The 177,198-nt window shown below is 62.7% G+C and carries 149 protein-coding genes and 1 tRNA gene; 79 read left to right on the top strand and 71 right to left on the bottom strand.

The annotated features are described in order from the left end of the window. Positions 1-329: 329 nt before the first annotated feature. Positions 330-560, top strand: coding sequence for a hypothetical protein (locus BM177_RS11925; protein ID WP_091682557.1), 231 nt, complete (start codon positions 330-332; stop codon positions 558-560). A 27-nt stretch (positions 561-587) separates the two neighbouring features. Here BM177_RS11925 and dnaN read toward each other — a convergent pair whose 3' ends face one another. Further along, the gene (gene dnaN / locus BM177_RS11920) at positions 588-1,706 is read right to left on the bottom strand and encodes a DNA polymerase III subunit beta (RefSeq protein WP_091682555.1); all 1,119 of its coding nucleotides are present in this window, start codon (positions 1,704-1,706) and stop codon (positions 588-590) included. A 290-nt stretch (positions 1,707-1,996) separates the two neighbouring features. Here dnaN and BM177_RS11915 point away from each other — a divergent pair, with 290 nt between their 5' ends. Together BM177_RS11915 and BM177_RS11910 are read left to right on the top strand one after the other, a co-directional pair. After that, complete coding sequence (locus BM177_RS11915; RefSeq protein WP_244532282.1) at positions 1,997-4,156, top strand: transglycosylase domain-containing protein; 2,160 nt, start codon at positions 1,997-1,999, stop codon at positions 4,154-4,156. A 133-nt stretch (positions 4,157-4,289) separates the two neighbouring features. Continuing rightward, positions 4,290-4,547 carry a hypothetical protein gene (locus tag BM177_RS11910; protein WP_091682550.1) on the top strand — a complete coding sequence of 86 codons (258 nt, stop codon included), beginning with the start codon at positions 4,290-4,292 and terminating at the stop codon, positions 4,545-4,547. A 152-nt stretch (positions 4,548-4,699) separates the two neighbouring features. Here the strand turns inward: BM177_RS11910 and BM177_RS11905 are convergent, their stop codons facing one another. The 5 genes from BM177_RS11905 to BM177_RS11885 form a co-directional block, all read right to left on the bottom strand. Continuing rightward, positions 4,700-6,202 carry a DUF1254 domain-containing protein gene (locus BM177_RS11905; RefSeq protein WP_210185905.1) on the bottom strand — a complete coding sequence of 501 codons (1,503 nt, stop codon included), beginning with the start codon at positions 6,200-6,202 and terminating at the stop codon, positions 4,700-4,702. Between the two features lie 384 nt (positions 6,203-6,586). Beyond that, a complete protein-coding gene (locus BM177_RS11900) occupies positions 6,587-6,865 on the bottom strand; it encodes a hypothetical protein (RefSeq protein ID WP_091682548.1) in 279 nt (92 codons plus the stop codon). A 44-nt stretch (positions 6,866-6,909) separates the two neighbouring features. Beyond that, positions 6,910-7,482 (bottom strand): NnrU family protein, encoded by a 573-nt coding sequence (locus tag BM177_RS11895; protein WP_091682545.1) that lies wholly within the window; start codon positions 7,480-7,482, stop codon positions 6,910-6,912. 119 nt (positions 7,483-7,601) lie between these two features. Then, complete coding sequence (gene pyk, locus BM177_RS11890) at positions 7,602-9,029, bottom strand: pyruvate kinase (protein ID WP_091682543.1); 1,428 nt, start codon at positions 9,027-9,029, stop codon at positions 7,602-7,604. Between the two features lie 45 nt (positions 9,030-9,074). Next, entirely contained in the window at positions 9,075-9,737 is a 663-nt protein-coding gene (locus tag BM177_RS11885; RefSeq protein WP_425284394.1) for a DUF1036 domain-containing protein, read from the bottom strand. Between the two features lie 30 nt (positions 9,738-9,767). On the opposite strand from BM177_RS11885, the gene BM177_RS11880 reads away from it, so the two are divergent. The 3 genes from BM177_RS11880 (at position 9,768) to BM177_RS11870 (ending at position 11,930) form a co-directional block, all read left to right on the top strand. Then, on the top strand, positions 9,768-10,580 hold the full coding sequence (locus BM177_RS11880; protein ID WP_091682540.1) for an N-formylglutamate amidohydrolase: 813 nt from the start codon (positions 9,768-9,770) through the stop codon (positions 10,578-10,580). Positions 10,581-10,722: 142 nt separating this feature from the next. Next, positions 10,723-10,977 (top strand): DUF2312 domain-containing protein, encoded by a 255-nt coding sequence (locus BM177_RS11875; RefSeq protein WP_091682640.1) that lies wholly within the window; start codon positions 10,723-10,725, stop codon positions 10,975-10,977. A 35-nt stretch (positions 10,978-11,012) separates the two neighbouring features. Then, positions 11,013-11,930, top strand: a complete 918-nt coding sequence (locus BM177_RS11870; protein ID WP_091682538.1) for a methyltransferase domain-containing protein — start codon at positions 11,013-11,015, stop codon at positions 11,928-11,930. Between the two features lie 97 nt (positions 11,931-12,027). Here the strand turns inward: BM177_RS11870 and BM177_RS11865 are convergent, their stop codons facing one another. Further along, a complete protein-coding gene (locus BM177_RS11865) occupies positions 12,028-12,771 on the bottom strand; it encodes an SIMPL domain-containing protein (RefSeq protein ID WP_091682537.1) in 744 nt (247 codons plus the stop codon). A gap of 203 nt (positions 12,772-12,974) precedes the next feature. Here BM177_RS11865 and rlmN point away from each other — a divergent pair, with 203 nt between their 5' ends. Next, a complete protein-coding gene (gene rlmN, locus BM177_RS11860) occupies positions 12,975-14,189 on the top strand; it encodes a dual-specificity RNA methyltransferase RlmN (protein WP_091682536.1) in 1,215 nt (404 codons plus the stop codon). A 23-nt stretch (positions 14,190-14,212) separates the two neighbouring features. On the opposite strand, the gene BM177_RS11855 is transcribed toward rlmN, so the two are convergent. Continuing rightward, on the bottom strand, positions 14,213-14,716 hold the full coding sequence (locus tag BM177_RS11855) for a disulfide bond formation protein B (protein ID WP_091682535.1): 504 nt from the start codon (positions 14,714-14,716) through the stop codon (positions 14,213-14,215). Positions 14,717-14,723: 7 nt separating this feature from the next. Further along, complete coding sequence (locus tag BM177_RS11850) at positions 14,724-15,305, bottom strand: YqaA family protein (RefSeq protein WP_091682534.1); 582 nt, start codon at positions 15,303-15,305, stop codon at positions 14,724-14,726. A gap of 335 nt (positions 15,306-15,640) precedes the next feature. Here BM177_RS11850 and BM177_RS11845 point away from each other — a divergent pair, with 335 nt between their 5' ends. Continuing rightward, a complete protein-coding gene (locus tag BM177_RS11845; protein WP_139223598.1) occupies positions 15,641-16,288 on the top strand; it encodes a hypothetical protein in 648 nt (215 codons plus the stop codon). 154 nt (positions 16,289-16,442) lie between these two features. Here BM177_RS11845 and BM177_RS11840 read toward each other — a convergent pair whose 3' ends face one another. Together BM177_RS11840 and ubiG are read right to left on the bottom strand one after the other, a co-directional pair. Then, the gene (locus BM177_RS11840) at positions 16,443-17,903 is read right to left on the bottom strand and encodes an NAD-dependent succinate-semialdehyde dehydrogenase (RefSeq protein ID WP_091682532.1); all 1,461 of its coding nucleotides are present in this window, start codon (positions 17,901-17,903) and stop codon (positions 16,443-16,445) included. Beyond that, positions 17,900-18,676, bottom strand: a complete 777-nt coding sequence (gene ubiG, locus BM177_RS11835; RefSeq protein ID WP_091682531.1) for a bifunctional 2-polyprenyl-6-hydroxyphenol methylase/3-demethylubiquinol 3-O-methyltransferase UbiG — start codon at positions 18,674-18,676, stop codon at positions 17,900-17,902. The genes BM177_RS11840 and ubiG overlap by 4 nt, the downstream gene beginning before the upstream one ends. 176 nt (positions 18,677-18,852) lie before the next feature. On the opposite strand from ubiG, the gene BM177_RS11830 reads away from it, so the two are divergent. From BM177_RS11830 to BM177_RS11815, 4 genes are all read left to right on the top strand, one after another. After that, positions 18,853-20,091 (top strand): aspartate kinase, encoded by a 1,239-nt coding sequence (locus tag BM177_RS11830; RefSeq protein WP_091682529.1) that lies wholly within the window; start codon positions 18,853-18,855, stop codon positions 20,089-20,091. 258 nt (positions 20,092-20,349) lie between these two features. Continuing rightward, complete coding sequence (ptsP, locus tag BM177_RS11825; RefSeq protein ID WP_091682638.1) at positions 20,350-22,614, top strand: phosphoenolpyruvate--protein phosphotransferase; 2,265 nt, start codon at positions 20,350-20,352, stop codon at positions 22,612-22,614. Positions 22,615-22,824: 210 nt separating this feature from the next. Then, positions 22,825-23,904, top strand: a complete 1,080-nt coding sequence (gene prfA / locus BM177_RS11820; protein WP_091682636.1) for a peptide chain release factor 1 — start codon at positions 22,825-22,827, stop codon at positions 23,902-23,904. After that, positions 23,904-24,341, top strand: coding sequence for an EamA family transporter (locus tag BM177_RS11815; RefSeq protein ID WP_091682526.1), 438 nt, complete (start codon positions 23,904-23,906; stop codon positions 24,339-24,341). The genes prfA and BM177_RS11815 overlap by 1 nt, the downstream gene beginning before the upstream one ends. Positions 24,342-24,386: 45 nt before the next feature. Here the strand turns inward: BM177_RS11815 and BM177_RS11810 are convergent, their stop codons facing one another. The 5 genes from BM177_RS11810 to BM177_RS11790 form a co-directional block, all read right to left on the bottom strand. Next, the gene (locus BM177_RS11810; protein ID WP_091682524.1) at positions 24,387-25,256 is read right to left on the bottom strand and encodes a sterol desaturase family protein; all 870 of its coding nucleotides are present in this window, start codon (positions 25,254-25,256) and stop codon (positions 24,387-24,389) included. Positions 25,257-25,389: 133 nt separating this feature from the next. Continuing rightward, the gene (locus tag BM177_RS11805) at positions 25,390-25,662 is read right to left on the bottom strand and encodes a hypothetical protein (RefSeq protein ID WP_091682521.1); all 273 of its coding nucleotides are present in this window, start codon (positions 25,660-25,662) and stop codon (positions 25,390-25,392) included. A 208-nt stretch (positions 25,663-25,870) separates the two neighbouring features. Further along, a complete protein-coding gene (locus BM177_RS11800) occupies positions 25,871-27,301 on the bottom strand; it encodes a homospermidine synthase (RefSeq protein ID WP_091682519.1) in 1,431 nt (476 codons plus the stop codon). Between the two features lie 158 nt (positions 27,302-27,459). Next, positions 27,460-28,047, bottom strand: a complete 588-nt coding sequence (locus BM177_RS11795) for a GNAT family N-acetyltransferase (protein WP_091682516.1) — start codon at positions 28,045-28,047, stop codon at positions 27,460-27,462. 155 nt (positions 28,048-28,202) lie between these two features. Further along, positions 28,203-29,333 carry a type III PLP-dependent enzyme gene (locus BM177_RS11790; protein WP_091682633.1) on the bottom strand — a complete coding sequence of 377 codons (1,131 nt, stop codon included), beginning with the start codon at positions 29,331-29,333 and terminating at the stop codon, positions 28,203-28,205. A gap of 795 nt (positions 29,334-30,128) precedes the next feature. On the opposite strand from BM177_RS11790, the gene BM177_RS11780 reads away from it, so the two are divergent. Together BM177_RS11780 and BM177_RS11775 are read left to right on the top strand one after the other, a co-directional pair. Further along, positions 30,129-31,706, top strand: coding sequence for an OpgD/OpgG family glucan biosynthesis protein (locus tag BM177_RS11780; RefSeq protein WP_091682512.1), 1,578 nt, complete (start codon positions 30,129-30,131; stop codon positions 31,704-31,706). After that, entirely contained in the window at positions 31,691-32,170 is a 480-nt protein-coding gene (locus BM177_RS11775) for a GNAT family N-acetyltransferase (RefSeq protein ID WP_244532278.1), read from the top strand. Before BM177_RS11780 ends, BM177_RS11775 begins: the two co-directional genes overlap by 16 nt. Positions 32,171-32,350: 180 nt before the next feature. On the opposite strand, the gene BM177_RS11770 is transcribed toward BM177_RS11775, so the two are convergent. Next, positions 32,351-33,169 (bottom strand): creatininase family protein, encoded by an 819-nt coding sequence (locus BM177_RS11770; protein ID WP_091682626.1) that lies wholly within the window; start codon positions 33,167-33,169, stop codon positions 32,351-32,353. 198 nt (positions 33,170-33,367) lie between these two features. Between BM177_RS11770 and BM177_RS11765 the strand changes: the two genes are divergently transcribed. The 5 genes from BM177_RS11765 (at position 33,368) to BM177_RS11745 (ending at position 38,148) form a co-directional block, all read left to right on the top strand. Then, positions 33,368-34,393: an ABC transporter substrate-binding protein gene (locus tag BM177_RS11765; RefSeq protein ID WP_425284393.1), complete on the top strand. Its 1,026-nt coding sequence runs from the start codon at positions 33,368-33,370 to the stop codon at positions 34,391-34,393. A 25-nt stretch (positions 34,394-34,418) separates the two neighbouring features. Then, a complete protein-coding gene (locus tag BM177_RS11760) occupies positions 34,419-35,198 on the top strand; it encodes an ABC transporter ATP-binding protein (RefSeq protein WP_091682509.1) in 780 nt (259 codons plus the stop codon). Beyond that, positions 35,195-35,986 carry an ABC transporter permease gene (locus tag BM177_RS11755; protein ID WP_091682507.1) on the top strand — a complete coding sequence of 264 codons (792 nt, stop codon included), beginning with the start codon at positions 35,195-35,197 and terminating at the stop codon, positions 35,984-35,986. The genes BM177_RS11760 and BM177_RS11755 overlap by 4 nt, the downstream gene beginning before the upstream one ends. A 123-nt stretch (positions 35,987-36,109) precedes the next feature. Next, entirely contained in the window at positions 36,110-37,111 is a 1,002-nt protein-coding gene (locus BM177_RS11750) for an adenosine kinase (RefSeq protein ID WP_091682621.1), read from the top strand. A 50-nt stretch (positions 37,112-37,161) separates the two neighbouring features. Beyond that, positions 37,162-38,148, top strand: coding sequence for a tyrosine recombinase XerC (locus BM177_RS11745; RefSeq protein ID WP_091682505.1), 987 nt, complete (start codon positions 37,162-37,164; stop codon positions 38,146-38,148). A 150-nt stretch (positions 38,149-38,298) separates the two neighbouring features. Here the strand turns inward: BM177_RS11745 and BM177_RS11740 are convergent, their stop codons facing one another. Continuing rightward, positions 38,299-40,545 (bottom strand): PAS domain S-box protein, encoded by a 2,247-nt coding sequence (locus BM177_RS11740; RefSeq protein WP_091682502.1) that lies wholly within the window; start codon positions 40,543-40,545, stop codon positions 38,299-38,301. Positions 40,546-40,665: 120 nt separating this feature from the next. On the opposite strand from BM177_RS11740, the gene lepA reads away from it, so the two are divergent. Continuing rightward, the gene (gene lepA / locus BM177_RS11735) at positions 40,666-42,471 is read left to right on the top strand and encodes a translation elongation factor 4 (protein ID WP_091682618.1); all 1,806 of its coding nucleotides are present in this window, start codon (positions 40,666-40,668) and stop codon (positions 42,469-42,471) included. Positions 42,472-42,529: 58 nt separating this feature from the next. On the opposite strand, the gene BM177_RS11730 is transcribed toward lepA, so the two are convergent. The 3 genes from BM177_RS11730 to BM177_RS11720 all read right to left on the bottom strand — a co-directional run bounded on the left by BM177_RS11730 (position 42,530) and on the right by BM177_RS11720 (position 46,268). Then, complete coding sequence (locus tag BM177_RS11730; protein WP_091682499.1) at positions 42,530-43,495, bottom strand: PDR/VanB family oxidoreductase; 966 nt, start codon at positions 43,493-43,495, stop codon at positions 42,530-42,532. 94 nt (positions 43,496-43,589) lie between these two features. After that, positions 43,590-45,200, bottom strand: a complete 1,611-nt coding sequence (locus tag BM177_RS11725; protein WP_091682496.1) for a YncE family protein — start codon at positions 45,198-45,200, stop codon at positions 43,590-43,592. Between the two features lie 297 nt (positions 45,201-45,497). Then, on the bottom strand, positions 45,498-46,268 hold the full coding sequence (locus BM177_RS11720) for a hypothetical protein (RefSeq protein ID WP_210185904.1): 771 nt from the start codon (positions 46,266-46,268) through the stop codon (positions 45,498-45,500). Between the two features lie 262 nt (positions 46,269-46,530). On the opposite strand from BM177_RS11720, the gene BM177_RS11715 reads away from it, so the two are divergent. Both BM177_RS11715 and BM177_RS11710 read left to right on the top strand, forming a co-directional pair. After that, the gene (locus BM177_RS11715; protein ID WP_139223597.1) at positions 46,531-47,091 is read left to right on the top strand and encodes a hypothetical protein; all 561 of its coding nucleotides are present in this window, start codon (positions 46,531-46,533) and stop codon (positions 47,089-47,091) included. Positions 47,092-47,311: 220 nt separating this feature from the next. After that, on the top strand, positions 47,312-47,932 hold the full coding sequence (locus BM177_RS11710; protein ID WP_091682612.1) for a hypothetical protein: 621 nt from the start codon (positions 47,312-47,314) through the stop codon (positions 47,930-47,932). Positions 47,933-48,112: 180 nt separating this feature from the next. On the opposite strand, the gene BM177_RS11705 is transcribed toward BM177_RS11710, so the two are convergent. Beyond that, positions 48,113-49,132: an NAD-dependent epimerase/dehydratase family protein gene (locus BM177_RS11705; protein ID WP_175492587.1), complete on the bottom strand. Its 1,020-nt coding sequence runs from the start codon at positions 49,130-49,132 to the stop codon at positions 48,113-48,115. 338 nt (positions 49,133-49,470) lie between these two features. On the opposite strand from BM177_RS11705, the gene hemA reads away from it, so the two are divergent. Further along, positions 49,471-50,766 (top strand): 5-aminolevulinate synthase, encoded by a 1,296-nt coding sequence (gene hemA / locus BM177_RS11695; protein WP_091682609.1) that lies wholly within the window; start codon positions 49,471-49,473, stop codon positions 50,764-50,766. Between the two features lie 111 nt (positions 50,767-50,877). On the opposite strand, the gene BM177_RS11690 is transcribed toward hemA, so the two are convergent. Next, positions 50,878-52,596: an outer membrane protein gene (locus tag BM177_RS11690; RefSeq protein WP_091682486.1), complete on the bottom strand. Its 1,719-nt coding sequence runs from the start codon at positions 52,594-52,596 to the stop codon at positions 50,878-50,880. On the opposite strand from BM177_RS11690, the gene BM177_RS19515 reads away from it, so the two are divergent. Beyond that, complete coding sequence (locus BM177_RS19515) at positions 52,588-52,860, top strand: hypothetical protein (RefSeq protein ID WP_139223596.1); 273 nt, start codon at positions 52,588-52,590, stop codon at positions 52,858-52,860. The genes BM177_RS11690 and BM177_RS19515 overlap by 9 nt on opposite strands. Positions 52,861-53,138: 278 nt before the next feature. Then, positions 53,139-53,597, top strand: a complete 459-nt coding sequence (locus BM177_RS11680; protein ID WP_342028905.1) for a universal stress protein — start codon at positions 53,139-53,141, stop codon at positions 53,595-53,597. A 126-nt stretch (positions 53,598-53,723) separates the two neighbouring features. Here BM177_RS11680 and BM177_RS11675 read toward each other — a convergent pair whose 3' ends face one another. From BM177_RS11675 to BM177_RS11660, 4 genes are all read right to left on the bottom strand, one after another. After that, a complete protein-coding gene (locus tag BM177_RS11675) occupies positions 53,724-54,806 on the bottom strand; it encodes an AI-2E family transporter (protein ID WP_244532277.1) in 1,083 nt (360 codons plus the stop codon). A 225-nt stretch (positions 54,807-55,031) separates the two neighbouring features. Further along, a complete protein-coding gene (locus tag BM177_RS11670) occupies positions 55,032-56,627 on the bottom strand; it encodes a serine hydrolase (RefSeq protein ID WP_425284392.1) in 1,596 nt (531 codons plus the stop codon). A 96-nt stretch (positions 56,628-56,723) separates the two neighbouring features. Then, entirely contained in the window at positions 56,724-57,503 is a 780-nt protein-coding gene (locus tag BM177_RS11665) for a TIGR01458 family HAD-type hydrolase (RefSeq protein ID WP_091682475.1), read from the bottom strand. 169 nt (positions 57,504-57,672) lie between these two features. Continuing rightward, complete coding sequence (locus BM177_RS11660; protein ID WP_091682472.1) at positions 57,673-58,458, bottom strand: bestrophin-like domain; 786 nt, start codon at positions 58,456-58,458, stop codon at positions 57,673-57,675. 730 nt (positions 58,459-59,188) lie between these two features. Here BM177_RS11660 and BM177_RS11650 point away from each other — a divergent pair. The 3 genes from BM177_RS11650 (at position 59,189) to BM177_RS11640 (ending at position 64,387) form a co-directional block, all read left to right on the top strand. After that, the gene (locus BM177_RS11650) at positions 59,189-61,888 is read left to right on the top strand and encodes a putative bifunctional diguanylate cyclase/phosphodiesterase (RefSeq protein WP_175492586.1); all 2,700 of its coding nucleotides are present in this window, start codon (positions 59,189-59,191) and stop codon (positions 61,886-61,888) included. Positions 61,889-62,079: 191 nt separating this feature from the next. Further along, positions 62,080-62,892, top strand: coding sequence for a hypothetical protein (locus tag BM177_RS11645; RefSeq protein ID WP_139223595.1), 813 nt, complete (start codon positions 62,080-62,082; stop codon positions 62,890-62,892). A gap of 100 nt (positions 62,893-62,992) precedes the next feature. Next, positions 62,993-64,387, top strand: a complete 1,395-nt coding sequence (locus tag BM177_RS11640) for an O-antigen ligase family protein (protein ID WP_091682463.1) — start codon at positions 62,993-62,995, stop codon at positions 64,385-64,387. A 40-nt stretch (positions 64,388-64,427) separates the two neighbouring features. On the opposite strand, the gene BM177_RS11635 is transcribed toward BM177_RS11640, so the two are convergent. Next, complete coding sequence (locus BM177_RS11635; RefSeq protein WP_091682460.1) at positions 64,428-65,126, bottom strand: P-loop NTPase family protein; 699 nt, start codon at positions 65,124-65,126, stop codon at positions 64,428-64,430. Positions 65,127-65,409: 283 nt separating this feature from the next. On the opposite strand from BM177_RS11635, the gene BM177_RS11630 reads away from it, so the two are divergent. After that, positions 65,410-66,903, top strand: a complete 1,494-nt coding sequence (locus BM177_RS11630; protein WP_091682458.1) for a GumC family protein — start codon at positions 65,410-65,412, stop codon at positions 66,901-66,903. Between the two features lie 20 nt (positions 66,904-66,923). Here the strand turns inward: BM177_RS11630 and BM177_RS11625 are convergent, their stop codons facing one another. Continuing rightward, positions 66,924-67,481: a L,D-transpeptidase gene (locus tag BM177_RS11625; RefSeq protein ID WP_091682456.1), complete on the bottom strand. Its 558-nt coding sequence runs from the start codon at positions 67,479-67,481 to the stop codon at positions 66,924-66,926. Between the two features lie 345 nt (positions 67,482-67,826). Here BM177_RS11625 and BM177_RS11620 point away from each other — a divergent pair, with 345 nt between their 5' ends. From BM177_RS11620 to BM177_RS11590, 6 genes are all read left to right on the top strand, one after another. Continuing rightward, positions 67,827-68,159, top strand: coding sequence for a YidB family protein (locus BM177_RS11620; protein WP_091682605.1), 333 nt, complete (start codon positions 67,827-67,829; stop codon positions 68,157-68,159). A gap of 162 nt (positions 68,160-68,321) precedes the next feature. Continuing rightward, positions 68,322-68,735, top strand: a complete 414-nt coding sequence (locus tag BM177_RS11615) for a DUF3597 domain-containing protein (protein ID WP_091682453.1) — start codon at positions 68,322-68,324, stop codon at positions 68,733-68,735. 413 nt (positions 68,736-69,148) lie between these two features. Then, entirely contained in the window at positions 69,149-70,087 is a 939-nt protein-coding gene (gene ku, locus BM177_RS11605) for a non-homologous end joining protein Ku (protein ID WP_091682449.1), read from the top strand. A 77-nt stretch (positions 70,088-70,164) separates the two neighbouring features. After that, a complete protein-coding gene (locus tag BM177_RS11600; RefSeq protein ID WP_091682603.1) occupies positions 70,165-71,265 on the top strand; it encodes an aminotransferase class III-fold pyridoxal phosphate-dependent enzyme in 1,101 nt (366 codons plus the stop codon). Positions 71,266-71,402: 137 nt separating this feature from the next. Continuing rightward, positions 71,403-71,720, top strand: a complete 318-nt coding sequence (locus BM177_RS11595) for a hypothetical protein (RefSeq protein WP_091682446.1) — start codon at positions 71,403-71,405, stop codon at positions 71,718-71,720. Positions 71,721-71,739: 19 nt separating this feature from the next. After that, a complete protein-coding gene (locus tag BM177_RS11590; RefSeq protein ID WP_244532276.1) occupies positions 71,740-72,108 on the top strand; it encodes an aldehyde dehydrogenase in 369 nt (122 codons plus the stop codon). A gap of 783 nt (positions 72,109-72,891) precedes the next feature. On the opposite strand, the gene BM177_RS11585 is transcribed toward BM177_RS11590, so the two are convergent. From BM177_RS11585 to fabA, 6 genes are all read right to left on the bottom strand, one after another. Beyond that, positions 72,892-74,676 (bottom strand): amidohydrolase, encoded by a 1,785-nt coding sequence (locus BM177_RS11585; RefSeq protein ID WP_091682443.1) that lies wholly within the window; start codon positions 74,674-74,676, stop codon positions 72,892-72,894. A gap of 143 nt (positions 74,677-74,819) precedes the next feature. After that, the gene (locus BM177_RS11580; protein WP_091682597.1) at positions 74,820-75,338 is read right to left on the bottom strand and encodes a nucleoside deaminase; all 519 of its coding nucleotides are present in this window, start codon (positions 75,336-75,338) and stop codon (positions 74,820-74,822) included. Between the two features lie 332 nt (positions 75,339-75,670). Then, positions 75,671-75,760, bottom strand: a tRNA-Ser gene (locus tag BM177_RS11575). Positions 75,761-75,859: 99 nt separating this feature from the next. Then, positions 75,860-76,717, bottom strand: coding sequence for an enoyl-ACP reductase FabI (gene fabI, locus BM177_RS11570; RefSeq protein WP_091682440.1), 858 nt, complete (start codon positions 76,715-76,717; stop codon positions 75,860-75,862). Further along, positions 76,704-77,927 (bottom strand): beta-ketoacyl-ACP synthase I, encoded by a 1,224-nt coding sequence (gene fabB / locus BM177_RS11565; RefSeq protein WP_091682593.1) that lies wholly within the window; start codon positions 77,925-77,927, stop codon positions 76,704-76,706. Before fabB ends, fabI begins: the two co-directional genes overlap by 14 nt. A gap of 88 nt (positions 77,928-78,015) precedes the next feature. Then, on the bottom strand, positions 78,016-78,528 hold the full coding sequence (fabA, locus tag BM177_RS11560) for a bifunctional 3-hydroxydecanoyl-ACP dehydratase/trans-2-decenoyl-ACP isomerase (RefSeq protein WP_091682439.1): 513 nt from the start codon (positions 78,526-78,528) through the stop codon (positions 78,016-78,018). 260 nt (positions 78,529-78,788) lie between these two features. Here fabA and BM177_RS11555 point away from each other — a divergent pair, with 260 nt between their 5' ends. The 5 genes from BM177_RS11555 to BM177_RS11535 all read left to right on the top strand — a co-directional run bounded on the left by BM177_RS11555 (position 78,789) and on the right by BM177_RS11535 (position 81,784). After that, on the top strand, positions 78,789-79,748 hold the full coding sequence (locus BM177_RS11555; RefSeq protein ID WP_091682590.1) for a Tim44 domain-containing protein: 960 nt from the start codon (positions 78,789-78,791) through the stop codon (positions 79,746-79,748). A gap of 59 nt (positions 79,749-79,807) precedes the next feature. Then, positions 79,808-80,086, top strand: coding sequence for a hypothetical protein (locus BM177_RS11550; protein WP_091682437.1), 279 nt, complete (start codon positions 79,808-79,810; stop codon positions 80,084-80,086). A gap of 162 nt (positions 80,087-80,248) precedes the next feature. Further along, positions 80,249-80,515: a hypothetical protein gene (locus tag BM177_RS11545; RefSeq protein ID WP_091682587.1), complete on the top strand. Its 267-nt coding sequence runs from the start codon at positions 80,249-80,251 to the stop codon at positions 80,513-80,515. Between the two features lie 157 nt (positions 80,516-80,672). Continuing rightward, positions 80,673-81,065 carry a thioredoxin family protein gene (locus tag BM177_RS11540; protein WP_091682435.1) on the top strand — a complete coding sequence of 131 codons (393 nt, stop codon included), beginning with the start codon at positions 80,673-80,675 and terminating at the stop codon, positions 81,063-81,065. Between the two features lie 5 nt (positions 81,066-81,070). After that, the gene (locus BM177_RS11535) at positions 81,071-81,784 is read left to right on the top strand and encodes an urease accessory protein UreH domain-containing protein (protein WP_175492584.1); all 714 of its coding nucleotides are present in this window, start codon (positions 81,071-81,073) and stop codon (positions 81,782-81,784) included. Positions 81,785-81,903: 119 nt separating this feature from the next. Here BM177_RS11535 and BM177_RS11530 read toward each other — a convergent pair whose 3' ends face one another. Further along, a complete protein-coding gene (locus BM177_RS11530) occupies positions 81,904-82,557 on the bottom strand; it encodes an MOSC domain-containing protein (RefSeq protein ID WP_091682431.1) in 654 nt (217 codons plus the stop codon). Positions 82,558-82,615: 58 nt separating this feature from the next. Beyond that, complete coding sequence (locus tag BM177_RS11525; protein WP_244532275.1) at positions 82,616-83,767, bottom strand: DUF3734 domain-containing protein; 1,152 nt, start codon at positions 83,765-83,767, stop codon at positions 82,616-82,618. Between the two features lie 157 nt (positions 83,768-83,924). Between BM177_RS11525 and BM177_RS11520 the strand changes: the two genes are divergently transcribed. Then, on the top strand, positions 83,925-84,635 hold the full coding sequence (locus BM177_RS11520) for an SDR family oxidoreductase (RefSeq protein WP_091682428.1): 711 nt from the start codon (positions 83,925-83,927) through the stop codon (positions 84,633-84,635). Between the two features lie 12 nt (positions 84,636-84,647). Here the strand turns inward: BM177_RS11520 and msrA are convergent, their stop codons facing one another. The 5 genes from msrA to BM177_RS11495 form a co-directional block, all read right to left on the bottom strand. Next, complete coding sequence (gene msrA / locus BM177_RS11515; protein ID WP_091682581.1) at positions 84,648-85,367, bottom strand: peptide-methionine (S)-S-oxide reductase MsrA; 720 nt, start codon at positions 85,365-85,367, stop codon at positions 84,648-84,650. A gap of 50 nt (positions 85,368-85,417) precedes the next feature. Next, complete coding sequence (msrB, locus tag BM177_RS11510; RefSeq protein WP_091682578.1) at positions 85,418-85,942, bottom strand: peptide-methionine (R)-S-oxide reductase MsrB; 525 nt, start codon at positions 85,940-85,942, stop codon at positions 85,418-85,420. Positions 85,943-86,226: 284 nt separating this feature from the next. Continuing rightward, positions 86,227-87,684, bottom strand: coding sequence for a coiled-coil domain-containing protein (locus BM177_RS20050; RefSeq protein WP_091682427.1), 1,458 nt, complete (start codon positions 87,682-87,684; stop codon positions 86,227-86,229). A 4-nt stretch (positions 87,685-87,688) separates the two neighbouring features. Then, positions 87,689-88,651, bottom strand: a complete 963-nt coding sequence (locus tag BM177_RS11500; RefSeq protein ID WP_091682425.1) for a DUF6384 family protein — start codon at positions 88,649-88,651, stop codon at positions 87,689-87,691. Further along, on the bottom strand, positions 88,644-89,822 hold the full coding sequence (locus BM177_RS11495; protein WP_091682423.1) for a cell surface protein: 1,179 nt from the start codon (positions 89,820-89,822) through the stop codon (positions 88,644-88,646). The genes BM177_RS11500 and BM177_RS11495 overlap by 8 nt, the downstream gene beginning before the upstream one ends. A gap of 309 nt (positions 89,823-90,131) precedes the next feature. Between BM177_RS11495 and BM177_RS11490 the strand changes: the two genes are divergently transcribed. Further along, positions 90,132-90,758 carry a glutathione S-transferase family protein gene (locus BM177_RS11490; protein WP_091682421.1) on the top strand — a complete coding sequence of 209 codons (627 nt, stop codon included), beginning with the start codon at positions 90,132-90,134 and terminating at the stop codon, positions 90,756-90,758. 141 nt (positions 90,759-90,899) lie between these two features. On the opposite strand, the gene BM177_RS11485 is transcribed toward BM177_RS11490, so the two are convergent. Both BM177_RS11485 and BM177_RS11480 read right to left on the bottom strand, forming a co-directional pair. Then, on the bottom strand, positions 90,900-92,423 hold the full coding sequence (locus BM177_RS11485; protein ID WP_091682575.1) for a DUF1254 domain-containing protein: 1,524 nt from the start codon (positions 92,421-92,423) through the stop codon (positions 90,900-90,902). Positions 92,424-92,484: 61 nt separating this feature from the next. After that, positions 92,485-92,838 (bottom strand): HdeA/HdeB family chaperone, encoded by a 354-nt coding sequence (locus BM177_RS11480; RefSeq protein WP_091682573.1) that lies wholly within the window; start codon positions 92,836-92,838, stop codon positions 92,485-92,487. 256 nt (positions 92,839-93,094) lie between these two features. Here BM177_RS11480 and BM177_RS11475 point away from each other — a divergent pair, with 256 nt between their 5' ends. The 4 genes from BM177_RS11475 to grpE all read left to right on the top strand — a co-directional run bounded on the left by BM177_RS11475 (position 93,095) and on the right by grpE (position 99,171). After that, on the top strand, positions 93,095-94,399 hold the full coding sequence (locus tag BM177_RS11475) for a TAXI family TRAP transporter solute-binding subunit (RefSeq protein WP_091682418.1): 1,305 nt from the start codon (positions 93,095-93,097) through the stop codon (positions 94,397-94,399). A 131-nt stretch (positions 94,400-94,530) separates the two neighbouring features. Next, positions 94,531-95,571 carry a glutathione synthase gene (gene gshB, locus BM177_RS11470; RefSeq protein ID WP_091682416.1) on the top strand — a complete coding sequence of 347 codons (1,041 nt, stop codon included), beginning with the start codon at positions 94,531-94,533 and terminating at the stop codon, positions 95,569-95,571. Beyond that, positions 95,568-98,396, top strand: a complete 2,829-nt coding sequence (locus tag BM177_RS11465; RefSeq protein ID WP_280140549.1) for a [protein-PII] uridylyltransferase — start codon at positions 95,568-95,570, stop codon at positions 98,394-98,396. The genes gshB and BM177_RS11465 overlap by 4 nt, the downstream gene beginning before the upstream one ends. 181 nt (positions 98,397-98,577) lie before the next feature. Continuing rightward, positions 98,578-99,171 carry a nucleotide exchange factor GrpE gene (gene grpE / locus BM177_RS11460; protein ID WP_091682414.1) on the top strand — a complete coding sequence of 198 codons (594 nt, stop codon included), beginning with the start codon at positions 98,578-98,580 and terminating at the stop codon, positions 99,169-99,171. 54 nt (positions 99,172-99,225) lie between these two features. Here the strand turns inward: grpE and BM177_RS11455 are convergent, their stop codons facing one another. Next, positions 99,226-99,933, bottom strand: coding sequence for an OmpW/AlkL family protein (locus BM177_RS11455; protein WP_091682411.1), 708 nt, complete (start codon positions 99,931-99,933; stop codon positions 99,226-99,228). 260 nt (positions 99,934-100,193) lie between these two features. Beyond that, positions 100,194-100,922 carry an OmpW/AlkL family protein gene (locus BM177_RS11450; protein ID WP_091682409.1) on the bottom strand — a complete coding sequence of 243 codons (729 nt, stop codon included), beginning with the start codon at positions 100,920-100,922 and terminating at the stop codon, positions 100,194-100,196. 328 nt (positions 100,923-101,250) lie between these two features. On the opposite strand from BM177_RS11450, the gene BM177_RS11445 reads away from it, so the two are divergent. Both BM177_RS11445 and BM177_RS11440 read left to right on the top strand, forming a co-directional pair. Continuing rightward, on the top strand, positions 101,251-101,730 hold the full coding sequence (locus BM177_RS11445; RefSeq protein ID WP_175492583.1) for a copper resistance CopC family protein: 480 nt from the start codon (positions 101,251-101,253) through the stop codon (positions 101,728-101,730). Between the two features lie 9 nt (positions 101,731-101,739). Then, the gene (locus tag BM177_RS11440) at positions 101,740-103,779 is read left to right on the top strand and encodes a CopD family protein (protein WP_091682404.1); all 2,040 of its coding nucleotides are present in this window, start codon (positions 101,740-101,742) and stop codon (positions 103,777-103,779) included. An 81-nt stretch (positions 103,780-103,860) separates the two neighbouring features. Here the strand turns inward: BM177_RS11440 and BM177_RS11435 are convergent, their stop codons facing one another. After that, positions 103,861-104,856 (bottom strand): 2-hydroxyacid dehydrogenase, encoded by a 996-nt coding sequence (locus BM177_RS11435; protein ID WP_091682402.1) that lies wholly within the window; start codon positions 104,854-104,856, stop codon positions 103,861-103,863. Between the two features lie 424 nt (positions 104,857-105,280). Here BM177_RS11435 and BM177_RS11430 point away from each other — a divergent pair, with 424 nt between their 5' ends. Then, positions 105,281-105,808 carry an SH3 domain-containing protein gene (locus BM177_RS11430; protein ID WP_425284390.1) on the top strand — a complete coding sequence of 176 codons (528 nt, stop codon included), beginning with the start codon at positions 105,281-105,283 and terminating at the stop codon, positions 105,806-105,808. A gap of 24 nt (positions 105,809-105,832) precedes the next feature. On the opposite strand, the gene BM177_RS20045 is transcribed toward BM177_RS11430, so the two are convergent. Beyond that, on the bottom strand, positions 105,833-106,006 hold the full coding sequence (locus BM177_RS20045) for a hypothetical protein (protein WP_175492582.1): 174 nt from the start codon (positions 106,004-106,006) through the stop codon (positions 105,833-105,835). Between the two features lie 1,050 nt (positions 106,007-107,056). Here BM177_RS20045 and BM177_RS11420 point away from each other — a divergent pair. Beyond that, positions 107,057-108,040, top strand: coding sequence for a beta-ketoacyl-ACP synthase III (locus BM177_RS11420; RefSeq protein ID WP_091682394.1), 984 nt, complete (start codon positions 107,057-107,059; stop codon positions 108,038-108,040). 127 nt (positions 108,041-108,167) lie between these two features. Here BM177_RS11420 and BM177_RS11415 read toward each other — a convergent pair whose 3' ends face one another. Then, positions 108,168-109,046: a trypsin-like peptidase domain-containing protein gene (locus BM177_RS11415; RefSeq protein ID WP_091682387.1), complete on the bottom strand. Its 879-nt coding sequence runs from the start codon at positions 109,044-109,046 to the stop codon at positions 108,168-108,170. Positions 109,047-109,287: 241 nt separating this feature from the next. On the opposite strand from BM177_RS11415, the gene zapE reads away from it, so the two are divergent. The 7 genes from zapE to lpdA all read left to right on the top strand — a co-directional run bounded on the left by zapE (position 109,288) and on the right by lpdA (position 120,675). Continuing rightward, entirely contained in the window at positions 109,288-110,523 is a 1,236-nt protein-coding gene (gene zapE, locus BM177_RS11410; protein WP_091682385.1) for a cell division protein ZapE, read from the top strand. Between the two features lie 468 nt (positions 110,524-110,991). Beyond that, on the top strand, positions 110,992-111,957 hold the full coding sequence (gene mdh, locus BM177_RS11400; RefSeq protein WP_091682379.1) for a malate dehydrogenase: 966 nt from the start codon (positions 110,992-110,994) through the stop codon (positions 111,955-111,957). Between the two features lie 272 nt (positions 111,958-112,229). Further along, complete coding sequence (gene sucC / locus BM177_RS11395; protein WP_091682376.1) at positions 112,230-113,426, top strand: ADP-forming succinate--CoA ligase subunit beta; 1,197 nt, start codon at positions 112,230-112,232, stop codon at positions 113,424-113,426. Between the two features lie 4 nt (positions 113,427-113,430). Further along, positions 113,431-114,315: a succinate--CoA ligase subunit alpha gene (gene sucD / locus BM177_RS11390; protein ID WP_091682375.1), complete on the top strand. Its 885-nt coding sequence runs from the start codon at positions 113,431-113,433 to the stop codon at positions 114,313-114,315. A 365-nt stretch (positions 114,316-114,680) separates the two neighbouring features. Further along, the gene (locus tag BM177_RS11385) at positions 114,681-117,698 is read left to right on the top strand and encodes a 2-oxoglutarate dehydrogenase E1 component (protein WP_091682569.1); all 3,018 of its coding nucleotides are present in this window, start codon (positions 114,681-114,683) and stop codon (positions 117,696-117,698) included. A 79-nt stretch (positions 117,699-117,777) separates the two neighbouring features. Beyond that, the gene (odhB, locus tag BM177_RS11380) at positions 117,778-119,136 is read left to right on the top strand and encodes a 2-oxoglutarate dehydrogenase complex dihydrolipoyllysine-residue succinyltransferase (RefSeq protein WP_091682374.1); all 1,359 of its coding nucleotides are present in this window, start codon (positions 117,778-117,780) and stop codon (positions 119,134-119,136) included. 138 nt (positions 119,137-119,274) lie between these two features. Then, positions 119,275-120,675 carry a dihydrolipoyl dehydrogenase gene (lpdA, locus tag BM177_RS11375; protein WP_091682373.1) on the top strand — a complete coding sequence of 467 codons (1,401 nt, stop codon included), beginning with the start codon at positions 119,275-119,277 and terminating at the stop codon, positions 120,673-120,675. Positions 120,676-120,717: 42 nt separating this feature from the next. On the opposite strand, the gene BM177_RS20040 is transcribed toward lpdA, so the two are convergent. Beyond that, entirely contained in the window at positions 120,718-121,671 is a 954-nt protein-coding gene (locus BM177_RS20040; RefSeq protein ID WP_175492580.1) for an AraC family transcriptional regulator, read from the bottom strand. 149 nt (positions 121,672-121,820) lie between these two features. Here BM177_RS20040 and BM177_RS11360 point away from each other — a divergent pair, with 149 nt between their 5' ends. After that, the gene (locus BM177_RS11360; RefSeq protein ID WP_175492579.1) at positions 121,821-122,381 is read left to right on the top strand and encodes a DUF2380 domain-containing protein; all 561 of its coding nucleotides are present in this window, start codon (positions 121,821-121,823) and stop codon (positions 122,379-122,381) included. A gap of 38 nt (positions 122,382-122,419) precedes the next feature. On the opposite strand, the gene BM177_RS11355 is transcribed toward BM177_RS11360, so the two are convergent. After that, positions 122,420-123,862, bottom strand: coding sequence for a helix-turn-helix domain-containing protein (locus BM177_RS11355; protein WP_091682371.1), 1,443 nt, complete (start codon positions 123,860-123,862; stop codon positions 122,420-122,422). 225 nt (positions 123,863-124,087) lie between these two features. On the opposite strand from BM177_RS11355, the gene BM177_RS11350 reads away from it, so the two are divergent. Beyond that, positions 124,088-125,719 (top strand): isocitrate lyase, encoded by a 1,632-nt coding sequence (locus BM177_RS11350; protein ID WP_091682369.1) that lies wholly within the window; start codon positions 124,088-124,090, stop codon positions 125,717-125,719. Between the two features lie 564 nt (positions 125,720-126,283). Beyond that, positions 126,284-126,961, top strand: coding sequence for a histidine phosphotransferase ChpT (gene chpT, locus BM177_RS11340; protein WP_091682364.1), 678 nt, complete (start codon positions 126,284-126,286; stop codon positions 126,959-126,961). Between the two features lie 10 nt (positions 126,962-126,971). On the opposite strand, the gene BM177_RS11335 is transcribed toward chpT, so the two are convergent. Continuing rightward, the gene (locus BM177_RS11335) at positions 126,972-127,277 is read right to left on the bottom strand and encodes a hypothetical protein (RefSeq protein WP_139223594.1); all 306 of its coding nucleotides are present in this window, start codon (positions 127,275-127,277) and stop codon (positions 126,972-126,974) included. Positions 127,278-127,301: 24 nt separating this feature from the next. On the opposite strand from BM177_RS11335, the gene BM177_RS11330 reads away from it, so the two are divergent. Next, the gene (locus tag BM177_RS11330) at positions 127,302-129,002 is read left to right on the top strand and encodes a pentapeptide repeat-containing protein (RefSeq protein ID WP_091682359.1); all 1,701 of its coding nucleotides are present in this window, start codon (positions 127,302-127,304) and stop codon (positions 129,000-129,002) included. Between the two features lie 21 nt (positions 129,003-129,023). Here BM177_RS11330 and ctrA read toward each other — a convergent pair whose 3' ends face one another. Further along, positions 129,024-129,725: a response regulator transcription factor CtrA gene (gene ctrA, locus BM177_RS11325; RefSeq protein ID WP_091682357.1), complete on the bottom strand. Its 702-nt coding sequence runs from the start codon at positions 129,723-129,725 to the stop codon at positions 129,024-129,026. 465 nt (positions 129,726-130,190) lie between these two features. Between ctrA and BM177_RS11320 the strand changes: the two genes are divergently transcribed. Further along, positions 130,191-130,598, top strand: coding sequence for a flagellar export protein FliJ (locus BM177_RS11320; RefSeq protein WP_091682354.1), 408 nt, complete (start codon positions 130,191-130,193; stop codon positions 130,596-130,598). A gap of 144 nt (positions 130,599-130,742) precedes the next feature. Beyond that, positions 130,743-131,762, top strand: coding sequence for a putative bifunctional lysylphosphatidylglycerol flippase/synthetase (locus BM177_RS11315; RefSeq protein WP_091682352.1), 1,020 nt, complete (start codon positions 130,743-130,745; stop codon positions 131,760-131,762). A gap of 384 nt (positions 131,763-132,146) precedes the next feature. Here BM177_RS11315 and BM177_RS11310 read toward each other — a convergent pair whose 3' ends face one another. From BM177_RS11310 to secA, 3 genes are all read right to left on the bottom strand, one after another. Then, positions 132,147-132,434: a hypothetical protein gene (locus BM177_RS11310; RefSeq protein ID WP_091682350.1), complete on the bottom strand. Its 288-nt coding sequence runs from the start codon at positions 132,432-132,434 to the stop codon at positions 132,147-132,149. 213 nt (positions 132,435-132,647) lie between these two features. Continuing rightward, complete coding sequence (locus BM177_RS20035) at positions 132,648-133,433, bottom strand: Spy/CpxP family protein refolding chaperone (protein ID WP_175492578.1); 786 nt, start codon at positions 133,431-133,433, stop codon at positions 132,648-132,650. 395 nt (positions 133,434-133,828) lie between these two features. Beyond that, positions 133,829-136,654 carry a preprotein translocase subunit SecA gene (gene secA, locus BM177_RS11300; RefSeq protein WP_091682348.1) on the bottom strand — a complete coding sequence of 942 codons (2,826 nt, stop codon included), beginning with the start codon at positions 136,652-136,654 and terminating at the stop codon, positions 133,829-133,831. A gap of 596 nt (positions 136,655-137,250) precedes the next feature. Here secA and BM177_RS11295 point away from each other — a divergent pair. From BM177_RS11295 to BM177_RS11285, 3 genes are all read left to right on the top strand, one after another. Further along, positions 137,251-138,120: a peptidylprolyl isomerase gene (locus tag BM177_RS11295; protein WP_091682347.1), complete on the top strand. Its 870-nt coding sequence runs from the start codon at positions 137,251-137,253 to the stop codon at positions 138,118-138,120. A gap of 79 nt (positions 138,121-138,199) precedes the next feature. Then, the gene (gene argJ, locus BM177_RS11290) at positions 138,200-139,447 is read left to right on the top strand and encodes a bifunctional glutamate N-acetyltransferase/amino-acid acetyltransferase ArgJ (RefSeq protein ID WP_091682346.1); all 1,248 of its coding nucleotides are present in this window, start codon (positions 138,200-138,202) and stop codon (positions 139,445-139,447) included. Positions 139,448-139,454: 7 nt separating this feature from the next. Then, positions 139,455-139,856: a (deoxy)nucleoside triphosphate pyrophosphohydrolase gene (locus tag BM177_RS11285; RefSeq protein ID WP_175492577.1), complete on the top strand. Its 402-nt coding sequence runs from the start codon at positions 139,455-139,457 to the stop codon at positions 139,854-139,856. 126 nt (positions 139,857-139,982) lie between these two features. On the opposite strand, the gene BM177_RS11280 is transcribed toward BM177_RS11285, so the two are convergent. Then, complete coding sequence (locus tag BM177_RS11280; protein ID WP_091682563.1) at positions 139,983-140,450, bottom strand: GyrI-like domain-containing protein; 468 nt, start codon at positions 140,448-140,450, stop codon at positions 139,983-139,985. 322 nt (positions 140,451-140,772) lie between these two features. On the opposite strand from BM177_RS11280, the gene ftsE reads away from it, so the two are divergent. The 4 genes from ftsE to BM177_RS11255 all read left to right on the top strand — a co-directional run bounded on the left by ftsE (position 140,773) and on the right by BM177_RS11255 (position 148,570). Then, positions 140,773-141,435: a cell division ATP-binding protein FtsE gene (gene ftsE / locus BM177_RS11275; protein WP_091682340.1), complete on the top strand. Its 663-nt coding sequence runs from the start codon at positions 140,773-140,775 to the stop codon at positions 141,433-141,435. Between the two features lie 29 nt (positions 141,436-141,464). Further along, complete coding sequence (locus BM177_RS11270) at positions 141,465-142,430, top strand: cell division protein FtsX (RefSeq protein ID WP_139223593.1); 966 nt, start codon at positions 141,465-141,467, stop codon at positions 142,428-142,430. Positions 142,431-142,861: 431 nt separating this feature from the next. Next, positions 142,862-147,736 (top strand): beta strand repeat-containing protein, encoded by a 4,875-nt coding sequence (locus tag BM177_RS11260; protein WP_091682335.1) that lies wholly within the window; start codon positions 142,862-142,864, stop codon positions 147,734-147,736. Between the two features lie 78 nt (positions 147,737-147,814). Continuing rightward, a complete protein-coding gene (locus BM177_RS11255; protein ID WP_091682332.1) occupies positions 147,815-148,570 on the top strand; it encodes a DUF6065 family protein in 756 nt (251 codons plus the stop codon). Between the two features lie 6 nt (positions 148,571-148,576). Here BM177_RS11255 and BM177_RS11250 read toward each other — a convergent pair whose 3' ends face one another. The 4 genes from BM177_RS11250 to BM177_RS11235 all read right to left on the bottom strand — a co-directional run bounded on the left by BM177_RS11250 (position 148,577) and on the right by BM177_RS11235 (position 155,666). Beyond that, the gene (locus BM177_RS11250; protein ID WP_175492576.1) at positions 148,577-150,799 is read right to left on the bottom strand and encodes a CHASE2 domain-containing protein; all 2,223 of its coding nucleotides are present in this window, start codon (positions 150,797-150,799) and stop codon (positions 148,577-148,579) included. Positions 150,800-151,009: 210 nt separating this feature from the next. Beyond that, positions 151,010-152,869, bottom strand: a complete 1,860-nt coding sequence (gene glsA / locus BM177_RS11245) for a glutaminase A (protein ID WP_091682328.1) — start codon at positions 152,867-152,869, stop codon at positions 151,010-151,012. A 433-nt stretch (positions 152,870-153,302) separates the two neighbouring features. After that, entirely contained in the window at positions 153,303-154,310 is a 1,008-nt protein-coding gene (locus BM177_RS11240; protein WP_175492575.1) for a FecR family protein, read from the bottom strand. Positions 154,311-154,349: 39 nt separating this feature from the next. Next, a complete protein-coding gene (locus BM177_RS11235; protein ID WP_091682324.1) occupies positions 154,350-155,666 on the bottom strand; it encodes a tetratricopeptide repeat protein in 1,317 nt (438 codons plus the stop codon). Between the two features lie 288 nt (positions 155,667-155,954). Between BM177_RS11235 and BM177_RS11225 the strand changes: the two genes are divergently transcribed. Beyond that, positions 155,955-156,704, top strand: coding sequence for an SOS response-associated peptidase (locus tag BM177_RS11225; RefSeq protein ID WP_091682319.1), 750 nt, complete (start codon positions 155,955-155,957; stop codon positions 156,702-156,704). Between the two features lie 119 nt (positions 156,705-156,823). Further along, positions 156,824-157,921 (top strand): Ntn hydrolase family protein, encoded by a 1,098-nt coding sequence (locus BM177_RS11220; RefSeq protein WP_091682317.1) that lies wholly within the window; start codon positions 156,824-156,826, stop codon positions 157,919-157,921. Between the two features lie 89 nt (positions 157,922-158,010). Here BM177_RS11220 and BM177_RS11215 read toward each other — a convergent pair whose 3' ends face one another. The 7 genes from BM177_RS11215 to BM177_RS11185 form a co-directional block, all read right to left on the bottom strand. Next, entirely contained in the window at positions 158,011-158,883 is an 873-nt protein-coding gene (locus tag BM177_RS11215; RefSeq protein ID WP_091682314.1) for an aldose 1-epimerase family protein, read from the bottom strand. 25 nt (positions 158,884-158,908) lie between these two features. After that, positions 158,909-160,690, bottom strand: coding sequence for a ShlB/FhaC/HecB family hemolysin secretion/activation protein (locus tag BM177_RS11210; RefSeq protein WP_244532273.1), 1,782 nt, complete (start codon positions 160,688-160,690; stop codon positions 158,909-158,911). Between the two features lie 117 nt (positions 160,691-160,807). Next, positions 160,808-162,421 carry an ABC transporter ATP-binding protein gene (locus BM177_RS11205; RefSeq protein WP_091682308.1) on the bottom strand — a complete coding sequence of 538 codons (1,614 nt, stop codon included), beginning with the start codon at positions 162,419-162,421 and terminating at the stop codon, positions 160,808-160,810. Between the two features lie 26 nt (positions 162,422-162,447). Next, positions 162,448-163,614, bottom strand: a complete 1,167-nt coding sequence (locus BM177_RS11200) for an ABC transporter permease (protein ID WP_091682306.1) — start codon at positions 163,612-163,614, stop codon at positions 162,448-162,450. Positions 163,615-163,618: 4 nt separating this feature from the next. Then, positions 163,619-164,707 carry a microcin C ABC transporter permease YejB gene (locus BM177_RS11195; protein WP_091682305.1) on the bottom strand — a complete coding sequence of 363 codons (1,089 nt, stop codon included), beginning with the start codon at positions 164,705-164,707 and terminating at the stop codon, positions 163,619-163,621. A gap of 9 nt (positions 164,708-164,716) precedes the next feature. Continuing rightward, positions 164,717-166,597, bottom strand: coding sequence for an extracellular solute-binding protein (locus tag BM177_RS11190; RefSeq protein ID WP_091682303.1), 1,881 nt, complete (start codon positions 166,595-166,597; stop codon positions 164,717-164,719). A 150-nt stretch (positions 166,598-166,747) separates the two neighbouring features. Then, entirely contained in the window at positions 166,748-167,284 is a 537-nt protein-coding gene (locus BM177_RS11185; RefSeq protein WP_091682300.1) for a c-type cytochrome, read from the bottom strand. A 257-nt stretch (positions 167,285-167,541) separates the two neighbouring features. Here BM177_RS11185 and BM177_RS11180 point away from each other — a divergent pair, with 257 nt between their 5' ends. Together BM177_RS11180 and BM177_RS11175 are read left to right on the top strand one after the other, a co-directional pair. Continuing rightward, positions 167,542-168,417 (top strand): prephenate dehydratase, encoded by an 876-nt coding sequence (locus tag BM177_RS11180; protein ID WP_091682294.1) that lies wholly within the window; start codon positions 167,542-167,544, stop codon positions 168,415-168,417. Between the two features lie 136 nt (positions 168,418-168,553). Continuing rightward, positions 168,554-168,901 carry a hypothetical protein gene (locus tag BM177_RS11175; protein WP_139223592.1) on the top strand — a complete coding sequence of 116 codons (348 nt, stop codon included), beginning with the start codon at positions 168,554-168,556 and terminating at the stop codon, positions 168,899-168,901. Between the two features lie 63 nt (positions 168,902-168,964). Here the strand turns inward: BM177_RS11175 and BM177_RS11170 are convergent, their stop codons facing one another. Together BM177_RS11170 and BM177_RS11165 are read right to left on the bottom strand one after the other, a co-directional pair. Beyond that, entirely contained in the window at positions 168,965-169,741 is a 777-nt protein-coding gene (locus BM177_RS11170; protein ID WP_091682292.1) for a tRNA1(Val) (adenine(37)-N6)-methyltransferase, read from the bottom strand. Next, the gene (locus BM177_RS11165; RefSeq protein WP_091682291.1) at positions 169,734-169,958 is read right to left on the bottom strand and encodes a putative signal transducing protein; all 225 of its coding nucleotides are present in this window, start codon (positions 169,956-169,958) and stop codon (positions 169,734-169,736) included. Before BM177_RS11165 ends, BM177_RS11170 begins: the two co-directional genes overlap by 8 nt. A 233-nt stretch (positions 169,959-170,191) precedes the next feature. Between BM177_RS11165 and BM177_RS11160 the strand changes: the two genes are divergently transcribed. The 4 genes from BM177_RS11160 (at position 170,192) to BM177_RS11145 (ending at position 175,742) form a co-directional block, all read left to right on the top strand. Continuing rightward, on the top strand, positions 170,192-171,205 hold the full coding sequence (locus BM177_RS11160; protein ID WP_091682290.1) for a polyprenyl synthetase family protein: 1,014 nt from the start codon (positions 170,192-170,194) through the stop codon (positions 171,203-171,205). 216 nt (positions 171,206-171,421) lie between these two features. After that, positions 171,422-172,627: a cell wall hydrolase gene (locus tag BM177_RS11155; protein ID WP_244532272.1), complete on the top strand. Its 1,206-nt coding sequence runs from the start codon at positions 171,422-171,424 to the stop codon at positions 172,625-172,627. A 271-nt stretch (positions 172,628-172,898) separates the two neighbouring features. Further along, positions 172,899-174,698, top strand: coding sequence for a tetratricopeptide repeat protein (locus BM177_RS11150; RefSeq protein ID WP_091682287.1), 1,800 nt, complete (start codon positions 172,899-172,901; stop codon positions 174,696-174,698). 168 nt (positions 174,699-174,866) lie between these two features. Beyond that, on the top strand, positions 174,867-175,742 hold the full coding sequence (locus BM177_RS11145) for a 4-(cytidine 5'-diphospho)-2-C-methyl-D-erythritol kinase (protein ID WP_091682286.1): 876 nt from the start codon (positions 174,867-174,869) through the stop codon (positions 175,740-175,742). A gap of 193 nt (positions 175,743-175,935) precedes the next feature. Here the strand turns inward: BM177_RS11145 and BM177_RS11140 are convergent, their stop codons facing one another. Continuing rightward, on the bottom strand, positions 175,936-176,268 hold the full coding sequence (locus BM177_RS11140; RefSeq protein WP_091682285.1) for a hypothetical protein: 333 nt from the start codon (positions 176,266-176,268) through the stop codon (positions 175,936-175,938). Positions 176,269-176,619: 351 nt separating this feature from the next. Between BM177_RS11140 and BM177_RS11135 the strand changes: the two genes are divergently transcribed. Further along, on the top strand, positions 176,620-177,198 hold a 579-nt coding region (locus BM177_RS11135), incomplete at its 3' end, for an MgtC/SapB family protein (protein WP_139223591.1).

Here is a 177,198-nt window from a genome sequence, read left to right as displayed (position 1 = left end):
GGGCTCACGCCCGCCGAGTTCGCCGACAGGGTTCAAAAGGATCAGACAGAGAACAGAGTCTGGTTATGAACGAGGGCATTCAAGGGGCAAGGTCAGCGCCTTCCAACGGGCGTGGCATTATGCATCGTCGGAGGTTCAACCGCCTGTGCATCGACCGGGGCCAAAGCCGCCATCATAAAAAATGAATCTAAATTTGCTGCTTGCTTTCCTTACGCGCGCGCCCCTGCAAACTTCTGAATTATGCGAAGGCGGGTCTTCCAGGGGCGAAGAAGGCTAAAACACTTCTTTTCGAAAATCGTTTTCGTAAGCCATGACAAGGAGGCGCGCAGATGTCGTCGGCAATTTTTGACACCATTAAAGCTCTGGAAGCTGCAAACGTGCATTTTTTTATTGAACGGACGAGGCCCGATACGGTTCGCTTATCCGCTACTTTTGTCGGCGAGAGGGTAGAAATCGACATTTTCGAGGATAACCATCTGGAAATCTCCCGCTTTCGCGGCGACGAATCCATCGAAGGCGGAAAAGAACTGCTGATGCGCATCTTGGAGAACGAGAAGTAGATTTCGCTGAGAGGGGTCGCCGTTCTCCTACACCCGCATCGGCATCAGCACATACAATGCGCTGGCGCCGTCCTGGTCCTGCACCAGCGTCGGCGAGCCGGGGTCGGCGAGTTTGAACAAAGCCGTGTCGCTGTCGAGCTGTTCGGTGATGTCGAGCAGGTAGCGAGCGTTGAAGCCGATATCCATCGGCGCCGCATCGTAATCGACGTCGAGCTCCTCGAAGGCCGAACCCGAATCAGGGTTTGTGACCGAGAGGGTCAGCTTGCCCTCCGACACGGCGAGCTTGACCGCTCTGCCCCGCTCCGAGGAAATCGTCGAGACCCTATCGACCGCGGCGGCGAAGGGCGCGCGGTCCACGACAAGTCTTTTGTCGTTGCCTGCGGGAATGACGCGGGCGTAATCGGGGAACGTCCCGTCGATCAGTTTAGAGGTGAGCACGATATCGCCGAAGGTGAAACGCGCCTTGGCGGTTGAAATCTCGACGCGGATCTCCTGCGCCGGATCGTCAAGCAGCTTTTGCACCTCCGCCACCGCCTTGCGCGGCACGATCACGCCCGGCATTCCCGCCGCGCCCTTCGGCGCCGGAACATCCACCCGCGCGAGCCGGTGGCCGTCGGTCGCGACGGCGCGCAGCATCAGATGACCCTCGACGTCGGCGGCGTGCAGGAAGACGCCGTTGAGATAATAGCGGGTCTCCTCGTTGGAGATGGCGAACTGGGTCTTGTCGATCAGCTTTTTGAGATCGGACGCGGCAAGGGTGAAATCGTGGCTGAGTTCGCCCGCCGTCAGATCCGGAAAATCGCTCTCCGGCAAGGATTGCAACAGGAATCGCGAACGCCCCGAACGCAGCTGCAGCTGGCCGCTTTCGCCGCTCGTCTCGAGCGAGACCTGCGCCCCGTCGGGAAGCTTGCGGACGATGTCATAGAGGATATGGGCGGGCAGCGTCGTCGCCCCGGCCTGGCCGACGTCGGCCGCGAGTCGTTCAGTGACTTCAAGATCGAGATCGGTCGCCTTGAGGGTCAGGAACCGGCCGTCCGCCTGCAACAGGACGTTGGAAAGGATCGGGATCGTGTTGCGGCGCTCCACCACGCGGTGAACATGGCCGAGCGACTTCAAAAGCGCCGCTCGTTCGAGAGTGACTTTCATGGGCATCCAATCGGCGGTGGTTCATCCCCTCGCGCGCCGTGCGGTCCGGCGCGGGGCGTGGACTTTGGCGCGGCTGCGGGGAAATCGCAAGTCGGACGCAAGGGTTGCGCACGGCTTTGACGCAGGAAACGGCGGCTTTTACGACGCGCGGCGGCCAGGGCGGCGTTTCATCGCCCTCGCTTCGCCTTTACGAGCCCTTAAGCCGCCCGGATTAAATGGAACGAAGCCTGGTGAAAGCGGCGCGGCGGGGCCTGCGCTCCGGAGTTTTTCTCGATGCGGCGGCGGACGGCATGACATATCGCAGCACTCCCGGGAGCCGGGAGCCGGGAGCGGGACGCGCCGAAACGCCGCGCAGGCGGCGCGCGCGGCGGGGCAGGCTCCTTGGCGGTTTTCTCTACTGGTGCTTCATTCTCTGCGTCTGGGCGGCGGTCGGGGGCGCGGGCGTCGTCGCCTATTACGTGGCGAAGCTGCCGCCGATCGACGAACTCGCGGTGCCGAAGCGCCCGCCCAATATCGCCATTCTTTCAGATTCCGGAGTTCTGCTCGCCAATCGCGGCGACACCGGCGGTGCCGCGGTGAGGATCGCCGATCTGCCGCCCTATCTGCCCAAAGCCTTTGTCGCGATCGAGGACCGGCGGTTCTATTCGCATTACGGCGTTGACCCGCTCGGCATCCTGCGCGCCCTGACGCGCAATGCGGCGGGCGGCGCGATGCAGGGCGGCTCGACCCTGACCCAGCAACTCGCCAAGAACCTGTTCCTGACCCAGGAGCGGACCCTCTCGCGCAAGATCCAGGAGGCGATCCTGGCGCTCTGGCTGGAGCATCATTATTCCAAGAACCAGATTCTGGAGATGTATCTGAACCGGGTCTATTTCGGCTCCGGCGCCTATGGGGTCGAGGCCGCGGCGCGCAAATATTTCGGCCACGGCGCGCGCGAGGCGACGCTGCCCGAGGCGGCCGTGCTCGCCGGACTGATGAAGGCGCCGACGAAGCTCGCGCCCAACCGCAATCCCGCGGGCGCCTCGGAACGCGCGGCGCAGGTCCTCGCGGCGATGGCGCAGGACGGGTTGATCACCGACGCGATGGCGGCGCTCGCCCTCGCCCATCCGGCCTACGCCGTGCGCGACCAGGGCGCCGGGTCGGTCAATTACGCCGCCGATTATGTGATGGACGTCCTCGACGATACGATCGGCGCGGTCGAGGAGGACATCGTTGTCTCGACGACGATCAACGCGGGCCTTCAGGGCGCGGCGGAGAAGGCGCTCGGCGAGGAGCTCGACCGCAAAGGCGAGGCGTTCGGCGTGAGCCAGGGCGCGATCGTCGCGATGGACCCGGACGGGGCGATCAAGGCGCTCGTCGGCGGACGCAATTACTCCGACAGCCAGTTCAACCGCGCGGTCTTCGCCAAACGGCAGCCCGGCTCCGCCTTCAAACCGTTCGTCTATCTCACGGCGCTCGAACATGGTCTGACCCCCGGCTCGGTGCGCGAGGACGCCCCGGTCAATGTGAAGGGCTGGCAACCGGAGAATTACTCCCACGAATATTTCGGCCCGGTCACGCTGACGAAGGCCCTGTCGCTCTCGCTGAACACCGTCGCCGTGCGGCTTGGCGTCGAGGTCGGGCCGAAGGCGATCGTCAAGACCGCCCACCGGCTCGGAATCGCCTCGGAGTTGAACACCAACGCCTCGATCGCGCTCGGGACCTCCGAAGTCACGCCGCTGGAGCTCGTCACCGCTTACGCGCCTTTCGCCAATGGCGGCGTCGGCGTGCAGGCGCAGATCGTCTCCAAAGTGAAGACCAGCGCCGGGAAGCTGCTTTACCAGCGCAAGGGCGCCAGCAACGGCCGCGTCATCGATCCCGCCTATGACGCGATGATGAACACGATGATGCAGGAGACCCTGCTCACCGGAACCGCGCGCAAGGGCGACGTTCCCGGCTGGCAGGCCGCCGGCAAGACCGGCACCAGCCAGGATTGGCGCGACGCCTGGTTCATCGGCTACACGAGCCATCTCGTCACCGGCGTCTGGCTCGGCAACGACGACAGTTCGCCGACGAGGAAAGCCTCGGGCGGCAATCTTCCGGTCGAGATCTGGTCGCGATTCATGCGCGTCGCGCATCAGGGCGTTCCGCCGCAGCCTCTTCCCGGCGGCCTCTGGCAGGGTGCGCCGCAACAAAGCGCTCCAGGCGAGGAAGCCAATCCGTTCTGGCCGTTTGCGCCGCCCGTCGCCCAGAACGCCCCCCGCGCGCCCGTCCAGAATGTCGGGGATGCGCGAAGCGCGCCGCCGGGCGGGGCGGGTCAGACCTCGCGCGCCCAGACGGAACGGCCGGGCCGTTCCGGCGGACTGCTGCCGCCGGGGTTGATCCCGCAAGGAGGCGAAGCCCGGCAGATTCCCTCGGCTCCTTCAGCTCCAAGAGAGCGCAATTTCTTCGAGACCTTGTTCGGGGGGTAGCCGATCGCCGGAAAACCGCGCTTCCGGCATCTACCGGGGAACCTTGCGGGGACCTTGCTGGAACAAATGATCTGGACGTCAAAAATTGGAGTATAAGGGCCGAAGCGCTTTGGCGACATCGGAACCGAGATTCATGGACCTGATCGTATTTCTGAAAATCGTGCCCGCGGTCTTGGGCGTGGCGGGACTCCTCACCTATTCAATGCGCCCCCGCGAACCAGACCCCCAGGACGACCTGGAAACGCTGACGCAAGCCATCCGCAAGAACAGCGTGCTGATTGGTTGCGGCGCGTTGATCCTTTTCAGCACGTGGCTGTTCTTCCGTCCAGCGCCGCCCGATCACGACGCCGCCCTGCCTCCTGAGCGCGCGTTCGTCCAAAGCTTGTCCTGAGCAGCGCCGGGCGCGCCTCGACCGGCGGGTCCAAACACCTAGAGCATAGTCCGATTGGATTGAATCAATCCAATCGAGAAGAATATGCTCAAGCTACTGACTCTGGAGCGATTTCTGATCGATCGCATGACGTCATGCGATCGGAAAGCGCTCTAGTGGCTCAACTCGAAGTCGCCTGGCTTCCATGACTTGTCGAACCAAGGTTCCAGGGGACCATAAAGCCGCAGGATCACATTGTACCCTTTGCCGGGCATGGTTTGGACCCAGTTTTTTTCTTGGCCCATAGGCGGCTTAGGCCCGAACGAAACAGTGTACGACCCGTCGGAATTTGCCTTCAGCCCCGGCGCGGCATTGTCGATTCCGGCTGACTTCTGATCAGTTTCCAGAAGGGAGCGCGACTGGTTGCTGTATACCGCGAATGACCAAAACTGCTTGGCGGGGACCGGACCCGGCAGTGTGAGCTTGTACGTTTTTCCTCCGTCGAGAGCATTGCCCTTGGAGTCTAGGAAAGCCACTGCGTAAGCCGAACCCGTACCAGGCTTCGCATCAGCCATGGCTGGTGTAATGCCCGTTGCGTAATAGAAAAACATCGAGCGCGCGTCGAGTATACGTTCCGCCCCATCGGCGAAAAGATAGCTGTTGCCGACGAAGGGAGTTTCCCATTGCCGGTCAGCATAGAATTTCGTCCGCGGGTCACGCGGAGCCCACAACAATGCGCGTGCGGCGCCATTTCCAATTGCCACGGCATCAGTCAGAATTTTCTTCATCCGTGCGTCGGGGCTGAACGGCTTGTCCTTCTTGATGCCAATGGCTGCAAACAGGCCAACGGTTTCCGGCGGCACGAAGTTGGCTGGTTCGCTTTGAACAACAGAATTCAATTCATCATAGAACTCAAACGTGTTCGAACTGATAGTGTTGAACTGCTTGCCGGATATATCGACAAACGTCGTCTGCGGTGAGGTTTGAGCCGCTGCCAGCGGGTAGACCTGGTTGTTTGTCTTCACGCTCTTGACGGCGGCGGCGATGTCGCCGTGCTCCACGAATACACGGAAGAACACGAGAAGTCGGTTCGTTGACGACTTGATGACGTGATAGCCCTCCGTGGGCACACTGCCAGAATAGCCTGGAGGCAGAAACAGATATTTACCGCCCTTACCAGCGTCTGGTCCGGTCAGGCCGATGTCCGTGACCCAGCGAAAATAGGCGTCATCGACGGGCCCGAGAACACCAGGGGGCGCCTGCAACACAACGGGACCCGTATTGAGGTTGAGACATGATAGGACATAGGGGGTCGTTGTATTGGCTGTGAGGAAGAGCGAACGGGCATCCATCAGACTTTCAGTCATGCCAAATGTCTGGTTCTCCCTTACGCCGACCTCGCTGAGACCACGACAAATGGCATAGACCGAAGTCGCTGGCATTCCCTGCATGAAAGTCTCAATCCCACGACTAAGATCAAGCTGATCGTAAACTAAAGTCACGGTGTTCTTGTCGGGCGCGCCATCCTTGTAGTGCAGGGCGCCAATCGAGGTGTGGACCACGTCAGGCGTTACGATCGAGGATGGAATTTTTGCCGAGTACTTTAGCTGATCCGCACTCAACGCAGAGCCCAGGTTACCGAAAACTGTCAATATTACCCCGGAGAAGAGCAACATAGACCTCGAATTCATCCTCATTCTCCGATACAAACAACGGTAACTGCGCTGATCGCATTGACGATATTTTATTCCTGCACAGCTTGCAAACCAGGCGAGCGGCCACGTTAGCAGGCGCTTGAGCATGGACGCGGCTTTTGATGATCCGACGACCGCTTTTGGCGGCCCTCTGCGGACCTCCAGGACGTTTCCGTCCAGTGTCCGGAAGTGGGTTCCAAGAGTTAGATTTTGACCGCCGGATCCTTCACACGGTGGTTTTGCCAATGCTCTCAAAAGCATCTTCCGATCGGAATGAATCAATCCAATCGACAAGACTATGCTCGAGCTTTTGACTCTGGAGCGATTTCTGATCGATCGCATGACCCCATGCGATCGGGAAGCGCTCTAGCGGGCAGACTTGTCGTCGCGGCCAAGTTCCGGCGGCCGCGGCGGATTCATGAGGCGCAGCCAGGGCGACCACGCCGCCTCCATCGCCCGCATCCAGAACAGCATGGGATTGCCGGCTTCGGACAGATTGAACAGCGCGTCGAACGAAGGCCTTGCCCGCAAGGTGATCGCAACCATCTCCTCGCCGCCTTCCCAGGGCCGGCGATGACGGATTTCGATATCGAGATTTGGCAATTGCGCCAACGCCGTCGTCTCGTCGTAATCGGATTTTTCCATGATTTTACATCCCTGGCTTACGCCGTTTACGGTCTATCCACGAGTCACGTCAGGACGGGCGCGCCGATCAGGACCGGATGCAGGGCGATCATCGCCAGATAGGCGAGGGTTCCGGCTCCGAGGGCGATGGCGTCGGCGCGGGTGAAGGACGTGATCCTCGGGGCGCCGAGATCGCCGCGCTTCTTCACCGCGATGCGGTCGTAGACGGCGAAGGCGAGAAACGAACCAAACAGGATCATGCCGCCAAGATCGCCGTTGACCAGAAGATGCGCCAGCGCCCAGATCTTGATGGCGACGAGCATCGGGTGGCGGAGCCAGCCCCTGATCCTGCCGGGCGCCGGGTTCATGCAAGCCAGCGCGATGAAGGCGAACCACATCAGCATAATCGTCAGATGGCGGGTCCAGAGCGGCGGGCTCCAGACGTGGATCAGGCCTTCCGCCCGGTAACGGGAAAATCCCCACACGATCAGAACGAATCCGGCGATCGCGGCGGCGGAATAGCCGATCCTGAAGACGGCGGCGCCGAACCTTTTGATGAGGTCCGCCCGCGTATCGCGAAAGGTCGAAAGGACATGCACGCCGAGAAAGACGGCGATCCCGAGGATGAGAACAAGCATTTTTCCCCTCTGCGTTGCAAGCTCCGGCGGCTGATTCCGCACATTGGCAGGCGTTACATTGGCAGGCGTTCGCGCGGCTCGTTTGACCCGCAATCTTCCGGCGGGCCCAGCCCCTTCACTCAGTCGGGCTCGTCGTCGAGCAGAGCGATGCGGACCATATTGGTCGCGCCGGGCGAGCCGAATGGAACGCCGGCGACGACGATGATCCGGTCGCCGGCCTTGCCGAAGCCCTCGCGCACGGCCCATTTGCAGGCCCGCGACGACATGTCGTCGATGTCATGCGCGTCCTTGGCGACAATGGCGTGAACGCCCCAGACGAGGGCGAGGCGGCCCGCAGTTTCGGGATGCGGCGTCAAGGCGAGCACCGGAGCCTCCGGCCGCTCGCGCGCGATCCGCATCGCTGTCGCGCCCGAGGAGGTCCAGGCGACGATCGCCTTCAAATCCAGCGTTTCCGCGACATTCCGGGCGGCGACGGCGATCGCGTCGGCGCCCGTCGCTTCGGGCACGGCGCGCTGCGCGCTGATAATGCCGCGATAGTAAGGATCGCGCTCCACCTCGGCCGCGATCTTGTTCATCGTCGCAACCGCCTCCACGGGATATTGCCCGGCCGCGCTTTCCGCCGAAAGCATGACCGCGTCGGCGCCCTCGAAGACGGCGGTGGCGACGTCGGACACCTCCGCCCTCGTCGGAACCGGAGCGTTGATCATCGATTCCAGCATCTGGGTCGCGACAACGACGGGTTTCCCGAGGCGGCGCGCGGTCCGGTTGATCCGCTTTTGCAGACCGGGAACCCTTTCCAGCGGCATTTCGACGCCAAGATCGCCGCGCGCGACCATCAATCCATCGGACACCTCGACGATCTCGTCGAGGCGCGAGATCGCCTGCGGCTTTTCGATCTTCGACATCACCAGCGCCCGTCCGCGGGTGAGTTTCTTCACCTCGACGACATCCTCGGGCCGCTGGACGAAGGAGACGGCGATCCAGTCGACACCCTCCTGAAGCCCGGCTTCGAGATCGGCGCGATCCTTGGCGGTCATCGGCGAGACCGGAATCTCGGTGTCGGGCAGGCTGACGCCCTTGCGGTTGGAGATTTCGCCCGCGATCTCGACGATGGCGACCGCGCGGCCCGCATCCGCCGAGGCGACGGTAAGGCGGACCTTGCCGTCGTCGATCAAAAGGGTGTGCCCCGGCCTCAGCGCGAGCAGGATCTCGGGGTGAGGGAGCCAGACCCGGGCGTTGTCGCCGGGCGCCGGATTGTTGTCGAGCGTGAAGGTCGCGCCCTTGACCAGCTTGACCGCGCGATCGGCGAAGGCGCCGATGCGCAGCTTCGGCCCCTGCAGATCGAGAAGGACGCCGATCCTCGTGTTCAGCTCCGCCTCGACGGTCCGGATGATCTTGATCTGGGCGCGCATCTGTTCGTGCGTCGCGTGACTCATATTGATCCGGAACACATCCGCGCCGGCTTTAACCAGCGCGGCGACGACGGCCTCGTTCGCCGAGGCCGGCCCAAGGGTCGCGATGATTTTGCACCGGCGCATCCGCAGCATTCGAGCCTCGTCAAACCCTATTCCGAGCCAAATTCCAGATCTTATTCAGGGAGTAGGCCGCGTTTCCACCGGGTCCGTCAATTGAACCGTCCAGTTCTTCGCGTCCTTGCCGGTGTCGACTTCAAAAAAACCGGTCCGGTCGAACCCGCGGACGAAGCAATCTTCCCGCCCGAGAATCCGGAATTCGCGATCGCGCGAACACATAAAGGCCTTGCCCTTCCATTCGCCGCCGCGCTCGTCCATCGCGTAAACATAATAGAATTCGGCGGCAAGCGGCCCTCGCACCAAAGTCTCGCATGCGCTGGCCTTGAGATTCCACCAGCCCTCGCTGACCCAGATTTCGCCATCGGTATAGGCGAGCGCAACGCTCACCCTGCCGTTGGTGTTGTTGCAGAGGCGAAAATCCGCATATGCTGGTGGGATGCTGACAAAAGCGGCGGCGGCCGCGATCATGGCCGGGATAATAGCTTGCTTCATTCGCGTCAAGGTCGAGGTTGCAGGGTGAAGTCCGGCGGGAGCGAGCCGCGCCGGGGCCGGGCGCGCGGCGCACATTCTGTACATAAGCTTGCTGTACACGAGCTTGGCGCAAACCGCCATCCGCGCCTGATCGGGGTGGCGCGGCTCTTCGGCCTGCGATAGAAGCCCTGTCGCGGCGTCGTTTCCGGGACTTCCGGCCAAATTTCCGGGCTTCCGGGCTTCAAACCGCACATTCGTCTCCCTTCAGCTGGATCCGCCCGCTTGCAGCATTCTCCCCCGCCGCCGGGAACGACGCATGAGGCCATCGAATATATCGAAGGCGCCCCGGATTCGGCAGTCCTCCTGCTTTGCGATCATGCGACCAATGCGCTTCCGGACTCTTACGGAACGCTTGGCCTGCCCCAAGGTCAGCTTGATCGCCACATCGGCTATGACATTGGCGCCGCCTGGATCACCCGCAGGCTCGCCGCGGATCTTGGCGCCCCGGCGATCCTGTCACGCTTTTCGCGTCTCCTGATTGATCCCAACCGCGGCGCCGACGATCCGACCCTCGTGATGCGAATCGCCGATGGGCAGATCGTTCCCGGCAATGCGCGAATCGGCGCGGCGGAGATCGAGCGGCGGCGCGCGGCCTTCTGGTCGCCTTATCGCGCGGCGATCACCGCGAAGCTCGACGCCATGATCGCCAGCGGCCCCCCTCCCGCAGTGATCTCGGTGCACAGCTTCACCCCGGTCCTGAAAGACACGCCAAGACCTTGGGAAATCGGGATTTTGTGGGACAGCGACGAGCGTTTCGCCAAGCCGCTGATCGCCGCGTTGAGGGACGAAGGTTTCGTCACCGGCGACAACGAGCCCTACGACGGCGCCCTCGAAGGCGATACGCTCGACGAGGAGGTCACGCGGCGCGGACTGGCCGGGCTGCTCGTCGAAGCGCGGCAGGATCTTGTCGCGACCGCAACCGACGCCGCCGCTTTCGCGGACAAGCTGGCGCGGGTCCTGCGCCCGATATTGAATCGGCCCGAGCTTCGCCGCGTCGAGTTCTCCCCGAGCCGGACGGGCCGGGGCCGGGGTTGAGAGCACGGCAGAGCGAACGAGGGATTGCGGGGATTGCCCGCCAAATCGCTTGACGCCCGCGCGGCGAGGCCGCATTGCGAGCCTCGGTCTGGCGGCAGGGCCGTCCGGCGCGCAACGCGCAGCAGATAAGGAATATTCAGGAATGACGGCAGACATCGCCGAAACGGGGGTAGCGGCGCAAGAGCTGACTCAGTTTGTGGAACGGGTGGAGCGGCTGGAGGAAGAAAAGAAAGGCATTTCCGATGACATCCGCGACGTTTACGCCGAGATGAAGGGGCGCGGCTTCGACGTCAAGGTGGTGCGGCAGATCGTCCGGATGCGCAAACAGGATCATTCCGAGCGCAAGGAGATGGAGGCTATTCTCGAGCTGTACATGGCCGCTCTGAAGATGACCTGAGCCGCGCTCACGCTCGCGAACCCCGCCGGAGCCTCATGGCCGCGCCGCCAACCAGAATTTTCGATCGCGGCCTGATCCGGCGCCGGCAGGCTCGCGCCCTCGCCCAGAGCGAGGGCGTCCAAGGCGATCAGGGCGCCGACTTTCTGCTTCGTTACGCGATCGATGACATCTGCGAACGTCGCGGAGCCGTCAAACGCGATTTCACTTCAATCATTGACCTCGGCACGCCCTCGCCCGCCCTGGCTGAGAGGCTTTCCGCCGCGGCTGGAGCCGGCTTCGTCGCGCGCGTCGCGCCGCTGGTTCGAACCCTCGGCGGCGCCCGCCTTCTTTCCGTCGTCGGAGACGAGGAATACGTTCCGCTTGCGACAGCGCGCTTCGATCTCGCCGTGTCCGCTTTGGCCCTGCATTACGCCAACGATCTTCCCGGCGCGCTCGTCCAGATTCGGCATGCCCTGAAGCCTGACGGTCTTTTTCTCGGTTGCCTGCTCGGCGGGCGGAGCCTCAACGAATTGCGGACGGCTTTGGCCGCCGCCGAGACGGAGATTTGCGGCGGCGTCAGTCCGCGCGTCGCGCCCTTCGCCGATGTTCGCGATCTGGGCGGGCTGCTGCAAAGGGCCGGCTTCGCCTTGCCAGTGGCGGACAGCGAGCCTTTGAGCGTGCGCTACGCCGATATGTTCGGGCTGATGGCCGATCTGCGCGCGATGGGCGCGTCCAATGCGCTCGAAGCGCGCCGCCGCGCGCCGCCTCCGCGGGCGCTGTTCGCCCGCGCGGCGCAGATTTACGCCGAGCGTTTCGCCGACCCGGACGGACGCGTGCGCGCAACCTTCGAACTCATTTTTATATCCGGCTGGGCGCCGCACGAAAGCCAGCAAAAGCCCCTGGCGCCAGGGTCCGCGAAGATGCGCCTCGCCGACGCCCTTCGCACGCGCCCGGACAACCCGGACGAGGCCTGACAGGGCCTTGAGCATATTACGATCGGAATATGCTCAAGTTTTTGACTCTGGAGCGATTTCTGATCGACCGCATGACGTCATGCGATCGGAAAGCGCTCTATTGCGCCAGTTCCCAGCTGACCTGCACGTCCGTCTGAAGCGTCTCGACGCCGGGCTCGATCGGGATCGCGCTCGCTGGGTCGCTTTGTACGCTCTTGGCCATGGCGGCGGGGGCGAAGGCGTGCGGCGAAGGCGTGGAAATCTCCAGCACCCGTCCGAGTTTCAGCCCGAGACCGTTGACGTAGGAGGTCGCCTTGCGCAGCGCGTCGCGCACGGCGGCGGTGCGCAGGGCGTCGAATTTTTCTTCCCTTGATTCATATTCGAAAACGACGCCGCCAAAACTGTTCGCGCCCTTGTCGATGAGCTGGCGCGCAAGCGCGCCGGCCTTGGCCATCTGCCGGACGCGAATGCTGAGATCGTTGCGGGCGCTGTAGCCGCGCAGCTTTCGTTTGATCAGCCTGCCGTTCGCGTCGAGGGTTTCGTCGTAAACCGGCGACAGCGTCACGGCGAGCGTGCGCACATCCCTCGCCTCGACGCCCTGCGCTTTGATTTCAGCGACGATCGCCTGCGCGGCGCGGGCGTTCTCGCTCGCGGCCTCGGACGCGGTAGGCCGCTCGGTGACGGCGCCGAGCGTGATCGTCGCGATATTGGGCTCCACCTCGGCGCTGGCCGAACCCGTCGTCGTGATCGACGGCACGCTGTTCTTCAGCAAACATTCGTCCGCCCGGGCGACGAGGGGGGCGATCCCCCATGCCGCAGCGAGGGCAAGGATCTGGACAGAGAATGTTCGATGCGCTGACATGCTGCGTCCTCATTGGCGGTTTAGAGCGCTTTCCGATCGCATGACTTCATGCGCTCGATCAGAAATCGCTCCAGAGTCAAAAGCTTGATCATATTCTTCTCGATTGGATGGGTTTGCTCCAATCGAGAAGAATATGCTCCAGCGCGCGGATCCTGCGCGCGGAGCCGGTGGAGAAATCACGGCCGCTATGCTAGGAATCCGTGATGATCACGTCCAGTCTCGTCGCGGAAACGCCGCCTTCGCCGCCCTCCCCGCGCTCGCCCCCCCGGTCTCTCGCCGGCGCGACCCGCGCCGAACTTGCCGGAGCCCTCGCCTCCGTGGGCGTGCCCGAACGCGAAATCAGGATGCGTGTCGCCCAGCTCTGGCGCTGGATCTATTTCCAGGGCGCGACCTCGTTCGACTCGATGCTCAATGTCGCCAAGCCATTACGAGCCAGGCTCGCAGAAAGCTTCACGCTCGACCGGCCGAAGGTCGCCGCCGTGCAGGTCTCCTCCGACGGCACCCGCAAATGGCTGATCCGCCTCGACCCAGCCCCGAATGACAAAGGCGCCCCGGATGACAAAGGCGCCGAGATCGAGTGCGTCTATATTCCCGAAAGCGATCGGGGCACTTTGTGCGTCTCCAGTCAGGTCGGCTGCACCCTGACCTGTTCATTCTGCCACACCGGGACGCAAAAGCTTGTCCGCAATTTATCAGCTCAAGAGATCATTTCTCAACTTATAATCGCGCGCGAGCAGATAGGCGATTTTCCCGGTCTGACCCCTCCCGCCGACGGCCTGCTCCCGACCGAAGGCTCGCGGGCCATCTCCAATATCGTCTTCATGGGCATGGGCGAACCGCTCTATAATTACGAGAACGTCCGGGACGCGGTGGCGATCCTGTCGGACGGCGACGGCCTCTCCCTGTCGAAGCGGAGGATCACGGTCTCGACGGCGGGCGTCGTCCCGCGCCTCGCCGAACTGGGCTCCGAAACCGGCGCGATGCTGGCGATTTCCCTTCATGCGGTGCGCGACGATCTGCGCGACAAACTCGTGCCGCTCAACAAGAAATATCCGATCGCCGAACTCCTCCAGGCGTGCCGGACCTTCCCCGGGGCCTCGAACGCACGGCGCATCACCTTCGAATATGTTATGCTGAAGGGGATCAACGACTCGCCCGCGGAGGCGCGCGAACTGGTGCGGCTTCTGAAAGGGATCCCGGCCAAGATCAACCTCATTCCGTTCAACCCGTGGCCGGGCGCGCCTTACGAATGCTCCGACTGGCCGACGATCGAGAAATTTTCCGACATCGTTTTCAACGCGGGCTATGCAAGCCCCGTCCGCACGCCGCGCGGGCGCGACATTCTCGCCGCCTGCGGCCAGTTGAAAAGCGAAACCGAAAAGCTTCGTGCAAGGGCGAGGCTCGCAGCCGCGCCCTGACGCGCGTTAATCTCTGCGCGAACCTATGAAAACAAACGTTTATCGGCGCACGCGCCCACTCCGGCCGCGGCGAGGCCCGCCAGCGCGACGGAAATCACCGCATTCCAGGCGGCGAGGGAAAGCCCGAAAATCCGGATGGCGACGGCGTCGCAGCGCACCGCTTTGAAGGTTTGCAATCGGGTCAGGAAATCATTGACCGATTGGGTGTGGTCAAGCGGCCCGGTGCAGTCTTTCGGACCCGGCCAGAAGCCCCATTCGACGCCTGCATGGTAGCCCCCGAAGATCGCGCTGGCGGCGAAGATCAGGCCGATGAACCCGAACGCCGCGGGCAATAAAGCCGTTGATCGATTTAACGCCAGCAGACAGGCGGCGCCGGCGAGGGCGATCCCGACATAATAGGGAATCCGTTCCTTCAGGCAAAGCTCGCAAGGCGCGAAACCCAGGACCTGAAGGGTCCAGGCCGAGGCGATGGAACCCGAGGCGATCAGTAGAATGGCGAGGGCGATGCGAAATGGGGTCAACGGCATGTCGCGATCAAATCACGCGGGTCGCAATCCAGAAACCCACAATTATGATGGCGAGGAGCCCCGCCAGGAACCAGCCGAAATATTTATCGAGCAGGGCGTTGATCGGCTCGCCGAAATGCTTGAGCAGGAGGGCGAGTAGAAAAAACCGCGCCCCGCGCGTGATCAGGCACAAAACGACGAAAATCGGCAAGCTGTATGACAGAAGTCCGCTCGTGATCGTCACGATCTTGAACGGGATCGGGGTCAGTCCCTTGAGGAGGATCACCGCCCAGCCCCAATGCGCATAGAGCGTCTTGACCTCTTCGACGCGCGCGCCGTAGCCGTAAAGATTGATCAGCCACTTTCCGACGGTCTCGAACAGCAGCGCTCCGATGGCGTAGCCGAGAAGCGCGCCGGCGACGGAGCCGATCGTGCAGATCAAGGCGTAGGCCCAGGCCTGTTTCGGCTTCGCCAGCGACATCGGGACGAGGATCGTGTCCGGCGGGATCGGGAAGAACGAACTCTCCGCGAAGGCGATCACGCCCAGCGTCCAGGGCGCATGCGGGCTTTCCGCAAGGCGAAGCGTCCATTGATAAAGCCGTTGAAACATATTCTCGCCGGGGAAGCGCCGCCAGGATCAGGGAAGAGCGGCAGGAGGAACAAGTCGCTGAGATGTATCGCCTTTGCGGATCCAAGTCCATAAGATCCCGGCAAAGCTTAGGCCCCCCGGCGGCTGGCTTGACGATTGGAGATCCGCGACAAGTTCGTGCTATGAGGATTCGCAAGCGGCCCTGCTGCGCTGCGGCGAGAAGTTCTGTCGGCAGGCGCTGCTTAGAAGACGCGTGGAAACGCGTTTGTGAAATTGCAAAGTCGCGTGTGAAATTGCAGAGACGTGTGTGAAATTGAAAGACGACCGTGAAATTACTCGGGATCGGATTCAGCGTGATGCTCAGCCTTAGCGGTTCGGCGGTTTTGGGCGACGCCGTGACCCGGAGCGGAAAAGGCTGGCCGGACACGCTTCAGGCGCGCGGGCAGGCGCAGGCTTTGCTCGAGTCTCTCAACACGGGCCTCCTCAGCGCGTCGACGGCGACGGCGTTCCTCGACCAATGGTGCGCCGACCATAAGTTCCCCGCCGCGGGCAAAATCGCGGCGCGGATCGTGTCCGGGCGCGACAGGCCCGTTTCCGACGAGCAGCGGCGGCGGCTCCAGATCGAATCCGGCGAGCCGGTCGCCTACCGCCATGTCGAACTTGTCTGCGGCGATCTGGTGCTCTCGGAAGCCGAGAACTGGTACGTCCCCTCGCGGCTCAGCCCGGAAATGAACCAAATACTCGCCACCACCGACACGCCGTTCGGCCGCGCCGTGCGAGATCTGAAGCCGCACCGGAAAACCTTTGCGGTAGAAATGTTCTGGACCCCGGCCGCCAAAGGCGCCGGCGACGGAACGAGCCCGCCCGAGCATCCCGACGCGCCGCTCGATATTCCCTGGCGGCTGTTCGAACACAGCGCCCTCGTCTTCAACGCCGACCAGACGCCGTTCAGCGAAGTCCACGAATTTTACACGAGCGAACTATTGCTTCTCGGCGCGCCATGAGCATCCGTCGGGACTGCCCCTCACGGGCGTCTCGTCGGCGCGCAAGATTATCGACAAGACGCCGCCGAGCGATGAGCTGCTGAAGGACGCCTGGAGCCGCAGCGGGGGATGCCGGTTTAAGGCTGGCCACTGAGGACCGGCGACGTCGCCGCGTTCAGCCTTCCAGCCCCCCGAGGCGCACATATTTCAGCTCGAGATAGTCCTCGATCCCGTAGCGGGAGCCTTCGCGTCCGATCCCCGATTGCTTGATTCCGCCGAAGGGCGCCTCGACCATCGAGAGAAATCCTTCGTTGACGGCGACCATGCCAGCCTCGATGGCGCGCGCGACCCGGAAGACCCGGCCAAGATCGCGGGCGTAAAAATAGGAGGCGAGGCCGAACTCGCTGGCATTGGCGAGCGCGATCGCCTCCTCCTCCGTCTCGAACCGGACGAGCGGCGCGACGGGACCGAAGATCTCCTCGGACAGAAGTTGCGCCCCGGACGGGACGTCGCCCAGAACCGTCGGTTCGTAGAATGTTCCGCCGCGCGAATGGCGGGCGCCGCCAAGCAACACCCTCGCGCCCCTCGCCCTGGCGTCCGCGACGAGCGCCTCGACCTTCGACAGCGCCTTGAGCGAAATCAGCGGCCCCTGCTCGACGCCGGGCTCGAACGCGCCCCCGACCTTGAGCGCGGCGGCGGCCTTGACGAGCCTCGCGGCGAAATCGTCATAGACCACGCTCTGGACATAAAACCGGTTGGCGCAGACGCAGGTCTGGCCGGAATTGCGGTATTTCGAGGCGATCGCGCCTGCGACGGCGGCGTCGAGGTCGGCGTCGTCGAACACGATGAACGGAGCATTGCCGCCAAGCTCCAGCGACAGCTTTTTGATCGTCCCGGCGCTGTCGCGCATGATCAGGCGGCCGACGGCGGTCGATCCGGTGAACGAGATCTTGCGCACCAGGGGATGGCGTGTGAACGCCGAGCCGATCTCCTGCGCCCGCGTCGAGGGAAGGATGTTCAGAACGCCTTGCGGCAGGCCCGCCTCCTGCGCCAGAACCCCAAGGGCGAGCGCGGAAAGCGGCGTCTCCGCGGCGGGCTTGACGAGAACAGCGCAGCCCGCCGCGAGCGCCGGGGCGACCTTTCGCGCGATCATCGCATTGGGAAAATTCCACGGGGTGATCGCCGCGACGACGCCGACCGGCTCCTTCAGAACCAGGATTTCGCGGCCCTTGGAGGGCGATGCGACGATGTCGCCCTCGATCCGGCGCGCCTCTTCAGCGAACCATTCGACAAAGGACGCGCCATAGGCGATCTCGCTCCTCGCCTCGGCGAGCGGCTTGCCCTGCTCGCGCGCGAGGAGCGCCGCGAGGTCCTCGGCATGGAGCGCGATCAGATCGAACCATCGCCGCAAGACGCGCCCGCGCTCAAGGGGAGTGACGCCGCGCCACGAGAGGAACGCCCGATGCGCCGCCGCGACGGCGCCTTCCGCGTCGTCCGGCGTACAGTCCGCTACCATTGCGATCAGAGCGCCATCGGCTGGATCATGGACCTCGAACGCGCGTCCGTCCGAGGCGTCGACCCATCGACCGCCGATGAAGGCCTGCGAACGGAAAAGCCTCGAACCGGCGGCGGTCACGCGTCCGGCCGGTCCGCCGCGATCATGTAATTGACGTCCATGTCGGGTCCAAGCCGCCACTCGCGCGCGAAGGGATCGTAGATGACGCCTGTCTCGTCGCGAACGTGGAGGCCCGCGCCGCGAAGGGCCCTTGCGAGTTCGAGCGGGGTCACGAACTGGCTCCAGCTGTGCGTCCCGGCCGGAACCCAGCGCAGGACATATTCGGCGCCGACGATGGCGAAAGCGAAGCTTTTCAGCGTCCTGTTGAGCGTTGCCGCGACGAGAAGGCCGCCCGGACGCACCATCGCCGCGGCGTGGCGCAAGAAACCTTGAACGTCGCGCACATGCTCGATGACCTCCATCGCGAGAACCGCGTCGAAGGTATGATCCTCGGCGCCGAGCTGCTCGGCCGTTACGTTGCGGTAATCGATTGACAGTCCGGCGCGCTGCGCATGGGCCCGGGCGACTTCGATATTCCGTTTCGCGGGATCGATCGAGGTCATTTCAGCGCCCAGCCGGGCGAGCGGCTCCGACAAGATCCCGCCGCCGCAGCCGACGTCGAGGATCTTCAGCCCTTCGAGCGGGCGCGCCGCTTCCGGGTCGCGCGGAGCTCCAGCCAGTTTGAAATGGCGGCTCAAAAGGCCGGTCAGATAATCGACGCGGACCGGATTGAACCTGTGCAGCGCCGCCATGGGCCCCTTTTCATCCCACCATTGCGCGCCGATGCGGTCAAATCGCGCGACATCCTCGGGATCCACTGTCGAATCGCGACGAATTTTTTCCTGTTGCGTCATGGCTGATGTCCGTTGACTTGCGATTTTGCCGTTTGCGTGTATATGCGCCGCTTCGGACGCTTATCCAACGGGAGAAGCGGAAAGGAAAGCCGCTGCGGCCCCGGCGCCCGTCTGAAAGATGGCGACGCTCGGGTTGATGAGGTTAAATCGTCAACAAGGGAGTTGGTTTCCGACCTATGCCGCGTCTTGTCATGAAGTTCGGCGGCACCTCGGTCGCAAACATCGAACGCATCCGCAATGTCGCGCGTCATGTCGAGCGCGAGCGCGCCGCTGGCGCGGATATCGCCGTCGTCGTCTCCGCCATGGCCGGCAAGACCAATGAACTGGTGGGATGGTGCGACGAGGCGGCCAAAAACTGCGACCGGCGCGAATACGACGCCGTGATCTCGTCGGGCGAACAGGTCACCGCCGGCCTGCTTGCGATCGTCCTGCAAGGCATGGGCATTCCCGCAAGATCCTGGCAGGGCTGGCAAATACCGATTTTGACCTCCAACGCGCACGGGACCGCCCGGATCGAGCACGTCGCCGACGCGGCGATCCTCGAGGGGTTTTCGAAGCGCGGCGAGGTCGCCGTGATCGCCGGATTTCAGGGGCTCTGCAAGGAAACCGGGCGGATCGCGACGCTCGGGCGCGGCGGTTCCGACACCAGCGCCGTCGCCGTCGCGGCGGCCGTCGGCGCGGACCGATGCGATATTTATACGGATGTCGACGGGGTCTACACCACCGATCCGAGAATCGTCCCCAAGGCGCGGCGGCTCGACCGCGTCGCGTTCGAGGAAATGCTGGAAATGGCCTCCCTGGGGGCCAAGGTGCTGCACGTGCGCTCGGTCGAGTTCGCCATGATCCACAAGGTCAAGACTTTCGTGCGATCTTCTTTCGACGATCCCGCCAACCCGCGGCAAGGCACCCTGATTTGCGATGAGGAGGATATCGTGGAGAGCCAGATCGTCACCGGAATTGCCTTTTCAAGGGACGAGGCGCAGATCACCCTTCGCCAGGTCGCAGATCACCCGGGCGTGGCGGCGGCGATCTTCATGCCTCTCGCCGAGGCTGGCGTGAACGTGGACATGATCATCCAGGTCGCGTCCGAGGATTCCGGGACGACGGACATGACCTTCACGGTCTCGGCGGCGGATTTCGACCGAACAAGAGCGATCCTTGAAAAAGTGAAATCGCAGATCGGCTTCGAAAGCCTGCATGGCGCGACCGACGTGGTGAAGATATCGGCGATCGGCGTCGGCATGCGCAGCCACCCCGGCGTCGCCGCGCGGGCCTTCAAGGCGCTGGCGGAAAAAGGGATCAATATCCGGGCGATCACCACCTCGGAGATCAAATTCTCGGTTTTGATCGAGGCGGCTTATACGGAGCTGGCGGTCCGGACCCTCCATTCGCTCTACGGCCTCGACAAGGCCTGACGCCGCGAAATCGTCGCCTTCGCTGTTTAGACACGGCTTCTCGGCCCGTTTTCCGCTCTTGCGCCAGAACATGGCGCGCTCGCGCGGTAAAACGCGAGGAAACCGCTTGCGCGCCCTTGCGGTCCAGAGTTTGCACTGGTTAAACGGGCGGACGGCGAGAAAGAACAGATGCCATCGGCCACGCAGCGCGATCCAATGGACCATCTTGGCTTGCCGATGAACGACACCGAGGCTCTCAAGCCTGAACAGGAAACGCCTATGTACGGCGCGCTTGGCGGCCCCCGCCTGCTGCTCCGCCGGCTCCGCGAAGTCATGGCGGAACCGGTCAGCCCACAGGCTCGTCTGGACAAGATCGTCGTTCACATCGCGGCGAACATGGTCGCCGAGGTTTGTTCGGTCTATGTTCTGCGCGCCGACGGCTGGCTGGAGCTCTACGCCACGGAAGGCCTGAACCGCGAAGCCGTGCATTTGACCATGCTGCGGACCGGAGAAGGGCTTGTCGGACGCATCGCCGAGACGGCCGAACCGCTCGCGTTGATCGACGCCCAGCGGCATCCCTCGTTCCTGTACCGGCCGGAAACGGGCGAAGAAATCTTCTCCTCGTTCCTTGGCGTGCCGATCCTGCGCGGCGGCAATACGCTTGGCGTGCTCGTCGTGCAGAACAAGGTGCGGCGAATCTATTCCGAGGAAGAGGTCGAGGCGCTGCAGACGACCTCGATGCTGCTCGCCGAAATGATCGCCTCGGGCGAACTGCAATCGCTGGTCCTTCCGGGCATCGACATCGCCTTGCGCCGGCCCCTCGCCCTCAAGGGAACCGCGATCGCCGAGGGCGTCGGGCTCGGCCATGTCGTGCTACATGAGCCGCGCATCATCATCAAGCAGCTGATCGCCGAAGACATCAGCGTCGAGATGGCGCGGCTGGAAAAAGCGATCGGCGCCATGCGCGATTCGATCGATACGCTGATCGAAAGCCGCAATATGGGCCCGGGCGAGCATCGCGACGTTCTTGAGACGTTCCGGATGTTCGCGCATGACCGCGGCTGGATGCGCCGCCTGCGCGAAGCCGTGACCACGGGCCTCACCGCCGAGGCCGCGGTCGAACGCGTGCAAAACGACGCCCGCGCGAAACTGCAGCGGCGCACCGAACCGTTCATGCGCGAGCGTCTTCACGATCTCGACGATCTGGCCAACAGGCTGCTGCATCAGCTCACCGGCCAGAGTCTCGTCGTGCATCACGAGGATCTGCCCGAGAATGCGATCATCGTCGCGCGCAACATGGGACCGGCCGCGCTGCTGGAATATGACCGCTCGAAGATTCGCGGCCTCGTTCTCGAGGACGGCGGTCTTGGCAGCCATGTCGCGATCGTCGCCCGAGCGCTGGGCATCGCCGCCGTCGGCGAGGTCGAGAACATCATCGATTTCGTGGAGCCCGGCGACGCCGTGATCGTCGACGGCGTCGCGGGCGACGTCCATGTCCGGCCGCCGCCGGACATCCAGAACTCCTACGCCGAAAAGGCCCGCCTGCGCGCCCGCCGGCAGGAGCAGTACCACCGGCTGCGCGATGTGCCCGCCGTCTCGATGGACGGCGTCGCGATTGACCTTCACATGAACGCCGGGCTTCTCGTCGACCTGCAGCATGTCGCCGAGACCGGCGCGGTCTCGGTCGGGCTGTTCCGGACCGAGCTTCAGTTCATGCTGGCCTCACGTTTCCCAAAACTGGAGGAGCAGGAGAGACTTTACCGGAGCGCCATCGAAGCTGTGGGGGGCCGGGAGATCACGTTCCGCACCCTCGACATAGGTTCGGACAAAATCCTGCCCTACATGACCAAGATCGAGGAGGAAAATCCCGCGCTCGGCTGGCGGGCGATCCGGATCGGCCTCGACCGCCCTGGACTGCTGCGCACGCAATTGCGCGCGCTCCTTCGCGCAGGAGCGGGGCGGGTCATGCGCATCATGTTCCCCATGATCTCGACGCTGGAGGAATATGAGTCCGCCAAAGCGCTCGTGGACCGCGAGCTCGCCCATATGCTGCGCCACAACCGGCAGCCGCCCGCCGAGTTAAAGCTTGGCGTCATGATCGAGGTTCCCTCCATGCTGTGGCAGCTCGACGAGGTCTGCCAGCGCGTCGATTTTCTCTCGGTCGGGTCGAACGATCTCATCCAGTATCTTTACGCCGCCGACCGCGACAACAAGCGGGTCGCGTCGCGATTTGACGCTCTGTCGCCGCCGGTGTTGCGCGCGTTGAAATTCATCGCCGACAAGGCGAACGCCGCGGGCACACCCTTGGCGCTCTGCGGCGAAATCGGCGGCAAGCCGCTCGAGGCCATGGCGCTGATGGCGCTTGGATATCGCGCCCTTTCGATGTCCGCGGCCTCCATAGGTCCGGTCAAGGCGATGCTCCTCGCCACCGATCTCGGCAAGGCGGAGGCGTTCGTTTTGAGCCTCATGGACGAACTGACCGGCGGCCATTCGCTGCGCGAGCGGCTGCGCCAGTTCGCGGAAGCGCACGACATCCCTGTCTAGAGCGCTTTCCGATCGCATGAAGTCATGCGATCGATCAGAAATCGCTCCAGAGTCAAAAGCTTGAGCATATTCTTCTCGATTGGATTGATTCAATCCGATCGGAATATGCTCCAGCGCAACCGGGCGAGGCCAAAAAACCGGCCAATGTCGCGCCAGACATGCTACTTGGTGCGGTTCGCCTTTCAGGAACCTGTTTCAGAACCGCCAGCCATGTTGCCGCAAGACAAACTCGACCTCATCCTGCGCCGTCACGAGGAAATCTCGTCCCGCCTGACCGAGGCGCCTGCCCCTGCCGTCTTCGTCGCCCTGTCGCGCGAACTCGCGACCCTCGACGACGTCGCCTCAGCCATCCGCGGCCATCGCGCCCAGACCAGCGAGGTCGAAGGGCTTCATGCCATGCTGGCCGATTCCGCGCTCGACGCGGAGATGCGCGGCCTCGCCGAAGACGAATTGCGCGCGGCGCAGGCGCGGCTGGCGGAGCTTGAGCAGGAGCTGAAGATCGCGCTTCTGCCGAAGGACGCGGCCGACGAGAAAAACGCCATCCTCGAAGTGCGCGCGGGAACCGGCGGCGACGAGGCCGCGCTGTTCGCCGGCGATCTCTTCCGCATGTATCAGCGCTATGCCGAACTCAAGGGCTGGAAGGTGGAGATCCTCTCGGCGAGCGAGGGAACCGCGGGGGGGTTCAAGGAAATCATCGCCGAAATCGCCGGACGCGGCGTGTTCGCACGGCTCAAGTTCGAGTCGGGAACCCATCGGGTGCAGCGCGTGCCGGACACGGAGACGCAGGGACGGATTCACACGTCCGCCGCGACCGTCGCGGTTCTGCCGCAAGCCGAAGAGGTCGATGTCGACATCAACGAGGCGGACCTGAAGATCGACACGATGCGGGCGCAGGGCGCCGGCGGCCAGCATGTCAACAAGACCGAATCGGCGATCCGGATCACCCACATCCCGACCGGCACCATCATCTTCGTCCAGGACGAACGTTCGCAGCACAAGAACCGCGCCCGCGCCATGTCTCTGCTCCGCTCGCGAATCTACGACGCTGAGCGGCAGAAACTCGACGCCGAACGCGCCGCGGACCGGCGCTCCCAGGTTGGCTCCGGCGATCGTTCGGAACGCATCCGCACCTACAATTTTCCGCAAGGCCGGCTGACCGACCACCGCATCAACCTCACGCTCTACAAACTCGAAAAGATCATCACTGGCGAAGCGCTCGATGAAGTGATCGACGCGCTGATCACCCACCATCAGGCCGAGCAGCTCGCCGCCAGCGAGGGCGGACAGTAATGAAGGACTGGGCGGCGTCCTGGCTGTTCTGGGCGCTGGCCTCGGCGAGTTTCGCCGCTTTGACCGCGATCTTCGCGAAAGTCGGCGTCGAGAAGGTCAATTCCGATTTCGCGATGTTCTTCCGCACGATCGTCATCGTGCTGGCGCTGGGCGGACTTCTCGCCGCGACGGAGCAGTTCCAGCCGTTGAACTCGATCGCGCCCCGGACCTATGTCTTTTTGATCCTCTCGGGGCTCGCGACGGGCGCGTCGTGGCTTTGCTATTTCCGGGCGCTGAAACTTGGCGACGCGGCGCGGGTCGCGCCGATCGACAAGCTCTCGACCGTCCTCGTCGCGATTTTCGCGGTCGCGTTTCTGGGCGAGCGTCTCTCGGCGCCGAACTGGCTCGGCGTCGGGCTGATCGGCGCCGGGGCCTTGCTGGTGGCTTACAAGGGTTAGCCGCCCGAACCAGTACGCTGATCCATCAGCGCTTGCGGACGGGCCTCAAGGTGGCCCCCACATACGGCTCCATCGCTCCCGCCAGGTTTGCGCGCGAACAACATCGAGGCCGAGCCGCCACAATTCCTCATACGCGACGACAAAGGGGTTGGCGGGCGCGGAGCGCGGTTTGGTCAAGCCATAGGCGATCTGGATGTCCGAGCGCTCGGACTGATAGGTGCCGAACAGATGATCCCAGATCAGCAGAACGCCGCCGAAATTCTTATCGAGATATTCCTTGTTGCTCGCATGGTGGACCCGATGCGCTGAAGGCGTGTTGAGAACCAGCTCCAGCCAGCCGACGCGCGGGGCGAGCTCGGTATGAACGAAAATCTGGTAGGTCAGGCTGGCCGAGGCCATTCCGAAGACCCATTGGGGTGCAAAACCGATCCAGACCAGCGGCAGGTAGAACAGGAACACGCCGGACAGGATCGGCGTCCAGGCGAGCCGAAACGCCGCCGTCAGAACCATGCGTTCGACGCTGTGGTGCACGCTGTGCGACGCCCACATGAAACGCACCGTATGCGAAAAGCGATGCTCCCAATAGAAAGCGAAATCGGTCAGCACAAAAAGAGCCAGCAGCGCCGGGATGTCGCTGAAGGAAACGTCGATCGTGAAAATGCGGAAATGGTAAATCGTCGCGGCGAAGAGTCCGAGGATCAGACCATTCGCCAGCGCCTGAGCGAGAGCATGTCCGATGGCGATCGCCGCCGAAACGAGGCTGCCTTTCCAGGGATAGTGGCCGCCTCGCGTCTGGATGACCAGAATTTCGGCGAGAATGGCGACAAGGATGAGCGGGAGGACGGCGCCCACGACGCGGTTCGGAGCCCAGTCGAGAAGCCGTTCAAGCTGCGTAAAACTGAGATCTAGCTCCATGATGTCTTTTTAAACATGATGTCTTTTGAAAAAGTGATCGCGTTGAATATCGCGTTATAAATAGAGTGATCGCGCAAATCGTCCCGCGCCGCCTGGCCTCGAGGAGACGACCAGATCGCGGCGAAATGTGTGCTTAATGTCTTAACAATTTAAGGCAGGCCCCGGCGGCCTCCGCCGCGGGTTTTGCTCCAGCGCGGTCGAGAGTCCCCGACATCACCATTGCGCGCGTCACGCTCCTGACAATGTCACGCACATCGACGCCAGGCGAGATCCGCGCGACGGTCGCGCGATAAATCGCAGATGAATCTGAAGTCAGGCTGGCGGCGCAGGCGTCCGCGGCCTGCCGGTCCGCGAAAGCCGCCGATGGCGCAAGGAGGAGAAGGATGGCGATGCAGGCGGACTTCATGAGCTCCCCTTGGACCAGATCGATCGCTTGAATTCATGCGATCGATCATAAATCGCTCCAGTTTCAAAACCGATCAGATCGATTCAATCCGATCGGAATATGCTCTGGCGATTGCTCCACGATGGGCTTCAAACGCGCGCAACGTAACAGCGAGTTTGCCGGCTCCGCGCGCGCAATTGCTTCGCGCAAAGCGGGGCCGGCCGGGCGCTTATCGCACGATCACGTTCTTGAACTGCCACGGGCTTTCCGTGTCGATGTCCTCGGGAAACAGAACCCCGCGATCCTTGATCGGGGTCCAGTCGGTGTATTGCCCGATGACCGGCCCGAGATAGGGCGACTGAACCTCGAGGCAGCGGCGGAAATCGACCTCGTCGGCTTCGACGATGCCCGCCTGAGGATTCTCGAGCGCCCACACCATGCCGGCGAGCACGGCGGAGGTCACCTGCAGCCCGGTGGCGTTCTGGTAGGGCGCGATCCGCCGGGTTTCCTCTATGGAGAGCTGCGATCCATACCAATAGGCATTCTTCGCATGGCCGTAGAGCAGAACGCCGAGTTCGTCGATTCCGTCGATGATCTCGTCCTCCTCCAGAATGTGGTTGCGTTCCTGCGGACGCCATTGCGCCCCGGCCATTTCCTCGAGCGAAAGAACCGCGTCGTCGGCTGGCCGATAGGCGTAGTGGCAGGTCGGCCGGTAGACGACGTCATCGCCTTCGCGGAGGGTGAAATAGTCCGAGATCGAGATCGCCTCATTGTGGGTGATCAGCCAGCCGTGCTGGGCTTGCGCGGTCGGCGTCCAGGAGCGCACCCGCGTTCCGGCGCCCGGCCGCATCAGATAGATCGCGCAATCGGGACCGAAAGGATGGCGCTTGCCCTCGACGGGCATATGCTTTTCATGCGTGCCCCAGCCGAGTTCGGCGGGTTGCAGGCCTTCCGAGATGAAGCCTTCGACGGACCAGGTGTTGACGAACACGCCCATCGGCTTCGGTGATTTCGCGCGCTGGGTGTCGCGTTCGGCGATATGGATGCCCTTGACGCCGGTTTTATGCGCGAGCCGGGCCCAGTCTTCGCGGGTCGCCGGCGAGCCGGCGTCGATTCCGCAGTCGGTCGCGACATTGAGCAGCGCCTGTTTGACGAACCAGGACACCATGCCGGGATTGGCGCCGCAGCACGACACCGCGGTCGGCCCCGCTCCAAGCGCGCGTCGCAGATCGAGGACGCCTTCCCGCAGGGCGTAGTTGGAGCGCTCCGTCATGGTGAGGCGCGTATCGGTGTAGAACCCCAGCCACGGCTCCGCGACGGTGTCGATGTAGAGCGCGCCGATTTCATGGCAAAGGCGCATGATCGCGCTCGACGACACATCGACCGACAGATTGACGACGAACGCCTGCCCCGGCCCCTTGGTCAGCAGCGGCTTCAGCAATCCGACGAAATTCTCGCGCGTGACCGCCTGCTTGATGAAAGCGATCCCCCGCTCGTCGAGAAGCCGCCGGTCCTTGTCATTGGGATCGATGACGGTGAATCGCGACTTGTCGAACCTGAAATGGCGTTCGATGAGCGGCAGCACGCCGCGGCCGATCGAGCCGAAGCCGATCATCACGATCGGGCCGGATATTTCCCCATGAACGGGCCAGTTCGACATTCATTCACCTCCGAAACATAAACGCTTGGCGCCGCGGGCGGCGCGAAAAGACCGCCGCGCTCATAAAGGAGACCCGGCGAAGGGCAGCACGCCAGCAAATGACGCAGGTTTTATGACAGCGGCGGCGCAAGGCCGCGCGCTCATCCCGTGACGCCGGTTCAGGCCGCGCGGCGGAATTCGTTGAGGTCGATCGCGCCGGTCGGACGCACCAGACCTTTCGCTTGCGCCAGCGAGCCGGATCTGAGTTCGAGCCCGAGGAAGCGCGCCTCGTCCACCGGGCCGGGAAGCGACAGCTGTAACGTATGACGCCGCGAAAATCCAAACGCCTCGTAATAGGGCGCGTCGCCGACGAGCAGAACCGCGGAATGTCCGCCGACACAGGCGTGAAACAGGCTTTCCGCCATCAGCCTGCGGCCAATTCCGCGCGAGCGATGCGTCTGCGCCACGGCGATCGGCCCCAAAAGCAAGGCGGGGACATCGCCCGCCTCGATCGACCAAAGCCGCACGGTTCCGACGAGCGCGCCCGCGTCCTTCGCCGCAAAAGCAAGACCCCGCGCGGGCAAGCGTCCGCGCCGCAGGCGTTCCGCGGTCTTCCTGAAGCGGGACGCGCCAAAGGCCGCGTCGAGCAGGGCCTCGCGCGCGAAGACGTCGGAGGGCGCCTCGTCCAAAATCTCGATGGCGCGCTCGCCGAACCGTCCGCCGAAAACGGCGGCGCCGTTTGCGCCGTTGTTCAAAGTCAAGGTCATCTGAGCCTCCAACGGGAGCGACGCCGGGATGCGCGACGACCCTCGCACCAAGCGAAGGCTCGAATGAACGAGCTTCGCCCGCCGGCCGGGACAATCAGGGAAGGGGCATTGCCGGAGGGATGCGCCCTCCGGCCGCGGATTCCGGGCCGCGCGGCTCAGATCACGTAGGATTTGAGCGGCGGGAAGCCGTTGAATCCGACCGACGAATAGGTCGTCGTGTAGGCGCCGGTTCCCTCGATCAGCACTTTCGAACCGATCTCGAGACTCACGGGAAGGAAGTAAGGCTCCTTCTCGTAGAGGACGTCGACGCTGTCGCAGCTCGGGCCGGCCAGAACGCAAGGCTCCGTCGAATCGCCGTCGAAGGCGGTCCTGATCGGATAGCGGATCATCTCGTCCATCGTCTCGGCGAGGCCATTGAACTTGCCGATGTCCAGATAGACCCATTTCACCTTGTCGGCGTCGGCCTTCTTCGAGATCAAAACAACTTCGGCCTCGATGACGCCGGCGTTGCCGACCATGCCGCGGCCCGGTTCGATGATCGTTTCGGGAATCTGGTTGCCGAAGTGCTTATGAAGGGAACGCGTGATCGACTGCGCATAGGCTTTCACGGCCGGAACGTTCTTCAAATAGCGCGTCGGGAACCCGCCCCCGAGATTGACCATCTGCAACACGATTCCACGCTCTGCGAGGTCGCGGAAAATCGTCGCCGCCGTCTTCAGGGCGCCGTCCCACATGCCCGGATTGCGCTGTTGCGATCCGACATGAAACGACAGCCCGAAAGCGGTCAGTCCAAGCCGGTGGGCGTGTTCGAGAACCCGCGGCGCCATTTCGGGATCGCAGCCGAATTTGCGCGACAGCGGCCATTCGGCGCCGGCGCCGTCGCAAAGCAGACGGCAGAACACCCTGGAGCCGGGAGCGGCCCGGGCGATCTTCTCGACCTCGGCTTCGCAATCCACGGCAAACAGGCGCACGCCAAGCTGATAGGCGCGCAAAATGTCGCGCTCCTTCTTGATCGTGTTGCCGAAGCTGATGCGGTCCGCGCTCGCGCCGCTCGCCAGGACTTGCTCGATCTCGACGACGGACGCCGTGTCGAAGCACGAGCCGAGGCCGGCCAGCAGCTCCAGCACGTTCGGATCGGGATTCGCCTTGACCGCGTAGAATACGCGCGTGTCCGGCATCGCCCGGGAGAAGGACATGTAATTTTCGCGCACGACGTCAAGGTCGAGCACGAGGCAGGGGCCGTCTTCACGGCGATTGCGGAGAAACTCCAGGATACGATCGGTCATCGCGGCATCCCTTCGAAGGGCGCGTTTGACCGCGCCGGAACGAAAAAGCTTCGGGGTGATAGGCGATGCTGAAGGACCGCTCGCGCTGTGGATGCGCGACCGTTTCAGTTGACCCGCCAATCGCGACCGACCACGTTCCAACGGGACAAAGTCCCGCAGGACGCGAACGGTCTGATGCTGCGCCGTTGGACATTCTCGACGGGGATAGGACGCACGAGCGTCATCCCTGACGTGAACAACCTTCGTTTGGAGTGGAAAGTCCGCTCCGCACGCCCGGCAAGATAGACTAGCCTCTTCGGTACGCCAGCTTTGGAGACTGGCAGAGACGAAAAAGCCCGGTCCGTCGTTGCTTTAAGTCGCGTCCCCCGTTTGGCGGGGTTCGCCGGTTCGCCTCCGGCTGCCGGTTTTTATTCGGCGGTTAACCGGCCTCTTGTCCGGATCCCCGCCAACCGACACACGACCACAGGCACGTGCGAAATTGGGCAAGGCGAGAGATATGCGATTCTTCGCGCATTACAAGCGTTTTTTTGAAAAAATAGCCCCCCGGCCGCTGGTCCGGCCGAAGGTGTTGAATCTTTGCATCACCCCCGGCCCATCCCGGCGCGCCTATCCGAAAATCAATCATTGTTTTTCCATAATGCAATGCAAAAAGGCGGAGCCGCCTTGCCGCGCGGCGAAAAGGTAAGTAACCCTCGGCCGGGTCACACCCCTTCGAATGGCGTCCACCGGCCTCCGGACCTTGAATGCCCCACCCCACGGCAACCCCCTCCTTCCGCGTCTCATGCTCAGCAGCTCATGACCGAAATTAGCCGCCGCGCGCTGGTCCAGCGCCTTGTCGCATCGACCGCGTTTGTGAGCGGAGCGTCGCCTTTGTCGGCGGCCCCGGCGCCCAACCGGAGCCCGCCGCCGCCGGCGCCTCCCGGCAAATTCGAATTCGACGATGTCGTGCGGCGCGCGCGCGACCTTGCGGCGGCGCCTTTCGAACCGGTCGCGCCGCCGCTTCCCGACGCCTTGAACAAACTCGATTTCGACGCCTGGCGCGATTTGCGGTTTCGTCCGGACAAAGCGTTCCCGATCGGCGACTCGTTTCAACTCCAGTTGTTTCACCTTGGCCATCTCTACCGCCGGCCAGTGACGATCAACACCATTCGCGACGGCATTCCGACGCCGATCCCCTATTCGGCGAATCTTTTCGACTACGGACGCACCAAGCTCGACAAGCCCTTGCCGGTGAACCTCGGCTTCGCCGGATTCCGCCTGCACTATCCCCTGAACGCGCCCAAGGTTTTCGATGAAGTGATCGCCTTCCTTGGCGCAAGTTATTTCCGCGTGCTGGGCCGCGACCAGCGCTACGGGATGTCGGCCCGGGCGCTCGCCGTCAACGCCGGGACCGAAGCCGAGGAGTTTCCGTTTTTCCGCGAATTCTGGATCGAAACGCCCGAGAGCGGCGCCGACCGCGCCACGGTCTACGCTCTGCTCGACGGCGATTCGACGACCGGAGCCTTCCGCTTCGACATCTATCCCGGCGTCGACACCGCCATTGAAGCGTCGGTGACGCTGTTTCCCCGCAAGCCCGGCGTCAAGTTCGGTCTCGCTCCGCTCACCTCGATGTTTTTCATCGGCGAAAACGATCACCGTTTCAGCAGCGACTTCCGGCCCGAACTTCACGATTCGGACGGCCTCCTCATGCATTCGGGGACCGGCGAGTGGATCTGGCGGCCGTTGCGCAATCCGCCGAAGCCGGAGGTCTCGAGCTTCCTCGACAAGGACATCCGCGGCTTCGGCCTGCTGCAGCGCGACCGCGACTTCGACCATTACCAGGATCTCGATCTCGCCTACGAAATGCGGCCAAGCTATTTCGTCGAGCCGAGGGAGAACTGGGGCGAAGGCCGCGTCGATCTCGTCGAACTGCCGACCGGGCACGAGACCAGCGACAATATCGTCGCGACGTTTCAGCCAAAGGACTCGCCCGAGCCCAATAAACCCTTCAATTACGGCTATCGCCTCATCGCCAGCCTCAATCCGGCCAAGCTCTCCCCCAACGGGCGCACGCTGAACACCTACCAGACGACCGCCGCCGCGCTCGGATCGCCCGAACCCATAAATCCGGGCTCCCGGCGATTCATCATCGATTTCGTCGGCGACGACCTTCGCTACTACTTTTCCGATCCCCAGCTTGTCGAGGTCGTCCCCTCGACAAGCCAGGGCAAGATCGTGCGCTCGTTCATCGTGCCTAATCCCCACACCAAGGGATTTCGCGCCGCCATCGACGTTCAGCTTGAGCCCGGTCAGTCGACAGATCTGCGCGCGTTCCTGCGATCCGGCTCCCGCGCCCTGACCGAGACCTGGACTTTCCCTTGGCGCGCCAGTTAGGCGCGGGGACGCAAGCCGCCGCCGTGCGTCCGGCGCGGATTGAAGATCTTGACGCCATCGAGGCGATCGAAAACAAAGTGTTCGACGGAGACCGGCTGTCGCGCCGCAGCCTGCGTTATTTCCTCACCGCGAAAACGGCGATCCTCCTCGCGCTCGATTCCGGCGGGCGCATCGCGGGCTACAGTCTCATCGGGTTTCGCAAGAATTCCTTTCGCGGCCGGCTCTATTCCATCGCCCTCGACCCTTCCGCTCACGGGCGCGGGTTAGGCCGCCAATTGCTGCATTCCAGCGAACGGGCCGCGAAGGCGCGCGGCGCCATGACCATGCGCCTCGAGGTCCGGACCGACAATTCGAGGGCGATCCGGCTCTACGAACAAAGCGGCTATTGCCGCTTCGCAATCATCGACGATTATTACGAGGACGGCGCCAGCGCGTTGCGCCTTGAGAAGGTGCTGCGCGCCTGAAGACTTGAAGACTTCGCCTGAAGACTTTGCCTGAAGGCTTGCAGGACCGCCTGCGCGGGGCGGGCTCTGGAGCATCTCCCGATGGGAATGAATCAATCCCATCGACGAGGATATGCTCAAGCTTTCAACCCCGGAGCGATTTCTGATCGATCGCATGATTCCCTGCGATCGGAACACGCTTTAAAACGGAGGCCCGCCCTTGAGCCTTGAATCGAAGCCCTCGATCTCGAATCCCTCAATGTCCTGTAGCAATTCAACGAAAGCGGTTGCGCCATAGTCGGCGCAGGCCTCGCCCTTTTCCGCGCTCGCGGCGAGGGCGTCGCCCATCGCGCCCGAATGTGAAAGATCCTGCGCCATCCAGCCAAAGCCCGTGGGGCGCCCCGGGCGGAGCCAGTTGAAATCGCTTTCCATGGCGATGCTCGCCGGGACGAAGTCCTCGGCCTTCTCGAAGCGCACGAGATCGGGCCTGAAGCCCAGCATGAGCGAGGTTTCGATTTCCCCGGCGTGGACGCCGTGCGTCTGTTCCCCGGCCGGAAACAGCCCGTCCGGCGCGCCGAACCTGCTCCACGACGCCGTCACGACGAGCATTCCGAGCCGCGCGCGCAGATCATGCGCGAGGATGTTGAGGATTGCCGAATTGCCGCCATGCGAGTTCAAAAGGACGAGTTTGCGGCAGCCCGCCCGGTAGACGCATTCGCAAAGCTCCGTCCAGGCGGAAATGAGCGTCGAGGCGGAAATGCTGAGCGTCCCGGGAAAATCGGAATGCTCGACCGAGCAGCCGCAGGTCTGGACCGGGAGAAACAGGACCGGCAGTCCGTCCGGCAGACGCGCGGCGACCTTCGCGATATAGCCGTCCATGATGAACGCATCGACGCCGAGCGGGAGATGCGGGCCATGCTGCTCGATCGCCGCGAGCGGCAGGACGGCGATGGTTTTCGCCATGTCGGCTTCCTGGATGTCGGTCCAGGTCATCTCGGCCCAAAATCGTGTGGCTGGCATCAGGTCATCCTTGTCGCGGAGCCGCTGGCGGGCGCAGATCACGCTGCGGGCTCGATATCGCCAGCCCGCATGTTAGTCCGCGGCGCCTGTTCCGAAAACCTCCCGGTTTTCGCGGCCCGCGGCGAAGGGGCCATTGCGGCGCGGCGGACGACGTGAAAAAAAGAGGCGGCGCCTCTGGCGTCACACACGAGCGTGCAGGTGTCCGGATTGAAAAAGCACTTTTCTCATTTCGCCCTCGCCACGGCCATCGCCGCCCTCGTCGCAGCTCTCGCCCCCAGCGCCGCGCTCGCCCTCGACAAGGTGACCTTCGCCACCAACTGGCTCGCCGAGGCCGAACATGGCGGCTTCTATCAGGCCAAGGCCGACGGCACCTACAAGAAATACGGGCTCGACGTCGCCATCCTGCAGGGCGGCCCCAACGCCAACAACAAGCTGCTTCTCGCGACCGGCAAAATCGACTTCAACCTCGGCGCCAATCTCATTCAGGCCTTCGACGCGGTGAAGGAGAACGTGCCCATCGTCGCCGTCGCGGCGATGTTTCAGAAAGATCCGTTCATCCTGATGTCGCACCCTGGCGCCGGACTCGACCGCCTCGAGGATCTGCCAGGGGCGACCGCGTTCATCGGCAAGGACGCCTTCGTCTCGGTCTTCCAATGGTTGAAGACGGCCTATGGCTTTAAAGAGGAAAACGTCAAACCCTACACGTTCAATTCGGCGCCCTTCATCGCCGACGCGCATGCGATCCAGCAAGGCTACGCGACGTCCGAACCGTTCGAGATCGAGCGCCAGGGCGGTTTCAGGCCGAACGTGTTTCTGATCGCCGACCACGGCTATGATTCCTATTCGACGACCATCGAGACGACGCAGGCCTTGATCGAGAGGAACCCCGGCCTCGTTCAGCGTTTCGTCGACGCCTCCATCATCGGCTGGCGCAATTATATCCATGGCGACAATTCGGGCGCCAATGCGCTGATCAAGCGCGACAACCCCGACATCGGCGACGCCCAGCTCGCCTATTCGCGCGAGAAGATGAAAGAATTCGGCATCGTCGACTCGGGCGATTCCCTGACGCTCGGCATCGGCGCGATGAGGGATGAACGCGTGAAGAGCTTTTTCGAAAAGATGACGCAGGCGGGGCTCTTCAAACCGGACCTTGACTATCGGCGCGCCTATACGCTGCAATTCGTCAACAAGGGCGTGGGGCTCGATCTCGGCCGCCCCTGAGGCCTCAAGCCAGGGGCGCATCGCCATGTTGCAGGAAGTGAAGCCCCGGGTCCTCGTCTCCTTGCGCGGGGTCGGCAAGACCTTCGCTCCGGGAGGGGAGGCGCTTGCCGGCGTCGACCTCGAGGTCCGCGCCGGCGAATTCGTGAGTTTGCTCGGCCCTTCCGGCTGCGGCAAATCGACGGTCCTGCGCCTCGTCGCCGGTCTCGAGACGGCCTCAGCTGGAACAATCTCGCGCGGCTTCGACGATGTCGGCGCCGCGGTCGGATTCGTCTTTCAGGAGCCGACCCTGATGCCCTGGGCGAACGTCTTCGACAATGTTTACCTGCCGCTGCGCCTGCGCGGCCAGACCAGAGCCGGCGCAAAGACGCCCGTGCGCGAGGCGCTGGCGCTGGTCGGGCTTTCGGGTTCCGCCGAAGCCTTTCCGCGCGAATTGTCCGGCGGCATGCGCATGCGGGTCTCGATCGCCCGCGCGCTCGTTCTGCGCCCCTTGCTTTTGTTGATGGACGAGCCCTTCGCCGCGCTCGACGAGATGACCCGCTCCCGCCTCAACGACGATCTCCTGCGGCTGCAGGCCGAACTCGGAGCGACGGTCGTCTTCGTCACGCATTCTGTCTTTGAAAGCGTCTACCTGTCGAGCCGCATCGCGGTGATGGGCGCGAACCCCGGCCGGATTATCGCGGAGATCGAACCCGCCGGCGGCGTCGAACGCGACGAACGCTTCCGGTTGAGCGCCGCCTACGCGCGCTGCTGCGAGAAGGTCTCCGCCGCCTTGCGCGGCTCTGGCGCCGGCGAGGCCTCAATATGACGCCGGGCGAGAGGCTGTCGCACTGGGCGAGGCTTTATGGCCCGCCTCTGCTGGCGTTCAGCGCAGCGCTCGCCGCCTGGGAGGCCATCGTCCGCATCAACGCCATCCCGCCCTATGTCCTGCCGGCGCCAAGCCTCGTCGCGGCGACGCTGGCGTCGGACCGGGCGATTTTGTTGCCGGCGCTCATGACCACCCTGTGGACGACGATAGAAGCGCTGGCCCTGGCGGTCATCGGCGGCGCCGGCCTCGCGATTTTGTTCGCGCAATGGAAATGGGTCGAGCGTTCGTTCCTGCCGTTCGCGATCGTGCTGCAGGTGACACCAATCATCGCCATCGCGCCCTTGCTGCTGATCTATCTCGACGCGTCGAGCGCCGTGCTGGTCTGCGCCTTTCTCGTCGCGTTTTTCCCGATCCTGTCAAACACCGCGCTCGGCCTCGCCTCCGCCGACAAAAACCTCGTCGATCTTTTCGCGCTGTACCGCGCCTCACGCTGGCAAACCCTGACGCTGTTGCGGCTGCCCGCCGCCCTGCCCTATTTCCTCGGCGGTCTTCGCATCGGCGGCGGCCTTGCCCTGATCGGCGCGATCGCCGCCGAACTCGCCGCCGGCGCCTCGGGGAAGAGCGCCGGTCTCGCTTTCCGCATCGTCGAAGCGGGTTACAGGCTGAACATCCCTCGCATGTTCGCGGCGCTGACTCTCGTTTCCCTGGCGGGCGTCGCGATTTTCGCGGCGCTTTCCGCCCTCTCGGCTTTTATCGTCGGCCGCGGGCGCGGGAGCGGCGCTCAATAATTGCCGGACGACGGGGTTGCCGAAGGGCTGCGGCGCAGCCTAAATGCGGCGCTTGATCTCCAGCTTTTCCTTTTCGCAGCGCGATCTCCGGCGACCGGGAAGCGCCTTGTCCGGAGTACTTTGATGCCGTCTTCCCGCTACGACGTTCTGGGCCTTGGAAACGCGATCGTCGACGTGATCAGCCTCGCCGACGACGATTTCCTGCTGAAGCAGGGCCTGAACAAGGGCGCGATGACGCTGATCGACGAAGCCCGCGCCGAAGAGCTGTACCGGGCGATGGCGCCGGCGACGATCGTCTCCGGAGGTTCGGCGGCGAACACGATCATCGGGCTTGCAAGCCTTGGCTGCAGCGCCGCCTTCATCGGCAAAGTGAAGTCCGACGAACTCGGCGGCATGTTCGCCCACGACATCCGCGCCTCGAAAATCGGGTTTTCGACGGCGCCCGCCAGCGACGGACCGGCGAGCGCGCGCTGCCTCGTCCTGGTCACGCCGGACGGCCAGCGCACGATGAACACCTTTCTCGGCGCGGCTCAGAACCTGACCGAGACCGACGTCGACGTGGAGACGGTCAGGCGCTCCAGCATCGTCTATCTCGAAGGCTATCTCTGGGACCCGCCCGAGGCGAAGGCCGCCTTCGTCAAGGCCTCGAAAATCGCCCGCGCCGCCGGACAACGGGTCGCCCTGTCGCTGTCGGATTCCTTTTGCGTCGACCGCTATCGCGACGAATTCATCGGCCTCATCCGATCGGGCGCGGCGCAGATCCTCTTCGCCAACGAAAGCGAGCTGCATTCTCTCTACCAGACCTCCGATTTCTACACGGCGCTGACGCAGCTTCAGGCCGAGAACATCCTCGCCGTCGTCACAAGGTCGGAACAGGGCTCTGTCGTCGTCAACGCGCAGGAGGTCGTCACGGCGCCGGCGTTCCCCGTCGAGCGCGTGATCGACACGACCGGCGCGGGCGATCTCTTCGCGGCCGGGTTCCTTGCCGGTCTGACCAAAGGCAAGGATCTCGAAACATGCGCCCGGCTGGGAGCCCTTGCGGCGGCGGAAATCATCCAGCACATCGGCGCGCGCCCGCAGACGGACCTCGCCCAGCTCGCCGCGCAGAACGGGTTCGTGCTGTAGGGCCGCGAAGCCGCAATGATTTGTTAAGGACGCCGGCGCGATGTATCGGCATGACGTTGCGCCCCACCTCTCGCCTTGACCATCCGGCGCCGGCCGGGCGGGCGCCATGCGCCGACGCCGAACTCGCGGCGCTCGCCGACGCCTGGCTCACTCATTTGTCCGGCGAGCGCCGCGCCTCGCGCCACACGCTCGACGCCTATTCTCGCGATCTGCGCCAGTTTCTGGATTTCGCCGCGGTTCACCTCGGCGCCGCGCCCTCGCTTTCGATGATCAACGCACTGACCCCGGCCGATCTGCGCGCTTTTTTGGCCGCGCGGCGAAGTTCAGGCGCTTGCGGAAGATCGTTGCTGCGCCAGCTTGCAGGGCTTCGTTCGTTCGCGCGCTATCTGGAGCGCAACGGCAGGGGAAAGACCGCGGCCTTCACAGCGCTGCGCGCGCCGAAAAGCCCGCGTCGGCTGCCGAAGCCTTTGTCCGCCGAGGCCGCCCGACAGGTCGTCAGGGCGGATGTCAGGGGAGCGGAGGACCGTCCGGCCTGGGTTCTCGCCCGCGACGCGGCGGTGCTTGGCTTGCTGTATGGAGCCGGACTGCGGATTTCCGAGGCTCTCGCCATCTTGCGGAAGGACGCGCCGGTCGGAGCGCGCGACAGCTTGCGGGTGACCGGCAAGGGCCGGAAAATTCGCGAAACGCCCGTGATCGCGCCGGTGCAGCGCGGGATCGAGGCCTATCTCGAGCTCTGCCCCTATCCGCTGGCGCCCGATGGGCCGCTTTTCGTCGGCGCGCGAGGCGGGCCGTTATCGCCGCGGATCATCCAGCTGACGGTCGAGAGATTGCGCGGCGCGCTGGCCTTGCCTCAATCGGCGACCCCGCATGCGCTGCGCCATTCCTTCGCAACGCATCTTCTGGGCCGCGGCGGCGATCTGCGTACGATCCAGGAACTGCTGGGACACGCCTCCCTCTCGACAACCCAGATCTATACGGCGGTCGACGCATCGCGCCTGCTCGAAGCCTATCAATCAGCGCATCCAAGGGCTCGCTAGAGCGCTTTCCGATCGCATGAAATCATGCGATCGATCAGAAACCGCTCCAGTATCAAAGGCTTGAGCATATTCTTGTCGATTGGATTGATTCAATCCAATCGGAATATGCTCTAGCATCCGGCGGACGGGATCGCTCAAGCGACGGGCTTCTCATTGCGAGGCGTCGGGCTCGATGATCCGGTCGGCCCGCGCGGTCAATTCCCAGACAAGGCCCGACTGAGGAAAATCGAGCGCGATTTCGGCGTCGAGCGCGCGTTGCGCCATCTGCAGCAGAACCTTGTGGCCAAACCCCCGGTGAGCCGGCGGCGTTGGCGGCGGGCCATGATGTTCGGACCAGGTCAGGCGAAAAACGGGGGGCTCGCCTTCGCCGCCAAAAACGGACCATTCGACGCGGACGACGCCGGCGGGGACGGAGAGCGCGCCGTATTTGACTGCGTTGGTGCCCAGTTCGTGCAGCGACATGCCGAGGGTTTGCGCCGCGACGACGTTGACGCGCGTCGGCGCGCCCGCGATGACGATCTGGGGTCCAAGGTAGTGAGCAAGCTGCGTCCGGACGAGATTGGAGAGATCGACTCCCGTCCAGTCGTTCGCGACGAGGAGGTCCTGGCAGACCGCGAGACCGGCGATCCGCTCCTCGAATTGCTGCACGAACAAGTTTGAATCCGTGCCCCTCATTGTCAGGCGCGCGATGGCTTGCACGACCGCGAGCAAATTCTTCGCCCGATGGTTGACTTCGCCCAGCAGCACCTTGACGCGCTCGTCGTAGCGCTTGCGTTCGGTGACGTCGACGGTGACCGCTATCCCGCCGATGACGCGCCCGGCGTCGTCAAGCACGGGCGCGCCGCGGCCTTCGCAAAACCAGCGTTTGCCGCTGGGAAGCTCGACTTCGAACTCCATCGCCGGAATAAGGGCGTTTTCCGCGACGGCGCGTTGCAGCGGCAGGGCTTCGGCTGAGAGTTCCCGGCCCTCGCGCCAATAGCGAATTTTCCGCCCCTGCGCCAAGGCGTCGGCTGCGCTGGCCGAGACGTTATCCGCGGCGCTCGCCTCGAATTGCGCCAGCAGCGCCCGATTGCCTTTTATCTTCTGGCAGGTGACATCCTCGGAAAAGCCGATCCCGACCGGAGCCGCCTCCAGGATCGCATTGAGCCGTTGGCTGGTATGCAGCAGCCGCTCCTCACTGGCGCGCAACGCCGTCTCGGTCGTCTTGTGCTCGGTGATGTCGGTGAATACGCCGACCAGCCCGTCGATTGAGCCATCGGCGGCGCGCACTGGCGCGAGCGCGACGCTATAGGCCCGTTCCGCGCCTTCGGGTCCGTGGCTCCAGTCGAATCGCGCCGTCTCGCCGGTGGTCATGATCCGGTCGTCCATTTCACGGATCTGCCGGACGGTTTCCTCGTCCGGAACAAAGGCCGAAACGCTGAAGCCGATCACCTGCTCGGGTTTGCGGCCAAAGAAATCGAAATAGGCCGCGTTGGCGACGGTGACGCGGCCTTGGCGGTCCTGCGCGAAAATGATGTTGGGCGAACTCTGGAGCACGGCCTGCAGCAAGGCCTTTTCGCTGCGGGCGGCCTCGATCTTCTTGCGTTCGGTGACGTCGCGGTCGATCTTGACGAAGCCGCGCAACGAGCCGGCCTCGTCGAAAAGCGCCGTTATTACGACCTCCGTCAGGATCAAGGAGCCGTCGTGATCGACGCGCTGGCTCTCGCCGCGGAAAACGCCCAGCCTCGCCGCTGTCTCAAGGTCCGCGTCGGGCCGCCCAAGCTCCCTTTGATCGGCAGGATAGAAGGCGCAGACATGCTGTCCGATCAAGTCCTTCGGCGCCCAACCGGGCACGCGCCTTCCCGCGTCATGCCAGTTGACGACGCGGCCCTGCGCGTCGAGCAGCGAAACCGCATGATCGGCGAGGCCGTCGAGCAGAATGCGGAATTTATCTTCGTTTTCACGAGCCAGCCGAGTCGCCAGGCGTAACTCGGCCTTTTGTGTCCGCGCCTCCAGCAGGGCCGCTCGATGCGCGGCCGAGAGCCATGCGATCAGGCAATTCACGGCGACAGAGCCCGCGAGCCCGGCAATGTCGGCGGAAGACTCGATGGGGCTGACGAAGATCGCCGCCAGGAATGCGTAAAGACCGACGCACGCCAGGCCGGGCCCCAAGCCCACCAGGAGCGCCGTAAACAAAGTCGCCGGAAAGAAAAAAAGATCCGGAAAATGATCGCCCCAAAGCGGCGTGAGCGAAACGCGAAGCAAAATCGCCGCGACCGCCGCCGCGACGCCCGCAGCGTAACGCCCGGAGGCCGGCGCGTCCGAAAACCTCGCCCAAAGCGCTTCGAGCCTCTTTCGGGCCGCCGGCGCCGGGGCGGCCGGAGGAGGAGCTGCCTCCCAAAATGGCGTTTGGTTCATTATTGGCCTGCGGGCATTGGCTTCGCTCAAGGGTTAACAGACCTCCGCCGGCGGCGCTACACCGGCGCCTCGCGTCCGCTCCGCCTTTCCTTCGCCGCGCGCCCCTGCTATCTGGCGCAAATGACAATCCATCCGTTCGAAAACATCCGCAATTTTTCCATCGTCGCGCATATCGATCATGGCAAATCGACCCTCGCCGACCGGCTGATCCAGACGACCGGAACCCTCGCCGAGCGCGACATGGTCGAACAGGTGCTGGATTCGATGGACATCGAGCGCGAGCGCGGCATCACCATCAAGGCCCAGACCGTCCGGCTCGAATACAAGGCGCAGGACGGCAAGACCTATATCCTCAACCTGATGGACACGCCCGGCCACGTCGATTTCGCCTACGAGGTCTCGCGCTCCCTCGCCGCCTGCGAGGGCTCTCTCCTCGTCGTCGACGCCAGCCAGGGCGTCGAGGCGCAGACCCTCGCCAATGTCTATCACGCGCTCGACGCGGGGCACGAGATCGTGCCGGTCCTGAACAAGATCGACCTTCCCGCCGCCGAGCCCGACCGGATCAAGCAGCAGATCGAGGACGTGATCGGCCTCGACGCGTCCGAAGCGGTGCTGATTTCGGCCAAAACAGGCATCGGGATCGATCTCGTGCTGGAGGCGATCGTCAAGCGGCTCCCGGCGCCGAAAGGAGATGAGACGGCGCCATTGAAGGCCCTCCTCGTCGATTCCTGGTACGACGCCTATCTCGGCGTCGTCGTGATGGTGCGCATCATCGACGGCACGCTGAAGAAGGGGCAGAAGATCAAGATGATCGCCGCCGACGCGCATTACGAGGTCGACAAGATTGGCGTCTTCCGCCCCAAGATGCAGGATGTCGCGGTCCTTGGCCCCGGCGAGATCGGCTTCATCACGGCGCAGATCAAACAGGTCGCCGACACGAGGGTCGGAGACACGATCACCGACGAGCGCAAGGCCTGCGACGCCGCTCTGCCGGGCTTCAAACCGGCCCAGCCGGTCGTGTTCTGCGGCCTGTTTCCCGTGGACGCCGCCGATTTCGACGACCTTCGCGCGGCGATGGGACGGCTGCGCCTCAACGACGCCAGCTTCTCCTACGAGATGGAAAGCTCGGCGGCGCTCGGATTTGGTTTTCGGTGCGGCTTTCTCGGCCTGTTGCACCTCGAGATCATCCAGGAGCGGCTCGAGCGCGAATTCAACCTCGACCTGATCGCGACCGCTCCTTCCGTCGTCTACCGCATCGTCGAGCGCGGCGGCGAGGCGATAGAACTGCATAATCCGGCCGACATGCCCGATCCGACCAAGATCGAGGAAATCCAGGAGCCGTGGATCAGGGCCACCATCCTGACGCCGGACGATTATCTCGGCGCCGTGTTGAAGCTCTGCCAGGACCGGCGCGGCGTGCAGGTCGATCTCAATTATGTCGGCAAGCGCGCGATGGCGACCTACGACCTGCCGCTGAACGAGGTGGTGTTCGATTTTTACGACCGGCTGAAGTCGATTTCGAAAGGCTACGCCAGCTTCGACTACAACATCACGGATTACAAGGTCGGCGATCTCGTCAAAATGTCGATCCTCGTCAACGCCGAGCCGGTCGACGCGCTTTCCATGCTGGTGCATCGCGACCGGGCCGACGCGCGTGGAAGGGCGATGGTGGAAAAGCTCAAGGAGCTGATCCCGCCGCATATGTTCCAGATCCCGATCCAGGCGGCGATCGGCGGCAAGATCATCGCGCGCGAAACGGTGCGCGCCCTGCGCAAGGACGTGACCGCCAAATGCTACGGCGGCGACGCGACCCGCAAGCGCAAGCTGCTCGAAAAGCAGAAGGCGGGCAAGAAGAAGATGCGCCAGTTCGGCAAGGTCGAGATTCCGCAGGAGGCGTTCATCGCCGCGCTGAAGATGGACGGGTGAGTCCGGGCGAGCGGTTTAGCCGCTGATTGGCGAAGAGCGTCGTCGCGCGGCGGAGATTCTACAGGTCGAGCACCAGAAGATCGCCCTTGGCGCGTGAGACGCAGGCGAGGAAATAGCCCGCCTCGCGCTGTTCCGCGCTCAGCCGCTTGTCGCGGTGATCGACGTCGCCCTCGAGCACCTTGGTCTGGCACGCGCCGCACATGCCCTGTTCGCAGGACGTGGGGATTTTCACGCCCTTTTCCTCGAGGAAGGCTGTGACCGTCTTGTCGCCGGGAACTTTAAAGACGGCGCCAGAGCTGGCGATCTTCACGTCGAAGACCTTGTCGAGCACGGCGTCCGGCACCTTGGCGGTGAAGCGTTCGACATGGATGCGTTCTTCGGCGAAACCTTTCAGTTTTGCAGTCTTGATGATCGGGTCCTGCCACCAATCGACGCCGCAGATGAAGAGCTGCGTATCCTCAGGCTGGTCGCCGAGAAGCGCCGCCGGATCGAGAAGCTGGTTTAGTTCGCTCGCCTCGTAATAGTATTTTATATGTTCCGCGAAATTCGACCCGGCGATCAGTCCCTGGAACAATCCGGGGCTCATCATGGCGTGAACAAAATGAAGCTCGAAGGGAATGCCCCTTGATTTCAGTTCGTCGGCGATGCTGAGGATCGGCGTCATGCCAATGCCACGCGCCAGCAGGAGGGCCCGCTTCGCGCCGCGGGGAACCCTAAAACGGTTGCGCGGCAGGCCGACATGCAACGTGTCGCCTTCGTTCACCTGCAGATGCAGCGCCTTGGACCCGCCCCGGCTGTTGGGATCGTTCCAGACGCCGATGACGTAGCGGTTGCGCTCCGAGGACGAATTGCAGAGCGAATATTGCCGCGTCAGACCTCCCGGAACGGTCACATCGAGGTGCGATCCGGCGGAAAAGGCGGGAAGCTCCGCGCCGTTGGGGTCGGCCAGTTCGAACGAGACCATGTTGTGGGCCTCTTCCGTCCGTTTTGCGACGATGACGGGGCGGGAAGTGTCGTCTGTCATACCATCCTCTGGCCGGGTGCGAGGGAAAACGCATCCCGAGCAAGAGCCGTACCGGAAGGGCGGGCCCTTCGAATGGCTTCCGCCCCTCAGGCGATCAGTTGGCGGCCTGATGGCTGATCCGTTCGATATGCGCCCTGTGTTTGGCGAGGCCGGCGTAATCGCCAATCTCGAGCGAGACCTGCACCGGATTGGTTATACCCGGCATTTCAAGGCCGCCCGCCGCGGCGTCGAACGCATATCGCAAAGTTCCCGTCGGCCGGATCTTCGCGTTGATGCGAAGGGTGTTGACCGCGCCTTCGACGGGGCCGTCATACGTATAAAACCCGTCGGCGCCCCGCACGAAGGATTTGGCGGGAATGACGCCGACAAAGGGGCCCGCCTGCAGTTTGACCGTTTCCAATTCCGGGTGGAAGCCTTTACGGTCCGCGCTCGTCAACGAGAACTCGGAGCGAAGCTCAAGCGTGTCCGCCCGCCATCCGCTGCTCAGTTTGATGTCGAGCTCCGAAACCCTGAAGGTCTTGAAAGGGGGATCGCTCTGTGGCGGCGCGACGATCGCGATCGCGGCGGCGCCTGGGCCGGCCGGAATGGGGTTTCCCACGATCGAGTTGCTGGCGGTGTTGATCACCGAAACGGCGTTTGCGTTGGCGCCGTAGAGTTTCGTCCCATCCGGCGTCAAGGCCAAAGATCCAAAATTGGGCGCAATAGTCGCCGTCACCGTACGCGTCGCGATGTCGAAAACAGACGTGACGTAGAATCCGCCTCCGATCCCGCTGATATACATTGTTTTTCCATCAGGCGACACGGCGAGCGCCTCAGGCCACCCGCATATAAAATCACAGACGATCGCGCCCGACAGAATATCGTAGACGTCGGCGGTGATGCCTCCATTGAAGATCGTAAAACCGACATAGATGTGCTGACCGTCGGCGGTCACGGCCACGGGAGCGCCGCTCGCCGGAAAGGCGTCCAATTCTCCAAGCTGGGGCGTTATCCCCTTCATGGTAGCCGCATGGGTGACGGGGTCGATGACCGCGACCGCGCCTTGAACAAAAAACTGCATGAAAAATGTTTCCTCGATCTGAAAGTAGCCCGGCGTGTAGAGCGTCTTTCCGTCCGTGGACACGGCGATCGAGTAGGGACTAAAATTGACATTCTCTTCTCCGGCGCAGACAGGAGGAATCGTCACCGTCGCAGTAACGGACAGAGCCGCCGTATCGATCACGAAAACCTCGCCGGTCTGACTGGTCGCGGGTCCAGAATCGAAGGGAGGACTATTGCAAAACGACCCCCGCCCGACAACGTAGACATGCTTGCCGTCTGGCGCTACGGCCAGGGGACAAGCGCTCGCGACGGAAATTTTCGCGATGACCTTGTTTGTTTGCTCCGAGGCGTCGATCACCGAGACGGTGTTGTCGCCGGAATTGGAGACATAGACGCGTCTTCCGTCTGAAGACACGGCGACGGAGTTCGGATTTTTCCCAACTGGAATCGACTTGACCACGAAATTGTCGCCGGTATCGATCACTGAAACAGTGTTGCCGCCGGAATTGGCGACATAGGCCAAAGGCTGCCCGGTCCAGGCCAGCGCCGCGCCTGGCGTCGCCACTACTGCTGACGCGATGATGAAAAGAGCCGACAGCGTCGACCTGAGCGGACCTGACAGATTTGCCCTATGCGCTGTTTCCCGCCGATGGATTTCGTTCATAAAGGCCCCCCGCTCCGAAGGAATTTCGACCGGTCGGGCAGCGTAATTATTGCCGTGTTTAAGTCAAATCGAATTTCGCCTGAGCCTCAAATACGATGTTGGACCGCATTATACTTGCCACCTTATACTTGCCGCCTTGTTGTCGCAGAGCTTGAACGTGAGTATTACTCGTCGAAATCCGCCTATGTGATTTGCGTGTTCTCTTCGGCAGTTTTCTGGCGTCAACAAGCGCCGAATCTGCGCGAGGACCGGCGTCAGGACGGGGCTCGAGCGCTTTCCGCAACCGCGGGGCGATGATTAAAGAAAATTTCTGGGCCAGATCATCGACCGCCACATATGCGCGACGGGGGAATTGTCGAACCCCAGCCCCTCTACAGGCTGCCTGAAATGGCGCCCGACGATGTCGGTGAAATCCTCCAGCTTCACTTGTGAGTCCGGCTGGAAGGAATAGAGATCGTTCAATGTGACCATGCGGGCCAAACCGTACCATTTGTGCGCGCGGGCGAATTCGTAATCCGCCTTGATGTACGGCTCCGGCTTATAATCCGCGCCGAAGAGATCGATATAGGCCTGCGGATAATCGTAGCCCGCCTCCGGGTCCGGGAAGAACCGCAGCGCCTGATGATACCGCACGGCGAAGACAACCTCCTCGTCGACATAAGGCGCGATCAGCTGCGCGCCCCAATAGCCGTGATCGCCGTTGAGGAGGCCCGCGACAGAGATGTCGTGCAACAGGCAGGCGAGGACGCCTTTTTCGCCGATCCCGGATTTCAGGGCGAGGGTTGCGCTCTGCAGCAGATGATCGACGTTCAGCGGCTGGAAGCGCTTTTCGAAAAACTCGAACAATGTCGGCGCGGCGGACATTTTGGGGAGGGCCGGGTCGTCTCCCATCATGAGTTTGCGGGCGCCGAGCTTGCTTGGCGGGACGATCTCCTCGTATTTGGTGAGATGCTCCGGCGTGCCCATCGTCGCCAGCGCGGATTTCACCACGATTTTTTCGAGGCGGGGCTCGCCGTCCGGAAGCGGAGCTAAAGCAAACCCTCCCTTCATCGCGGCGGGATCAGCCATGGCGGGCGATACTCCGTTTAGCTCTTCTCGTTATGCTGGTCTCGCACCAGCCGCCGGGACGCCCACGTCGCGGTGGAACGTGAAAGCCCTTCCAAAGACATATGGAGGCCGGGCCGCCGCTCCGCAAAGAGAATCCTTATCAACGGCGTCCGAACGGGAACAATCACGCCGCACGGGGGTTTTACCTCACAACGCCGGTTTCGGTGAAGCTTGCAGGTCACACGGCCGTCGGGATGCCCACGGACCGAAGAGGAGCAGACGAATGAAACGATTTGGCGCATTGACGCTCGCGGCCGCGCTCGGCTCGGCTCTGTTGGCCTCCGGACCCGCTTCCGCGCAGCAGGGTGTTCATGGCCGCGCGCACGGCGCTGGCTGGCATGACGGAAGCTGGGACAATGGCGGTTGGCAGGGCGGCGCATGGCCCGCGATCTCCGGGCTCGGGCTGGGCCTCGGACTGACGGAAGCAGCAAGCGGAGCCTATGATTACGTCTCGCCCTACAGCAGCTACGACTACAATGGCCCTTACGCCGGCTATGGCTACGGCTATCCCACTTATGGCTACGATTTCGCCTACGGTTATCCTTATGGCCCTGGAACCGGGTTCGGGACCGGACTTCTGTCTCTGCCGGGGACGGGATTCGCGGTCGCGGGCGCCCCGACGGCGCCGCCCCTGACCACGGGCCGCAGCGCGGCGGCGGGCGGGATGGGCGCCTCGTGCTCGACGCCAGCGAAAACCTGCGAACTGACCCATGCCTCGATGATCGGCAACGGCTGTTCCTGCCGCGTCGAGGGAGGGCGGGCGCGGGGATCCGTCACCCCCTGAATTGAGCACTCGAAGCTGGCCGGACGCTGGTCCGGCCAGTGTTTATTATTAAAATTTGATGAATATTACGCGATATTGAACGATTTTTCGCTCGCGCCCAAGAGCGAAGGTTTAAGGTTCGGTCCATAGTTAATTTGCTGCTTGATTTTTTTGATGCTTGATTTTTTTGGGGTTTGGCGCGCCAAAAGCGCGACGCAGAGCCCGCAAAGTGGAGGAATCGATGAAACGCTTTGGCGCAATATGTGCGGCGGCCGTGTTCGGCGCCGGTTTGGTCTTGAGCGGCGCCGCCGAGGCGCGGGGCGGTTTTGGCGGCCACGGGTTCGGCGGCCATTTTGGCGGCGGGGCGCGCTTCGCTGGCGCGGGCTTCGGCGGGGCGCGTTTCGCTCGCGTCGGCGGCTGGAATGGCGGCGGCTGGAATCGCGGCGGCTGGGGTTGGCACGCCGGCTGGCATGCTGGCGGGTGGAACCGCGGCTGGGGCTGGAATGGCGGCCGCTGGAACAACGGCTGGGGCTGGAACAGCGCCTGGTGGCCCTATGCCGGCGTCGGGCTGGGCCTTGGCCTCGCGAGCGCCTGGGATTACGGCTACCCCTATGATTATGGCTACGGATACGATTACCCGTATGGAAACAGCTATCCATACGGATACGCTGCGCCCAGCGTAGCCTATGCGGCGCCGGCGGCAGGAGCGTTGGTCACAGGCCGAAGCGTCGCCACCGGAGGGATCGGCAATTTCTGCACGACCCCCGCCAGAACCTGCGAACTCGTCAGCGCGTCCTATATTGGAACAGGATGTTCCTGCAGGGTCACGGGCGGTCGAGCGCGCGGGTCCGTGACGCACTAGCCGTCAGCGTCAATTCGCTCAAGGCATGACGGAGCTGGCTTTAGAGCATAGTCCGATGGGATTGAATCCATCCCATCGACAAGACTATGCTCAAGTCTTTGACTCTGGAGCGATTTCTGATCAATCGCATGATTTCATGCGATCGGAAAACGCTCCAGGGCGGGCTCCGCGCATGTATTTTTACGTATCCTCGATTTTATAATAGTCCCTGTACCATTCGACGAAGGCCCGGACGCCGTCGGCGATCGAGGTTTGAGGGCTGAACCCGGTCAGGAACGCGAGCAGCTGCGTGTCGGCGAAGGTGAGAGGCACGTCGCCTTGCTGCATCTCCATGAAATTGCAATCCGCCTTCAGTCCGGTGGCGGCCTCGATCGCGGCGACGAAATCCATCAGGGCTATGGGCCTTTCCGCGCCGATGTTGACGACCCGCCAGGGCGCCACGGGCGATAGGCTGTCGAAATCCCGCGGCGGCGCCGTCCTGACGTTGGGAGTCGAAGGCGCGACGTCCAGCAGCCGAATCATCGCCTCGACGAGATCCCCGACATATGTGAAGTCGCGCTTCATATTCCCGTGATTGTAGATATCGACCGGTTTGCCCGCGAACAGGGCGGCGGCGAACTTGAAAAGCGCCATATCGGGCCGGCCGAAGGGGCCGTAGACCGTAAAAAAGCGCAGCATCGTGACCGGAATTCCAAAAAGATGGCTGTAGGAATGCGCCATTTCCTCATTGGCTTTCTTTGAGGCGGCGTAAAACGTGAGCGGATGATCAGCGCGGTCAGTCTCCCGGAAAGGAATTTTCGCGTTGGCGCCGTAGACGGAGGAGGTCGAGGCCATCAGGGCGTGGCGGGGCGGCGAGCGCCGCATCAGTTCCAGGAGGTTGAACGTCCCGCAAAGGTTCGCGTCGAGATAGGCGCGCGGGTTTTCAAGGCTGTAGCGGACGCCCGCCTGCGCGGCGAAATGATAGACGGCGTCGAAGCCCGAGCCATAAACCCGCTCCATGGCGGCGAAATCCTCGAGCAAAATTTCGTGACCGCGGAAAGCCGGGCTCTCGAGCAGGATCTGCTGGCGCCGGCGCTTGAGGACAGGATCGTAATAGGGGGTGAACCCGTCGACTCCCGCGACCTCGTGCCCCTCTTCGATGAGGCGTCTGCTCAGATGGAACCCGATAAATCCGGCGCTGCCGGTGACAAGAATGCGCATGATTCAAAGCCGCGGCTGGATTTGACGCTCGGCGAAGTGATTTCGATCCAGATTCGCCGGGAAAGCGTCTTCGCACGTTGGAAGCGACTTCGCACGTTGGAAGCGACTTCGCACGTTGAAAGAGACTTCGCACGTTTTCGGCTCGTCCGCCCGCGCCGGATCGTAAAGAGGAATTTTTTTCTTGAGGGTCAAAGCAGCCGGTGCGCGCAAAAGCCGCTTCTTGACCGGACAAAAAAAGTGTAGTGCTGTCTGATCGCAACTCGTCGCGCTCAAGCAAGAACGAGCCGCCGGGCTATTTTCTGTTTTCTTTCCGCCGCTTGTCACCGGAAACGTCCCAGATGAATTATCAGCGCTTCTTCGAAGACGCGATTTCAAAATTGAAGACCGAGCGGCGCTATCGCGTCTTCGCCGACCTTGACCGGGACGCTAGCTCCTTTCCCCGCGCCCTCTGGCGGCGCGGCGGCGATCACGCCGAAGAAGTCGTGATCTGGTGCTCCAACGATTATCTCTGCATGGGGCGCCATCCGGCGGTGATCGAGGCGATGTCCCGGGCGGCCGTTCGTCATGGAGTCGGCGCCGGCGGCACCCGCAACATCTCCGGCACCAATCATCCGCTCGTCGAACTCGAAGCCGAACTGGCCGACCTGCACGGGAAGGACGCGGCGCTGGTCTTCACCTCCGGCTGGATCTCGAATCTCGCCGCGATTTCCACGATCGGCGACCTTTTGCCGGATTGCCTGATTCTATCGGATGAATTGAATCATAATTCCATGATCGAGGGCGTGCGCCGCTCCAAGGCGGAGCGCCGGATCTTCCGCCACAACGATCTCGCCCACCTCGAGGAACTGCTGATCGAGGCCGGTCCGGCCCGGGCCAAGTTCATCGTGTTCGAGAGCCTTTACTCCATGAACGGCGACATTGCGCCGATCGCGGACATCGCCGATCTCGCCCAGCGTTACAACGCCATGACCTATATGGACGAGGTCCATGCCGTTGGCCTTTACGGCCCGCGCGGCGGCGGCATCGCCGAACGCGACGACGTGATGCGCCGGATCGACGTCATCGAAGGAACGCTCGCCAAGGGGTTTGGAGCCCTCGGCGGTTATATCGCCGCGGACGCGGCCATCATCGACGCGGTGCGCTCCTACTCTCCGTCGTTCATTTTCACCACCGCCCTGCCCCCGGCCGTCGCCTCCGCGGCGAGGACCGCCGTCAAGCTCCTGAAAGGGGCGGAGGGCGCCGAACTTCGCGCCCAGCATCAGCGTCAGGCGATGCTGACCAAACATGCGCTCAGCGCGGCGGGACTGCCGGTGATGCCCAATTCGTCGCATATCGTGCCGGTCTTCGTCGGCGACGCCGAGCTTTGCAAGCGCGCCACCGACATGCTGCTCGAGCGTCACTCGATCTATATCCAGCCGATCAATTATCCGACGGTCGCCAAAGGAACCGAGCGGCTGCGGATCACGCCTGGCCCGTTGCACACGGACGCCCATATCGTCGATCTCGTCGAAGGTCTCGTCGATGTGTGGAAAAGCCTGAAACTGCCTTTCGCCGAGCGTCCCAACGTCATTGAATTCAGGCCTCAGCCCGACGCGCGCTGCACCTTGCCGGATTTCAAGCGCGCGGCGGAATAAACAGGCAGGGAACGGGCGGAAGACGGCTCGCCGCGCGTGTTTCGCCGCGAGCCGGCGCAGGCGCGCTCCCGCTCCTGACCTCGAAACTCCTGAACTCGAAACTCCGGAAGGTCAGAACGGGACGCTAATGCCGGCGACCGGCCCGTGCAGGATCGCGTTGAGTCCCTTCTGATTGAGCCCGCCGCCTTCGGAAAAATCAGCGTATAACGCGCGATAGCCGACCACGCCGGCAAAGGTCAGGCCCGCGAGCTTGAACTCGTGGCTATAGCCGCCGAAAGCCTGCCAGCTGAACTTGCTGCCAAGGCCAAAGCCGCCGATATCGCCCCTGAACTGGAATTCATCTCCGGCCGCAACCTGCTGGCGAAGCCGGAATCCGATGACAGGGTCAATCCATTGAATGGACCCGGAACTCGCGTTCGCCCGCGAACCGACGCGGCTGAGGCCGAGACTATCGGAATCGACGGAGCCGGTCACGTCGAAGCCCATCGTCGCCGAGACATTCCAGTAACGCAACCCGCCGAGCGCATCGATGGCGGTGAACGAATCCCCCGCGCCGCTCTGGGTCCATCGCGCCAGTTCGTAAGCGCCGCCGGCTTCAACGATGCCCATCGTCGCCCTCAGATGCGCATTGGCGTCCACGGACAAAGCGAGATCGGGGAAACGCGTCGCCTGCTTCAACATGGAGCCCGCGAAGCGCAGCTGAGCGAAGACAAGGTCCGTATAAAGCGCAATCGGGCCGTTGCGCGCCTCAAAATGGCCCATGAAGGCGATCGGAAACGAGCTGCTCTTGGTCAGGATGTCGAGGAAGGAGGCATTGGTATCGACCGTCTGTCCCCGCGTGGTCGTGGTCCCGTTGAGCCCCATCGCCCACATATAGGGGGTCAGGGTGAATTGCCAGCCGGGCGCGGGCGGAGCGGCGGGGATGAACTGCGGCGCGGCGAAGAGGGGCGTCGCGCCAGAATCGGCGGCGTTGGGCGCGGTACCTCCAAGCCGGTAATTCAGGCCCGCTCGAATGAGGTGCCCGTTATATCGCGTCGATGAGGAAGACGCGTCCGCGACCCTCACCGCGCCGGTGACGATATCGGTGTAGGCGAGCTGGCCGGCGTTCGAACCCGCTGTCCCGAGATCATAATAATCATATTCGATCTTGCCGCTGAGGTTGGGCGCGAATGCGTATTCGAGGCCCGCGCCGACCGTCCAGCCCGCGCGGTTCTCGTAAAGATCGCCCTTGGCGGCCTTGGAGAACAGAAGCGACGGAGACAGGTTCTGCCTGATGGTGGTGGTGAGGTCGACGCCGCCATAAGCGAGGCCTCCTGTCGCATAGACGAGCGTGGCCGGCGTCAGGGCGTAGCCAAGGCGGGCGCGCACCGTGCCGAGATAGTCGAGTCTTCGATTGACCGAAACATTCGTTTGCGCGGTCGCAGAGTCGAGCGCCGTCGCGGTCACATTGTGAAAGCCGCCCCCGCCGTTCACGCCGCCGGCCTGGATGTCCGCTTCGAGCCCGGCGACGAATTTGTCAGAGAATTGCCAATTGTACCCGGCCTGCCCGCCGCTCATGAAACCGTTGAGGCGGCTGCTGACAATTCCCGTCGCGCCTTGGGCGGAGGCGGCGCCCCATTGTCCGGGAATGAGGCCGGCGTCCAGCACATTGTTCGTGGCGGTATTAATGTTCGCGCTATTCCTCCAGGAGAAACCACTGTTGAACCCGACATAAAGGCCGGTCCAGGTGAACACCGGCGGCGCGATTGGGGCGGGCAAGTCGGCGGCGAAACTCTGGCCCGCGGCTTCCATCAAAACGAGCGCGGCGGACGTGAGCAAGGCATGTTTCATGGCGGCGCGATCCAGAGTCGAAACAAAGGCTTCGCCGATGATTATACCGAGCGGGCGCCAAGCGCAGCGCGCTTTCCGGCGAGTTGCGAACTATTTCTGGGAAGTGTTGCTTTGCTGCAGCGGATGTCTCGAAATGCCGAAGATACGGAGTTGTCGGCGCCGGCTGGGCCCGGCTACGATCCAGGGCTGGCGGCGATAATCTTTCCAGCGCTGGAATGCGCGAACTTCGATAGCCGTCGCCGCGTCGGTCGCGAAACCTCCTAGCGAAAAGCCGCCGGCGCGAGTGCCGACGGCCAAGTCTGGGAGGAAAAGCCGCGGAAGAACCGCAGCGCTTTTGTTTTGTCATGATTCGTACATATAGTCAAATATCGTCAATCAATTTTAGTCACTAACCTGGCGCGCGGCGCTGACGCTGAAAGGGCGCCCTCGCGATCGCATTCAAGAAAAACCGGCGCGGGTCGATTCACCCATTTAACCGCCCTCCGAGACATGCGATCTCTATCGGCGTTGAGTTGACCGCAGGCCCTTAATGGGGAGAGGCCTTGAATGGGGAGACGACGATGTACGCCAATATCCTGATTCCCACGGACGGATCGGAACTCGCCGGGAAGGCTGTTGAACATGGCGTCGCCTTCGCCAAGGAGATCGGGGCGAAAGTGATTGTGCTGACGGTCGTGGCGCCGTTTCGCATCTTCACCGCCAATGCGGAGATGGTCGAGGATACGCCCGCGCTCTATGAAGCGCGCATGCGCGAACACACCGGGAAAATTCTCGCCGCCGCGGCGCAAGTGGCGAAGGCGGCCGGCGTCGCCTGCGAAACGATCCACGTCGAACATGAGCACCCCTATCAGGGCATCATCGACGCCGCCGCGTCCAAGGGCTGCGACCTCATCGTCATGGCCTCGCATGGTCGTCGCGGCGTCGCCGCCCTCGTGCTCGGCAGCGAGACGGTCAAGGTTCTGACGCACTCCAGGATTCCGGTGCTGGTTCACCGGCAATAGAGCGTTTTCCGATCGCATGAAGTCATGCGATCGATCAGAAATCGCTCCAGAGTCAAATGCTTGAGCATATTCTTGTCGATTGGATTGGTTCAATCCAATCGGAATATGCTCTGGCCCGGGGCGGCGCTAAACCGAGGCCTTGCTCTCGCCGATCCAGGCGTTCAGGAGATCCCAGGCGACCGCGAGCACGACAGGGCCGACGAAAAGGCCGACAATTCCATGGGCGAGAACGCCGCCGATGACGCCGATGAGGGTCACCAGGGTCGGGGTCGTCAGCCCGCGCGCCAGGACGAACGGCTTCAGAAAATTATCGATGAAACTCACCACCGCCATGCAGGCCGTGAACGCGAGCGCATGCGTCGTCGGCATCGTGGTCCAGCTCCAGACGAGAAGCGGCGCGACAACCATCACGGGACCGATCTGGATGATGCCGAGAACCAGGATCGCGAGGGTCAAAAGGCTTCCGCCGGGAACTCCGGCGACCGCCATTCCAATCCCGCCGACGATCGCCTGAAGCAGCGACGTGCCGATCACCCCGCGCGACACCGCCCGGATTGTCGCGCCGGACAGTTTGACGAACCTCTCGCCATGCGCGGCGTCGATCTTGTGGGCGAGTTTCTTGATCGCCGCGACGAGAAGCGGTCCGGGCGAAAACAAGAATCCCGAAATGATCACAGCGACGAGAAAGGTCAGCGTCCAGGTGCCGGCATTGCTCGCCATATCCAGCAAAATCTGTCCAAGCGGCTTCAGTTCCGGCACAAGATAAGTCACCGCGCTGCGAATATTGGTCGAGGCGAGCGTCCAGAACTCATAGACCTGCTGCCCTATGAAGGGCCAGTCACGGACCGATTGCGAGGGCGGGGGAATCGACAGTTTCCCGGAATCGAGCTGCTCGATCAACGACTTCAATCCGTCGATCAGCCCAAGCCCCAGCCAGGTGACGGGTCCGATCACGACGAGGAGGCCAAGCACGGTCATCAGCGCCGCCGCCAATCCCCGCCGGCCTCTCAGCAGCGCCGCAAGCCAGTCAAACAGCGGATAAAGCGCGACGGTCAGCACCACGCTCCACATGATGATCGGGATGAACGGATGGATGAGAACGAAAGTCCATGAGACGAGGAGACCGATGAATCCGATGTGGACCGCCAATTCAATGAACGACTTGTTCAACTGACGGTAACTGAACGTTTCGGTGCGCTCTTCGGTCACTGACGTTTCCGGATCGGTCGACGGCGAGGGGTTCTCGCGGGTGTGTTTACCCGATATTTCCGGCATCGCTAAAATTTGTTCGCGTGATAATGCCGCCCGGCTGTTCCGCAAATGCTTAATCCATTGAGCTCAAAGTATATTCGTCGATCCCGGCGACGCATGACGACAGCGGATGCGGGGTCTTCGCCGCTCAATCCTCGCCGACTTGCTCGCGCCGCTCGTTCATCATTTCGCGGTTCGCTTCAGTACACCCATTCCGAAGCCGTTGAAATCGCCGATGGTCATCTGGCCCGCCTTTTGGTCCGGGCCGATTTCGAAGGCGGCGCCCGACAGGTTCGGCGTGTCCTTGGCGGGGCGGAAAAAGAAGCTGTCGCGATCAAAATGCGTCAGCGGAAAGCTCGCATCGAGGCTTGGCCCGAGCCGCAGAACAAGGCCGCCGCCCTCCTCCAGGACGACGGCCTCGCCGATAAAGTCGTTGGCGTAGCGTCCTGCGTAGGCGGAAAAAGGAAGCGCTTGCGATTGCGGAGAGGCGGCTTTCTCGTAGACGGCGCCCGCCGCGGCGCCCTGGTCGAACATCGAGGCGAACAGCCGGTTCCACTTCGAGAACCAGTCCTCGCCGACGCGGCCGTCGAACACGAGGTCGAAGAAGGAATCCGCGAGCCCTTCCGGCGCGCCGGTCGGAAAGGCGTTCGCGAGCACCACGATCCCGAGGTCCGCACCGGGGCTGAGTTTCACCAGCGTTCGCGCCCCCGCGCTGAAGGCGGCCGCATGACCCCATTCGGGGCCACGGGCGCCGAACTCGGCGTTCCAGCCGAGACCGTAAAACGAGGCGGCCCCGGTGACCGGATTCTTGCCTCGATCGATCAGGGGCGCGTGCGTGCGCGCGATCGCCTCCGGATTGATGGGAATGGCGGCGGCGCGGCCGTTTGCGTAATCGAGTTCAAGCAGCATCCATTTGGCGAGATCGCGCGCCGTCGAGCTGACGCCGCCGGCCGGCGCCTGCGCATCCGGCCGCCTTTTGACCGCCGCCCGCCACTGGCCGCCGTCCAATATATGCAGGGCGGCGCGATTGGAGCGGTTCACAAAATCGGCGTAACGCGCGCTGGTCGAAGTCATTCCAAGCGGCTTGAACAGCTTGTCCTCGGCGACCTCTTCCCAGGGTTTTCCCACTGCCCTGGCGGCGGCGGCGCCGCCCTCGGTGAACCCGAAATTGCTATAGGAATAACCCGCTCGAAAGCTGCTCGCCGGAGGGACGAATCGAAGTCGGCGCAGGATCTCGGCGCGGTCATAGCCGATTGCTTCGAGTTCGTTGCCCGCATCGCCGGGCAGGCCGCTGCGATGGGCGAAGAGGTCCGTCAAGGTCAGTTCGGACGTCGGATAGGGGTCGGCCAGGCGAAAGCCTGGGTCGAGATCGGCGATCTTCGCATCCCAGGAGGCGATGTCTTTGCCGATCATCGCGGCGACGATCGTCGAAGTGATCGGCTTCGACAAAGACGCCAGCTGGAAGACGGTGTCCGCGTCGACCCGTTCCGGTTTCCCAATTTCGCGAAGCCCGAAGCCCTTGAGATAGACGAGCTTGTTCTGGAAGACGACGGCGACCGAAAGGCCGGGGACGGACTTGTCCGAACCTGATTCGCCCGGTCCTGATTTACGCTCGACGAGCTTGTTGGCGAGCGCCTCCAATTTGGGAAGGGCGTCCATCACGCTTTTTTGCGTGAGCGCAGCCGCTTCCGCCTTGGGCAAAAACATCGTGGCCGCCAACATCAGCGCGGCCGCCGCGCTGGCCGATCGAACGCCGATCGCCGTCGATGTGCGCGTCACTGGCCGCCCCCGTCGCTCATCCAAAGTCGCCGCGAAACTGCCGGGCGTCAAGTCGAAGGCGCCGTCCTTCAGCGGCGAGGCCCCGTTCCGACGGGCTCAACCCAACAACCATTCAACCGCCGCCTCAAGGTTATCGGCGACGAAGGTTGGCCTCGCCGCAAGCAGATCCTCCTGCCCCGTGCGATATTTTCCGGTGCGCACGAGAACGCCCTTGAGACCGGCCGCCATGGCGCCTCCGACATCGGCTTCCGCGTCATCGCCAATCATCACGGCCTCGCTCGGCGCGCATCCGAGGTCTTCGACCGCGCGCAGGAAAAACGCCGAAGCCGGCTTGCCAAGGACGGTCGCGGTTCTGCCCGACGCAAATTCCAGCGCCGCCGCGAACGGACCGGCGTCGAGGCTCAATTCGTGATCGCGATCAAGGAAGTTGCGGTTTTTGGCGAGAGCGAGAAAATCGGCGCCATGAACGAGTTTCCGATAAGCCTCGTTCAGGAGATCGTAAGTGAAGAATTCGCCGGCGTCGCCGACGACGACAGCTTCGGCCGCTCCAGGCTCGAGGCCGGCGAAATCCTCCCGCAGATCCGGATGCGTCACCAGAAAAGGCGCCAGTTTCCGACTCGTCAGAAAGTCCCGCGCCATCGCCGAGGGAGTCAGCACGTCCGCTTGCGAGGCGGCGAGCCCAAGCAGCGCAAGATCCTCGACGATCCGGCGGCGCGGCCGGCGGGTCGTGTTGGTGACGAATTTCAGCGGAATCCGCAATGCGCCCAGCCTGCGGACCGCGTCGATCGAACCCGGCAAGGCTCGGCCCCCAACGCAAATCACGCCGTCGATGTCGAGCAGGAGGGCTTTGATCGAGGGAAGACCAGCTAAGTCCAATGCGCCCGCTCCCACAATCCAGCCTTTTCCATTATCCGATCGAGTTCGCGAACAATCGCCTTTTCACCGGATTCGTTTGTCCCGCTTCACTGTATTCAGACGGCGCAGGCGCCGTCGCCGAACCTGCATTGATCATCTCGGGCGCGGTCTTGGCCGGCGCGGCGATGGTCTACGGCTTCATCAACGTGTTGTACACGAGCTCGATCGAATCGGGCGGCCCGCTAACCAGACCGCGAAACGGATTGTCCAACGCCGCGGTCAGGAAGATCACGGCTCCGAGAATCGACGCGAGAATCGCGCCGAGAATCAGATGAACATGAATCTCCATGTCCTGCATCCAGATCAGGATGATGTTCATGAGCGCGCCGAACGCGACGACCCACCACAAGATCGCGGGCAAGCCAACGGTCACATCCGCAAGGCGCGACCGGCGAATTTCGATCAGATGATTGAACTGCCGCAGCGTCTCCGCGTGGATGATCTCCTGGCTTTTTTTGGTCGGCTCGAAGGCGTACAGAGGCTTTGCGAGCGCATTCATGCGGTCGGTCCCGCCCGAGGGAACAATCCCCTTGCGCTGTAGCGACCAACCCTCCTCGATCGTGTAGCGGGTATATTCGCGCAGATCGGACTGCAATTCGGCATTGAGCGGCGCCGGATAGGCGCCGAAGTCGCGATGGAGAGCCGCGATGCTGGAGGCCTCCTTATCGACGACGTCGCTGACGGTAGCGTAGTTCTGATAGGTCGCGACGGCAAGCAGGCCGAGGAGCAGGCCGAACAGCACAAAGAAACTGGACAGCGCGAAGCCGACCATTTCGTTCGCGCGCGGCTCCCTGTGGATCCAGGAATGAACCGTCCGGCGGGTCAGAAAAATTCCGGCCCAGGTCGTCGCCACAAAAACCGCAACGAACAGGCAGCCGATCAGCCAGCTCGGATAATCATAGATCCAGTACAGCATGCCGTGCGTTATCCTGATTTCAACACCGATGGCGCCGATCGGCCGCCGCGCGAGTTGGCTCCGTCACATGTTCGCGCGAGGGTCCGCCCGGACGAATAGAGCAATTCAGCCGTCGGCGGGAGTCCGGACGCCGCGAGAATTCGCGGCAAGGGCGACGCTTCGCCGATGACGTTCGGCGTGATCTTTCGGGCCTCCGCGGTCGAAACTCGCGTCAAGCGACGGCCTCGATTCGCCATCGGCTTCCCCGGGTTACGCCGCCTGAGTTTATGTTGACGATTCGCATAATTTGATTATTATTCAAGGCCTCATTCGAGACAAGTGTAAGAAACTATATAAAAGATCGGCAAAGCAATTTTAGACAATTCCTTGATTAAGGCTTTATGAGAGCTTGAGTTTTACTGGGTTGATTTCAGTAGAGAGTCTGAAACTCTTCTATATATAAGGTAGATTTGAAGCGCTTAGGCGCCGGAGACTTCGCGATCGGTCAAGCGGATCGGCGATAAAAGAACAAGTACGGCAGGCGACGCCGCAGCGCCGGACTGGCATCAGGCCGCGCCTGCCGGCTTGCCGCCGAATCTCGACGCCGCTGCTTTCTTAAAAGAGGCTTCGCGCTCAACCGTCCCGTTTCAGACTCCGAACGCACATGACTGGTTCATTGCCCACATGACTGGTTCATTGAATGAAATCGCCGCAGGATCGCCTCGAGAGTTTTCGAAAGAATGACAGCGACATGATGGAGGAAGCAACGAACGGCGCGCTCGCGTCTTCAATCCGCAGGCGGATCACGATCGGTTTCCTGGTTCTCCTGATCCTCCTTGTGGCGCTCGCGGGTGTGGCGGTCTGGCTGATCGAACCGGTCGAGGTCGGCGCAACCCTTGTCCGGGAAGACACAGAGAGAGCCGAGGCCGCCACCGCGGTCTCCCTGCAGGTCAGCGACGCGCATGCGTTTATGGCGCAATACGCTTTGTCGGCGAGCGCCGCCGATCAAAAGGCCGCTCAAGGCGGCGTCACAGGACTTGATGCGGCGATCGAACGGATGACGCGAGGGCGGTCCGACGACGGCGGCCTCGTCGAACTCGCGCGCCGTTACCGCGGCGGCGCCGACAGCACCTTCGCGGCCGTCGAACTGCGGCGAGCCAGCATCGAGCGCATGCAGTCCGCCGGGGCGGAAATTCATTCGATCACCTCCGCCATCGAAGACGCGTTGCAGCGCGAGACGGATGCGGAGAAGATCCGCCGCGGAATGCGATTGGGAGCAACCTTCCATGAGGCCGACCGGGCGGCTTTACGATTCCTCGCCTCGCGGAGCCCCGAAGATCTCGACGTCGCCAGGGGCGCGCTCGCGACCTTGCCTAAAGGGGCCGACGAACTCGGCGTCCTGCTCCGGGAAAATCATCGTATCAAGCAGCTTCTGACCACCCTCGCAAAACCACTTTCCGTTTACGATCAGTCGCTTCAGAGCGTGATCCGGGCGGACGACGATCTGCGGCGCCTCTCCACCGAACTGAACGCCGCGAGCGAAAGCGCGTTGGGCGCCGCCGCCGTGGAGCACGCGCGCGCTTTGAAATCGGAGCAGACGGCCGTCGCGTCCATGCTGGATCGCGTCCGTTCGGTGCGGGGACTGCTCATTGGCGCCTCGCTTTCCGCGGTCGCGATCGGCCTCGTTCTCGCAATCCTGAGCGGCCGGGCGGTGATGACGCAGTTCCGCAAGCTGGAAGCGGTGCAGGACGCCCTGCAAAAAAAGTCCACCATGCTGGAGACCACTCTGGCGAATATGGATCAGGGTCTCATCATGACGACCCCAGAACGCACAGTGGGCGTCGTCAACGAGAGCGCCAAGCGGCTATTGGATTTGCCTTCGTCGCTCGTGCGTGAAGGCGCGCCTTTTGACGACGTGATCGAGTATCAGCGCAAGCATCTGGAGCGCGCGGAAACGGGCGAGAATATCAGGGCTGTCCCCAGGGGGGACGCCCGCCTCGACCATCCACACTCGTGCGAATTGCGCAGTCCCAACGGAACTGTCCTCGAAATGCGCAGCGTGCCGTTGCAGGGCGGCGGCGTTGTTCAGACCTATACCGACATCACTGAACGCTCCCAGGCGGAAGAGAAGATCATCTACGCCGCGCATCACGACGTTCTGACCTGCTTGCCGAACCGCGCATTGTTCGAGGAGCGGCTCGGCGACGCGATCGCCAAAGCGACCCGCACCGGCTCACACATCGCGGTGCTATTTCTCGACCTCGACCGCTTCAAGCTGGTCAACGACACGCTGGGTCACTCTGCCGGCGACGAACTTTTAAAGATCGTCGCAAACCGCATGCGGCAGGAGATGCGCGCAAGCGACACGCTCGCCCGCGTCGGCGGGGATGAATTCGCGGTCGTCATACCGGACCTTTCAAGCCTTGAGGCGGCCGTAAACACCGCGGAGCGGCTGCGCGGAGCGGTCCGCAACCCGTACCTTCTATCGCAAGGCAAGGCGATCATCGGCGTCTCGATCGGAATCGCCTGCTATCCCATCCATGCCGGCGCTCCTGATCAACTGCTGGATCTGGCGGACCTTGCATTGTATCGCGCCAAAGCGATCGGCCGCGACGCGTGCTGCGTCTACGACGAGGTTCTGGACGTCAAGAATCAGGATGAGATGATCCTCGAAAGCTCCTTGCAGTTTGCGCTGCAGGAGCGCCAGTTCGAGATTGCCTATCAGCCGATCTGGGAAGTGCGCGCGCAAAGGATCGTGGGGGTCGAGGCGCTCGTTCGCTGGCGCCATCCGGTCAAGGGACTGATCTACCCTGACAGCTTTATTCCCCTGGCCGAACGGACCGGGCTGATCGTCGAACTCGGACAATGGGTGATGGAGACCGCCTGTCGGGAAGTCGCGGCCTGGCCGGCGCCCATCGCTTTGTCCGTGAACATAGCTCCCCCGCAATTGCGCCGCGGCGAAATTGTGCAGGAGTTGCGCGATCTCCTCGTCAATACGCAATTGCCGGCGTCGCGGCTGAAGCTTGAGATTGCTGAAAGCCAGTTGTCCGAGGATACGCCGGGGATGAGCGCCACCCTGTCGTCGCTGCGGGATCTTGGCGTGGGGCTCACTCTCGACGGTTTCGGCACCGGCTCCTCGAGCCTCGTCACGCTACGCTCGTTTCCCTTCGCCGACATCAAGATCGACCGCCGTCTGACGAAGGAAATCGCGCAGGATCTCCGGTCACGGAGCCTCTTTGAGGCTATCTTGCATGTCTGCCGGATCTTGAAGATGGATTGCATCGCGGAGGGCGTCGAGACGAAAGAGCAATTCGCGCTGTTGCAATCTTTCGGTTGCGCCTACGCGCAAGGTTTCCTGATCGGCAAGCCAGAACCCGCGGCGGCGATGCGCGAGACGCTTTGCCGCATTGCGGCCGGAGAACGGCCGATGGCCCCGGTTGCGCCGGTTTGACCCGCAGGATGTTTCGGAGAACCAATGGCGCGGCTATAAGGTCAAAGCCCGCCGCTCCGGGGCGACGCGCCCGTGAAGACGACTAAACAAAACGATTGCGGTTTGCGGGAGAACGGATCATCGGTAAAATTGAAATGTGCGCATCACCTGAAGATAAAAGTCCAGCAACCGTGCCTAAGGGCGATGCGGCGTTGCGTGTTGTCATCGTCGCCTCGGTCCTCACGTTCGCGGCGCCGGCCTTTGCACAGACGCAATCCCCGATCGCGCAGGACGCCTCCCATGTTACGGGCGTTGCCGAACCTGGGTCCTTTCTTTGCGATCAGACGCAAGATGGTGGGATCACTTGCAATCCGACGCCCCTGCTGCCGTGCGGTTCGCCGGTTCCCTTGCGCGGAGGCTCGGAATCGATGGCGCATTTCTATTGCGAGTCGCAGATACCGGACCGCGTCAAGGACGATCCCGGGCGGAAACTCTTTCCCCGCAGGAACGCCATCGTAACCTGCATGACGAAATGGCGGAAAAGCAACCAGCTGGGGCTCGCCGCGGCGCAAAAAAACTCTACTGCGACTCATGTCGCTCGTCCCCCGGAGCAGGAAACTCCGAGGCAGGCGAAACCGGTTGGCGCCGAAGATCAGGGCGTCGCGCAAACCTCTCCCCCGAAGTTGGAGGATAACGCGCCGAACGCCGGGCTGAAGCCTCAGAGCCCGCCAACAAAGCCCGATGTCGCCGGAATCTCCGGAGCCGGATCGTATTCCTGCGACTGGTCGAAAGCAGGGGCGCTCAATTGCCAACCTATTCCCGTGCTGTCATGCGGCACGTCCAGGTTGAACTCCATCGACTCGGAAGAGAAGGCGCGTGAGAATTGCGAGAATTTTGTTCCGCAGAGCATTCAGGATGAGCCGGAGCGCAAACTCTTTCCGCGCAAGACCGCCCTCGCGAGCTGTCTGAACAGGTGGCGGATGAGCAGGGAACACCGCCAAATGCCGGTCAAACAGGGAAAATAGTCTTGGCGCAAGGGCGCGTCACGGAACGCGGCTTCGACCTGATCGCCGCCGTCCCGCGCGCACCTGCCATCCCGCGCGCATCTGGAGGATCACTGAAGTGATGCGGTACGGCGAATCCGTCGCGCGCCGCCCGCCCCGCCCCGCCGGGCGGCGGTTTCGTCCGCTTGAGATCGAATGGCTCCGCGGCGCGACGATGTTCGATGCGTTTTTGCGCGGCATCCCCGTGCTTTGGGGCCTTGGCGTATTGACGCCAGCGGGAGCGCTGATGCTCGGCAAGCTCGCCTACGAGCGCTGGCCGCGCGGCGCCCTTGTCAATCTCGTCGTCTACAGCTGGATCGCTATCGGCGTTTCGGCGGCCTGCGCCGCCATCCTCAACGGGATCGCCATCGACGACTTCGCCAAGGGATTTGGAAACGCCTTCGGGTTTGGCGTTTTCGGTTGGGTCTTCGGCGCGCTGGCTATAGCAGCCGGGGCGGCTCATCGCCTCGACGACGCCAGGACCATCAGGGCGATGACCATGGTCGGCGGCTATATCATCATTCTTGGCGCGATCGCCGCCGTCGCTCGCGCCTTCGGGATGCGGGAACTCGAATTGTGGCCAACGCCGCTGGGATTGATCCTTCCGAGCAGCCCTTCGGTGTCATTCTACACCGTGACCTCGGTCTTTCAGTCCGAGGAGACCCTCGGCGAAGCCTCGATGCGGCTGATTTTGTTTTTCCCATGGACCACAGGGCTTGGCCTTGGCGGCCTCGCGATCACATTCATCAGCGCTCTCGAACGCGATCTGCGGCGGCGTTTCGTCGGCGTCGGCGGCGGGCTCGTCGCAGTCGTGTTCAGCAAGAGCCGCATCGCCATCGCGACTCTCGTGGCGGTCGGGGCGCTCCTCGTTTTTCTCAAACTGCCGTTGCGGTGGCGCATTGTCGTCGTCGGCCTTGCCATTGTAGGCTTTTTCATCGCCAGCATTAACGGATTTGATCCGATCGAAACGGTGAAGCTGCTGCGGGATGAAATCAACGGCGCCCGCGCCGGATCGAGCCTCGCCCGAGAGTTGATCTATGAGAAAAGCTGGGAGGGATTTCTTCAATCGCCGCTCATCGGACACGGCTGGATCGGCGAATCCGTTCATAAAAGAGAAGTGCTCCCCATCGGAAGCCACTCCACGATTTACGGTCTCGCCTATACCGGGGGAGCGCCGACGCTCGCCGCGTTTTTCTTCGCTCTCGCCGCGACATTGGCGGCTCTGGCCTGGCGCCTGAGGCGCCTGGCTTACGGCGACCCTCGCCGCGATCGCATGCTTGTCGGCCTCGGGCTGGCGCTCTGTCTCGCAATCTTCTGCAGGTATGAGACCCTGTCCAACCTCACGCTGCCCTGTCTGTTTCTTTTCACATGGATCGGCGCCTGTCTCGCCGACAGCCTTGAACGAGACGGTCCGACAGGCGACGCTTTTGGCTCGGGCAAACGCAACGCCCGCGTTTCGATGATAGACCGCCCTTGAGCGCATCGGCGGCGCCCGGCTTGTCCTGCGAAACTCGTTATCAGAGCCAGCCGCTCAGCCAGCGCGGAAGGTAGGTTTTGGAGCGATTGAAAACGACGCCGACGATTTGTCCATCGAAGCGCTCGATCGCCTGCTTCGTTTCGGCGACCGCCTTGCGCGAGGTCGTCTCCGCGTCAATCACCAGAACCGTGCAGTTGCAAAAGCGGGCGAGGGCGAGAGATTCGGGAGAGAGACTGACGGGAGGACAATCGAGGACAACGATCGGAAAGATTTTCCTGGCCAATTTGAACAGGTTGCCGAGACTGGCGGCGTTAATGTTCAATCGCGCGTCCTTCGTCGTCGAAAGTCGCGCGATCCCGATGCCGAGGTGGCCTGGAGCCGCATGAATTGCTTCGTTGATCCGGCCGGTTTGTAGGAAGGAATCAATCAAGGAGAGCGATCCTGGCGTATTGGACGCGCTCGGATTGCAATCGATCAAAAGAACCGGATTTCCGGCCTGTGAAGCAGCTATCTCGACAAAGCTTGACGCGACCGTACTCACGCCTTCGCCAGGAACAGAGCCGACGAATTGAAGAATATAGGGCTGATGCCCCGTATTCAATGAATCGATCGCATGAAACAGCTGGACGAATTCCGAAATTTGCGGATGCGACGCGTCGGACCTCCATGGCACCAGCTGATTGTCCAGAATTGCCGAATCAAGATCGGCGACGCCAATTTCCTCGACCGCTTTTATCATTAGTCCCGCCGCCAAAAAGAGCCGACAGACAAGCGCATTTCAAAAGCCCGACGTCATGCTGGACGTTTATGGAAGAGAGTTATAAATTAATGACGAATATCTATCTGTCATTCATATAACCGCCATCAACCCGCGAGTCGAGAGCGTCGCCCGCCGGAAGATGGGAGCATTTTCAATGTATTTCCCCGATCTGGCCAAAGCGACGGGTTCATCGGATTAAGGCTGCAAGGGGCCGCGGCGGGACCCCGAGGCGCAAGGATTCACCGAGGCGCAAGGATACACAATGTCCGATTTGATCAGAAGGCAGGACGTTGCTTCATACACTCAAGCTGCGGCCAGGGCCGGCCGACAGCAGGATATGGTCGATTCGAGCTTCCTGAGGCCCGAAGCCTCCCTGTTGCGCTGGATCCTCGACGGCTTTGTCAAAAGTTGGCGGCGCATTCTTTTGGCCATGGCGGCGACTCTCGGACTCACGCTCGCGATCATTTTACTCATCAAACCTACATTCGTCGCTAATGCGACCTTGCTGGTGCTTTTGTCGTCGGAATATTCGCCGCGCGCAGCAGGCGACGATGCGAAATCGGCCGCCATCGTGCTGGAGCGAGACGCCGTCCTCAAGAATGAGGTTGAAATCCTGACAAGCCCGACGCTCGAAAAGGAGACCTTGCGAAAGGTCGGACTGGAACGCGTCTATCCTGACTTCCTGAAACCGCCGGGTTTGCTTGCGCGCTTCTCCAGGTTTCTCTCCGCAATCCCCGGCGATGTCGGCGCTTTTTTCGGCTCGAGCGCCGCTCCGCCGCGCGTCATCGAACCCCTCGATATCGCCGCCCAAAAGTTCGCCAAGGATTTGACCGCCGCTCCCGACAAGGCCGGCAATATCATCGTCGTGAGTTTCCGCAATTCCGACCCTGTCGTCGCCGCGGAAGTCGTGAATGAACAGATCAGCGCCTATCTCGCCAAACGACAGGAGCTGTTGCGCGATACCCAAACGAAGGCCCTGTCCGGTCAGGCGGAAGCGCTGCGAGCCGAACTCGATCAGGCGGGCCGCGACTACGCCGAATTCAAGGCGAAGAACAATATATCCGATTACGGCACGCAGCGTCAGTTTCTGCTGCGCGAAAAAAGCAACACCTCCCAGGATCTCCAGCAGGCCGATCGCAGTCTGGCGCAGGCCACCCAGCGCCTGGCGGTGCTGCAACAAGAATTCGATAAATTGCCAAAGGACGTCGTGCAATATCGAAACGTCCAGAGGGTGCTGCCCCGCGCCCGCACTGTGGTCCTCGACACCCTCGAAGTGGACCGCAGCCGCGTGCAACAGGAACTTGAAGCCGCCAAGGCGCGCCACGGCGCGGATGTGTCGCAACTGGCCAAGCTCGACGATGAACTGAAAAGTCTCGAAGAGAAAGAATTCGAGCTGGAGCGTCTCGACAGAAAACGCAAGCTGGTCGACGAGAATTTCCGCTCGGTGGTCAAGGCGCTGGACGATCGCGCGCTTCAGGAGGACGTCATCGCCAAGAAGACCGCGAACGTCCGCGTCATCCAGGAGGCCGAGACGCCGGTGGCCCCGACCAATGTGCGCCTGGTTGTCTTCGCCGCCGGCATCTTGTTGACGTGCTTTGCTGGGTTCCTCGCCACGATTCTGTCAAACGTTTTCCGTCGCGGTTATCTCTCGCAGGAAGCAGTGGAACATGATCTTGGCCTGCCGGTGCTGGTGAGCCTTCCGCTGTTAAGCTCGCCGCCGCAGCCTATCACGCCTCCCGACGCGGCGAAGCCATAAGGGCAAGGCCGGGCGCGGCCTCATTGAGGCGAATAATCAGTCTCCCACGGCGATTCGGAGGGGGATCCGAAGGGGCTGTAGAAGCGCCTTTTCCTGCGCCGATGCTTGGGGGCCCGACCGCCGTCATCGTCTCGATCGATGTTCGCGGTCTGGCTCGCCGCGCCGCTGATTTCGATCGTCGCCCCGTAGCGTTCGACCCACGAATAGAGCAGCCTGGCGTGCGGGACCGACAGGCGGATGCAACCGTGCGACGCGGCGCGGCCGAGACCGCCATGACTGGAGCCATGGATCGCCGCGCCTTGTGAAAAGAAGATGGAATAGGGCATCGGCGATTGATCGTATTCGTCGGAGAAATGATTGGCGTCCATCCGCTGAACCGTAAAGGAGCCCGTCGGCGTTTCGAACCCCTCGCGCCCGCTCGAAACCTTCCAGACCAGACTGTCGCCGTTGGCCTTGGTGACCGTCATTTCCTGAGCGTCGAGGTCGACGGAAATTATCACTTTCGCGTTCGCGGGCGGCGCAAATGCAGCGTGAACCGAAGCGTGAGCGCAGGCGATAAGAAAAACTAATTTTCGCATATCTACAATCCTTTACATATCAGCAAATTCTTCAAACCCATGGGATTAACCGTGAGCGTAACAGCGCGCCCAGCGTCTTGCAGCCCGCCGCGGTCCTGATGCTCACCCCGGGAAGACTTTGCGCATTGGCGCTTTCGGGATAGTGTGATCTGGCATCGCCCGGGTCAGGTTTGCCTGACGACCACAATCTTGATCGTCCCGCTTGATCATCCCGGCCTGGCCAAATGTTGTAGGATCTCATGTTATAGGAAACGCCGGCCTGGAGATATCTGCGGATCAGATGCGGCGCCTTGCTTGTTCGAGCCTACAAGGGTCGGGCGGCTCTTTTCGAAGAAGGAGAAACATATGGGGTGGTTGCAGGGAATTCTGGGCGGCGTCGTCGGCGCCGAGGCTTTATCCGTAGTCAAGGGATACCTCGAGAAGCACGGCGGCTTTGACGGAGTCGTCGCGGAACTCGAGAAAACCGGCTATGGCCAGCAGGTCAAATCGTGGATCAGCACCGGCCCCAATCTGCCGATCAGCGCCGACGATATCAAACAGGCGCTAGGCTCCGAGAAACTGAAGGAAATCGCCGCGTCGACCGGGATCCCGCTCGACAAGGCCGCTGATTACCTGGCTCAGCATCTGCCGGCCGCCATCGACAAGGCCACTCCGGACGGCAAGCCGCCGGTCGCCTGAGGCTGTCGTCACATTGTCCTACAGTTTTTGAATCCGCAGCGATTTCTGATCGACCGAATGATCACATTCGCCCGGAAAGCGCGCTCCAGGCGCCGCCGGGCCGCATCGAAGCCCGGCGGTTTCGATTAAGATAACGCGACCATTCCAGAAAAGGAGCGGACGATGAGCATTTTCGCAAGCATCATGGGGAAAATTTTCGGCGCTCACAAAGCGCCCGACGCGGCGGCTGCAGCGCCCGGTTCGACGACCGTCGCCGCCACGACCGCGCCCGCATCCTCCGCGGCAGGATCAACGGCGACGCCCGCCGTTCCCGCTGGATCGGTGGACGTGGCCGCCATTCTCGATTCCCTCGACGAGAAGACCCCCGAGACCCTCGACTGGCGCAAGTCAATCGTCGATCTGATGAAACTTTTGGGGCTGGACAGCAGTCTCGCCGCTCGCAAGCAGCTTGCTTCGGAACTGCACTACAGCGGCGACACGAACGATTCCGCGTCGATGAATATCTGGCTCCACAAGGAGGTTATGGCGAAGATCGCCGCCAACGGGGGGAAACTCCCGGCGGACCTGACGAGCTGAAACCAACATCAGGCTGTTTTTTCGCCCGGAGCGGCCGGCAGGAGCGCCGCCGCAAACACAAAGAGCTGTGCAACGATCGGGACGGGAATCCGAACGCCGCGCGTCGTTCCTCGAACGCGCGGTCCCGGTCGAAGCGCTTCAACCCAGCAACCGGCGAGCGGAGAATTGCGGCCGACGGGCGCAAGCGGCTCGATGAGAGAGCCGCCTTTTAGCGAAATTTCGCGGTCAACGTTTCTGGCTTCTACGCTCAAGCTCATAGAGCTTGGCCTCAGGTCCGCAAGGACAGTAACGATCGGCTCCCGGAGCCAACCCGGCACGGCCTCAGTCCAACGTTGTCGCCCTCGCTGGAGAGGCGATTGACTCTTCCGCCGAAGCGCTCAGACTATTGCGGCCTTTCGTTGCAGGAGCGCCCAATGGCCCCGTCTCGTCCTTACTGGAAGGGCTATCTCAAGCTCTCGCTCGTGTCCTGTCCGATCGCGCTCTATAGCGCGGCGTCTTCCACCGAGCGCGTGGCGTTCAAGCAGATCAACAGGAAGACCGGCAACCGGCTGAAACAGCAGATGGTCGATGAGGAAACCGGGGAGGTCGTGGAGACGGCGGACAAAGGCCGGGGCTTTGAAATCGCCAAGAATACCTATGTCGCCGTCGATGACGAGGACATCGACGCGATCGCCATCGAGAGCAACCATACCATCGACATTGACAGTTTCGTTCCGCGCGTCCAGATCGACGAGCGCTTCCTTGAGAGTCCGTATTATCTCGTTCCAGACGACCGCGTCGGACAGGACGCCTTTGCCGTGATCCGCGAGGCCATGCGCGGCAAGGGCATGGTCGCCATCGGCCGGGTGACGCTCGCCAAGCGCGAGCGCGTCATGATGCTACAGCCCTGGGACAAAGGCCTTCTGGGCGTGATGCTGCGCTTCGCCTATGAGATCCGCGACGCCTCCCTCTATTTTGGCGATCTTCCCGATCTCGTCATTCCGCCGGACATGCTGAAACTGGCGGAGCACATCCTCGACTCAAAGACCGCTGATTTCGAACCCTCGCAGTTCAAGGACCGCTACGAAGAGGCCATGGTCGCGATGCTGAGGTCCAAACAGGCCGGAGCGCCGGCAAAGCAAATCAAGGCCGCCTCCCCGGAAAATCCAAACGTCATCAACTTGATGGAGGCGCTCAAGCGCAGCCTCGCCGCCGAGCCGAAAACGGCTCCCCCTTCAAAATCGAAAAAGCCGCGCAGGAAAATGGAAGGTCAGGGCGAAATGCTGCTTCCGATCACAGGGAAAGGACCGCCGAAGGCCGCCGCGCCGAAGCAGCCGGCCGCAAAGCCGAGAACGTCGAGAAAAGCGGGATAGCGCAATTTTCTCGATTCGTGTTGACGGCGGCTGCTTTCGAGGAACCGCAGGGAAATCTCTCAGGAACCGCAGGAAACATGTCGGGCTCATCGCCATCTCCACCCGGGGCCGCCGAAATTCTCGAGCCGCCCTCAGACGATGGCGCGTACGAAGCGCGCCAGTTCGATTTTTCTGGCGCGTTCGGCGGAGTTGAGGCGAGCGTGGCGCAAGCCGCTGATCCGCCCGACGCCGCGGCCCTTTCATCCGGCCTCGATCAGGAGGCGCCAGGAAGCGCCGGAGGCCTCATCGAAAAGCTGATCGCTCTGTCTTTCGGCGACCGGGCGTTCCTGCTGCCCTCCGAGGCCGTGGCGTGGAGGACCGCGATCGACGCCATCCGCCGCTCGCACCAGGCTGCCGGGCGCCCCAAGCGGCGGCGCCTGATCGTCTGCGCGGGCGCCTCCGCCGCTTCCGGCCCGGCGCCTGCGGGTCTTGAGGGCGACGACGAGGTCACGCTCCTTCAGACGGACGATCTTGGCGCCTTGTCCGGAGCGATCAAGCCGAACACGGCCGGGGTTCTCATTGCGCCGGTCAGGACCGGGAACGGCCTCGACGTGCTCGACGGAAGATTGCTCGCGGGACTGCGCGAAATGGCGGACGAATACGGGCTCGTTCTCGCCTTCGACGAAACGTTCTGCGGCCTGGGGCGCTCCGGGATGGTCTGGGCTCACGAATGGACCGGCGTCACCCCGGATTTGATGATCTCGACGCGTGGGCTTGGAAACTCCTTGCCGCTGGCGGCTCTAGTCGCCACGCGAAAAGTCGCGCAGGGCGCGCCAGCGAACCTTCCGCCAGCCGATCCCGCGGCGATCGCCGCGGCGCATGCGATGATGGACGTCCTGTCGGCGCCGGGATTCGAAGAACGCGTGCAGAACCGGGCCTGGCGGCTCGAGGACAGGCTCGGCGCGCTCGTCCGTCAACGCAGCGACATGTTCAAAGGGCTGCGCGGCGTCGGCCTCATGCAGGGACTTCTCTGCGCCCGCGAGGCCGAACCGTTACGCGCCAAACTCGCCGAACGGGGGCTTCTGACGCGCGTCATGGGGTCCGTTCTCGGCATCTTTCCGCCTCTGAGCGTCGAGGAGAGCGACATCGATTTGGCCGTCGACATCCTCGCCGAGGTCTGCGCGGGCGAGGGCGCCTGACGCCGCTCCCGGCCTCCTCCCGCCGACTGGAAGCCATTGAGGTCCGGCGAGGACCGGCGCAGAATGATGCGCCGGTCGCCGATGTCGCGCGGGAACGCTGCGCAAAACGGCCGCCGGATCGAACATGGAGAGGAGATATGAGCGTTATCGAGCACGAGTTCGGAAAGAAAAAGCGTGAAACGGTGCGCCAGTTCACATCGCTGTTGACCTTGGACGCCTTGCACGAGGCCAATGTCGTTTCGAATCCTGTTCCCTATCTCGAGCGGGCAAGCGAGCAGATCTATCAACTCGAAAAAGCCCTGTGCGAAGCCCTCGACGCCGCCGCGGCGCCGCTGGAGGGAGCGCCTTCCGCGGAGATGGTCATGGTGAACGCCGATGAATATCGACGTCTCCTGAACTGTCGGGCTATTGTTGAGAAAGCTCTCGTCCAAAGAAGGTCGAGCGGCGAAGATTAAAGCCGGATTTCGCGCCGGAATGCTGTTTCGCGGTCGCGTCAACATGCACAGCGGCGAGCTTACCGAACAAGGGCTGGCGAACCAGGGAAGGCAAAGTGAAATCATGACGAACGTCACGATCGTCGACGAAATCAACCAGGACGACATGTCGAGAAAGGCGGGCCTTTATCTCTACGTCGACACGAGGCTGTGGATCGATAACGGCATTGTGCACCGCGAGGATGGGCCGGCAATTGTCTCTCCTGACGGCTCCAAACGCTGGTTTCTTCAAGGCAAGGAACGCACGCGCGAGGTGAACTCCTGGTTTCATCAAAACGCGTGGCCGGTGGAGCGCGGCCTCGACACCCCGGAGAAGCTGGCGCAGTTCAAATCCAGCTTTCTTTGCTGATTGCCCGCGACGGCGGTCTCCCTGCCGCGAGGCGCTTTGGGCCGCCGATGAGATGTAGCGCAGATCCATTGTCTGAAGCGCCGCTGGCGACGCATCATCCGGCGTTTTTCGAGGGGACGGATACCAGAACTGTTTCTGAGTCGTCGAATTGTCGCAGGGCCCTCTTTTTTGATTGACCCACGCGATCTGGAGGTTCAGCATAGCTCTACATTGCAGCGGTGAAGTCAGGTGAACCGCCTGATTGTCTCGGCCAGCTGATCGAGCGGGACCTCGAATCCAGGCGCAATGAGCGGGGCTGCAGCTGTCGTTGCGGCAGCCCAGTCCCTTCGAGGAAGAAGCGTGCGAGGGAGCATGACTCCACCTTGGCATACACTCTGACCTTCGTCAGGTCGCCGGCGTGGCGAAGATATCAGCGCTGATTTCTGAACCCGCCACATTGCTATCACCCCTAACGGGAAGCGTTGCGCGAAGGCCAAGCGCAATGCGCACCCTGTTAGATCTGGAAAATCCCGGAGGACTTCGCAGGTCGAAGTCGAGCGGCCCCGTTTAGCCTCGCGCTACGGGGCCTTTTTTCTTTTTTGTCTCGGTGCACTTTTCGCCAAGACCGCGCCTTCGCCTACACTACGCCTTCACCAACACCGCGCCGCGGGCGCGAACTCCCCAGAGGTTTGTCCCAAAGTTCTTGGACCCCAAAGTTCTTGGACCCGCGATTGCGCCGATCGGTGGCTCGCACTTGATCAACTCGGCGCAGAGGAGAGACGCCGGGCGCCTCGACGCGCAAGCTCAAGCCGAGAACTTCCGCTCCCCCGCAACCCATGTCTCGCTGACCTTGATGTTGGCGATCGCGTCCGGGCTCATTGTGTAGGGATCGCTTTCAAGAATCGTGAAATCCGCGTCCTTGCCCTTTTCCAGCGAGCCGAGGCGATCGCCCTGGCCGAGCTGGCGCGCGGCGTCGATCGTCACGGCTCGGATCGCATCATCGAGCGAAATGGCCTGATCGGGACCGACGACGGAATTGTCGATGATGCAGCGTCGGGTCATCGCCGTGCTGATGAGCGCGAGCGGCCCCGGCGGCGAACAGGGACCATCGGTATGGAGCGTGAAGGGAAGGCCCGCTTTCACGCAAGCCCCGGCGGGGTCCATGAAGGCGGCGCGTTCAGGCCCGAAAATCTGGTCTCGATAGGCGGCGCCGTAGTAGCGCACATGGTTCATCAGGAAGGTCGGCTGCACGTTGAGCCGCTTCATGCGCTGAATCTGGTCGGGCCGCGCCATCGTCGAATGCTCGATCCGGCAGACGCCAAGCTCGGTCGAGCCCGCGTAGGTTGCCTCGATCGCGTCGAGCGCGATATTGATCGTGTAGTCGCCATTGCAGTGGATCTGCACCGGCATGCCGAAGGCCTTCACGTCGGCGACCATCTGTTTCATCCGGGCGGCGTCGAAGTTCGGAAAGCCTTTCGAGGTCGAGTTCAGATAGGGTTTGGTCTGCGCCCCGGTTTCGGTCTGGTTGGAGCCGTCGCCGACGATCTTGACGCCATAGAGCGAGAAGAGGGAATTGGCGACGCTCGCGGCTTTCGGCCCGAGGCCAAGGCTGCGGAAGGGCGCAAGGCCCTTCATGTCGTCGTACATGACGCTCGCGCTGGTGCGGATGGCGAGCGTATTCGAGAGCTTGGCGAACGCCTCGATCCAGTCCGAGCGTATCGTGCCGGGCTCATGCAGCAGCGTGTTGCCGACGGAAGCCATGTGCCGGGAGAAATCCGTGATCGCCTTCGCCGCGACCTCGGGCGTGATCTTGCCGAGGAAATGGACCGCGAATTTGAGCATCGCGCTTTCCTCGTAGACGAGGCCGTTGAGCTTGCCGTCGGGCCCGTGGCCGAAATGGCCGCCGGCCGGCAGTTCGCCGACATCCTCGGAGATCCCCGCGATCTTCAGCGCCTCGCTGTTGACGCAGGCGTCGTGCCCATTGATGTAGCAGATGAAGATCGGATGGTCGGTCGAGATCGCATCGAGATCCGCCCGGGTAAGATCCCCTCCCTGCAGAAGGTTGTCGAAGTTGGCGCCGACGATCCAACGCCCTTTCGGCGCGCCGGCCGCTTCCTGCTTCAGATGCGCGAGGAGCTTTTCCCGAATCGGATATTTGGCGTAGCCGACGTCGTCGAGCAATCCATAGATCAGCGACGCGAGGATCGTGTGGCAGTGCGGGTCGATGAGACCTGGAAACAGCGTTCTGCCAGCGAGATCGACAATTTTGGTTTCGCCGGTCTTGAGACCCGCAAGGGCGCCCTCATCGCCGACAGCAAGCACCTTGCCGTCCTTGACTGCGACCGCCGAGACGGTCGGCGCGCCCGCCATCGGACGGATCGTCCCGCCGCGCAGAATCAGGTCTGCGCCGTCGTTCGCCGCCAACGCGGGCGCGGCGTTGAGGGCGCTCAGCGCGGATGCCGCGCCGACCGAATAGGCCAAGAACGCGCGCCTTGTGGGCAGGCCAGCCGCCTTGCCGAACAGGCCGGCCATCCCGCCGGAATGAAACTCGTCGCGAAGAAAGACCTGGTTGAAACACCCGCGGCACATCGTGAAGCCTCCTCGACCCGGCAGCCGAATTAAAGCATATTCCGATGGGATTGAATCCCTCCAATCGACAAGAACATGCTCAAGCTTTTGACCCTGGCGCGATTTCTGATCGATCGCATGACTTCATGCGATCGGAAAGCGCTCTAGTCTTCGATTGGGAGAGCTTCGTCGCTCAGTTTTGTTTGAACAGCGATCAACGCGTTTTTCCGCCAAATATCAAATGTGCGTTGACCCTCATGTGGAATAATCCGCAGCATACGGACTTGACGCATCAAGATTGGCTTTTGTAGCTCGGCATAAAGAAGGCGATCGTCAAACCCGGCGTCAGCGGCGGCTTCTCTATCGGTCGAAAAATAGACACGAGAGATTCGCGACCAATAAATCGCTGACATACACATCGGGCACGGCTCGGAACTCGAGTAGATGGCGCAACCATCAAGAAACGGGCTGCTCATTGCAGCGCATGCGTTCCTGATGGCGACGATCTCAGCGTGCGCGGTCGGATCATTATCGGCGTGAACACAATTGAACCCCTCCGCAATGACCTTGCCATTGGAGGCGATGACGGCGCCGAATGGCGGACCGGAGGCGTTGGAGATAGCCTCTTGTGAAAGCGCAATTGCGCGACGCATGAGCGCTTCATCATCCGCTGTATGATGCATCTCCGCCTCTTTCTTGGCCGCTGTCTCATTGCGTCTATGCCCGCTTTCGAGCTGAGCGCCAACCAAAGGGGCAATCGCGACGAAAGGGCAGTTCTGCTTTGGCAGCCTGCGCCTCGTCGGAAATCACATGAATTCCGTTTAGTCACCACGAAATTCTGTGGAAGCGCGCCACGAACGATTTTGCGCGGTCTTTTGTCCAATTCAGAGGCCGCCGCAGCCCCGTTTCAGACAGGCAGGCATCGGGCAATAGCGTGGATCGGCGGTTCGCCGCACCGCTTGGCGTCATGCGGCAATCGGCGGGAATAAGGGCTATAGAGGGAAAATGGCGGGGATGGCGGAGAGGGAGGGATTCGAACCCCCGATAGGCTTGCGCCTATGCCGCATTTCGAGTGCGGTGCATTCGACCACTCTGCCACCTCTCCGTGGTTCGCGGCGCGCGCGACGCGCCCGGGATGGGTCTGCGGCGCAGATAGCATGACGTCAGCGCGCGTACAAGCACAAGCCCTTGACGCCGCGCGAGCCTATTCCGCGGCTTCTCCCGACGCAGGCGCGGCGTCCGCCTTCATATTGCCCGGATGCGGCATCGAAATAATATTGTAGCCCGCGTCGACATAATGAATTTCGCCGGTCACGCCGCTCGAAAGGTCGGACAAGAGGTAAAGGGCCGAACCGCCGACGTCGACAATGTTGACGTTACGGCGCAGCGGCGCATGCGATTTCTGGAAGTTGAACATGAACCGGGCGTCGGTGATGCCGGCTCCCGCCAGAGTCCGGACGGGGCCCGCGGAGATGGCGTTGACCCGGACGCCCTGCGGACCGAAATCAGCGGCGAGATAGCGCACGCTCGCCTCCAGCGCGGCCTTGGCGACGCCCATCACATTGTAATTCGGCATCACCCGCGTCGCGCCGCCGAAGGTCAAAGTGACCATCGAACCGCCGCGGGGCATGAGGGCGGCGGCGCGGCTCGCCACTTCCGTGAACGAGAAAGCGGACACCGTCATGGTGCGAACAAAGTTCTCCCTCGTCGTGTCGGCGTAACGGCCCTTCAATCCCGCCTTGTCGGAATAGGCGAGACAATGGACGACGAAATCGAGGCTGCCCCAGGCTTTTTCGAGTGCGGCGAAGGTCGCGTCGACCGAGGCGAGATCCTCGACGTCGCAGGACATGATGAGGCTCGAGCCAAGGCTCTCCGCAAGCGGCTTGACCCGTTTGCCGAGCGCCTCACCCTGATAGGTGAAGGCGAGACCAGCGCCCTGTCCGGCGAGCGCCTTGGCGATCCCCCATGCGATCGAGTGATCGTTCGCGACGCCCATGACGAGGCCGCGCTTGCCCGCCATCAGGAGGCCGGCGCCGGCGACCGGCGGTTCAGGCGTCGACATGCTTGAAGACGATGCTGGCGTTGGTGCCGCCAAAGCCGAACGAATTCGAGAGCACGCCGCGCAACTGAACATTGTCGCGGCGCTTGCGGACGATGTCCATATCGGCGAAAGCGGGGTCAAGCTCCTCGATATTGGCGCTTTCGCAGATGAAGCCGCTTTGCATCATCAACAGCGAATAGACCGCTTCCTGGACGCCGGTCGCGCCAAGGGAATGCCCGGTCAACGACTTGGTCGCCGAGAGCGGCGGCGATTTTTCGCCCGAGCCGAAGACGGTCCGGATCGCCTCGATCTCTTTCAGATCGCCGATGCCAGTCGAGGTCGCATGGGGATTGATGTAGTCGATCGGCGTCGAAACATTTGCAAGCGCCATGCGCATGCAGCGCACCGCGCCTTCGCCGGACGGAGCCACCATGTCGTGCCCGTCCGAACTCAGGCCATAGCCGGCGATCTCCGCGTAGATTTTGGCGCCGCGGGCGCGGGCGCGCTCCAGTTCCTCGAGGACCAGCACGCCAGCGCCGCCGGCGATGACGAATCCGTCCCTGTTCTTGTCATAGGCGCGGGAGGCGACCGAGGGACGGTCGTTGTAGGACGACGACATCGCCCCCATCGCGTCGAACAGGACGGACATCGTCCAGTCGAGCTCTTCGCACCCGCCCGCGAACATCACGTCCTGCTTGCCGTACTGAATCATTTCATAGGCGTTGCCGATGCAATGGTTGGAGGTCGCGCAGGCCGATGAGATCGAATAATTCACGCCCTTGATCTTGAACCAGGTGGCGAGCGTCGCCGACGAGGTCGAGGACATGGCTTTTGGCACCGCGAAAGGCCCGATCTTTTTGGGCCCCTTCGTGCGCGCGGTGTCGGCGGCCTCGACGAGCGTGCGCGTGGAAGGGCCGCCCGAGCCCATGATGATGCCGGTGCGCTCGTGCGAAATCTCCTCGGGGGAAAGGCCCGCGTCCAGAATCGCCTGATCCATCGCGACATGGCACCAGGCGGTGCCGCCGGCGTGGAAGCGCATCGCGCGGCGATCGACCATGCCTTCGGGATCGAGCGTCGGGGCGCCGTGGACCTGGCTGCGAAACCCGAGCTCGGCGTATTTATCCGCCTTGACGATGCCGGACTTTGCTTCGCGCAAGGAGGCGAGCACCTCCTGGCTGTTGTTCCCGATCGAGGAAACGATCCCCATTCCGGTGACGACGACCCGTCTCATGAATATCTCCTGTCTCGCCGCTTCCGTCGGAAGAGGCGCAGCGGCCGGCAAAGGCCAAACGATTCCAGCTGAAAAGGGCGGCCGCCAGTCAGACCGGCGCCTGGAACAGGCCCACCTTCAGATCCTTGGCCTCATAGATACGGGTCCCGTCGGCCTCGAGCCAACCGTCCGCTATGCCCAGAATCAGCTTGGTTTTGAACACGCGCTTCAGATCCACCCCGTAAACGACGCGCTGGACGCTGGGAAGGACCTGATCGGTGAATTTGACCTCTCCGACGCCGAGCGCGCGGCCGCGCCCGTTGAGGCCAAGCCAGCCCAGATAAAAGCCCAGCAATTGCCAGAGGGCGTCAAGGCCAAGACATCCCGGCATGACCGGATCGCCTTTGAAATGGCAGCCGAAAAACCATAAATCCGGTTTGATCGCAAATTCCGCCCGCACGACGCCCTTTCCGCTCGGTCCGCCAGTTTCGGACAATTCAGCGATGCGATCGAACATCAACAGCGGGGGCAAGGGCAATTGCGGATTGCCCGGACCGAACAATTCGCCCCGCCCGCAAGCAATCAGGTCTTCATATTCAAAACTCGGGCGCCGCTCGCTCATTTCGTTTCACTCTCTCGTCCCCGCTCGCGGCCAGATGCCGGAATTGGCGGGGTTTGCGGCCTTCTAACACAGTGATTGGAAAGCCGAAAGCATAACCGCCTGCCGATTTTCATCGTGCGCCGCGTCATGCCCCCGAACCAAAGGAGATGCGCCCCCGAACCAAAGGATCGGATTTCCGCCGCCGACTTTGCACTTCCGCCAGGATCGCCCATATATGCGACGTGGGCAGCGATACGCTCGCGCAACCTCAGGACAAAACCATGGCCATGCGCCAAAAAGCTTTGATTTTCTCCCTGGCCGCTCTCCTGGCTTTGGGTTTCTCCGCTGACGGCTTCGCCAAACCCGGATTTGGCGGCTCGTTCGGCAGCCGGGGAGCGCGCACCTTCAGCGCGCCGCCGTCCACGACGACAGCGCCGCGCGCGGCGGCCCCGATCGAACGTTCGATGAGCTCCCCTTCGGCCGGCCTCTCGCAAGGTTTCGCCAGATCTCCGGCCGCGACCACAGGCGGATTTCTGTCCGGCGGCTTCGGACGCGGCCTTCTCGGCGGCCTCGTCGGCGCCGGTCTCGTCGGCATGCTCTTCGGCAACGGATTCGGCGGCGGCCTCGGCGGCCTCACCTCCATTCTGGGCCTCGTGCTTCAGATCGGTCTTCTCTTCCTGCTGTTCAAATTCGTGATGGGATTCCTGCGCGGGCGCCAACCCGCCTATCAGGGGGCCGGGTTCGATCGCGGCGTGGCGCCCGGTCCCGGGCCAGCAGCCGGCTTTTCAGGACTTCGAGGCTTCGGCGGCGGAGCAGCCGCAAGCGCCAAGCTCGAAGTCGGCCCCGCAGATTTCAATGTTTTCGAACAACGGCTGAGCCTCGTTCAGAAAGCCTATGGCGCGGAAGACATCGCCGCGCTGCGGAGCCTGGCGACGCCCGAGATGGTCTCCTATTTCTCCGAGGAGATCGAAGCGACGGCAAAAAAAGGACTGGTCAACAAGATTTCCGACGTGACCTTCCTCCAGGGCGACCTTGCGGAGGCCTGGCGCGAGCCGGGCAGCGATTATGCGAGCGTCGCCGTCCGCTTTTCGCTGATCGACACGATGGTCGATCGCGCGACGGGCAAGGTTGTGTCCGGCGATCCGACGACGCCGGAAATATCGACGGAAATCTGGACCTTTGCGCGCCGTCCGGGCGGCGCGCCGGCCGACTGGACATTGTCGGCGATTCAGCAGGCCTGACCTTTATCATTTACACGGCCGCAGCGTCGCGGCCGTGTCTTCAGCGTGGGCGCGAGAGAATGGCCAGTCATTTCAAGATCGCGATCATCGCCTGCTTGGTCGCCGGCGCTTTTGCCCCCGGTCCTTTATTCGCCCCAGGTCCTTCCTTCGCCCAAGGTCTTTTATCGGACGACGACGACAATCAGGACGACAATCCGTCCGCCATGCAATGCGTCGTCGAAGAATTCGCCGGCGCAAAGCCGATAACCTGCGAGGCGCCTCCGGGCTCGCCCGATTCCCCCTGTTACTGCCCGGACGCAGGTCCCGCCTCCGGACGCCGCGTTCCTACGGAGCAGTGAGCCGCCTCGAGCGCTTTCCGATCGCATGAAGTCATGCGATCGATCAGAAATCGCTCCAGATTCAAAGGCTTGAGCATATTCTTCTCGATCGGATTGATTCAATCCGATCGGAATATGCTCCAGATCAATCATTATGAATTTGCCTGATTCAAAGGATGCATGATGGTCACTCGAAACCTCCGGATCGCGGATTTCATCGCCACCGAGCATCCAGCCGCGGGAGCCTTCGTCGAGATCCTCTGCGAGGACCATATCGGCACCTACGTCCTTCCCTTTCTCTGCCGTTTCGAGCGGGACGGCTGGCGCAACGCGGCCACTGGCGAGCCCATCGAAATCACAGTGCTCGGCTGGCGCAACAGGCCGGCCGGTTCCCCTGGCGATCGAACCGCCGGCGCGCCGCGGCGCGTTCATCAGGACCCTGGGAAATAATCGTGCTCCTTTCCGCATGGCGACGTCGCAACCGTTATTGACGCGACCAGTTGTCTTCTCGGAACATTCCAGCACCGGATTTCGCCCTTCGTGACGGCGTTAATCCCTGGCTGGAGCGTAACCAGCGACTTTGGATGTCCTCATAGGAGTGTGCGCCATGGTTTCTCGCCGTAATATTCTGGCTTTTTCCGCCGCCCTTCTCGTTGTTGCCTCGATTGTTCCCGCCGGCGCCTTTTCCTTCCAGAGCTACGACAAGGCGGTGGTGGAAAAAGCCATCAATTCCGGCGCATCCGTTGTCGTCCATGTCTATGCGCCCTGGTGCCTCCAATGCCGGGCGCAGGCTTCGATTCTGTCGGAACTCGCCGGCGACAAACACCTCGACCACGTCAAATTCTTCAAGGTCGATTACGACGGACAGAAGTCGATCGCCGATGCGCTCGGCGCGCCGCGATCGACGCTGATCGCTTATAAGGGCGGCAAGGAAGTGGCGCGTATGTCCTGGGGAACGTCCCAGGAGGACGTCATGAAGGTTTTGCAGGCGGCGTCCTGACCGGCGTGACGATTCTCGCGCTCGCCTTCCTCGCCGGCCTCCTGGCGATCCTTAGTCCCTGCATCCTCCCCCTCGCGCCGATCGTCGCGGCGAGCGCGCGAGCGCAGGATCCGCGCGGCCCTTTGGCTCTGGCCCTTGGGCTCGCGCTGACCTTTGGCCTTGTGGGCGGCGCGCTTGCGTCGGCGGGGATTGAATTCGGCAATTCGGCGTTCCTGCGCGCGAGCGCGGCCTCGCTCATGCTCGCGGCCGGTCTCGTCATGCTTTTTCCACTCTTCAGCGCGCGAGCGGAACGTCTGTTGGCGCCGCTGTCTCGATGGGGCGAAGCGCTGGCGAAGCTTATGCCGAAGGCGGGGCTCGCCGGTCAGGCTGGAGCGGGCGTCGTTCTGGCCTTCGCCTGGGCGCCCTGCGCCGGGCCGACGCTCGGCGCGGCCTTCGCCCTCGCGGCAAACGGAGGCTCCATCCCGATGGCGATGACCACAATGACGGTTTTCGCGCTCGGGGCGGCGACTGCTTTGCTCGCGGCCGGTTACGGACTTTCGCGCATCGCGGCGCGCACGCGGATCGCCGCCGCCCGGGCCGGGCGAATCGGAAACATTGCGCTTGCGATCGTCCTGATCGGTGTCGGCGCGGCGATCCTCACCGGCTTCGACCGCGCCATCGAGACGGCGTTCGCCGATGCGATGCCCGGCTGGCTCATCGCATTCGCGGCCCGGCTGTAGAACCGCCAGCGGAGGGCTCTACAGGGCGGCTCTTAGACACGGAATGTGGCGATCATCTTTGCTTCGGCGCGCCCGACCGGAATTGAATTCCAGTTCTCGCTCAAAAGGCTTGGAACAGCCTACAAGGCGCCATTGAGTGCGCTGGCGCGCCATTGCGACGCAAGTCCGTTCATCGCGACGAGCTCCGCCAGTTCCCCTTCGCTCACCCGATGGGTGGTGATCAATCGGAAAAACCGGGCGACCGACCATTCTGGATTTGGTCTCTCCTCGAGTACGATTGCGGTCCCGGAGGTCAAGACTCCAGGCTCGAGCACCCGGTAATACCAGCCGCAGAGGCCGTTTCTGATCATCGCGCGCGGCATTCCATTGTCGGCGAATCGCAGGGCCAGTTTGAAGCAGGGCTGACGGGGCTGCGTCACCTGCAAGACGGCGCCGCCGACGCGGACGATATCGCCAATGCAGACAGAGGTTTCCTCCTGTCCGTCAATGGTCAAATTTTCGCCAAGACCGCCCGGCTTGAGCAACCCGGCGTGGTCAGGAAACGCGCGGCGCCATGCAGCGTAGCTTGCAAGCCCATAACCGTAGACGGCTTTCTCCGGGCCGCCATGAACGGTCAGATCCGCTTGTTCGTCGCCGGAAAGGCCGAGAAGCCCGGCGCTGATCGGCCCGTCGACGCGATCCTTGACGAAGCCGCTTAGCACGCCCCTTGGCCCAAGCGGCGCGATCCGTCCAGCCTGGATCGAACTGATTCTGATTCCGGCGCCTCCCAACAAAGTTGCCCTCCATTAAAATCCACCGCCAAACCAATATCGTCCACGACGACTTGGCCGTCTAACCGCGACGTCCCGCCAGCTTTTCTCTGGCTTTACGCGCGCCAAGGACATCGAACGTGCGCGCGCCAGCTTCTTCCGGCATGGGTTCGAGCCAGGGCGAGGCGAGCAGGGTCTCGCGCGCGTCGGAGAGCCCCTGCGCCCAGCGCAGCTCCATCGTTCCTCGACCGAAATCATAATCCTTCGCCTGCCCCTGCTCTTCGGTCGGCCGGTAGATCAACTGAACGATGTCCATCGTCGTCACGCAGCCGAAGTTGTAGAGAAACCGGGCTTCCGGGGTCGCCTTCAGCTCGTCTGGAAGCTTGTTCCAAAGAGTGTTGACGTTGTGCCTCACGTCGTGCATCGCGCGGAAGGCGTCGGTTCCGGCGCGCGTGCGGCTCGAATACCGGATGTCCTTGTCGCGCTCGCTGACCTCCTCGAGGTTTTGCGGAACGCGCCCGCGCGCGTGAAACAGATCGACCTGAAAGGTCAGCCGGCTGCGGCGAGGAATGTATTCAAGCACATATTGCAGGGGCGTATTCGAGACGAGGCCTCCATCCCAATAATGTTCGCCGTCGATCTCGACCGCAGGAAACCCCGGCGGCAGCGCGCCGCTCGCCATGACGTGTTCCGGCCTGATCCTGATTTCCCTGTTATTGAAATAGGCGAAATTGCCGGTCCGCACGTTGACGGCCCCGACGCTGAAATCGATCTCCCGAGAATTGATGCGGTCGAAATCGACAAGGCCTTCGAGCGTCGCCTTCAGCGCAAGAGTGTCGTAAAAACTCGTCGGCGTATTGCCGAAGCACCAATCCGACAACGCCCGCGGCGCGAAAAATCCGGGCTGTCCGTAAAAGAGCGAGGTCAGCGAGCCAATGCGCCGATCCTGGGCGACAATCGCATTCGGCGTCAGCGGAAACGGCGTCCGCGACGTCACCATTTCCCAGAACGTCCGCAGCTGCTCCACGCGCTTGTCCGGCGCATTGCCCGCGATGATCGCGGCGTTGATCGCCCCGATGGAGATTCCCGAAACCCAATCAAGCTGATATTCGGAGGTCGAAAGCGCCTCATAAACGCCCGCCTGATAGCTCCCGAGGGCGCCGCCCCCTTGCAGGACGAGCGCGACTTTCTTGTCATAGGATGACGGCCGCTTCGGTGGTTGGGGCTCGGTCAAGCGCAGCTTCCTCGTCTTCGGCGCCGGGTCGGATCGACGAAGGTCATCTTGCCGGCGGAGCGAGGCTGTGCAAGTCATTTTTCCGGCGAGCGTCCGGCGCCCCGCAGCCATCCGGGCTACGCCGGGACCAGAACCAGAACCATGCTGGGAGAATGCGATGAACGAAACGTCTTCTGTCGTGATCGTGACGGGCGCCGCCGGCAATCTTGGCCGCGCCCTCCTGACCGTGCTCGCCGCTCGCGGCGTCGCCCTGGTGGCCGTCGATCACCACGCCGCGGCGTTGAAGGACGCGACGGCGGGCCTTAGAATCGCCGACGGTCATCTGACCATCGCAGGCCTTGACCTCAAAAACCCGGGCGATTGCGAACAGGTCGTCTCGACAGCGCTGGACAGGTTCGAAAGGATCGACGGCGTCGTGCATACGGTCGGAGGCTTCGAAGCGGCGCCCGCGGCCGAAACCGGGCCGGACATGTTCGAGCGGATGTTTCAGCTCAACGCGATCACGACGCTCAATATCTTTCGCGCGGCCCTGCCCTCGATGCGCGCCGCCGGAAGCGGCAGCCTCGTCGCGGTCGGCGCGTGGCCCGCGCTGCGGGCTCCTCCCGGCCTGTCCGCCTACGCCGCGGCGAAAAGCGCCGTCCTGCGGCTCGTCGAGAGTTTTGCCGATGAACTCAAGGGGGAGAATATACGCGTCAACGCCGTGCTGCCCGGCATCATCGACACCCCGCAAAATCGCGCCGCCATGCCTCACGGCGATGTGGCGACCTGGGTGCGGCCGGAGCAGATCGCCACGGCTATCGCATTTCTCTTGAGCGACGACGCCAGCGCGGTCACCGGCGCGGCGCTGCCCGTTCGCGGCGCCGGATGAAAGGAAAAAGCTTCATTTCGACGCGGCCGCGATTGGCGCGAGCACCGGCTCCGCGCGGTAGACGTCCGGGTAAAGCCGCTTCAGGTTTGCGACTTTCGGGAGGTCATTGATCGCGATGTAGGGACTGTTTGGATGCAGTGTCGCGTAGTTCTGATGATAGTTTTCCGCCGGATAGAAACCCATCAGCGGCGCGACCTCCGTGACGATCGGCCGGCGGTAGGCTCCTGACGCGTTCAACTGCGCAATGTAGCTTTCGGCGGCCTGGCGCTGGTCGTCGCCGTTGACGAAAATCGCCGACCGGTATTGCGGTCCTTCGTCCGGCCCCTGGCGGTTGAGTTCGGTCGGATCATGCGCCACCGAGAAATAGAGCTGTAGAATCTCGCCATAGCTGATCACCTTCGGGTCGAAGGTGACTTCGACCGATTCCGCATGGCCTGTCGCGCCCGTGCTCACTTCCTCATAATCCGCGCTGCGCTTTGATCCTCCCGAATAACCGGACAGGACGTTTGTGACGCCATTGACGTGCTGGAAGACCGCCTGGACGCCCCAGAAACACCCCCCGGCCAGAACGACGGTCTGAGGCGCGCCGACAGACGCGGACGCGGCGTATGCGGGCGCGGGAATGCGCGTCGCCTGTTCGGCGGCGCCGGCCGGCGCGACCGACGCCAAGACCGCGGCGAAAACAAAGCCGGCGCTCAAGCCCCGGCGGGTCGATATCAAACGAGAATTCATCGATACGGTCCTTGTTTCGATCGCAGGGCGGCGCACGCGCAAGCCCGGCGTCACGCTTCGCCGGGCCTGAAGGCCATCGCGACGCCGTTCATGCAATATCGAAGGCCGGTCGGCTTCGGCCCGTCGTCAAAGACATGCCCCAGATGGCCGCCGCAGCGGCGGCAATGCACCGAGGTCCGGGTCATGCCATAGGACGTGTCGTTCCGAATCCCGACCGCGTTGTCGAGCGGAGCCCAGAAGCTTGGCCAGCCGGTGCCGCTGTCGAATTTGGTTTTCGAGGAGAACAGAGGCAGGTCGCAGCCCGCGCAGGCGAAGGTCCCGGCGCGCTTTTCATGATTGAGGGGGCTGGTGAACGCCCGTTCGGTGCCCTCCAGCCGAAGCACTTCGAATTGCGCCGGGGTCAGAATTTGCTTCCATTCCGCCTCGGAATGGGCGGTCTCGAACGTCTCGCCCGCTGACTCAGCGGCGCTCGCCGGCGCCAAAGAGCCAAACCGCAACGCCGCCGCCGCGAGTCCCGCGATGCTCGCGAAAAGTCCTGCGACGCCCGCGAAAAGTCCCTGCCGCCTCGTGATCATAACGCGTCTCCTTGCCGAGCGGCGCCCCGGCGATTGGCCCGGAATTCCCGCCGCGCCTGGAGCGCTTTCCGATCGCATGAAGTCATGCGATCGATCAGAAATCGCTCCAGAGTCAAAAGTTTAAGCATATTCTTGTCGATTGGATTGATTCAATCCGATCGGAATATGCTCTAGAAATACGAAGGGGAATGGCGTTTCGTTACGCGGATCGCGGAATGTTGAACGGCGCCCTCGCCGCGACCCTGAGCGGCCGAGGCATTCGCGACTGTTCAAATCGGCGATTTCTAGAATGATCCGCCGGTCGTAAATCCGTCTCCGCCATCCCCGCCGCCGCCTCCCAGGCCCCCGCCGAAGCCCCCGCCAAAGCCGCCGCCGCCGCGGTCGACCCATCCGCCGCCGCCGCCGGGAAAAGGGAAATCGAAACCATCGCCGCCGCCAAATCCGCTGTCGGCGCGCCTCGGGCGCTCATAATAGCCGCCCTGCAGGACGTTCCCCAGAACTGCGCCTTGAACGGCGCCCTGAATGATGCCGCCCAGAACTTCGGCGATGACGTTTTCGTTGCGGAACTGCGCCATCGGATTGTCATAACCCATCCGATGGAATTGAGCCCGCTGAGCCTCGATCTCGGCGCGCCGTTGCGCCACGTCCTGCGTTTTCTTGCGAAGGATAGAGCGATCCTGCTCGGCCCGGCCGATCCGCTGGTCGAGAAGTTCGATCTGCCGCACCATCGCGTCGTCATCGCCGGAGCGGGTGCGCGCCGCCTTGCGGTAGAGCTCGCCCAGCGGCTCCCGGGCGTTGGCGTCGGCGAGGATCCGCACGGCCTGTCCATAGGGTGACTGATCGTCGATCTGGAGCGCCTTGTCGCGCGCGCGATCGAGCGTTTCGATCAATTTGTCCGCCTCGCGCAGCCGACCATCCGCCTCGAAAAGATCAAGACGCGCGGTCTCGAGCCGCTTTTCGATCTCGCCGCTTCCCGCCGCGGCCAGCCCCGCCTGTTCGATCAAAAGCTGCTTGTGACGCTCGGTTTCGAGTTTCAACCGACGCCGTTCGGCGTGCTCGCGAAGCCGCGCCGGAATTTCGTTGAGCATCGCATAATTGGCCCGCGCGCCATGATAGCCGACAAGGGCCGCCACTTTTTCATCGAAAAAGCGGACGAAATATCCCGACGAATATTTCGACGCGCCAAACCCGCGCGTCCACAAATACATGAACAGCGGATCGTTCTCGTAGGGCTTGCCCTTGGCCGCTCTGTCCGCCTCGGCCCCCGAGGCTTTCGCATCGGCGGCGAGGAAAATCCGCTCCGCCTGATCGACCAGCCCCTTTTGTGCGATCCATTCGGTTGAACCGCGCACCTGAGGCTCGACCCTCGCCTGAAGATCCTCCAGTTCGCCGAGGATCCGGGTCACCTCCTCCGCCTTGGAATGGCGGTCCTCCTCGGCTTTTTGCCGCGCCGACTGCGCCTCGATCAGGCGTCCCGACAAAGTGTCCAGCGTCGATTTTCCGTCGGCGATCAGTTGCAGCGCCCGCCGTTCGGCCGACGCAAGCTCGACGTCGATCTTCTCGCTCTGCAGCACGTCGAGGCGGACGATTGCGAACTGCCGGAACAGACCCGTCCGCTCCGCGCGCAGCCGCGCAAGATCTTCGTCCGCCGAGCGAAGGAGAGCGACGAATTCGCTTTCCTGACCGCGAATGGAGGCGGTCGCCTGTTCGATGGAGCGAAGCGCCTGCTGACCGCTGATCATGACTTCACCATTTGAAAATCGCGCCGCCGCTGACCGGAATGGAATAGTTTACGTCGAGATAGCCGCGCCGCTTCTGGCCGACCAATCTATTCTGGACGATGCCGTCGTCCTGCTTGTCGCGGCGAACCGATTCAAACACCTGCTGGTTCACGCGGATCGCCCATTTGGTCACGTCTTTGGTGGTTCCGTCTTCCTCGCTCGTGACAGGAAGCGAAATCGGCCGCCCGTCCGGGCCGATCGCCTCGACGATAAGATAATAATTCTGCTGGCCCGGATTGCGCGGCGGGTTGCGATAAATCCCGCTTGGCTCGCTCGGCCGAGACACGATCATGATCTGATAGCTGCGCCTCAGATCAGCGCGAAGCTGATCGAGTCCGGCGAGAGCGGTTCTTGCGCCCGAGGCATCCTGGCGCGCCAGCGCGGCGCGTCCATCGGCGGCGAACTGCTCCGCCTTTGGCTTGGCGTCAGGCGTCTTGGCCTCGGCGAGGACGGCGGAAAACGCGTCGTCGAGCGCCTTCGGCAGGGTCTGCGAAATTTCGATCTGCGCCCTCAGCGCCTCGATCCGGGCAGGACGCTCGACGAAAAAGAAATACCCCATCCAGAGCGCGCCGAGCGCCCCGGCGACGGCGGCGAGCCCGGTCCCGATGCGCCCGCGCGCGATCCAGAGCTTTGCGAGAGACACGCCAAATCCCGGCTTTGGCGGCGTATAAACGAACCGGCTCTCCTTCAGGGCCTTGACGCCTTCCGCGATGATCTCGTCGGAGACCTCGATGCCCTGGTCACGGTAGATCTTGCGCAGCCGCTCGATCAGCTCCTGTTCGCGCTGATCCTCGTTCAGTTCGCGCGCGACAAAAGCCTCCTGATGCCGCAGCGTATCGACGACGTCCATCGAGAGCATCAGGTCGTCGAATTGCGCCGGCGCCGGCGAGGAGGCTCCCGCCGGGCTCTGGAGCGCGGCGTCAGCCATTGAGGCCAAGCGCCCTTCCTTCGGTCACGAGCTGGGCGATACGGCGGTTGCCCGCCTCAACCGCGTCGCGGATCTCCTCGGAATTACGCGTCGACATCTCGCGCATCTCGCCAACGATCGCGAGCGAGCGCTCTTGGAAGCCGACGACGCTGTCGACGAGTTTTTTGACCGCATCCGCCCGGATCGTCGGACCGTAGCCGCTCCTGACCGCCGCTTCCTGCACCTTGCCCCCGACCTCGGCCAGAACCTCGATGCTCTTAGATAGCCCTTCCTTCATGGTCTCGAGAGTCTGCGTCGACTCGTGCAGGCCGAACAGACCCGTGAACGACGCCTTGAGCGCGGTCAACACGCTGTCGTTGGTCGAGAAAAAACTCACCGACTGGGCGTAAACGCGCTCCTTGGCGTTGGTCGTCTGCATCAGCCTCGCCATGATCACTTCAGAGGTGTTGTAGCCGATCGTCAGATTGTCGGCGAGATCCTTGGCGATCTGGTAGCGCTTGTCCTCGTCCTGCACACGGCGCAAATGCTCGTCGCGCTCAAGTTCGAACGCCGCGCGCTCGGCGGGTTCCGTTCCGGCGTAGTTGGCGACCTTGTCGGAGGCCTCCTTAAGGCCTGCTTTCGCGGCCTCGAGCCTCGCTTCCGCCGACTTCAACACCTCGAGGGCGAGAACCTCGGATTGCTTGAGCGCGCCGCGATAGTCGCGGTAGGCGTTGAGGATCGTCTGCTCGCGCTGGATCTGATCGCGCGTCGCCGCGGTGACTTCGAGGTAGGTCGCCTTGATCTTGTCGAACCGGTCGGCGATGTCGCCGCGCGAAATCTTCATCCAGACATTGTTCACCCGTTCGAACAGGTCGATCTTGCCGTCGTCGAGCTGGTCGACCATCATCTTGGCGTCGTCGCGGATCGAGTTGAAGCTCTGGGCGATGTCCTGATACCGCTGGCCGATCGACATCGCCGCGGTCTGGTCGCGGACGACCTCGTTGAACAGCGAGCCCTGGCCAAGCGTCTTGGCGATCACGGCGATTTTCGCCGGCTCGAGATCGGAGATCTGGGCGAGGAGCGCGTTGATCGGCGCGTCTTCGGTTTTCGCGGGCAGGAGGCCAAGATCGCGCAGCGCGCCATTCGCCTTGTCCAGATACTGCATCGGGGTCCGTACGACGATGTCGCTCATGCTCGTCTCCTCTGTTCGCCCGGGATTGCGGCCTATTGATCCGAGCGTCCCGTAGCGGACTCGCCGCCGCCCCGCAACATAGGGGCGGAGGCGGCGGACCTCAACACCTCAAATGGAGCCGGCCGCGGTCGGATGCGGCCCTACATTCACAAATACGACATACGTCTTAACTCGCACAAATACGACATACGTCTGACTCGCCGGTCCCGTTCATGATTGTCGAGCTCATGGTTGTCCGGGCGCGTTTTGACCGGACGCCGGCCCTGGTCTAACCCTGTTCCCGATTTCGACAGCAAGGGATGGAATGGAATGTACACGCTTTACTATTCGCCCGGCGCCTGCTCGCTCGCCCCACACATCGTGCTCGAATGGATCGGCCGACCCTACAAGACGGAGCGGGTGAAGCCCTCGGACCCCGATTACCGGGCGATCAACCCGGCCGGCGCGGTGCCGGCGCTCGACATCGAAACAGGCGTGATCCTCACCCAGGCTGGAGCCATTTTGCGTTTCCTCGCGCGCAGCGCCCCCGATTGCGGCCTCGACAGCGATTCCACCCTCGACCGTTCCGCCGATCTGGAGCGCTGGTCGGACTTCCTGACCGGCGACCTGCATCCGGCCTTCTTCCCCGTTTTCAGCCCGGCCCGCTACACAACCGACACCGACAAGGCGGCGCTCGACAAGGTGCGCGCGGCCGGACTGCTGCTGGTGAAAAAAAACCTGACTTTGCTCGAGCGCCATCTATCCGAACGCACTTACGTCACAGCCAACAAGCGCACCATCATCGACGCCTATCTGTTTCCGATGACGCGCTGGGCCGTGTCGGTGCTGCCGGAGGGCCTTAGCGAATTTCCCCACATCAAGCGCCATCAGGAGCGGATGCTCGGCGACGCCGCCGTCCAGCGCGTCATGGCTGCGGAGGGATTGGCGAAGGCGTAGATCTTTCATGCCGGTCGCGCCCGGCATGAAAGATCAAGCCGAACCGGCTGGCCCTATCAGCCGCGGGTCCGATTGAGACCCGCCGGCCGGTCGCGCGGTCGGCTCCGCCGCTCGACCCAAAAGTTTGAGCCATAAGTTTGACTATTTGCCGCCGGGCTCGACGTCCTGCGCGTCGGGAGAATGCTGATCTTTTTGATCCTGCGGGTCGGCGTCCGCCTGATCCTGCCGCGTCACGGGCGGAGGGGCCCAGACGCCGGTCAGGACTTCGGATTTCGGCGCATAGAGGCGCATGGTCAGGTTGAACGGCCCCTTGGGAGCGGGAAGCCAGTTCGCCTCGTCGTCGGCGCCAGGGCTTTCGTTCTGAAAATAGAGATCGAGCGAACCGTCGCTATTTTTCCGGAAAGGCATCCAGCTGCTGACAGCAAAGCGGTTCAAAGGGTTGGCGACCTGAAACCCATCCTTGTCGTAGAGCGTGACCGACCAGAACGCGTTCACGGGCGGCAGCGAGTCCTTATCGAAGTGAAGCTTGTATTTGTTCTCTCCGTCGAGAGGCTTGCCGGCGGAATCGCCAAGATTGAGCGGATAGACGGCATCCTCGGGCAGATTCGCGCCAAGACCGAGTTGCGCGACAAGAGCGCGCTTCAGATAATAATTGCCATAGACGCCCATCGTGTCGGTGTTGAGGGACCAGCCGTCGACGACCCGCGCTATAGTCGGTATTTTCCACGCCATCAGTTTTTGCGCGTCGGCGGGCGCGCTGGCGAGCGCTGCGGCGACGGCCGGATCGAGCTTGTCGAAATCAAAGCTCTTGCCGGCCTCGAAACCGATCCGTTTCAGCCGTGCGAGGATTGGCTGATCCGTGAGATGCGGCGGCTGAAGCTTGAGGATTTCGGCCGCATAGGCGTAGAATTTCGCCGCCGGCATCGTGTCCACCTGCAGCTTCGGCGGCGTTTTCATATCGACCGAGGGATCGATCTTCACGGGCGCCTGTTTCGGCTTTTTGCCCCATTGCGACAGCGGCGTGACCTTGAAGCCGGCCTGAATCTGATGAACCGCGTCATAATCCTGCGGACCATCGGTCTGCGTGCGCCCGATGATCCAGACATAGGGCGTCGGCGCGTCGATTCGCTGCGTTCCCTTCGGCAGTTTCAGGGTTTCGCTCAGTTTGTCGCGAAGGGCGGGACGCCAGCCTGGGGAAGCGACAAGAAAGGTCTGGGCCTGCGTCCCGGTGGTGCGCCAGCCCGGCGAGGCGAACACATCGGTCCACATGTCGAGCATCGGCAACAGGTAGTACCGGCCGTTTGTGTCCGGCGCCGAAACGACAATCGGCTCATTGGCGAGATCGAGCCAGGCGATCGAATAGAGCGTATCGAAGTTTGGCCGGACCACGGACCTGAAATCGGCGGCCGGAAACTCGGGGACGTTGATGAAGCTGTTCATCGGGCCGCGCCCGATTTCCTTGCCCTGCTCGATATTGGTGAATTGCTTCCGCGACACGTCCATCGTGACCAGCGGATAGAAATAAAGATAGGCGTCGACGCCGATTGCGTGAGCCTCGTCCGCAGCGATCGGAGCGGGGGGAGCGGCGGTCTCGGCCATCGCCGCGGGAGCGGCGGCGCCCGCATGGAAGAGCAAGAAAATCAACGCAAGCGAATGTTTGTTCATCCCGCCCCCCAATGCCGCGGCGCCGGCGCTGGACCGGCCGTAATTGAAATCCGCCCGCCTGTTACTTCGACAGGACGATGCCGCTTTTCTTTCTCATTTCGTCAATCACGATGCCAATGGCCTTGATGATTTTCGTCTCGGGATTGGCCTTGCAATAAACGATAACCTCGTGTTCGGCTTCCTTGCCGCGCGCAATGTTCGCATAGTGCTTCTTGGCGAGGCCGTTGTACCAGCCGCTGTACCAGGTCGTCAGGTAATTGGCGTCTTCCTGGAAGGTGTTGGCGAGCTGCGCGCAGGTCAGAGCCTGAACATCGAGATAGCCATCCTTGTCGGCGTAGGCGTTGAGTTCGGTTTGCGCGTGGGCGAATGGAGCGCACGAAATCGCGATGGCGGACGCGAGCAAAAGTTTGCGCATTGTTTCCTCCTTTAGGATATGAGCGCCAGCTTGCTGCGCCGACGTTCCCAGATCTGGAAGCGGAGCCTCCAGCGCCACCTTCTACTGTAAAGTCAAGGGCCAAGACAAGTCTGCGGCCCTCGCGGCGGAAGCTGCGCCGACGAGAGGATCGAGGCGGCGGGGTTTGCCTTGAAGCCTGAATTGAGGTTGAAAGACGAACGCGCCGCTCAGCCGGAAAATCCTTCGGCGCCGTCTGTGCTCGTATGGAAGTTTCGCCATGCGCCTCGCGCCCTTTGTCATCGCCGGAGTTCTGATGATCGCGGCGGCCGTCGCGGCCCTGGTTTATTTCGGTTCGCCCCGCGCCGATCTTCGCGTCACGATTGGCCCTCCCGGCAGCCCGGCGTACCGCTTCATCACGGCTTTCGCCTCGGTCACGGAGGCCGCCCATCCCCGGGTTCATGTCAAACTTGTCGAAGTCGGGGATCTGGCGGCGAGCGCCAAGGCGATCGAGAGCCGGGCCGTGCAACTCGGCATTGTCCGGAGCGACGCCGAGATTCCCGCGAACGGGGAAACGATCGCGATCTTGCGCCGCGACGTGGTCGCGTTCCTCACGCCCGCGAAATCGCCGATCGACAAGGTCTCCGCCCTCGCCGGCAAGACCATCGGGCTTCTGACCGGCCCGCTGCAAAGCTATAATGAGCGCACGCTCGATACGATCCTGGGTTATTATAATGTTCCGGCGGAAACGGTGAAGCGGCTGTTTCTGCCTGTCGCCGAAATCGGCGCCGCAGTCCGCGACCATCGCGTGGCGGCGGTCCTCGCGGTCGGCCCAATGGCTCCTGGCGAAGTCTCCGACGCCGTCAGCGCCATCAAAACCGCGACCAAAAAGACGCCGCTTCTCCTCGCCATCGACGAGGCGGACGCGATCGGGCGTCAATTTCCCGGACTCGAATCGATCGATGTTCCCGCCGGAGCCTTTCGCGGACATCCAGCAGTTCCAGACGATTCGGTGTCGACGCTCGCGGTCTCGTATCGTTTTGTCGCGCCCGACACGATGCTCGACGCGGTCGCCGGCGCGATCATAAGGTCGATCCTGACCACCAAGACCGGGATGATGGCGAAAACGCCGCTGGCGAACCAGATCGAGGCACCCGACCCGGACGCCAAAAACCCTGTCCTTCCGGTTCATCCGGGCGTGGCCGCTTACCTCGACACGGGAGAACAGAGTTTCTTCGACGCCTTTCAGCAATATCTGTACATAGGCGGCATGGCCCTGAGCCTCGGCGGCTCGGCGGCGGCGCTTCTCATCGGACGTTTCAACCGGAAGAAATCCGAAAGCGATTTGCAGCGGATCGATCATTTGATCGGCATCGCCGACAAGGCCATTTCGGCGCAAAGCCTCGCTGAACTCCAGAAAATGGATGAGGAGCTGAACGCGATCGTCGCCTGGTTTGTGAAGGGGCAAGCGGTCGGGGCGGCGGACTCGACCGCCTTTTCGGTGGCCATTGATCATGCGCGGCGCGCGATTTCGCGCCAGCGCGGGCTCATCGGCCAGAGAATTGCGGAAGGCGCCGTTCCGTAACGCTTAAGTCTCGCTCTATAACGCTTAAGTTTAAAGCGCCGTGCCCCTTGGCCGGACTTGACGCCACCAACCCTCCATGCGCCAAGAAAAGGTGCGGCCCCCTTAAAGCATGCCGCCCGAAGAGAGCTCCCATGCCGTTGAACGTCGCCGTCCAGATGGATCCGATCGAAAAGATTAATATTGCCGGCGATTCCACCTTCGCCCTGATGCTCGAGGCGGCGGCCCGGGGCCACAAGCTGTTCTACTATACCCCTGACAAGCTTTCGCTTTATGAGGGCCGAGTCGTGGCGCAAGGGGCGGAGGTCGCGGTTCGCGACGTCGAAGGCGATCATTTTACGCTGGGCGAGGCGAAACCCGTCGACCTCGCCGCGTTCGACGTCGTTCTGCTGCGCCAGGATCCGCCGTTCGACCTCGCCTATATCACTTCGACGCATCTGCTTGAAATGCTCCCTCCCAAGGTGCTGGTCGTCAATGATCCGGAGAGCGTGCGCAACGCGCCGGAAAAGCTCTTCGTCCTGCAGTTTCCCGAACTGATGCCGCCAACGCTCATCAGCCGCGACAAAAAACTGATCGAGGCTTTCCGCGACGCCCACAATGAAGTCGTGATGAAGCCCCTGCACGGCCATGGCGGCGCGGCGGTGTTCAAGGTCGGACGCAAGGATCCGAATTTCGGCTCGCTGTACGACCTGTTCGCGACGACGTTCCGCGAACCCTGGGTCGTCCAGCGCTTTCTGCCGCAGGTCGCGGAAGGCGACAAGAGGATCATTCTGATCGACGGCGTCGCCGCCGGAGCCGTCAACCGGGTCCCCGCGGACAACGACATCCGCTCGAACATGGCGCGCGGCGGCGGCGCAGCCGCGACCCAGCTGACGCCCCGGGAACAGGAAATCTGCGCGGTCATCGGACCGGAACTGAAACAACGCGGGCTTGTTCTGGTCGGGATCGACGTCATCGATGGCTATCTGACCGAAATCAACGTAACATCGCCGACTGGTATCCGAGCGATCAAGCGTCTCGGCGGACCGGATTTGGCGATCGTCGCCTGGGACGCCATCGAGGCTAAACTCGACAGCGCGCGTCATCCGGGGCCCGGCAAAAAGGATGTCAAACCGAATTGGATCATGAGAAGGGTGCGTGGCGCACGCCCGCAAACGAAGGAGCGGAAGCTTTGAGCGCTGCGCAAGCGGCGGCGAAACCGGCGCGCCGGGAAGCGAAGCGGTCGCCAACGCCCCGCGCAATCATGTTCCACCGCGAAACATTACGCGCGAAAATCGCCGCGCTTCACGACGCAATTCAGAATGACCCCTCTGAGACGACGGATTCCTTGCGCGCGGGCGCACTCGGGCTGCTGCGGCAGTCCCTCAGCCATGGCCGGGGGATCGCGCGGCGGACGCTGGAGAGCAACGGCGGCGGCCTCGAGTGCGCCTCCAACCTCGCTTATATCGAAGACGAGCTGATCCGCGCCATCCACGATTATGTCGTGACTTACGTCCATCCGGCTCCAGCCGGGGGCGCCTCTCGCGAATGCGCGATCGCGGCGGTCGGGGGCTATGGCCGCGCGACCCTTGCGCCGGGCTCGGACATCGATCTGCTTTTCCTCATTCCCGCCGACGCTCCCGAGCGGGGCGAACTCGTTGTCGGAGCAATACTTTACATGCTCTGGGACCTCGGCCAGAAAGTCGGCTACGCGACGCGGACGGTCGAGGAGTGCGTCGCCGAAGCCAAGGCCGATATGACGATACGGACGTCGCTTCTGGAGACGCGCTTTCTTCTTGGCGACAGAAGTCTTTTCAAGTCGATGAAATCGCGCTTCGACCGTGAGATTCTGCGCGGCGACGCGACTGACTTCGTCGCGGCGAAGCTTGCCGAACGCGACGCCCGGATTTCGCGGCGCGGCCGCTCCCGCTACCTTGTCGAACCGAACGTCAAGGAAGGAAAGGGCGGACTGCGGGATCTGAACACCCTCTACTGGATCGCCAAATACGTTTATCGCGTGGAGGACGCCTCAGATCTCGTCGGCGTCGGCCTGTTCTCGCGCGCGGAATACCGGCTGTTCTGCCGTTGCGAGGAATATCTCTGGCGCGTGCGCTGTCACCTGCATTTCCTCACCGAACGGCCCGAGGAGCGGCTGAGTTTCGATCTGCAGCGCCAGATCGCCGACCGGCTCGGATATTCGACGCGCAACGGCCTCGCCAGCGTCGAACGCTTCATGAAACACTATTTCCTCATCGCCAAGGACGTCGGCGATCTGACCGCGATCGTCTGCGCGGCCCTGGAAGAAAAGCAGGCGAAGCCCTACCCGATGCTCGATCGCGTGTTCGGGCCTTTCCCGCGCAATCAGGAGTTTGCGGTCACCGGCGATTTCTCCATCGGACATGGCCGCGTGACGGTCGCGGCGCCCGACGTTTTCGCCCGCGACCCGGTCAATCTGATCCGCTTGTTCTGGGTCGCCGATAGAAACGGGCTCGCGATCCACCCGGACGCGACTCGACTCGTCACGTTGTCGCTGAAGCGAATTGACGCAAGGCTGCGCGCCAACCCTGAAGCCAACAGGCTCTTTCTCCAGATTTTGACGTCGCGCAACACGCCGGAAATCGTGTTGCGGCTGATGAACGAGGCCGGCGTGCTTGGCCGTTTTGTTCCTGAATTCGGCCGCATCGTCGCGCTGATGCAGTTCAATATGTACCATCACTACACCGTGGACGAACATCTGCTGCGCGCCGTCGGCAATCTCTCCGACATCGAAAAGCAACGCCACCCCAACGAACATCCCCTTGCGAACGAAGTCGTTTCCTCGATCAGCAATCGGACCGCGGTCGTGCTGGCCTTATTTCTGCACGACATCGCCAAGGGGCGGATGGAGGATCATTCGATCGCCGGGATGGAGGTCGCGCGCGCGCTGTGCCCGCGCCTCGGCCTCTCGGCCGCCGACACCGAGACGGTCGCCTGGCTCGTCGAAACCCACCTGATCATGTCCGACACGGCGCAGCGGCGCGATCTCGGCGACCGAACCACGATCGCGACTTTCGCGAAGTGCGTGCAGACGCTCGAGCGCCTGAAAATGCTTTTTATCATGACCATCTGCGACATCCGGGCGGTCGGGCCCGGCGTCTGGAACAACTGGAAGGGCGGCCTCTTGCGGACGCTCTACTGGGAGACAGAAGTCATCCTCGCCGGAGGCCATTCCACGATCGACCACAAGACAAGGGTGTTTGACGCGCGCGCGGAACTGCGTTCCGCTCTGCCCAACTGGTCCGACCTCGATTTCGAAGCCTACGCCGCGCGCCATCCGCAAGCCTACTGGCTCAAGGCGGATCTGCCGCAGAAAATTCTCCACGCGAAACTGCTCAACATGACCGAAGTCGAGATGCCGGCCCCGGTCACCGACGTCTCGGTCAACCGGTCCTGGGGCGTCACCGAGATGACCGTCATCGCGCCGGACCATCCGCATCTGTTGTCGCTGATCGCGGGTGCGTGCGCGGCGGCGTCCGCCAATATCGTCGATGCGCAGGTGTTCACCACCACGGACGGCGTCGCGCTCAACACGATCTTCATAACCCGCGCGTTCGACTATGACGACGACGAAATCCGCAGAGCGGACAGAATCGCCTATTCGATCGAGCGCGCGCTCAAGGGAGGCGTCGACATGGACGCGATCGTCGCCGCGGCGAAGTCGTCCTACGCAAGCTCGATCCCAAAATCATTCCGCGTCCATCCGGAAGTTTCGATCAACAACTCGCTGTCCGGTCGCTTCACAGTTGTCGAAGTGTCCGGTCTCGACCGCCCCGGCCTGCTTTACGAACTGACGTCGGCGATCTCCCGGCTTGGCCTCAACATCGGCTCGGCGCATATCGCAACGTTCGGCGAAAAAGCCGCCGACGTGTTCTATGTGACTGATTTTGCCGGCGCAAAGATCACATCGCCGATCGAACATGAATTCATCCGCTCCCGTCTGCTGGAGACATTCGCCAATCCGATCGGCGCCGCCGGAGCGTGAGGCCCGCCCCTTTTCAGGGTCGGGTTCGACCGCAAACGAGCAAATGAGTTCCGACAAAGTTGAAAAACTGGAGCCAAGGCCATAAGACTGCGCGCGGTGCGGCGCAGAATCAGCCGGCGAACTTGCATTCTCCGGCGGCGCGGCCGATATCCCGGATTTGTCGCTATTGAACGGATCGACCATGAACGATTCAAAAAATGCTAATGAGCCGGTTCAATCGACCACGGAGGACGTTGCGGCGGCCTTCACGGATCCCGCGGCGCAATCGCCGACCGGCGGAGCCGATCCCTTTGTGGTGCTCGAAAACCTTCAGCTTGAAAATACCGGCCTCAAGGACAAGCTGTTGCGCACGCTTGCCGACATGGAGAACTTGCGGCGGCGGACCGAGAGGGAGGTCGCCGACGCCAAAGTCTACGGCGTGTCGTCGTTCGCGCGCGAAATGCTGAACTTCGCCGACAATCTCCGCCGCGCCATCGAGAACGTTCCGACTGACGCCCGCGCCCGCGCCGAGCCGACCTTGAAAAAGCTGATCGACGGGCTGGAACTGACCGAGCGGGACTTCGCCTCCCGGCTGGAGCGGTTCGGAGTCAAGAAGCTCGACCCCGAAGGCCAGAAATTCGATCCGAATACTCAGGAGGCGCTTTTCGAAGTGCCTGACGAGTCAAAGCCCAGCGGCACGGTGGTGCAGGTCGTCGAGCCCGGCTACATGATCGGGGAGCGCGTTTTGCGCCCGGCGAAGGTCGGCGTCTCCCGCGGCGGTCCCAAGGGCGCCTGAAAAGCGCATCCGCCGAAAGCTAGAGCTTGGGCGAAAGTAGAGCTTGGGCGTTAGCTAGAACTTGAATGTGACGCCTGTCGAGGCGAGCCAGGCGTCGAGGGAGATCTGAGAGCGCACCGGTATGCGCCCCGGGAGTCCCGGCGCGGAGGCGAAGCCTTGCGCGTTGGTGTTGAGGAACACTCTTTTCGCATCGACATAGACGCCCCAGTTCGGCGACAGCATCACATCGATCCCGCCCTGCAGCACAAAAGCGAAATTTTGATCCTCGCTGAAATTCGTGAGGATGCCGTCGCTGATATTGCCGAAGTTCAAGAGATAGCCGACGCCGACACCCGCATAGGGCTGGATATTGCCAAATTGCGTGAGGTGGTACTGAATCAGCGCGATCGCGGGCCCGTAGCGCACGCTGCCCAGAAGATTGCTGCCTGGATAGTAACCGGGGAGAGCCCCTTGCAAACCCGTCGCTTTAAGGTGCGCGAGGGGGGGCACGCCAACGGAGAGAGCCAACGCGAAATTCGGCGTGATGAAATAACCCGCATCCAATCCAACGGTGTAATTCGGCCGGATGGCGATGTTCGAGATCGGGAAAATCCCGCCTCCAGTCGCCTGCGCGTTAGGACCTGGAAAGACGCCGAGGGCTCCGGCGTGGATGAAGAAGCTCGGCGGCGGGTCCACGGGGGCCGCGACATCGGCGGCGGTGAGCGGCGCTATCGAAAATGCGGCGATGAGAACCAGGGCGAAAAACCGAATGGCCGGGGTCATCACGCACTCCTTTGGCGGGCGCTTCACATATCCTGTCTCTGGGTCTCTTGTCTTTTCTTGGATTTCTTGTCTCTGGGCTTCTTGATCGCGGAGCGGCGGGCGCCGCCGAGGTCTTATCTCAAGTCTTTCTCAGAGGTCTTTCTCAAGGCGGGAGGCCCATCTCCCGCTGCGTAAACCCATTCATGGGGCCGGCGCATTCTGAGCAAGGCGTCCCGCCGGACGTGTCCGGCGGGACGAGTTTTCCGAAAATCAGGCGCGGCTCAGAACTTGACGGTCACGCCGGTGCCGACCACCCACGGATTGAGGTCAACACGGACCCGGATCGGGATGTTGGTCGTGATCACGGTTCCCGTGCCGGTTGTCTGCAGCCACAGTTTTTTCACGTCGACATACACGCCGAGATTTTGTGTGAGCATGTAGTCGGCGCCCGCCTGAAGAGCGAAGCCCCAGGTTTGGTCGATGCCGAAGTTCCTCACCAGGATGCCGTCGGAGATATTGCCGAAATTCAGCAGGTAGACAGCGCCGATGCCGGCGTAGGGCTGGAAGGCCCCGAACTGCGTCGCATGGTACTGGAGGAGCGCCATGGCGGGGCCCCAGCGCGTGCTTCCGAGAAGATTGGTCCCGAAGGTGCTGTCAAGGGTGAAGCCCGTCGCCTTGGCGTGAAGAAGCGGCGGAACGCCAGCGCTGATCGCAAGCGCCCAGTTCGGGGTCACCATGTAGCCGGCTTCAAGGCCGAGCGTATAGTTGGGTCGGATCGCGGCGTTAGAGATATGCGCGTCAGGCCCCGCGGGAGTGATGTTGTTGAAGTAACCGCCGCCTGTAGATTGGGCGTTGGGGTTGAAGAAGGCGCCCATCGCGCCAACATGTAGGAAAAATGCCGGCGGCGGCGGCGGCGGCGGCTCAATGGGGGTAAGATCAGCGGCGGCGACCTTCCCTATCGAAAACGCGGTTAACAGCGCCGCGGCAACATATCGTATGGCAGGCGTCATGACACTCCCCTCTTTCTTCGTTGGCCTAGGGTTCCCGCTTTCACGGTTTTTTGTCAATCGACTACAAGGGCGTTCGGTGCGATCAGCGTGGCGCTATGACTTATTTGCAACATGTTACGGGGCCCATCCCTTGCCTTGAACACGCCGCTTTTCCGATGCGCGGCGCGGCTTGAAATTGACGCCGATCCGCGACGAATTCGCCGCGGGGCAGGGCGATGACAGTCCTTCCGGAAGATGCTAGGGAACGTGCCGAAAGATGCTAGAGAACGTGCAAACGAACCGTTGAAGGCGATCAGCCTTGAGCGCTACTGCTGGGAGGAAAACCGACGTGGCTGTTAAGTATTTTCATGGCTTCGAATTCTTCGGGTTCCGGAGTCTCCGGCTTCCTGCGGACTCCGCTTCACGGAGCGGTTTCGCCTTCTCTCGCGACGGTTTTCGCCGTGGAATTATCCTTTTGTTTGCGGCGCTTGCCGGCCTTTCGATCGGGCTGACCGGGGCGCTCGCGCATTCGAGGATGGTCAAGTCGGAGCCTGCGGCGCGCGCCGTCCTCGCCACGGCTCCGGCGGAGGTGAAGCTATGGTTCAACGAGTCGATCGAGCCGGCCTTCGCCAAGGTCTGGCTCATTGGCGCTGACGGAACCCAGACGCCGCTCCAGACTCACGGCGAGGCCTCGGATCCGCGGCTTGTCGTCGTCGCGCTTCCGGCCGGCCTGCCGGACGGAGCGGTGAACATCGGCTATCATGTTCTGTCCGTCGACGGACATGTGGTCGAGTCGCAGCTTACCTTCACGATCCAAAAACCAGCCTAGGCCAGTCAGATGTTCGATCCGCTTTCCCTCGCCCGCGCCATCGCGAATCTGGGGGGCGCAATCGTGATCGGCGCCGGGTTTTTGCTGTGGTTCGCCCGAGGCTCTCTGGCGAATCCGGGCGGGGCCCGCTGGCGCCGCCGCGTCGCGATTTTGCTCGTCTCGTCCGCGACGGTCGCCCTGGCGGCGGCGTTTCTTTTCACCGTGGGCACGGCGGCCGCGGCCGCCCAGGCGGCGCCGTTCACCTTCGATCTCGAGATCTTGAACCGGTTCCTGACGAAAACCTGGGCGGGCGGGGTGTCGCTCTTCGAACTCGGGTTCGCCGCAGCCGCGGTGATCCTCGCCGCGGCCGCCCTCTTCACGCTGAACCAAAAGGAAATCTCGGACGGATTGTTTTTCCTGGCGTCCGCCGCGGCCGCGATCGGCCTCTCGATCGTCGCCCTCGCCAGCCATCCGACCTCGATCGAGCCCCCGGCCGCCGGGATCGTCAGCGCCGTCATCCACCGGACGGCGTTCAGCCTGTGGCTGGGCGGCCTTCCCGCGCTGCTGCTCCTGATCGGCCTTGGGCCTGTCACTGAGGACTCCCGCTTCCTGTCCCAGACGATTTTGCGCCAGTTCTCGCGTCTGGCGACGGCGGCGATGCTGGCGATCGTCGCCAGCGGAGCCGTGCTGACCTGGTTCCTGGTGCGCAATTTTTCCAGCGCGATCGGAACGACCTACGGCCAATTGCTGATCATTAAGCTGCTGCTGCTCAGCGGCGTCCTGCTCATCGCCAACGGCCTGCAGCGCACGCTTCTGCCGCTGCTGGAGATGAAGCCCAGCGACGCGACCATTATGAGCTATGCGCGGCGGGTGAGGATCGAAACCGCGATGGCGTTTCTGATTGTCGTCGTCGCGTCCGAAATGGCGCAACGCAATCCGCCTGAGCACGAAGACATCGTTTGGCCGTTCCCGTTCCGCTTTTCGATCTGGTCGACCTGGGCCAATCCCTGGGTTCCGACCATGGTCGTCTCCGGCGTCCTCCTCACGGCGCTCGGCGCGGGCCTCATCGCGCTCTGGTGGCGGCCGACGCTGCGGCCCTCAAGGCTCTCGGGACTTGGGCCCCGGGCGACGCTCGGCGGCGGCGCCGCCGCAGTGATCGCGGGCTGCGCCCTCGCCCTGCCCGCGATTTCCGTCCAGGCCTATCCGGACACCTTCCTCACGACCGAAATTCCCTATGCGACGCAATCGATCGCGGCCGGCCTTCGCCACATCGAGGACAATTGCACGCCCTGCCACGGCGACAGCGGGCTCGGCAACGGGCCGATGGCGAAGAGTCTGCCGCGCCCGCCCGCAGATTTTTCGGCGCCGCACACCTCGCTGCACACCGCCGGCGATCTCTACTGGTGGGTGACGCACGGGATCACGCCCTCAGGCATGCCCGCGTTCAAGGATATTCTGACGAACGACCAGCGCTGGGACATCATCAACTGGCTGGGCGCCTTTTCGGTGAGCTACCAGGCGCGCGTCATTTCGGCGTCGGTCGCGCCGAACCAGTCCTGGCTCGCGCCGCCCGATTTCCAGGTGACCGATCAGCAGGGCCAGGTCAGCCTTTTGAGCGATTACCGCAGAAAGTCCGCCCTGCTCCTCGTCTTTTGCGCCGGCCCGCAGGACGCGCCGCGCATCGAGCAGCTGCTGGCGGCCCGCGGCCATTTCGATCAGCTCGGCCTCCAGATTGTCCTGATCGCCCCGGACAAGACCGGCGGATCCTTGCGGGCTCTCGCCGCGAACAGCATCCTGATCGCAAGGAACGATCCCGACGACGTCCTCGCCGCCTACGGCATGTTCACCCGCACCTTCGCCGACGCGAAAGTGGACCGCGCCCGGGTGCCGGTCGAGCACGCCGAATTCCTGATCGATTTTTCAGGATATATCCGCGCCCGCTGGATTCCGTCCCAGCAGAGCGACGATCCCGACAGCTGGAGCGATCTCGCCAATCTTGACAAGCAGCTCGCCATCCTCGCCCGCGAACCGCCCAAACCCCCGCCGCCTGATATCCATTCCCTGCATTGACGATGGGCCGTGGCGAGGCCAACCAGGCGCCGCGTCGAGAGGAGCGGCGCCCTCCGCAAATGCTCCAAGCTCCGCAAATACTCAGAGCATGGACGGAAGCACCCGGTCCGGCGGGCGGTGGCCGTCCATGAACGTCTTGACGTTGATGATCACTTTTTCGCCCATCGCGATGCGGCCCTCGAGAGTCGCCGACCCCATGTGCGGCAGAAGGGTCACCTTGCCCGCCGCCGCCAGCCGGATCAGTTTGGGAGACACGGCCGGCTCATGCTCGAACACGTCGAGGCCGGCTCCCGCAAGTTCGCCAAGCTCCAGCATCCGGGTCAGCGCCGCCTCGTCGATCAATTCGCCGCGCGCCGTGTTGATGACGATGGCGTGCGGCCGAAGGACTTTCAACCGCCGCGCCGAGAGCACATGATAGGTCGCCGGCGTGTGCGGACAATTGACCGAAACGATGTCCATTCGGGCAAGCATCTGGTCTAGTGATTCCCAATAGGTCGCCTCAAGCGCCTCTTCGATCGCCGACGCGACATGGCGCCGGTTATGGTAGTGGATCTGCAGGCCGAACGCCCGGGCCCGCAGCGCGACCGCCTGTCCGATCCTGCCCATGCCGACAATTCCAAGCCGCTTTCCGGTGATCTTGCTGCCGAGCATCCAGGTCGGCGCCCAGCCGCTCCATTCGCCCGCCGGAATGACTTTCGCGCCTTCAACGATGCGGCGGGCGACCGCAAGGATCAGCGCCATGGTCATGTCGGCCGTGTCCTCGGTGAGGACGCCGGGCGTATTGGTGACGGTGATCGCCCGGCTCATGGCCGCTGTCACGTCGATATTGTCAACGCCATTGCCGAAATTGGCGATAAGCTTCATTTGCTCGCCCGCCTGCCCGATCAGTTCCGAATCGATCCGGTCGGTGACGGTCGGGACGACGATGTCGGCGGTCCGGAAGGCCTCGGCCAGCTCCGAGCGCGACATCGGCTTGTCCTCGATATTGAGCCGCGCATCGAACAGCTCGCACATCCGCGTTTCGACGACATCCGGTAATTTGCGCGTAACGATGACGAGCGGTTTTTTGCGGCCCATCCCTTGCCTGTCCCTCCCGGCCCGTCCGGACCTGCGTCCGGAAAATATCGCCCGCGCGCAGGTTTGGGCGCGCGCATGACAGCGCCGACCTTTCCAGGCTGCGCGGCCAACGCGCCCCTTCTTCACCCCGCCTTAAGGAAACCCGGGGCAAAAGAATAAAACGTCAGAGTCGAGGCGCTTGCTTGGGCCTCTGTAGCAGATGGCGACCCAAAGACAAGAACGCCGGATAGACTTTCGACCGAGCGTGGAATTTCAGACCGCTAGAGCTTATCCGTCGAGTTGGGAACTTCACATTTGATCGGGGCGGCGCAGGGCGAGCCCTCGACCGGGCGGCGTCGCGGCCCTTGACGAAGCGAAAAGATAAATTGCCTGACGAGGCGGAATTGAATGAGGACGGGCGGTGGGCGCTAGCAGGATATTTCGTTTGTGGACGCGGGCGCTCAAAAGAGCGGCGGCTCCTGTCGCCGCGGCCGTGGCGCTTCTCGTTTGCGTTGATGCGGCCAAGGCCGAGCAGCACGGATCAGCGAGCGGCCTTCCCGTCCCGCGCTATGTCAGCCTGAAATCGGACCGCGTGAATCTCCGTGAAGGCCCCTCCAAGGATCATCGGACGACATGGGTCTTCCAGCGCGCGGGCCTTCCCGTCGAGATCACCGCGGAATTCGAGATCTGGCGCAGAGTCCGCGATTCGGAAGGCGCCGAAGGATGGGTGCTTCATTCGCTTCTGTCGGGCCGACGCACCGCGCTCGTCACGCCCTGGAAGAAGGGCGGCGAATCGATCCTTTATGCGAAAGCGGACGCTCAATCAGCGTCTGTCGCGAAACTTCAACCCAATGTTCTGGCCAATGTGCGCAGCTGCGACGGGGGATGGTGCAAGGTCTTCGGCGAAGGGTTTAACGGCTTCATCCAGCAATCCGACCTCTGGGGCGTCTACCCCAACGAGGTCGTCGAATGAGCGTTCCCTGAACGATTCTGTCCCTTAGCGGTTGGTGAGCTTCGACCACCCGGCCTGTATGTTCGAAGACAGAACCTTCAACCGGCGCTGCACCACATCCCAGTTCACCAGATGCCCCACCAGGGGGCCCTGCGTATAATCCAGCGCATAGGCCACGCCTACCGTGAGCGCTATGCCAACCAAAACGCCAAAAATCATGGACGTTCATTCCCTTCCGCGTCCGAAGGGATTCCCGGACGATTCGTCAAGGGTAGTCAATCCATACCCATCTGGTCAAGCACATGCGCCGGGATAGCGCGACTAGAGAATAGTCTTCTTGATCGGAAGGAATCAATCCGATTGAGAAGATTGTGCTCAAGCTTTTGACTCTGGAGCGATTTCTGATCGATCGCATGATTTCATGCGATCGGAAAGAGCGACAAGGCGCGATGATGAATCCCGGAAGGGGGCGCTAGCGCCAGCTGCGAAACATCCTCACCCGCGCATCAATAACGGAACTCACGCGCTGATATTGCGTTAATTGCAATATCAGGTCGGGAAAAAGCCGAGCTTAAACACTTGTCGTCGCTCCCTTCGTACCCACCCGCCCTTGATACTCAAGGGAATTTGTAATTTACGATAGACGATAATACTTCTTATCTTGATATAAGAAGACTTCAAACAAGTCATGTGTTTTCATCTATATTTGAATATTTTTTATCTTGCAGCATAACAAATGGAGTGACGTATTGGCTACCAACATGCGCACAAGAGAAGTTCGATCCTGCACAGAGCTTCAGATGGTTTGCTTGCAAACCTTGAAGAAATGCGCTGGGTTCGAGCAGGTGAGCGAAGTCATTGTGCAGCCTCGCGAAAACGCCGCCGGCTCCGCGAACTGGACTTTGGCGGCCGTCAGACCTCGGGTGAATAATAACGCGTTGCGCGCCGCCCGGGGAACCATCGAGTTTCTACAGCAAAATTACGAGCTGAACCCAAGCGATATCGTGCTCCTCAGTTCCCGGCGCCGGCGTTAAAATTGGGGGAACACGCAAGGCTCGGAAAAACGCCACACGCCTTTCTTCCTGAAGCCCGACGATCCGCAGGCGGGCGTATGTTGCAAAATATTAACGACAATTGAAGCCTTTAAGCCGCTTCTCGCCCGTGATCGGGAGGGAACAGGTGGCGGAGGACGGCGATTCAGCTTATCCCGTAGGTCCAGCCGCCCGGCGCGGCTTTGCTCGCCCACCGTGGTGAAAAGGGGCCAAGGGATTGATACATTCCCATATTCTCGGGACTGGCGCCTATGCTCCAAAGCGGATTTTGACAAACCAGGACCTCGAAAAAATGGTCGCCACCACGGACCAGTGGATCAGCGACCGTACTGGCATCAAACAACGCCGCATCGCCGCTGAGGGGGAAGTCACCTCGGACATGGCGGTCGTCGCCGCCCGGCAGGCGCTCGCCATGGCCGGATGTCGGGCCGAAGATCTCGACATGATCATCGTGGCCACCGTTTCGGCCGACATGCCGCTTCCGTCGTGCGCGGTCCTCGTTCAAGCCAAGCTTGGAGCTGTTCGCGCTTTCGCCTTCGATGTTTCGGCGGCCTGCGCGGGATCGCTATTCGGATTGAGCATCGCCGATCAGTTCATCCGCGCCGGACAGGCGAAACGCGTTCTTGTCATTGGCGCCGAGCTTTTAAGCCGCCTCGTCGACTGGACCGACCGCAACACCTGCGTCCTTTTCGGGGATGCGGCGGGAGCGATGGTCGTCGGACCGACGCCCGACGCGAAACGCGGCTTAATGTCCACCCATCTTCATTCGGATGGATCAGCTGCGGGCATTTTGACCATCCCAGGAGGCGGCAGCCAATATCCTCAGTCCGAGGAAGTCCTTTCCAAGAACATGCATAAGATCGCGATGAACGGCCGTGAGATCTATAAATTCGCGATCAGGGTTCTGCCTCCCGCCATTCTCGAGGCCCTGGACGCCAACGGCTTTCGCGTGGACGACATCGACCACATCGTCTCGCATCAGGCCAACGCCCGCATCGTTGAATCCGTGCTGGAGCGGCTCGGCGTTCCTCTCGAGAAATGCTGGATGAATCTGGAGCGGTACGGCAACACGTCGAGCGCATCGCTGCCGATCTCTCTCGACGAGGCCAATCGGGCCGGGCGCCTCAAGGAAGGCGACCTCATCGCGATGATGGCGATCGGCGCCGGCATGACCTGGGGAAGCGCCTTGATGCGGTGGTAGGCGCTCTATCGCGCGGCGGCCGGGGAGGTCACAAAAACTCGATCCGGGAATGGGCGGCCGCGTGAGGTCAACCTCTCATCCGCGCAGCTGTCTTGGCCAGACAAGGCTTTGAGATCGGGCCAAAAGGCTATTTGGAAACCATGACTTTCTTTGAGGCGTCAACGACCGCCTTCTTGAAATCCCCCTCGATCGTGACGGCGAAATTATAATGGCTGCGCGAGAACGGCGCCGAACGGAAAGGTCTGTTGCTGCGCCATCCAACCAGAACGGCCTCGATCACCGGATCGTCCGCGCCTGCGAGCACCGCTCCGCCCGAAGCGCCGTCGCCCGTCTCGCAATCGAACGAAAATTCACGGGTGCCTTCCTCGCCAGCCGCCAACTGGTCATGGAGCGTGCATTTCTCCATCGAAAGCCTGCGGCCGTCGCCCCAATCGATATGGCCGCGCGCGACGAATTCCGCCGGCGTGTTCGGCCGCGCGGCGTCGGCCAGGCCATAAGGCGTCACGCCATGGATCGGCCGCGTCAAACGGGCGACCGCCCAATCGTGGACCGCCTCGATGGCGTAAGGATCCGTGCTGCCGGCGACGATCGAATTGAGATCAATCGGCGTGCGGATCTGCGCGCCGTTGGATTCGATGACGAAGACGCAGGATTTTGCGCGGGGCGCGCCTTTTTCGTCGAAGAACACATGCGCGGCGGTCGTCACCAGATCATCGGTCAGCGTGAGCTGCCCCGCGCCATGCGCGGCCCCGCATTCGATAAGCCCCGAGGCGGTGAATTTCCGCTGGAGCGCGCTCGCGTCAAGGTGATTTTCGGCGGCGAATTCCTCGACGCCGCGCCGGCTGTTCTTGCCGAAAACAACGACGGGTGTGACGTCCGCGCCGACGAAGGCAGGTTCGCCTTTTGTGGGTTTGTGTTCGAAAAACGGCGCCGCCGAAACCTGAGACGCGACTCCAAAAAGGGCGACGGAAACAGCGATAGCTCGCATCCCACCTTTATGGATCATCTCTCAGGTCTCCCTCTTTCATTCACGCAGCGGCGACAAATGTCGCCAACTCACTAACGACATTACGAAAATCAACCTTACGAATCGTATATATTTTTAGAATGCGAGCAGAAAAAGGCGAGATCGTTGCGCGAGGCTTGCGTCGCAGAGCCCGCGTTTGCCCTTCGCCGATCTGTAAGGTGACGCAAAAATTAAATTTAGCGATTGCAGCGGAGAAGAAAAAAAGGCGAAGCTTCGCCTTATGCGGACCTCGAGGAAAATCCGCGCCAAAGACAGTTTTGGGGGTGCGGTGCCAGGTTCGCTCATCGAGCTATATGCTGAAAAAGTCCGCGGCGGCCTCATCGAACTCGATGGCGGCCAGCACAGCGTGCTTCGCAAGCTTGACCATCTGAGGGTCGAGCTGCGCGACGCCGCAACCGGGCGCGGCGCCAGACCGCGCCTCAGGTTGCTTGACGCATTCCTCGGCAAAGGCAAACCCGCCGCTCCCCTGCGGGGCCTCTATATCTGGGGCTCTGTCGGGCGCGGCAAGACGATGCTGATGGATCTGTTTTTCGAGAAGGCGCCGGCCATGCCAAAGCGCCGCGTGCATTTTCACGCCTTCATGGCGGAGGTTCACGCGAGGATTCACGCCCGCCGTCAGGAGCTGAAGCGGACCGGCGCAAAAGGCGACGATCCGATCGCCTTTGTCGCGGATGTGATCGCCGGCGAGGCCCGCCTGCTCTGTTTCGACGAGTTCAGCGTCACGGACATCACGGACGCGATGATCCTCGGGCGGCTTTTCGCCGCGCTGTTCGCCCGTGGCGCCGTCATTGTCGCGACGTCCAACGTCGAGCCCTCCAAACTCTATAAGGACGGCCTCAATCGCGCGCTGTTCCTGCCGTTCATCGATCTGATCGAATCCCGGATGGAGGTCGTGCATCTTTCCGCCCGCGCCGACTTCCGGCTTGAAAAGCTTGCGGATCGGATCGTCTATTACGTGCCGCCCGACGCGAAGTCGGCCGCGGCCCTGACGGAGGCCTTCAAGGCGCTGACCGGCGTCGATCGCGGCGCTCCCATGACGCTGGACATCCTCGGCCGCGAATTGCGCCTGCCGGAGGCGCATGGCCATGTCGCCCGCTGCTCGTTCGCGGACCTCTGCGGCGCTTCCCTCGGCCCGGCGGATTTTCTCGCCATCGCGCGGCAGTTTCACACGCTGATCCTCGACGCCATCCCGGTTCTCGATGCGTCGCGCCGCGACGAAGCGCGCCGCTTCATCACGTTGATCGACACGCTCTACGACCGCCACGTCAAGCTTGTCGCGTCCGCAGAAGCCGAACCCGCGGGGCTCTATCCCAGCGCCGAGGGACGGGAAGCCTTCGAATTCAAACGCACCGCCTCGCGGCTTATCGAAATGCGCTCCACCGCCTATCTTGGGCTGCCGCATGGCTCGATCGATTCAGCCGGGTCCGGCGACGCGAGCGGACTGGTCGAGACCTGACCGCCGCTTTCGCGCAGGGAAGAGCGGGGAGATAAGATCTGGTCCGGCAAATGACCTTTTTTCGGCCAATTCGACCGATATTGCGTCACCCCCGCCGGTTCGCCGCCTAGAGCATATTCCGATCGGATTGAATCAATCCAATCGACAAGATTCCGCTCAAGTCTTTGACTCTGAAGCGATTTCTTGTCGATCGCATGCCTTCATGCGATCGGAAAGCACTCTAGCGATCCACCTGGAACTCGGCTAACGTCAAGGTTTGCGACTGGCCCCCAAATTGCCCGTAAGGGGCCAAAGTGAAAGCGGATCTCATCAAAACGTAACGAAAATAAAGGATCAGGGAAGACTTCAGAACGCCTGACGCCCGAGCGCCCTCCTTGGGCGGCCCTCTCAAGCCGGTAAACATTTCTCACCCTCAGAGATAGAGCCGACCCCCTGCCGGGACCGGCGACTGACAAGGACGGATAAAAAATGGCGCGTAGCAAGATCGCATTGATCGGGGCCGGTCAGATCGGCGGAACACTGGCCCATCTCGCTGCTTTGAAGGAACTCGGCGACATTGTTCTTTTCGATATTGCGGAGGGTACGCCCCAGGGCAAGGCGCTCGACCTCGCCGAATCGGGGCCGGTCAACGGCTTCAACGCGGCGCTGAAGGGCGCGAATTCCTATGCCGATATCGAGGGCGCCGACGTCATCGTCGTCACCGCCGGCGTTCCCCGGAAGCCGGGAATGAGCCGCGACGACCTGCTAGGGATCAATCTCAAGGTGATGGAGGCGGTCGGCGACGGCATCAAAAAATATGCGCCCGCCGCTTTCGTGATCTGCATCACCAACCCGCTCGACGCGATGGTCTGGGCGCTTCAGAAGTCGTCCGGGCTTCCCGCGAAAAAGATCGTGGGCATGGCGGGCGTCCTTGATTCGGCCCGGTTCCGCTATTTCCTGTCGGAGGAATTCAAGGTTTCGGTCGAAGACGTGACGGCCTTCGTTCTCGGCGGCCATGGCGACGACATGGTTCCGTCGGTCCGCTATTCCACGGTGGCGGGGATTCCCCTGCCCGATCTCGTCAAGATGGGCTGGACGACGCAGGAACGTCTTGACTCGATCATTGACCGCACCCGCAAAGGCGGCGGCGAGATCGTCAACCTGCTCAAGACCGGATCGGCCTTTTATGCGCCGGCGGCGGCGGCGATCGCGATGGCTGAATCCTACCTCAAGGACAAGCGCCGGGTGTTGCCCTGCGCGGCCAAGCTCGAGGGCGAGTACGGCGTCGACAATCTCTATGTCGGCGTGCCCGTCGTGATCGGCGCGGGCGGCGTCGAAAAAATCGTCGAGGTCAAGCTCGACCTTGCCGAGCAGCAGATGTTCGACAAGTCGGTGGCCTCCGTCCGCTCGCTTGTCGACGCGTGCAAAGTCATCAATCCGGCCTTCGCCGGCTGAAGCTAGGGCGGAATGGGAGAAAACCCGCCGTCCGACCGAATGACCTATGGCGCGGGCTCCAAGGTTGATCTAGTAAAGGGTATGAGCGCGGCGCCGCACTTTTGCCGCGGGGCGCAGAGCCGCCGATTGCGTGGCGATCGCGTTCCGCCAGAAAGGCGACGGTGCCTCCCTCGACCGGCCGACGGCGCTATCGTCCGGTTCGCCTTGTATCGCAACCGGTTCAGCAGCGGCATGGGGCCGGCGGCGGAGCTTGGTCAGTACGGGACATCGGCATGAATGTTCACGAATACCAGGCCAAGGGCGTTCTGAAGGAATTCGGCGTTCCCGTCTCCCGCGGCGTCGCGATTCTCAAGGCGAGCGACGCAGGCGCCGCCGCGCGGGAGCTCGGCGGTCCGCTCTGGGTGGTGAAGTCGCAAATTCATGCCGGAGGGCGCGGCAAGGGCAAATTCACCGAGAAGGAAGCCGGCGACGAAGGCGGCGTCCGGCTGGCGAAATCGGTGGCGCAGGTCGAAGCCTACGCCGCCCAGATGCTCGGCAAGACTCTCGTGACCGCGCAGACCGGCCCGGCCGGGAAGCAGGTCAATCGGCTTTATCTCGAACAAGGCGCGAATATCGCGAAGGAATTCTATCTTTCGCTCCTCGTCGACCGGGCGACGAGCCGGGTGGCTTTCGTCGTGTCGACCGAGGGCGGCATGGACATCGAGGAGGTCGCGCGCCATACCCCGGATAAGATCGTCACCTTCTCGGTCGATCCGGCGACGGGGGTCATGCCTCATCACGGCCGGGCGATCGCCAAGGCCCTCGGCCTCAGCGGCGGCCTCGCCCAGCAGGCCGAAACCCTGACCGCCCAGCTGTACGCCGCGTTCATCGCCAAGGACATGGCGATGCTTGAGATCAATCCGCTGATCGTTTCCGGCGAGGGGCAGATCATGTGCCTCGACGCCAAGATCTCCTTCGACTCGAACGCGCTCTACCGCCATCCCGACATCGTCGCGCTGCGCGACGAGACCGAGGAGGACCCAAAGGAGATCGAGGCCTCCAAACATGATCTGAGCTATGTCGCGCTCGACGGCGCGATCGGCTGCATGGTGAACGGCGCGGGACTCGCCATGGCCACCATGGACATCATCAAATATTACGGCGCGGAGCCGGCGAACTTCCTCGACGTCGGCGGCGGCGCGACCAAGGACAAGGTCACCGCCGCGTTCAAGATCATCACCGCCGACCCGCAGGTCAAAGGCATCCTGGTCAACATCTTCGGCGGGATCATGAAATGCGACGTGATCGCCGAAGGCGTCATCGCCGCGGTCAAGGGCGTCGGGCTCGAAGTGCCTCTTGTGGTGCGGCTCGAAGGCACCAATGTCGAGCTTGGCAAGAAGATCATCGCCGACTCGGGTCTCGACGTCATTTCCGCCGACGATCTCGACGACGCCGCCCAGAAGATCGTCGCCGCGGTCAAGAAAGCCTGAACCGATGTCCATTCTCGTCAGCCGCGACACCAAGGTCATTTGCCAGGGCTTCACCGGGAAAAACGGCACGTTCCACACTGAACAGGCGATCGCCTACGGCACCAGGATGGTCGGCGGAGTCTCGCCCGGCAAGGGCGGCGCGACCCATCTCGGGCTTCCGGTGTTCGACACGGTCGCCGAGGCGCGCGAGGCGACCGGCGCCGAGGCTTCCGTGATCTATGTCCCTCCGCCGGGGGCGGCGGACGCCATCTGCGAAGCGATCGACGCCGAAATTCCGCTGATCGTCTGCATCACCGAGGGCATCCCCGTCCTGGACATGGTCAAGGTCAAGCGCGCGCTCTCGGGCTCGAAATCGCGGCTGATCGGCCCGAACTGCCCCGGCGTGATGACAGCCGGCGAATGCAAGATCGGCATCATGCCCGGCAATATCTTCAAAAAGGGTTCGGTCGGGGTCGTGTCGCGATCCGGAACCCTCACCTATGAGGCCGTCTTCCAGACGACCTGCGAGGGTCTTGGGCAGACGACCGCTGTCGGCATCGGCGGCGATCCCGTCAAAGGCGCCGAATTCATCGAGATCCTCGAATTGTTTCTCGCCGACCCCGAGACGAAATCCATTATCATGATCGGCGAAATCGGCGGATCGGCCGAGGAAGACGCCGCCCAGTTCATCGCCGACGAAGCCAGGCGCGGGCGCAAGAAGCCGATCGCGGGCTTTATCGCCGGCAGCACCGCGCCGCCCGGACGCCGGATGGGCCACGCCGGCGCCATCATCGCGGGAGGCAAGGGCGGCGCGGACGGCAAGATCGCCGCGATGCAGGCCGCGGGCATTAAGGTCTCCCCGTCGCCCGCCCGGCTCGCCAAGACCCTCGCTGAAATCCTCAAAGGGTGAAAGACGCCCGTCTCTTGTTGGGCGAGGGCGCGTCAAATATGAGATCAGTCTGATAACGCAGGCTTGAATTCGGGGGCCCGGTATTGCTGTTAGGTTACAGGATAATATTTTAGGGTGATGCGCGAGGGAGATTAAACGCTTCCCTCCCTTGAGGTTTGCCCGATAGACATGGCCGGTCCGGACGCGGATCTGGAGCATATTCCGATCGGATTGAATCAATCCAATCGACAAGACTATGCTCAAGCCTTTGATTCTGGAGCGATTTATGCTCGATCGCATGATTGCATGCGATTGGAAAGCGCTCCAGAGGGCCGAACGCCCAAGCTTGGAAATCAGGGATCGAGCTTGGTCCGATGGAGACGACGATGGCGCGCCAGGATGGCAGTGGAAACGCGAACGGATCGGGGGGCGCAAGCGCCGGACGCTCTCCGCCGAATGCGGCCTTCGCGAAACTGTCGTTTCTATACGGCGGCAACGCCGCCTATGTAGAGCAACTTTACGCCGATTATGAGCGCGACCCGGCCTCGGTCGACCCCGAATGGCGCGATTACTTCGCCACGCTGAACGACGATCGGGGCGCGATCGAACGCAGCGCCCGCGGACCGGCCTGGAAAGCGCAGAACTGGCCGGTCCCGGCCAATGGCGAACTGGTTTCCGCTCTCGACGGGCATTGGCCGCCGGACGCAAAGGAAATCGGCGAGAAGATCAAAAGCCGGGCGGCCAAGGCCGAGGCCTCAGCGCCGGCGTCGTCCGCCGATCTGCGGCGCGCGACGCGCGATTCCGTGCGCGCCCTGATGATGATCCGGGCCTATCGCATGCGCGGCCATCTGCACGCCCGTCTCGACCCGCTCGAACTCGAGCCTCCGCGGGACCATGAGGAGCTGCATCCGGCGACCTACGGCTTCACCGAGGCCGATTACGACCGCAAGATTTTCATCGACAACGTGCTCGGGCTCGAATCCGCCAGCGTCCGCGAGATGCTGCCGATCCTGCGCCGCACCTATTGCGACACGATCGGCTTCGAATTCATGCATATGTCCGATCCGGCCGAAAAAGGCTGGATGCAGGCGCGCATCGAGGGCCCCGGCAAGGAGATCTCGTTCACCCGCGAAGGCAAGCGCGCGATCCTCTACAAGCTGATCGAGGCCGAGGGGTTCGAGAAGTTTCTGGATATCAAATACACCGGCACCAAACGGTTCGGCCTCGACGGCGGCGAGGCGATCGTCCCGGCGCTCGAGCAGATCATCAAACGCGGCGGCGCGCTCGGGGTCTGCGACATCGTGCTCGGCATGGCCCATCGCGGCCGTCTCAACGTGCTTTCCCAGGTCATGGGCAAGCCCCATCGCGCTATCTTCCACGAATTCAAGGGCGGCTCCTACACTCCCGACGAAGTCGAGGGGTCAGGCGACGTCAAATATCATCTCGGCGCGTCCTCCGACCGCGACTTCGACAACAACAAGGTTCACCTGTCGCTGACCGCCAATCCCTCGCATCTCGAGATCGTCGATCCGGTCGTTCTCGGCAAGGTGCGCGCGAAGCAGGATCAGCTCGGAGACGTCGTCGAACGCACCAGAGTCCTGCCGCTGCTGATTCACGGCGACGCGGCTTTTGCGGGTCAAGGGGTCATCGCGGAATGTTTCGGCCTCTCGGGCCTCAAGGGATACCGGACCGGCGGCTCGATCCATTTCATCATCAACAACCAGATCGGCTTCACCACCTCGCCGCGCTTTTCGCGATCCTCGCCCTATCCGTCCGATACGGCCAAAATGATCGAGGCGCCGATCATCCACGTCAACGGGGACGACCCTGAAGCGGTCGTCTACGCCGCCAAGATCGCGATCGAATTCCGGCAGAAATTCCACAAGCCTGTCGTGATCGACATGTTCTGCTATCGCCGGTTCGGGCACAACGAGGGCGACGAGCCGTCGTTCACCCAGCCGCTGATGTATAAGAAGATCCGTTCGCACAAGACGACGCTCGAAATCTACGCGGAAAAGCTGATCGCGCAGGGCATCCTGACCGCCGGGGAAGTCGACAAGCTGCGGGCGAACTGGCACCACCATCTCGAAAACGCATTCGAGGCCGGGCAGGCCTACCATCCAAACAAGGCCGACTGGCTCGATGGCCGCTGGGCCGGTCTCAAACCGGCGCTCGCCAGCGGCGAGGACGACCGCCGCGGGCGGACCGGCGTCGAACGCTCCCGCCTGACCGAAATCGGCCTCCGCCTCACCACGGTGCCGGAAGGGTTCAATCTTCATCGCACCATCGCCCGCCTGATCGACAACCGGCGCAAGATGATCGAGACCGGAGAAGGGATCGACTGGTCGATGGCGGAGACGCTCGCCTTCGCCTCGCTGGTCGACGAAGGACACCCGGTGCGCCTTTCGGGCCAAGACAGCGAGCGCGGCACGTTCAGCCAGCGCCATTCGGTCCTGACCGATCAGGAGACCGAGGCGCGCTACATTCCGTTGAACAATATCCGGGACGAACAGGCGCATTACGAAGTCATCAATTCGATGCTGTCCGAGGAGGCGGTGCTTGGCTTCGAATACGGCTATTCCCTCTCGGAGCCCAACGCCCTAACCGTCTGGGAGGCGCAGTTCGGCGATTTCGCCAATGGCGCCCAGGTCCTGTTCGATCAGTTCATCTCATCCGGCGAGCGCAAATGGCTGCGCATGTCGGGCCTCGTCTGCCTGCTGCCGCACGGCTACGAGGGACAAGGACCGGAACATTCTTCGGCCCGCCTCGAGCGCTATCTGCAGCTCTGCGCCGAGGACAACATGCAGGTCGCCAATTGCACGACCCCGGCGAATTATTTCCATGTCCTGCGACGTCAGTTGAAGCGCGACATCCGCAAGCCGCTGATCCTGATGACGCCGAAATCGCTGCTTCGCCACAAGCGGGCGGTCTCGAAACTCGACGATTTCGTGATCGGCTCTTCGTTTCACCGCCTTCTTCGCGATGACGCGGAGCGCGGACTCGGGACGGAGATCAAACTTGTCGAGGATTCAAGGATGCGCGTGGTCGTCCTTTGCTCGGGCAAGGTCTATTACGACATTTTCGAAGAGCGCGAGAAGCGCGGCGCCGATGACGTGTATATTCTTCGCGTCGAGCAGCTCTATCCGATGCCGCTCAAGAATCTCGTCGTCCTCCTGTCGCGATTCAAGAACGCCAACGTCGTCTGGTGTCAGGAAGAATCCAAGAACATGGGCGCCTGGACGTTCGTCGAGCCCTATCTCGAATGGGCGCTCGGCCAGGCCGGCGGCAAGTCGAAACGGCCAAGATACGCCGGACGGCCCGCCTCGGCCTCGCCCGCGACCGGACTGATGTCGAAACATCTCGCGCAGCTCAAGACCTTTCTGGACGAGGTGTTCGCGGCCTGAAAACGGTCTCTCCAAGAGCCGGCCGCCCTGTCGGCGCCGACTTTCCTTCCTACAGCCGCTCGGCGGCAGGCATGATGACATGACGACTGAAATCCGAGTGCCGACCCTAGGCGAATCCGTGACCGAGGCGACGATCGGCCGCTGGTTCAAAAAAACCGGCGACGCCGTCAAGGCGGACGAACCCATCGTCGAACTCGAAACCGACAAGGTGACTCTCGAAGTCAATGCTCCCGCCGCGGGAGTCCTTGCGGAAATCACCACGAAAAGCGGCGAGACGGTCGGCGTCGGCGCGCTTCTCGGGCAGATCGGCGAAGGCGTCGGGACGTCTGCGCCAAAACCCGCCGCCGCGCCTGCGCCCACGCCCGCGCCGACTCCGGCGATTCAGCCGCCGCCCCCGAAAATCGCGGCGGAGGCGCCCTCCTCCTCGCCTGCAGCGGGCTCGCCTTCCCCCTCGCCCGCGGCGGCCAAGATCGCCGCCGATCGCGGCCTGGACCCGGCCGAGATCGACGGGTCCGGCAAGCGCGGCCAGGTGCTGAAGGGCGACGTTCTCGAATTCGGAGCCCGTGCGTCTTCAAACTCGCCGTCTTCAAACTCTACGGCAGTCACGGCGCCTTCCAAGCCCGCGGCAATTCCTGAACCCGCGGCTGTCCCCGCCACCGAGGCGAAGCCGGCGGATGCTCCTGCCGCCGCTCCCCCGCCTGCGCCAGCCCCTGTCGCGGCCCGCGCCGTGGCGGAGCCGGAGCGCGAGGAACGCATTCCGATGACGCGGCTGCGGCAGACCATCGCCCGCCGCCTCAAGGACGCGCAAAACACCGCCGCGATGCTGACGACCTTCAACGAGGTCGATATGACCGAGGTCATGGCCCTGCGCGCCAGATACAAGGACGTGTTCGAGAAAAAGCACGGCTCCAAGCTCGGCTTCATGGGCTTTTTCGTCAAAGCCTGCGTCGGCGCGCTGAAGGACATCCCGACCGTGAACGCCGAGATCGACGGCAATGATCTCGTCTACAAGAATTATTATCACCTCGGCATCGCGGTCGGCACCGAAAAGGGGCTTGTCGTGCCTGTCGTGCGCGATTGCGACCGCCTCAGCCTCGCCGGCGTCGAAAAAACCATCGCGGATCTGGGCAAGCGCGCCCGCGACGGCCAACTCAAGATCGACGAGTTGCAGGGCGGCACCTTCACCATCACCAACGGCGGAATCTACGGCTCGCTGATGTCGACGCCGATCCTCAACGCGCCGCAATCGGGCATCCTTGGCATGCACAAGATTCAGGAGCGGCCCATCGCCGTCGCCGGCAAGATCGAGATCCGCCCGATGATGTATCTCGCGCTCAGCTACGACCACCGCATCGTCGACGGCAAGGAGGCGGTGACGTTCCTTGTCAGGGTCAAGGAAGCGCTAGAGGATCCCGCGCGGTTCCTGCTCGATGTTTGACGCTCCCGCCATCTAGAGCGCTTTCCGGCCGAATGTGATCATGCGATCGATCAGAATATGCTCTAGACACTCGCCAGACGCTCGTCCTGAGGAGGCAAAAGTCCGTCTCGCAGGATGCGCTTCGCCCCAAGAGGTCTCATGCCAACCTACGATCTCATCGTTATCGGAACCGGCCCCGGCGGCTATGTCTGCGCGATCCGCGCGGCGCAGCTCGGCCTCAAGACCGCTGTCGTCGAAAAGCGCAAGACCCACGGCGGGACCTGCCTCAACATCGGCTGCATTCCCTCCAAGGCGCTGCTCTACGCGTCGGAAAAATTCGAGGAGGCGGAGCACGACCTCGCCGCCCTTGGCGTGATCGTCGACAAGCCGCAGCTCGACCTCCAGATCATGATGAAGCACAAGGACGATACGGTCGCCGCCAACGTCAACGGCGTCGGCTTTTTGCTCAAGAAGCACAAGGTCGACGCGTTCTTCGGCCTCGGGACCATCAAGGCGCCCGGCGAGGTCGAGGTGAAGGCCGCCGACGGCTCCACGCAGACCCTCACCGCCACAAATATCGTCATCGCCACGGGATCCGACGTCGCGCCGCTGCCCGGCGTCGAAATCGATGAGAAATCCATCGTTTCGTCAACGGGCGCTCTCAGCCTCGATGAACCTCCGGAAAATCTCCTCGTCGTCGGCGCGGGCGTCATCGGCCTTGAACTCGGCTCGGTCTGGTCGAGGCTCGGCAGCAAGGTCGTCGTCGTCGAATTTCTCGACCGCATCCTGCCCGGCATGGACGCGGAAGTCGCCCGGCAATTCCAGCGCATCCTCGAAAAGCAGGGGTTCAAATTCCTGCTCGGCCATAAGGTCGAAAAAATCGACAAGACCCCCGAGGGCCTTCGCGCGCGCATTGCGCCGGTGGCGGGCGGCGAGGCTCTGACCCTTCAGGCCGACGTCGCTCTCGTCGCCATCGGGCGGCGGCCCTACACCGACGGGCTCGGGCTTGAGGCTCTGGGCGTCGCGATGGAGCGCGGGCGCGTCGTCATCGACGAGAAATTCGCCACCAATGTTCCCGGACTCTACGCGATCGGCGACGTGGTGCGCGGCCCGATGCTCGCCCACAAGGCCGAGGACGAAGGCATCGCCGTCGCCGAACTCCTCGGCGGCCAGCACGGCTACGTCAATTACGAGGCGATTCCCGGCGTCGTCTACACCATGCCGGAGATCGCCACCGTCGGCGCCACCGAGGAAGAGCTGAAAGCCAAGGGGATCGCCTACAAGGTTGGCAAGTTCCCGTTCACCGCGAACGGGCGGGCGAGAGCCATGCGCCACATGGACGGATTTGTAAAAATCCTCGCCGACGCGACGACGGACCGGGTGCTCGGAGTCCATATCATCGGCGCCGGCGCCGGCGAGATGATCGCGGAAGCCTGCGTGCTGATCGAGTTCGGCGGCTCGGCGGAAGACCTCGCCCGCACCAGCCACGCCCACCCGACGCTTTCGGAAGCGGTGCGCGAGGCCGCGATGGCGGTGGACAAGATGCAGATACATTTGTGAGCCGTCGCCTTGATAAGGCCACGCCTCATTTTGAAGCGCTGGTCAACGGCGCGCGCCCTCCCGCCACTCCCGCGGCGCCTGCCCCGTCCAGCTCCTGAACGCGCGCGAAAAATGGGCCGGGTCCGAATAGCCAAGCTCGAATGCGACGTCCGTCGCGCTGGCGCCTGAGTCCAACATAGCGGCGGCCCGCGCCGAGGCCACGCGTTGAAGCAGAACATCGAAACTCACGCCACGCGAGGCCAGCCGCCGCTGCAGGGTCCGGCGGGGCATTTCCATGCGGCGACACAAGTGCTCGATGGTCGGGCGCCCATCGAGCAAATCGAGCCCGATCAGATGCTCGGCGCAGGCGACAAAATCCTCGGGATCGGGCAACGCGCCTTCCACGGCCGCGAGCGGGTCGGCAGCACTGGCGTTGGGCGCGTCCAGAAGATCCGCCGAGAAAAAAATCGCCGCCGTTTCTCCGCGCGAAAGATCGCAGCGAAACACATCCTCGATGGCGGTTCGGCCGGCCGGCGGCGGTCCCGGGAGGGCGAGCCGCGACGGCGTCCAGCCGGGTCCGGCGAAATAACGGATCAGATCGAGCATATAGCCGAAGGCCAGCATCTCGTTCTTTTGCCGTCCTTCCTCGATATTATCAGTCACGCTATAGGTCCATCGCGCCTTGCCCGCCGAAACGGTCAGCGTGAATTGCGTCGAGGATTGCAACAAGGAACCGATCGTTTCGCTCACGCAGGCGATGGCGCGATCGAGGCGGGGCATGCTCTTTGTTCGCTGGCCTAAACGCCCGAGGCTCGCAAACCCGGCCTCGGTGGAAAGCCGCGCGGCGAGCGCGCCGTCGCCGATCTCCCGCGCCGCGCATTCGACCAGATTGAGCTGATCCTTGAGCAAGATGAGCCGATCCGGCTCATCGATCAGGCGCAGCGGCAGTTCTGCGCGCCTGAAAACGCGGGCGATGGAGCCGCCTGAGCGCTCCACCATTTCGGCGACCGGCCCCATGGACCGCGCCCTGGTCAGCCCATACCCCATATGGCGGCCCGTTCGCGCTCTTGAGTCTGACATGGTGAAGCGCATGGCGCGAAATGGCAAGCTCCGCCGCGGACGCGCCGGTACTTTGCTTGAAAAGAACGAGCAAGAGGAGGCCGGCCGTGACCAGCGACCCTTCGAGTCAATCAGGAAATGCGCTTCTGTTCCGCCGAATCTGCGTGAAGGCCGCCGGCGCCGCGACGGCGGCGCTGTTGCATTGGGCTGCGCCGAGCGGCGCGGCGGAGTCGATCGCCGCGACGATCCCCGTCGCCATCGTCGACTTCGATTACATCGACAGCTCCGGCGAAGCGCAGGACCAGACCGGCAAGCATCGGACCTTGATGCAAACATTCATGGATTCGCTGCGCGAGGAATTATCGGCAAGCGAGAAATATCGTCCGGTCGCCTTGAACTGCGGGGCCGAGCCGTGCTCGGCGGCTCACGTTGATCCGTCCCGGCTTCTGGCGGCGGCCAGAAGCGCCGGCGCCGCGCTGATCGTCTATGGAGGAATCCACAAGATGAGCACCTTGGTGCAGACGGCGAAAGTGCAAGTCGTCGATCTGGAGAAGGACAAGCTTGTCCTCGATCGCTTTCTCACGTTTCGGGGCGACGACGAAGGCGCCTGGAGGCGCGCCGAGGCCTTCATCGCCGCCGATCTCAAGACCCAGGATTTGATCCCATAGGGCTTGGGCTTCCAAGGCGGCGGCGTCGGAACTTTCCCTCAAACGTCCCTGAACGTGAACGGCGAGACGCTGCGCATCGTCTCGTCCACTTGCAGGCCGCGCAGGGCCGGAGGGGCGGCGCGCTGGGGACAGGCCGGACGATCGCAGAGGCGGCAATTGATCCCGATCGGCATCGGGTCCAGCGCATCGAGATCGAGCCGCTTTCCATAGACCAGCCGGCGGGCGTATTTGATCTCGCAGCCGAGCCCGATGGCGAAACGCGGCTCGATCGACCCCCAGGGCGTGATCGAGCGGCGCACCGTGCGCGCGATCGAGAACCATTGCGTGCCGTCGGTCAGTTCGACGACCTGCGTCAGGATGCGGCCGGGATCGGAAAAGGTCGCGTGAATGTTCCACAAGGCGCAGGTGCCACCCGAATGGGCGAAGGGAAACCGGCTCGACGAGAAGCGCTTCGAGACGTTGCCCGCATTGTCCACCCGCACAAGGAAGAACGGGATGCCGCGCGCGGTCGGCCGGGCCAGCGTGGTGAGCCGGTGCGCGACCTGTTCGAAACTTGCGCCGAACCGCGCCGCCAGGACGTCGATATCGTAGCCGACAAGCTCCGCCGCCTCGTGAAAGCGTCCATACGGCATCATCAGGGCGCCGGCGAAATAATTGGCGAGGGTGACGCGCAGCAGTTTCAGGCTGATCTCGTCGCCCTGTTCGAGCCGCCTCGAAATTTCGTCGAGCAGAGGGCTGAATTCGCTGAACGCCAATTGGTAGGCGGCCTGAAAGGTGCGGCCCGGCTGATCCATGACCTCGGAGATCGTTAATTGGCGGCGATGATGGTCGTAGCTGCGCAGCCGGTCGCCCATGACCTCGACCGGAAGGGCGCGGACCCGGACGCCATGCCGGGAGCGCAGATGCTCGCAGAGCGAGAAGAAAAGGTCATGGCCGCCAAGCGCAAGATTGGAGGCGAATGTCTCGGCCACCGCCTCAAGTTCGGGAAAATGGTTGCGGGCCTCCTGGAGAATGGCGCGCAGGCGGTCGATCGGGCTCTCGCCAAGAAGCGGTTCGGCGCGGTCCCGGTCGGCGCCCGCGAACACTCCCGCCTCGCTCGCCTCGCGCGCGGCGGCATAGGCGCGATAGAGCCGCAGCATCGCGGCGATCAGCGCCGGCGAGTTCTCCGCGGCGTCGCGCACTTCCGCGCGGGGCACCCCGGCTTCGCGGAACAGCGGGTCGGTCAGCATCTGCTCCACTTCCGTCGCGGATTGCTCGCCCTCGCCATCCATGAAGGCGCGTGGATCGACGCCGTAGACGTCGGTGAGGCGCAGCAGAACCTGAACGGTGATCGGACGCTGGTTGCGCTCCATGAGGTTGAGGTAGCTCGGCGAGACGTCGAGGTCGCCCGCCATGCGCGCCTGGGTGAGCTGGCGTTCGCGGCGCAGGCGTTTGAGGCGCGGGCCGGCGAAGATCTTTCTGGGCGGCGCCTGTTTTGTCACTAATGTCAATCTATTTACATAGATACAGAATTGGGATGTGTGCTAATTACACACGCACCTTATTCCGGCGTCAAGCCCGCACTTAAGTCTTGTTGAACAAGAAGGTTTGATCAATAAGACGCTCATCTCGTCCACTGTCCATGTGGCGTTTTGTCAATCCCTGTGAAGACGCGGAAACGAAGTGAGCAAAGCTTTTCGCTTTGACGGCCAAAAGAGGCGTGCGCAATGACTTTTCAAAGCCAGATTCCCCAGCCGGGGCAGCCGAACGAATATCAGACCCATCTTGCCCAGATTGATCAGCTCGTCAAAACCAAGCACGGCGCATGGGACGGCATCAACGCCGAATCCGTGGCGCGGATGCGGCTTCAGAACCGCTTCCGGACGGGTCTCGACATCGCCCGCTACACGGCCGCGATCATGCGCAAGGATATGGCGGCCTATGACGCCGATCCCGCCAATTACACCCAGTCGCTTGGCTGCTGGCACGGGTTTATCGCCCAGCAGAAAATGATTTCGATCAAGAAGCATTTCGGTGGGACCGACCGGCGCTACCTCTATCTGTCCGGCTGGATGGTGGCCGCGCTTCGCTCCGATTTCGGCCCCCTTCCCGATCAGTCGATGCACGAGAAAACCTCCGTTCCCGCGCTGATCGAGGAGCTTTACACCTTCCTGCGTCAGGCTGACGCCCGCGAGCTCGGCGGCATGTTCCGCGAGATCGACGCCGCCCGCAAGGCGGGCGACAAGGCGAAGGAACAGGCCTTGCTCGCCGCCGTGGACAATTATCAGACCCATGTCGTGCCAATCATCGCCGACATCGACGCGGGCTTCGGCAACGCCGAGGCCACCTATCTGCTCGCCAAGAAGATGATCGAGGCGGGCGCCTGCGCCCTGCAGATCGAAAACCAGGTCTCCGACGAAAAGCAGTGCGGTCACCAGGACGGCAAGGTCACCGTGCCGCACGAGGTGTTCCTCGCCAAGGTGCGCGCCTGCCGTTACGCCTTCCTTGAGCTTGGCGTCGAGGACGGCATCATCGTCACCCGCACGGATTCTCTCGGAGCCGGCCTCACCCAGCAGATCGCCGTCAGCCGCGAACCCGGCGACCTCGGCGACCAGTACAATGCGTTCCTCGATTGCGAGGAAGTCGCGCCTGGCGACGCCCGCAACGGCGACGTCATCTTGAACCGCAACGGCAAGCTGCTGCGGCCGAAGCGCCTCCCGAGCAACCTCTATCAGTTCCGCCCCGGCACGGGCGCGGACCGCTGCGTGCTCGACTCGATCACCTCGCTGCAGAACGGGGCCGACCTGCTCTGGATCGAAACCGAAAAGCCGCATGTGGAGCAGATCGCCAGCATGATGGACAAAATCCGCGCCGTCATCCCCAACGCCAAGCTGGTCTACAACAATTCGCCGTCCTTCAACTGGACGCTGAATTTCCGCCAGCAGGTCTATGACGCCTGGAAAGCGGCCGGCAAGGACGTCTCCGAATACGACCGCGCCGGGCTGATGAGCGTGGATTATGACGGCACCGATCTCGCCAACGAGGCTGACGAGCGCATCCGCACCTTCCAGGCGGACGGCTCGAAGCGGGCCGGCATTTTCCACCACCTCATCACCCTGCCGACGTATCACACGGCGGCGCTCTCGACCGACAACCTTGCGAAGGAATATTTCGGCTCGCAGGGCATGCTCGGCTACGTCCGCAACGTGCAGCGTCAGGAAATCCGTCACGGCATCGCCTGCGTGAAGCATCAGAACATGGCCGGCTCCGACATGGGCGACGACCATAAGGAATATTTCGCCGGCGAGGCGGCCCTGAAGGCCGGCGGCGCGCACAACACGATGAACCAGTTCGGCTGATCAGCCGCTATAGCGCTTTCCGATCGCATGAAATCATGCGATCGATCAGAAATCGCTCCAAGATCAAAGGCTTGAGCATATTCTTGTCGATTGGATTGATTCAATCCAATCGGAATATGCTCTAACTGTTGATCGAACCGGAAACCGAAAGGCCCGGAGCGTCAAGCTCCGGGCCTTTTTTTCGGCTGACGTGGGGGCGCAATATCGCCGGCCGCGCCGCGTTCCCCGAGCTTGTTTCATCGCCGGCTTGATCTTCGGGCAAGGCGATTTCAACCTTGCCGACGCAGAAGCGCCGACCCAGAAGCCAATGCGGGCACCCGCCCGCCAATTTCCGTTTTTTTAAGGTCTTCGGCTCAGACAAGAGTCTTCGAACAAGCCTGAAAGTCAAAGTTCGAACGAATCATCGTTGACGCGACGTTCGTCGTGCCTCCCAAAAGAAGCTTCGGGCGAGAGTTGACCTCTTTTTTCGAATTCGACATGCTCGAGCATATTCAATTTTATTGCTTCTCATCGATCATTTGAGTCTCGTGATCGGGACTGGCTCCCGACGAACAGGATGACGCCATGACGGTTTACGCCCTCGACGCCCTCGACCTCGCCGCCCTTCTGTGTTCGCGGGTCTGCCATGACGTGATCAGCCCCGTCGGCGCCATCGTCAACGGACTCGAAGTGCTGGAGGATGAAAAAGACGCGGAAATGCGCGGCTTCGCCCTCGATCTCATCAAGAAAAGCGCCCACACCGCCTCGGCGCGGCTACAATTCTGCCGCCTCGCGTTCGGCGCGGCGGGTTCGGCCGGCGCCTCGATCGACATCGGCGACGCCGAAAAGGTCGCGCGCGGCCTTTTCGCCGGAGAGAAGACGCAAATAGACTGGCGGGCGCCGCGCGTGCTGATGCCGAAAAATCAGGTCAAGCTGATCCTGAACCTCTGCCTCATCGCGGCGGCGGCCATTCCGCGCGGCGGCGTGATCACGGTCATCGTCGACGGCGACGCGGAACGCTCCCCCCGATTTTCGGTGACGGCGAAAGGCGCCAACGCCAAACTGGCGAGCCATGCGCCAGCCCTTCTCGCCGGAACGCCCGAAGGGGCCGTGGACGCGCATGGCATTCAGGCGTTCTACACCGGGCTTGTCGCCAGGGCGGTGGAGATGCGGCTGACGGTCGCGACGGACAGCGATTTCGTCGCCATCGAGGCGATCGCCGAGTTCGCAGAGGCGCGAGATCTCGCCGCGGCGGCTGTTTAGACAGTTCACTTTACCCTTGCCCGAAGCTTTCCCCGGCGCGACACTGCGCAGGGGGAAGGCTTGTGACTAAATCCGACAGCGGACTTGATCTTTCCGGCGCTCCGCCGGCGCAGGAGACGCCGGCGGCCGAACCCGCGCCTGCGGAAAAACCAGCCGAGGCCGCGCCTGCCCCCTCCGCCGCGCTCGACGCCGCGCGCAAGAGCGTCGAGGACGCCGCCTTCTGCTCGAAAACCCGGTCAAGCTGCCGTTCCTCAATGTCGATCTGCCGCTCGTCGCGTTCTTCTCTCTCGCGCCGCTCCTGTTTGTCATCGTTCACGTCTATACGCTTGTTCATTTCGTCATGCTGGCGGCGAAGGCCGGGGCCTATGATAAAGCGCTGCGGGACGAGCTTGGCGATGCCGACGACAAGCGCAACGCCGAACGGCGGCGGTTGCCAAGCAATATCTTCGTGCAATTTCTGGCGGGGCCGAAGGAAATCCGCAACGGCGGCCTTGGCTTGATCCTCAAGGCCATAGCCTGGATTTCGCTCGTCATCGCCCCCGTGCTGTTGCTACTGCTGATTCAGGCGCAGTTTCTGCCCTATCACCTTGAATGGGTGACCTGGGTCCAGCGCTTCGCGCTCGTCGCTGATCTTCTTCTGCTCTGGGCGCTCTGGCCCGCCGTGCTGGACGGCCGCGGCAGCGTCGAATGGCCAAAGCTCTGGCGTCCCGGCGCGTTTGTTCTCGCGCTCGCGAGCCTCATCCCCATCGGGCTCGCCATCGCCGCGAGGTTTCCGGGCGAATGGCTGGACCAGCGCATCGGCGACCGGCGATGGATACCCGCAAATGGCTTCACCGCATGGCTCGGCGCGACGGGCGCCTGGGGCGAACCCATACCGACCTCCTTCCACAATCTGCTGTTCAACGGCGCCATCGACGATGTCACGCGGCGCCGCAAAAGCCCGTTTTCCACGACGCTTGTCCTGCCCGGCTTCGATTTGCTGGAGGCGGAAAAGATCGAGGACGACAAAAAACTGTCCTGGGCCAAGCATACGTTTTCGTTGCGGGGCCGCCGGCTCGAAGGCGCCCGTTTCGATTTCGCCGATTTGCGCAAGGCAGATCTGACCGGCGCCTACCTCGACCGCGCGTCGCTCGATCGGGCGCAGCTGCAGGGCGCGTCGCTCGAGGGGGCGCAGCTGCAGGGCGCGTCGCTCGATTATACGCAGCTGCAGGGCGTGTCGCTCGAGGGGGCGCAGCTGCAAGGCGCGTCGCTTTTTCTGGCGCAGCTGCAGGGCGCGTCGCTCCGAGCGGCGCAGCTGCAGGGAGCGTCGCTCATCAAGACGCAGCTGCAGGGCGCGTCGCTTTTTCTGGCGCAGCTGCAGGGCGCGTTGCTCGGTGAGGCGAAGCTGCAGGGCGCGTCGCTCGATAGCGCGCAGCTGCCGGGCGCGTCGCTCCAAGCGGCGCAGCTGCAGGGCGCGACGCTCTATCTGGCGGAGCTGCAGGGCGCGTCGCTCGATTATGCGCAGCTGCAGGGCGCGATCATGCAAGACGCGTCGGTGTGGCGAGCCGACGCGCGAAACGCAGTCGCTCCGGAAACCGTCGTTCTTTCTCCATTTTCCGAGAGAGACGCGCAAAGCTTCGACGATAGGCGCCAGTTTATGATGCAAACAATTCCTGCCGGAGAAAAGCGGGACGACGCTCTGGCGCGGATCGAGAAAAGGCTGAAGCCCGATTCCTTCCCGGACGAGAAGGCGATCGCCGACGACTGGACGAAAAAGGAAAAACATTCCGCGGCGCCGGCGGCGGTTCTGGCGGCGTGGAAGACCATCGGGTGCCGGGCAAATGATCCTAAAGAAGACTATCTCGGCGCGCCCTATGTCGCGCGGGCGCTGCTGCGAAGGCTTGATGAGTTCGCAAATGAAAAGGCGGCAAAAGCCAAATTGGTCGCGGCTTTTTTGAGCTGTCCGGGCGCGAAAGGGTTGACGGAGGACGAAATCGCGAAGCTGAACGCGATCGCCGGCTCTCCGCCGCCACCGCCGCCGGCGTCAAAGCCGAAGCCATGATGCGAAAGCGATGCCCGCGCCTTAAGCCGTGATCCGCTCTTCCTCGTCGCTCGGCTCGCGCAGCACGTAGCCGCGGCCCCAGACCGTCTCGATGTAATTACGGCCCTGGCTCGCATTGGCGAGTTTCTTGCGCAATTTGCAGATGAAGACGTCGATAATCTTCAATTCGGGCTCGTCCATGCCGCCGTAAAGGTGGTTGAGGAACATTTCCTTGGTGAGGGTCGTGCCCTTGCGGAGCGAGAGCAGCTCCAGCATCTGATATTCCTTGCCGGTCAGGTGGACCCTTGCGCCGCTGACCTCGACAGTCTTCTGATCGAGATTGACGATGAGGTCGCCCGTCGTGATGACCGATTGCGCGTGGCCCTTCGAGCGCCGCACGATGGCGTGGATGCGGGCGACGAGCTCGTCCTTGTGGAAGGGCTTCGTCAGGTAATCGTCGGCGCCGAAGCCAAGGCCCTTGACCTTGTCCTCGATGGCGGCGAGGCCCGAGAGAATGAGGATCGGCGTCTTGACCTTGGCGATCCGCAGGGTCTTCAGCACCTCATAGCCGGACATGTCGGGCAGGTTCAAATCGAGCAAAATGATATCGTAATCGTAGAGCTTGCCGAGGTCGATCGCCTCTTCGCCAAGATCAGTCGTATAAACATTGAAATTCTCGGATTTCAGCATCAGCTCAATGCTTTGAGCCGTGGCGCTGTCGTCTTCAATCAATAATACGCGCATCTGAGGTTCCCCATCTTCCCCCCGTCGGTCGCCTGCCGACGCGCGAGATCTTCAAAAGCCCTTTGCGGCAGAGGTTGAGGCGGCCCTTCTTGCTAAGGCCGGCTCGCTGCGAATTCCGTAACCTTAACGGCCATTGGTTAACAAACTCATTCCCGTAACGAAATTCGAACCATGGCCGCTAACCTTAAACGGGCGGCGCCACTGATTTGGCGAACGCCGCCGACGCGCAACCATGACCGCCGAACCTTGCGCCACGAAGGAGCGGCGGGATCGAGCGACGGAAAAATACGAACGCGAATCACTGAAGGGACTTGGGCCAAGCGTACCCCGCGCCAAGCAAACGGGGAAGATTCGTCCCGTCTCGTCAAGGTAACGAACGGGCAACTTTAATGCGGCAAAGTTACGAGGTCAGAGCGATCCCAGGCGATCCGCCCCAGAAGAGCAAGGCCGTTGGAGTTGAGGGACATGAAGCTGCAGGAAACAGTCACCCGCCTTAAGCGCTTTCAGGTCGATGAGAAACGCCGGCGGGTCGTCCAGATCGAATCGATGGTCGCCGAATTCTCCAAGATCGCCCGAGAACTCGATCAGGAGGTGGCGATCGAGGAGCAGCGGGCGGGCATTTTCGACGCCTCGCATTTCGCTTATCCGACCTACGCCCGCGCGGCCCGCACGCGGCGCGACAATCTGCATCGTTCGGCGCAGGAGCTGATGGCTCAGCTCGAGGAAGCCCGGCAATGTCTCGACGAAGCCCTCGACGACCTGACCAAGGCGCAAAATACTGAAGGCCGCGACCGGAAATCCGATCATTCCGCCGAGCCGGCGCCGCAGCCGCTCGAAGACGCCGGCCTGCGGTTACGGGCGATGGGCGCATAAAGCAAGGCTTGCCGCGGGGCCGGGAAGACCCGCGCCGGTCACCGCCGGGCAGGTTTGCCCTTGCGGCGAAAACGCTCTTGGTGCAGGGATTGCCAGAGATTTACAAGGCCAACCGGCCGAAAAGCCCAGCCTGACCGGAGCCTCATGAAACGTGTTCTCGATTTTATCTGGCCGGCGATCGGATTGATCGCCGTCGTGGTGTCGCTCTGGCTCCTTCATAAGGAGTTCAAGGGTGAAGCGGTCGGTCCTGAAGTCTGGGAATACCTCAAGGCCATCCCAGCCTCCCGCTACGTCCTGGCGGTGTTGTCGACTCTCGTCGCTTACGCGGCGTTGGCCTGGTACGACCGGATCGCGCTGATCCACCTCGGCGTGAAGCACATTTCCTGGATTTTCATCTCGCTCTGCTCGTTCACCACCTACGCGATCGCCCATAATATCGGCGCGACTGTTTTCTCGGGGGCGATGGTCCGCTACCGCGCCTACAGCACCAAGGGACTGAGCGCCGCGCAGGTCGCCGTCCTCGTCGCTGTGTGCTCGCTGACCTTCGCCCTCGGAACAATCCTGGTGGGAGGGCTGATCTCGGTTCTCGAACCGGAGCAATTGAGCCGCTTCCGCGGCATGTTGCCAAGCAATTTGCGGTTTTTGACCGACGCGACCATGGCGCGGATCATCGGCGCGGTCATGCTTGCCGGCGTCGCGATTTACGTGATCGGATCCGTGTTCGGATTTAAGCCGCTGGTCGTCCGAGGGTTCAAACTCGAATATCCAAAGCCTGAAATCGCGGTGCGGCAATTGATCGCGTCCCCCCTCGAACTGCTTGGCGCCGCGGGCATCATTTATTTCGCTTTGCCTGAGGTCGGCAACCCCGGCTTTTTCGTCGTGCTCGGCGTGTTCGTCGCCTCGTTCTCGGCGGCGCTCTGGTCGAATGCGCCGGGCGGCCTCGGCGTTTTCGAATGGTTTTTCATCACCGCCGTGCCGTCGCTGCCCAAGACGCAGGTGCTCGCGGCGCTTCTGGTGTTCAGGTTTTTTTACCTGATCGTGCCGCTGATCTTTTCGATTTTCGTGGTCATCCTGTTCGAACGCAGCCGGCTCGATGAAGTGCTGCACCATGACCATCCGGAAGACGCCCCCGCCAGGAAGCCGGATCAGAAGACGGAGGCTTGACTTGCCCGCCAAGACTTGTGGGACCAAGACTTGCTTGACCAAGACTTGCCTCATGAGGCGCGGTCAAGGCGGCGAAAAGCCGACGGCCCCCGGACAATACGCGCCGGAGGCCAGCGGGTTCGCGCTTCGATAGAGCATATTCCGATCGGATTGAATCAATCCAATCGAGAAGAATATGCTCAATTTTTTGACTCTGGAGCGATTTCTGATCGATCGCATGACTGCATGCGATCGGAAAGCGCTCAAGCATATTCCGATTGGATTGAATCAATCCCATCAATAAGAATACGCTCAAGTCTTTGACTCTGGAGCGATTTCTGATCGATCGCATGACTGCATGCGATCGGAAAGCGCTCCAGGCGGCGCGGCGCTCGGGCTCCGGTCTCAGCCGCAGACCCGGACGCGGCGATAGCCGACGAAATTGCCATAGACATCCGTCGCCGGCTGGCGCGTCATGTAGCAGCCGCCGTAACCATATCCATAGCCGTAACCGTAATAGGGAGCCGCAGTGGCGGCGGCCGCGCCAAGCGCCAGGCCGGCGGCGGCGGCGCCAATACCCCAACCCCAGGGATGATAGCCCCACGCCGCGGCGGGGGTGGACGTGGTAGCGACGGCGAGGCCGAGAGTCGTGACGGCGAGGCCGGTTGCGATGGTCTTGCGGACGTTGATCATAGCTGCTCTCCTTCTTCGCCGCTGTTCGTTCGGGCGATGTCTGGAGACTAGGCCTCGCGCTCCGGCAAGGCTGTGCGTGGGCGCACCGGGCGCCGGGCCTCAAAGGTCCGGCGCGTTTCCAAATCGATGAATTGGATGGCGAATGAGAGATCGGACAAGCACTATTCTCCGGCCGCGCGCTCTCGCGGCCGAAGCAGGGGGGCGGTCCGGCTGTTACATCACGCCCATGGGCCCGACCATCAGGCCGTCCGCGATCTTCTTCTGCTCGTCGCTGAACGAGGCGTAGAGAGGATCGAGGGAGGTCTTGATGGCCTTGAGGGATTCGAGATGTTCCTTGAGCGCTTCCTCGAAATGACCGAGCCGCGCGGGAAGCGCGGTTGAATCGTCCGCTTTCGCGGCGGCTGGCGCGGCAGTTGGGGCCGGGGCGTCGCCGGTCTTCTTGATGATGCCGAGGTCCGGGTAGGAGGTGTCGCCATGCGCGACGACAGGCTTGGGCGCGACTGCGACGGGCGCAGCGGCCGGCGCGGCCGGCATCATGTCGTGATGGGCGTGATCCATCGATTTCGCCGCGGCCGAAAGGGCGTCCGCGAAAGTCTTCCATAGCGGCGCCTGCGCATCCGTGATCTTGAGTTCGGTCTTGAGCGCCGCAATGCGTTCATCCGCTGATGCGGCCATCTGGCCCATCATGTCGTGCATCATGGACCGCATCTGACTCATGTCGCCCATCATCCCGGTGTGGTCCATGCCGCCGTGGCCCATCCCGGCGTGGTCCATGCCAGGCATGCCGGCACCGCCCATCATGCCGTGGGCGCCGTGATCCATACCGGGCATTGCCTGCGCCGGGGGGGCGGGAGCCGGAGTCGGGGCTGGCGCGGGAGCCTGGGCGGAAGCGGCGATGGCTCCGAAGGTCACAACCGCGGCGAAAGGAAGGCCCAGCAGAAGGTCAGCCGTGAGTTTCGTCATGGTTTTCGTCTTGGATTTTGTTTTGGGCGTGTTCATAAATTGTTCTCCCTTGAGGCAAAATTATTTTATTTTTACGGTGCGAAAGGCATGTGACGCGGGGCTCGCACCCACCCCATTCCTCAACAACCCATTCTCTAAAGGAGCCAAGCTCTCAACGAGGCGAGCCAGCATGAGCCGGGTTTTAGTTGACATTATGCTCCGCCGGAACGAGCGGGACTTGCTTGCATTCGATCAAACGCAAACGCCCCCCAATTTCGTTCCCGGTTCTCCGGCAAGTGGAGCGCGCGATTCTGCTCGCCTGCTGGCTCGGCATTCAGTCAGTCTAGAGAATATTCCGATTGAATTGAATCCCATCGACAAGACTATGCTCAAGCTTTTGACTCTGGAGCGATTTCTGATCGATCGCACGACTTCATGCGATCGGACAACGCCTAGGACGCGCTTTTCGCCAGGGCCCCATGACAATGTTTGAATTTGCGACCGGATCCGCAAGGACAGGGCTGATTCCGGCCGACCTTTCCATAGGGTGAGTTTTCGCCGCCGACCCCAAGCGTTTCTGTCGTTCCGCCGGAGCTAAGCAGCATGGTCTCGTTCTTCGGCGTGGCGAAGGCGCTGTTCGCGACGGCGAAGGCGGCGCCCGTCGCGTTTTCGGAATTGCCTTTGTCAAAGGCGACGGCCTCGGACGGAACCTGGCTGGGCGGCGGCTCGAAGGCCACTTCGACGCGGCTGAGCTGGGCAGTCGTCACTTCGCGCAGGCGCGTGATCAGCTCGCCGAACAATTCGAACGCTTCGGACTTGTATTCGTTGAGCGGATCGCGCTGAGCCATCCCGCGCCATCCGACGACCTGACGCAAATGGTCGAGCGTCAGAAGATGTTCCCGCCAAAGGTGATCGAGCGCCTGCAGGACGATCTGCTTCTCGACATAGCGCATGATCTCAGGGCCATTTTTTTCAACGCGCTTGGCGTAGGCCTCGTCCGCGGCGGTCTGAAGCCGTTCGCGCATGTCTTCTTCGGTGATGCCTTCCTCTTTCGCCCAATCGGCGACCGGGAGGGCGATGTTGAACTCGGTTTCGATCCCTTGCTTGAACCCTTCGACGTCCCAGGCCTCGGGATAGGCGTCGGCCGGAATATGCTTGGCGACGAGATCGTCGACGACGCCCTGCCGCATATCGTGAATTGTTTCTTCGAGGGAGTCCTGCGCCATCATGTCCCGGCGCTGCTCGAACACGACCTTGCGCTGATCGTTCATCACATTGTCGTATTTCAGCACGTTCTTGCGCATGTCGAAGTTGCGCGCCTCGACCTTTTGCTGCGCCTTTTCCAGAGCCTTGTTGATCCAGGGGTGAACGATGGCCTCGTCTTCCTTCAGGCCGAGCTTGACCAGCATGTTCTCCATGCGGTCCGAGCCGAAGATCCGCATCAGGTCGTCCTTGAGGGAGAGGAAGAACTTGGACCGTCCGGGGTCGCCCTGCCGGCCCGAGCGGCCGCGCAGCTGGTTGTCGATGCGGCGGCTCTCGTGCCGCTCGGTGCCGATGATATAAAGGCCCCCTGCGGCGAGCGCTTTTTCCTTGAACTGCTGAATTTCGGCGCGGATCTCCGCCTCCTTCGCGTCCCGCTCCGGCCCCTCGGACAGATTGGCGCATTCCTGCGCCACCCGCATCTCGACATTGCCGCCCAGCTGAATGTCGGTGCCGCGACCCGCCATATTGGTCGCAATCGTGATCGCGCCCGGCACGCCGGCCTCGGCGACGATATAGGCCTCCTGTTCGTGGAAACGCGCATTCAGGACCGCGAAAAGCTTCGAGGGCCGGTCCGCCCGAGCGGCCGCATAAAGCTTTTGCAGCGCTTGCGGCTCGGCGAAATCGATCTGCCTGTAGCCGAGCGCCTTCATCGCCTCGGCGAGTTGCTCGGATTTTTCGATCGACGTGGTGCCCACCAGCAAGGGCTGGAATTTCGCATTTGCGGCCTCGATCTCCCGGGTGATCGCGCGCAGCTTTTCTTCCGCCGTGCGATAGACTTCATCGTCTTCGTCGAAGCGCCGGACCGGCTGGTTGGTCGGAATCTCGACCACTTCGAGATTGTAGATCTCATGGAACTCGTCCGCCTCCGTCGTCGCGGTTCCGGTCATGCCGGCGAGCTTTTTGTAAAGGCGGAAGTAGTTCTGAAACGTGATCGAGGCCATCGTCACATTCTCAGGCTGAACCTGAACGTGCTCCTTCGCTTCGAGAGCCTGATGCAGGCCTTCGGAATAACGCCGACCCGGCATCATTCGGCCGGTGAATTCGTCGATGATCACGACTTCGCCGTTGCGGACGATATATTCCTTGTCGCGCTGGAACAGCATGTGCGCGCGAAGCGCCTGATTGACATGATGGACAATGGTCACGTTGGCCGCTTCGTAGAGCGAGCCTTCGGTGAGAATGCCGATTTCGCGGAGCAGCTCCTCCATATGTTCATTGCCGACGTCGGTGAGGTTGACGGTGCGCTGCTTCTCGTCAAGGTCGTAGTCGGCGGAGACAAGACGCGGCAGAATCTTGTCGATCGCGTTGTAAAGGTCCGACTTGTCGTCGGAGGGACCCGAAATGATGAGCGGGGTGCGGGCCTCGTCGATCAGGATCGAGTCCACTTCGTCGACGATCGCGTAATTATGGCCGCGCTGAACCATCTGGCGCAGCTCGTACTTCATATTGTCGCGCAGATAATCGAAGCCGAACTCGTTGTTGGTGCCATAGGTGATGTCGGCGGCGTAGGCCTGGCTGCGCTGCTCGTCGTCCAGTCCATGAACGATGACGCCCGTCGTCATTCCAAGGAAATTGTAGATCGAGCCCATCCATTCGGAGTCGCGGCGGGCGAGGTAATCATTGACCGTGACGACATGCACGCCCTTGCCGGCGAGCGCGTTGAGATAGGCCGCGAGAGTCGCGACAAGCGTTTTGCCTTCGCCCGTGCGCATCTCGGAGATCGCGCCTTCGTGAAGAACCATGCCGCCGATCAGCTGGACGTCGAAATGGCGCTGGCCGAGGACGCGGCGCGCCGCTTCCCGCACCGTCGCGAACGCCGGAACGAGAAGGTCGTCGAGCGACTTCCCGGCGGCGATCTGCTCGCGAAACGCGACGGTCCTCGCGGCGAGCTCCTCTGCGCTGAGCTTCACCATCTCCGGTTCGAGGGCGTTGATCGCGGCGACCTTGGGGCGATACCCCTTGAGGCGGCGATCGTTCGCCGATCCGAAAACCATTTTGGCGAGAGAGCCCAACATAATTTCGTTCACCTTTCTGGATGCGGCCCCTGCGATACCAAGATCGCGGCGTTCACTCTAGCGTTTCTTTTCGCCGCCGCTCAAGCGCTGCCGCCCGCTCTCTCCCGAACCGCCAGTATCCTTAGCTCTCAATCCGGGGGATGGGCGGGGATGGGCGGGGATTGGATTGTCTTCGCGGGGACTTCGGGTTCGGCGGCGGGCCGTTGATCAAAATCTGCCGCGGGCGGCGGCCATGATGGGGATTCCTGCTGTTTTTCGAGAATTAAGTTGACTCCGGGCGCCGGCGAACGCCGCCCGTCGAAGGCCAGGGCGGCCGGGCCTGGGGCGATTTGAACCGCTGCAAGGACACGGGATCCAAAGAGCGCGGAACCCTAAAGAGCGCGGAAATGAGCGGCGGTTTTGGCGCCGCAAACAACCGATCCGGCCGAAGAAATCGATCCGAAAACACTCCTATCGACCCTCGGGCGGTAGATAAGATCGGGGTCCGAGCTTGTCAAATCCCCCCGGTCGTGCATCTGTCCGCCCGTTCGAACCGCTGATTACGATCCCATTACCACCACGGGTTGGTCTTTTTCCTAGAGCCGGAGCTCAACTGCATGTTCTCACCCACGTCATTGCGCGGCACGACGGCTGGTTTCGTCTGCGCGCTGGTCCTCTCGACCGCGAGCGTTTTCGCCGTCCTGCCCGCCTCCGCCAAAGTCCTCGCCACCGTTAACGGGAAAGACATAACGGACGAGGATCTGCGCATCGCGACCGAGGACCTCGGCGCCAGCCTTCCGCCGCAGATCGAAGGGAAAGCTCGTGAAGCCTATTTGCTCGATTTTCTGATCGACGGGCTCCTCGTCGCGCAAAAAGCGCAGGCCGATAAGCTCGATCAGGCCCCCGATTTTGCGGCCAAGCTGGCCTATTACCGCGAAAAGCTGCTGATGGAGACATTGCTGGGGCAGGTGGCCAAGTCCGCCATCACCGATGCGTCGGTGAAAGCCGCGTATGAGGAAGCCGCGAAGGCGCAAAAGCCCGAAATCGAGGTTCACGCGCGCCATATCCTCGTCCCGACGGAAGCGGACGCCCAGGCGGCCTTGAAACGGCTCAAGGCCGGCGAGGATTTCGCCAAGGTCGCCAAGGAGGTCTCGAAGGATCCCGGCTCCGAGGGCGGCGATCTCGGCTGGTTCACCAAGGATCGCATGGTGCCGGAATTCGCCGACGCCGCGTTCAAGCTCGAACCCGGCCAACGCTCGGAGCCGATCAAGAGCTCGTTCGGCTGGCATATCATCGAAGTCGAAGGCAAACGGCCAAAGACCTTCCCGCCCCTCGCCGACGTGAAGGACCAGGTCAACCGTTACGTCGCCCAGAAGGCCCAGAGCGAACTGGTGCAGGAGCTGCGCAAGAACGCGAAAATCGTGCGGACCGATCCGCCGCCGGCTCCGGCCGGCAAGGACGCGGCTCCCGCTCCCGCCAAACCATAAAGCGACGCCGGCGGCCGGCGGCGTTTCTCCCGCCGCCGGTCTTCCAGATCCCCGATCCCGATTCAAAGGATTGCAGACCATGGCCGCCCCCGCCGCCGTCTCTCCGCTTGCGCCCGCGTCCTATCCCGATCTGCCCGGAATCGACGGGGTGCGCTTTTCCACCGGCGCGGCCGCCATCCGCTACAAGAACCGCACGGACGTCATGCTCGCCCTCTTCGATGACGGCGCGGAAGTGGCGGGCGTGTTCACCAAGTCGAAATGCCCGTCGGCGCCCGTGGAATGGTGTCAGGCGCGGCTTTCCGGCGGGCGCGCGCGCGCCCTTTTGGTCAATTCCGGCAACGCCAACGCTTTTACCGGCAAGACCGGGGCGAAGGCGACCAAATTCGCCGCGACGCTGGCCGCGAAGGCGACGGGCGCCCCGGCCTCGCAGATCTTCCTGGCGTCGACCGGGGTCATCGGCGAACCGCTCGACGCCTCGAAGTTCGAGGGAATCCTGCCCAAACTCGTGAAAAACGCCAGAGCCGATGGCCTCCTTGAGGCGGCGAAGGCGATCATGACGACGGACACCTATCCCAAGGTCGCGACCGCCAAGGCCGAGATCGGCGGCGTCGAAGTCACGATCGCCGGCATGGCCAAGGGCGCCGGGATGATCGCGCCGGACATGGCGACAATGCTCTCGTTTGTGTTCACCGACGCGCCGATCGCCGCGGCCGCCCTGCAAGCCCTGCTCGGCAAGAGCGTGCGGAAGTCGTTCAACGCCATCACCATCGACAGCGACACCTCGACATCCGACACCTTGCTGCTGTTCGCCACCGGCGCGGCGGCGGCGCGCGGCGCGCCCGAAATCGCCGCCGCGAACGACCGCCGCCTCGCCTCGTTCAAGGCGGCGCTCGACGGATTGTTGCTCGATCTCGCCCATCAGGTCGTCAAGGATGGCGAAGGCGCGCGCAAGTTCGTGCAGATCACCGTCGCCGGCGCGGCCTCCGCTCCCGCCGCCAAGAAGATCGCCCTCTCGATCGCCAATTCGCCCCTGGTGAAGACCGCGATCGCCGGCGAGGACGCCAATTGGGGCCGGATCGTCATGGCGATCGGCAAGGCCGGCGAGAAGGCCGAACGCGACAGAATCGCGATCTGGTTCGGCAATATCCGCGTCGCCCATAAGGGTCTGCGCGATCCGCGCTACAATGAGGCGGAAGTCTCGAAGCTGATGCGCGAGCAGGAAATCGACATCCATGTCGATCTCGGCATCGGCGCGGGCGAAGCCATCGTCTGGACCTGCGACCTGACCAAGGAATACGTCGCGATCAACGGCGATTACCGCTCGTGAGCCACCGTTGAACCTGCTGCTGGTCGTCGCCGCCGCGCTCATAGACGCCGACGGACGGGTGCTGATCGCGCGGCGCCCCGAAGGCAAGCAACTGGCGGGCCTCTGGGAGTTTCCTGGCGGTAAGGTCGCACCCGGCGAGCGGCCCGAGGCGGCGCTGATCCGCGAACTTTCCGAGGAGCTCGGCATCGAGGTCGAGGAACCCTGCCTCGCGCCGCTGACCTTCGCGAGCTACGCCTATCCCGACTTCCATCTGCTGATGCCGCTCTATATCTGCCGGCGCTGGAAGGGTTTCGTGACGGCGCGCGAGCATCAGGCGCTGAAATGGGTATTCGCCAGGGACATGCGCGCCTATCCGATGCCGCCCGCCGACGCGCCTCTCATTCCGGCGCTGATCGACCTTCTGGGCTGAGGCCCCCACCAAAGCGACGTGACCGCGCCTGTTTGGCGCAAGCGTTCCAGCCTCCCGACGGGCCAGCTTCGTCATGCGATCGATCAGAAATCGCTCCGGAGTCAAAAGCTTGAGCATAGTCACGCTCTAGGTTTCAACCAGCCGCTTGCTCAATTCCGTCCGCCATGCGGCCGGATCGGCGCTCGTTTCGGGGCCGATGAGATAACATTCCCAAAGGTCGTCAGCGGTCCTGCGCCCGGCGGCCTTGATTTCTCCCATGAACTCGCCCCAAGCGGCGCCGAGGCCTTCGTAGCCCCCATGATAGATGGTGCGAGCGACTCGCATGGCCGGCCATTGGCCCGGATTCGTCCGGTTCACGGGCGCGACGGGCGCGGCGACAGGGACGCTGATTTCGAAATCGAAGATTTCGTCGGGTCGTCGCAGATGGTGCGTGAACCATGGCCCCGTGACCACAATATTTTGGGCGGCGACGGCGGCTCGCAGTTCGGCGAGGCCGGGGCCCATAACATTGCGGATCTCTTCACGCGGTATTCTGACGGAAATGAATGCCGTGAGTCGCGGCGCCGTTTCGATAATGCGGAGCGGTTCAATCATGACGGGCGTCCAAGCATTTAAGGCGAAGCTGGCGAGGGTTCGGCGAAGGTTGAGAATGAAAGGCTCCGCCAGCTTTGACTTGGCCGAAGGTTTGCCCAATCGGAGTTTAATCATTCGCACGTCAATCGTTTTCATGGTTTGCGCCGAAGACCAGAGACTTCAGGATCAAATGGTATAACCTACCACCTCCCTGCCGCCTCGGCGTTAAGATTTCACATCGGCGGCGGCGCAGACTCCAGCGCTTGAGCACAAAAACCTTCCCGCGCTTGAGCAATGGCGAGGATAGAGATAGACCCGATCAAACTGCGAGACGAGGTCTTCATTGGTTCGCTTTGAAAATGTCGGTCTGCGCTATGGAATGGGAACCGAGATCCTCAAGGACATCAGTTTCGCCATCGAGCCGCAATCGTTCCAGTTTTTGACTGGGCCCTCGGGCGCCGGCAAGACGACGCTGCTGCGGCTGATCCTTCTGTCGTTGCGGCCGACGCGCGGCCTGATCAGCCTCTTTGGCCGCGACGCCCTCTCGCTCGACAAGGCCGCGATCACGGACCTGCGGCGGCGCATCGGCGTCGTGTTTCAGGATTTCCGCCTCCTCGACCATCTGACGACCTATGAGAACGTCGCCCTGCCCTTGCGGGTGCGCGGCAAGGAGGAGGCGAGCTACCGCGCCGAAGTCACCGAACTTTTGCGCTGGGTCGGCCTTGGCGACCGGATGCATATCCTGCCGCCGGTCCTTTCCGGAGGCGAGAAGCAGCGCGCCGTCATCGCGCGGGCCCTGATCGTGCGCCCCGCTCTCCTGCTCGCCGACGAGCCAACCGGAAACGTCGACCCGAGCCTCGCCCGCCGCCTGCTGCGCCTGTTCACCGAACTCCACAAATCGGGAACGTCGGTCGTCATAGCGACCCACGATCTCGCCTTGATGGACCAGTTCGACGGCGCCCGGCGTCTCGTGCTCGGCGACGGCCGTCTGCATATTTTCGATTGACCTCCAACTGGTCCGGCAAAGAGCGTCCAATGAACATGTTCGCAGAAGCCTGGGGACGCGTGAAGGCCATTCTCGGCGTCAAGTCCGGTCCCGGCATCGGGCGCGATCAGGCTCTGGTGCCTGCCTCTTCCATCGCCGGACGCGCGCTCGTCACCGTCGTCGCGATCATGACCTTCCTCGCCTCTCTCGCCGCCGGGGCGGCGATCCTGATCGGCGATGCGTCGAGCGCCTGGCAGGATCAGGTCGCGCGCGAGATGACGATCCAGATCCGCCCGACAGCCGGCCGCGATATCGAGGCGGATTCCGCGAAAGCCGCCCAGCTCGCCGAAAAAACGCCGGGCGTCGCCGCGGCGCGCGCCTACACGAAGGATCAATCCGAAGCTTTGCTGCAACCCTGGCTCGGAGCGGGGCTCGATCTGTCCGAATTGCCGGTTCCGCGCCTCATCACCGTTTCGCTCACGCCGAAAACCCGGCTCGACGCCACCGCGCTGCGCCGGACGCTAGCCGCGGCGATCCCCGGCGCCAGTCTCGACGATCACCGGTTGTGGCTGGAGCGCCTCGCGGTCATGGCCAGGACCGTCGTGGCGGGGGCGGCGGTGATTTTCGCGCTGGTTCTTGTCGCGATGGTTCTGGCGGTCGCTTTCGCGACGCGCGGCGCGATGGCGGGAAACCGCGAGATCATCGAAATCCTGCACTATGTCGGGGCCGCCGACGCCTATATCTCGCGACAGTTTCAGCGCCGCTTTTTCCGTCTCGGCCTGCGTGGAGGCGCCATTGGGGCCGGGGCGGCGATCATCTCGTTCCTGGCGCTCTCGACTGTCTCGTCCTGGTGGCGGGCGACCCCGAGCGGCGAGCAGGTCGACGTGATGTTCGGAGATTTCAACTTGTCGCCGAACGTCTACGCCGCCATCATCCTGATCGCGGCCGCGGTCGCGATCCTGACCGGCTATGTGTCGCGCACGATCGTGTTCAGGCACCTGCGTGATCTGACTTAAGAACCCGCGGGATCTGACGTAGACGCCTGCGGGATCTGACCTGGCAACGGGATCTGACCCAACAAAAAGCGCGGCCGCTTCACCAATCCTGGCTCTCACATTCAAGCAGAGATCTTCGCAGTAAAACCGCGAGGGGCGCCTTCTCTCGTTTTGAGAAATATTGATAATCATAACATGTAGAGCCGCATGTAGTCGGCGTCTCTGGCGGGCTTCGTCGGCAATCGGGATCTATGTTGATTTGGAGGCGGGAATGTCCGATAGGTCAAGATGGCGCTCCGCGCCCGCCATCTGAGGTTCCCTTTTCGAAAGACCGAAAACTCGAATGCCGAAGACTTCAAGGTGTTCGAACTTTTCAGCTTTCCGGCCCGGATGAAACAGGACCTGCGCCACGGCGAGATGCGTTCGGCGTCTTGTGAAATGGGAGCTTTTTCATGCGTGGAATTGACGCCCGTCTGACGCTGGCGCTTCTCGCGTCCACGGCGCTGAACGGCGGGGCGGCTTTCGCGCAGAGCCTGCCCACAGGCGGGCGAACGGCGTCCGGCTCGGTCACGATCTCTCCGCCCTCCGGCAATACGCTCAACATCCGCCAGTCGAGCCAGGGCGCCATCGTCAACTGGCAAGGGTTTTCGATCGGGCAAGGCAATAGTGTCAACATCCACCAGCCCAACTCCTCCGCCGCGCTGCTCAACCGCGTGACCGGCTCGACGCCCTCGACCATCGCCGGGCGGCTGAACGCCAACGGACAGGTCTATCTCGTCAATCCCAATGGCGTCGCGATCACGAAAACCGGCGTCGTCAAGGCGTCCGGCTTCGTCGCCTCGACGCTCGGCGTTTCCGATGGCGATTTCCTCAGCGGCAAGGGCAAGCTCAAATTCAAGGGCGCCGGCGCCTCGAAGGCGGTGACCAACGACGGCGTCATCCGCGTCGGGCGCGGCGGCTACGCCGCGCTGATCGGCGGAACAATATCCAACACCGGCAAGATCCTCGCGCCGATGGGCAAGGTCGGGCTTGGCTCCGGCGAAGCGGCGACGCTCGATTTCTCCGGCAACGGCTTCCTCAAGGTCGCGGCGCCGACGAATTTCAGCGGCAAGGCGGCGCTCGTCAGCACCACCGGAACCATCAGGGCCGATGGCGGCCTTGTGGTGATCGAGGCGGCCACGGCGCGGGAAATGGCGCGCAACGCCGTCAACATCGGCGGCCTCGTGCAGGCGCGCAGCATCGGCGGCCATTCGGGCGCGATCGTGATCGGCGCCGGCCCGGGCGGAGCGGTCAATGTCTCCGGCGCGCTCGACGCCTCAAGCATCTCGGGCAAGGGCGGGCGCATCGCCATCACCGGCAGGGAGATCGCGCTGCGGAGCGCTACGGTCGATGTCTCGGGCGGAGCCGGCGGCGGGAAGGTCAGCATCGGCGGCGGCCCGCAGGGAACCGGAAAGCTTCCCCATGCGGCGAGCGTCAGGATCGACGCCGCAACCACGATCAAGGCAAACGCGACGAAGAACGGCGAGGGCGGCTCGGTCGTCGTCTGGTCGGACGGCGCGACGAGCGTCAAGGGCAGGATCACGGCGCGCGGCGCGGGTTCTGGCGGCGGCGGCGCGGTCGAGACTTCGGGCAAGACCGTCGATTTCGCCGGGCTATCGGTCGATACGTCCGCGCCTCGCGGCGGCGCCGGGATCTGGCTGATCGATCCGGTCGATCTGACCGTCGGCGCGGCAGCTGCAAAAACCATTTCAGATAATCTTGCGTCCACGAACGTCACCCTGCAAACCACGGCGGGCGGCGCCTCCGGACCCGGAGTTCAGAGCCCGGGCGCGGGAGACATCACCATCGCCTCGGCGATTTCGTGGTCGAGTTCGCAGAGTCTGACCCTTGACGCCTACCACGCCCTCGCCATCAACACGCCGATCACGATCACGGGCGGAGGTCAGCTCAGCCTCAAGGCGGCGGCGGACCCGGCGATCCCGACGCTTGCGCTGCTGTCGTTCGGACAGGGCGCCAGCGTGCAATTCACCGGAGCGCCCGGCGCGGGTCAGGCGCTGAACATCAACGGCAAGGCCTACACGCTGCTCACTTCGATGAGCGATGTGCTCGGCGTCAACAGCAACCTCGCGGGGAGCTACGCGCTGGCGAACCCGCTCGACGCGGCGGGAACGACGTATACGGACGCTTTGATAGGCTCCGGCTACTTTACAAGGTTCTCGGGTATGTTCGAGGGCCTCGGAAACACGATCGCACACTTGGTGATCGATGCGCCGTCCAGTTATGATACAGGATTATTCGCAACCCTGGCCTCGACCGCCGTAGTGTCTGATCTAGGCATCTCCGGCGGACGGCTAGGCGGATTCAGCATGGTCGGCGCTATCGCCGGCACTAATCTTGGCTCGATCACTCGATCCTTTTCTTCCGCGTCGGTGCAATATAGCCTCGGCGGCGGCTATTCCGGCGGACTGGTTGGAAATAACCTCGGCCTCATTACAAGGTCTCATTCTACAGGAGTTGTCAGCGGCTCGCTGAGCGTGGGCGGGTTGGTCGGAACGAACGGCGGATCGATCACGGATTCTTATGCGACAGGCGCTGTCAGTTTGACGACAGGGTCTTTCCGGAACGCCGTGGGGGGGCTGGTCGGCTATAATACCGGCTTGATCGAAGGATCATTCGAAACCGGAAATGTCACCGGGAAATTGGTTACGACAGGCGGCCTTGTAGGCGCTAACTATGGAGCCATTATCCGTGACTACGCGACGGGAGCGGTAAAAGGCGCCGACAATTCAGTTGGCGGCCTGGTCGGAGCGAACTCGCAGGGCGGAACCATCGAGGACAGTCACGCATCAGGCGCGGTGACGGGAACGACGGATGTCGGTGGCCTTGTCGGCCGGATGATCGTCAATGGTTTCGTTTCCGGCTCATACGCCGACGGAACAGTCAGCGGAACCACCAATGTCGGCGGATTGGTCGGACAAAACGACGCTCAACCGGACATGGATCGAGTGTCAATCACCCGATCCTACGCGACGGGCGCCGTTTCAGGCGACGTCAATGTTGGTGGGCTTGTCGGAGATAATCATGCATCGGTAACAGAATCCTATTCAACGGGAGCAGTCAGCGGGCAGTCTGGCGCAGGGGGCTTGGCCGGGAACAATTCCGGCTCCATCGCAACCTCCTATTGGGACACGATCACGTCCGGCCAGGCCCAGGGCGTTGGAGTCAACACGGGCTCCTTCGGCGCGACCAGCCTCACCACCGCGCAATTCGTCAACAAGAAGAATTTCGTCGGCTGGAGCTTTGGAACCGCGCCGGGCGGCGACGGCTGGGTCATCGTCGACCAGGGCGGCACGCTCAACAACGCGGGGGGCCAGGCGGGCGCGACCCGGCCTTTCCTTCTGTCCGAATATTCAACCAATATCGTCAATGCGCATCAGCTCCAGCTGATGGCCCTCTCCACCACCGCCAACTACACGCTCGGCGCCGACATCGACCTCGGCCCCGCCCTGACGAACCCGTCGGAGCACTGGTTTACGCCAGCCAATACGCCGTTTCCGATTTCCGGCTTCAACCCCATCGGCCAGGACGGCAATCAGTTCAGCGGGATCTTCGACGGCAAGGGTCATACGATCTCCAATCTGACCATTGAGCGGCCGACGAACGCAAAAGACGCCGCGCATTGGACAGGGACCAATGTTGGGCTTTTCGGCTATGTCCACGCCCTCGGCGTTGTCGAGAACGTCTCCCTCGTCGGCGGCGCCGTCACCGGCTACCACACGGTCGGCGCGCTTGTCGGCAAGAATCACGGAACCGTCCGGAACGATTCCGCGTCAACGTCAGTGAACGGCCGCGATTATATCGGCGGATTGGTCGGGTGGAGCTACGGGACGCTCACGCAGGACAGCGCCTCGGGCTCCGTCTCCGGGAACAATTATGTCGGCGGCCTCACGGGCGCAAACAATTTCAGCGTGTCGCTCAGCTCCGCGTCTGGACCCGTCAGCGGCGTTTTCGCGGTAGGCGGCCTTGTTGGAGAGAACGCCTTCATCATATCGCTCTCTCATGCGGCGGGCGCGGTCTCCGGCGCCGCCGGGGGCGACACCGGTGGGCTGGTCGGGATGAACCAGAGCGCCGGAAGCATCGCCGGCTCCTATGCGACCGGCGCGGTCAGCGGCGGCTCTGGAGCCTATGTCGGCGGCCTCGTCGGTTATTATTACAAGGGGGGGTCTATTTCCGGAAGCTCTGCGGCAGGAGCGGTGAGCGGCGCGGGAGATTTCATGGGCGGCCTCGTCGGATTCGCCGGCGACTCGATCTCCGACAGCTCCGCGACGGGCGCCGTGACAGGCGGCAGCTATGTCGGCGGCCTCGCCGGATGGAGTTACGGCGTGATCACCCGGGGCGAAGCTTCGGGAGCGGTGAGCGGCTATCTTTATGTCGGCGGCCTGACGGGAGGCGCCAGCAAGGCCGTCACGAACAGCGCCGCGTCAGGCTCGGTCAATGGCGACAGCTATATCGGCGGCCTCGCCGGCTATATCGGCGCCGGAGGATCGGTTTCGCAGAGCAACGCCACAGGCGCTGTCAGCGCGAGCGCCAATTACGCCGGCGGCCTCGTCGGCGTCATCGCCGCCGGCGGCTCGGTCTCTTCAGCCTCCGCCACAGGAACGGTGAGCGGCGATGGCTACATTGGCGGCCTCGCGGGCTGGAGCTTCGGAACGGTTTCGACCAGCAACGCGTCCGGACAGGTGAGCGGCAATCAATATGTGGGCGGCCTGACCGGTGGCGACAGCAACGCGATAAAATACAGTTTCGCGACGGGACCAGTCAACGGAAACAGCTACGTCGGCGGCCTGTCGGGCTATGTCGGCCCCGGCGGATCCCTCTCGCAGGCCTATGCGACGGGCATGGTCAGCGCGACCGCCAACTACGCCGGCGGGCTGGTCGGCAAAAACGTCAAGGGCGTGATCTCTTCGACCTACGCTACCGGAAATGTCACGGGGCGCGGCTACATCGGCGGTCTCGTCGGCTTTAACAGCGCCGGCGGCGTCGTGTCGCAGAGCTATGCGGTGGGAGCGGTGAGCGGCGACTTCGGCTACACGGGCGGGCTCATCGGCGAAAATCTTGGCGGATACGTATTGAGCTCCGCCTATTGGGACAAGATCACCACCGGGCAAACGCGCGGCGTTGGAACCAACATAGGCTTTTTCGCCGCAACGGGACGCACCACCACGCAACTCCAGGCCGCGCTGCCAGCGGGTTTCGATCCCGCGATCTGGGCCATTGTTCCGAACATCACCTACCCGTTCCTTAAGAAGGTTCCGCCCCAGCCCTAGTTGATCGGAGAATAGCGGTTCGACCTCAATCAGGCGCTGTAGGGTCTCGCACTCTTAAGTTCATTCGGAAGGAACAGCATGCTCGTTGCGCCAGGCCTGATTTGCCATCCGACCGAACCGGATCCGCCGCCGCTTGTTCCCGGGCGCCCGGATCGGACATGGATGGATGAGACGAGCGACAGATTTGCCTACCGATGCATCCCGCTTTCGATCGCCAACGCCTCGGGCTGGGAAATTCTTTCGCCCTGCTCGTTCCGCGCCGAATGGAACGGCGGCCCCCTCAAGGAGGACATCATATTCTCGCTGATCGGCGGTCAAGCCGATTTCACGCGCCGCGTCGCGTCGCATTTCGGGTCCGGGATCCTGACCTTTCACACCGGCTATCTGTTTCGCACCCCGCCGGGATGGGGCCTCTGGTGCCGCGGAGCCCCGAATACCGTCAAACACGGAATAACGGCGCTGGACGGGCTTGTGGAGACAGATTGGCTCCCCATGCCGTTCACGATGAACTGGCGATTCACCGCGCCCGGAGCCGTCGATTTTGAGAAAGGCGAGCCGTTCTGCTTCATCACGCTGGCGCCACACGCGCAGATGGACGAAATCGAACCCGTCGTTCGTTCTCTCGACGCCGATCCGGCGCTCAAGAGCGCCTACGAGGCGTGGACCGCCAGCCGGGCGGATTTCAATTCGCGCCTCGCGGCATTGGAGCCCGCGGCGGTGGCGGAGGGCTGGCAGCGCCTGTACGTTCGCGGCGAGACATTGACCGGAGAAGCTTCGGGCCACCACCTTTCGAGGCGCAAGCTCAAGAAGCCTCGGCGAGAGGCTGAGACTTAGCTTTCGTCATTTTTCGGTCATCGTATAGGCCCCGCTCCAGGATGGACCGGGAGATGCGTTGCTCAGATTTTCGATGCGCGCAGCGAACAGGGAATAATATGTGTCAAGCCTGCGGATGCAGACGCCGCGGCATTGAGCCAACGCGTCCGTGGCGTCGTCCCAGCTTTGTTCCCTATAGAGACGCAGAAACGAATCGTGCAGGGGCCGCAGCCTTGCGAACTGCGCCGGCGCGCAGTCCAAAACGCCGGCCGGCGTGTAGAGTCGCGTCGGCGTCGTCCGGCCGACGACCTTCACCAGATCGAGTTCGAGAAATTCGATATTTGGACTGCCTTTCACGGTCGCCTCGCTGATCACCGCGGGCAGGCCGTAAAGCTTCGTCAGAACCTCCAGCCGCGAGGTGACGTTGACCTCGTCGCCGATCGCCGAATAGTCGAACCGCTGTTCGCTGCCGAGATTCCCGACGCAGCACTCTCCGGTGTTCACTCCGATTCCGATCCTGATGTCATCGAATGGCTGGCCGGCCGCAACCGCCCTCACCCGCCACATCTCATTGAGATCGGACATTTTGTCGGTCATCTCCAGGGCGCATCGGCAGGCTCGCTCCGCATGCCCGCTGACGTCAAGCGGCGCATTCCAGAACGCCATGATGGCGTCGCCCATGTATTTGTCGATGGTCCCGCGCTCGCGCAAAATGATGTCGCTCAGCGGAGTGAGCAGTTCATTGATGAATGTGGTGAGTTCGCTCGCGGTAAGACTCTCGGAGATCGCGGTAAAATTGCGCACGTCGCAAAACATCAGGGTGAGCTGGCGCATCTCGCCGCCAAGAGTGAGCTTCTCCGGACCGGCGATGATGTCCTCGACCACTTCCGGGGCGAGATAGCGGCCGAACGCGCTGCGGATTTCGCCACGCTGAATTTCAACGCGACGGTAGATATAAAAAGTAATGCCGCCGGTGAGCAGCAGCAGCGCGAGCGATGGATAAACCGGATCGAACAGGAGATCCCAATAGCGATAGCTGATCCAGCCGCCGGCGATGATCACGAGCGGCAGGAACGCGCCCAAGGCCGCCGCCGACGCCGGCGCGAGTCTCGGCATAGCGCCCGCCACGAGCAATCCGAACGCGACAACGAGCAATTGCTCAAGCGCGACCGCATAGTCAGGGCGCGTGAGCGCGCGGCCCGCGAGGATATGTTCGACGATCTGCGCCTGAATCTCCACCCCGGGCAACGCCGCGTCGAGCGGCGTCGCGCGAAGATCAAGCAGTCCCGGCGTGCTTGCCCCCACGAAAACGATCTTTCCCGCGATTTCGCTCTCGTCGATTTCTCCCGCGATGACTTTCCACGCCGGGATAAAAGCCGCCGGATTGCTGTGGCGGAACTTAAGCCAGACCGCGCTTGCGGAATCGGTCGCGATTTCCAGCGCGCCGATGCGCACATGATTCAGCCCGGTGCTCTGTCCGAACGCCGTTTCGCCACTGGCGTTCGATGATTTGAGAACGTATGTGGAGGCCCCTTGCGCCACCCGCAGAGCCTCGGCCGCGAGCGAAGGCGCAATCTTGTCGCCAAGCCTGAAAAAGAGCGGTGCCTGACGCACGACGGCGTCGTGATTTCGAACAAGGTTCATCGAGCCAAGTCCCCGCGCCGCGCTGTTGAACAACGGCAGGTTGCCTTCGGCTCCGGGAAAGGCGTGCAGGAACGGTTTCGGGTCGTCGCCCGCGAACACGATTCCGGCTTTCATCTCCAGCGGCGCGACGCTTTTGTCATTCGTCAGGATGATCGACAAGACGCCCGGCGCCGCCTTGAGCGCTTCCGCAAATGCTTCGTCGTTCGTCTGCCCGTCGATGAGGCCCGAGATGCGGGCGGCTTTGTCTGCTGGCAGACGCTTCACGATTTCGTCCAGCGAAGTGCGGTCTTTTTCTCCAAAAAGGATATCGAAGACGATCGCGGCCGCGTTTTTCTCCGTGAGGCGCATGACAAGATCCCGCATCGCCGTGCGCGGCCACGGCCATTGTCCGAGACGCGCGATCGACGCCGGATCAATATCGACGATGCGCACGGGGAGATCCGGATCGTAGGCCTGCGGCGCCAGCCGTTGATAGGAATCAAAGGCGATGAACCTGAGCGCCTGCACAAACAAGGGATCGGCGGCGCGAAGGACGACGGCGAGCGCAAGAAAACACAAAACGACCAGCACGAAAGAGCGGCTGATTCTGGTTTTGAGGCGTTGCACAATCCGGCCCTGGTTGGAATTATGGATTGATCCATAGCAAGAAAAGGGAACGATGGCGACGAAGGCGCACGCCGGATCGCCGCGGCCGGGACCGGGCGGCGTGCGCCGACCGGCTCTGAAAATAATCCCGCGGAGGCGGTGAGGAGCGGCTAGAGCGATTTCTGATCGATCGCATGACTTCATGCGATCCGTAAGCGCTCTGGGCCTTGATTATCTGAGCGAGTGAATCGTGACGTTGGCGCGCTGGAGCCGGGCCGCCTGTTCGCGAATGAGATTGGCGTAGATCTTGGCCGCGATGACCGGATGGAGGGCCTCGAGCCTCGTGACGGCGTCCTTGGCGATGACCACGCAAATGGTGCGTTGCTCGGCGATGACGTCGGCGGATCGGCGTGCGCCCTCAAACAGGCCCATCTCGCCAAAGGTCAATCCTGAATCCAGCGACGCCAGCCGGAACGATGGCTGGTCGGACGCCGGCGGGCTGGACACGAGGACGCTTCCCGCAAGGATCACGAAAAGGCAGTCAGCCGCGTCGCCTGTCCGCGCGATGACGGACCCAGGCTCAAACTCGACGACTGACGGCGCGAGACATGCGACGAAATTCGTCCATTCCTGCTCATCGAGGCCGCGGCAAAGATCGATTTCCTTCATGCTCTCGATCGCGGATTTCGATCGATCCTTCGACTGGGGAAGGGCAAGATCTTCAAAATATTCCAGCGCATGATCGATATCGGGAAAAACAAGTGCCTTCGCCTCCGCAAGCGCCGTGTTGAGGACTTCCAGCGCTCCCGTCGCCGGCACGCAGCTCCAGACCAGAATGCGGCCGCTGCTGGTCCATATCCGCTGAAGGCCGCCCAAAAAGGCCGCCGAAGCCGCATCGCAGGAGTACACATGGCGCAGATCCAGGATCGCCCGCGAGGTTTCGCCAGCGAGCGCGTCGAGATAGGAGGCGACGCGCTCCACATTCGCAAAGTGCAGGCTTCCCTGAAGTTCCGCGATCCGGACGGGAGCCGGATCGGCGTCGAGCAAGGCGCGGACTTCGCGCGGTCGCACCCGGCTCGAACGGACATTCCGCCCGGAAAGTTCGCGGCGGATGATCGAGCCGGCCTTCCCCCCGCTGAAAAACGAATGCAGGGATAGCATTCCCGAAATCTTCTTGCACGCCTTGACGCCCCGGACCGTATTGCCGAACCGGTCGAGACGCGGCGAATAGAAGCCGATGGCGAACTGCCCCGGCGCGACCGCCACAAGTCCGCCGGCGACCCCGCTCTTCGCGGGAAGCCCTACATCGAACGACCATTGCCCTGCGTAATCGTACATGCCGCAACCATACATCACAGACAACACGTCCTGCACGCACTCCGAAGGCAGCACGCGTTCGCGGGTCAACGGGTTGACGCCGTCGTTGGCGAGGGTCGCCCCCATGATCGCCAGATCCCGGCAGGTCACCAGGGCGGAGCATTGCTTGTAGTAGATATCGAGGGCGTCATCCGGGGAAAGATCGAGCATCCCTGCGTTGAGCATCAAATACGCGATCGCCCGGTTGCGATGACCGGTCGTCAATTCGGACCTGAAGACATCCCAGTCAAACACCATCTCCCGTCCCGCGAATGCGCCAAGAGTCGCGAGCATCTCTTTCTCCCGCTCGGCGCGATCTCCGCCTTCAATGAGGTTGGAGACGACGATCGCGCCAGCGTTGACCATTGGATTGAAAGGACGGTTGGCGACTTCGTCGAGCACGATCGAGTTGAAAGCGTCGCCGGTCGGCTCGACGCCAACCTTCGACAGCACCTTTTCACGCCCCAGCCGCTTCAATACGTCGCCGTACATGAATGCTTTTGAGACCGATTGAATGGTGAACAGCGCGTCGCAGTCGCCCACCGCGTGGATGCGGCCGTCGGTGGTGGCGATCACGATGCCGAAGTGATTGGGGTTCGCCTTGGCCAATTCGGGGATGTAGGTGGCGAGCTCGCCATCGTGGTCGAGGCAAAATTCCGCGTGAAGCGCAGTCAGAAACGATTCGACTGAACCGGCGGCGAGCGCAGAGGATTCGATTGCCGAAATAAAGTTCATGACTGGGTCCCGGATTGTGTCCGCAGCGCTTCGCCTTGCAAGAGCGGGGCCGACGCGCAGGTCTATCGAGGCCCCCGATGTTCAATCAACCGGAAGGATCTGTATTGCCGCCGAATTGCGCATGACCGCTTCCAGAGCATAGTCTGATTGGATTGAATCCATCCAATCGACAAGACTCTGCTCAAGCTACTGACTCTGGAGCGATTTCTGACCGATCGCATGACTTCACGCGATCGGAAGGCGCTCCAGCTGCGCTCGAACGCGGCTGAACTCGCAAAATCGGAGCAGATCGGACGGTCCCTATATTTGGCCGCTTCCGAGATACTATCTGTCGAATCCGCCTTATGTTGGTCCGCCACGCCCCTCATCAAGCTGAGAGAGGCAAATGCGATCCAATGGCGCCCTTCCGCCGTGCTGACACGCGGCGTCTCGATCACGGCGGCGGAGGAGGAGGCGGCGGCGGTGGCGGCGGTGGCGGAGGCGGCGGTGGCGGAGGCGGCGGTGGCGGCGGTGGCGGAGGCGGAGGCGGAGGTGGCGGCGGAGGAGGCGGCGGCGGAGGAGGCGGCGGCGGAGGAGGTGGCGGAGGAGGTGGCGGCGATGGCGGAGGCGGCGGCGATGGCGGCCGTGGAGCAGATCGGGGAGCAGGCGCGACGGTTCCGGCAGCGGCCTTCTGGGAAGCCTGCACGAGAACGTCAAAGATCTGATTTTGGATGTTCGTGGTCTGGCTCTGGATCGGGGCGACGCCAGGCGCAAACGTTCCGCTGATTTTTCCGATATCGAACTGTTGCGTCAACTGATCCGTAGGGATCGCCGCGGCTCCTCCCGACTGCCCCAGATGGCTCGTGAGGAGCGCGAGATAGGTGTTGATTTCGCCGCGCGACACGCGTATCGGTTCGGTTGGGCAGACGCGCTGGTCCGTCACAGTGACGGCGAAGCCCGTCCGCCTTATCACGACGCTCCCGCATGCGTTGCTCACCGTGATCTGACCAAAAAGGTTGATGACCCGCGTTCCGTCCTTGCCATGAGCGATGGTCGCCGTCCCGCCGCGAATTCCGATCGTCGCGACCGGCGTGTTGACGGTGGCCGCGCCCTGATGGCTGATATTTCCGCCAACGAAGCGAAGCGCGCCCTTGGTCAGCGTCGTGGCCATCTGGCCGACGCCGGAGGCCGGATCATAAATGAAATTGTCGATCACCAGATCGCTGTTGGGCCCCACGCTCAAGGTGGTCTTGTCCAGAAACATCAATTGGGCCGATCCGATATCGGTCGTCTTGATCCGCTCTTTATGCATGATCCGGGCGCCGAGCCGCAGGACGCGCGTTTCTCCGCTCGGCGGCGTCGCCTCCGAGAGCGGATTGACCGCGGTCGCAGCGCCAACGTCCTGCGCGGCGGCGGGCGCGGCGGCCATCGCGGCGCTGGCGAGCAGCGCCGTAACGGTCATTTCAAGTTGGCGTCGCCTTCGCGTCGGCATGGGACTTCCTCAAAAACTGACCGTCGGCCCCGCGCTGACCGAGAAATTTCGGATCGTGTTCGTGGGAATGTTCGAATTGATGGCGCGATATTGCAATTGCACGCCGAGACCGAACGAATCCTTGACCGGAATATCGAAACCCACGCCAACGCGCCATTCGAGGTCGCGTTCGGTGGTGAAAGGAGAGGTCGTGGGATTGGATTGGTTGTAGAGCCACGGAGCAACACCGAACGACGGCGTGACCGTCCAGTTTCGCCCTCCCCAGGGCGAGGGAGCGGCGAGCGGAAGCCAGAAATCGAACGCGACCCTGTTGTAACTGAACCAGGGCGTAGCGTCGGCGCTGTGGTTGAAGGCGAGTTTGGCTTGCCAGCGGACGCCCTCGTTGATCAGGGCGCCCGCCTGCAAGGCGACTGTCGTCAGCGAGCCGTTCAGTCCGCTCGCGTAGGGATAGAGAGTGGAATTATGATAGGCTTGGCCGCGCAGTTCGACATAAGGGTCGAAGCTGACGTCGGCCCAATTGAGGTGCATCGTGACGCCGCCGCCAAAGCTGCCGAGGTAAGGCTCGCCGCCAAGACTCGCCCCTGTGATGGCCACATATGGCTTGATGGAGGCGCCGTTCAGGGCGTCCTGCAGGATTCCGAAACGCGGTCCCACGCGGACATCAATGAACCCCGTGTCAAAAGACGTGACGTTGAACTGCTGCGCGTCATAACCAAGAATATTCGCTTCGAACACATCTCCGGCCTGATTGCCGAAATCGTGAACGTAATTCAGCGCGACGATGCCGAACCAATTTCCGTCCGGCTGAGCGGACAGGCTGTTCAGAGGCCGCGTCGCGCCAAGGAGAGGTTGCTGAGTCGGTCCGAGGTTCGCGTTGGTCTGATAGCGTAATCCGGTTTGAGCGAAACCGCTCCATTGGTCCGGTTGCAGTTTTTTCTCGATCGTATCGAGAAACTCCTGAACGCGCTCCTTCATTTCCTCTGTCGTCTTCGCGGACTTCTGGACGGTCTCGAAATATCCGCGCGCCATTTCATAGGAGCCAAGGCGGAAATAAAGCGTCCCGAGATCATAGCGGACGTCAAGCAGGCTCGGGTTATAGAACAGGAGCCGCTCGAGGGCTCCGATCGAGGCCTCGATGTCGCCTGATTTTTTCGCCTGCGCCGCATATCGAAGGGCCGCGCCGAGATCCGAGGGCCGATCGAGCGTCGCCTGAAACAAGGCCGACTCCGCGACCCCGTCCGGCAGAGTTTGCGCTTCTGCGTCGGAACAGGCGAATGTTGTCAAACCAAGAAAGGCCGAAACTCCCGCCGACGCGGGACTTCGCATGAAAGTTATCAGATCAACTACGATCCGGCGGATCAATAGATGCTTCCTTCAACGATTTGAGCCCGGCGACAGCTTGAAAAAAAGCTCCAGGCGATCAAATCGCCGTGATGTCGATGGCGCCAGAATTCCTTGGACATTGCAAGGCGGATCGGCTTCCCACATTGCGTTAGCCGCCGGCCGTGCTCTTCCTGCAACAGCGAGCCTGATCCCGCGCGGGCCAGGCTTTTGCGCCGCCGCCTCGCGATGGCTATATGAAAAGGGTTTTTCCTGAATAGCAGGGTGAGGTTCATGTGCGGACGCTTCGCCGTCACCTCGCCGCCTGAGGCGGTGCGGCGATTTTTCTGTTATGCCGAACAGCCGAATTTTCCGCCGCGCTATAATATCGCGCCGACCCAGCCCGTGCCGATCGTGCGAACCCGTTTCAATTCCGGGGGCGGCGTCGAGCGTCGCTTCAATCTCCTCCGCTGGGGATTTTTGCCGCCTTTCGTCAAGGACCCAGGGCGATTTCCACTCATCATCAACGCCCGAAGCGAAACTCTTCTGACCAAAACAAGCTTCAAGAACGCCTTCAGGCGCCGGCGTTGCCTGTTTGTCGCGGACGCCTTTTATGAGTGGCGGCGCGAGGGACGAGGCGCCGCGGGCCGACCCTATCTGTTTCGACGCTCAGACGGCGAGCCGATGGGCCTCGCCGGCTTGTGGGACACCTGGGCCGGCCCCAACGGCGAGGAGCTGGACACCGGCTGCATCATCACCACGGCCGCGAACGGTGCGACGGCGGCGATCCATGACAGGTTGCCTGTCATCATCGAATCGAAGACTTTTGACCTTTGGCTCGATCCCGATGAGGCCAGCGCGGACGCGGCTTTTAGATTGCTGCGCCCGCCCGAGAACGCGGTCTTGCGCTTTTTCGAGATCGGACCCACGGTGAACAAGGCCGCCAACGACAAGCTGGAGGTGCAAAAACCGGCGGGCGCGATGGCGGCGCCGGCGATTGCGGAAGAGTCCGCGACGCCCGCGCAGGGGCGCCTGTTCGGCTAAGCCCTCTCCCGCCAGACTTGAGAATCGGCCCTGAAGCGGATAGGAACTCTCCTCATGTCTCGCTCCGAACGCAAAACCGCCGGGACGCGTTCTTTCAGCATTGAAGGACAGCGGCCGGAATGATGCGCGAGGACACGATGTCGACGAGCGGAGCGACGCCTCGGCCCGCCGGGATGCCGGCCATCCCTTTTTTTGACGCAGGCGGCGGCGGCCCTTTACGACACGCGGAACAGCATCCCGTCCGGGCGCGCGCGCTCCGCGACGATTGCCTCAGATCATTGCCAGGCGCGGCCGCGCCGTTCCTTCCGGCGCTCGACTCCGCCACCCGGCGCTGGCTCGCCCGGTCGGGCTCGCCCTATGTGCCGGAGATCGCGCAAATCGCCGCGACCCTCGATTTTCCGGGCATCTGGCTGCTCAATGGGTCCTACCTCTGGGGCTGCACCGCGACCGCGCGCGACGAGGACGGCGCGCCATGGCTTGCGCGCACGCTCGACTGGCCCTTTCGCGGACTTGGGCGCCATGCCGACGTCGTGCGCGTCGAAGCGCCCGCCGGCGATTATTTCAACGTCACCTGGGCTGGCTACGCCGGCGTCCTGACCGCGATGGCGCCGGGGCGGTTCGGCGCCTGCATCAACCAGGCGCCGATGTGGCGGCGCACCCGCCATCACTGGCTTCGCGCCTATGACCTTGCAGCGAACGCCTGGCATACCTTTGCGAATGTCGGACACATCCCCCCCGATCAGCTGCTGCGACGGGTCTTCGAGACCTGCGCCACTTTTGCCGAAGCCAGGGCTGCATTGGAGCGCACGCCCGTCGCGCGGCCGGTGATCTACATGCTCATCGGCTGCGCGGCGGGAGAACGATGCGTGATCGAGCGGACCGAGGAGGGTTTCACGACGCGCGAGGATGACACCAACGCCGCGAATGACTGGACCCCAGGCCGGCCGATGTGGGAGGCGCGCGTCTCGGCCTCCCATTTCCTGACGCGCCCGGCGGACGAGGCGGTTGCTCGATGCCGCGCCCGCCGCGACGCGCTGGCTGACTGGCGGGGGCTTTTGTCGAAAGGCGGGTTCGATTGGGTGGCGGCGCCTGTCCTCAACCCCTATACGAGGCTTGCGGTCACGATGAGCCCGGCGCGCGCAATCCTGCGGGTGGCGGCTTACGAGATGACGAACGGCGAACTGCCGGAACAGGTCGCGCAATTCTGCGAAGCCTAAAACGCTTTCCGATCGCATGAAGTCATGCGATCGATCAGAAACCTGCTCAAGAACGGCGCGGACCGCCGGACCGCCACCCGCCAGGGCCTTCAATCAACGCCGGGAATGACTTTTATCCGCATCGAAGCCGAGAGCGATTCGCCCGGCGGGATCAGGGCGACGCCCGGCTTCTCGACGAACGGCCCGTCGAAATCGACCGGGCTCGCCATGCCGAGCCAGGGCTCAATACAAAGAAAACGCGCGCCCGTCTTCGTCCAGAGGCCAAGCTCGCGAAACCCGTCCCAGGCGATGTCGAGGCCAGGACCCGCGGGGGCGGAAAAACGGACCGAGCGGCTCGCGACCTGATCCATGATGATGGCGTCGGCCTCGAACAGATCCTCGCGCAGCGTCAACACCCGGCCTTCGACTGGTGAGGGAAAAGGCTCCGGCCGCAACAGGCCGGCGGACAGGCGCCGGATCGGCGCGGGCTCTTCTTGCGCGAAGGTCAGCGTGTAATCCTCTGGCGGAACGCCGGGGCGCAGCGGCCAGTTGAACGCGGGATGGGCGCCGAACGAGGCGGGCAAGGGTTCGATCCCGGTGTTGACCACGGTCAATGTCATCGTCAGCGCGCCGTCCCGGATCGCGTAAGCCAATTCAAGGCGGAAGGCGAACGGATAGACCGCCCGCGTCCCGGCGTCGTCGCAAAGCGAAAGCCGGCAGGACTCGGCGGACCGTTCGAGCCAGCTGAATAGGCGGTCGCGGGCGAAGCCGTGCTGGGTCAGCCGATAGGACTGCCCGCCATGATGCAACAGGTCGTCTTTCAGCCGGCCGACGATCGGAAAAAGCGTCGGCGCGCTGCGAGCCCATTCAGGGCCCGCCTGCCAGATATATTCCGTTCCCTCGCGATCGCGCAGCGACCTCAGTTCGGCGCCCTGCGCCCTGACGAGCGCGGCAAGGCCTCCGTGACTTATGACGTGGTCCATGGCTCCCCCGAAACGATCCCGCCGCTCAAAACTTGACGGCTCCGATCAGCATGAACCGATCGCCGTTCTGACATTCCGTATTGTTAATTTGTGAGACAGCCTGATTAAACGGCCCCGACCGTGGGCAGGTTTCCGCCAGGCGGCCCCATTCCAGGCTCAACGAGCCATTGCTGAGGCTCGCCTGCGCCGCCCCGGACAATCTCAGTCCGAGTCCGTAGGAGGCCGCGCGGATATGCGAGGCCTCCAGCACCGTTGGATATTGCAGGAAAACCTCGCCGACGGCGCCGAACACATAGGGCGCCGCTGCGATCTGAACCGGGTCGGCAAAAACCGGCAGGCTCCAGGGCGAGGAAAGTTCCGCGCGCAGCGAGACCCCGGAATCGCCCTGCAGCGTGCCGGCGTCGAAGGACGACAGCCCGGTCGGCGAGGCGATGCCGATCTGCTCGCTGAGCACAAGGGCTTGCCCGAGGGACGATTGCCCGCGCGCGAACAGGTCGACCGCGACATGATCGGCAAGGAGCTGCCCGTAGGACGCGGACGCCTCGATCTTTTGAAATCCGGCGTTGGCGAACTGGCGGGACAGCGGCAAAATCGGGCTCGCCTGCGCTTCGGTTCGGGCGCCGAGCGCCTCGAGCCCGAAGGAGGCGGTGATCCGGCCGGTGAAGAGTCCGCCCCAGTCCGTCTCCCATCTGCCGTCGCCCGTGAACCGCAGCACGCGGACCCGGTCGAGCGAGAGGGGCGCGTTGAGCGCCTCGCCGATCACGAGGTTTTGCTGATCATTGACGGCGTCGAAGGCGATCTCGCCATTCAGATTGAGCGCGCGCGAGCGGATGAACGGGTAGCGCAGCCGTTCGGACAGGCGCTCGAAATCGTCGTTTCGCGCGATCCCCTGCACCGGAATCGGATTGGTGCGCGCTTTGGTGGCCTCAACGTTGAAGGTCAGTCCATCGACGCCGAGAGGAAGCACGAAGCCCGCGGCCAAAGCGCGGTTGCGCGGATAGTCGCTGAGAAACCCGCTGGTACCGGCCGACGGATCGCCGTTGGCGCGCAGATAGATGAGATCGCCCAGCGTCAGCACGCTGTTGAGATCCAGTCCGACGCCCATGGTCCAGCGGCCAAGCGTTTTCGACAACGTGTTGTCGCCGCTCAGAAAGCCGCTGAGGGGCTGGTGCTTCGCCTCGATCACGAGAATGGTCGCGCCCGCCTCGGCGCCCGGGGCGAGGGTCGATTGCAGGATGACGCCGGGCGTATCGCCCGCGAGCAGGACCCGGCGCTCGATCTCGCCAAGGGTCAGGCCGCGGCGCCCCTGCAACGGGCCAATGAGCGCGCCGATGCGCGCGCGCACGAGGTCAGGGACGTCCTTGGTCTCGATCCGTTCGATATAGCCGTCGATCACATTGAGTTTCAGCCGGGCGCCGTCGACGAGCTTTTGCGGCGGCAGGATCACCCGCGCGAGCACATAGCCGGCCTTGGCGTAGGCGGCCTCCAGCTCGCGCGCGGCGGCGAAGATTTCGGCGCCCGACACCCGCCCGTTGAGCCGCGCCTCAAGCGCCTGCGTCGCGGCGGCGACAGCCTCGGACCTCGCCTCGAACCCGCCCTCGACGGTGACGCCTGCGAGGGTGACGAAGAGCTTGTCCGCCCCGGCCGGCGCCTCGAGGCCCGGAGTTGGCGTCGCCGCGATTCCGCCGCCGACATTATTTTCGAGCGGCGGCCGGTAGGATTGCGGCGTGATCTGGCTCGCCGTCTGCGCCGCCGCATGGCCGCAGAGGGGCAGCACGGCAAGACATGCGGCGAGGCGCATGTGCATCAAAGGCCCCCGGCTCCGGATCCAGCGCCGTCCCGGCGCGGCGTCGATGATGCATCGAATGCGTTGAAATAAGGCTAAAATGATGACCGGGAGGAGCCGCGCTCTTCAGCGGCGCAGTCACCCCGCCGCCGCCGCCCGATTCTCCAGCGCCGCCGCAAACAACGCCCGCGTGTAGTCGCTCTTTGGATGCGCAAGCAGCTCCGCCGCGGGCCCCGCCTCGACCACCTTGCCGTGGCGCATCACGATGATCTCGGACGACAGCGCCCGCACCACCCGCAAATCGTGGCTGATGAACATGTAGGCGATGCCGCGCCGCTTCTGCAGATCGCGCAACAGGTCGACGATCTGCGCCTGAACCGACATGTCGAGCGCCGAAGTCGGCTCGTCGAGCACGATGAATTTCGGCTCCAGCACGATCGCGCGGGCGATGGCGATGCGCTGGCGCTGTCCGCCGGAAAATTCGTGCGGATAACGGTCCATCGTCGCCGGATCGAGCCCCGTGTCCGCGAGCGCGCCCGCCACGATGTCGCGGCGCTGCGCGTAGGTCAGCGCCTTGTTCTGCACGGTCAGGCCCTCGGCGACGATCTCCGCTACCGAAAGGCGCGGCGATAGGGATCCATAGGGGTCCTGAAACACGACCTGCATGTCGCGACGGAGTGGACGCATTTCCTTGAATCGCAAGCCATCGATCCGCTTTCCCAGAAAGACGATCGCGCCTTCGCTGTGGATCAGCCGCAGCATGGCGAGGCCAAGGGTTGTCTTGCCGGAACCGGATTCGCCGACGATTCCGACCGTGCCGCCCTCGCGCACCTCGATCGACACCCCGTCCACCGCCTTGACGTGGCCGACGGTCCGCTGAAAAAATCCGCGCTTGATCGGAAACCACACTTTGATGTCGTTGGCGGAAAGAACTATTTTCGCGGCGGGATCGACAAGCGGCGGCGACCCTTTCGGCTCGGCGGCGATCAGCGCCTGCGTATAGGGATGGCGCGGCGCGGCGAAGAGGCTCGCGACGTCGTTCGCCTCGACGATTTTGCCCTTCTGCATCACCGCCACATCGTCCGCGATTCTGCGCACGATGCCAAGGTCATGGGTGATGAACAGCATCGCCATGCCGTGGCGCGCCTGTAGCTCTTTCAGAAGTTCGAGAATCTGCGCCTGTACCGTCACGTCGAGCGCGGTTGTGGGTTCGTCGGCGATGAAGAGATCCGGACGGTTGGCGAGCGCCATCGCAATCATCACGCGCTGGCGCTGGCCGCCGGACAGCTGATGCGGATAGGCGCCAAGCCGCTCCGCAGGGGCCTGAATGCCGACCTCCTCCAGAAGCTCGACGATTCGGGCGCGGACAGCCTCGGCGCCATGCGCGCCGTGAAGCTCCAGAATTTCTGCGATCTGCCGCTCGATCGTGTGGAGCGGATTGAGCGAGGTCATCGGCTCCTGGAAAACCATGGTGATCTTCGCGCCGCGGATGGCGCGCAGTTGCGCCTCGCCGCAGGTCAGAAGGTCAGAGCCCTCGAACAAAGCCTGCCCCGAGGGCGCGACGCCCTGCGGCAGCAGGCGGACGATGGAAAGCGCGGTGACCGACTTGCCGGATCCCGATTCGCCGACGAGGGCCAGCGTGCGTCCGCGTCGCAACGTAAAGGAGACGCCGTCCACGGCGGGCTTTTCAGCCCCGCCCTGACGGAAAGCGACCGAGAGGCCGCGGACATCGAGCAGGGGCGCGTCAGGCACGAACGTATCCCATGTTTATCGCGCCTCTAATGCAGCGTCTTGCGCGGATCGAACGCGTCGCGAACGGCCTCGCCTATAAACACCAGCAGCGACAGCATCAAAGCGATGATGATGAACCCGGTCAGCCCCAGCCACGGCGCCTGAAGGTTGGATTTGCCCTGCAGCAGAAGTTCGCCCAGCGAGGGCGAACCGGGCGGCAGCCCGAAGCCCAGGAAATCCAGCGCGGTCAGGGTCGTGATCGATCCGTTCAGCACGAAGGGCAGGAAGGTCAAGGTTGCGACAGTCGCGTTCGGCAGCACATGTTTGAGAATGATCTTGGCGTTCGAGAGCCCCAGCGCGCGGGCGGCGTTGACATATTCGAAATTGCGCGTGCGCAGGCATTCGGCGCGCACGACATGGACGAGGTTCACCCACGAAAACAGCAGGAGGATGCCGAGGAGCACGAAAAAGCTCGGGGTGATGATCGAGGAAATGATGATCAACAGATAAAGATGCGGGAGCGAGGACCATATTTCGATGAAGCGCTGAAAAACGAGATCCGTCCACCCGCCGAAATAGCCCTGCACCGCCCCGGCTGCGATCCCGATGATTGAGGAAACGCCGGCCAGCGTCAGCCCGAACAGAAGCGAAAGCCGGAATCCGTAGATCAATCTGGCGAGAACGTCCCGCCCCTGATCGTCGGTGCCGAGCCAGTTCCATTCGATCGCCTCGCAGCCGCCGCCATTCGCCTTGCCGAACCTTTTGGCCGCGGACGCGCATTGTTCGTCGCTGAGCATCCAGGTCGGCGGCGAGGGCGCGGGCGTCGGCAACTGGCGGTTGATGGTCATGTAGGAATAGCGGATCGGCGGCCAGATCATGAAACCGTGTTCGTCGATCTCCCTGGCGATCACCGCGTCGCGGTAATCGGTGCGCGCGAGGAAGCCGCCGAATTTCTCCTCCGGATAGTCGTGAAAGACCGGAAACAGGACTTCGCCTTTATAGACGACGAGCAGCGGCCGATCGTTGGCGATGAATTCGGCGAAGAGCGACAGGCCGAACAGGAGGATGAAAATCCAGAAGGACCAATAACCGCGCCGGTGTCCCTTGAAATTTTCGAGTCGGCGGCGGTTCATCGGCGTGAGCTTGAGCCAGCCCTGCCGCGGCCCGGCGGGCGCTGGCGAGGCGAGGCCTTCGCGCAGAAGAGGCGCGCTCATCCGTCTAGACCTCGCGCGTCGCGAAATCGATGCGCGGATCGATCCACATATAGGTCAGGTCCGCGATCAGGTTCACGATCAGGCCGAGGAGAGAAAGGATGTAGAGATCAGCGAAAACCACCGGATAATCCCGGTTGACGATCGATTCGAAGGACAGCAGCCCGAGGCCGTCGAGCGAAAAGATGGTCTCGATCAGGAGGGAGCCGCCAAGGAACGCGGCGATGAACGCGCCGGGGAATCCCGCGACGACGATCATCATGGCGTTACGGAACACATGTCCGTACAGAACGCGCGTCTCGCTCAGGCCCTTCATGCGCGCGGTCTGAACATATTGTTTGCGGATTTCGTCGAGAAACGAGTTCTTGGTCAGGAACGTCGAGGTCGCGAAAGCTCCAAGGGTCAGCGACGCGACGGGCAGCGTGATATGCCAGAAATAATCCGCGATCTTGCCGGGCAGCGAAAGCTGATCCCAGTTCTCCGAGGTGAGGCCCCGCAACGGGAAGATCTGCCAGAATGAGCCGCCGCAGAACAGAACGATCAGAAGAATTGCGAAAAGAAAACCGGGAATGGCGTAGCCGACGATGACCACGGCCGACGACCAGACGTCGAACCGCGACCCGTCGCTCACCGCTTTCCGGATGCCGAGGGGGATGGAAATCGCGTAGGAGAGAAGCGTCATCCATAATCCGAGCGAGATCGAGACGGGGAGTTTCTCCTTGATGAGGTCGAGGACCGGCACGTCGCGGAAATAAGACCGCCCGAACTGGAACGTGGCGTAGTTCTTCAGCATCAGGAAGAAACGTTCGTAGGCCGGCCGGTCGAAGCCGAACTGCTTTTCGAGTTCCGCGATGAATTTGGGGTCCAGTCCCTGCGCGCCCCTGTATTTCGACGAAAAATCCCCGCCGCTTCCGGCTCCAAGATCCCCGCCGCCGCCGAAATGGGACGTCGCTCCGGCGTCGACCCCCTGCAATTGAGCCAGAATGCGCTCGACGGGGCCGCCCGGCGCGAATTGCACGATCGCGAACGAAATCAGCAAAATTCCGAAGATCGTCGGGATCATGAGGAGAATGCGGCGCGCGATATAAGCGAACATCAAGCGCCTTCAGCGGCCGGCGAAATTGATGCGTTTGGCCTTGTCGGCATCGTACCACCATGTCGAGACGACGCCCATCTCGTATCTTGGACCGCGCTTGGGCCGATCGAAAATGTCCCAAAAGGCGACGAGATGATTCGGCTTGTTCCACATCGGAACCCAGGAATGCTCCGCGCGCAAGATGCGGTCGATCGCCCGGCAGATCGAGGTCAATTCCTCGCGGGTGTCGGCGACGAGCGCTTTTTCGATCAGAGCGTCGACGGCTTTGTTCGAAATCCCGGAGACGTTGCGCGCGCCGGGCATGCCCGCGGACTCCGAACCAAACGTCCCGCGCATGCCTTCGCCAGGCGTCAGGCCGAAGCCGAACCGCGACGTCACGATATCATAGTCGAAGGCGTCGGTGCGGCGTTTGTACTGGGCCGCGTCGACGACCCGATAACGCGCCTCGATCCCCAGCAGCTTCAAATTCTTGATGAAGGGCGCGGTGTGCGGCTCCAGCGCGCCGTCGAAATCCAGAAATTCAATTTCAAAAGGTTTGCCGCCCGGCAATTCCAGAGCGGACCCCTTTCGCTTGCATCCGGCAGCGGAGAACAATTCGTTCGCCCGGCGCAAAAGCTCGCGATCCTGCCCGGAGCCGTCCGAGACCGGCGGCGAATAGACGTCATCGAATACGGCGGCGGGAAGATCGCTCCGGTACGGCTCGAGAAGCTTCAGCTCCTCCGGCGAGGGCTTTCCTGTCGCCGCCATCGGCGAGTTCTGGAAAAACGACGTGGTGCGCGCATAGACGCCATACATGATATTGGCGTTGGTCCATTCGAAATCGAACGCGAGGCTGACCGCCTCCCGGATCCGGTCATCCTTGAACTTGTCTCGCCGCATGTTGAGGAACCAGCCCTGCGTCCCCATCGGCGATTCGTCGGGCAGCGTTTCGCGCTTGACGCGGCCGTCCTTGGCCGCGGCGAAATCATAGCCGGTCGCCCAGACGGCGGAGGTGAACTCCTCGCGAAAGGTAAAAACGCCCGCCTTGAACGCCTCGAAAGCGACTTTCCTGTCGCTGAAATATTCGAAACGGATCTTGTCGAAATTGCCCTGCCCGCGATTGACCGGCAAATCCCGGCCCCAATAATCGGGGACGCGTTCGTAGGTGATGTAATGACCCTGATCGAACGCGCCGACCTTATAGGCGCTGGACCCCAGCGGCGGCTTCAAGGTGGTCTCGTCGAATGGGTTCGCGGCGTAATAGGCGGCGCTGAAAATGGGCTGGCCAGCCACGATCAGAGCCGCCTCGCGGCTATGGTTAGGCTTCAGCCGGACCATCACGATATCGTCGGCCTCGGCTTCGACGGCGTCCACGTCTCGCAGAGGCTGACGAATGATCGGATGGCCTTTCGTCCTCAGAATGTTGAGCGAGAAGACGACGTCGCGCGCGGTCAGGGGCGATCCGTCGTGAAAACGGGCCTCCTTGCGCAGCAGAAAGCGGTAGGTGTTCTTGTCCGGAGAGATCCGAACCGCGCGGGCGACGAGCCCGTAGAGCGTATCGGCCTCGTCGCCGTTCCCCGTCATCAGGGTGTCGAAAATACCCTCGAGGCCGGCCGCGCCGTCGCCCTTCAGAATATACATATTGAGCGTATTGAAGGTCGTGAAATTCTGGTTTCCAGCCGTCGCGCTGACCTGCAGCGCAATCTCGCCCCCCTTTGGCGCGTCGGGATTCACATAGGCGAAATGGGCGAAGTCGGGCGGCAGGGCGAGATCCCCGAAAACGGAAAGACCATGGCGTTCCGTGTCTCCCGCTGCGGCCGCCGCGCCAGGGCCGAAGAGATCGCGCGGCGCCAGACCAGCCGCGACGAGGGCCAGCGCGGAGCGGCGCGTAAGTCTGAACCGGCTCGGCAAAATGACCTCCTCCTTTGCGACGAATTCGGGCGCCGGACTACAAACGGGACCGGAATGCGATGCTTCGCGCCCCCCTACATAGACGCGAAAAAGCCGGGCGCAAACCCGGCTCCTTCAAAACGCTCCGCCCGGAGAAGCCCTCTCGAGCGATTACTTGGACGACACGGGCTTCGGATTTTCCGACAGGGACTCCAGATAGACGATGATGTCGGCGCGCTTATCGGGGTCTTTTTCGCCCGCATAGGTCATTTTTGTGCCGCTCGCATAGGTTTTCGGACCGGAGAGAAACTGGTCCAGCGCGTCCGGCGACCATGCTCCGCCCTTGGACTTGATCGAATCCGAATACGCAAAACCGGCGACCGACCCGATTGCGCGGTTGACGACGCCATAAAGCGGCGGGCCGGCCTTCGCCGCGCCGCCCTTGTCGAAACTGTGGCAGGACTGGCAGGCTTTTGTATTCGCTTCGCCCTTCCCCGGATCCGCCTTGGCGAGCCGAACCGGCAGAGGCTCAGCCGCGGCGGGCGCCGCCGACGCCTCGGCGACAGGCTCCGCGGCCGGAAGCGCATAGCCCGCCTTCACGAGTTTGTGGTGGGAGAAGATCACATCCGATGCGATGGCGAGAGAAATCGCAAGGAGAAGCGAGGCGAGGAAGGCCCCGGCGAACTTATTCATCTCGAAGGCGGACAAGGCGCTCCTCCAAATCCAAGCAAAGGAACCGGTCTAAGCGTTGACGCCGGCGCCGCGAAGCGAATCGCTCCGCCGCCGCATTTTTTGCTGCATTGCAGCAATATCTAGCCTTATCTTGCTTCGCCATGCAATAGATATGATGACGGGCAAATGCTACTTTTTGCCGCCTGCGCCGCCCCGGTCCGCCGGTACAGCCGGTTTTTCCCTTATCGCCCAACATGCGATAGACGTGCCGGTTCCAGCAAGAGGTTCCGAACATGACGGTTGCCAAAATCGCCTATCAGGGCGAACCCGGCGCGAATTCGCATATCGCCTGCACGAAGGCTTACCCCGGCCTCGATCCGATGCCATGCGCGACCTTCGAGGACGCCATGGCCGCCATCGAGGACGGCTCGGCGGCGCTTGGCATGATCCCGATCGAGAATTCGATCGCTGGACGGGTCGCGGATATTCACCACCTGCTCCCGAGCGCCGGACTTCATATCGTCGCGGAATATTTTCTACCGATCGACTTTCATCTTCTCGGGCTGAAAGGCGTCCCGCTCAAGGGCGTCACGTCGGTCTACAGCCACGTCCACGCGCTCGGCCAGTGCCGCAAGGTCATCCGGGAACTTGGAATCGCCGCGCATGTGACGGGCGACACCGCCGGTTCGGCTCGCGAGGTGGCGGAATGGGGCGATCCGGCCCGAGCCTCGATCGCAACCCGTCTCGCCGCGGATATTTACGGTCTCGACGTCCTCAAGGCCGACGTCGGCGACGAGCCGCATAACACGACCCGCTTCGTGGTCCTTTCCAAGAACGCGCGATGGGCCGAACGTTCCGGATCGACGATCACCACCTTCGTGTTCCGGGTGAAAAACGTGCCGGCCGCACTGTTCAAGGCGCTCGGCGGCTTCGCCACCAATGGCGTCAACATGACCAAGTTGGAAAGCTATATGGTCGAGGGGCAGTTCACAGCGACGCAGTTTCTGGCTGACGTCGACGGCCACCCGGAAGAACCGGCCCTCGCCCGCGCGCTGGAGGAACTTGCGTTTTTTTGCAGGGAACTCGACATTCTGGGCGTCTATCCCGCTCATCCCTACCGGATCGAAAGCCAATCGGCGGGAGCCGCCCGGTCGCGCGGCCAAAGCTAGCGAGGTTCTGGTCAAATCTTTGGCCCGACAACTAGATTTGATGCAGCATGCTCCCTCAATCGGCAAAATCGCGTTGCGCTCTGGCCGGTTTGAAGGCACGCTGAATTTGATTATTTGTCACCCTCGGGAGGGACGGATGAGATTTCTCCGTATTGTGACGTTTGCTTTATCGGCCGCCTGCGGCGGACTATTAATTGGATCTTCGACAGGCGAAGCCACGCCGATAGCGGGTATATTGCTCGGCGCTCCTTCCATACGAGACCTTGAAACCTCGCGAGACCTTGAAATCTCGAAAGACTTTCAGTCGCCGAATGCATTCGCCGTCGAAAAGGCCTATTATTACCATCGGTATCATCGGCATTATTATCATCGTCACCGTTATTACCGGCATTACTACCATCGCAGATATTATCACAGACGGTATTATCGCCCCTATTATTACCATCCCTATTATTATCGTCGCTGGCATCCCTACTACTGGTAGACGGAAATCGCCCAACACAAGGCGCGCGAGAACCCAAGGCGCAGGATCTGAATGCGCCCTGGTTCACCAGTCGATCAGCGCGCCTCGGTGAACGGCCGCGGCCCGCTCCGTAAACGATGTCCCCTCGTGCAGGATGAGCGCGGGCGCGAGACTCATTGGCGCGCGGCTGCCTTTTTTGCAACGCACCAGAATCCGGACGGCTTCTTTCGCGGCGCGAGGATGAACCGGAAGAACGGCGATCGCGCCGGCCCTCCCCCCCAAGGCGTCAAGAATGGCCGGCAGCGCGTCGGGGCGATGAATGAGGATCATCGTTCCGTCCGGTTCGACGAGCGCGAGAGACGCCGCGATCCAGGCGGCGAGGCCCGCCGGACCCGTCAAAAGCATCGCGTGCGCCGCGCGCCGCGCGGGGTCGGGGGACATTCGCGCCTTGCCCGGGTCATAGAACGGCGGATTGGTGATCACGAGACCGGCGCTTGCGTCGGACAATCCGGCGTCACGTCGCGCGCGAGGCGACAAGAGGTCGGCCTCGAAAACCGCGCCGCGATCGGAAAGATGATTGAGGGCGAGGTTTTCCCGCGCCAACGCCGCAACGCGCGGATCGTTTTCGACGAGCCCGATCCGCAAACCCGGCCGATGAAGAGCGAGCGCAAGGCCGGCGGCGCCGGCTCCCGCTCCAAGGTCGAGGGCGGCTCCGGAGAAAACCGCCGGAGCCGCGGCGGCCAGAAGCACGGCGTCGGTGCCGGCGCGATGGCCCTTGACCGGCTGTCGCAGCAGCAAAGCGCCACCGAGAAAAGCGTCGGCTTTGATCGGCGCGGAAGCCGTCGCCGGCGCGTCATTCATCGCGCAATTCCTCGGCGAGCCCCGCCTCGGACAGGGCCCTGCGCGCCCGAACCTCATCCTCCGGGGCGACGAGCACGCGCCGCGGCAGAAAGCCCAATGATCCTTCCATGGCGCTCATATGCTGATCAGCGACGAAAATCTCGATTCCGATTTCGAAGAGGATCGCCTCGGTCAAGGAAATCAGCACCAGATCGTTGGTCCGCAAAATCTCGATCACAGGCTTCTATCCGATCAATGTTCGTTTGCCGGAACAATCGTGGCGGCCGGGGGCGTCTTCAGAGGGCTGGCTAGACGGCTCGAATGGCCTTGAGATAACATGCGCCAGCGTTTTTTGCTTTTCCTCGGATTTCCGGCGCCCGTTGAAAAGCCCGCAAAGTTAAAAGATCGCATCCGCCAGTTGCGAAGCTGGCTGGCGCGCCCTAAGAAGTGCGCGCATTGGAGAATCCTGTCTTGGGCGTTGTCATTCCCCTCGAAGAAAAAGCGCAAGAGCCCGGCATCGAGGGGCTGCTTGCCCTGGTGAGCCCGGATATGGCCCGGGTCAATCAGACGATTCTGTCCCGATCCGCCTCCGACGTCTCGATGATTCCGGAGGTGGCCAATCATCTCATTTCCTCGGGAGGCAAACGGCTGCGCCCGATGCTGACCCTGGCGACAGCCGGGCTTTGCGGCTACTCCGGCGCGGGGCACATCAAGCTCGCGGCGTCCGTCGAATTCATGCATACGGCGACCCTTCTCCATGATGACGTCGTCGACGAAAGCGACATGCGTCGCGGCAAACTCGCCGCGCGGATGCTGTGGGGCAACGAGGCGAGCGTCCTTGTCGGCGATTTCCTTCTTGGTCAGGCGTTCAAGATGATGGTGGAGGTCGGCTCGCTGCCCTGCCTTGAGGTGCTGTCGTCGGCCGCCGCGGTGATCGCCGAAGGCGAAGTCATGCAACTTTCCGTCGCCAAGGACACCCAGACCAGCGAGGACGATTACCTCGCCGTGATCCGCGCCAAGACGGCCGCCTTGTTCGGCGCCGCCTCCGAGGTCGGTCCGCTGCTGGCGGAACGTTCCAAGGCCGAGATCACCGCCTGCCGGGGATACGGCCTCAACCTTGGCATCGCGTTCCAGCTGATTGACGACGCGCTCGATTATGGCGGCACGTCGTCGGCGCTGGGCAAGAACGTGGGGGACGATTTTCGCGAAGGAAAGATCACCCTGCCGGTGGTGCTCTCCTTTCGGCGAGGGACGCAGAAACAGCGCGAATTCTGGCGTCGCACCCTCGAAAAGGGCGAGATCGCCGGGGATGACCTCGAGACCGCCATCGCGACGATGCACCAGCACCGCGCGCTCGAGGACACGATCGAGCGCGCCCGCCATTACGGCGCCATGGCCCGCGACGCGCTGGAGCTTTTTCCCGCCTCGCCATGGAAATTCGCCCTGAACGACGTGGTCGATTTCTGCATCGATCGCGCGAGCTAACGCTCGTTCGGGAAGCGCCCCGGGCGAGCCTGTCGTGAAAGCTGGCCTCGCCGCGTTCGCCGAAAATTAACCAGTTCTCAAGTTTGATCAGCGATAAGCGCACGAGGCGGCGGCGAAGGCATCGCCTTCGCCAGCGATCAATCATTCGCCGTGAGCTGGGCGTGTGCTGGGCGTGAGCTGAGGATGAGTATGCGTCGTTCGCGGACGGGTTGGGCTATGAGCGCCGTCGCTCCCTGGTGGCTCGGCCTGGCGTTCGCGGTTTCGATCCCGGCGGACGCGGGCCAGGAACCCAGCGGCGCCTCGTTTGCTCCGCTCTCCTGGCGCGCTGCGGTCGAACCCGCGATTTTGGTGCCTTTGCCGATCCCCTCCGAGGCGGATTTCACCCGAATTTCAGGCGAGGCCGGCCGCCAATTGCGCGCGGCGAGCCTCGTCATCGGCCAATCCGCCGAGTTCACGCGCCTCGCCGACGAAATCGAGCCGCGGGCGGATCTGAAGCGGAGCGCACGAGGTTTTCCCGAAGTCGATCGCGAACACAAGGGCGATCCCATCGTGGGATTGCGCCCTGAATTCGACGGCAAGCTGCGTCAGCCCGGCGGTCTCGCGGCGCTGCGAACCGAAGACCTGGTTTTCAACCGCGCCGAGACCGCGCCGAGCAGCGCCTTCGCGGCGAGCGAAAACACAGACCCGGACCGCGACGCCGCCGCGGCCTTCGAACCCTGGCCCGATGGCGAAACCCCAATGACGGTGCGCGCCGCGGCCGAAGCCTCGCCGCGCCAACCCGGAGCCGTCGTGACCATGCGGCCTGCGGCGCTTTCCGAACGTCTGGCGCAAGGCGCGACCCCTCCCGTCCAGCGGGCCGTCGCGCTTGGTTCGACAACGCCGTCGGACGCAGATTCGACTCCTGTCGAGGTCGCCGCCCTCCCCTGGTCTCGCGACGAGCGCGCGCCGGACGCGGAGATCTTTCCGGGATCCAAATCGAGACCTGAATTCTCCGCCCTCATCGATCAGGACCAGATCGGCCGCGAGAAGCGCTGCCTCGCCGAAGCGATCTATTTCGAAGCGCGCAGCGAGCCCGAGGAGGGACAGGCCGCCGTCGCTCAGGTTGTGCTGAACCGCGTTTCGAGCGGCCTTTATCCGACGACCATTTGCGGGGTCGTCTACCAGAACCGCCGTCACGCCAACGCGTGCCAGTTTTCCTTCGCCTGCGAAGGAAGATCCCTTCGCGTCAACGATACCGCCTCCTGGCGCACGGCGGTTCGCATCGCCGACGAAGTCACGACCGGAAAGACCTATGTCGCGGAGATCGGCGACTCAACGCATTATCACGCCAATTATGTGAGGCCGCGCTGGGCGCGCAAGCTCGAAAAGACCGACGTGATCGGACGTCATATCTTTTACAAATTGCACCCGGGCCAGACTTGAAACTTCTTTCGGTCGCGCGAGCGAAGGCGATGCGATGGCCTACGGCCCGATCAGCCCAATCGTCTTCAAACCTAAAGCCTGGCGTTCACTCCGGCCGACCGGACGAAGGCGGGACCTACAGGCGGCCGGACAACACTTTGCCCGCAAGACAAGACTTGCCCACACCAGACAAGACTTGCCCGCTGGTCCAAGAAAGGCCATGTTGAGCCCATATCGCAATGCAAGGTCGTCCGAGCCGCTTAAGGGACGCCCTTTCCCAGGAAAGCGTCCGATGTCGATCGAGTCCAGGCTTTTGGCTACAGGTTTAAGCCAGGCGTCCCGCCGCTTCGCGCGTCGCGGGTTTGTCCTCGCCGGTCTTGCGGCGGCTCTGCTTCCGGCATTTCTCGCCAGCACGCAAGCCCGCTCGCGCGAGAGCCTGGCGATCGCCGCTCCGTTCGAAGTCGGGGAGAGCCCCGCCGGAAATTATCTCGCCGCTCTCGTGGCGGGCGCCGAACGCGACACGACGGCGGCCGCGACTTTTTTCAGAGAAGCGTTGCGGTTCGACCCGCACAATCCAAAGCTGATCGAACGCGCCTTCGTCGCCGCCGTCTCGAACGGCAATATGCAGGACGCCTTCAGCTTGGCTGAAAGGCTCGTCGCCCGTGATCCCGACAACAGTCTCGCGCACCTCGCTCTCGGTGTGAAGGCGATCAAGGCGAAACAATTCGCCGCCGCGCGCGCTCAATTCGCCAAAGGCGGCGCCGGCCATGAGCGCGATATCACCGCGACCCTTCTGACCGCCTGGAGCTATCTTGGCAGCGGCGACACCAAGCGCGCCCTGGCGCTCGTCGACCGGCTCCAGGACGAGAATTTCGGCGTGTTCCGAGACTATCACGCCGGCCTCATCGCCAGCATCGGGAATAATCCGACCGAGGCGGCGCGGCGGATGAAATTGGCCTACGAGGCCGACAAGAACACGTTGCGGCTTGTCGACGCCTACGCCCGCTTCATGGCCCGCAAGGGCGACGTCGAAGAGGCCCGGAAGGCTTATGAGGCGTTCGACCAGATCCTTCCGAATCATCCGATCGTCATCGCCGCCAAGGCCGACCTTCGGGATGGAAAAGCGCTGCAGCCGCTTGTCCTGAACGCCGAGCAAGGCGCCGCCGAGGTGCTTTATGGACTTGGCGCCGCGGGCGGCCGTCAGGGCGACGAACTCGCCGCGATGATCTATCTGCGGCTCTCGCTCTACCTCGCCCCGCAGAACAGTCTTGCGATCATCACGCTGGCCGACATTTACGAACGCATCAAACAGAACGAACAGGCGATCGACGTCTACGAGACCGTGCGCGACGACGACCCGCTCCGCACAACCGCCGATATCCAGGCCGGGCTCATCCTTGAAAACCTCGGCCGGCCGGAACAGGCGGCCGCGTATCTTCAGCGGATCGTCCAGGAACATCCCAAGGACGAGGACGCCTTGCAGGCGTTGGGCAATCTCCAGCGCGCACACAAGCAATATTCCGAGGCTATCGAAACCTACACCCGCGCCCTCAGCGAATCGGCCAAGTCGGACAAGGCGAACTGGCCGATCTACTATTTTCGCGGAATCAGCTACGAGCGGGAAAAAAAGTGGCCGCAGGCGGAAGCCGACTTCAAAAAAGCGCTCAGCATCTTTCCGGACCAGCCGCTCGTGCTGAACTACCTCGGCTACAGCTGGGTGGATCAGGGCATGAACCTTGACGAAGCTTTCACCATGCTGCATCGCGCTGTCGAGCTCCGCCCGACCGACGGCTATATCGTCGACAGTCTAGGATGGGCGAACTACAAGCTCGGCCGGTACGACGAGGCCGTGAAGGAGCTGGAGCGCGCGATCGACCTCAAGCCTTCGGACCCTGTCATCAACGACCACCTCGGCGACGCCTACTGGAAAGTCGGACGCAAGCTCGAAGCGCAATTCCAATGGAACCACGCGCGCGATCTGGGTCCGGAGCCGGAAGACAAGGCGAGGATTCTCAAGAAGATCGCAGAAGGCTTGAGCGAGAACGAAAACCCCGCCGCGGCGCAGGTCGACCCCAAACGTAACGGGGGCTGACGGCGACCTCGCCGCAAAACGCGCGCGGAGAGCCCTCTGCATATTCTCCCGCGACCCGGCCGCTGTCGCGATCCGCGCGGCGAATTTCGCCGCGCCGCTTTCTATCCGCCAAACGCCTTGTCCGTCTTTTCCCGCCAAGCGTCCGGCAGGACTCCCGCAGGATCCCCTTTGTCTCACGTCCTCACCGAACGCGCGCCTGCGAAAATCAATTTGACCCTGCACGTCATCGGTCGGCGCGACGACGGCTTTCATGCGCTCGAAAGTCTCGTCGCGTTTTCGCGCGGCGGCGACACGCTCTCGTTGGCCGCTGGCGAACCTTTAAGCCTTAAGGTCGACGGGCCTACGGCGCTGGCTTCGGGCTCGCTCGAATCGAACCTTGTGCTGCGCGCCGCGCGCAACTTCTCTCAAGCCTATCCCCACGCCCGTCTCGGCGCCTTTCATCTGGTCAAACGCTTGCCAGTCGCGGCGGGAATTGGAGGCGGTTCGTCCGACGCCGCAGCGGCGCTGCGTCTTCTCGCTCGCGCCAACGGGATTTCGATCGAGGACGAGGGCGTTAACGGCGCGGCGCGGGCGACCGGCGCCGACGTTCCGGTCTGCCTCGCCAAACGGGCCAGAATGATGATGGGCGCCGGTGAAGTGCTGGGTCCGCCGCTCGAGCTCCCGCCGCTCGTGGGGCTGATCGTGAACCCGGGCGCGCCGCTCGAAACGAAAACCGTCTTCGCGCGGATGAACATCGCCGTGGGAGCGCTCACGCGTTTCGGCGACCATCCGGAGATCTCGCCGCACATGCCTTTGGACGCTCTGGTCGCCGCGCTCCGAAAAGGCAGGAACGACATGGAGCCCGCCGCCTGCGTGCTCGCGCCGGTCCTCGGGGACGTGCTCGCGATCCTGTCCGCGGCGCCAGGCGCCCGCCTCGCCCGAATGTCGGGTTCTGGCGCGACCTGTTTCGCCCTCTTCAAGGATTGCAGAACCGCAAGCCGGGCCGGAAAGGCGATTTCACGGGCGCATCCGGCCTGGTGGATCAAAACCTGCGTCCTGAACTAGAGCGCTTTCCGATCGCATGAAATCATGCGATCGATCAGAAATCGCTCCAGAGTCAAAAGCTTGAGCATATTCTTGTCGATTGGATTGCTTCAATCCAATCGGAATATGCTCTAAACGCTGCGGCCTCGAGGCGGGGCCGCAGGCTCAGATCGCGGCCGGCGCATGTGAGCGCCGCATTCTTCCAGTCGGAAACCTAGCCCTGGCAGGTATACAGCAAGCCGCCGTTCGCAACGCACGAATGCGGCGGGCGAGTCAGATTTGTCAGAACGTATTCGACGCCGCCAAAGACCATCGTCGATCCTGAGACGATGCCGACGGCGACGCCGTTCAGCACCGGAAAGATGACTTCTCCGAACAGAGGGGTCACAAGCGGAATATAAACCAGATCCCGATTGGGTTTGTGAACGACCAGAACATGCTCAGGGGCGTAGGTGAGATGCGCTTTTTGCTTTCTGTGAAACGCGAACGCGGACGACGAGGCCAGAATGAGCGCGGCCGACAGGCCAAGTGCGGCGATCTTTTTCATGCGGTTTTCCTTTGAGATCCCTGAATGCGGTCAGGCCGACGCCGTCCGATGCGGGGCGTCGCGACCGGCGAGAGTTCCGGCGTGCTGCGATATCCGCCTGAGTTTGGTTCGACCGATAGCGCACGACTTCAGGTTGCTGAACCTTCGCATGAGCAGAAGCCTTTGAGAGTGGCGAAAATTGGGCGCGCTTCGCGAAGTTGATCGAGATGATCATTTCGGCGGATCATTCGCCTGGCCTGACGCCGCCGCGGGCGAGCGGCTGACAGTTCGTCGCTCGCGGCCGCGCTCGGGGCTGGTTCGCTCCGCGAAGGCGGTCTAAGGTCGATCACAAAAAGGACGATCAGAGAGACAATGGCCCATCTCGATCCTGTGATCCTTCGCCTCGGCGTTGCTCTGGGAATTGGCCTTCTGATCGGCACGGAGCGCGAGCGCCGGAAAGGAGAGGGTCCCGATCGGGCTTCTGCGGGTCTGCGCACCTTTGCGCTCGCATCCCTCACCGGGGCTATTGGTTTCATCACTGGCGGCGTGTTCCTCCTTGCGGTCCTGATCGCCGGCGTTTTCGGCTTGACCGCTCTGGCCTATCGGCGCGGGCATGACGAGGATCCCGGCCTCACGACTGAAATAGCCCTCTCTGCGGCGACGATCCTCGGCGGACTTGCGATGACGCAACCCGGACTTTCCGCCGGCGTCGCCGTTGCGGTGACGATCCTTTTGAGCGCGCGCTCGGCGCTGCATGGATTTGTGCGTTCAGGTCTGAGCGAAGGCGAGGTCCGGGACGCGCTGATCTTCGCGGCCGCCACGCTGATTGTTCTGCCGCTCCTGCCCGATCAAGCGATGGGCCCTTTTGGAGCGCTCAACCCCCACGCGATCTGGATCATCGCCATCCTCGTCATGGGCATCGGCGCCTTCGGCCATGTCACAGTCCGCCTT

This window comes from Methylocapsa palsarum, from assembly GCF_900114285.1.
GTDB classification, from domain to species: Bacteria; Pseudomonadota; Alphaproteobacteria; order Rhizobiales; family Beijerinckiaceae; genus Methylocapsa; species Methylocapsa palsarum.
Note: the sequence above shows the minus strand (reverse complement) of the source record. Positions and strands in the feature narration are given on the sequence as shown.

Excerpts from the sequence above, each read along its gene's own strand:
- BM177_RS11925 (WP_091682557.1), top strand. The coding sequence starts at position 330 with ATGTCGTCGGCAATTTTTGACACCATTAAAGCTCTGGAAGCTGCAAAC.
- dnaN (WP_091682555.1), bottom strand. The coding sequence starts at position 1,706 with ATGAAAGTCACTCTCGAACGAGCGGCGCTTTTGAAGTCGCTCGGCCAT.
- BM177_RS11915 (WP_244532282.1), top strand. The coding sequence starts at position 1,997 with ATGACATATCGCAGCACTCCCGGGAGCCGGGAGCCGGGAGCGGGACGC.
- BM177_RS11910 (WP_091682550.1), top strand. The coding sequence starts at position 4,290 with ATGGACCTGATCGTATTTCTGAAAATCGTGCCCGCGGTCTTGGGCGTG.
- BM177_RS11905 (WP_210185905.1), bottom strand. The coding sequence starts at position 6,202 with ATGTTGCTCTTCTCCGGGGTAATATTGACAGTTTTCGGTAACCTGGGC.
- BM177_RS11900 (WP_091682548.1), bottom strand. The coding sequence starts at position 6,865 with ATGGAAAAATCCGATTACGACGAGACGACGGCGTTGGCGCAATTGCCA.
- BM177_RS11895 (WP_091682545.1), bottom strand. The coding sequence starts at position 7,482 with ATGCTTGTTCTCATCCTCGGGATCGCCGTCTTTCTCGGCGTGCATGTC.
- pyk (WP_091682543.1), bottom strand. The coding sequence starts at position 9,029 with ATGCTGCGGATGCGCCGGTGCAAAATCATCGCGACCCTTGGGCCGGCC.
- BM177_RS11875 (WP_091682640.1), top strand. The coding sequence starts at position 10,723 with ATGACGGCAGACATCGCCGAAACGGGGGTAGCGGCGCAAGAGCTGACT.
- BM177_RS11870 (WP_091682538.1), top strand. The coding sequence starts at position 11,013 with ATGGCCGCGCCGCCAACCAGAATTTTCGATCGCGGCCTGATCCGGCGC.
- BM177_RS11865 (WP_091682537.1), bottom strand. The coding sequence starts at position 12,771 with ATGTCAGCGCATCGAACATTCTCTGTCCAGATCCTTGCCCTCGCTGCG.
- rlmN (WP_091682536.1), top strand. The coding sequence starts at position 12,975 with ATGATCACGTCCAGTCTCGTCGCGGAAACGCCGCCTTCGCCGCCCTCC.
- BM177_RS11855 (WP_091682535.1), bottom strand. The coding sequence starts at position 14,716 with ATGCCGTTGACCCCATTTCGCATCGCCCTCGCCATTCTACTGATCGCC.
- BM177_RS11850 (WP_091682534.1), bottom strand. The coding sequence starts at position 15,305 with ATGTTTCAACGGCTTTATCAATGGACGCTTCGCCTTGCGGAAAGCCCG.
- BM177_RS11845 (WP_139223598.1), top strand. The coding sequence starts at position 15,641 with ATGCTCAGCCTTAGCGGTTCGGCGGTTTTGGGCGACGCCGTGACCCGG.
- ubiG (WP_091682531.1), bottom strand. The coding sequence starts at position 18,676 with ATGACGCAACAGGAAAAAATTCGTCGCGATTCGACAGTGGATCCCGAG.
- BM177_RS11830 (WP_091682529.1), top strand. The coding sequence starts at position 18,853 with ATGCCGCGTCTTGTCATGAAGTTCGGCGGCACCTCGGTCGCAAACATC.
- ptsP (WP_091682638.1), top strand. The coding sequence starts at position 20,350 with ATGTACGGCGCGCTTGGCGGCCCCCGCCTGCTGCTCCGCCGGCTCCGC.
- prfA (WP_091682636.1), top strand. The coding sequence starts at position 22,825 with ATGTTGCCGCAAGACAAACTCGACCTCATCCTGCGCCGTCACGAGGAA.
- BM177_RS11815 (WP_091682526.1), top strand. The coding sequence starts at position 23,904 with ATGAAGGACTGGGCGGCGTCCTGGCTGTTCTGGGCGCTGGCCTCGGCG.
- BM177_RS11810 (WP_091682524.1), bottom strand. The coding sequence starts at position 25,256 with ATGGAGCTAGATCTCAGTTTTACGCAGCTTGAACGGCTTCTCGACTGG.
- BM177_RS11805 (WP_091682521.1), bottom strand. The coding sequence starts at position 25,662 with ATGAAGTCCGCCTGCATCGCCATCCTTCTCCTCCTTGCGCCATCGGCG.
- BM177_RS11800 (WP_091682519.1), bottom strand. The coding sequence starts at position 27,301 with ATGTCGAACTGGCCCGTTCATGGGGAAATATCCGGCCCGATCGTGATG.
- BM177_RS11795 (WP_091682516.1), bottom strand. The coding sequence starts at position 28,047 with ATGACCTTGACTTTGAACAACGGCGCAAACGGCGCCGCCGTTTTCGGC.
- BM177_RS11790 (WP_091682633.1), bottom strand. The coding sequence starts at position 29,333 with ATGACCGATCGTATCCTGGAGTTTCTCCGCAATCGCCGTGAAGACGGC.
- BM177_RS11780 (WP_091682512.1), top strand. The coding sequence starts at position 30,129 with ATGACCGAAATTAGCCGCCGCGCGCTGGTCCAGCGCCTTGTCGCATCG.
- BM177_RS11770 (WP_091682626.1), bottom strand. The coding sequence starts at position 33,169 with ATGCCAGCCACACGATTTTGGGCCGAGATGACCTGGACCGACATCCAG.
- BM177_RS11760 (WP_091682509.1), top strand. The coding sequence starts at position 34,419 with ATGTTGCAGGAAGTGAAGCCCCGGGTCCTCGTCTCCTTGCGCGGGGTC.
- BM177_RS11755 (WP_091682507.1), top strand. The coding sequence starts at position 35,195 with ATGACGCCGGGCGAGAGGCTGTCGCACTGGGCGAGGCTTTATGGCCCG.
- BM177_RS11750 (WP_091682621.1), top strand. The coding sequence starts at position 36,110 with ATGCCGTCTTCCCGCTACGACGTTCTGGGCCTTGGAAACGCGATCGTC.
- BM177_RS11745 (WP_091682505.1), top strand. The coding sequence starts at position 37,162 with ATGACGTTGCGCCCCACCTCTCGCCTTGACCATCCGGCGCCGGCCGGG.
- BM177_RS11740 (WP_091682502.1), bottom strand. The coding sequence starts at position 40,545 with ATGAACCAAACGCCATTTTGGGAGGCAGCTCCTCCTCCGGCCGCCCCG.
- lepA (WP_091682618.1), top strand. The coding sequence starts at position 40,666 with ATGACAATCCATCCGTTCGAAAACATCCGCAATTTTTCCATCGTCGCG.
- BM177_RS11730 (WP_091682499.1), bottom strand. The coding sequence starts at position 43,495 with ATGACAGACGACACTTCCCGCCCCGTCATCGTCGCAAAACGGACGGAA.
- BM177_RS11725 (WP_091682496.1), bottom strand. The coding sequence starts at position 45,200 with ATGAACGAAATCCATCGGCGGGAAACAGCGCATAGGGCAAATCTGTCA.
- BM177_RS11720 (WP_210185904.1), bottom strand. The coding sequence starts at position 46,268 with ATGGCTGATCCCGCCGCGATGAAGGGAGGGTTTGCTTTAGCTCCGCTT.
- BM177_RS11715 (WP_139223597.1), top strand. The coding sequence starts at position 46,531 with ATGAAACGATTTGGCGCATTGACGCTCGCGGCCGCGCTCGGCTCGGCT.
- BM177_RS11710 (WP_091682612.1), top strand. The coding sequence starts at position 47,312 with ATGAAACGCTTTGGCGCAATATGTGCGGCGGCCGTGTTCGGCGCCGGT.
- BM177_RS11705 (WP_175492587.1), bottom strand. The coding sequence starts at position 49,132 with ATGCGCATTCTTGTCACCGGCAGCGCCGGATTTATCGGGTTCCATCTG.
- hemA (WP_091682609.1), top strand. The coding sequence starts at position 49,471 with ATGAATTATCAGCGCTTCTTCGAAGACGCGATTTCAAAATTGAAGACC.
- BM177_RS19515 (WP_139223596.1), top strand. The coding sequence starts at position 52,588 with ATGTTTCATGGCGGCGCGATCCAGAGTCGAAACAAAGGCTTCGCCGAT.
- BM177_RS11690 (WP_091682486.1), bottom strand. The coding sequence starts at position 52,596 with ATGAAACATGCCTTGCTCACGTCCGCCGCGCTCGTTTTGATGGAAGCC.
- BM177_RS11660 (WP_091682472.1), bottom strand. The coding sequence starts at position 58,458 with ATGCTGTACTGGATCTATGATTATCCGAGCTGGCTGATCGGCTGCCTG.
- BM177_RS11650 (WP_175492586.1), top strand. The coding sequence starts at position 59,189 with ATGATGGAGGAAGCAACGAACGGCGCGCTCGCGTCTTCAATCCGCAGG.
- BM177_RS11640 (WP_091682463.1), top strand. The coding sequence starts at position 62,993 with ATGCGGTACGGCGAATCCGTCGCGCGCCGCCCGCCCCGCCCCGCCGGG.
- BM177_RS11635 (WP_091682460.1), bottom strand. The coding sequence starts at position 65,126 with ATGATAAAAGCGGTCGAGGAAATTGGCGTCGCCGATCTTGATTCGGCA.
- BM177_RS11630 (WP_091682458.1), top strand. The coding sequence starts at position 65,410 with ATGTCCGATTTGATCAGAAGGCAGGACGTTGCTTCATACACTCAAGCT.
- BM177_RS11625 (WP_091682456.1), bottom strand. The coding sequence starts at position 67,481 with ATGCGAAAATTAGTTTTTCTTATCGCCTGCGCTCACGCTTCGGTTCAC.
- BM177_RS11620 (WP_091682605.1), top strand. The coding sequence starts at position 67,827 with ATGGGGTGGTTGCAGGGAATTCTGGGCGGCGTCGTCGGCGCCGAGGCT.
- BM177_RS11615 (WP_091682453.1), top strand. The coding sequence starts at position 68,322 with ATGAGCATTTTCGCAAGCATCATGGGGAAAATTTTCGGCGCTCACAAA.
- ku (WP_091682449.1), top strand. The coding sequence starts at position 69,149 with ATGGCCCCGTCTCGTCCTTACTGGAAGGGCTATCTCAAGCTCTCGCTC.
- BM177_RS11600 (WP_091682603.1), top strand. The coding sequence starts at position 70,165 with ATGTCGGGCTCATCGCCATCTCCACCCGGGGCCGCCGAAATTCTCGAG.
- BM177_RS11595 (WP_091682446.1), top strand. The coding sequence starts at position 71,403 with ATGAGCGTTATCGAGCACGAGTTCGGAAAGAAAAAGCGTGAAACGGTG.
- BM177_RS11590 (WP_244532276.1), top strand. The coding sequence starts at position 71,740 with ATGCTGTTTCGCGGTCGCGTCAACATGCACAGCGGCGAGCTTACCGAA.
- BM177_RS11585 (WP_091682443.1), bottom strand. The coding sequence starts at position 74,676 with ATGTGCCGCGGGTGTTTCAACCAGGTCTTTCTTCGCGACGAGTTTCAT.
- BM177_RS11580 (WP_091682597.1), bottom strand. The coding sequence starts at position 75,338 with ATGCATCATACAGCGGATGATGAAGCGCTCATGCGTCGCGCAATTGCG.
- fabI (WP_091682440.1), bottom strand. The coding sequence starts at position 76,717 with ATGTCGACGCCTGAACCGCCGGTCGCCGGCGCCGGCCTCCTGATGGCG.
- fabB (WP_091682593.1), bottom strand. The coding sequence starts at position 77,927 with ATGAGACGGGTCGTCGTCACCGGAATGGGGATCGTTTCCTCGATCGGG.
- fabA (WP_091682439.1), bottom strand. The coding sequence starts at position 78,528 with ATGAGCGAGCGGCGCCCGAGTTTTGAATATGAAGACCTGATTGCTTGC.
- BM177_RS11555 (WP_091682590.1), top strand. The coding sequence starts at position 78,789 with ATGGCCATGCGCCAAAAAGCTTTGATTTTCTCCCTGGCCGCTCTCCTG.
- BM177_RS11550 (WP_091682437.1), top strand. The coding sequence starts at position 79,808 with ATGGCCAGTCATTTCAAGATCGCGATCATCGCCTGCTTGGTCGCCGGC.
- BM177_RS11545 (WP_091682587.1), top strand. The coding sequence starts at position 80,249 with ATGGTCACTCGAAACCTCCGGATCGCGGATTTCATCGCCACCGAGCAT.
- BM177_RS11540 (WP_091682435.1), top strand. The coding sequence starts at position 80,673 with ATGGTTTCTCGCCGTAATATTCTGGCTTTTTCCGCCGCCCTTCTCGTT.
- BM177_RS11520 (WP_091682428.1), top strand. The coding sequence starts at position 83,925 with ATGAACGAAACGTCTTCTGTCGTGATCGTGACGGGCGCCGCCGGCAAT.
- msrA (WP_091682581.1), bottom strand. The coding sequence starts at position 85,367 with ATGAATTCTCGTTTGATATCGACCCGCCGGGGCTTGAGCGCCGGCTTT.
- msrB (WP_091682578.1), bottom strand. The coding sequence starts at position 85,942 with ATGATCACGAGGCGGCAGGGACTTTTCGCGGGCGTCGCAGGACTTTTC.
- BM177_RS20050 (WP_091682427.1), bottom strand. The coding sequence starts at position 87,684 with ATGATCAGCGGTCAGCAGGCGCTTCGCTCCATCGAACAGGCGACCGCC.
- BM177_RS11500 (WP_091682425.1), bottom strand. The coding sequence starts at position 88,651 with ATGGCTGACGCCGCGCTCCAGAGCCCGGCGGGAGCCTCCTCGCCGGCG.
- BM177_RS11495 (WP_091682423.1), bottom strand. The coding sequence starts at position 89,822 with ATGAGCGACATCGTCGTACGGACCCCGATGCAGTATCTGGACAAGGCG.
- BM177_RS11490 (WP_091682421.1), top strand. The coding sequence starts at position 90,132 with ATGTACACGCTTTACTATTCGCCCGGCGCCTGCTCGCTCGCCCCACAC.
- BM177_RS11485 (WP_091682575.1), bottom strand. The coding sequence starts at position 92,423 with ATGAACAAACATTCGCTTGCGTTGATTTTCTTGCTCTTCCATGCGGGC.
- BM177_RS11480 (WP_091682573.1), bottom strand. The coding sequence starts at position 92,838 with ATGCGCAAACTTTTGCTCGCGTCCGCCATCGCGATTTCGTGCGCTCCA.
- BM177_RS11475 (WP_091682418.1), top strand. The coding sequence starts at position 93,095 with ATGCGCCTCGCGCCCTTTGTCATCGCCGGAGTTCTGATGATCGCGGCG.
- gshB (WP_091682416.1), top strand. The coding sequence starts at position 94,531 with ATGCCGTTGAACGTCGCCGTCCAGATGGATCCGATCGAAAAGATTAAT.
- grpE (WP_091682414.1), top strand. The coding sequence starts at position 98,578 with ATGAACGATTCAAAAAATGCTAATGAGCCGGTTCAATCGACCACGGAG.
- BM177_RS11455 (WP_091682411.1), bottom strand. The coding sequence starts at position 99,933 with ATGACCCCGGCCATTCGGTTTTTCGCCCTGGTTCTCATCGCCGCATTT.
- BM177_RS11450 (WP_091682409.1), bottom strand. The coding sequence starts at position 100,922 with ATGACGCCTGCCATACGATATGTTGCCGCGGCGCTGTTAACCGCGTTT.
- BM177_RS11440 (WP_091682404.1), top strand. The coding sequence starts at position 101,740 with ATGTTCGATCCGCTTTCCCTCGCCCGCGCCATCGCGAATCTGGGGGGC.
- BM177_RS11435 (WP_091682402.1), bottom strand. The coding sequence starts at position 104,856 with ATGGGCCGCAAAAAACCGCTCGTCATCGTTACGCGCAAATTACCGGAT.
- BM177_RS20045 (WP_175492582.1), bottom strand. The coding sequence starts at position 106,006 with ATGATTTTTGGCGTTTTGGTTGGCATAGCGCTCACGGTAGGCGTGGCC.
- BM177_RS11415 (WP_091682387.1), bottom strand. The coding sequence starts at position 109,046 with ATGATCCATAAAGGTGGGATGCGAGCTATCGCTGTTTCCGTCGCCCTT.
- zapE (WP_091682385.1), top strand. The coding sequence starts at position 109,288 with ATGCGGACCTCGAGGAAAATCCGCGCCAAAGACAGTTTTGGGGGTGCG.
- mdh (WP_091682379.1), top strand. The coding sequence starts at position 110,992 with ATGGCGCGTAGCAAGATCGCATTGATCGGGGCCGGTCAGATCGGCGGA.
- sucC (WP_091682376.1), top strand. The coding sequence starts at position 112,230 with ATGAATGTTCACGAATACCAGGCCAAGGGCGTTCTGAAGGAATTCGGC.
- sucD (WP_091682375.1), top strand. The coding sequence starts at position 113,431 with ATGTCCATTCTCGTCAGCCGCGACACCAAGGTCATTTGCCAGGGCTTC.
- BM177_RS11385 (WP_091682569.1), top strand. The coding sequence starts at position 114,681 with ATGGCGCGCCAGGATGGCAGTGGAAACGCGAACGGATCGGGGGGCGCA.
- odhB (WP_091682374.1), top strand. The coding sequence starts at position 117,778 with ATGACGACTGAAATCCGAGTGCCGACCCTAGGCGAATCCGTGACCGAG.
- lpdA (WP_091682373.1), top strand. The coding sequence starts at position 119,275 with ATGCCAACCTACGATCTCATCGTTATCGGAACCGGCCCCGGCGGCTAT.
- BM177_RS20040 (WP_175492580.1), bottom strand. The coding sequence starts at position 121,671 with ATGGGGCCGGTCGCCGAAATGGTGGAGCGCTCAGGCGGCTCCATCGCC.
- BM177_RS11350 (WP_091682369.1), top strand. The coding sequence starts at position 124,088 with ATGACTTTTCAAAGCCAGATTCCCCAGCCGGGGCAGCCGAACGAATAT.
- chpT (WP_091682364.1), top strand. The coding sequence starts at position 126,284 with ATGACGGTTTACGCCCTCGACGCCCTCGACCTCGCCGCCCTTCTGTGT.
- BM177_RS11330 (WP_091682359.1), top strand. The coding sequence starts at position 127,302 with ATGCTGGCGGCGAAGGCCGGGGCCTATGATAAAGCGCTGCGGGACGAG.
- ctrA (WP_091682357.1), bottom strand. The coding sequence starts at position 129,725 with ATGCGCGTATTATTGATTGAAGACGACAGCGCCACGGCTCAAAGCATT.
- BM177_RS11320 (WP_091682354.1), top strand. The coding sequence starts at position 130,191 with ATGAAGCTGCAGGAAACAGTCACCCGCCTTAAGCGCTTTCAGGTCGAT.
- BM177_RS11315 (WP_091682352.1), top strand. The coding sequence starts at position 130,743 with ATGAAACGTGTTCTCGATTTTATCTGGCCGGCGATCGGATTGATCGCC.
- BM177_RS11310 (WP_091682350.1), bottom strand. The coding sequence starts at position 132,434 with ATGATCAACGTCCGCAAGACCATCGCAACCGGCCTCGCCGTCACGACT.
- BM177_RS20035 (WP_175492578.1), bottom strand. The coding sequence starts at position 133,433 with ATGAACACGCCCAAAACAAAATCCAAGACGAAAACCATGACGAAACTC.
- secA (WP_091682348.1), bottom strand. The coding sequence starts at position 136,654 with ATGTTGGGCTCTCTCGCCAAAATGGTTTTCGGATCGGCGAACGATCGC.
- BM177_RS11295 (WP_091682347.1), top strand. The coding sequence starts at position 137,251 with ATGTTCTCACCCACGTCATTGCGCGGCACGACGGCTGGTTTCGTCTGC.
- argJ (WP_091682346.1), top strand. The coding sequence starts at position 138,200 with ATGGCCGCCCCCGCCGCCGTCTCTCCGCTTGCGCCCGCGTCCTATCCC.
- BM177_RS11280 (WP_091682563.1), bottom strand. The coding sequence starts at position 140,450 with ATGATTGAACCGCTCCGCATTATCGAAACGGCGCCGCGACTCACGGCA.
- BM177_RS11270 (WP_139223593.1), top strand. The coding sequence starts at position 141,465 with ATGAACATGTTCGCAGAAGCCTGGGGACGCGTGAAGGCCATTCTCGGC.
- BM177_RS11260 (WP_091682335.1), top strand. The coding sequence starts at position 142,862 with ATGCGTGGAATTGACGCCCGTCTGACGCTGGCGCTTCTCGCGTCCACG.
- BM177_RS11255 (WP_091682332.1), top strand. The coding sequence starts at position 147,815 with ATGCTCGTTGCGCCAGGCCTGATTTGCCATCCGACCGAACCGGATCCG.
- glsA (WP_091682328.1), bottom strand. The coding sequence starts at position 152,869 with ATGAACTTTATTTCGGCAATCGAATCCTCTGCGCTCGCCGCCGGTTCA.
- BM177_RS11240 (WP_175492575.1), bottom strand. The coding sequence starts at position 154,310 with ATGACCGTTACGGCGCTGCTCGCCAGCGCCGCGATGGCCGCCGCGCCC.
- BM177_RS11235 (WP_091682324.1), bottom strand. The coding sequence starts at position 155,666 with ATGCGAAGTCCCGCGTCGGCGGGAGTTTCGGCCTTTCTTGGTTTGACA.
- BM177_RS11225 (WP_091682319.1), top strand. The coding sequence starts at position 155,955 with ATGTGCGGACGCTTCGCCGTCACCTCGCCGCCTGAGGCGGTGCGGCGA.
- BM177_RS11220 (WP_091682317.1), top strand. The coding sequence starts at position 156,824 with ATGATGCGCGAGGACACGATGTCGACGAGCGGAGCGACGCCTCGGCCC.
- BM177_RS11215 (WP_091682314.1), bottom strand. The coding sequence starts at position 158,883 with ATGGACCACGTCATAAGTCACGGAGGCCTTGCCGCGCTCGTCAGGGCG.
- BM177_RS11210 (WP_244532273.1), bottom strand. The coding sequence starts at position 160,690 with ATGCACATGCGCCTCGCCGCATGTCTTGCCGTGCTGCCCCTCTGCGGC.
- BM177_RS11200 (WP_091682306.1), bottom strand. The coding sequence starts at position 163,614 with ATGAGCGCGCCTCTTCTGCGCGAAGGCCTCGCCTCGCCAGCGCCCGCC.
- BM177_RS11195 (WP_091682305.1), bottom strand. The coding sequence starts at position 164,707 with ATGTTCGCTTATATCGCGCGCCGCATTCTCCTCATGATCCCGACGATC.
- BM177_RS11180 (WP_091682294.1), top strand. The coding sequence starts at position 167,542 with ATGACGGTTGCCAAAATCGCCTATCAGGGCGAACCCGGCGCGAATTCG.
- BM177_RS11175 (WP_139223592.1), top strand. The coding sequence starts at position 168,554 with ATGAGATTTCTCCGTATTGTGACGTTTGCTTTATCGGCCGCCTGCGGC.
- BM177_RS11170 (WP_091682292.1), bottom strand. The coding sequence starts at position 169,741 with ATGAATGACGCGCCGGCGACGGCTTCCGCGCCGATCAAAGCCGACGCT.
- BM177_RS11155 (WP_244532272.1), top strand. The coding sequence starts at position 171,422 with ATGAGCGCCGTCGCTCCCTGGTGGCTCGGCCTGGCGTTCGCGGTTTCG.
- BM177_RS11150 (WP_091682287.1), top strand. The coding sequence starts at position 172,899 with ATGTCGATCGAGTCCAGGCTTTTGGCTACAGGTTTAAGCCAGGCGTCC.
- BM177_RS11140 (WP_091682285.1), bottom strand. The coding sequence starts at position 176,268 with ATGAAAAAGATCGCCGCACTTGGCCTGTCGGCCGCGCTCATTCTGGCC.